Genomic DNA, 218,977 nt, shown 5'->3' on the forward strand with positions numbered 1-218,977 from the left:
CTACTCGTGACGATGCCCGACTTCGGGGCGATCACCTGGGACAACGGTGCGTTCGCACTGCGCAACGCGCTCGGCTGGACGCAGATGATGGACCGGATGATCCGCCGGGACATGCTGCCGCTCGGGCTCGCCATGATCCGCCCGGATCCGAAGCTGGGACGGGCGTTCGGCGTGCTCCCGCTCAGCGACGGCGACACCGCCGCGACCGGCCGGACGATCCATTGGTACCAGGACTGGGTCGGCCACGAGCGGCTGACCGACGAGTACTGGACCCAGCAGTCGCACACCGCCTCGGTGCCCGGCGTCACCGCACCGGTCAACATGATCACCGGCTGGTACGACATCTTCCTGCCGTGGCAGCTGCGTAATCATGCCCAGCTGGCCGCTGCCGGTCGGGCGCCGCGGCTCACCATCGGCGCATGGGGGCACACGTCCCGGGACATGGGCGGAGTGGCCGTGGGGGAGGCGGTCGCGTTCCTCAAGGAGCAGTTCGCCGAGATTCCCAGCGGGCGGACGGCGCTGGTCCGGGCGTACCGAACGGGGGAGGAAGCGTGGCATGACCTGCCTGCCTGGCCACCGCCGGGTGTCGCCGCCGAGGCGTGGAACCTGCACGTGGATGGCCGGTTGTCGCCGGAGGCGACGGCCGGGGGAGTGACCGCTTACGTCTACGACCCCGCTGATCCGACGCCGGCTGTCGGCGGGCCCAGCCTGCTGCCGAATTCCGGGCCGGTCGACAACGCCGCCCATGAGAGTCGTGCTGACGTGACCGTGTTCCGGGGTGAGGTGCTCGCCGAGCCGGTCACGGTCGCCGGGGAGCCGGTGGCCCGGATCCTTTTCCGATCGTCGCAGCCGAGTGCCGATGTCTTCGTCCGGATCTGTGACGTGCACCCGGACGGTCGTTCGATGACCGTGTGCGACGGCATCCGGCGTGTCGCCGCTGGCGAAGGCTTTCACGAGGTGACCGTTTCGCTGTGGCCGACGTTCCACCGATTCGAGGCCGGGCACCGGATCAGCGTGCAGGTCAGCTCGGGCGCGCACCCGCGTTACGCCCGCAATCCCGGATCCGGCTCGCCGGCCTTCGAAGCGGCCACGCTGCACCGCGCCGAGCAGGAGATCTCGCACGACGAGTTCCGGCCGTCGTTCCTGGAGCTGCCGGTGTGGGCCGGATGAGCGCGCCGGCGGTTCCCGGCCTGGAGGCCGCGTTCGAGGTGGAGGCCCGGCTCGGCGCGCTGGAGGACCACGGCGTGACCAGGGCCGGCCACCGCCGGGTCGTGCCGATCGTGGGCGGCCGGGTCACCGGCCTGTTCTCCGCTGAGATCCTGCCCGGCGGGGCGGATTGGCAGCTGGTCCGGGCTGACGGGGCGATCGAGATCGACACCCGGTATTCAGCGCGGGTTGCGGGTGGTGGTCATGTCTACATTCGTACGTCCGGGGTGCGTAGTGGTGATCCTTCGGTGCTCGAAGCCCTGCTGCGTGGTGAGCCGGTGGATCCGTCGGAGTACTACTTCCGGCTGGGCGTGCGGCTGGAGACTGCGGAGCCGGGGCTGAGCGCTTTGGAGCAGTCGATTTTCGTCGCGTCGGCGATCCGGGAGGCAGATCGGGTGCGCTACACGGCGTACCGGGTCACCTGACCGAGCCTCCGATGCCCGGCGAGCCGATGGCGCTGCGGCAATCCTCAGCAAGGAGCGCCCACACCGACGGCGATGCGCTCCTCCATCTGATCCACCCGGACGATGAGCGGCACACATCCTGACGTGCGCACCGTATAGCCACCGACGAATGCCAGCCATCCACTCGCACCGCCCGGGCATCCGGGCACCGAGATCGAGGTGCCGTTCAGGCCGGGGTTGCCCCACCCGATCCTTGCGTCAGCCGCCGCCTCGGCTGCGTCCTGCCCGTCAGCGGATGGGCTTACCGCGGCGAAACCACCGCGTGGCGAACCCGTCGGCGCCGGCACCCGGTCGTCGGCGGCCGAGCAGCCGGCCAGCACCAGACCCGTCGCGAGGCAGGCACCCAGCCAGCCGGCGGCTCTCCGGTCACTCATCGGGGGTGAGCAGGGCGCGGACGGCCTTGCGGTTGATCTTTCCGACGCTGGTCAGGGGTACCGCGTCCAGCACTGTCACCTCGCGCGGATACTTGTAACGCGCCAGCCGTCCCCTGGTGAACTCGACGAGCTCCGCGCCGCTCACCCGCTGCCCCGGCTGGAGCTGCACGACCGCCACCACCTCCTCGCCGTTCTCGGCGTCCGGCCTGCCGACACACGCCGCGACCTGCACCGCCGGGTGCTCCAGCAGCACATCCTCCACGTCACGCGGGAAGACGTTGAAGCCACCCCGGATGATGAGGTCCTTCAAACGGTCCACCACGAACAGGTATCCGTCCTGGTCGAGGTGGCCGATGTCGCCGGTGTGCAGCCAGCCGTCGCGGACCGTTCGTGCCGTCTGCTCCGGGTCGTTCCAGTAGCCGAGCATCACGCCGGGGCCGCGTACGCAGATCTCGCCGTCCTCGCGGGCCGGCAGGGAGAGTCCGGTGAGGTCGCGGATCTCCACCTCGGCGTGCGCGAGCGGCTTCCCGACGCTGCCGGGCCGATGTTCGGTGAGCGATTCCGCGGAGATCACCGCGCTGGACTCGGTGCAGCCGTACCCCTGCAGCACGGTCACACCGAAAGCCTTCTCGGCTGCGCTGCGGATGGCGGGCGGCAGGGTCGCGCCGCCGGAGCCGAAGGTCTGCAGCGACGACAGGTCGTGGTAGCCGCGCGGCTGGGCCAGCAGCATCTGCAGCATCGTCGGCACCACCGGACTGCTCTCCAGCCGATGCTCGGCGACCAGGTCCAGCCAGCCGGCCGGGTCGAACCAGCGTTGCAGCACCGAGACGAGCGGGCGTTCGGAGTGCAGACCGGCGATGGTGACGATCAGACCGTAGGCGTGCGACAACGGCAGCGGCAGCAACGACCTGGTCGCGGCCGTCGAGCGCGAGGCCAGCTCCAGGCCGCGGCCCGACTCCCACAGGCCCCGATGGCTGAGCATGACGCCTTTCGCGCGCCCGGTGGTGCCCCCGGTGTAGAGCAGCGCGGCCAGGTCGTCGTCCGCTCGCGGCTCGATCGCGGCCGGCTCACCGGCCTCAAGATCTTCAAAAGCCACCAGCCCTTCGGGTACGGAATAACCGGTCACGAACGTGGTGATCGACAGGCCCTCGGCGGCCGCGGCGAACAGGTCGGCCAGTTCCGGGCTGATGATCGCCGCGACGGCGCCGGAGTCGGTGAGGATGTGCCGCAGCTCCGGCACGCTCTGCAGGAAGATCACCGGCGTCACCACCGCGCCGGCCCGCCAGATCGCCCGGTAGGAGATGAACACCTCCGGGGCGTTCGTCATCAGCACGACGACCCGGTCGCCCGGCTGAACCCCGTGGGCGCGCAGGCCGGTGGCTGCCCGCGCCGACCGGTCGTAGATCTCCCGGGAGGTCAGCCAGCGGCCCTCGAAGAACAGCGACTCGTAGTCACCATGGCGTTCGTAGGCCTGTTCGGCGAGCAGGGCGAGATGGCGCTCTCCGGCCGTGCTCATGCGGCCTGCTCCATCGCGAGCCGGGCCACCTCGTCGAAGGCGGCGATGTCGTCGCCGAGCAGGAACCGGTCCACCTTGGCGCGCCGCCAGTACAGGTGGGCGTCGTGTTCCCAGGTGAACCCGATGCCGCCGTGCACCTGGATCACCGTCTCGGCGGCCTGTTCCAGGGTGGTGGCCGCGGCGGCCTTGGCAGCGGCGGCGGCCAGCGGCAGCTCGGCGGGGGAGTGGTCGGCGGCCCACGCGGCCCACCAGACCAGTGATCGGAGTTGTTCCACCGCGACGTACACGTCGACGAGCATGTGTTTGATCGCCTGGTAGGAGCCGATCGGGCGGCCGAACGCGTGCCGGTCTTTCGCGTATGCCACGCCGATCTCCAGGATGCGGGCGGCGGTACCGAGGCTCTCGGCGGCGAGGATCGTGCGGCCGACGCGTTCCGCGCGTTGCCACAGGGCGGCGGCGTCGCGTACCACAGTGGGGTTGCCGCCCAGGGTGACGTCGCCGAGAGAGCGAGTGGCGTCGATGGGTTCGCGGGCGGTGACCTGGCCCGGACCGCAGGTCAGGGCGCCGTCGTGCAGGGCGAGGAAGGTGTCGGCGCCGATCGCGTCCAGGACCGGGCCGGTGTCGTCGGCGACCGCTACGGCGAGGCTGCCGTCGGCGAGGCCGGCCAGCCGCTCCGGATCGCCGGCCAGGAGTACGGCGGCGCGGGCGAATCCGGCCGGCGACGGTCCGGCGAGCACCCGGCCGGCCTGCTCGGCGACGACGGCGAGATGCAGGACGCTGCCGCCGCCCCCGCCGGCGCTCTCCGGGATGGTGATCGTGGCGAAACCGCTCTTGACCAGTTCCGCGCGGCCGGGCTTGATGCCGGCGCTCCGGTCGTCGAGAGCCGCGCGGGCGGACGCCTGACTTGCGGACGACGACAGGAACTCGGCGGCCGCGGCGGCCAGGTCCCGATGTTCCTGATCCAGGTCGAAGTTCATCGCGGGACCCCCTTGTCGGCGCGGGGCTCGGCGGGCAATCCGAGGACCCGCTCCCCGATGATGTTGCGGAGCACCTGGTCACTGCCGCCGGCGATGGCCATGCCCGGCATCACCGCCTGCATGGTCTGCCAGGTGTCGCTGCCGTCGCGGGAGACCGCCACGCGCCTGTCGCCGCCGAGCACGCGGACCGCGAGGTCGGTCAGGTCACGCGCCAATCGGGTGCTGCTCAGCTTGCCCGCCGACGCCTCCGGTCCGGGGAATTCGCCGCGGCTGAGCTTCGACAACTGGCGGTACCCGGTGTAGCGGGCGCCGAGCGCGGCGACGTAGCCGCGACCCAGCTCCTGCCGGGCCAGGGCCTGCCGGTCGGCGGGCAGCGCGCCGATGTGCTCGGCGACGTGCCGGGCCACCGTCTCCGGCTTGGGCCCGATCGCGGTGCCACCGCCGCCGAGCGAGAGCCGCTCGTTCATCAGGGTCGTCAGCGCCACGGTCCAGCCGTCGCCGGGTGCACCGAGGCGTTCGGTGTCCGGGATGACCACGTCGTCGAAGAACACCTCGTTGAAGTGCGCGTCGCCGTTCATCTGCCGCAGCGGCCGCACGGTGACGCCGGGCGCCGTCATGTCCACCACGAACATGGTCAGGCCACGATGCTTGGGAACATCAGGATCGGTACGCGCCAGCAGGATCCCGTAGTCGGCGAGGTGTGCCAGGGTCGTCCACACCTTCTGTCCGGTGATCCGCCAGCCGTCGTTCCCCCGGACGGCTTTGGTACGCAGGGCGGCCAGGTCGCTGCCGGCGGACGGCTCGCTGAACAGCTGGCACCAGAGGTCGTCGGCCCGGAGCAGCCGTTTGAGGTAACGCTGCTTCTGGTCGTCGCTGCCGTGCAGGATCACCGTCGGGCCGCACATGCCGATGCCGATCAGGTTGATCAGGCCGGGCAGGCCGAGCCGGGACATCTCCTGGTCGACGATCGCCTGCTGCATCGGGGTGCCGCCGCGGCCGCCGGCCTCGGTGGGCCAGGTGACGCCGACGAATCCGGCGTCGTAGAGCCGGGCTTGACGAGTCCTCGGCTCGTCTTCCGGCGGCAGGGTTGGCAGGAACGCACGGACCTCGGCGCGCCAGGCCGCCTCGTCCTCGGTGTCGTCGAAATCCATCCCGGTCCTTTCAACGCTGCTGGAGAACGATCGGCAGGCCGTCCTTCGGGAAGGGCAGCGAGTGGTGGTCGAGTCGCGGGACGTATTCCGGGTCGACGTCCCAGTGGTACGTCCGCAACAGCCGGTGCATGATCGCTTTGACTTCGAGGCCGCCGAAGTAGAGGCCGATGCACTTGTGCACGCCGCCGCCGAACGGCTCCCAGGCGAAGCGGTGCGAGCGGTCCTCGCGGCGATCGGGTGCGAACCGCTCCGGGTCGAAGAGCGCCGGGTTGGTCCAGTACTGCTCCATCAGGTGGGTGAACTGGATGCCGAGCGCGCACATCGTGCCGGCCGGGATACGCACGCCCTGCACGACGGTGTCCTTGACGGTGTACCGGACCAGCACCGGAACCGGTGCCCGCAGGCGCAACGCCTCCCGCATGACCAGGTCGATCGAGACGAGTGACTCCAGCTCGGCCCGTTCCGGGGCCGGCCCGAGCGCGAGGGCCTCGGCCCGGCAGCGGTCCTGCCACCCGGGATGCTGGCCGAGGTACTGCAGGATCGTCGAGGTCGTGATGGTCGACGTGTCGTGCGCCGCCATCATCAGGAAGATCATGTGGTTGATGACGTCGTCGTCGGAGAAGCGCTCGCCGTCGTCGGTCTCGATATGACACAGCACCGAGAAGATGTCGTCGCTCGCCGTGGCCCGCTTGGCCGGCAGATAGCCGCGCAGGAATTCCTCCAGCACCCGGCGAGCGCGGTACGCCCGCCCCCAGCGGGTGAACGGCACGTCGGCCCGCACGATGCCGGCGGCGGCCTGCACGCAGGTGATGAACGCCTTGTTGACCCGGGCCATCCCGGCGTCGCTGGTGTCCCGGGCGCCGCCCATGAACAGGTTCGCCGCGATGTCGAGGGTGAGCTGCTTGATCCGCCAATGCGCCCGGAATCGCTTGCCGGCCTCCCAGCTCGCCATGCCGTGCTCGATCGCCGGGTGCAGCCGGCGGGTGTAACCGTCCAGCCGATGCTGAGTGAACGCCTCCTGCATGATCCGCCGATGGCTCAGGTGATCGTCGAAGTCGATCAGCATCAGGCCCCGGTGGAAGAACGGGCCGACCAGCTGCGACCAGGCCGGCCCGTTCGCGAACGCCTTGTCCGGGTTCTGCAGCGCCTCACCGCAGGCGTCCGGGCCGAGCAGCATCACGGTGTTCTTGCCGAGCATGTACGCCGGGGCGACCGGACCGTAATGCTCCCAGTGGCGGCGGTAGAGCCCGATCGGGTCCTTCTGGTATTCGAGGAGCAGGCCGATCCAGGGCAGGCCACGGTCCTCGGGGCGCAGCGGGGCTATCTGTTCTGGTACCCGAGCGTCGGCCGCCATGGCTCACCTCGAAAGAGCGTCCTCGTATCGACCAGCGTGATTCGCCGGAGGGCGCCCTGTCAACGCCGGCCGGTGTGGCCTGCGCTTTTCATGAGCTGCGGGTGACAGCCGCGTCGGCGAGCGCGAGCAGCACCGACCGGGCCGTCTCGTCGATCGTGGCGGTGTCGAGTGCCGACCGGGACCGATCCAGCAGGTCGGCGATCATCTGTTCGGCGGCGGCCAGCGCGCCGGTGTCCACGATGATGGCGCGCAGGATGTCGATGTCGGCAGGGCCGGGAGATGCCCCGCTGAGCAGGGTCTCGATGACATCGCGTTGCCGGGCGCCGCCGTGCTGCAGGGCGAGAGCGATCAGGACGGTACGTTTGCCTTCGCGCAGGTCGTCGCCGGCGGGCTTGCCGGTCGTGGCGGGGTCGCCGAAGACGCCGAGGACGTCGTCGCGTAACTGGAAGGCCTCCCCGAGAGCCAGACCGAACCGGGAAAGCCGGGCGAGCAGATGGTCGTCGGCTCCGGCAAGGCTCGCGCCGAGCAGCAGCGGGTGCTCGACGGTGTACTTGGCGCTCTTGTAATGCGTGACGCGGCGGGCACGGTGCAGAGCGTCATGCGGGCGGCTGCCGCCGATCGCCTGTTCGAGCAGGTCCAGGTACTGCCCGCCCATCAGCTGGGTGCGCATCGGATTGAAGACCGCCCGGCCGCGGGCCAGCGCCTGCGGGGACAGGCCGCTGCCGGTGTAGAGCTCGTCGCTCCAGGTCAGGCACAGATCGCCGGCCAGGATGGCCGCGGAGACGCCGAAGTGCCCGGCATCCCTCTCCCAGCCGTTGCCCTGGTGCAGGGCGGTGAACCGGCGGTGCATCGAGGGCGCGCCGCGCCGGGTGTCGGAGGCATCCATGACGTCGTCATGGATCAGGGCGGCGGCCTGCAGGAACTCCAGCGCGGTGGCCGCGGTGACGATGGCCGCGCCGTCACCGGCACCGGTGGCGCGCCACGCCCAGTAACAGAAGGCGGCTCGCAGCCGTTTCCCGCCGTTCATCAGATCCGCCACGTAATGCACCAGCGGGGCGCAGTCGGCGCTCACATCGGCGAGCAGCTCGGTCTGCACGGCGAGGAATCCGTTGACGGTGTGATGCACGCGGTCGCGCAGGTCTGCCATGTCCAGCGGTGACGCCGTGCGCTCGGGATGGATGCTCATGACCGGGCGAGGGGGAGTTCGTGTGACATCACGTCCTGGCCGGCCAGGGGCAGGCCACGGTGCCGGCCGTCGGCAACTATCTCTCTGATCATGATTCTTTATTATCAAGATTTCCCGTCAGGATGCTAGTCCTGCGGGTGCGGACAGCCGTCACAGTGCCGGATCGCGTCGCCGCGACGCGCCACGAAGGTCTGCCCGGAGGTTTACCTGTCGTGGTGCTTATTGATTTTGCGCGTTCTGCTGGGATTGGGCGAAATCCCAGTCGTAGCGGCGCCCGGCCGGCTCGTCGTCGCGCCAGGTGATTTCCCAGGTCCGGTCGGCATTCTGGGAACATGCCATCAATTGGCCGTACTCATTGCGCTCTTTCAGGGTCGGCTTCTCGTCGCCCGCCGGGAAACGAAATGTCACGGTGAAGCTGGTGAAAGCGGACGGTCGTCCATTGGGGGTCTGCAATCGATCGTCCCAGCCGAGCGAGTCGAAGCCGCGCTCGCGGAATGGTCGCCAGAGGCCCTTGGGACGGTACTCGACGCGCCACTCGCTCCTCGTGGAGATCGGTGGATCGAAGACCAGCCAGATCTTGAGTTTGTTGATCTGCTCCCGGAGCGGAATGAGGGTGATCTTGCCGTCGCTGCGATGCGCGGTCAGGCAGATCGACTCCAGGCTGGCGATCTGCTCGCTGTGCACCGGCACGATGGGACGCATCGTGCGGTTCGTCACCAGCGGTTTCGCCGTTGTCACCCGCCGTTCGACGATGAGGTCCGCGTCGTCGTTCTCGCCGATGCCGACGGTCACCTCAAGGGTTTCGGCGAACAGTGGCCGTTCCCGATCACTGATCCGTTCGATCGCTTCCAGACAGTTCTGCAGGTCGGCCCGCGCGGATTTCACCCGGAGAGCCTCGTCGGCCAATTGACCGCGCAACTCCTTGACCTTCTGTACGAAGTAGAACTGCCACACCTTGATCACCAGGTACAGCAGGCCGGTGACGAGCACCGCGATCAGCAGAGCCCGAAGGATCCGGGTCGAGAAGTCGCTGAGCTGGGCGACGTCCGCCGCCACCGCGAGCACTGCCAGCGTGAAGAGCGCCGCTGCTGCGACAGGTTTTCTCCAGCGGGCCGGCCCGGAGGGTTCGGGCGACGGCGGCGGCATTCCACCAATGATGCCCAGGCGGCCGAGGGAAGCAAATACTCTACCGGGTGAACCGTCACTGTCGAGTGCTGATTGTGCGGCCCGGAGGGGTTCGTGCTTTATTGGCGTGTCAGCTTCGGGCCGGTGGGCGGAAACCTTCCGATACCCCTTGCCTGGGTGCTGCGCTATCTGCATTCTACGGAGAGCTACATAGTGCTCTGTCGATCACATAGGGGATCATCATGCCGATCCACTCGTCGGTGAGACTCGCGCTTTCCCGGCCCCGGCCGAAAGGTCCCCACGCCAGCCCAGGGGGCCCGGAATCGACCGGCGAGGGGGGAAACATGTCCTCGCGACTGGCCGCGGTCATCGGCCCGAACGGCCTGCTCGCTGCGGCGCTGCTGCTGTCGGCGGTTCTGGTGGGGCTGGTGACGGCGCTGGTGGGAATCGCGGTGGTCGCGTTCACCTAGACGGTCGACCTTTCACGCTTTTGCTCAGTGGAAGCTTCCGCCCTCGCCGGTCAGCGGATTGACGCGACAAACGGGCGAGGCGATCGTACGAATCATGATTTCCCCTGGTCGTCTCGGAGTTCGCTCCGCCGGTCGGCGAGCGGATCAACACCACCTTACGGCGGCGCCGAATCCTTCAACGGCCGTCCGCACAATTGGGTGACTGCCCCCGACACGCAAGATTGAGGCGGTTGCTGCCCGGGCCGCCGCGGGGACCGGCATCGACTTTGGTCTAGCAGAAATAGACCGACGGCAGCAGCGGCCGGCGGCCGGGAAGCGCGAGTGTGTGAGGCACGCGTTTCCCGGCCGGAAGGACGAACAGGTGGACAAGCGATGGCGCCGCTGGATGTCGGTGGTCGCGCTGCTGGTGCTGGCGCCGTGGACCGCCGAGTGCTCCTGGGGCGGGTTCACCGTCGCCGACTACCCGGTGGTGATCCTGTTCCTGGGGCCGCTCTACGGTGGAGCCGCGGTGCTGATTCGCGAGGTGGCACGCCGTTCCGGTGGTGGCTGGCCGGTCATCGTGCTGCTCGCGGCGGCGTTCGGGGTGGTGCAGGCAGCGCTGGTGGATCAGTCGTTGTTCAACCCGGATTTCCTCGACGACACCGAGTTCGCCGGCATGACGTCGTCGGCGACGCTGATACCCAGGTTCGGGTTCAGCGCTGAGGAGGCGTTCAACTATGTCGGCAACCATGTCCTGTTGAGCATCTGCGCACCGATCATGCTGGTGGAGTCGGCACAACGCGAGCCGTGGCGGCACCGTCCGTGGCTGGGCAGGTGGGGATTGCTCGGCTTCGGCGTGCTCTACCTGCTGGGCAGCTTGATGATCTTCTCGGACAGTGAGGACGGGCGGAAAGGTTTCGTGCTCGCTCCCGAGCAAGCGTGGCTCGCCGTGAGTGTGGTGTTCGTGCTGGTCGCGGCGGCGATGCTGGCACGGTGGCGGCGTGCACCGCAGCGACGAGAGGGGTGCGTCCCGCACCCGCTGCTGTGCGGGCTGCTGCTGCTCGCCCTGCAGCTGAGCCTGTGGTTCTTCTCCGGCTGGCCGCTGGTCGGCGCGACCACCGTGGCCGCCGCGACGGCCGTGGCAGTGGTGGTGACCTGGTCGCGGCGCGCCGGATGGGACCAGCGGCATGTCGTGACCGGCTGGTCAGCCGGGCTGCTCGCCGCCGCGGCCGGTGCGTTCTTCGCTCCCGCATATCGGCCCGCGTCGCCGCTGATGGCGCTCGTCAGCGACCTGACCGTCGTCGGGGTGGTGCTGGCGCTGGTTATCGGGGCGTACCTTCTCGCCGCCCGGCGGGTGGAAGATCCTCAGGTGGGAAAGACTGAGAGCACCATCGGACGATCTCAGGAGTGACGTGCCCCGCATCGCTGTGACCGGCGGCAGCGGCAAACTCGGCCGCGCCGTCGTGAAAGAACTGCTCCACCACGGATACGAAGTGCACAACCTCGACCTGGCGCCACCCGGGAAGAGCCTCGCCCCGTACACCCGTGTCGATCTGACCGATTACGGTCAGGTGCTCGGCGCGCTGACCGGTGTCGACGATCGGTTCAGCGGTGTCGACGCCGTCGTGCACCTGGCCGCGATTCCCGGCCCGGGCATGGCGCCGAACGCGACCACGTTCGCCAACAACGTCACCGCCAGCTACAACGTCTTCGCCGCGGCCCGGACGGCCGGCGTCAAGCGGATCGTGTGGGCGTCCAGCGAGACCCTGCTCGGCCTGCCGTTCGACACCCCGCCGCCGTACCTGCCGGTCGACGAGGAGTACGCGGCCCGGCCGGAGACGTCGTACTCACTGGCGAAGCATCTCGACGAGCAGATGGCCGCCCAGTTCTGCCGCTGGGACCCCGAGCTCACGATGACCGGCCTGCGGTTCTCCAACGTGATGGAGCCCGGTGACTACGCCGCCTTCCCCGGCTTCGACGCCGACCCGAGGCAGCGGATCTGGAACCTGTGGGGTTACATCGACGCCCGTGACGGCGCGCAGGCCGTGCGGCTCGCGCTCGGGTACGACCGGCCCGGCCTGGAGGTCTTCGTGATCGCCAACGCCGACACGGTGATGAGCCGCCGGACCGCCGACCTGGCCGCCGAGTACTTCCCGGACGTGCCGGTCACCCGGGAGCTGGGTGAGCACGAGACGCTGCTGTCCATCGAGAAGGCTCGACGGCTACTTGGGTACGCCCCGCAGTACAGCTGGCGATCGTCCGCACCCACCGCGCAAAGCTGAGACCGGCCGAAACGTGAAGCCGGGGGACGGGCGAGACCTGGGGCCGGGCGAGACCTGAGGCCGGGCGAGACTTGAGGCCGGGCAAAACCTGAGGCCGTCGCCGGAGAAAGCGGAGGCCGCGGCCGGTGGGAGCGGGCCGCGGCCTTGAGCCGGTGTTCGTCTGGTGCTGGTGTCAGCCGCGCGAGCGGGGCAGGCAGCACTTCTTGTACTTGAGGCCGGAGCCGCACCAGCAGGCGCTGTTGCGCTCCGGCGGCCAGGTGATCTGGCCGCCGCCGTTGCGCTTGATCACCAGGTCGGTCTGGCCGGCGCCGGCGCGGCGGACCAGCTCGCGCTCCAGGCGGGCGCGGTGCCCGTCCCAGGTGCCGCCGTTCTTCTCGGCCTCGTCGGCAGGCAGGGCTTCGAAGTCGGCCTGCGGCCAGAACACCAGGTCACCGGTGGCTGAGGCCGCGGACGTGGCGGTCGAGGCGTTGGCGAGCCGGGTCTCGAGGCGCTCGGCGAGGTTGTCGTGTGCGTCGTGCGACAGGCCGATCGCGTGGCGGATGCGGTGCCGCTGCTGCAGCAGGAAGAACAACGTTCCCGCGTCCTCCGCGTCGGCCGGCTCGCCGGCGCCGCGCTCGGCGAGGGCCTCTTTGACCGCCTCGGTCAGCCACTGCTCGGCGATCCGGTGCCGGCCGCCGACGGCAAGGGCCGCGCTGACGTACGCCGCCGCGTCCGGCTCCTTGGTCAGCAGCGGGCGCAGCGGCTCGAGCTCGGCGGTCGCCTCGTCCTCGCGGCCGGCCCGGAACAGCAGCCGGGCCCGCACGGCACGGGCCGCGGCGACCTGGGCGTCATCGCGTTTTCCGTACGATTCAAGGGCCTTGTCCACGTACCGCAGGGCGGCTTCGAGCTTGTTGCGGCTCTCGGCGATCTCGGCGGCGAGGGTGAGGGCGAGCCCCGCGTCCTCCGGGTCGGCCAGTTTGCTGTCCTCGGCGGCGCTCGCCAGCTCGGCGGCGACGCCCAGCGGGTCGGCGGCACCGAGGACGGACTCCCGGAGTTCAGTAAGGTCTGCGCTGGTCAGATTCGCTTTCAACGACACGTCCCTGACCGTACTCTGTGTGCGGTTCCATCGCTGTTGATCTGGGTCTCACTTTCCCCGTGGTGTTCTCACCAACCGATGAGCCCAGCTGTAGCCGTCAGCTGCGGGGGGACAGGAGGCAGAAGGCGTTGCCTTCCGGGTCGGCGAGGACCAGCCACGGGACATCGCCCTGGCCGGCGACGACGTCGATGCAGACGGCGGCCGGGTCGGGCCAGACGAAGTTCACCGGTTCGACGTTCGTCACGCCGGGGCCCTCGCTGGAGACACCCCAGCCGAGAGCGTCCGCCCAGAACCGGCCGAGGGCCGCGTCGTCGTGGGCCTTGACGATCACCTGAACCAGTTGCAGCCCCATGCCGCCGATCATAGGCAGGCGTCGAGGTCGGCGAAGAGGTCGATGGGGACGTCATGCCCCAGTTGCTGCCAATAGCGGCGGCCGAGGACCCACGTCGCGGTGAGGGCTGCGGCGAGCGAGTCCGGGCCGGCGGTTGCCGTCGTACGGTGGATGGCGTGCACGACCTCGGGCGGGAGGTCGGACTCGGCGTTGCGGGACGGCGTGAGCCAGTGCTGAGTGCGGCCCTCGGCGAGGCGGGCCATCCACAGCAGGTGCCGCTGGGTGTGCGCCAGGGCGTCGGCGGCGCGCAGCAACTCTCCGCGCTGCGTCACGTGATGGGCGAGCAGCAGCCAGTTGCCGAACCGGCCGCAGAGCTCGTCGATCTCGGCGGGAGTGGTGGGCAGCGGGGCCTGCGAGGGCAGGGAGTCGAGGGCGTCGCGGAGGGCGCCGGTGCGGTCGAGCACGATCATCCGGTCGGTGGGGCCGCTGCGGGCGGGCCAGGTGCGTACCGAATCGATGTCTTTCTCGGTGGCGAAGTGGAACTCGCCGCGCAGCAGGCCGGGAAAGAACACCACCTGGGCGCCGAACTCGTTGACGACTGTGTGCCGGATCGGGGCGATCTGGTCCAGCCAGGCGCCTTTGTCCAGGGTGGCCGCGGCGGAGGCGCCGGCGAAGAGCCAGAACTCGATGTCGCTGTGGCGGTCCGCTTCGCCGTTGACGAACGAGCCGTAGACCAGAGCAGCGACGAGGCGTTCGTCGGTACGGCAGAGGTCCTTGACCCGAGCGATCATGCGTTCCTGTGCGAGCAAATGCGGCCTCCGTGAGCGGTGGTCAGTGCTGGGTGCGGGTGCTGTCGGCGCCTGGGGCGCGTTTGCTGGGGATGTCGGACAGCAGTTCCTGGCCGCGGCGAACGCGTGAGCAACGAAACCTGGCATGACGACGACCACCTGTTCGCGTCGCTGACGAAAGCGCTCCACCGGGCCGAGGCGGTGCCGCCGTCCTTCGTGGAGAACGGCAAAGGCGGTCTTCGCATGGTCCACCATCGACGCGGAGCTGGCCGATCTGACGTACGACTCCGAGCTGTCCTCGCCCGAGCTCACCGGCGCGGGCGCGGTCCGGTCGCAGGACGCGTCGTTGCGGGCGCTCACGTACGCGACCACCGAGCTGACCATCGAGCTGGAGATAACCGGCGACGCGGTCCTCGGCCAGATCCTGCCGCCGCAGCCCGGAGCCGTGACGATCTACGTGTCGATCGGTCCGGAGTCCGAGGCGCCGATCGACGAGATGGGATTCTTCGCCGTCCGCCCGGTACCGCGGTCGGCGTTCCGGCTGCGCTGCGCCACCACCTCGGGGCTGGACATCAAGACCGGTTTCATCGCGCCGCCGAACGCCCCGAACAGGTAGTCACCGGCGGGTACACCCGGGCGACGGTCGCCAGCGCCCAGCGCATCCGTGCGGCCGCCGCCTCCGGGTGGTCGCCGTACTCGGCGGCCATCAGGGCGGCGCACCCGCTGATGCCGCCGTGCTTGACCCACGTCAACGCGATGGCGGCGGTGACCTCTGCGTGACCGAGCGAACGGCACTGCGGCAGGTCGCTGGCGAACAACGCCTCAGCGCGGCCGATTCGCAGGTCGAGGGTCATGACACACCTCCCGTGTCGTTGTCTCCAACGCACGGAGGGCGCGGCATGGCCCGTGGATACGTTAGAACTACGGGGAGCCGATGGAAGGATCTAAATGAGTGTCCCGGACGTCGTGATCACCGGTTTGGGTGCCACCAGCCCGCTGGGCGGGGATGTGGAAAGCCTCTGGCGCAACCTGCTGGACGGCCGTTCGGGGGTGCGCCGCATCGACGAGCAGCTCCAGGGGTTCGCGCACTGGCGGGATCTGCCCGCGCACATCGCGGCGCCGATGGCGGTCTCGCCGGACACCGAGCTGCCCCGGGTGCAGGCGCGGCGGCTGGATCGCTGCGAGCAGGCCGCCCTGGTCGCCGCGAAGCAGGCGTGGCAGGACGCGGGCACTCCGCGGCTCGAGCCGGAACGGCTGGCCGTGGTGATCGGCACCGGGATCGGGGGAGTGTCCACGATCCTCGATCAGGACGACATCATCGAGGAGAAGGGTCCGTCCAAGGTCTCGCCGCTGACCATTCCGATGATGATGCCGAACGGCCCGGCCGCCTGGGTGAGCATCGAGCTCGGGGCGCGGGCCGGCACCTACACGACCGTGTCCGCGTGTGCGTCCGGCGCCGAGGCGTTGAGCATGGGTGCCCGGCTGATCCGCTCCGGTGAGGCGGACGTGGTGATCGCCGGTGGTGCCGAGGCCTGCATCACGCCGCTCACGATCGCGGGGTTCGCGCAGGCCCGGACGTTGTCGCGGCGCAACGACGAGCCGGAGCGGGCGTCACGTCCCTTCGATGTGGACCGGGACGGGTTCGTGCTGGGGGAGGGCGCCGGTGTGGTCGTCCTGGAGCGAGCCGATTTCGCGGCCGCCCGGGGCGCCCGGGTTCTCGCCAAGCTGGCCGGGTTCGGGCTGACCGCCGACGCCCATCACATCACCGGCCCTGACCCGGAGGGCAGGGGGCAGATCCGGGCCATCCAGGCGGCGCTGTCGTCCGGCGGGCTGACCCCGGCCGACGTCGAGCACGTCAACTGTCACGCCACCTCGACGGTGGTCGGCGACATCGGGGAGGCCACCGCGATCCAGGCGGCGCTCGGTGACCACGTGGTGCTGACCGCGCCGAAATCGAGCATCGGGCACCTGGTCGGCGCGGCCGGGGCGGTGGAAAGCATCATCACGGTGCTGACGATCCGGGACGGGATCATTCCGGCGACGCTGAACCTGGAGTCCACGGCGCCGGAGGTGAAACTCGACGTGGTGGCCGGGCAGCCGCGCCGGCAGCCGGTGCGGGCGGCGATCTGCAACTCGTTCGGGTTCGGCGGCCAGAACGTGTCGTTGCTGTTCACCGAGCCGAACTAAGGCCTGGGTAGACCCTATGTAGAAAACCGCGCTAGGGTGTCCGCCATGACGTCCCCCGTACGAGTGACGGCCGCCGTGTCGAAGGTGCTCGCGGCGTTCCTCGAAGATCCGGAGGCCGACCGTTACGGCCTCGACCTGATGCGCGTCAGCGGGCACCCCAGCGGAACGCTCTACCCGATCCTGCTCCGGCTGCAGCGCGCCGGCTGGGTGGCGGCCGAGTGGGAGCAGATCGACCCGGTCGCTGCCGGCCGGCCCGCCCGCCGCTACTACCGGCTCACCCCGGACGGCGTGGTCGCCGCGCGTACCGAGATCGCCGCCTTGCGCCAGCAGCTCGACCGCGCGCTCGGCGGCGTCGCGAAACCGCGGCCGGCATGAGCAGGGAGACCGGCATGAGCAGGCTCGCCCGCTGGGCCCTGGACGCGGCCGCCCGCCGCTGGCCCGCTGACATCCGGGAGGAGATGGCGCGCGAGTGGCACGCCGAGCTGACCGCCATCGAGAGTCAAGGACAACGCCTTGGGTACGCCCTGAGCCTGCTGACCTCGCCGCCCGTGCGGGACCGGACCGGAGCGCCACGCGGCTGGGCCGAGACGGCCGGGCCGCTCACCCCGGCCGCGGTGCTCGTGCTCGCCGGCCTGTTCACCTTCGGCGTCTCCGGGCTCACCACCGCGGTCGCCTCGGTGGGGCTGCGGTTCGCCGGCGTCGAGTCGTACTCGTGGCCGCCGGCCATCGTCAGCGGCCTGCTGCTCTCCGTGTGGTGCGTGCTGGCCGGCAGGTGGCTGGGCCGGCGGATGCCCCTGGAAAGCGACCGGCTCGCGTTTCTCACCCCGCTGCTGCTCACGCCGGCGCTGCTGGCTCCCGCCGCGACGGACCCGCTCCACCTGCTCGCACTGATCCTGGCGCTGATCGTCTGGGTGCCCGGCATCGGTCTGCTCGGTACGCGCGGAGTGCTGGCCAGGCTTTTCGGCGTACCCATGGTGTGTGGTGCCGCGGCAGCTGCCGCGACCGTCCCGATGGCGGTGACCAGCGACGATGGGGTGAAGGTCGCTGTCGCGTCACTGACCGGCGGATTTCCTCCGGACTCGTTCTTCGTGATCGTGGACGGGCTGAGCAGCCGCGCGTTCTTCAGCTACGGGCCGTGGGCGATCACGCTCGTCGCGTTCGCCGTGTTCGCCCTCGCCTATCGGGACGGGGCGTTGCGGCCGGTACCCAGGGCCGTGTGGGTGGCGGAAGCGCAGGAATCCGAACCGGCGCCGGCGGCCGTCTTCGCGGCCGGCGCCGGCTGCGTCGCGCTCGCCGTCAGCGGCTGGGCCTACACGGTCACGGTGCTCACCCCCGCGATGCCGATCGTCTCGGCGAGCGCGCCGATGCCTGGCGGCGACGGCGAGATCTATCTCTGGGTGGCCGAGCTGCGCTGGGGAGCGATCCTGCTCGCCGCGCTCGGCATGCTCGTCGCCGCGGCCGCCCGCAAGCGCGCCGTGATCGGCGCGGTCGTGCTCGCGGTGCTTCTGCTCGTGGCCAACGCCGTGCTGACCCGGATCGAGGCCGACGTGCTGCCGGTGGCGCTGCTGATCGGGGGAGCCGCAGCGCTGCTCGCCTGGCTGACCGCCGGTGGCGGCATCGAGGGTGCGCGGCTGGCCGGCACGATCCGCCGCCGGGTCGCGGTGGGTGCGGTGATCGCGGCGGTCGGCTCGCCGTTGCTGCTGAGCCAGGGCACGCCGGGGGTGAACCATCCGTTCCTGCCGGCCGGGCTGCTGCCGGTCACGACCGGGCTGGGGCTGCTCGGGGTGCTGCTCGCGGCGGTCGCGGCGATCTCGCTGAGCCGGCGCCGGCTCGCTGTCTGGGTACGCGTGCTGCTGGTCACCGTGCCGTCGGCGATCGTCGTGGCGGCCGGGCTTCTGCCTCTCGACGTGACCTCCGAGGACACCGGCGACGCGCAGTACGGCGGCTTCGTCGGGCTGCCGCTCGCGATGGTGGTGGTGGCGTTGCTGCGCCGGCATCGGGATCGGGCGCGCGGGCGTACCGCGGTGATCTGGACCCTGCTGGTGCTTGCGGCTGTCCCGGGGACGGTCGCGGTGATGCTGGCGTCGATCTACTTCGGGATGGTCGCGCCCGAACTGCTCTTCGCCATCGAGGGGTCCGGGTATCCGGCGGACGGTCTGTCGGTGGTGCCGGGGGCGGTGTTGCTGGTGGCGCCGTTCGCGGTGCTGGTGGCGGCACGGCTGGACGGGGGCGCGGAGGCCGGTCAGCGGGTGGAGCCGGCGCCGGTCCTCGACCCGGTCGGCTGAAGTTATTGCAAGAAGTTTGCAACTACGGGATAGTTTTCTCAGTGACAGGGCGTCCCGGCCCGCGATGATCCAGCTTGCCGGGGCGCCCTTCGCACGTTCGTCAAAACGATCGCAGCAGGGATCCCGCGCCGCTCACCTGGTCGGCGATGCCGTGCTCGCGTAGCGCGTGCCACAGCGTCGCCGTGTTGATGGCGATCACCGGCTTGCCCAGCTCCTGCTCCAGCTCCTCGGCCAGCGTGACGAACGACAGGTTGGTGCCGACCTGGACGATCGCCTCGACGCCGGGGCCGTCCAGCTCGGCGATCACCGCGCGCAGCCGCTCGGGTGCCACCCGGGCGATGGCGGTGGCGGTCGGGCAGCGCAGGCCGGTGATGGCCGCGACGTCGAAGCCGGCCTCGGTGAAGAAGCGGCCGACCTCACGGTCGGCGATCGGCTGGTACGGCGAGAAGACCGCGATCCGCCGGCAGCCCAGCTCGTGCAGCGCTGCCCGGCAGGAACTCGCCCCGGTGGTCACCGGCAGCCCGGTCTGCTTCCGTAGCCGCTGCTCGAACGCGGCGTTGCCCTCGACGCCGCCCCAGAACGTCTCGGCGGACATGCCCATGACCATCCGGTCCGGCTCGGCGGTGAGCACGTCGCGGACCGCCGTGTCGATCGACGCGCGGATCTGGCCGAGCAGGGCTTCGAAGCCGGCGTCGTCGTTCATCGCCGGGTTCGGGATGTGCATGGACCCGGCGCGGAAGGCGACGCCGGGAACGCGGGCACTCCAGTAGTCGTGCTCGACCACGGTGTTGGTGCTGGGCACGATCACGCCGAAGACAGCGCGCGGTCCGACGATATTGGTCAAGGTTGTCCCCATGCTTCCGTGACGGTGGTGACGATGCGGTGGGCGCGGTCGCGCGCGGCGGTGCGGTCCAGCAGCAGCGCGTCGAGCAGCAGCGGTGAGGCGATCATGGCGACGCCGTCCTCGCGGTCGCCGTCAGCGACGCCGGCGGCGCGCATCACCTGGTGGAACGGGGCGAGCAGGTCGCTCACGTAGCGGTGGCGCAAATCCGCCATCCCGGCGACCACCAGCGCCTGCAGGAACGCGCCGACCGGGCGGTCACGCAACCGGTCGCAGAGCAGGTCGACCTCGGCGTGCAGGTCCTCGGCGAGGTCGCCTTTCGGCTGGCCGGGCGAGATCGGGGCGACGTCGATCAGCGCGGCGAGCACGGCGGCCGGTGTCGGCCAGTGCCGGTAGATCGTCGACCGCGAAACACCGGTGACCTGGAACAACCGTTGCGCCGTGAGCGCGGGCGGGCCCTCCTCGAGCAGCAGTTTCAGGGCCGCCGTGAGCACGATGGCCTCGGTGTCGCTTGTCGGTCCGGCAGGACGTCCTGGTCGAATCACCCGGTTAACACTACACCTTGTACGCGAAACTAATAGCCGCTACATTCCGTACCGGAAACCATCCGGCAAAGTTCTGGAGGACCGATGCGTCCGCACGTCGAGATCGTTGATGAACGTGACCTGATCTGGCACGTCGCCGAGTTCCAGCACGCCACCGGCGATGCCGAGCAGCGCAACCTGAGCTATGACGAGGAGGACGGGTCCGCCTCGCTCAAGGTGCGCTTCACCAGCGACTGGTCCCGTCCGGCCGGCGTGCACCAGGCCGACACCGAGTGGTACGTCCTGTCCGGCCAGGTGGCCATCGGCGATACCACGCTGACCGCGCAGGGTTACTGGACCGCCCCGGCGGGCGTGTGGACCCCGGCGATCACGGTCACCGCAGGCACCGAGGTCCTGCTGTTTCGTGAGTACGGCGACTGGCACTTCGACCTCGCCGGGTCAGGCCGCGACGACAAGGAACTCGTCGTGCTCGACAGCGCGGCGATGCCGTGGATCGACGTCAAGGACGGCAGCCCGATGCGGTTCGACCTCGGCGGCACGCCGGTCCCGGGCCTCTACATCAAGCTGCTGTACCGCGATGCGAAGACCGGCTTCTACACCCGCCTGATCAAGGCGAAGCCGGGCTGGCGTGAGCAGCCGCTGGCTCACCACCCGTGCTCCGAGGAGGCGTACTGCCTCGACGGCGCCTTCGACTACAACTTCGGCAAGATGTGGCCGGGCACCTACTTCTGGCGTCCGCCGCTGATCCGGCACGGCGACTTCACCGCGGACGCCGAGGCCGGGTGCACCTGGCTGATCCGCTCCGATGCGGATCTCGTCGACTGGTACACCGACAACGCGCGGGTCGAGATGCACGGCGACGCCACCAACTGGGGCGAGGGCTTCCCGCAGAGCGTCGCACCCCGGTACATCGAGCCGGTCCGGTCCCGCGGCATCGGTCGCTGGGGAGACCCTGCCTATCAGTGAGACCCATTCTTGGGTACGGGTCACAGCCAGCCGGCGCGGCGCAGCAGCAGGTACAGCAGCGCCGCGCTGGACACGATGACCGCCATGACGCTCGCGTATCCGTAGTGGCTCTCCAGGCCGGGCATGTGGGCGAAGTTCATGCCGTACAGCCCGGCGATCGCGGTGGGCAGCGCGCCGATGGCGGCCCAGGAAGCGATCTTGCGCATGTCGTTGTTCTGGTCCACGGTCAGCTGGGTGAGGCGCGCCTGGAGCAGGGCGTTCAGGACGTCGTCGAACGCGACCACCTGCTCCATGGCGGCGCTGTGGTGGTCGGCGACGTCACTGAAGTATCGGCGGACCTCCGGGGACAGGTCGGTGAAGTGCTCGCCGGCCAGGGCGGCGAGCGGGCGGTGCAACGGGACCACGGCCGCCTTGAATTTCATCTGCTGCCGTTTCAGCTGGTAGATCTGCTCGACGGTGATCGGGGTGCCGGGCGCGAAGACGGCGGCCTCGGTCGCGTCGAGGTCGGTCGCCATGGCGCCCGCGATGTCGACGTACCGGTCCACGAGACGGTCCAGGACGGCGTGCGCCACCGACCACGGGCCGCCGGCCAGCAGCTGCGGGTCGGAACTCAGGTCGGCGCGCAGCGAGCCGAGCTCCATGACGGTGCCCTGCCGGACGGTGATGACGAAGTCCGGGCCGACGAAGAGGAAGACGAAACCGGTGCTGACGATCTCGCTGGTGGCGGTGACCCGCTCGTGGTCCAGGTACTGAGCGGCGTGCATCACGAAGAAGACCACGTCCTCGTACCGCTCGATCTTGACCCGCTGCTCGCGGTGCAGGACGTCCTCGACGGCGAGGGGATGCAGCCCGAACACCTCGGCGACCCGGTTGAGTGCGGCCTCGGTGGGCTCGTGCAGGCCGAGCCAGACGAACGCGCCGTCGGTCGCCCGGGCCTGCTCCCGCAGCCGCGCCAGGTCGGCGGCCGAGCCGGGACTCTCCACCACGGTCCCGTCGACGAACAGGTCGCAGCCCACGATCGCGGTGTGGTCGGCGCGCCCACGGCCGGCCGGCCGGGGCGGCTGCCAGGTGCGTCGTGCGTCCACTGATCGCTCACCCCCGGTCGGGAGCTTACTGAGGTTCACCGGTGGAGGTGAAGCGGTGGTGCAGCTCAGTCCTGCCGGGCGCGAACCCGCCGGCTCGCCTGCGGGTTCGCGCGTACCGATCAGTGGGTCTTGGCGGGAGCGGGGGTGGCTGCCGGCCGGCGGCGGACGACGTGGAGGGAGGCGCCGGTCAGGCCCAGCGCCAGGGCGAACAGTGACAGGTGCAGGGCCGGGTCGGCGATCGGGACGAAGCCGATGACGGCCACCGGGATCTGGACCACGGCGATCAGGGCGGCGAGCAGCCAGCGGCGCTGGCCGCGCCAGAGCAGAGCCGTCCACACCGGCGACGAGGCCACCAGCAGGGTCAATGCGTCGAGGACGGTGTGCATGGTGGGGTTGTGCACCCGGTTGTGGGCGAACGCCTGCGCCGGTGAGGCTATCCACAGGGCAGCGACGAGAAAACCGGTGATGACGGCGGCACGACGCATGAACAGCCTCCCAGAGTGACGACTCCGTTGCGTTTGGTAACCAACGGTACGGAAGGGATGGGAGGGCGTAAAGGGCCGTACCGGTCAGCTCACCCGGGCGGCGGGGTGCGACATCGCGGTGACCAGGTCTTCGCGGGCGCGAGCCACCCGGGAACGGATCGTGCCGACCGGACATTCGCACACCTCGGCCGCCTCGGCGTACGACAAGCCGAGCACCTGGGTGACGACGAACGCCTCGCGCCGCTCGTCGCTCAAACCGGCGAGCAGATCGGTGAGGGCCTGCTGCTCCTCGAACCGGGGCCGGCCGTACGGGTCAGCGGCGTCGGCGGTGACCACCCAGTCGGCGACACCGACGACGCGGGGGCGGCGGGTGACATGCCGGACGTGATCGGCGGCGACCCGGCGGGCGATCGCGAACAGCCAGGTGCGCACCGAGGATCGCCCGGCGAACTCGGGCAGCGCACGCCACACCCGCAGGAACGTCTCCTGCGTCAGGTCGTCGATGTCCGCGTCGCTGACCAGCGAACGCAGAAACCGGCTCACCTCGAACTGGGTCGCCCGGATCAGCTCGGCGGCCGCCTCCCGGTCACCGCGGGCCGCGGCGAACGCGTACGCGGTCAGGTCGGCGTCGGCCATGGCGGTGGTCCTCTCGTTGCGGTGCTCCAGGCACAGGTACGGCCGCAGAACGCGAACGGTTCACCGGAACCAGGGCGGCCGGCGGAGCGACTACACATGCATGAGCAGCCATAACCGGGATTGCCGGGCGGCCGGGCGGCGGTCGGATTCGGCGGCGGGGCGGTTCGTGACGCGGCATGGGGTGGGGGCGGTGCTTGTGGTCGTACCCAAGCGGGTGGAGCGGGAGCGGGTGCGGTCGCGACCGAAACGCTGGGTTGGTGGGCTGTTGGCGGGCTTTCTGGTGTGTGCCGGGGCGCTGGTGGTGAGCGTGGCCGGCACCGAGTCGCGGCCGGTGACCGGGTGTCCGGCGCGGTTGTCGCAGGCGGTGGCGTCCGGGCCGCACACGTTGCGGGTGCGGGTGGAAGAGGCGCGGGGTGGGACGGCGATGGTGCATTTGTGTACGGATCCGTCTACCGGGTCGGTGAGCGGGTGGACCGCTACGGCAGGGGCGGGGGAGTTGCCGGTGCTGGCGGTGGCGGCGCGGGAGGCGGTCGCGGCGGTGACGGCGCCGGTGTCAGCGCCGGTGTCAGCGCCGGTGTCATTATCGGTCGGCGAGGGGTTGAGTGTGCGGATCCGGACCGAGGGCGGCGAGTGGTTCCAGTTTGTTTTCTGAGTTTCCGGGTTGATGGTGGCCGGCTCTCCTCGATCTTGTTGAGTTTTCCGAATGCGGGGCCGCTCAAGTCAACAAGATCGACTCGACTCGACTCGACTTCGGATCTTGTGGAGTTCCCCGCAAACGGTTCGGGTTTGTCCACAAGATCCGAAGTCGACGTCGAAGCGGGGGTGCGCGAGGACTTGCGGCCGGCGATTGGCGGCTGGACCCGATCTCAACGGTTTCTAGTGCGTTTCTGGTCAGCATGGGGGCGCCACGGCACAAGATCGGGATGCGCCGCGGGCTTTCGGCGCTCGATGTTCGGCGCGCATGGTTCGCTGCTGAGGCCTGCTCCAGGACAGCTGCTCGGGTTTCGTCGTTGGTGGGTCGTCGGTAGCCGGGCCGTGCGGGGCTGGATGGGGTCGCACGTAACCGTTCGGTGCGTCTTCATCCACGCCATAGTCGAGACGCGGGCCCACACACGAACTACGTGAGCGCTCATCCCCGTTGGACGGCTCCTCCGTGTGCCCGCGTCTCGGTTGCGTGTGCCCGCCGCCGCCGAGGCCGACGAGGGACACCTAAGCCGGCGCCGACGAGGGACGGCCGAAGTCGGCGCCGATGCGGGGCGCCGATGCGGGGCGCCGACGAGGGGCGCCGACGCGGGGCGCACGGCCGGCCGTGCTCTACCGGTGGGCGCTGAGTGGGGACGTCAGGTGTATCGGCGGCGTCAAACGTGGTCTCGATGGTGTCGACATCGCGTTAACGATCGTCCCAGCGGGGGAAAGGGCGACTTTACTGGTCGGCATGGCTGCCCCGGGAAGATCGTTGCTGCGTTCGGATTTCTGGCGATGGTCTCCTGATGAGCTGAGCTGTCTGGTCGCGCCCGCCGGGCTGGCGACAAGCGTGGAACTCAAGGTCGTCGTCCCGGAGGAGGCGCACGCGTTCACCTGTGCGGCGTTCGGCGTCGACCTGGAATGGGCCGATGCTCGCCGGGTGTGGTTCCTCGACACGCCGGACCTGGCGCTGGAACACAGCGGCGTCGTCGCCCGGGTACGCCAGATCGGCAACGGGCGCGACGACTCGGTGATCAAACTGCGGCCGGGGCTGCCGGTCAACGCCAAGCGCTGCACCGTCGAGGTCGACGCGATGCCGGGACGACTCGTCCGCACCACCGCGATCCGTAAGCGGCTGCGCCACGGCATCGCCGAGGGCCGCCCGTGGTCCCAGTACTTCTGCCGTACCCAGCGGGAACTGTTCGCCGCGCAGGCGCCCGCCGGCATCGGCTTCGATGACCTGATGGCGCACGGGCCGGTGGACGTACGCCGGATCAAGGTCGTCCCGGACGGCCTGGACCGGCGGCTCACCGTGGAGCGGTGGACGTTCCCGGACGGCTCGCGGATCCTCGAACTCTCCACCCGCTGTGCGGCCGCGGAGGCGCTGGAAGTCGCCGCCCGGACGGCGGAGGTGCTGCGGGCGCATCGGGTCGAGGCAACCGGTCCTCAAGAGACCAAGACGCGGGCCGCGCTCGCCTATTTCAGCGGGTGACGCGGCTTGTCGGCAGGGTCGAGCAGCGGGGTCCAGAGGAGGGCGGCCACACCCAGGGCGACGCCGAGGAACGGGCCGATCACTGCGGCGAGCACCAGCAGGAGTTGTGCCCAGGTGGCATCCATGGCCTCACCATCCTCTATGCCTGGCGGCGCCGCACACCCGGCCGCTCAATAGATACGCCGTATTAACGGCCGACATGCGAGATCCGTTTGATACTGGGTCTGTCTGCGTTGATCATCAGCGCGGCAGTCTGAACGGAGATCAGCGTGCTCGACCGAGCCGAGGGCGGGACCGGGCACGACGTCGTGCGGCTGGGGGTGGTGGTCGGGGCGCTCGGTGTGGTGTTCGGCGACATCGGCACCAGCCCGATCTACACGATGCAGACCGTGTTCAACCCGGCCGACCCGCATCCGGTCCCGGTCAGCACCGGCAACGTCTACGGCGTCGTCTCGCTGATCTTCTGGTCCGTGATGATCATCGTGACGCTGACGTATGTGCTGCTCGCCATGCGCATCGACAACGACGGTGAGGGCGGCATCATGGCCCTGATCACGTTGCTGCGCCGGTGGACGGCACCTCGGGGCAGGCGTACCGCTGCCGCTCTGGCCGGGCTGGGCATCTTCGGGGCGGCGCTGTTCTTCGGGGACAGCATGATCACGCCGGCTATTTCCGTACTCTCGGCGGTTGAGGGTTTGAAGATTGTCGCCCCGTCGCTGGAAGAGGGGATCGTCCCGATCACCGCGGTGATCATTGTGGTGCTGTTCGCGGTGCAGCGGCAGGGTACGGCCGCGATCGGGCGGCTGTTCGGGCCGATCATGATCGCCTGGTTCGCGGCGATCGGCGCGTGCGGCGTGGCCGGGATCGCCGGGCAGCCGTCGATCCTCAAGGCGCTGTCGCCGAGCTACGCGCTGACGTTTCTGGCCGGGAACTTCGGGATCGCGTTCTTCGCGCTCGCCGCGATCGTGCTGGCCGTGACCGGCGCCGAGGCGCTCTACGCGGACATGGGTCATTTCGGTCGTCGCGCGATCACCCGTGGCTGGTTGTTGCTGGTGTTGCCGGCGTGTGTGCTGAGCTACCTGGGTCAGGGCGCGCTGATCCTCAAGGATCCGGCCAACATCAGCAGCCCGTTCTTCCTGCTCGTGCCCGGCTGGGGACGCTGGCCGATGGTGCTGCTGGCCACCGCCGCCACGGTGATCGCGTCGCAGGCGGTGATCACCGGGGCGTACTCGGTCGCCGCGCAGGCCGCCCGCCTCGGTTACCTGCCGCGGCTGCGCATCACGCACACCTCGGCGTCCACGATCGGTCAGATCTACGTTCCGTGGATCAACTGGGTGCTGCTGGTCTCGGTGCTCACCCTGGTCTTCGCGTTCCGTAGTTCGGCGGCTCTGGCGTACGCGTTCGGCATGGCCGTGATCTGCACGATCACCATCACCACGCTGCTGTTCTTCTACGTCGCCCAATCCCGCTGGGGCACACCCCGATGGGTCCTCGCCGCCGGAGCGATCATCCTGGTCGCCGTCGACCTGCTGTTCGTCTCCGCGAACCTCACCAAACTCGCGCACGGCGCCTGGCTGCCGCTGCTCATCGGCCTGACCGCGTTCACCGTGATGACCACCTGGCAGCGCGGCCGCGAGATCGTCACCGCGAACCGGCAGCGTCACGAGGGCTCGCTGCGCGACTTCGTCTCCCAGCTGCAGGCCAGCACCACGACGGTCACCGTTCCGGGCACCGCCGTCTTCCTCAACCGGGGCGGCCAGACCGCTCCTCTGGCGCTTCGCGCCAACGTCGAGAACAACCACGTCCGTCACGAGCGCGTCGTGATCATGTCCATCGAGATCCAGCCGCTGCCCAGGGTCGCGGAGGCGGAGCGCACGGTCATCGACGATCTTGGGTACGGGGATGACGGCATCATCTTCGTGACCGTTCGATACGGCTACATGGAGACGCCGGACATCCCGGCCGCGCTGCGGGGACTGCCGCCGGAGCAGACCGAGGGGCCGCTCGACACCGACGACACGACGTACTACCTCTCCAAGATCGAGCTGCTCAGCTCGGCGGAGCGGACCATGGCGCCGTGGCGCAAGCGGCTCTTCATCGCCACCTCGCACATCACCGCGGACGCGGCCGAGCAGTTCGGCCTGCCCCGCGACCGGACCGTGATCATGGGATCACATATCGACGTTTAGCTTCTCCTGGCGGGTCCAGCTCGTCCAGCCGCGCTCCCGCATCAGGTTGCGCATCCGGTACGCCTCCGGGTGGGCCTCGTCGGCGAGCGCGTCGAGCAGGTCGAACGGGAGATCGTCGTTCGAGGGGTCCTGGCTGGCGAGTTCGCCGCTGGCGTAGGCCTCGTCGGACAGCGTGGCCATGATGTCGGCGGCCTCCTGAAGCCGCACGTCGATCAGGTCGCTCTCCGGACCGCTGTCCGGGTCGAGCTCCAGCAGCTCGGACAGGACCAGGTACAACCGCACCATCCGCGGGTCTTCGAGCTGCGCGAACTTGTACGGCATCCACTCGCGGACCTTGTCCGGCCAGCGGGCCGAGATCAGGATCCAGCCGTCGCGTTCGGCCGCGATCATCTTCTCCGACGTACCGATCTCGCGGAGCCGGTCGAGGTACGCGAGCACCTCCGGCGCGAGCGCGCCGCTGTTGCCGGCGGCCAGCTGGGCGATCTGTTTGCGGCTGGTCTCCAGCCTGGTGATCTCGTCGGACAGCCGGGTGTCGATGCGCTGGATCGCCGCGGTGAAGGCGTCCTCGCCGGCTTCCAGCAGGGTGGTGATCTCGGAGAGCGGCACCCCGGCGTCGGCCAGAGTGCGGATCTTCAGGAGCGAGACGACGGCGGTCGCGCCGTACTGCCGGTAACCGGATGCGTCGCGCTCCGGCTCCGGCAGCAGACCGATCTGGTGGTAATGGCGTACCGCGCGCACGGTGACGCCCGCGTAGGACGCCAGTTGCCCGATCGTCAGCATGTCTCTGATCCTGCCTGATTCAGGAGATCTTGCGGCGGTAGGCCATCGTGGCGAACACGTAGGCGACCACCAGGATGCCCACGCACCAGGCCAGCGCGGTCCAGATGCCGGTGCCGACCGGCTGCCCGGCGAACAGGTTGCGCAGCGAGTCGACGATCGAGGTGACCGGCTGGTTCTCGGCGAACGCCCGCACCGGGGCGGGCATCGTCTCGGTGGGCACGAACGCCGAGCTGACGAATGGCAGGAACACCAGCGGGTACGCGAACGCGCTCGCGCCGTCCACCGACTTGGCGGTCAGACCCGGGATCACCGCGATCCAGGTCAGCGCCAGGGTGAAGATCATCAGGATGCCGGACGCGGCAAGCCAGCCCAGCACGTCGGCGCTGGTCCGGAAGCCCATCACCAGCGCCACGAGCACGACCACGACCAGCGAGATCAGGTTGGCGACCAGCGAGGTCAGCACGTGCGCCCAGAGCACCGCCGGCCGGGCGATCGGCATGGACTGGAACCGCTCGAAGATCCCACTCTGAAGATCAAGAAAAAGGCGATAGGCCGTGTACGAGATACCGGATGCGATCGTGATGATCAGGATTCCCGGCAGCAGATAGTTGACGTACGAGCCGGTGCCGGTATCGATGGCGCCGCCGAACACGTAGACGAACAGCAGCATGAACGCGATCGGCATGACCGCCGTGGTGATGATGGTGTCCGGGCTGCGCGCGATGTGCCGCAACGACCGGCCGAGCAGGACAGCGGTGTCGCCGATCATTTGGTGCCTCCGACAAGCTTGAGGAAGACGTCCTCGAGGGTGGGCTGTTTCTCGATGTACTCGACCTTGGCCGGTGGCAGCAGCCGCTTCAGCTCGGCGAGGGTGCCGTTCACGATGATCCGGCCCTCGTGCAGGATCGCGATCCGGTCGGCGAGGTGCTCGGCCTCTTCCAGGTACTGCGTCGTGAGCAGCACCGTCGTGCCGCCCGCGGCGAGTTCCTTGACGGCCTGCCAGACCTCCAGGCGCGCTTCCGGGTCGAGGCCGGTCGTCGGCTCGTCCAGGAAGATCACCGGCGGGTTCCCGATCAGGCTCATCGCGATGTCCAGCCGGCGGCGCATGCCCCCGGAGTACGTCGCCACCCGCCGGCCGCCCGCCTCGGTCAGCGAGAAGCGCCGCAGCAGCTCGTCGGCGATGGCGCCGGCACTCTTGAGATGCCGCAGCCGGGCCACCAGCACCAGGTTTTCCCGCCCGGTGAGTATTTCGTCCACGGCCGCGAACTGCCCGGTCAGGCTGATCGACTCACGGACGTCGGCGGCCTGCGTGGCAACGTCGAAACCGTTCACCTTCGCGGTGCCGGCGTCCGCCTTGAGCAGCGTGGACAGAATCCTGATCACGGTGGTCTTGCCGGCGCCGTTCGAGCCGAGCAGGGCGACGATGCTGCCGCGGGCGACCTCGATGTCCACACCGCGCAGCACCGTCACGTCTTTGAAGGACTTCTCCAGCCCCTGTACGACGACTGTCGAGGGAGTACTCATGAGCGTCAGCATGCAGGGTTGACGCTGCGTCAGGGTCAACCCCGGTTTTACACCGTCACGACGATCTTGCCGGCCTGCGTTCCCTTCTCCAGGTATCGGTGCGCCTCGACGATCTCCTCGAAGCCGAAGACCCGGTCGATGGTGGGGCGCAGCACCCCGCTGCGGACGCCGGCGGCCAGGAACGCCGCGACGCGCCGGACGGTCACCGGGTCGACCATGTCGGCGAAGCCCATGTATCGGTGGATGGTCAGCGACGGGTTCGCCGGGAACGACGCTGGCCTCGGGTCCAGCCATCCCACCGTCGCCAGGGTGCCGCCGAGCTTGGCGGCAAGCGACAGCTCGGCCAGCCCCGGACCCATGACGGCGTCCAGGATGATGTCGGCGCCCGCTCCGCCGGTGTGCCGACGGGTGGCTTCGGCCACGTCCTCCCGGTCGGTGGCGATCACCGCGGCCGCGCCGGCGGCGAGCAGGCTCTCCTCTTTCGCGGTGTGCCGGGTGACCGCGATCGGCACGGCGCCGATCTGGTTGGCGATCTGGATCGCGGCGCGGCCGACACCGCCGGACGCCGCGGTGATCAGAACGTGGTCGCCGGGCCGCATCCCGGCCTTCTCGACAAGCGCGCCGTACGCGGTGAAGTACGAGACCCAGAGCGCTGCCGCGTCGACGACGTTCATTCCGGCCGGCCGGGGCACCACGCGGCTCGCCAGCACGGTGGTGTGCTCGGCGTAGGCGCCCTTGTCCTCGAAGTCGGGGACAGCGGCCAGGATGACCGGGTCGCCGACTCGGAATGCGGTGACCTCGGCACCCAGTGCGTCGATGACCCCGGTTCCTTCGACACCTAGCCGGGCGTGCGGCAGCCGAATCGGCCGCGGCGACTGCCCGGCGCGGATCATCTGGTCGAGCGGGTTCACGGCGAAGGCCTCGATGCGTACGCGTACCTCGCCCGCCCCGGGCTCGACAACTGGCTCGTCGGCGATGCGCAGCACGTCCGGACCGCCGGTCTCGTCGAACACGACTACTCGTGGCATTGATGGCTCCTTGTGTTTCCAGGGGGTTCGGGAAAAACGCTACGGAGCCGATAGGAACCCACTGGTAACTTTTGACCCCGTGCACAAGGTCTTCCTCGCCGACTGTCCCACCCGCCTGGCCGTCGAGATCATCGCGGAGAAGTGGGCCGTGATCGTGCTGTTCGCGCTCAGCCTGGAACCACAGCGCCCCGGCGAGCTGACCGAGCTCATCGGCGGCATCTCCCGCAAGGTGCTCACCCAGACGTTGCGGCGACTGCAGGCCTACGGCCTGGTCGAGAGGCATGCGTACGCCGAATCGCCCCCGCGCGTCGAATACAGCCTGACCGAACTCGGGTCCACCCTGGTCGAACCGATCAAGGTGCTCACCGACTGGGCGCGGGCGAACGGCGAGGCGATCGTCGACTTCCAGGAGAACGTCAGCCGAGGGTGACGGTGGCGCCGCCGGAGAGCAGGAAGTCGTGCAGTTCCAGGGTGGACAGCTTCGCCGTCGCCGGGATGTCGAAGACGAGCTTGCCGGTCACCTTCTCGCCGGGGTCGAGCTTCTTGAAGAACGTGCTGGTGCCGCGGTTCAGATAAACGGCGGTGATCTCGTCGTTGCGGTACGACGCGCCGGAGGTGTCGGTGGCTTTCTGGGCGGCGCCGATCAGGTATTTCGGCTCGTCGGCGATATTGCGGACGGAAAGGGAGACCACGCAGTACTTGCCCTCGGCGGTGCGTTCCAGGTTCTCGATGCCGACGCTGGTCCGGGAGCAGTCGACAGCGGTGACAACGAACTCGAACTTGCCGTCGCGAACCGGGTCCCCGGGGCCGGCCGGCCGCGGCGTCTTCGACGGCGCAGGCCGCGGTGTCTTCCCGGCCTGCGGGTCGGCGGCGACCGCCGCCCGCTCCTGACTCCGGTACTGCTCGGCGGTGGCACCGGCCGCGAACAGGGCGACGATCACCCCGCCGGCGACCAGGACGGCAAGCAGCGCCTTGAGCGCCAGGCGGGGGTCGAATGACCGCGTCATAACCTCACTGTGCGTCACGCACCTGCCACTTACTACCGATTTCGCCTGATCAGCGAGAAGCCTCGTCTGATCGGACAAGTGCGTCGGCCTGTTCCCCGCCGCCGCCTCGGACCGCGCCGACGATTGCGTCGATCACGATGAACGCGACCAGCGGGATTCCGAACAGCGGCAGCGCCCAGGCCAGGCCGAACACGACGGGCACGCCGACGACGATGCCCCAGGCCGGCAGCTGCTGCCAGGCGCTGCGGGCCGGCGGAGTGCCGGCCGGAGCACGCCGGTCGGCACGGGTGGGGCGGCGCTGCCACCACATCCGGTAACCCCAGACGATCACGGTGATCAGGCCGATGGCGAGCGCGGCCAGGATGAGCTGGTTGAACACGCCGAACAGCACGCCCATGTGCGCGTTGACGCCCCACGAGGTGAGCTTCGCCAGGAACGGCCAGCCGGCGAAGTCGACCCGGTCGGTGACGGCGCCGGATGCGTCGAGGGCGACGCTGTCGAGGCGTACCGGCCAGAGATTGTCGTTCTGGGTGACCGTCCAGGTGCTGGCGGCGTCGGCGGGCAGCGAGATCTGCACTGGGCCGTCGAGGCCGGCGTCGCGGGCGCCGGTCAGCACCGTGTCGATGGCGGCAGGGTCACCTGCACCGGACGCGGCACCGCCGTGGTGGCCGCCGGAGGAGGCGGTGGCTTCGGTGGCGACGTAGGGCCGGTTGCCGTCCATCGCGTCGAGGGCCGCGCCGAAGTTGGCTCCGGCGTAGCCCGACCAGGTCAGCCCGGTCGCCGAGATGATCAGCAGGCCGAGCAGCAGCCAGACGCCAAGAGCGCCGTGCCAGCTGCGGGTACGGCGGACACCCTTCTTGGCCTTCAGCTCGGGCGCCAGCATCCGGCGGGCGCTGCGGGTGCGGCGCCACCAGAGGACCACGCCGCCCAGCGCGATGATCCACAGCCAGCTCGCGGCGAGTTCGGAGTACAGCTCGCCGGTGGTGCCGAGGTGCAGGTCGCGGTGGAACTGGTCCAGCCAGGTGGTCAGCGGCGTCGAGGTCCACCAGGTGGTCAGCTGGCCGGTCACCTCAGCCGTGTACGGGTTCACGTAGACCGTGTGCACCAGCTCCGACTCGGCGCTGAGTTCCGGGGATGTGAAGTCGACCTGGGTGGTGCGATCAGCTTCGGTCACGCGTACCCCGGTGAGGTCTCCGTCGGGGTGCGCGGCGCGCGCCGCGGCAATCTGCTGGACCAGCGGGAGGGTCGCGGTTCCGGGGTCGTCGACGGTGAGCTCGGCGCTGTAAATGACCTTGTCGAGCGTGGGAGCCATCGTGAAGAGCAGGCCTGTTGTGGCCGCGACCAGCAGGAACGGCGCGACCAGGATGCCTGCGTAGAAGTGCAGGCGCAGCAGCAGGGGTCCGAAGCTTCGGGTGGGTGCGGTGCGGCGTTCTGCTGCTTTGGCAGGAACGGTTTCGGTCACGGCCATTCGGCGGTCCTCGTGGGGTGTCGGCGGCGCTCGATGGGTGCGCCGGCATCCGGGGGTGTGACCCCCACGACATCGGGGAGGTCACCGCAGTAGTCGCCGCCCGGTCCCCGGAAGTTCCCAGCACGTTGTCAGCGATAGGTGAACATCCGTTTATCACCCTCGAGATGGGTGTGTTCGTTGTAGGTCGACATCCACAGACCGCTCGATCCGGCGATGATTTTCGTGACGCCGGTGTTCACGATGACCTTGCTCAGCGACGACCAGACCGTCGCGAGAGTGACCGGATCGGCCTTGGCGCCGCAGGTCAGCTGAGCGACGGCCATGGCGATCGGCCCGCCCGAGCTGACCACGACGATGTCCTGATGTCCTTGCTCCAGCTCGGCCAGCAGCGCCACTGCCCGGTCCAGCACACCGGCGACCCGCCCGTGGAACGCGGCGAACGACTCGCTGTACTCGGTGTCGTAGGTGCCGGACGACCATCGGCCGGTGGCGGCCTCGAAAAGCTCCTGAAAGACGCGTTCGTCAGCCATCAGGTCGCGGTACCGGGGCTCGTGAACCTCGACGACACCGTGGAAGTCGAACTCGTCCCAGCCGGGGTCCTTGGCCACCGGCGCCTCTTCGCCGAGTCCGTCGAGAAGGCCGGCGACGGTTTGCTCCTGCCGGCGCAGCGAACCGCACAGGACCAGGCCGGGCCGGACGCCGCGCTCAGCGAACGACCTGCCGAGCGCGCGGGACTGCTCCCCACCGAGCTCCGACAACACGTCGTAGTCAGCGGCCCCATACGACGCCTGCCCATGCCGAACCAGAAGCAACCTACCCACGATTCAACCCCTTTCCCCTTCGTACGATAGACAGCCCCCGATGTGAGTCGCACAGATCATCACATGGCCCGGGGCGGCAGACGCCACGGTCGACCTGGAGGCAGGGGCGTCATGCCGCAGCGCGGGCGGACTCGGCAGCGGCGGTTACGAAGGCCCGGACCCGGGCCGTCTCCCGGGCGGTCGGCCACACCGGACCCCAGTCCAGCGGCGGTGCGTCCCGGATCGGGACGTAGACCAGATCGGGCCGGGCGTGGAAGCGGCTGGCGTGCTCGCCGACGACGAACGTCCCTCGGCCCGCTCCGACAAGCGTCAGCACCTCCTGGAACGTCTCGGCCACCGGGCCGTCACCGCCGGCAGAGCCGGTGGTACCGGCCGCCGGGAGCGAGCACGGCGCCATGACGAGGCGGACGCGGGCGAGATCCTGGACCGACAGGGATGCGATTTTCGCGTACGGATGACCGGCCGGGACGGCGAGCATCCGCGGCTCGGTCAGCAAAGCAGGGCCGGAGGTGAGCCCCGGCCCGTCCAGTGGGAAGCAGCCGACGAGCACGTCGATCTCGTCCGCGTGCAGGCGCTCGGCAGCGCCACCTACCTGGACCTCGCGGGCCTCGACCTCGCAGCCGGGGTGGCCGCGCCGAAACCGGGTCGCCGCGGCCATGACGAGCCGGCCGGCCGCCGCACCGACGTAGCCGACCCGCAGCGTGCCGGTGAGCCCGCGGCCGTGCGCGACGGCGCGCGCTACCGCCGCGAGGACCTGGTCGTACGCCGGTTTGAGGTCCTCGTACAGCTGACGGCCGGTCGGTGTCATCGTCACCCGGCGGCTGGTCCGTTCGAACAACGGCGCGCCGACGCGTCGTTCGAGCGCGCGAACGACTTGGCTCACCCGCGTGGTCGTGACGCCGAGCCGCTGACCGGCGCGGCCGAAGTGCAGTTCCTCGGCGAGGGCGAGGAACACCTGGATCTCGTGCCGTTCCACGATTTCCTCCTCCATCGTCAAGTCCTGCTTCACGATCGTTGCATGAGCCGGCGTTGTTCCGAGCTCATCGGACCGTGATCGTGGAGACCATGTACGTCACAGAAGACCGCGCCCTGGCGGCGGGCAGGACCGATGCCGATCTGCGTGACCGGATCGAGATAGTCGACGCCGTGTACCGTTTCGGCCTCGGACAGGACCTCGCTGACCGTGACCTCTTCGCCTCCGCGTTCGCCGAATCCGCGGAACTGGACTTCCGTCCCGCCGCGAAACGGTGGGGCGCGGACGTCCCGGTGATGAGCGGACGCGACGCCATCGTCGACACGATCCTTGCCATGTTCGCCGGCCGGGTGGACACGACGCACGTCGTCACGAACCCACGGATGCGCGTCGACGGCGACCGTGCCTCGTTGACCGCGATCGTCGAGGCCCAGCACCTGCTCACCGCTGACCACACCGTCCACGCGTTGCTGACCAACCGGTACGACGTCGACCTGGTCCGGGACCGGGAGCGGTGGGTCGTACAGCGGATGATCATCGAGAACGTCTGGTACACCGGCGATCCGGCTGCCATTTTCGGTGGGTGACGCACGGATCGGCGGCTGCCGGCACTTGCCGGTTCACGGATCGGTGGCTGCCATCGCGTGGGACGCATCTGCACGCCACCCAGTTCAGCACAGGCCGCCGTTCGATCGAACGCCTCATCGGCAGTTGCACCTGGCTCGGGGTTCGAGTTCCCCGGCGCGCTCATGGTGAATGTCGTGAGCGCGTTCCTTGACCAGGCGCAGTTGTGGGGCGGTCAACCGGCGGGCGCTCCACATGAGTTCAGCGGCTCGTCCCGCGTCCGGATGGATCCGCCGGTCGAGATCCGATATGTCGACTCCCGTCAGCGCGCTCAGGTCGGCCGGGGCGATGTCGAGGACGGCCCCGAAGCCGGCCAGAAGATCGGGCGTCAGGTCCTTCCGGCCGTGTCCGATCAGGCCGATCGTCGAGGGCGAGAGCATCGGGCCACAGCCCAGGCCGTAGAGACATTGGGCGGCCCCTGTCCACTCAAGATTGCGGTTGTACAGCAGCCGCAGCACCAGACCGCCGGGGCAGGCCGGGTAGCAGTGGCGCGGTGGCGCCGGCGCCACCGGCCCGTCCGGGCGGGGCAGCTGGGGCAGCGACCGGACGAGTTCATGCAGATCCGCGACGGCGCGTGGCAGATACGTCAGTGACCACGCCAGCCCGCCGATCCCGCCGCGCACGTTCCGGTCCTGCGGGGCCAGATCGGCGGGCACCTGCTGGCCGGCTATCAGGTACAGGTCGCTGCGATGCAGGCCGAGGACGGATGCCAGCCCGTGCAGAACGGCCGGGGTCGGGTCAGCACCATCGAGAACCGAGGCGATCGCGGCTTCGGGCAGCGAGGACCGATCGGCCAGGGTCCTGCGATCAAAGCCGCGAACCTCGGCCAGGCGGATCATCTGGTCACCGAACGACGGCAGCGCCTGCACGGGATCACCGCCCGAATTGCTGGGTCATCGCCGCGATGCGGGTGGCCACGGCCTGCGGGTCGACGATCTGGTGCAGGTGTTCGCCGGGGATGCGGGAGACGGGCCAGCCCCGGTTGGTCGCGGCTGCCGCCTCGTCGTCGTACGCCGGGCAGAACAGGATGTAGCCGCACGGGCGAGCGTCCCAGCCCACGGGCGACGGGATCGTGGACTCGTAGTAGCTCAGTGGGAGTCTTGGCTGCTCGGCCGAGACCGCCGCCCGGGTCTGCGGGTCGGGGAACATCGGGGCCACGTCGGATTCGGCCCACCAGTCGGTCCACTGCGGCAGGCGGCCGTCGACGGCCTTCGTACGCAGGAAGTCCAGGAACTCGGGCGGTGCGACCGGAGACTCACCGTGCGGCGGTGGCATTCCGGCGTCCACGAACACGCAGCCGGCAACCGGGCGGGCGGACGCGTCCACGATGACCGGGACGAACAGGCCGGCGTTGCTGTGCGCCACGATCACCACCGGCCGGCCCTCCGGCAACCGGGCGATCGCCGCGGCGACCGTCGAGGCCACCGCCGGCCAGAACGGTGGGTCGGCGTCGGCGACGGTCAGCAGGGACGGGACCAGCGCGGTGGCGCCCTGTTCCTCGAGGACTTGCGCGGTCGATGCCCAGGTCAACGGTCCCACCGATGGGCTGTGCACGAGGACGAAGGCAGGCTCCATCAACCCACCCTGCACGATCAGGCGCGCACGGCGTCACCCCTGTCGTCACGCTGACCGCGAAACGCGTACCCAAGTAGGGTTTTGACTGTGGTGCGTGTGCTGGTGACCGGGATGTCGGGGGCGGGGAAGAGCACGCTGCTCGCCGGGCGGGCTGACGTGATCGTTTCGGGGACGGTCGCCAATCAGGGGCGGTTCTATGACCGGTTCGAGCATGTCGTGCTGCTCAGTGCGCCCGTCGAGGTTCTGCTGGAGCGAGTCACGAGCAGATCCACCAATCCGTACGGTCGGACGGCCGAGCAACGTGCGGAGATCCGGCGGTACGTGGCCGAGGTGGAGCCGTTGCTTCGGCGCGGTGCGAGTGTGGAGCTTGACGGGCGCGGTTCGGTGACCGCGCTCGCCGATGCCGTCGAGGGGTTGGTGGGCGGTTAGAGGAACTGGCCGATCGCGCGCCGGGTGCCGAAATGGCGCGACACCAGCTCGTTGACCAGCGCCGACATCGCGTGCGAGTCGCCGCCGGTGGCGTTGAGCAGCATGGCGGCGGTCGCACCGTTGACGCGCACGGTCACGTCCTCGGAGACGACTCTGGCGTCCACCACCTGCGGGGCTGCCCAGCTCTCGGTTGCCGGCTGTGATGCCCAGGACGGTGCCGGCGGCGGTGGCGGTGGGGCATGGGTGGGTTTCGGCGCGGCGGGTTCGGCGGTGCTCGACGGGTCGTGGCAGGTCAGGCAGACGCCGGTGGCGCCGGTGAGGACGTATCGGGTCACCGCTACCCGGTTCAGCGGCTCCCAGCAGCGGCTTCCGCAGCCGGAGCAGGAGACGCCCGGCAGATAGGCCTGCGCGGCGGCGTGCGCGTCCACGGCCTGCCGCGCGTCGTCGGCGTGGTCGAGGGGGCGCTGCAGGTCACTCAGGCGCCCGTCGAGCGCGAACCATCGTGGCTGCGCACCCGAGGGAGCACACGCCCAATAGCGTTGTGCCCGGGCGTAACCGTCTGCGCTCGCCCGGGGATGGCGGCGGAGCGCCAGGGAAAGCAGACCCCGTCCGTCGGGGCCGGTCGTCAACGTGAAGCGGTCGGCCTGTTCTGTCACGGCCGCATCATCGGCACTCGGGTCGCCGGGTCGAGAAAATCCGGCGGACTCGTTGAGTCGTTCTCAGGAGCGGGGGAGTATCTGCCGATGGTCACCGATCAGGTGCTCGCGCGTATCGGTCAGGGTGTGTCCCTTCACCACCATCAGGGTTCGCGTGAGGTCGTGCGCGTCCGGTTGGCGCGCCTGCTGAGCTGACTGAAATGAGGATTTCTCGCTTCTGTTTGCTCCGGCAGGTGCTGCAGGTGTTCGCGATCGTGCTCGTGCCGGTTGCCATCGGTATGGCGTTGCGGTCACGCTTCCCGGCGGTCGCCGACCGCCTGGCGCGGCCGGTCAAGATTCTCTCGGTCATCGTTCTGGTCGCGGTCATCGTGGGTACGGTCCTCAAAGAACGTGAGAACGTCGCCGACTACTTCGTCGCTGTCGGCCTGGCGGTCCTGCTCTTCAACATCATGAGCCTGGCACTGGGGTACGGCGCACCGAGGCTGGCCGGTGTCGGCAGGCGCGAGTCGATCGCGGTCGGCATGGAGATCGGCATCCACAACAGCACCCTGGCGATCACTATCGCGGTCAGCCCCACCCTGCTGAACAACACCGAGATGGCGATCCCGGCGGCGGTGTACGGCATCGTCATGTTCTTCACGGCCGCCGCCTTCGGGTACCTGGTCACGAGGAGCAAGGAATCCGTGGCCGCCGCCGGCTAGGAGGGGCGGAGCCGGCGGTCGAGCGCCTTGGCGCGTACCCATGAAGGTCTTCCGATAGCGTTCGTGCGATGGACAGAGATCTTCTCGCGGCGCGTGAGCTTGCCGCCGATGTGGCGGTTCGGGCCGGGCGGTTGCAGCTGGAGCGGCGTGACACGCTGCGGGTTGGCGCGCCCAAGGCGCATGCCAACGATGTCGTGTCCGATGTTGATATCGACAGTGAGAAGCTCATCGTCGATGCGATCCGCGCGGTGTGGCCGGATGACGCGGTGCAGGCGGAGGAGGGGCACGGGCGGGACGGGGTCAGCGGCTGGAAATGGGTCGTCGATCCGCTGGACGGGACGCGGAACTACATCAGCCGTACCGGTCCGTGGTCGGTGTGCGTCGCGCTCTATCAGGGTGACGAGGCTCGGATGGCGGTGGTGCACGAGCCGGTCGCCGGTGAGACCTTCAGCGCTGTTCACGGCGGGGGAGCGCTGCTCAACGGCGAGACGATCGAGGTGATCCCGGCGCCGGGTGGTGGGTCGCTGGCCGAGGCGCTGATCGGTGTCAGCTTCCAGCCCAATCCTCGGACGAAGGATCGGGCTGGTCGTCTCATCCGGCACGTGCTGCCGCTCGCCGGTGACATCCGCCGTCTTCCGGCGGCGCTGAATCTGGTTTATCAGGCATGTGGCCGGCTCGACGGTGGCGTCGCTCTGGACACGAACCTGTGGGACATCGCTGCCGGAGCGCTGATCGCCCGGGAAGCCGGCGTGGTCCTCGGCGGCCGCGAAGCGGACTTCACGACCGAGCTCACGATCGGTGCCGGCCCGGCGCTCTGGGCGGAGCTGTCGGAAAAGGTGCGAGCGGCTACCTGAGCGGATTCGCCCCTGACCAGCGGCCGGTACTGATCGACCGCTGCGGGCACCTGCTCCAGGCCCAGCTCAAGGTCCTTGGCGTCGCGGGCGCACCACCACTTCACGAACATGGCGGCGGCATCCCGGCGTGCACGCGTCGATCGTTTCCGGATGGGCGGCGGCCGCGGTGATCACGCGTACCCAAGAAGTGAATTTCTCGCCCTTGGGGTCCCAGGCGCGATCCGCGCCGGTGCCGTCCTGCACGGTGGAGCCGATCTCGCCGATGCCGCACGGGAGGTCGAACTCGCGCCAGGCGTGCGCGGGGTGAGTATAAATGCGACAAAATGTGATGATGAAGAGAACACTTGTCGTCCTGGCCGCACTCCTCGCGCTCATCCCGGCAGGCGGTGGCGCCGCCTACGCCGCCACCACCGAGGATCGGGAGAGCGTCCTGGTCACCGGCGCCGGTGAGGTGTCCGGGGTGCCGGACCTGCTCACCGCGAACTTCGCCGTGGAGACCACCGCCACCACGGTCAAGGACGCGCTCGACCGGGCCAGCGCTGCGGCCACCCGGATGCGCGACACTCTCGTCCGTGCCGGGATCACCAAGGCCGACCTGCAGACGGCCGACGTCAGCATCGGCTCGCGCCGTGACGAGCACGAGAAGATCATCGGCTACAGCGTGAACCAGGGCCTCACCGCGAAGATCCGGAACATGGCGAAAGCCGGGGCACTGATGTCCGACGCCATCAAGGCGGGCGGTGACGCGGCCCGCCTCAACGGTGTCTCGTTCGCGATCGAGGACGACGAGGCGCTGCTCACCGAGGCCCGCAAGAAGGCGTTCGCGAACGCCCGCGCGAAAGCCGAGCTGTACGCCAAGGAGGCGGGCCGGCCCCTCGGCCGGGTCGTCAAGGTGAGCGAGGACGCCCCGAGCCTCTGGGCCAGCGGCGGGCACAAGAACCTGGCGGCGTACGACTCGGCGCTGGCGATCGAACCGGGCCGGCAGGGGCTGACCGTGACGGTCACGGTGGAGTGGGCCCTCGGTACCGCCTAGCCGTATCCTCGCCGGGTGACGGACGAGATCGTGACCATGGTGCGCGAGCATCTGCGACCCGGCGAGGACCTCCGCGCCGCCATCTGGGTGAGCCGCGCCGAGGACCGTACGCCGATGAGGCTCACCTGGTCCGAGCTGTCACCGCTGCGGTTCCGGCGGCGCGGGCGCGGCCCCGGTTTCCGCGAGGACGTCCAAGGCGCCGCGCACAGCCTCGCCGTCGGTCTCGACGCGCACATCCGCCTCGTCACCGAGCCCCGGGTCCTGGCCCTGACCGGCAGCCGCCTCATGGTTCTGTCCCGGCGCTCGGCATCGCTGCGCCCGCGCTGGGAGTGCCCCCGCACGGACCTCGACGCGGCCACCGAGGAGAAGCCCGGGCGTCTGCGTCTCATCTTCTCCGACGCGTCGTCGGTCACCCTGCTGACGCCGGCGGCGCACATCCAGGAGTTCCTGGCAGGCTGATGGCATGGCCCGCTTCGTCATCGACGCACCCACCCTGCTGCATCTCGTCGACAACGCGCTGACCGTCGATCCCGGTCACCAGCTGGTCGCGCCGAACAGCATCCGCTCGGAGGCGTTGCAGCTGCTGCTGCGCGACGTGCGCCGCGGCGAGCGTACCGATCGGTCAGCTCTGGACACTCATGAGCGGATCACCGAGCTCAAGATGCGGCTCCTGGGCGACCGGGTGTCGCGCACCACGGCCTGGCGGATCGCCCGCGAGCAGAATTGGGACACCCTGCGCGACGCCGAGTACCTCGCGGTGACCCGGCTGCAAGCGGATGCCCTGGCCACCGTCGACGCGGACCTGGCCGCGATCGCGGAGAACCTCGTCCCGGTGGCGCCGGTGCACGCCTTGCTCGCCGCCGAGCACCGCGACGGTCAGCAGATGTGAGCTGATGCCGAACATCGTCGGTTCCTCTTCGACGCTCCGGAGCGCTTCGAGCAGGGCTTGGGTACGGTCGTCGCCCTCGAGCCACCCGTCCCGATCCGCGAACAACCAGGCGCCGCCCTCCAGCGCGTACGTCGCCGCGCTCCTCAGCCCGGCGTCGGCGAACTCGCCCGCGATCTCGTCGGGGTGGTGGAAGTACGCGAGCGGTTACCCGGGCCGCCTCGCGCAGCGCGGTCACCCGGTCGCCGCGATCGGGCAGGTGGTAGAGCGGCCCGAGCAGCAGCGTCGCCTGATAGGAGGCGTCCGGCTCGCCGAGGCGGCGGGCGTCGCCGAGGACCGCGTCCACGCCGTCGATCGCCCCGGCGTGCTCGACGTGCAGCGGCATGAGTTCGCCGCCCCGGTCGTAGTAGCCACTGATCGCATCGATCGTCTCCATCGGCTGATGGTCGATCAACCGTACTGAGTGTGGCAACGGATATACGGTGGGTCCCTGATGGACTGATCCATAGATAGCCTTGACCGCATGGTGTGCTCGTCGTGTGGCCTTGACAACGACCCGTCCGCTACCTTCTGCGCCCGCTGCAACGCGACACTGGGCGGCCGGCCTGTCTACGACGAGCCGGCCACGCCGCTGGCGCCGGCCGAGCCGACCGTGTCGCTGGCGCCGGACGAGCCGGCTTCTGCCTACGCCCTGCCCCGCCGCCGGCTGTCGCCGCTGCCGCTGATCGCGGCGGGTGTGGTGCTGCTGCTTCTCGTGGTCGTCATCGGCGTCGTGATCGCCGGCCGCGACCCCGATCCGGTGGCCTCGCCGCAGGCTGGCCCGGTTCCCGCGACCACGACCACCGATCCGGTGCCGGCAACCGAGCCGACGACGACGCCGACGACCTCGCCGCCGACCACATCTCTGACGGCGTCACCGGCGCCTCAGCCGACCGCGAATCCGCAGGAACAGGCCGCGGTCATCGACGCCATCCTGGACCGCAGCGTCGCCAGCCGCAGCAAGCTGAACAAGGCGATCCAGGCCGTCGGTGGCTGCGCCCGGCTCAACAGCGCGCTCGCCGACATGCGAGAGGTCGGCGACGAGCGCCGCCAGCAGATCAGCGAGGTCGAGGCCGCCGATCTGTCCGGGCTGGCCGGCGGGGAGACGCTGCGGTCGACGCTCACCACCGCGCTCGGCCATTCCCTCGACGCCGACCAGCATTTCGTCGCCTGGGCCGAGCCGGCCGTCGCGGGTGACTGCACCGATTCGTCCTCGCGCAGCGCCGCCTGGCAGCGGGGTCAGGCGTCGTCGGACCTGGCTCAGACGGCGAAGAAGCAGTTCGTCGCCGCCTGGAATCCGGTCGCCACCCCGCTCGGGTTCGCTACGCGAACCAACAAGAACATCTAGAAAGGCCAGCTCGCTGCGACGATTGCGCTGATCGCGGCGATCGCCTCGGCCGCGGTACGCGCATTGCCCGTGCTCTCCGCGAGCCGATGCAGAGCACCCTCGAGGCGGCGGCGGTTCTCCGGTGTCGGCCGGGTCAGGCCCTCCTCGATGACCGGAATCTCGCTCTGTGCCAGGGCCGGGTCCGGGTGGGCCTGGCGCAGCGTGGCCAGGTGGGTCTCGACCTGCTCGCGCGGGCTCAGGTCGTAGTAGTTGGTCTGGTGGACGGTGTTCTCGCCGCCGAAGTTCTGCACGCCGCCCTGGAAGTTGACGTCACCGAAGTTGAAGTGGGACTCGGGCATGTCAGGCACCGTCCTTGGGCCGATTCTGCTGGTTCACGGTGTTCTTGCCGCCGAAGGTCTGCACGCCGCCGTGGAACACCAGGTCGCCGAACGTGTAGTTGGCCACGTTGGTCTCGAACTCGCCGGTGTCGACGCCCTGCTCGCGCAGGTAACCGATGACCGCCTCGGTGACCGTCTTGTCGAGCAGCTTGATGTATTTCGACGAGTCCAGTTTCTGCATGAACTTGCCGGTCTCGCGGCCGGCCAGGTCACGCACGCTGAACTGGGAGCCGTAGTCGTAGAAACGGTACTCGTCGGCGTTGCGCGACGACTTCGCCATCCGGTGCGACAGCCACAGCGCGTCCCAGCCGACCCGCAGCAGCAGCCACGGTCCGTGCAGGTTGTCGAAGACGTACAGGCGCAGCGTGTCCGACCAGGATCGGGACAGCACCCGGTCGGCACGCAGGTTGTCGGCGATGCGGTACTCGTTGCGCAGCGGGGGAAGGACGTGGGCCACGAATTCGGCGTACAGAAGGCCGCCCTCGACCGCGAGATGAACGAATGCGGTGACCGAGACGCCGCTGTCCTGCGCCGGCAGGACAGGGTGACCGGCGGGGGTGGTGATCTTCTTGCCGTTGGCCGGGACCACGACGCGCAGGTAATGCCGCAGGCCGCCCTGCGGGCACGCCTCGATCGCGGCGATCGTCTCGTCGGAGGCCTTGGTGAACGGGGTGCGGGTCTGCCGATCGATCATCGGGTCGTCGCTGCGCCGGGAACCGTCGGCCGCGACGTAGGGGACCGTGTAGACGTTCGGGATCCGCTCGCCGTCACGCAGCCGGGTGTCGCGCATGCCGAGGACCGCGGCGTTGACCCGCCGGTTCAGCTCGTGTGGATCCAGCTCGACCCGGTCGCCGTCGCGCGGGCGCAGCCGGATCGCGAACGACCAGCCGTGTTTGAGCCCGCCGGCCCCGGCGAACGGGTTGTGGTCGTGCACCGCGATGTTGCCGCGCTGCATCCGTGCCACCGTCGCGAGCCGCCGCTCCACCCGTTCGATGCCGGTCCGCGGCAGGGTCGCCTGCACGCCGGGCGCCAGCTCACTGAACATGATGTTGTACGCGAACCAGCGGGAGATGAAGAGCGAGCCGGCCATCGCCACCGTCAGCAGGATCGGTGCCACCAGGGCGAGCCCACCGACGCCAGAGAGGCCGCTTTCGATCATGTTCGACGCGGTCGGTGTGTCGGCGAACTGGAGCAGGCGCTCGGCCAGCCAGTCCGGCACCGCATCCATCATCAGCCCGAGCACGACCACCAGCAGGAACAGCAGCATCAAGCAGACGAACCCGATGATCAGCGTGGTGAACAGCCCGAAGCGCAGCACGCGCATCCGGCCGCCACGCCCGGCCCGGGCCATCATGATCACCGAGCACAGGCCCAGCCAGGACAGCGTCCACCAGCCGCTCAGGCAGGTACCGATGATCAGGATCGCGGTGACCATCGCGTACCGGATGATCAGCAGGCGCCGGGCGCGCAGGCAGTGCCGCAGCACCGGGTCGAGGTCGAAGCCGAACGACGGCGGCACCGCCTTGCGTTCCGACTCGAGCACCTCACCGATCACGGCGTTGGCGTACTCGATGTCCACGTAGGCCGCGCTGCACAGGCCACGCGTGGTGTCACTGAACTGGTCGGCGGGGGTGTAGGAGGGAGTGCCGAGCGGCGGTTCTGGTTGGGCCACCCGACGACCATATTGGCGGTGATCGCTATCGGGGCATGGTCCGTAAGGCCGATTTCGACCACCGGCTTGTGCTTTACGCGTACCCCATCGGTCCTTTGTGGGGTGGCGGCCGCGCCGCGTCGCGCGGGTTGAGGGTCACGGAGCGTGCGAGCCGCGCGATTTCTCCTGGTCGAGCAGGGCGTCCAGGTCGCTGAGACGGCGCAGGCCCTGCAATGGCTGGCGCATGCGGTGGTTGCCTTCCAGGCGCTGCTCGTTGCGGGAAAGGAAACTCCAGTATCCGGCCGTGTACGGGCAGGCGTGGTCGCCGACGCGGACTTTCGGGTCGTAACGGCAGCCGCCGCAGTAGTCGCTCATCCGGTTGATGTAGGCGCCACCGGACGCGTAGGGCTTGCTGCTCATCCGGCCGCCGTCGGCGAACTGACTCATTCCGATCACATTGGCGGTCATCACCCATTCGTAGCCGTCGACGAACGAGCGGTGGAACCAGTCGGCGACCGCGCCGGGCCGCCAGCCGCGCTGCATCGCATAGTTGCCGAGAACCATGAGTCGGGGGATGTGGTGCACCCAGCCGCGGTCGCGGACCCCGGCGAGGACGCCGGAGAGGCAGCGTGCCTCGACCGCGTCGGCGTCCAGGCTGGTGAACCACTTCGGCAGTTCGTGCCGCGCCTGCAGTTCGTTCGTGGCGCGGTAGTCCGGCTCGAAGTACCAGTAGAGGTGCCAGACGAAGTCGCGCCAGCCGAGGATCTGCCGGACGAAACCCTCGACACTCGCCAGCGGAGCCTTGCCCTCGCGGTACGCGCGCTCGGCGCGTTCGACGACCTCGACCGGGTCGAGCAGTCCGAGATTGATCGCTGGGCTGAGCATGCTGTGCGCCATCAGCGGGTCGCCGGCGAGCATCGCGTCCTCGTAGGGGCCGAACGTCGGCAGCCGGTGGGTGACGAAATGCCGCAGCCGGGCAAGGGCCTCCGTGCGGGTGGCCGGGAACAGCCGCGGGCCGTCGTTGCCGACGAAGGTGATGCCGTCCTCGCGTTCCCATCTGTCCAGGTCGGCGCGGACCTGCTCGTCGATGTCGTCCTCGACGATCGGCGGTGGGGCGGGGATGGCCAGGCTCGCCGGTGGCGGTTCGCGGTTGTCGGCGTCGAAGTTCCACCGGTTGCCGGCCGGCTCGTCGCCGTCCATCAGCACGTCGTGGTGGCGGCGGGCGTACCGATAGAAGTCCTCGAGGCGCAGGTGGTCGCGCCCGCGTGCCCAGGCGATGAAGTCCTGCGGGTCGGTGACGAAACCGCGTGGCGGCAGCATCTCCACGGTCTTCATGCGTTTCACCAGGTCGCGGGCGGCGCGCGAGGTGGGATGGCAGACGGTCACCTGGTCGGTGACGGCCTCGGCGTAGGTGTCGGCGCTGATCAGCCGGACGTTGTCGTCCTGAGCACGATGCCGCAAAGCGGACAGGACCAGATGGGCCTTCTGCCGGTGGAAGGCGCGCCGCCGGAACACCGCCTTCGACTCGATGAGCAGCACGGACTGCCCGGGCTCGTCGAGAAAGTGCGGGCCCAGCTGGTCGGCGAACAGCCACCGGCGTCTCATGTCCGTCATGCTGCCCCAGCGGCACCCGATCCGATGTGCGTCCGCAAAAACGTCACACCCCGGTCGTAGGGTCGGTTCATGACGCAGCCGCAGACAAAAACCCTGGCCACACCGGACGTGGATCTCGTTTATGACGTGCGCGGGCCCGGTGATCAGCCCGTATTGCTCATGATCGGGCAACCGATGTCGGCGGAGGGCTTCGTCGCCCTCGCCGAGCACTTCACCGACCGCACTGTCGTCACCTACGACCCGCGCGGCCTGGGCCGCAGCGTCCGCAAGGACGGCCGGGCCGATCACACCCCACAGGATCAAGCCCTCGACCTGCACCGGCTCATCGAGGAACTGGGCGGTGGCCCGGTCGACGTCTTCGCCAGCAGCGGCGGCGCGGTCACCGCCCTCGCGCTCGTCGCCACCTATCCGGGTGACGTCGCCACGCTTGTCGCGCACGAGCCGCCGATCAACGCGGTGCTCCCCGACGCGTCGGCGGCCGAGCGTGCCCGGGCCCGCTTCCACGAGGCCTATCAGCACGGCGGCTCCGGCGCGGGGATGGCCGCGTTCATTGTGATGACCTCCTGGCAGGGCGAGTTCACCGAGGAGTTCTTCGCCCAGCCGCTGCCCGACCCGGCGGCGTTCGGCATGCCGTCCACCGACGACGGCTCGCGCGACGACCCGCTGCTGTCGAAGAATTCCTGGGCCATCACCGACTACGTGCCCGACGCTGTCGCGCTGGCCGCCGCGCCCACCCGGATCGTCATCGCGGTCGGTGAGGAGTCGGCGGGGACCTATACGGCTCGGACCGCTCAGGGCACGGCGGCGCTGCTCGGCCAGGAGCCGACGGTCTTCCCCAGCCATCACGGCGGGTTCCTCGGTGGCGAGTTCGGTTATGCCGGGAAGCCGAAGGAGTTCGCGGCCAAGCTGAGGGAGGTCCTCGAAGCCCGTTGACCCTCACACGGTGTCAGAGCCGATGATGAGCGGACCATGTTCAGCATCGGAGAATTCGCCGGCTTGGGCCGGGTGTCAGTGCGCATGCTGCGCCACTACGACGCCATCGGCCTGCTGCGTCCTGCGTACGTCGAACCGCACAGCGGCTACCGGTTCTACACGGCCGGACAGCTGCGCCTGCTCAACCGGGTGCTCGCGCTCAAAGATCTGGGGTTCAGCCTCCAGGAGGTGCAGACCCTGATCGACGAGAAGCTCGACACCGCCCAGCTGCGCGGCATGCTGCGTCTGCGCCGGGTCGAGCTGGCCACCCGGATGCGGCAGGACACGGCTCGCCTGGCCCAGGTCGACGCGCGTCTCCACATGATCGAGAGTGAGGGGCACATGGATACCGGAGACGTCATCCTCAAGTCCATCCCGGCGACGCGGGTGGTGCAGCTGTCCGGCATGGCCGCGGGTTACGACCACCCGTCGTCGATCACCGAGAACCTGAGCCCGCTCTATCCACGGCTGATGCAGCTGATGGAGGAGCACGGCGTCACGATGACCGGCGCGCCGATCGCCTGGTACGAACCGGCGCCGTCCGGCCCGGACGACGAGACGATCGCGGTGCACGCGGCATTCCCGATCGGCGAGGCCGAGGTGGGTGCCGACACGGGGATGGAGGTGGTAACGCTGCCATCGGTGGAGCATGCGGCGACGGCGTTGCACCACGGCCCGATGTCGGAGGCGTTCCGCACCGGCCAGACGATCGCCGCGTGGATCAGCGACCACGGGCACCGAGCGGCAGAGCCGGGGTTCGCCCGCGAGGTCTACCTGGACTGCCCGCCGGGCGAGTTCGACAAGTGGGTGACCGAGATGCAGGTGCCGGTGCGGGTGCTCTGAGGGCGGCTTTCCGGGGTGCGGGGTGTTGTTTACCGGGGTGCTGGTTTCGTGAGTTCGGGTGTTTGGCCTTGGGCTTCTGGGCTCGTTTTCCTGGGCTCGTTTTCCTGGGTTTTGTTTGCTGGGTTTTGTTTGCTGGGTTCGTTTGCTGGATTTGTTTTGCTGGGATCGGTTTTCATTAGCTTGGTTTTCTGAGATCGGGCGGTTGTGAGAGTCGAGCGTCGCCGCGATGTCGAGTTTGCCGCGATGTCGAGTTTTGCCGCGATGCGGCGGAGGGGAAAGTGACCGAATTCGCCATTTAGTAACCCCATTCATTTGTTGAATACGGTGAGTTTTGGTCCCTTTTGGGGTGGTCCGCGTTCACGGAAGCGATGTTTTCGCTGGCAATTCTTCGGCTGACCAGCTGAGGTGGTGGGCCGGCCTTGGCGGAGGGGCCGGGCCACCCCGGCAGTTCCGCCTGGCCCGGACGCTGCTGGTTTGAGGTTCGTTCGTTTGAGGGTCGTTTGTTTAGGTGTCGCTTGTGTCGGCGCGTGCTTCGTGTGCTTCGTGTGCTCGGGGTGCTCAGGGTGCTCAGCGTGCTCGGGGTGCTCGGAGTGCTCAGGGTGCTCGGCTTGTTCTGCGGGAGGTGCCGGTGCGGCCGCTAGTGCGGGTCCGGGTGGGGATGCGGCTGCCGGCGCGGGCCCGGGTGCGGGTGTCAGCGCTGGTGGGGATGATTGTGCTGCGGGTTTTTGCGCGGCGGCCTTCACCTCGGATCCTTGACCTCGGCCGGTCTGGTCCGGTCCGCGCTGGCCTTGATCTTTGCCCGTCGCGGGAAGGGGAGCTGAAGAGACGGGCACTGGCGGTGTCGGTCCGCGAGCCGGCGTCTGTGCCGTGGTTGCCAAGCCGTCGCTCTGAGACGTTGAGACTGGCGATGGCGATGGCGATGGCGATGGCGATGGCGATGGCGATGGCGATGGCGATGGCGATGGCGATGGCGATGGCGATGGCGATGGGCTTGGGCTGGCGGCGGTTGCGGGAGGTTCCATAGGTGCCGCGGAACAGCGGTCGTTTTGGTCTTGCAGCTGGCTTAGGCGCCGGGCATGCCGTTGCGTCAAGCCCCAGGAACGATGCCGCTTGTGTTCGCGCCGGAACTGCTCGGCCGCTGCCGAATAATTGCGGCGCAGCGTTGGATCCCGGAGATGCCTCGTCGGGAATAGGGAGAGCTGCTGCGCCATACCTTCATTGTCCTCCCCCCAGCCGGACTCGACGACGGCAATCGCCCGATCTTCATATTGAGAAATTGTTGGGGATCGGGTTGCTGATCGGATTAGGCGTTCACGATAAAGTACGTTGATAACGCAATCTTGGTTGGGTACGGCAGGTTGTCAGGGCTGGTCCGGCAATATGCGGTTCAGGTGGTAATCGAGGGTGCGTCGCACGTCAGCGTGGGTTCGCCGATTGTGGAGGAGGTCTATGCCGAGGCCGGTGATGCCGCTGACCAGGAGGTCTGCCTCTCGGGCCGGGTCCACCGACGGGCGCGGGCCGGCTGCCAGGATCAGGCTTGCTATCAGGTCCTCCAAGGGGCTGCCCTCGTGCAGGAAGACAGCGGCCAGGGCGGGGTCGGTGAGGCTGCGTGCGTAGTAGGCCGCCATTACCGCGAGGCCGTTGCGGCGGTGTTCGTCGAGCGGAAGTAGTTCCTCGAGGGTGGCGCGCAGCAGCACCCTCGGGTCATGGGCGTCCGGGAGGGACGTGATTCGTTGCCGGGCGCGTTGCTCGTTGTCGCGGTGGAGCATGGTGAGCGCGCTGACCAGCAGATGCTGCTTGTCGGTGAAGTGATATTGCACCACTCGTGGTGACACGCCCGCCTCGGTGGCGATCTCGCGGATGGTGGCGCTCTCCAGGCCTCGTTGGGCGGCGATGCGCCAGACCGCTTCCGCGATCTGCCGCCGCCGGCCGGACGGACGCGGTTCCGGCTTCCGCCCCGGCTCCTGATTCGACCCCCGCTTCTGCCCTGGCCTCAGCCCCTGCGCTTGGCCCGGCCCGTGTGCTTGGCTCGGCCGGTGTGCTTGGTTCGGCCCGTGCGCTTGGCTCGGCCCGTGCGCTTGGCTCGGCCCCTGCGCTTGGCTTGGCCCCTGCGCTTGGCCCGGCCCGTGGGCTTGGCTCGGCCCGTGCGCTTGGCCTTGTCCCTGCGCTTGGCCTGGGTCTGGGCCTGGGTCTGGCTCGGTGGGGACTGCGGGCAGCGGCGGATTCTTTCGGGATCGGTAGGCGCGGGCCTGGCAGGCGCGTGAGCAGTAGACCGGGCGGCGGCCCAGCGCGGGAGGGCTCGGGAGTGTCGTGACCCGGGCCGGCGCTGGGGGCCGCACTGGGCCACGGCACACCGGGCAGGTTATTTCGTCACGCACTTCCTCAGTCTAGCCGCGATGATTCCGTGACGTATCTGCGGATTAACGCTTGTGGCGCGCGTTGGGTGATGGTCTTGTTGATACAGACGTATCGTAATGGGGTGGGCCGTGAACGAAGCGTGGTATCGACTGGCGATGCTGCTCGTGCTTGTCGCCGGGGTCTGGGAAGGCCCTGTGGCGATCGTGTTTTCGCTGCTGGGCCGGGATCCGAGCTGGCTGACTGCGGCCAACTACCTTGACGCGCCCTGGCGGTACGTTGCGGCGGTCGCGGCGGCGGGCGTCGCGTTCGCGATCATCGCTGTCCTTGACATCCGGCACAAGAAGCTGACGGCCGCTGGGCAGCAGTGAGTTGTAGCCGGATCAGCCGTGCCGGTGGTTGGCCGCGCGGTGTTCTGCCGGTTCCAGGGTGATGAAGGCGCTGATCATCGCGCGGTATACCTGCTCAGCCACGTCGGGGGTTGCTCCGGCCTCCGTAGACAGGGCGCGGACTCGGGCGATTACCTGACCTACGCGGGCAGGTGCGCGTACGTCATGGTCTTGAAGGCCGCGGCTCGCCGCACCAAGCGCTCGCGGGCAGCGAGGTGGCGCACCACCTCGGCGTCGAGCGCGTCGATCTGGCCGCGGATGCCGGCAAGAGAGGCGCCAAGAAAGTCATCGAATGAGTCATCGAATGAGTCGTCAAAAGAGTCGCCGAAAGAGTCGTCAAGAGCATCGGCCGGGGAGTCCGCGGGGGAGTCGGGCACCCGGCGATCCTTGCACGGAGGGTGGTCTGTTGGCACGCTGCGTGATGGGGGGTGCCATGAGTAAGGAGATTTTCTTCGATGTGGACGGCGGCTCGTTGGCCGCTTTGGATCACGGTGGGGCTGGGCGGCCGGTGCTGCTTGTTCACGGGACGGGGCACAACGCGGCGGCTTGGGACGCGGTCGCTGCCGAGCTTGTCGCGGATCATCGGGTGGTTGCGGTCGATCTGCGCGGGCACGGGCACAGCAGTGCCGCATCGGTGAACGCCGAGCAGTATTGGCGTGATCTGGCCGTGGTTGTCGCCGGGCTGGGGTGGGAGCGGCCGCTGCTCGTGGGGCACTCGACCGGGGGTTATGCCGTGACGGCTGTGGTCGCGGCGGGGCTTGTCGAGGCGTCCGGTATCTGTGTCGTCGACGGTCTTGTTCTTGATGATCGGGCAGGTGGGGCGGCTGCTCTCGCCGAGATTCGGACGCCGGAGATGGCGGGGCAGTTGCGGCGGGCGTTCGGATACGGGCGGCGATTCGACGATGAGCAGCGGGTTGCCTGGATGGAGAAGCAGGTGGCCGGGATCGCGACTGACTGGCTCAATGCCGGCGCTGACCCGGAACTTGTTCGGGCGGTGTCAGCGCGCCACTTCCTCGACGACGTCCGGCGGCCGATCCTTGAGGAGGTCATGGTGACGACGACCGCGGCGCCGGACGCGCCGATCTTCCCGAGTGTCGACGTCTACGAGCGCATCACTTGTCCGATAACGATCGTGCTGCCGGGGCAGGGCTTCTATGCGCCGCGCCGCGCCGAGGTGGCCGCGGTGGTGGCCGCCGGTCCGGGACGTGGCCTTGTCGACCTGCCCGGCGGCCACAACATCGTCATGACCCACCCCGATCTCGTGACAAGCGCCATCCGGAACGCGGCCTCGCGCGGCTGATGGAAACGACGCGGCATGACCGGGAACGGAGGGACGCGGCATGACCGGGAACGGAGGAGGGAACCGATGCCGCCTGGCCGGAGCTGGCCTACCAACCCGGACACGACGACCCAAGGCTCACCGAGGAGACTGAGCTGGCCGGGACTCAGAAACCATCGATTTCGTACGCGTGACCGACCACCTGCGGGTGCTGGCCGAAATCGATCGGCCGGGCGGGCGCGACGCATGATCCGTCGACAGGAGGCCCGCCGCGCCCGGGCAGCGGTCTAGAGTTCCCACACCGTGATCGTGAGAACGATCTTGGTGACGTCTCTGGTGTTGGGTTTCGTGAATTCCTTGACGACGAGCCCGGCACGGCGGCGCTGGTTGGTGATAGCGCAAAATTCCTGGCCGTTTGCGATCGTGGTGGGATGGATGCGGGCGCCGGTCTCCGTGGTTTCGAGGCAGGACTCGCGGGTGGCCGTCCGCTCGGCAAGCTGACCTTGGCTTTCCTCGATCCCGTTGAGCGAACCTCGGAAGTGGATGTCGCACTCGGTCAAGCAATTGTTCGCGTCGAAGTCAGGCGCGGCCGAGTCGAGATCGAGTTGCGTTCCGTTGGTCAGGACCACGTCCTTGACGGGTCTCCGCAGGCCGGCCTCGGGAGAGTTCTTCGTCGGCGTGCCAGCCGGCGAAGAGGCCGGCGAAGAGGCCGGTGACGACGCCGGCGGGGACGACGCCGGCGGGGACGAGTCCGGCTGTGGCGAGTCTTGCTTCGGCGAGTTCGGCTGTGGCGAATGCGATGGTGAGAGGGAACCGTTCCACCCGTTCTGTTTGCTCGCGAAATCGCCACGGGCCCCGACGCCGAAGAGCACACCCGACGCCACCAAGCCCAGAGCCAGCGCGATCGCGACGCTGACTCGGATGGCGACGACACTTTCGGACACGGTGGTCAGGCGTGCCGCCGCCACCGCGACAACGATCAACGCCACCAGGCCGCACGCCAGGGCAAGCTGGTCCGGCTCGAAGGCGACGAAGTTCTGCAGATCAGCGACGACACCGATCGCGCTCGCGGTCACGGTGGCACCACCAACCGTCAGCGCCGCGCGCAGGCCGGGCCTATCCGGTGCTGAGTCATCTCGCGCGTCGTTGTTTCCGCTGCTCAACGCTCCCCACCGCCAACCTTGTCGGCATCCAGCAACTGCTTTGGAGTTTGAGCCAGGCGGCCGGTCCTGCCCATGCCCTGCACGGGTGATCACTCAGGGTGATTAAGGCTTAGGTGCGCGTACCCGAGCAGGTGCCGCAGGCGAGGCGCCTGCGGCGACCAAGGGCGCAGTCAAGACGCGATGAAGGCCAGCAAATCACCATGCAACCGGTCGCGGTCCGTGTCCGGCAGTGCGTGGCCGCTGCCCGCATAAACCTTCAGCGAGGCCCCGGCGATCAGTGCCGCCGACCGCGCGCCGCCCACCGCGAGCGGGACGATCTGGTCGTCGTCGCCGTGGATCACCAGGGTTGGGACGTCGATCGCGGCGAGATCAGGGCGGAAATCGGTCGCTGAGAACGCCGCTACGCACTCGAACGCGGCCCGGTGGCCGCAGGCCATGCTCTGCGCCCAGAACGCGTCGCGAAACCCCTGATCTACATCACCCCGGCCGAAGAACGGGCCGTCGGCGAGGTCGCGGTAGAGCTGAGAGCGGTTCGCCTTCTCGCCGGCGCGGATGCTGTCAAAAACCGAGATGGGCAGGCCGGAAGGGTTGTCCGCCGTGCGCAGCATCAGTGGCGGCACCGCGCTGACCAGTACCACCTTCGCGACGCGCGCGGTTCCGTAGCGGCCGATGTAACGGACGATCTCGCCGCCGCCGGCGGAGTGGCCGACCAGGGTGATGCCGGCCAGGTCCAGGCGTTCGACCAGGCAGGAGAGGTCGTCGGCGTAGGTGTCCATCTCGTTGCCGTGCCAGCTCTGAGTGGACCGGCCGTGGCCGCGGCGGTCGTGCGCGACGACCCGATGGCCGCGCTCGGCGAGGAAGAGCGCGGCGGCCTCCCACGCGTCGGAGTTCAGCGGCCAGCCGTGGCTGAGGATGACGGGTGTCCCGTCGTGATCACCCCAGTCGCGGTAGAAGATCTGTGCGCCGTCGTCGGCTGTCACCAAAGGCATGACGCTCAGCCTGCCGTCGCCTGCCGCACATCGGACCACGTGTCACACGTGGTCGAGGCGATCCGAGAGCTGCCTACGTGACGAGATGCCGAGCTTCTGGAAGATCTTGCGCAGGTGGTAGTCGACGGTGTTGACGCTGAGGAAGATGGTCGCGCCGATCTCGGCGTTGGTGCGGCCCGCGGCGGCCAGCTCAGCGACGGTGAGTTCCTGCGGCGTGAGCTGGGCGGGCCGGCCGGGCACCGATTCCTGCCGGGTCTCGCCGGCTGCCTCCAGCTCGCGGGTGGCGCGCACGGTGAACGGATCCGCCCCGGCACGCTCGAAAAGATCCGCGGCCTTGCGGAGATACGGCCTTGCGTCGCGGCGACGCTTGGCGCGTCGCAGCCATTCGCCGTACGCGAGAAGGGCCCGGCCTTCGTCGACAGTGGCGTAGGTGCCGTCCAGGCCGGTGATCGCGTCGAGGAAGTCCTGCTCGTTGCCGGTGATGATGGCCCGGACGCGGCTGGCGACGCCACGAGCCCACCGTGACCCCGAGGCGTCGGCGAGGGCGGTGAGCCGTCCGGCGGTCGCGGAAGCCTCGTCGGCGAACCCGCTGTGCGCGGCTGCCTCGGCGAAGTCCGGCCACAGGGTCGGCGAGACATGGAAGAAGTGGTCGTCCACGAACGGCTTCAACTTCTGGTAGGCATCCAGGTACCGCCCGTCGGCGATGTCGACGATGGCGAGCGCACCCATCGCCGACGAGTGCACGCCGCCGAAACCCATCGCATATGTCGCCTCCGCCATTGCGATGGCCTGCGGCCGGGCCGCCTCCGACCAGGCCAGCACCGACACGTTCACCACGTGCTCGGCGTCGTACCCGATGGCGCGGCGCAGCTCACGGACCTGTTCCATGTATTGCACGGCCCGGCGCGGGGCGCCGCTGACCGCTTCGGTGAGCGACAGCACCCAGAGCGCGCTGTCCAGTTTCTGCAGCGAGCCGGTGTCCCGGGCGGCCGCCGCGAACTTCTCCAGCAGCCGGTGCCGGGCTTCGGCGTCCCACACCGCGGTGGAAAGCGCCGCCACGCCGTGCCCATAGGTGAGCATCGACGCGGAGTCCATCCGCTCGTACAGGTCGAGGGCGGCCCGGATCGCCGGGACCGCTTCGGGGTACGGTTTGAGGATCAGCGCGCTGATGGCACGCAGGATGACGGCGGGATCGCCCTCTTTCAGCGCGGCGCCCTCGGCGAACCGGCGGCCCAGCTCGTCCCACTCGATGCCGGTGGTCAGCCGTTCCGGGCTGAGCGCCCACTCCCACGCCTTGATCAGGGTGCCCTGTTCCAGGTCGGTGTCGTGGCCGTGGAAGTGCCGGGCCGCTTCCAGCATGTCCGCGCTGGCCCGGGTCAGGGTGGGCGCGGCCACGAACATCGCGTAGTCCGCGCCGATCACGGTGAGCCGGCCCCGCGACACCGGGTCGAGCAGTGCTTCGTCGATCTCGTCGATCAGGTCTTTGGCGAGCTGACTCGTACCGGCCGCGAGCGCGGCCTCGGCCGCGCGGACAAGCCGCGCATATCGCACGCCGCCGGCCGGCGTCAATGTCGCGGCCTCCATGAGTACGCGTGCCCGCGAGGCGAATCCACCGCGCTCCGCGGCGAGGTCGGCAACCCGTTCGAGGCGCTGCGCGACCTGCTCGTCGGTGCCGAGAGTCGCCTTCGCAGCATGCCACGCGGCGTGCTCGACCAGGTTCAGCTCGTCGGCGTGCACGGACAGGGCACGGTGGACGCGGCGGCGGTCCTTGCCGAAAGCGGCGTTGTACGCGGCACTGCGGACCAGCGGATGCCGGAACAGCACCGAACGGCCCAGCTCGACCAGCCCGGCGGTCTCGGCCGCGTCCGCGACGTCGGCGGGCAGGTCCAGGTCACGGGCGACCGCGGTGATCAGGTCGAGATCGCCGCTGGCGGCCGCGGCGATCAGCAGCCACAGCTGGGCCGGTGCGCCGAGTTTGCGGACCTGGCGCAGGTAGTGCTGTTCCAGGCGGCGGCCGACCGGCAGCGGTTCGTCGCCGAAACTGGACTCGGTGAGCTGCCGGACACTGAGCTCGCCGGCCAGGTCGACCAGGGCCAGGGGGTTGCCTCCGGTGGCGGCGAAGACCTGCACGGCCACGGCCGGGTCGATCTGTTCGGGCAGGCTGCGCATGAGAAGGCGTACCGCGGCGTCCTGCGGCAGGCCGGTCAGGCGCCGGACCGGGATGCCGGCGGTCTGGTTCGTCAGAGCGGTGGAGTCGCGGCCGGCGAGCAGCAGGGTCGCCGACTCGGCTTCGAGGCGGCGGGCCACGAACGCGAACACGTCCAGCGACTCGGCGTCGAGATGGTGGGCGTCGTCGACGGCACACACCACCGGGATGGTGTCACCGGCCGCGCCGAGCAGGCCGAGCACGCCGAGGCCGACGAGAAACCGGTCCGGTGGCGGGCCGTCGGTCTCGCCGGCGGCGACGAGCAGGGCCTGCCGGTGGCGTTCGGGCAGCGCCGCCAGGTGGTCGCGCAGCGGGCGGATCAGGCGCTGGGCCGCCGCGAACGGCATCGTCGCCTCGGCCTCGTAACCGTCGACGCGGATCAGCCGGACACCGATCAGCCCGGCCGTGGCGGTGTCCAGCAGCATGGTCTTGCCGATGCCCGGATCGCCGAGCAGTAACGTGGCGCCACCCCGGCCGTTGCGGGCGTTGCCGATGAGGATCTCGAGCTCGCGGAGCTCCTGGTCACGGCCGAGCAGACCAGTGGCGTTCTGAGGGGGCACGGCCGATGATCCTAATCGGCCGGTGTCACCGGCAGGGTGAACCAGATCGAGGCGCCCTGCTCGACGTCGAGGTCGAGCCAGACGTGACCGCCGTGGTACTCGACGATCTTCTTGACGATGGCGAGCCCGATGCCGGTTCCCTCGTACGCGTCCCGGGCGTGCAGGCGCTGGAAGATGACGAAGACCTTGTCGGCGAACTGGGCCTCGATGCCGATCCCGTTGTCCCGTACGTTGATCTTCCAGAAGTCGCCGTCCGGTTCGGCGCTGATGTGCACCTCCGGCGGCACGCCGGGCCGCTGGAACTTCAGCGAGTTGCCGATCAGGTTGGCGAACACCGTGGTGATCAGCGGCTCCTCGCCGTGCACCACGGGCAGCTCGGACCAGGTGACATGGGTGTCGCCGTCGGCCGTGGCGGTGACCACCTCGGTCAGGTCGACAGGGGTGAACCCGGTGGTGATGCGCCCGATCCGGGAGAAGGCGAGCAGATCGTTGATCAGGCGTTGCATCCGCTGGGCGCCGTCGGTGGCGAAGGCGATGTACTGGTCGGCGCGGGCGTCGAGCTGTCCGGCGTACCGTCGCTGGAGGAGCTGGCAGAAGCTGGCGACCTTGCGCAGCGGCTCTTGAAGGTCGTGCGAGGCGACGTACGCGAACTGCTCCAGGTCGCGGTTCGATCGGGTCAGCTCGGCGGCCTGTGCCTCCAGCGCCTCCTTCGCGGCCTCGACCTGCGCGCGGGCCTCGCGGACCTCGGACAACTCAGTGGCGATCTTGAGGCGCATCCCGTCCACGTCGTCGGCCAGGTCCCGCAGCTCGGGGGAGCCGTCGGTGGTGATCCGGCGGTCGTAATTGCCGGCCGCGACCTGCCGGACCTGGGCGGCGAAATCGGTGACCGGCCGGCTGACCAGGCGGTCGAGCAGCAGTAGCATGAGGATGCCGACGACGACCACGATGACCCCGGCGGTGATCTCCAGGACGACCAGCGTCGAGCCGGTGCTCCGGGCGGCGTCCGCGGCTTCGTTGCGCAGGACCAGGATGTTCGCCTGCAGGCCGGTGACCGCGGTGCGTACCGCGTCGAACCGGGCTGTGCGGGCCGCATCGTCGAGCTGGACCGGGTTGGAGGCGCCGCCGGTGCCGCCGGAGCCGATGACCGGTTCGGCGACGGTGGTCCGCCACTCGGTCGCCAGTTCGCGGACCTGCCGGACGCTGGCGGTGATCGCGGCGTGGCCGTTGTTCGCGTTGAGCCGCTCGATGTCGCTGAGCAGCTTCTCCTCGGCTTCGCGGCCACGTTCGTACGGCTGCAGGTTCTCCGCGGAACGGCTGAGGGCGAATCCGCGTACCCCGGTCTCTTGATCGAGGTAGGCCGAGTAGAGCTCCTGGCCGGCGACCCGCATCGGGCCGGTCTTCTCCAGGATGGTGTCCAGGTGGTCGTTGCTGCGGGTGGTGGTGACCACGGTGAGCACGCCGATCACGGCCATGAACACACCGGCGACCGCGACCAGCGCCGCGACGCGTCGCCGCAGGGTCCAGGTACGCAGTTCGAACCAGTTCATCGGCCCTGCCCTCTCGTGATCAGCAGCATCGCGACGTCGTCGCCGAGCCGGCCGCCGCTGGCGCGTTCGGCGCGATCCACCAGCCAGGCCGGCAGCGACGGCACCGGCACCGGCGGCGTGAGCCCGCCCGCCTCGACCAGCAGCCGGCACAGTCCCACCTGATCGAGGCGTCCGATCAACCCATCGGTGTACATCAGCAAGGACCAGTCTTTCGAGGGAAGATCCATTTGGTACGCGGGGACAGGGCGAGTTTCGACGCCCAGCATCAGTCCGGTGCGGGCCGGGACCGGTGCGGCGGTTCCGTCGGCGAGCAGGACGGGTGGCGGGTGGCCGGCGAGGCGTACCGTCGCCTGGTTGTCGTCGAGGTCGATGGTCGTCATGACGACGGTGGTGAACACCTCGCGGATGCGGCGTTCGCTGATCAGGACCTGCTCCAGCGCGGGGATCACCCGGTCGTCCGGCACCCCGGCGAGGATCAGGGCACGCCAGGCCACCCGCAGCCGGGCGCCCAGGGCCGCGTCGTCGGCGCCGTGCCCGCCGACGTCGCCGACGATGGCGCGCAGGGTCTGCCCGGTCTGCACCACGTCGTAGAAGTCGCCGCCGAGCAGGCCTTCGGCCCGGCCGGAGCGATAGAAGGTGTGCACCTGGACCGTTGTCGCCGACATCAGAGGTTTCGGGAGCAGGCCGCGTTCGAGGCGCTCCGACTCGGCCTGGAGCAGCTCGACGTCGTGCAGGCGGTGGGCGTTCTCGTCGGCGCGTTTGCGTTCGACCGCGTACCGCAGGGCGCGTCCGAGCAGCAGCCCGTCGACCTGGCCTTTGATCAGGTAGTCCTGGGCGCCCTCGGCGACGGCGACCATGCCGAGGTGCTCGTCGGAGCGGCCGGTGAGCACGCACACCGCCGCGCTGCCCGCCATCGCGAGCAGTTTGCGCAGCCCGTCGATGCCCTCGGCGTCGGGTAGCCCGAGGTCGAGCAGCACGCAGTCGGTGGTCGCGAGCAGAGTCTGGGCCTGAGCCAGGCTGGCCGCGACGGCCAGGTCGAACAAGCCTGCGCTGTCTCTGAGCAGCTCGCCGACGAGGAAGGCGTCACCCGGGTCGTCCTCGACGAGCAGGACCCGCAGCCGCGTGCCGGTCACCGCGATGTGGCGCCGGCGGGCGCTGACGCGTACTCAATGGTGTTGATGTCGTGATCCTTTCCCGCGGGCTGCCGGAGAAGTATGGCCCATCGGGGTCGCGAACTATTTGTCAGACAGCAAATGATGTCCGATTCGGGATCAGCCAACCGGCTTAGCGGTGTGCGGGTCGCTGCCGATGAGTATCTCGATGAGGTGACACGGTGACGTGACACGGTGACGTGACACGGTGATGTGTCTCGATGTCGTGCCGGGAGAGGGGCGGCGCAGGTGACGCAGTCGGTGCTGAACCGCGCTGACCGGGGTGAACCGGTCGATGTCGCCGTTCTCCGCACCACCGAGCCGGAACCCGTCTCCGAGCTCGACGCCGCCACGCACGCCCGGCACATCCGGCTGTGGTGGGCGTGGCTCGCCGGGGCGCTGGTGTTCTGCGGCGGTCAGATGTTCACCGACGCGACCAGCCCGGCCGGCGGTTATCTGGCGTTCGCCATGCCGGTGCTGTTCAGCGCCGGGATCGTGGCCGGCGTGGTGCTGAACCGGCCGAAGCCGAGAGGGCCGTGGCTGCTGCTGGCGTCAGCCGGTCTGGTCATGGTCGGCGGATTCACCCTCTGGATGGCCGGTGCGAGCACCGTGGCGTTCGCCGTGTTCCTGGCGGTGTACCCGCTGGAGGCGGCGGCCCTGCTGCTGATCGTGCGCGGCGCCTCCTGGCGGCGCGACCGCGCCGGGTTGCTGGACACCGCGATGATCTGCGTCGGGCTCGGCCTGGCGTGCTGGCTGCTGGTGATCGCCCCGCTGATCCGGCTGGGTGATGCGCTGCCGGGCGCTGACATGCTCACCGCGCTGTTCCCGTTCGGCGATGTGCTGCTGGTCGGCGTGCTCGTCCGGTTCTTCACCTCACGTGGCCAGCGCAACGCCTCGTTCTGGCAGATGAGCGCCTCGGTGCTGCTCCAGACCGTGACACACATGGCGACCCTGGTGCCGCTGATCTTCGCGGTCGGGGTGCCCGATCTGCAGCCGGTCACGTCGTTCGCCGCGTTCCTGATGGCCGGCGCTGCGATCCACCCGTCGATGCGGATCCTCACCGGCCGGCCGCTGCGCCCGGTCACCGAGATGTCGCCGCGGCGGGTGCTGCTGGTCAACCTGGCCTGCATGGCCGCGCCGGCGCTGCTGCTCGCCCAGGGTTTCCTCCAGAACGGCAACGTCGACTGGAAGGCGGCCGGTATCGGCTGCATGATGCTGTTCGCGCTGGTCTCGCTGCGGATGGTCGACCTGGTGGGTCAGGTGCAGGACAAGGCTCGGCAGCTCGACGCGGTGGCGCACATCGACGCGCTCACGACGCTGCCCAATCGGCGGGCCTGGGACCTGGAGCTGTACCGGCGGATCGCCGCCGCGCGCCGGCACGGCAACGCCGTCGTGGTCGCCATCATCGACCTCGATCACTTCAAGCGGTACAACGACGAGCACGGCCATCAGGGTGGGGACGAGCTGCTGACCGTTGCGGCGGCCGCCTGGCGTACGCAGGTGCGCCCGGAGGATCTGCTCGCGCGGTACGGCGGTGAGGAGTTCGGCGCGATCCTGGATCATGCGCGGCTGGCGGATGCTGATCGCGTCATCGAACGGCTCCAGTCGGTGACGCCACTGGGGCAGACGTTCTCGGCGGGGGCCGCTCAGTGGGACGGCAGCGAGACCGCGGAGGAGCTGGTTGCGCGGGCGGACGCGGCGCTGTACGCGGCCAAGCGCGCCGGGCGGAACCGGTTGTACGTTTCCAGCACACGCTGAAGCGCCCGGAGGGTTCGCACTTCCTCCGGGCGCTTCAGCGTGTTTCCTGACCTAGACCAGGGGCTTCGTGGCGTACTCGTAGGTCGGTTCCGGGGTGGTTGCCGAGGTCGGCTTCGCGGCGGCCAGCTTGGCGTTGACCTTCTCGGTGCCGGTGTTGAGCAGCGCCTTCGCCTTCTCCTGCGCCTGGATCACGCGGGGGTTCGCGCTGGCCTGGCGGGCGGTCGCGGCGATCTGCTCGAACTTCTCACGGCCGGCACGCGTGCCGAGCACGTAGCCCACGGCGAAACCGGCGGCAAGCTTGAAAACCTTCACGATTTGTTCTCTCCTTCAGCCTGCGACGTCTTTGCCTACTGCGTCTTGCCTACGTAGAGAAGCGTGCCCAGCGCTCTCCGAGCCGAAACCGTTCTGGTGGGTGATTTAGGTTCCACACCTGCCACCGGGCAAGAGATTCCCGCCGGGGGAGGCGAACGACGTTCGACGGGCCGCCTCCGGATCATCGACTGGGCCAAGGTTCGCGTCGGTGCCGCTGAAATTTCCTCCTGGCCGGTTGAGGGATAGGAACCTCATCATTGTTGTGCAATTTCGGGTACGCGCCGGGCCTGGGAAGTTCGGGGATTTCCAAACATTTCTTGATGTGAAGATCGGGCGGGTGTCATCGTTGATTGTGGCTGGGCTGCGGAGAATGGAGGCATGGCGCAGCAGCTCTCATTGTTCCCGACCAGGCATCTTCGGGATCGGACGCTGCGCCGTGACTATTCGGCGGCGGCGGCGGATTTCCGTCGGGAGCACGATCGGCATTGGTCGTGGGGTTTGGCGCAACGGCATGCCTGGCGCCTGCAGCGCTCACAGCTTCCGTGGCAGGTGAAAGTTCTGGTCAGGGAGATCCGGAACGCGTCATCCGAGATCCTCGATCCGAGGGGGAGGGCTTGGATCTCGCGTCGACAGCCGGCATTCCGTCTCCGGTCAGGCGCTTCGAGCGAACCAGACGCCCGGGCCAGCGACGCATGCGCCAGCGGGCACCCGGGAAGCGGCGCCGTCGAGGTCGGCCCACGATCGGGCATCGGCATCGGCATCGGCATCGGCATCGGCGACGGCATCGGCATCGGCATTGGCGACGGCCTGGACCCGGTGCGTTCCGGTTGCCCGTGCCGCTCAGGCCCGGACCTCCCGTTCGCATCCACAAGAGCGGGCAATTCGACACACCCACGTCACTGCCCGCCGCGGCGATTGGCCGGCACATGAATCACCACCGGAAACGACGTATTCGCGAACGCGGGCCTCCGGGAAAAGGATCGATACCGTATTCGACCCACGAAATAGGGCGATTCTCGGATGGGCGACGCGTTCATGACGGCATGAGTTTTGCGCGGGCTGGGCGCGCGCCAGGGCGGGGCCAAGGACCCTTCCTCTCGGCGGGCTATTCACGGTTGGGCTACCTTTGCGCCATGGACGACGGACAATCACTTGGCGTGGGAACGATCGAGCAGCGGTGTGCAGCGTGCGGCGCCGTCGCGGTGGTTTCGGTCGCCCAAAGTGTGGTGGGGGATCGCGTCGCCTGGTCGGTCTCCGTCCGCTGCGGCCAGTGCGGTGACGCCGAAGAGCAGTGCGGCTGGGAGGAGATGCCCGGCTTCTGGCGCGATCGGCTCGTTGACCAGGAGGGCCTGACCAGGTTGCGCGTTGACCGGGAGAGCATCGAGCCGATGAGGGTACGGCTCCTCTCTGTTTTCCGGAGGCAAGGAGCCACGATCGCGGATGCAGTCGAGGCAGTCGAGTCGCTGACCGGCGTCGGTCTCTTCGGTACGCCGGCCGAAATGAAGCTTCTTGCCACGCGTCTGACGGGTGCGGGCGCATTCGTGTCGCTGACGCCGGGATGGGGCGAGCGCTCTGACCGGGCAGGGAACCGCTCTGGATGATCCGTGGCCCGGCCTGATTCGGCGATGAGTTTCGGGTGCGGCGGCGGTCTAGCGTGTATGACTGTGACTGAACCAGTGAAGGGCCCGGCCAGCTACTTTCCGTCGATCGAGAAGAAGTACGGGAAACCGATCCCGCACTGGAAGGACCTCATCCGGGCGTCTCCGCTGACCCGGCACGGCGAGCTGGTCGCCTGGCTGAAGACCGAGCACGGGCTCGGGCACGGGCACGCCAACGCCCTGGTGGCACACACCCTGGCCGAGACGAAGGCTGAGACGACGAGCTGAGTTCCGGCACTGACATGATCGAGACTGACGACGGATGAGGCCCGGGCACGGCGATACTCCAGCGGCACCTCACGCCGGGGCCAGGACTGGCACCTCACGCCGGGGCCAGGACTGGCACCGTCGCCGCCGGCAACGTGAACGTGAAGCACGAGCCTCCGCCCGGGTTGTCCGACGCGCTGATCGTGCCGCCGTGGCGCTCCACGATGCGTTGGCAGATTGCCAGGCCTAATCCCGTACCCAAGAAGGTGCTTGATGTGTGGGCGCGGTGGAAGTTTCCGAAGATGGCGGCGTGCTGGCCCTGCGGGATCCCGATGCCGTTGTCGGCGATCGTGAACGTGACGAGGTCGCCGGCCCGGTGGGCGTCGATGGTCAGAAAGGGTGTCACGCCAGGAGCGGTGTACTTGATCGCGTTGCCGATCAGGTTGTCCAGTAGTTGCCGCAGCAGCACCGGATCCGCCGCAACCGGGGGAAGGACGCCGATCGAGAACTTCGGCTCCACCTTCCCGGCCGCGACTGCCGCGTCGGCGCGGGCGCTCGTCACATCGGCGACCAACTCGACGGTGTCCACCGGGACGGGCGAGGCGGTCGCCTGGCGGGCTGTCGTGTACGCGAGCAACCCGTCGATCAATCCCCGCATCCGCGCTGACGTCCGGCTGAGCCGGTCCAGGTCGTCGAGGGCCTGCTCCAGGCTCGGGTGCGGGGGAGCGGCGGCGACCGATTCGTGCACGGCCGAGGTCCAGCCGTCCACCCCGGCCAGGGGATTGAGCAGGTCATGGGCGACCACGCCGGCGAAGTTGGTGAGTTCGTCGCGGTGCCGGTGCTCGGCGGTGACGTCGTGGAAGAGCACCACCGCCCGGTGACTGCCGTCCGGACGGAGCAGGGCGGTGGCGTTGACCTTGACAAACCGGCCCTCCGGCACGCCGGAGTTGCGGACCAGCATCTCCACGCCGTGCACGTCCTGGCCGGCCAGGGCCCGCAGGTAGGCGAGATCATTGTCCGGGACCGGGGTGCCGTCGACGTGGTAGAGGCCGTAGAACCCGGCGCCCGCCATCCGGTCTCCGGGGCTGGTCACGCCGCCGAGCAGCGTACTGACGGCGGGGTTGCGCAGCGAGACGCGGCCGTCCGGCTCGATCACCGCGAGGCCGTCGGCCATCGAGTCGATGATGGCTCTGAGCAGGTCTTTCTCCCGAGCCAGCTGGTTGTGCAGGTGGCGGCGTTCGTCGCGGCCGAGGGCTAGGGCGAGCCCGACCACGCAGACCAGGGCGACGAACAGCTGCACGATGACGGCGCGCACCGCGGAGTCCTGGACGTCGGCGAACGGGCCGGAGCCGCCGAGGGTGTACTGCACGGCGATCGCCCCGACCACCGAGTTGTGCAGCAGCACGAACGGCGACGACAGCCGGGTGGCGACCAGGACCGTCCAGCCCAGCAGGGCGAACGACAGCGGCAGCCGGTCCTCGTAGGCGAATCCGGCGAGATAGGCCCCGGTGGTGCAGGCGACGATGCCGACGTACTCCAAGATCCGCCAGTGCGACGTTCCCGCCAGCCGGAGGCGGAGCCGCCACGAACCCCAACGACTCAGCGCCGCGCCCGCGAACATCCCCGCCGACCCGATGATCAGGATGCTGGCGGTGTTGCGGGCCAGGCTCAGCACCACGAGTTCCAGCGGATATCTGCCCTTGTCCAGCCATTCGCCGAGGGATCCGACGGCGCATCCGCAGACGCTCGCGCCGAACGCCGCCCCGAGCAGTGCCCACAGATCGCGCGGTGCGCGCATCGGCTCGGTGCCGCCGCCACCCCACAGGCCGGGTCGCCACCGCGACAGCAGCACGCCGAACACGCTCGCCTGCACGAACCCCGCGACCCCGTAGCCCGCGGCCTGCGCCGGATGTGCGTCGGTCGCCAGCATCACCGCGGCCAAGACCACCGGCAACACCACAAAATCCAACCATTTCGTACGCGCAAAGCGCTGCGCGCAGAACCAGATCGCCCCGACGCCCGCGGCCGGCCACACCAGCGACGTGCCGGCGTGGTCGAGGGCACTGCGGCGCCCGATGTACACCGCCGTGCCGAAAAGCAGAGCGAACAGCACGGTCCGGGCCAGTGCGAGCCGGTAACTCACCTCCCCTTATCGGCGTCGCCGAGCCGTTGCTGAGTTGGTGCGGGTCGCCTGGATTAGAACGAGTCTTTCGGGGAAAAGGACCGGCGCCTGGACTCCGGCGACGGCCAGTGCGCGGCCGCTGAGCTCAACACCCTGGTCCCACCAGGGCAGGCGTCGCCCGCCGGGCGCGCGGATCTCGTCGGCCGGTGCCAGCGGGACGAGACGGTAGAGGCCTTCGGCGTCGAGGCCGGGAAGGCGTACCCGACCCGGGGGTGACCAGACCGGGGTGGCAGTGGCCGCCAGGGTGTAGACGGCCTCGGAGAGGTCGTCGGCGACGACGCCGTGCACCCACAGCGACGGGTCCGGATGGTCGGAGCGCACCACAGCGCCGCGGTGAAGCAGGCCGCGGAGCTGCTTGTAGAGCCGGATCCACTCGGCGAGGCGTTCCCGGTCCTCAGCGCCGGCTCTGGTCAGGTCCCATTCGATGCCGAAGTGGCCGAACAGCGCGGTACCGGCCCGGAAGTCGAGGGTGTGCACCCGGCCGGTGGTGTGCGAGACGGTCGGGCCGACGTGGGCGCCGACCATCTCGGGCGGTACGAGCAGGCCGGTCCACCGCTGGATGGCCTGCCGTTCCAGGGCGTCGTTGCAGTCGCTGGCCCAGATCCGGTCGGTGCGTTCGAGGATGCCCAGGTCGACCCGGGAGCCGCCGGACGAGCAGGACTCGATCTCGACGCCGGGATGCCGGGCGCGCAGCTCGTCGAGCAGCCGGTACACCTGGAGGGTCTGGTTGTGCACGCCGGCCTCACCGCCGGGGGAGTGGCCGGCGTCGATCAGATCCCGGTTGTGGTCCCACTTGAGGTACTCGATGTCGTACTCCGCCAGCAGCGCGTCGAGGCGCTCCAGCAGATAGGCGTACGCCTGCTCGTGCCCCAGATCGAGGACCTGCTGGTGACGGGCCTCGGGTGGGAGCCGGCCGCCGGTCGACAGGATCCACTCCGGGTGGGCGCGGGCCAGATCCGAGTCGACGTTGATCATCTCTGGTTCGACCCAGAGGCCGAACCCCATGCCCCGCGCGCGCACGTGGTCGACAAGCGGGTGCAGGCCGCTGGGCCAGACGGTCTCGTCGACGTACCAGTCACCGAGCCCGGCCCGATCGTTGCGGCGGTGCCGGAACCAGCCGTCGTCGAGCACGAACCGTTCCACACCGACCTGCGCCGCGACGTCGGCCAGCGCTGTCAGTTTGGTGAGGTCGTGGTCGAAGTAGACCGCCTCCCAGGTGTTCAGGATGACCGGCCGTGGCGTGTGCGGGTGCTGCGGCCGGGATCGCAGGTACCGGTGGAAGCGATGGGAAAGCTGGTCGAGGCCTGAGCCGTAGGAGCCGTAGAGCCACGGGCTGCGGTACGACGCCCCGGGCGCGAGCCGGACCTCGCCGGAGAGCAGCAGCTCACCGCCGCCGAGCAGGGAGACGCCGGTGGAGGTGCGTTCGGCGAGCGTACGGTGGTTGCCGCTCCACGCCAGGTGAATGCCCCAGACCTCGCCGGCCCGGAACCCGAACCCGGTCTCGCCGGCCGCGAGGATGTACGAGGAGTCCGCGCCGGTGCGGCCACGCCGGTTCTCGCGCAGCCGGGTGCCGGCGGCGAACGGCTGCCGCTGCGGGATGCGTTCCCGCTTGTGCCGGCCGGTGAAGTCGAGGATCTCGCCGGCCTCGGTGGGCACCGGGAAGGTCGGGGTGAGGCTGTCGACCTGGAACACCGAGCCGGGATCGTCGTTGGTGACAGTGGCCCGCTGGCGCAGCAGGCCGTGCTCGGTCATCTCGATCTCGATCAGCAGGGAGAGGCCGGCGCCGGTGTCCCGGGCGTGGACGGCGAGATGCCCCGGTTCCTGGTTCACCTGGTGGGTTTCGAAGAACGTGGAGAACGCGCGCCCCTCCCGGTGCCCGGTCAGCCCCGGCGTCCCGGTCCAGCCGGCCGACTGCTCGGGCAGCAGGCTGACCGGCACGGCCACATCGATGGTGTTGGAGACCGGCTGCGGGATCGAGGCGAGTGTCAGCGCGGCTATTTCTGCGGGGGCGACCTCGCCGAGATCGGCGCCCCAGTGCAGGATCCGCGGCAGGCGAGGACCGGTGCAGTCCAGCACCAGGCTCACTCCACCGGCACGCCAGTGCAGCAGCTCATCCATCACAGGTAAGGGCAGTCCCAGTCCGCCGGGGCGGGCTCGATGACCACGATGTCGAGGCTGTCCGTCTCGGCCTGGCCGGCGGGGATCGGCGGGCCGGCGGCGAGCAATGAGAACGCCGCGACGAGCGCCACGGCTGCCGTCGCCAGCATGGTTCGTTCGCGCACACTGTGTCCTCTCACCGGTCGTACATCGTTTCAACCGGGCACGAACCAGTCAACTGTTCCGTGGCGGGCATCGCCGGGGAATCGGCGGGCTGCGATGGGTGCGGGGGTCGCGTACAGTCACCGGCCGTGATCAGAAATGCCTACTTTTCGATAGCCGCCCTCGGCGTGACGGTCCTGCTGGCCGGTTGTGCCGAGTCTTCTTCTTCGTCGTCCTCGGCGCCCGCTGCTTCCGTGGCGCCGGCGAGCAACACCGCCGAGATCTGCGAGTCCAGCGGCACCGCCGCGCGGGACGTGGTCGTCGACCTGTTCGCCAAGATGGGCGAGGTCGCCGACGAGCCGGATCCGGAGGCGGCTCTCGCCAAGGTCTACACCGAGACGTTCGGCAAGCTCGGCACCCAGATGCGCGCTGACGCGGCCCGCGCCACCGATCCGGCGTTCGTGGCCGTGCTGACCGGGATCGCCGACGCGGCGGCCGGTGTCGCCGCTTCGCCGGACAACCCAGACACCGCGCAGTTCGAGGATGCGATCGGTAAGCTCGACCAGTTCTGCCCGTCCGCCGGGGAGTCGTCCGCCCCGGTTGCCGGAGCGACCGGTACGTCCGACGCGGGCACCCCGGTCGGCACCGTTTGCGACCTGCCGGTGACGTTCGACCTCGCCGACGACTGGAACCCCAAGAAGGTCGACGTCGCCGAGGACGACCCGCTCGCCGCGCTGACCAAGAAGGGCACGCTGCGGCTGGCCTGCGAGATCGACGCCAAGCCGGCCGGGCACATCGGCTTCCTGCGCGTCTGGACCGGCCCGTCGAAGCAGGCGGATCTGCGGGGCGCGCTCAAGCCGTTCCTCACCGAATCGAAAACCCGCAAGGTCGTCTACACGCCGGTCACGGCCGGTGGCCTGGACGGGCTGGACGTCAGCTTCGAGCAGTACCAGAAGCTGACCGAGGAGTGGCTGCCGCACCGCGCGTTCGCGGTGAACGCCGGGTCGGGTGTGATCGCGCTTGACCTGGGTGGTCTCGACGCCGCCGAGCACAAGGCCATGCTGCCGGCGTACGAACTGGCGACGAAGACGCTGACCGTCACATAGTTCACGGTTTGGCGGACGCAGGGCAGAGGGAACTGTTCGGCCGGCACCAACCACCCCTCGGCAAGGAGCCTCGCCGCGGCTCTCGGTGTCGACGACACCGCCGGCGTCGACTGGATCGAGCTCGCGCTCCAGGTCGGCCTCGCCGCTGTGGGCGTCGCCCTCGTCGCCGGGACGCGCGGACGCCGCTGAGCAACGCTTCATCAATGCCCGCCGGGGTCAACTCGGCGGGCATTGTGCTGTCCGGGTGATTTCGGGCTCTCAGCGCGGAAGTCGTGGCACCGCGCGGGCGCTGTTCGCGATAGCCTTACCGCATATGGCTACCTTTCGCAGCGCCTCAGTCCTCCTCTCCTCGGACGGCACCCGCACTCCCGGCACCGCCGCGCTCTTCGCCGAGCCCGCGCGCAAGGGCGGGGTCCCGCCCTGGGCGGGTGACTTCCGCCCCGCCAACAGCGCCGGCAACGGCCCCAAGAACGCGGTCGGCAAGACCTTCACGCTGGAGCTGCCGGACGGCAGCACCGGCAAGGTCGTGGTCCAGAGCCTCAAGAGCGGCAAGGGCGGCGTCGTGTTCGCGCTGATGGGCGAGGACGCACCACCCTTCTGATCTGATCAGCTTTCCGGCTTCAGGCGTTTCCGTTCGACGATGCTCGTCGCTGTCACCACTGTCAGCGGCGGCACGTCCTTCGCGACGACCGCGCCGGCGCCGACGACCGAGCCGTGACCGATCGTCACTCCAGGTGCGATCGTGGCCGCCGCGCCGATCCACACGTCGTCCTCGATGACGATCGGCGCGTGCGTGATGTACGCGAACCGCTCGCCGACCTCGACGGGATGCCCGGCCGTGCTCAGGGTCACCCGGGGCCCGATCAGCACGCGATCACCGATGGTGATGCCTCCGAAGTCGAGGAAATAGCATCCCTGATTGATGAACACGCGCTCGCCGAACGAGGCGTTGAGCCCGTGGTCGCAGTAGAACGGCGGCAGAATCGTCAGCGAATCCGGGACCGGCCCGCCGAAGATCTCGGTGAGCACGGTGTCCCGCCCCGCGAGGTCGTCGAACGGCAGCGCGTTGAGGCGTGCCGTCAGGCTCATGACGACCTGAACGCGTTCCGCGAAAGCTCGTGACTCCGGTGTCCGGGTGGGTAGTCGTTGCTCGTTGCGCACGAGATGATGCTGACACGCCGGACCGATCTGGAGGCACCGTGAAGCTGTTGCTCACCTCAGGTGGCGTCACGAACCCGAGCATCGAGGCCGCGCTCGTGCGGCTTCTCGGCAAGCCGATCGCCGAGAGCCACGCTCTCTGCGTACCGACGACGCTGTGGGGTCACCCGATGTGCGGACCTTCTTCGGTACGCCGATTCGTGGCCGCCGGGCCCGATTCCCGCTATCTGTCCGGGCTGGGGTGGCGTCCCTCGGTGTCCTGGAGCTGACCGCGCTGCCCAGCGCCGGCGCGCAGCGATGGGTGCCCTGGGTCCGGGCGCGCCGGACGACCGTACCCTCGGGGTTGTCGATTTTTCGATCTTCCCGCACCTGGACGCTTTCCCGACGAACACCCTGGCCGACGCCGAGCGATGGGCCAAGGGGATCGGCGGGCCGGCCTACGCCATCGACGAGCAGACAGCCATCACCGTCGTCGACGGCGCGGTCGAGGTCATCTCCGAAGGGCAGTGGACGAAGCTCGGCTGATCCCACCGTGCCGGCGCTCAGTGGGAGAGCCGGCGGGGCGCGGGTTTTGATCGCGCTGTCCACCGTTTGTTCATCGATAGGGTACGAACAGAGTGTTGATCTTCGTCGTCAAGATCACCTAGCGTCTCGCTGTGTGATTTCTATGCGACTTGCTTCCGTTGTTCTCCTTGGCGTTTCCCTGATGGGCCTGGCCGCGTGCGGTGATGAGGCCGCTACCGAGGTGGCCGCTCCGGCTGCCGCCACCACCGCGTCTGCCACTGCCGCCACTTCCGCGGCCGAACCCACCGCGACCGCGGTTGCCTCGAAGACCGACAAGGAGCTCTGCGAGGAGGCGAACAAGGCGGTCGACGCCTTCAAGACTGCCATCCTCACGCTGGCGCAGAGCGGTGCCGAGGAGATCGCGCCCGCTGACGCCAAGGCGATGCTGGAGGACTTCGCGGCCAAGCTGACCACGGCCACCGAGGGCGCGGACAGTGAGATCGCCACGGCGATCAAGGCGCAGATCGCGGCGTCGGAGAAGGCTGCCAAGGCTGCCGACCCGGCTGCCGCCCTGGACTCGGAGGAGACAGCCAAGTCCAGCAAGGAGATCAACGCGGGCTGCAAGAAGGCCGGCGTCACCACGAACTTCTGATCGACCGGCGGTGATTGCCCGGTTCGCGCCGGGCAATCACGGCGGCGCTCGGTGCGTACCGCGGCGGCCATTCGCGCAGAAGGCGCGGCATCAGAACGAGCGCGCTCCCCATGATCCCGGTGCGTGATCCGGCGATTCCAGGTCTGCGACCACACCGAAGTGATCACTGGCCCACACCCCGTCGACGGGACGGTCCAGGACCAGGTCGCACCTTCGGACTTGGAGAGTCGGGCCGTGATCACCCGACCGGACCAGGATGTAATCGATGCGCCGGGACAACGCCGTAGCCACTTCACCGGCATGGACGAGCGGGTTGACGGCGGTGAACGTGTGCCCCGGTTCGGCCGCGTTCACTGTCTCCCAGGCATCCTGGTAACACACACTGATCCCGTCGGAGGGCTGCCGTCCTCTCCAGAATCGCATGCTCGCCGCGTCGGGCGTCGCGTCGAAGTCGCCGAGCACGATGACGTGGTCAACACGTGCCGCATGGTGTTCCAGGACTTGTGCGGCGGTAACTGCTTGCTGTTGCCGTTCGAGTTCGTAGCCGAATGGCCAGCTCGGTTTGTGGTGCGCGGCCAGGACCTTGCCGACGGGAGTGTCCACCTCGGCAATCAGCGTCGCGCACCACGGAAAGCTCTGCGCACGGGGAGTGCACCGCTGATCGATCTCATCGATGATCCGATGCGGCCAGCGAGTTGCCAGAGCGCCACCCACACCGTCGTCGGCGGTTCGCGAGAAGCCTTGGACGTGGTAACCGGGACCAAGCAGTTCGTCCACGACCTCCGGTGCGCTGCCGATCGGCACCTCCTGCAGCGCGATCAGGTCGGGGCTCAGCCGCCGTAGCGTTTCAGCGATCAGCCGGCGACGGCGGTCCCAGTCCGGGTTCGCCGGCCCGAGGACATTCATCGTGGCGACACGCATCCGGTGATTATGACCGGGGTGCGGGCCATATTCTTCTCGGCAGCCCGCGCATCGCCCGTGACGCATCGCCTGGCGCGATCAGTCGCGCAGGACGTCCGGGGTGCCGAAGGTGACCGGCACGCCGGGGGAGTAGAGGACGCTTGCCGGCGCGCCCAGCGGTTCCGGCAGCCCGGCCGCGGTGACCAGACTGTCGTCGAGGTCCAGCAGGTCGGCGTGCCGGAGCGGCCAGCGCGGATGCTCGTTCGGCAGGTGCAGGGAGCGTCCCCAGGCGCGTGTGTGCAGTCCCCAGCGTGCGGTGACGAAGTGGTCCAGCGCGCTCGGCGTCTCGACGGGTTCGCCGACCTGGATGGTCATCCGGTTGGTCGCGGGCCGGGGTGCGGGCCATCGGCGGCGGCTCGTGTAGTTCAGCACGTCGCCGCTGCGGGTCATCCGCATCCGGGACCACATGTACGGCAGACGCAGCGACGCCCGCGCGGTCAGGACCGGCAGGAGCCGTTCGGCGTCCAGCGACAGGAACACCACGGCACGCCGGCCCTGGTGGTCGACGCTGTAGAGCCGCACGTTCGTCTCGCAGAACGTGCCCAGGTACGGCACGCCGGGTCCGCGCAGAAAACCGAGCCCGACCATCCGGAAACCGATCAGCCCGACATAGGTCACACCGTCGAGGGTGTCGGGGACGGTACCGGCCGGCAGCAGCGGCGCGACCAGGGCGGGGTCGATCGCCCAATGCAGAAACGCCAGGTCGGACCAGCGCTGCACCAGCACCGAACGCCGCACCGGCCGCACGGTCTCCGTGGTCACATCCTCGATCCTCACGCTGCCATCATCGCTCACGCTCTTCTTGGGTACGCCTCAAGAGCGCCAGACCCGATCAACGATCACCGTTCGCAACCGGTTCAACCGCTGATCCAGCAGCCCGGCGTGTGTGCCCGGCTCGCTCAACGCCAGGCGGATGTCGGCGGCGAGGTAGTTCGCCTCCCGCACCTCGCACGCGGCCCGCAGAACGTCCGGCGACATGCCCGTCTCAGCCGCGATCACGTCCAGGACGGCCGGCGTGTGCACCCCGCTGTCCGCGATCAGGAAGAACCAGTCGTCCATCGGCTCGCCGAACCGTGCCCACTCGAAGTCCAGCAGCGCGGTCAGCGTGCCGTCCAGGGCGAGCCAGTTCCCCCAGTGGCAGTCAGCGTGCACCGGCACCAGCGCACCGGCGTGGGAGGGTGCGGTCTCCGCGATCGCCATGAGCCCGTCCAGCAGGACAGCAGGCAGCACAGCGGCGATGCTTTCGATCTCGGCCAGCAGCGCCGGACGGCCGGCGAAGCCGCCGTGGTCGAGCGGCTCCCGCAGCACCTTTTCGGCGTGGGCCGGTGGCGCCCAGTCGTGCAGCGTGTGGAGCCGCTTCACCGCCTGCCGGGCGAGGGAGCACGCGGTCGCCGTGTCGGTGTCCGGCAGCCCCATGCCGGGAGCGGTACCCGGTACGCGGGTGTAGGCGGCGTACCGGACCGCTTCATGAACGCCGCTGGCGAGCAGCTCCGCGGTGAGGCCGGGCGGCAGGCTGGAGCCGAGCGTGATCTCCCGATCCAAGCGCGAGTGCCCGCCGGCCTCGATGACCTTCACGACGATGCCGCCGGCCACGTGAACCTGGTGGGAGAGACTGTCCGCCGTCGTCATCGGGCCCGGGTCGTGCCCGAGAATCGATGCCGCGATCGCCCGCGCTTGATTCGTCCCCGTGGATCTCATGTGGCAAAGATAGGGGGCGGGTTACATGCCGCCACGGAAACCGCCATCACGAAGGGGACGAGATGAGCACTGCGACTGGTTTGCTGACCGCCGAGGACCTGGAGTTTCTGGCCCGGCCGCTGCACGGGTTCCTGACCGTGGCGGCCGGCCCGCAGCCGCCGCAGCCGCGGCCGGTCTGGTTCGAGGCCGCCGCGGACGGCACGATCCAGCTGTTCACCGAGCCCGGCTCGATCAAGGTACGGCGTCTCGGCCGCGACCCCCGTGCCTCGATCGTGGTGGCCGCCCCGGTCGGCGAGCGCGAACGCTGGGTGTCGATCGCCGGGCGTACCACGGTCGAGGCCGGCGGCGCGAACGAGCTCGCGGCCCGGCTGGCCGCCCGTTACTGGGATCTGGACGACGCGGTACGCGCCGCCGACCTGGCCGACATCCTCGCCACCGACCAGCTGCGCATCGTGATCCATCCGGAGAAGGTGAGCCGGTACGCGTACTGAGGAAGGGCGCCGCCGTTGGCGAGCCTCTGATTCCCGCCGGGCCGATGAATGGCTCATCGACCCGGCAGGCCCCGGTTCATCGGCCGCGGCCGGTCTTCTCCTGCAGGTCGTCGATGCGCTGTGAGGCCTCGGCCTTGGTCAGATTGTCCGGGACGTCCTCGTTCGCCTCGGTGGCGAGCGTGTGCAGATAGGACTCCTGCGCCCCGGTCGCCGGCTCGTCCCCGGTCGTCCAGTCCTCGGGGTCCTTCACCCGGTTGTCACCCGTCGTGGCGTTGCTCGGGTCAGTCATGGCGCCGTCCTTCCGATCCGGTTCTTCGAACGCCCGTGCCATTACCCACCGGCCCGCACCTCACACCAGGTTCATCCTCAGGGTGCCGAGTCCAGGATTCGTTGAACGAGGGCGCGGTCGGTGCTGGTGGCGTAGACGGCGAACGCGCCCGCGTACACATAACCGGCCCAGGTCTCGGACCCGGCCTCCCGCAGGCCCGGACCGTGAGCCGGGTCGAAGGTGGCGGAACCGTAGAAGACGACACCGGTCTTCGGATCGCAGGCGGGCGCGCCGGGCGGAGCCCATTTGTGAACGCTGAACGAGCAGGCGCTCATGTTCGCCTGCTCCCAGTCTCCGGGGACATCCACGCGGACGCCGCGATATTCGATGGTCTTCCAGACTGCCTGGCTCGCGGGTGCGCTCACCGGAGCGGCCGGTGGCGCTTCCGGACTGGCGCGGGGCCCGCAGAGGGCGACGGCGCCGAGCACCGCACAACCGGCGGCGAGCAGGGCAACCCGGACGGTCCTCGCGGTCATCCCGCTTCGACGGATGCCATCCCCTGGGGGTTCCTGCTGCCCCCGCGCTTTCCGGAACTCCTGCGGCCGGCGAGGTAGGGTGCTCGGTGATCTGTCCGGGGGTGGACCATGCCGATCGAGAGTGACCATCGCGGGTCGGACTCGCTCTATGTGGCCCGGGTCTGGCGCGGACGCACCTCCGGTGTGCACCAGATGACCTCGATCGCCACGTCGACCTGGGAACTGGTCTTCTGGGACCAGCGGGGCGTCATGCACGCCGCCGTACGCGGACCGGAGACCACGGCGTCGAACGCCGAGACGGCCGGTGACTCGGCGTCGTTCGGGATCACCTTCGCGCACGGCACCTCGATGCCCCATCTGCCGATCAGCACGCTCGTCGACGGCGGCCGTGGCAGCCGGCACGTGACCGACCGTACGTTCCTGATGCGCGGCGAGCAGTGGCAGATCCCCGATTTCGACGACGCGGAGCTGCTCGTGGCGAAGCTGGTGCGCGCCGGTGTTCTGGTCCGTGACCCGCTCGTGCACGAGGTGGTGCAGGGCGGCGTGGCACCGCTCGGGTCGCGGACACTGCAACGCCGCGTGGCCGCGGCCACCGGGCTCACCCAGGGCACGATCCGTCAGATCGACCGGGCGCGGGAGGCCGCGGTGCTGCTCGGTGCCGGGGTCCGCGCTCTCGATGTCGTGGACCGGCTCGGCTACTTCGACCAGCCGCACCTGGCCCGCTCCCTGCAACGGTTCATCGGCCGGACCGCCACCCAGCTGCGACAGCCGGACCCCGCCGCCGATCCGCTGTCGCTTCTGTACAAGCCCGAGGACCCGGCACGCTCCTAGCCTCGTGTGCAGGCGGTGACCGTCACCGCGTACCCAGGGAAGGCCAGGTCAATGCCCGAAGGCACCGTCACCTCTTCCGACGGCACCACCATCGCCTACACGGCGTGGGGCGCCGGCGACCCGCTCGTCATCGTCGACGGCGCTACCGCCCATCGCGCCACGAACCCGCTGAACCAGGAGACGGCGGAGTTGCTCGCCGGCGAGTTCCTGGTCGTCAACTACGACCGGCGCGGTCGCGGCGGGAGCAGCGACACCCCGCCCTACGTCGTCGAGCGCGAGTTCGAGGATCTTGAGGCGATCATCGAGCAGGCCGGCCAGGGGCGCCCGGCGACCGTGTTCGGCTGGTCCTCCGGCGCCAATCTCGCGCTCAACGCCGCCCAGGACGGAGTGCCGATCGCACGTCTCGCGCTGTTCGAGCCGAGCGCGGCCGTCGACGACGCCCGCCCGCCGCTGCCCGCCGACTACGTCGAGCGGCTCGACGCGGCCGTCGCCGGCGGCCGGCCGGGTGATGCGGTCGCGCTGTTCCTGACCGCCGCGGCCATGCTGCCCGAGGAGGCCGTCGCCGGGATGCGCGAGCAGGACTTCTGGGCCGGACTCGAGGCGGTCGCCCCCACGATCGCGTACGACGCCCGGCAGGTCGGCGACACCCTCTCCGGCCGGCCGCTGCGCCCCGACCTGTGGAAGCACGTCGACATCCCGGTGCTGGTGATGCACGGGATCGACACCTGGCCGGCCCTGGCCGCGGGTTCCCGCGCCATCGCGGCACACCTGCCCACCGCCACCCTCGCGCCGGTACCCGGCGAGCAGCACTCGACCACCGCCGACGTGCTGGCCGCCGCGCTGCGTACGTTCATCAAGGAGAGCTGACTCGGGGAAGGTCGTGCTCACCATCGTTGATCTTGTGGACTTGGGACGCCGCGTGGCCGGGAAGATCGACAAGATCGAGGTAAGCCGGCCGGGCCGTTGCCGCACCGGCCACAAGCTCGCCGCCTCAGCCCTCCGCGAAGATGGGGCGGCCGTCGATGCTGACGGCGTTCTTCACGCGGCGGTATTCGGTCAGATCCGCGTCGCTGCGGCGGTCGTGCGAGCGGATCAACAGATCACGATCACCTTCGTACGCCATCAGCGGCACCGAATAGCCGCATGAATCGCTGACCCGGTCCACCGCGATGTCGATGACCGAGCGGACACCATGTGTATCCGGCGGTGACGGGAAAAGGCGCAGCAGGTCGGCGTACTCAGGGGTGGTGATCGGGACCGCACGGCCGTGACCGTGCAGGCGCACGATGTTGGGCGGGCCCTGGAAGGCGCAGAACATGATGGTGATCCGGCCGTTCTCGTCGAGGTGAGCGGTCGTCTCGGCGCCGCTGCCGTGGTAATCGAGGTATGCCACCCGATGCTCGCCGAGCACCACGAAGGTGCCGCCCATGCCCTTGGGGGAGACGTTGACGTGGCCGCCCGGCCCGGTCGGCGCGGTGGCCACGAAGAACATCGGCTGGGCCTCGATGAACTCCCGCAACCGCCCGTCGATTCGCTCATGCAGCTTCATGGACCCGATCCTGCCCCGTCCCCGCAAGCTGCTCGATCGGGTTTCCCACTGGGCGGATCGGGCTGCTGGTGTTCGCGGTACCGGCCGCGGTCACCGGGACGCTCGGTCTGTTCGCCGTGGTCGGGTTCTCGTCGGCGGAGTCCCGCGTCTGGGATTCGCCGGTGACGATCGCCGCGCTGGTCGCGGGACCGCTGCTGCCGTTGCACGACGGTCGCCTTCGTGCTGATGCGGTCCACGAAGGCGCAGATGGCCGCTCAGACCGAGTGGTCAGCTCCGGCCGGGGCGGGCGCGCACTGACGGCTGGCGGTCACGGCGCGTAACCGCGCAGGATGAACGCGATCGTCTCCTCCAGGCCCTGTTCGGCCTGCTCATCGGTGAACCCACCGCTGAGAGCCAGCGCGGTCAAACCCTGAAGAACAGCGATCAAGGGTACGGCGAGAAGCTCCATCGATCCGGCACGGACCTCGCCCCGGCGCTGGCCGTCCTCGATCACCTCGGTCGCCATCGTCAGCAGTCGCTGGGTGGCCGCCATCAGCTCGTCGGAGGCGTCCGGCTCGTGTTTGCGGGTGAACATCAACTCGAGCAGAGCCGGATGGGTGGACGCGAAGGCCACATAGGTACGGGTGAGTGCGGCGAGCCTGCGGGCGAACGTCTCACCCGCCCGTACCAGGTCGTCGGTCATGGCGGCGGTGAGCCGCTGGTATCCCTCCAGCGCGAGCGCGTCGAGCAGCGCCTGTTTGTTCTTGAAGTGCCGGCTCGGCGCGGCCGGGCTGACCCCTGCCTCACGGGCCAGTTCCCGCAGCGACAGCTCCGCCGGACCCCGGTCGCGCAGGGTGTTCTCGGCCAGTGCCAGCAGCGTGGTTCGCAGGTCACCGTGGTGGTAGGGGCGGGTCTTCATGATCTGAGCCTACCGTGATGTAAGCGACGAACACATTGTGAGCATTGACTACATTGTTATCGCTGCTTACATTCAAGGCATGACGAAGACTCCTGCCGCCTCGAACATCGCCGCTCAGATCGGCGGGAAGATGAGCGGGCCGCGCCGCACCAGGGTGGAAGCCTCACCTCAGTTCTCCGGCGGCAAGTTCCGCAACAACGTTCCGACCGCCACCGGCATCCCGCTGTCCGCCGTGCCCCGGGTGGCCGCCGCAGCGTTCACCGGCGGTGCCGCCCGCCGCCCGCACCAGCCGGTTCCGCTGGTCACCCCGGCCGTCACGGACGCGCAGGGCCTGCACGTCACCTGGTACGGCCACTCCACCGCGCTGATCGAGATCGAGGGACAGCGGGTCCTGCTCGACCCGGTCTGGAGCGAGCGCTGCTCGCCGTCCCAGCTGGCCGGTCCGAAACGGCTGCACAAGCCGCCGGTCGCGCTGGAGGACCTGCCGCCGGTGGACGCCGTGGTGATCTCCCACGACCACTACGACCACCTCGACATGGCGTCCATCCAGACCCTGGCCGCCCGGCCGGACTCGACGATCTTCGTGGTTCCGCTCGGTGTCGGCGCGCACCTGGAGCGCTGGGGTGTCCCGGCAGACCAGATCGCCGAGCTCGACTGGACCGAGAGCACCCGGGTCGGCGACCTGGAGTTCGTCGCGACGCCGGCCCGGCACTTCTCCGGGCGCGGATTCAGCCGTGACGAGACGCTCTGGGCCAGCTGGGTGATCAAGGGTCCGGCGCGCAGCGTCTTCTACTCCGGTGACACCGGTTATTTCCCCGGCTTCACCGAGATCGGTGAGCAGCACGGCCCGTTCGACGTCACCCTGGTCCAGGTCGGTGCGTACGGCGCCGACTGGGCGGACATCCACATGGTGCCCGAGGACGGTGTGCGTACCCATCTCGATGTTCGTGGCGGGCTGATGATCCCGGTGCACTGGGCGACGTTCGACCTGGCGGCACACCAGTGGTCCGAGCCGGCCGAACGCACCTGGCGCGAGGCCAAGGCCCGCGACATCCGCCTCGCCATCCCGCGCCCGGGCCAGCGCATCGACGTGGACAGCCCGCCGGAGATCGACGCCTGGTGGCAGCAGGTCGCCTGACACCAGGGCATCAGAAATGGACATGGACCAGGTGGCGGGGGAGTCGCTGATGGTCGAGGTCACCGGGAGCGCGGTGATGACCAGGCCACGGCACGGACGTTCACCGGGCTGTGGGCAGACCTGTCGCAGGGGTGCCACTTCGCTCGCCCGGCACCGGCAGGAGAGCTGGATCTGCTGGCGGTTGCCGGAAGTACGGCTCCGCGGGGTGCCGCAATCGGTGGGCCGGCACGCCCGCCGCCGCGAGCCGGACGGCTATTTCGGTACGCGCGCTGTCCAGGAAGACGATCACCTTGTAGTCGTCGCCCAGCTGGCAGGCGGCGGCGAGGGTGCCCAGGTTGATCGGGTCGACAGTGCCGACGTCGCCGAGATCGAGGATCAGGCGCAGCGGCCGGGTGTGCCGGATGGCCTGCACCAGGGTGCGCCGCAGGTCGACCGCATCGCCGGCGTCCAGGTCGCCGTGCGGCTGGATGACCATCGTGCCGTCAGGGTGGTTGCCGACATCGACCGTGGCAGCGGTCATCGCGCTTTACCTTCCGTTACCCGGTGCTTCGTCGAGTGGTCAACGGTAAGGGTGGCGACCGTGGCCGTCGAGGCCCATTGTGGAAAGTTCACCTGGTCACGGAGCGGTAACGGCGTTACCAGAGGATGGTGACCGCCAGTGTGACGGCAGCGTAGGCAAGACAGAGGATCAATCCTGCGAACGTCAACCGGTCGTGCGAAGCGGTGTCGCGGGCCAGCGACCTGTTCATGGACAGCCACGTGGTGCCACTGAATACGAGGGTTCCAGCAATCAGAATCAGAATCATGTCGAGCCTCGACAGTCTGCTTGGGTTGCTGTTGGATGTTCCTCGCTTGAGCGGCGTGGTGGGATCCGGTGCCTGAACAGTGGGAGAACGAAACGCGGCCGGGCAGGACTTTCTCCACCGGTCTGATCTCATGAAGGAGGCCGGAGCCCCGTGGTGACGGGATGCTCCGGCCTTCCTCAAAAGATCAGCCCTGGCGGCCGTTCCAGCGGGGATTCTTCGTATTGATGACGACCTGTCGACCGCGGCGCCGGGTGACGATGCTGCCCGGCTTGCTCTTGAGCGAGCGCAGGGAGTTGCGAACCTTCATGACACTTACCTCTTTCCGCACCGGCGTCGGCTTCCGCCGCGCGCAATGGGTTGAACATCGCCACTGTCACCGCTATTTCCGGCCCCCGGTGAGGCCAGGGTCGTGGATCGGGGGACGGTCAGGGAAGCACCCTATATCGCCGGGAACGTGTGACCGGCCACTGTGGAGGCATGTCGATTCGTGACCGTTCCACCCGGATGCCGGCGAGGCGGTTCGGGCTGGCGCTCGTTGCCGGCGCCCTGGTCCTGTCCTGCATACCGTCGGCCGCGGCGGCCAGGCACGCCCCGAACCGTACGGCTGCGGAGCTTCAGCGTGACGTGAACGCACTGCTGGCGACGGGCGCCACGGGCGTGCTCGCCGAAGTCAGCGCCGGCTCGCACCGGGTGGCGGCCCGAGCCGGTGTCGCCGACCCGGCCGGCCGCAACCCCGTCGCGTGGGACGCCAAGCATCGGATCGAGAGCACGACCAAGCCGTTCGTCGCGACCGTCGTGCTGCGGCTGACCGCGGAGGGCAAACTCGGCCTGGACGATCCGGTGGACCGGTGGCTTCCCGGACTCGTGGGTACCGAGGTCACCGTACGGCAGCTGCTCGGGCACACCAGTGGGCTGCCTGATTACGCCGACGACGTGCCGCTGGCGCAGGCCACCACTGCCGAGCAGTTCGACCGGGAGCGTTTCCGGACGTACTCGCCGGGCCAGCTCGTCGCCATGGCGATGCGGCATCCGCCGGAGTTCGCGCCCGGGCAGGGGTGGTCCTACTCCAACACCAACTATGTCCTGGCCGGGATGATCATTGAGAAGGCGACCGGCGCGCCCTGGCAGCAGGCCGTGCACGAGCGCATCATCGAGCCGCTCGGGCTCACCGGAACCGTCATCCCCGGCACGTCGGCCTACCTGCCGTCACCGCGCCTTGCCGCGTACCAGCGTCTTCGGCCGGGTGACCGGCCGGTCGATGTCTCGACGCGCGCTTCCGGCCACGCCGACGCCTCGATCATCAGCACCCCGCGCGACGTCAACCGCTTCTTCGAAGCGCTCCTGGGTGGCAGCCTGCTGCCTCCGGCTCAGCTCAAAGAAATGCAGACCACGGTACGCGCGGAGCCCTTCGAAGCGGTGTGGGACGAACCGGGATATGGGCTGGGTCTGATGAGGCGTCGCCTCCCGTGCGGCGGATGGGTCTGGTTCCACGGCGGCGGCTGGTGGAACGCGATCACCGACAACGCCGTCACCCCCGACGGCCGCCGCGCTGTCACGGTGGCCATCGCCAGCTCCCTGGACCCGGGCCAGGACCCCACTGCCCAGGCCAAGGCGTCCGCCGCGCTGATCGACCACGCACTCTGCGCCGATGCGGCCGGAACGCCTTATCCGAGATCAGGTAATCCGGCTATGACGGCGTCGTAGACGGCTGGGTCGGATCGGTTCGTTCGTGGCGGCGGCAGCTCAGCGGGTAGCCCGGCGAGCGGTAGCTCCCACAGAACCCGGGCGGCACCGACGCGCTCGACTGCGTGGTACCACTCGTGCAGGGGCTCGATCAGCCGCACGTGCAGGTCGAAGTTGCGGCGCCGGCGCGAGCGGTCGGCGTCGCGGCGCCTGCGGAGTTCCGTGGCCGGGGGCGCGGAGACGAGGATGAGATCCGCTAACCCGAGCCTGCCCTCCGCCACGGCCAGCCGATGAGCATCAACCTCGGCCTGCCAGTGGTGCCGGGACAACTCTCCGACGCGGGCCAGCGACCAGCTGTAATGCAGCTTCATCGGGTCGTCGTCACAGACCGCCAACCCGGTGCGCCGCTCGTGGCGCAGGGCCTGCGACCACCGCCGCGAGTTGACGGCACACCAGAACTTTGCCTGGTCGGCGGGGGAGGGCCCGGGGAGGTCGCCGGGCTCCGGAATGGATTCGGGCACCGTGTCTTCCGGAAAGTGCCGGCGGCACCACGTCGTCTTCCCCGCCGCACTCGGCCCCGTCACCACGACGATCATGTTGTTGTCTTACCGGAAAACATCGCTCGGTGCAGACCGGCGGGTGCGGTGGTCACCGCCACGGCTGCGTGTTGTTCCGTCGTAGATATGACGGTCGGTGGCGCGACAACTCATCACCGGTCAGTAGTCTCCAGGAGGTGACTCCGAGTGCGGTATGGAACGCCGTGCACCGTGAACGTGCGGCTCTCGCCCGGGACCTGGAGGGTCTCACCGCTGACCAGTGGAGCGCACCCACCGCTTGCGTGGGGTGGGACGTGCACGACGTCGTGGCTCATCTGTCGACAGCGCGAAGACGACCCGGTGGGCTTTCGTCCGGGACATGATCGCCGCGCGCTTCGACTTCGACCGGCAGAACGCACGGGGTATCGCCCGCGAGCGACACGATGATCAGCGGGAGACGCTCGCGGAGTTGCGGGGTGTCATTCTAGGTGTCGTATTCGCCGAGGTCCCAGGGCGGCGAGAACGCCATGTAATCGCCGGGTTCGGCGGTGACCCACCAGATTTCGTCACTGGCCTCCGGTTCGTCGGTGATGAGGCCGAAGGTCTGGTTGAACCGTTCGACCTGGAAAGGCTCGACGACGATCCGATCGAACGTCGCCCGGTCCAATTCCTTGAGCCGGCGCTGATAAGTCTCTTCGGCGAAGAGGTCGATCTTCGCCTCGACGAATCGTCCGTCCCGGTCGAACAGGTACAGCGCGACGAAACTGCGATTGCCGGGTTCCGACGGCGTGGTCAGGAAGAACTGCCCGCCGTCCGCGGTGTGCCCGACATGCTTGGCCTCGAAGTCGTTCTGGTCGATGGCGATGCGCTCCGGCCGGCCCTCGAGCGGGTAGTCGAAGGTGGCGCCCTCCGACCGGGCTGACTCGCCGGCCGGTAGCGGGAACCCGCAGCCACCCATGAGACCAGCCACCGCCAGCACCGTCGTCATGACCAGAACGAGTTTGGGTTGCCTGCTGAACACCATGATCGACAAGGCTAGACGATCGGTCCGCGGTCATCCGGTGTGCGGGCGTCAGGACAGTTCGTAGTCGAACCAGTTTCCGTCAGGGTTGCCGGTGGCTTGTCGGCCTGAGGCAGCGCCGCCGTTGAGGCCGATGATCTGGCGATCTTGTGCGGTTCAGCCATCCGGTCGACCACGAACACACGAGTTTCGGGAGGCTGAGTGCACCGTCGGGTGGTTAGCCTTGGCCGGTGACTGAGGATTTTACCGCTACCCTGCCGCGCAAGCGGATGGGCGCGGGTGCGCTGCTGACCGATCATCGGGGCAGGGTGCTGCTGGTCGAGCCAACCTACAAGGACTACTGGGAGATCCCGGGCGGCTCGGTGGAGGCGGACGAGTCGCCGCTGAGCGCGGTGGCGCGGGAGCTGAAGGAAGAGCTTGGGTTGCCGGTTCGGCCGGGCCGGCTGCTGGTGACCGACTGGGTGCCGCCACGGCCGGGGCGTACCGAAGGTTTGATGATGTTGTTCGACGGCGGGGAGCTCACGGCGGAGCAGGCAGCGCAGATCCGGTTGCCGGCGGAGGAGCTGCGGAGCTGGGCGTGGTGCACCGAGGGCGAGGCGGGGGAGCGGCTCTCGGAGTTGCTGGCGCGCCGGATCGATGCGGCCGTGCGGGCGCGGGCCGAAGGGGTCGCGGTGTACCTGGAGGACGGCCACTTCGTGGCCTGACCGGCAGCGTTACTCAGCCATAATCAGCCGGTCGTCGGTGAAGACCTGGAATTCGGCGATGGTGGTCAGCCGCCACGCGGACGTCCCGGAAGTCGATGACGGCTTCGCGGCTGAGGCGGATCAACGCCACGAGGCCCCCGTCGGCCAGCAGCAGAATGTCGTCGAGGACGGGGTCGGGCAGAGCGAGTTCGCCGGGACCGTAGCAGTCGTGCCAGGCCATGTCAGTGAGGTGCAGGAGATCGAGCGCGGCCTCGACGTGGCTACTCGGAAATGTTCCTTCGACGCGTGGTCTGCGCTCCTCACGCCTTCCATCGCTTCCGATCGCCATTCGCGTTGTCCTCTTCGTCGGCGGGCCTGCCTGCACAATAGGGCTGTGGATCAAGGCGTCGGTGCCACGCTATGACGATGGGTGGCGAGTCCTTCGTGTCCTTGGCAGACCTGCGGCGAGCTTTGGCCGCGTCGCTCGACGAAGGCGAAAGGCGGCAGGGACCCATTGTTGATCTTGGTGCTGACCGTTACTGGACGGTCGGTCCTTGGGATGCGTTCCGCTTCGAGGACGAAGCGCCGCAGCCCACCGTCGGTCAGCTGACCCGCGACGTCCAGTCGATGCGGGAAATGCTTGCCAGCGACCCGCGGCCAGCGGTTTCCGGATGGCACGACCTCGCGCACCTCATCGGTATCCTCAATCGGCTCGCCGCTCTTGACCTCAGGCATCGGCACGCGCCGCAGTGAGAGTGACAACGGCCTTTCCGCCGTGGCCAGGGGTCTCGTCGTGAAAGCGTGATCGGCACCCATCGATGTAGCTCGGACCGGCTCACACCCTGGTTCGAGCAGCGACAATGTCCGCCGGTCAGCATCCAGACCGGCACGAACACCGACCGGCATCGGCAGATTCGGGCCGGCGTGTCCGAAATCGACGTTGGCCGGCACGGGGATGTCGCGTGGGATCCCGACGACCATGCCGGAGATCCGATCCAGGATGCCGCTGTGCAGCAGCGAGCGACACATTTTCTCCCGCCCGCGCCACACCACGCCTGCCTGCAGGGGGACGGTCGGAGGCTGCGGCCTCCTGACGGGAGGTCCGGTTATCGGACGTTGATCCGCGACTGCGATCATGATCGTGTTCGACTCCGCCGGCCGGTCCGTGCCTCAGTCGCCGGACCGGTCGGCGGGCCTGTCAGCCGTCGCGAGCGGCTAAGCGGGCAGGTCGAGCAGCAGGTCGCGTACCGAGGTGGGTTGGGACAGGAACGGGTGGTGGCCCGCGTCCAGTTCGGTCACCGAACCCGCGCGGCGGGCGAACTCGCGCTGCAGCGGAGCCGGCGTGCCCTTGTCGGCGGCGCACACCAGGTAGGTCGACGGGATGTCGTGCCAGGCGGCGGCGCTGACCGGCTGCGCCGTGACCTGGACGCTCTGCCGGGCCAGATGGGCCACGGCCTGCGCCTGGACGGCCGCGTCGCAGTCCTGCAGGAAGGTGGCAGTGAGCAGCTCCGGGCGTACCCCGAATGTTCCTGCCTCGGGATCGACGGTGAGGAACGGGGACGGCTTGCCGTCGCTGAAATCGGACAGGCTCTGGCCGATCTCGGGCAGGTAGCTGGAGATGAGCAGCAGGTGGCGCACCGCGGGGATCCCGGCGGCGGCCTCGGCGGTCACGATGCCGCCGTAACTGTGCGCCACCACGATGGTGGGCTCGTCACTGTCCTGGAGGATCTGCCGCACGGCGGCGACGTCCTCGGCCAGGCCCGGGCCGCCGGTCCCGGCCGCTGCGCCCGTCTCGCCGCAGCTCGGCAGCGCTGGGGAAACGCTCGGCACACCTTTGTCGGCGAGCAAGGCCGCGGTGCGGTGCCACCACCACGAACCGTTCTGTACGCACGCCCCGTGCACGAATACGACTCTCATCCGTCCGACGGTAGACGTAGCGATCGTTACGCGCGTTGTTGCGCGCTCGGCCAGGGGAGGCTTACACCATGACGCTGCAACGCCTGGGGTGCGATGACCGGTGCGGAGGGGGTCGGCCGTTCCTGCGGATGTTCAACCAGCACGGGGAGAGTCCGGTGCGGCATCTGTGGCCCGGGCTCTGGCGGGCCGCGACCACCGACTGGCTGGAGCCTCTCGCCGACGGCCTGCGCGGCATCGATCGGGAGGATCAGGCCACGCTCGTCCTGGCGGTGATCCGGGGCCTGCTCATGGATCTCGATGCCACCGGCGACACGGCCCGGACCGGCAAGGCGTTCACTGATTTCGTCGGCGGACTCGCCGGGAACTGAACTCCACGGAAGCGACGACAGCGGACAAGGCCACAGCAACGACCGGCAGCCAGAGCAGCCGATGCAGAATCCAACCGGCCGAGTCCGGCGGGCCGGCCGGACCAGCCAGCACGGTCACCCCGAGCAGCGCGCTCTGGTGCCACAAGAAGATCGTCATCGCCGTCAGATTGAGCCCGGCCACCACCGCCCACCAGCCGGGATGGCGCAGCCACTGGTTCAGCCGCGCCCACAGCAGCAGCGCGACGCCGATCTGCACCGCCGACAGCGCCGCGGTGAGCAGCGACGGCGGGTTGAGGTTCGAGCGGCCGTCGCCCGGCACCCCGACGAGGCTGGCCGGGTAGCCCGCCGCGATCAGCAGAGTGCCGCCGGTCACACCTGCCAGCAGCAGGCGACGACCCCAGCGCGGTCCGGCGAGCCGGCCGCACGCCACGGTCACCCCCAGTGTGTACGGAACCAGCCAGGCGCTCACACCGTTCAGATAGGCCGGCCACCCCGGCATTCCCGGCGATGGGGCGTACCGAAGGAAATCGACAGTGACCAGCGCGGTGAGAGGGACCAAGGCCGCGGCGGGGCCGAAGCGGTCGACGGCGCGCAGGACCAGCGGGGTGAGAGGCAGCAGAACCACGAGGACCAGGACGAACCACAGCGGGCTGAGCGCGATCTTGCCGACCGTGTGGAGGGTGCGGGGATCGGTGTGCCGGAGCGCGGTGAGGATCAGCAGCCACACGCTGAGGAACACGGCGACCGGCGGCAGCAACCGGCACGCCCGTCCGGCCAGCCAGGATCGAGTCGAGCCGCCGCGCTGGCGGATTCGGCTCAGGCCGCGGGCGGCGGCATAACCTGCCACGAAGAAGAACAGGCCGAGGGTCTGGAAAATCCAGGTCAGCGGGGTGAGGCCGGGCATCGCGGTGAGAGGGCTGGCCTGGTGGAGCGAGCCCGAAGGGCCGGTGGTCAGACCGGTCACGAGCCAGTGCCCGGCCACCACACCGATCATGGCGATGGCGCGAAGCCCGTCGACGGCCCGTTCCCGATCGGGCGGTGTCGCGGCGGCGACGGTGCCGGTCCACAGAGCGGCGGTCATACGGGGTCGGTCCACAGAACGGCGGTCATGAGGACGAAAAGTAGGCGTGCGGGTCACCCGATGTCGTCACACCAAGGAGCTAATACCTCGGGGTCACGCGACACGGGGGAACGACGCCCACACGTGCTTGGTGTCGGACGTGGCATACCAGCCGACGTCGATCGAGAACGACATGGCGAGCAGCAGGCCGCGCCCGCCCGCGTTGATCGGACGGGTGTCGGACAGCTCGGGAAGGTTCTCCAGATCGTGGTCGGCGACGTCGAGGACGAACTCGTCGTCGCTGCACAACAGTCTGATCAGCGTCGGCGGGCGGCCGTGCCGGATGGTGTTGGTGGCCAGCTCGGTCGCGACCAGCACCATCCGTTCCGGGATGTCGTCGAGACTCTCCCCGTCGATCAGCGAATTGCCGGTGAGGGCCTCGTGCAGCTGTGCCCGCAGGGTTCGCAGATCAGCGCTGGTGTTGAGCACCCAGACGTTGAGTTCCTGGGCTGTCGGCGGCGGAGGTGATGTGCGAAGTTGACCCACCGCCCGAAGATGCCCAGCACCGGGCGCTTCCATTCCTGACTTCTCAGGTTCCGGATAGGCGTCACTGCCGTCCGCCGGGCAGGGCGCGCTCGCGCGCGACCAGGTCGCGGACCGCGGGGGCGACCTCGGCGGCGAAGCGTTCGGTGAGGGCGTGGTCGTCGCCGCCGATGATGAACGCCGAGATGCCGTGGGTGAGAGCGAGGCCGGCGAGGTACTCCGCCCACTGATCGCTCTTTTCGCCGGCTCGCATGAAGTTCATCAGCCGGCGTATGTCGGACGGCCGGCGGCCCGCCTCGGTGGCGGCCTCGTCGATCCGGGCGTTCATCTCCGGCAGCGAGTCCGTGCCCTTCGGGAGGTACTCCATCGAGGGCAGCCATCCGTCGCCGAGCGCGCCGGTCAGCGCCAGCATCCGCTTCTTGTAGGCACCGATCCAGATGCCGATGTCGTGGGCCGGTCGCGGTCCGCGTTTCGCGCCCTTCACCGTGTAGTAGTCGCCGTCGTGGTCGACCCGGCCGCGCGCGTCCACGTCCCAGAGGTCGCGGATGATCCCGATCCCTTCGGCGAGCGCGTCCACGCCCTGCGCCGGCGAAAGGCGTCGCCCGCCCATCGCGGCGATGCCGTCCCAGAACGCGCCGGCGCCGAGTCCGAGTTCGACGCGCCCGCCGCTGAGCACGTCCAGCGACGCCGCCGCGCGGGCGAGCACGGCCGGCGGCCGCAACGGAAGGCTCAGCACGTTCCCGCTCAACCGCACTTTTTGGGTACGCGCAGCGGCGTACGACAGCAACGTCCAGGTGTCCAGGAATGCCGGCTGGTAGGGGTGGTCCTGGAAGGTGACCAGGTCGAGGCCGGCCCGGTCGGCGGTGATTGCGAGGTCGACAGCTTTGCGCGGGTCTTGCGCGCCGGGTGTCACGAAGGTGCCGAAGAGCAGGTCGTGCCCGTAGTCGGTCATCAGTTCTTCCTTGGCTGAATATTGAAGTTGTCGCGGAACAGGTTGGTCGGGTCGTAGTCATGCTTGAGGCCACGCAGCCGTTCCAGCACCGGCGGTGGGAACGCGTCGGTCAGCCGCTCCGGGCGGCTGTCGGTCTCGAAGCTGAGGTACAGCCCGTCGAAGTGATGGGCCAGCCGGTCCCAGGCGATGTCCAGCGCGGCCCGGTCGCCGCCCATCGCGGTGACCTGGAACTCCGGGGTGCGGTGCGTGAACGCGGTCGCGTCGGCCGGGGTGTCGGCGATCGCGCCACCCATGTGCCGCAGCTGGAAGAAGTAGACCTGTCCGGTGCGCAGCAGCCGGGCCGCGTCCCGGGCGAACTCCGGCGTCAGCACGGGCAGGAACGCCGACCGGGTCACCGGTTCGCCACGGCCGTGGTGACCGTTCGGGCCCACGTCGGCGGCTCCTGCCATGACCTGCGCGTACGAGGTGAGCACCACCTGCTGCTGGGCGAGCAGCCCGGTCTGGGCGAACGGGGTGAGCCGCTCCACCACCACCTCCGGGTCCGGGTTGTCGACCAGGCCGTAGAGCTGGACGACCGACTGGCCCTGCCGGGGCGGGCCGGTGACCAGGAAGACCGTGGTGTCCCGGTCGGCGGCGCGGGCCACCGCACCGAACTCGGCGAGGGTCTGCTCGATGTCCGGGCTGACCAGGACCAGCTGCGCCCAGCCGACCTCGCCCACCTCCTCGGCCTCGAACTCGAAGGCGGTCGCCACGCCGAAGTTCGCGCCGGCGCCGCGTACCGCCCAGAACAGGTCCGGGTTCTCCTGCGCACTCGCCCGGACGTGGGTGCCGTCGGCGGTGGTCAGCTCGACGGCCCGCAGGCGGTCGATGGTGAGGCCGTGCTCGCGCGACAGCAGGCCGATGCCGCCGGCGGTGGCCAGCCCGCCCACGCCGACGCCGCCGTAGTCACCGGAGCCGAGTGCCCAGCCGTGCCGGTCCAGAGCGGCGGCGACCTGCTTCCACGTCGCGCCGGGACCGATGCGGACCCGGCGGCTCCGCTCGTCGAGGACGGTGATCTCGTTCAGCGCACTGACGTCGATGATCAGGCCGCCGTCGTTGGTGGATCGGCCGCTGACACCGTGGCCGGCACTGCGTACGCCGAGCGGCACGTGCCGGTGCCGGCGCGCGAAAGCGAGGGCATCGGCGACCTCGGCGGGGGTTCTCGGCCGGAGCACCAGACCGGGGGAGCCGCCGCGCAGGTAGGTCGAGCGGACACCGCGGTATCCGGGGTCGCCGGGTTCGATCGCTGTGCCCGTGAGCGACGCGGGGATGCCGTCGTAGTCGATGCCGTCGCGGCGCTGGGCGCGTACCGCCGCGGGCCGCTGGGAACGGTCCCGGACGCCGGCCTTCTCGACCAGGCGGTCGACGTCGTCGAGCGTGGTCGCGGGCGCGATCTCCCCGTCCAGCCCGGTGGTGATCAGGCGGGTGCCGGCCAGGAGGGCGAGGCTGTCGAGGGCTTTCGCGGTCATGGCCGGGCTGACGGCGCCGGGCTCGCCGGGGATGGCGATCTGGATGCTGTCGGTGCGGCCGGCGAGAAAGGCTGCCGTCGTCCACGGATCGAGCCCGTTGTCCTCGTCGTTGTCGTCTTCTTCGAGGACCACGACGTCCAGGCCGCCGGCCTCGGCCCGCCCGGCCAGCGCCGCCAGTGTTGCGGGCTCGGCCAGGTTCAGCGCGATGCCCCATTCGTCCGCCACGTGATCCTCCGGATCAGATATCGTCTGTCCAGCAGACGATATCTCGACAAGACGGTATTGCAAAGCGATAGTATGGCCAGGTGAGCGAACAGGACCTCGGGGCAGCGCTGGGCATCCTGCTGCGGGCGTACGCGAACGCGGTCGGCCCGGTTCTCGGCGCGTTGCCGCACGGCGCCCGTGGATACCAGACGATGTGCGAGGTCGTGCACGAGCGCCAGCCCAGCCAGGCGGCCCTGGCGGCTCGGCTCGGCATCGACCGCACGGCGATGACGTACCTGATCGACGACCTGGTGACGGCGGGCCTGGTGGAGCGCCGCCCGAATCCGGAGGACCGCCGCCAGCGCCGCATCGTGGCCACCGGCCACGGGCGGGACACCCTGTCGGCGCTCTGCGAGAAGGTGACAGCGGCCGAGGACGTGGCCCTGGGCGCGTTGAGCGAGCAGGAGCGCGCGGTCTTCCGGCGCCTGTTGTTCACCGCGGCCGGCGCCGGCGCGGTCCACACACCGGAGACCTGCGCGATGGTCGAGGAAGCCCTGGCTCCAGGAAAATAATGCGCACCCCGGGTCACAGGAATTCTCTCAAGAATTGAATGCATAGCTGCCGCACAGTTGCCATGGCTACTGTCACTCCCGAATGCGGAAATCGTGAAGGAGTTCGGTTATGCAGCGGAGAAATCTATTGAAAGGCGTGGCGGGAGCCGGCGTCCTCATGGTCTCCGGAGTGGCGGCGTGTTCCTCGGATTCCGGCGGCGGATCGGCGGCCAGAAAGGCGACAGCGATCACCCAGGTCTTCGGGGACGGGCAGAAGTTCGTCGCGGTCGCGGTGGAGTTCGACAAGGAGATTGCCACGTCGGCGCTGACGGCGTCTGCGTTCACTGTCGCCGGCCGGACCGTGACGAAGGTTTACGCGAACACCTCGGCGGCAGTGGCCGGGCAGGGTGCCGACGGGAAGTACGTGATCGTCGAGCTGTCGCCCGACGATGACGGCGCCGCACTGTGGGGCGACAGCCAGGGCGGCGGCGGCCAGAACGGGGGTGCGCAGAACGGCGGTGGGCCGGATGGCGGCGCGATGCCGTCGGGTGGTCCGGGCGGTGGCGGCGCGATGCCGTCGGGTGGTCCGGGCGGTGGCGGGGTGATGCCGTCGGGTGCGGCGGGGCAGCAGGGCGGCGGGCCGCCGCAGGGTGGTGCGGCGCCCGTGATCAAGGAGGCGTCCGGGTCGGTCACCCAGGCCGGTGCCGTCCAGGCCGTCGACGGTACGACGTACGCCGCCGACAGCACCGCGCTGGCCACGAGCGCGGTGCTGAGCCCGGTCGTGGACGACTTCCAGCAGCTGTCGTACGCCGATCCGGCTACCGGGCAGACCCTGCAGTACAACCTGTTCGTGCCGAAGGACTACGACGACACCAAGTCGTACCCGCTGGTGTTGTTCATGCATGACGCCAGCGTGGTCGGCGCCACGGTGAAAGGGCCGCTGGTGCAGGGCCTGGGCGCGGTGTGCTGGGCCAGCGACGCCGATCAGGCGAAGAACCCGGCGTTCGTGCTCGCCCCGCAGTACGCGACAGTCGTGGTGGAGGACGACTACCAGCCGACAAAGGATTTCGAGGCCACGGTCAACCTGGTCAACGCGCTGGCCGGGCAGTACAGCATCGACACCAAGCGGCTGTACGCCACCGGGCAGTCGATGGGCGCGATGATGACGATCGGGATGAACGCCCAGCACGCTGACCTGTTCGCGGCCTCGTTCATCGTGGCCGGTCAGTGGCCCGCTGAGCAGACCACGGCACTCGCCGGGAAGAAACTGTGGATCACGGTGTCGGAGGGTGACACCAAGGCGTTCCCGGGAATGACCGCGATCACCGCGCTGGCGGCAAAGAACGGTGCGAAGGTCACCCACGCGACCTGGCAGGGTGATGCCGGCGCCGACGAGTTCGCCACCGACGTGAGCACGATGGAGGGGAAGGGCGCCGGCATCAACTTCGCCAGTTTCGCCACCGGAACGATTCCGGCCGTCACCTCCGGCGCCACCATGGAACACATGGCTACCTGGCAGGTGGCCTACGCCATTCCCGGGATCCGCGAATGGATCATGAAGCAGTCGGCGTGACCTGAGGGCTCTCTGAACCGCGCCGCCGGACGTGAACGAGCAGTCCGGCGGCGAGCAGGACCAGCGCCAGCCGTTCGGGAGTGCCGACCGCCGAGCTGACGAACCGGTCCACCGGATTGCCGGTGTCGAAGGCCCGCTGCAGGATCCAGGAGCCCGCGATCGCCCCGACCGCCGTCGTGAGTCCCACCGTGGCCGCTGTCGATCGGGCGATGAGCCAGAGCGGGACGGCGACCAGCGCGAGCGCGGCCAGCTGCGCCATCTCCAGGCCGAGGTTGAAACCGATCAGCGGGATGATCAGAGTGGTGCCGTGCAGCGCCAGGCCTTCGAGGGTGCCGGCGAACCCGAACCCGTGCACGAGCCCGAAACAGGCGGTCACGGCCAGCTCCGCCCTGGCCGGCAGGGTGGGGCGGGCCGCGTGGACCGCGCTGATCGCGATGGTTGCCGCGATCGCGGTCTCCACCCATCTCGACGGCAGCGTCACCCAGCCGAGCATGGCGAGAGCCAGGCTGATCGAGTGGCCGATCGTGAAGCCCAGGGTGAGCAGGCCGAGGCGGCGGAGCGTCGTCATCCGTGGCTGCCGCCGGCGGGCAGCGCCGAGCGCGACCAGGCAGAGGAACAGCTGGTGGTCGGTGCCTTCGCGGAAGTGCTGAAATCCGGTGGTCAGCATGGTGGCGAAGGAGACCGGCTCCGCCGGAGGCGTGTGGAGCTGCACCGTCAGCGCCGGTTGATAGTGGGTCAGGATGCCGGCCAGGGTTGTCGTGCCGCCGGCCTCCTCCGAGACGTACACCTTGTGGGAGTAGTCGATGTCGGTGACAGTGCCCCAGCCGAATTGAAGCAGCGCAGGCTGGGCTCCGGCCGGCGGTGACGCGGTGAGCTGCGCGTGCACCGTGTTGAGCCCCTGCACCTGGTCCGCGGCCAGGCTGTCCACCGTCACGGTCCACGACGCCCCGCCGGGATCGGTCAGCGCTGCCCCGGCGGCGAGCGTCGCTCGCAGCCACGCGTCTCGCGCGGCGATCGAGGAGGCCGGCGCGTCGTTCAGTGCGGTGTCGTAGGCGAAGTCGATGCTGGTCAACGGGATCTGTACGTCGAGGCGCACGGTCGCGCCGGCAGCCGGCGACACGACGATCAGGGTCGCGCCGACGTCGTGGGCCGCGGCCGGCGCGGGCGTCATGGCGAAGAACGCCACCAGCGCCGCGCCAGCCAGCCAGAGTGAACGGATCATCGCGCGCTCGTCAGCTGAGACCGGTGCCGTAATCGAGCTGCTTGTCCCGGTACAGCGTGTGGTAGTGCAGCCCGGACGCGCCGGTGTTCAGCCATTCCAGCCAGAAGCGGGGGCCGTCGATCCGGAAGTAACCGTTGTCGCTGTCGGCGGCCACCGTGCCGGAGTAACCGATCGTGGTCTGGTCGAGCTGCGAGTAGTACAGGTTCAGGATCGGGTCGGAGACGGCAGCCGTGCCGTCACCCACGTACAGCTTGATCAGGTCCTTGACCTGGGTCTGCTGGGCGGTGGTCAGCTTGGTGTAGGAGATGCCCTCCTGGGCGGGGTACCCGGTGTCGGTGCCGGGTCCCATCACCAGGTCGTTGAACTTGCCGGACAGCTGCGCCGTGGTCTGCTGGTCCGCCGTGATCGAGGCGACCAGGGGGAAGACCACGTCGCTTTCCTCGCCCAGCGGGCGGATCGTCTTGCCGTCGAGCTCGTAACTGACCGGCTGGGTGCCGCTGAAGTGTGGCGACACGCTGATCACGTTGCCGCCCAGCGAGACGTGCACGGCGACGTGGTGACCGCCGAACTGCAGGGTCCACGGCTGGTCCGCGGACGGTTCGCCGTAGAGCACGATGTGGTAGTTGGCCTGCCCGTACTGGGTCTCGTTCTGGCCGAGCACATCGTCGGCGTGCATCTCGTCGAGCACCTGGGTGTACCCGCTGTCGGACAGCACGCTCTTGAGTGCGGCCAGCGCGGCAGCCTTCTGGGTGTCGCTGAGGTCACCGAGGCGCAGGCCGAGCCGGCCCTTGAAGTTGTCGTCCGGGTAGTTCGACCAGCTGCACTGCTTGGTGCTCAGGGCCGAGAAGGAGTAGGAGACGCTCTTCTTCTGGTCGGCGGTCAGCGTGGACAGGAACGCCTGGGCCGCGGTCACCGCACCCGCGACCGCGGTGGTGTCGTCGAATTCCGGTACCGCGGCGGCCGGGGCCGCGGTCGGCGTCGCCGAGGACGCCGTGCAGGGCGGCGGTGTGTCCCCACCCTGACCGCCGCCGGGGCCACCACCGCCGCCCGGACCCCTGCCGCTCTGATTCGGTGCCGCGCTGCTGCTCGGCGAACTCGTCGTGCTGGAGTCGCCGCAGGCAGCGCCGAACGCCAGCAGGCCGATGCTCATCGAGGCGGCGATCAGCGTACGGCGACAGCGCCGGCCGGTGCGCCCGATGGAATGGAAAGAGTCGTCAGGCATATCGCTCCTGTATCCGTGTCGATTTCACGTTGAATGCACGTCAGTCCGAAGCATTATTGCCGAATCGACAAACGGGAAAGGACTCGAACCGCGCATTCTTACCGGCTTCTTACCCCATTTGATTCCCCCGATCCAGATGAAACGTAAATGATGAGCACAGTCGAGTCACAGATTTGCCGTTACCGGGGTAGCCGACGCCGATGACCTCACGAGGCGGGGGATCATTGGCGGATGGCACCTCGTGTTCTTGTCGCCGACGACGACCGTGCGATCCGTGAATCACTCACCCGCGCGCTGGAGTTGGAGGGTTACCACGTCCTGACCGTCGCCGACGGGCAGGAGGCACTCGGCCGAGCCCGCCGGGAGCCGGTCGACGCCATGGTCATCGACGTCATGATGCCGGGAGTCGACGGTCTGGCGGTCTGCCGCGGGCTGCGTGCGGACGGGGACCGTACTCCGCTGCTGATGCTCACCGCGCGCGTCGAGACCTCCGACCGGGTCGCCGGTCTGGACGCCGGCGCCGACGACTACCTGGCCAAACCGTTCGAGCCCGAGGAGCTGTTCGCCCGGTTACGGGCACTGCTGCGGCGGGCGGCGCCGGCCGGCGACCGGCCCGGAGAAAGGGACACCGTTCTGGCGGTCGCGGCGTTACGGCTCCACGTCGCCGCCCGGCGCGCCTGGTGGGACGACACCGAGCTCCACTTGTCGAAGACGGAGTTCGACCTGCTCGAACTGATGATGCGCAACGAGGGCGTCGCGCTCGACCAGACGACGATCTACCAGCGGATCTGGGGTTATGACTTCGGCGCCGACTCCAAGAACCTTGCGGTCTACATCGGGTACCTGCGGCGCAAACTCGCCGGGGTGGGCGCGCCGCTGTTGATCCACACGGTGCGCGGTGTCGGCTACACGTTGCGGCAGCCATGAGCCTGCGATCGCGTTTCGCGCTCATCTTCGCTGTCATCAGCACCGTGGCGGCGGCGCTGGTCGGCACGCTCGGTTACCGTGCCGCGTCCCTGCGCGTCAACCAGGAGATCGATCGGTCGCTGAGCACCGTCACCGTCGCCCTGAGCGGATTTCAGGGCGAGCAGTCAACGGCCACCGCCGGGCCACCGGCTGGTGCCCGATCGGGGCTCTGTCAACCGTATCCGGCCTGTTCGCAGGACGTGCATGTGATCGCACAGCGACTCGCTCCGGACGGAACGATCACGCCGCTGGTCGGCTTTCCTCTCGTTTTGCCGGCGTCCGCCGATGTGCTCGCGATGGTCGCCTCCGGTGATCCTGGTCAGGCCACCACGAGCCGGGTCGTCGTGGACGGCGACATCTACCGCCAGCGAACCACCGTCCTCGCCGGAGGGCGAGGCGTCCTGCAGGTCGCTGTACCGGTCGGCTTCGCGGGATATGTGCTGGGTGGCATGGCGGTCCAGTTCAGCGTGATCAGCGGGGCGGTGTTGCTCGCCGCCGCCGCCGCCGGCTGGCTGATCGCGCGGCGCATCACCCGGCGGCTGGTGCGGCTGGCCGGGATCGCCGAGCAGGTCAGCGCCAGCGGCAGCGTCGACCAAGCCGTACCGATGGGCGGGCGCGACGAGGTCGGCCGGCTGGCGATGTCGTTCAACACGATGCTCGGCCGGCTCGCCACGGCCCGCGAGGCCCAGGAACGTCTGGTCCAGGACGCCGCACACGAGCTGCGTACGCCGTTGACGAGTCTGCGTACCAACGCCGCCGTGTTGCGCCGGATCAGCGAACTCTCCCCGCAGAGCCGGGAACGACTGATCGACGACATCGTCGGAGAGACCCGCGAACTCAGTCACCTCATCGACGAGCTGATCGACCTCGCTCTCTCCGCACATTCCGACGACCCCGAGGAACCGTCCGGCCTGCGCGAGCTGGTGCACCGGGCCGCCGAACGCGTGCGCCGCCGCACCGGCAGAGAGGTCCTGGTCGATGCCGACGGCTCCATCGTTCTCGGGCGCCGGCACAGTCTTGAGCGAGCAGTGGGCAACCTGCTGGAGAACGCCGCCAAATTCGACGCCGGCGGCCCGGAACCGATCGAGATAAGGGTCAGCCGGGGCGCGGTCACCGTCTCCGATCGCGGGCCGGGAATCGCCGGCGAGGACGCGTCCCGCGTGTTTGATCGCTTCTACCGCACGGACACCGCCCGCGGTCTGCCCGGGTCGGGCCTGGGGCTGGCCATCGTCCGGGACATCGCCGTGGCTCACGGCGGCACCGTCTTCGCCCGGCCACGACCCGGCGGCGGAGCCGAGGTCGGCTTCGCCGTGGACCCGTCGCGTCTGCTGCCGGAGCCGGCGGGCACGGACCTCCCCGACGGCGGTGGAGAGGCGGCCGCATCGGCTTGACGTTTGTGTTCGAGTGCGCTCGAAGATCTACCGTCGGGGCCATGAACGCGAACGAGCAACTGGTGGAAGCGTTGCGGCTCGCCGTCGATCCGCCGGGTGGTGTGTCGGTGGATGGGCTGCGTGACCTGGTCGCCGACGACGACTCCCTGCGGTGGGACATCGCCACGGCGGCCCAGCGGGTTGGGGTGAGCCCGCACACGCTGCGGTACTACGAGCGCATCGGTCTGATCACCGTGGCTCGGAACTCGGCCGGGCACCGCACCTATGACGCGGCGGCCGTGCGGCGGCTGGTGTTTCTGACCCGGATGCGTACGTCGGGGATGCCGATCAGCGACCTGCGTCAGTACATCGAGCTTGTGGACCGCGGTGATGTCACCATTCCGGATCGGCTCGACCTGATGTTGGAGCACCGCGACACGCTGCGGGCGCAGATCGCGCAGCTGCAGCTGGCCCTGGCGGCCACCGAATACAAGATCGCAACGTACGGGGGAGCGACCCAACCATGAGCAGCGCACAGCACGACGTCACCAGCAACGCCAACCTGGAGCGGCGCCGGCACGGCCTGGACGTTCTCGCCCGGATCGACGGTGACGCCGGCACCTCGGTGATCGACTCGCTGGCCGGGATCTCGCCGGCACTGGGTCATCACGTCGCGGCGTTCGCGTTCGGCGACATCTACGACCGGCCCGGACTCGACCCGCGGTCCCGGCAGTTGGTGACCATCGGGGTGCTCACCGCCCTCGGTGGCTGTGAACCTCAGCTCAAGGTGCACGTGGGCGCGGCACTCAACGTCGGGCTGAGCCCGGACGAGATCGTCGAGGCGATGGTGCACGCCGCCGTCTACGCGGGATTCCCGCGAGCGTTGAACGCGACCTTCGCCGCGAAGGAGGTATTCGAGAGCCGCGGAGTGCACCCGACTCAGGTTTGACCATTCTGTTCGGCGTGGTGACATCATCTACAGCTGGGTGGCTGTGCGCCATTCGTCGGCGAGCAGGGCGTAGCCCAGGCAGTCGAGCCACTCGCCGGATCGGTGCAGGGAGTCCTGGAGGGTGTGGAACTCGCGGCGCATGCCGACGCGTTCCATCAGGCGCCAGGACGCCTCGTTGGCGGCGAAGCAGACGGCCGTCACGCGGCGCAGCCCGAGATCCTCGAAGCAGAGCCGGAGCAGCTCACGGACCGCTTCGGTGGCGTACCCACGGCCGGTGTGGCCGGGGTCCAGGACCCATCCCAGTTCCGCTTGCGCGCCGCGGGCGCGTTCGGCGATCTCCGCCTGGGCCCAGGCATCCTCGATCTTGACCATGATGTCGCCGACGACCGCGCCCTGGTGCTCGATCACGAGGGTACGGGCGAGAGTGTCCGGCGCCTCGAACCAGGTGCGGTGCTCATCCAGGGTGGCCGGGGCGCGGGTGATCCAGTGGCTGACGTCCGCGCGGCGCCGGAAGTGCCAGGTGGCGACGGCGTCGTCGACGGTGGCCGGCCGCAACGACAGGCGGTCGGTGTGCAGTGGCCAGGTCAAGGCGGTCAAACCCGTGCGCGTGAACATGCGGCACGTTCCTCCCGATGTGTGGTGGCGACCTGCAACTACCGGCCGCCAGCCTAGGCAAACCAGTAGTGAAGTGCAATCGCTTGACGCGTGCCCATATGGGCATATGATTGCGGCCATGGCACGAGCAGCGACGACCTCGGACGCGTTCAACGCGATCGCCGAGCCTCAGCGGCGGGACATCCTGGCGCTGCTGCGGGCGCGGGAATGGCCGGTCACCGACCTGGCGCAGGAGCTGGGGATGAGCCAGCCCCGGGCGTCCAAGCACCTGCGGGTGCTCCGCGAAGTCGGGCTGGTCCGGGTTCGTGAGGTGGGCAAACAGCGTCTGTACGGCCTGGACGCCCAAGGGCTGCGGCCGATCCACGAGTGGGTCGGCGGATTCGAGCGGTTCTGGAACGGCAGTTTCGACCGCCTGGAAACCTACGTGCAGGACCTCAAGCAGACGCAGCAGCAGGAGGAGGATTAGGCCGATGTCAGAAACATCGACGGTGGACCGTGAGGTCGTGATCTCCCGCTCCGTCGACGCGCCGCGGGAGCTGGTTTTCGCAGCGTTCACCGAGGTCCGGCACCTGTCGCAGTGGTGGGGGCCGGAGGGGTTCTCCACGACCACGCGGTCCTTCGCGTTCCACGCCGGCGGCGTCTGGGACTTCGTGATGCACGGGCCGGACGGCACGGATTACGCCGAGTGGATCACCTGGACCGAGATCGTCGTGCCGGAGCGGATCGCGATGCTGCACGGTGAGTCCCGCGACGACCCGAACGCCTTCACGTCGATCCTGACCTTCGAGCCGGACGGCGCGGCGACCCGGATCGTGATGCGCACGGTGTTCCCCACCAAGGAGCTGCGGGACGAGGCGGTCGAGAAGTACCACGCCATCGAGGGCGGCCAGCAGACCCTCGGCAACCTGGCCGCTTACGTCGAGGAGATCAGCTGATGGCCGGCACGGTGTTCTTCAGCGTGTCGATGTCGCTGGACGGCTACATCGCGCCCTCGTCCCCCGCGGAACTGATGGGCAAGCAGTGGATGGAGCTGCAGCATTGGGTCTTCCCGCAGCGGTTCTTCCGGCAGAACCTGAACCTCGGTGAGGGCGGCGAGGAGGGGCGCGACAACGACATCCTGCGGGAGACGTTCGAGCGCACCGGCGCGAACGTGATGGGCAAGCGGATGTTCGAGGCGGGCGAGCACGCCTGGCCGGAGGACGCGCCGTTCCACACGCCGGTGTTCGTCGTGACGCAGGCCAAGCGTGATCCGTGGGAACGTGCTGGTGGCACCACGTTCCATTTCGTCAACGACGGCATCGAGGCCGCGCTCGACCAGGCCCGCCAGGCCGCCGGTGACAGTGACGTGCGCATCGCGGGCGGCGGCGAGACGATCCTGTCGTACCTGAACGCCGGGCTGGTCGACGAGTTCACGATCGCGGTGTCGCCCGTCTTGTTCGGCGCCGGGGTCCGCCTGCTCGAGGGTGTCGACGCGTCCAAGGTGGCGCTGGAGCAGGTTCGCTCGGAGGCGTCGGCCCAGGTCACTCACCTGACCTATGTCGTGCGCGCGAGGTAGGCGTTCCTGGGGCGTACCCAAGGGGGGTTTAATCGGGGTTGCCGATCAGGAGCTGGTAGACGCCGGTGATGTCCAGGACCTGGCGGACGCTGGGGCTCGCGCCGGTGATGGTGAACGACTTGCCGGTGCGATGGCAGTGGTTGAGGGCCGCCACGAGGGCGCCCAGGGCCGCGGAGTCGAGGAAGATCACCGCTGACAGGTCGGCGACGACGGCCTCGGTGGCGGGTTCGTCGAGCTGGTCGATCAGGGTGAGGCGGAGTTCGTCGGCCGCGGCGAGATCGAGTTCCCCGCCGAGGGCGATGATGCGGGTGGTGCCTTCGTCGTGCAGGCGGCTCGACCACAGGGGTGTTTCGGCCATGCTATTCCTGACGTCGTGGATCACGCGCTCGGCCTGCTGGCACCGCGACGCCTGGTGGAACTCGGTGGGTCTTCAACCCTGTTCTTGCCCTGTCGGGGCGGGATGCAAACGGTTCAGTGCGGGACGCGCAGGGCGAGCAGCGCCACGTCGTCCTCGTGGTTGTCGCCGGCGAGCCGGGACAGCGTCTCGTCGAGCAGGTCGGGGAGGGGCGCGGTGGCCAGACCGCGCAGGACCTGGTGCAGTTCGCGTTTGCGAACATCGATGACATCGGTACGCGTCTCGATCAGGCCGTCGGTGTAGAACAGCACTGTCGAACCCCGTGGAAGCGTGCGTGTGTGATCGTTGCGTGAGGTGTGGTGGCGTACGCCGAGGAGCATGTCGCGGCCGGTCAGCGGGCTGACCGTGCCGTCGCGTTCGATCAGGACCGGCGTGGGGTGGCCGGCGTTGGCCCATTGCAGGCGGTACCCGTCGCGGTCTGGCTGGACGTACGCGAGCACCGCGGTGGTGGGGAAGTGGTCGTCGAGGATCCGCATGGCGTTGTCGAGGCGGCGAAGCAGTGCGGACGGCGGTTCCTGCCGGTCGATGAGGTAGGCGCGCAGCATGCTGCGCAGCTGTCCCATCCGGCCGGCCGCGCGCATGTCGTGTCCGGCGACGTCACCGACGACCAGCGCGAACTGGTTGTCCGTCACGCGGACGACGTCGTACCAGTCGCCGCCGACATGCTCGCCGCGAGTGGCCGGGGCGTACCGGGCGGCCAGTTCGAACGGCGCCGTTTCCGGCAGGTCGCTGAGCATGGCCTGTTGCAGCAGGGTGGCGACCTGTTCCCGGGAGAACAGGTAGTCGGCGCGCAGCAGGGCCTGCGCGACGTAACCGGAGAGGGCGGCGAGCACCGTGCGTTCCGCGTCGTCGAGGGGATAGGGCTGTTTCCAGGCGAAGGTGAGCGCGCCTATCGGGCCGTCCGGACCGGGCAGCGGCATGCTGGCGCCGGCCTGCCAGCCCATCTCGTGGAATGTCGACACGGCGTCCGGTGCCTGCTCGGCGACGGCGGTGAGGTCGGCCAGCAGCACCGACCGGCCGGTCCGGGCCGCCAGCGCCGACGGGGTGCCGGTGGCCTTCTGGTACCGCTGCCAGCGTTCGGCGACCTGGACCGGCAGGGTCGCGCCGGATTGCAGCTCGATGTGGTCGTCGGGACTGAGCAGGGACACGCCGACGTAGTCGGGGTCCAAGGTGCCGGTGACCAGGGTACGGACGCTGTCCACGACGTCGGCGACCGTGGTGGTGTTGGCCAGGGCGACGCTGGCGCGCAACAGCAGTTGACTGCGGTCGAAGGCGGCGCCGGTGGTGCCCAGCCGATCGCCGGCCGCCAGGGTGGCGATGCGCAGACGCAGGCTGTCCGAGCACGCTGCCGCCAGGTCGGCGAGCAGGACGAGCTCGTCAGTGGTCCACTGCCTGGGCGAGGTGTCGATGGCGCACAGGGAGCCGAGCACGTAACCGTCGGCGTCGGTCAGGGGCATCCCGGCGTATCCGACCACGCCCAGCTCGGTGACGGCGAGGTTCCCGGCGGCGCGTGGATCGGTGCGGGCATCGGTGATCACCAGGGGCTCGGCGCTGGTGACGACGTGCTGGCAGAACGAGTGCGACAGCGGTGTCCATCGTTGCTGCTGCCAGGGCTCGGCCAGTCCGCAGGCGCCGGGGAACACCTGCTGGGCGTCGTCGACCAGCGACACCAGCGCGACGGGGACGCCGAGGGTGCGCTGAACGATGCTCGCGAACCGGTCGAACGCCGGGTCGGGTTTCGCGTCCAGCCCGGTCCGGCGTATCGGGTGCGGGGGACTCTGGTCACCAGACGTCTGCACTCTGTCCCCTTACGCCGCACCTTCTCGCCTGTGACGGTAGGTCATTTCCCGGAACTCCCGGTTTTTACGCGGCAAGCGCGTGTCCGCTTGTCTCTTAAGTTACTCATGAGTAGCATCGGGCTGGTTCACCCGTCACACACCCCGGAGCCGTCGATGCCTACCCTCGATCGTCAGAACGATGTCTTCATCCTCGACCTCGGGGACGGCGAGAACCGGTTCCACCCCGATTGGATCGCGTCGGTGAACGCGGCGCTCGACGAGGTCGAGAAGGCGCCGAACCCGTCCGCCCTGGTGACCGCGGCGACCGGCAAGTTCTTCTCCAACGGTCTGGACCTGGCCTGGCTGGGCGTCAACGGCGATCAGTACGACGCGTACGTGATCAGTGTCCACGACCTGTTCGCCCGTTTCCTGGCCCTGCCGGTGGTGACCGTGGCCGCACTGCAGGGTCACACGTTCGCGGCCGGCGCGATGCTGTCGCTGGCCCACGACTTCCGGGTGATGCGCGCCGACCGCGGTTTCTGGTGCCTGCCGGAGGCCGACATCGGCATCCCGTTCACCCGGGCCATGTCCGCGCTGATCCAGGCCCGCCTCTCGCCGGCGACCGCCCACGAGTCGATGGTCACCGCCCGGCGGTACTCGGGCACCGAGGCGGCGTCCGCCGCGATCGTCGACAAGGCGGTCGGCGAGGACGAGGTCCGTTCCACCGCGATCGAGATCGCGGCCGCGCAGGCCGGCAAGGCCGGCTCGGTGCTCGGCACGATCAAGGCCCGGATGTACGCCCCGGCCCTGGACCTGCTGCGCGACACGAACAACCCGCTGGCCTGAGGGAGCACCCGCGCTGGTCCGGCTCATTAATCGGAGGCGCGGCGGCGATCTTGGCGGTTACCGTGACGGCGACCGGAAGGACCGGGGAGGGAAGTGTCATGGAGCGCGTCAACGACCGTCTGATCAACTGGGCCAGCCTGATCGAGGAGGGCACCCTGGCCCAAGCCCGGGCCGCGTCGACGCTGCCGTTCATCTTTCCGCACATCGCCCTGATGCCCGACGCGCACCTCGGGAAGGGCGCCACTGTCGGCTCGGTCATCCCGACGCTCGGGGCGATCATCCCGGCGGCGGTCGGTGTCGACATCGGCTGCGGCATGGCGGCGGTGCGGACCCAGTACCACCGCGATGACCTCGGGCCGCACCTGGCTGATCTGCGTACCGCGATCGAGCGGGCCGTGCCGCTGTCGGCGGGCTCCTACAACACGGTGCTCACCGAGACGGCGACGCGCCGGGTCGAGGAGCTGACCGTCAAGGCGGACAAGGCCGGCTTCGATCCGGGCCGGTACGCGGGGAACTGGAAGCTGCAGCTCGGCACGCTGGGCAGCGGCAACCACTTCATCGAGGTGACCGCGGACGAGACCGGCGCGGTGTGGCTGTTCCTGCACTCCGGGTCGCGCGGTGTCGGCAACAAGATCGCCACGCATCACATCAAGGTGGCGCAGGAGGCGATGAAGCGCTGGTGGATCAGTCTGCCCGACCCGGATCTCGCGTACCTGGCCGAGGGCACCGAGGAGTTCTGGCGGTACATCCGTGAGCTGCGGTGGGCACAGGACTTCGCGCTGGCGAACCGGGACGAGATGATGGACCGGGTGATCGACTGCTTCGCCGCGTTCGTCGGCGGGCCGGTCACCGAGCTCGAGCGGGTGCAGTGCCACCACAACTACACGGAGCAGGAGACCCACTTCGGCAAGAAGGTGTGGCTCTCCCGCAAGGGCGCGATCAACGCGGAGAAGGGCCGGCCGGGCCTGATCCCGGGTTCGATGGGCGACGCGTCGTACGTGGTGGTCGGTAAGGGTGACCCGGTCGCGCTGAACTCGTCGCCGCACGGCGCCGGGCGCAACTACTCGCGGTCGAAGGCTCGGAAGACCTTCACCCGCGAGCAGCTGCGCGAGGCGATGAAGGGCATCGAGTACCGCGACACCGACGCGTTCCTCGACGAGATCCCGCAGGCGTACAAGCCGATCGACGTCGTCATGAACGACGCCGATTCGCTCGTGGAGATCCGGCACACGCTGCGCCAGATCGTCAACGTCAAGGGCGACTGACCCCGCCGATCAGGGGCGCAGCGCTGCCAGGATCGCCGCGACCTGCGCCTCGTCGGTGGTCTCCCGGCCGGAGCCGCCGGCCGGGGCAGCGGTGCCCAGGCCCACGCCGACCGTGTCCGCGACGGTGCGTTTCGCCGACGCGTGCACGGCCGGCACGCCGGTGCGCATCAGGCCGGCGACGACCTCGGGACGCACGCCACCACCCGCCATGATCTCGATGCGGCCGGCGGCGGCCCCGACCAGGGACGTGAGCGCCGGCAGGGCGTCGGCCACGGAGTCGGCCCCGGCTGAGGTGAGCACTCGGCGTACCCCCAGATGGGCGAGAACGTCGAGAGCCGCCGGCGGGTCGCTGAGCGTGTCGAACGCGCGATGGAAGGTGACGTCGGCGCCGCAGGCGGCGTCGACGACCCGCTTGACCAGGTCGGAGTCGACCTGACCGGCGCGAACGCCACCGACGACGACGCCGGACGCACCGGCCGACACGGCGTGCCGCACGTCGTGGACGATCAGGTCGGCCTCGTCCGGGGCGTAGTCGAAACCGCCCGGCCGGGGACGCACCAGAACGTGCACGGGCGGGATGCCGGGGGTGGCCACGGCGGCCTCGATGAAGGCGAGCGAGGGCGTGAGCCCGCCGAGCGGGAGCGCGACACACAGCTCGATCCGGTCCACCGCGAGCCGGGCGGCGACCGACAGACCGTGCGTGTCCTGAACCGCTAGCTCGAAAGCGACAGGGAGCTCCCATGCGACCGGGAGCTCGAATGCGACGTCGTTCAGCGGAGGCTCCTGGCGTCACGGGGAAAGATCGACACCAGTATCTCACCCGGCCGAGGCGGTGGAGGGATCGGTGCGGCGCTGCTGTTTCGCGGCAGACACGGCCGCGCCGGCCGCCTCCAGCGCGGCGGTGAAGCCCTGCTCGGGCGTGATCGACGCCCAGCCGATGGAGGCGGTCACGCCGGCGGCCGCGAGTTCGAGGTGCAGCCGGGTGGTGACGGCGTCGGCGCTGGCCTGGTCGCAGTGCGCCAGCAGCAGGCCGAACCTGTCACCGCCGAGCCGGGCGATCAGGTCGGTGTCGCGGATGACGCTGCGCGCGGCGGAGGCCGCGGCCTGCAGATAGGCGTCGCCGGCCGGGTGACCGAGGGTGTCGTTGACCGTTCTCAGCCGGTCGAGGTCGATCATCACGATCACGGTGGGGTCGGCCAGCCGCTGGTAGTGCGCCTGCCATTCGGCGATCCCGCGATCCCAGGCGCGCCGGTTCGGCAGCCCGGTCAGCACGTCGGTGTCGGCGCTGAGCTGCTCACGCAGCAGCGCGTTGGTGGACCGGCTCTGCGCGCGGTCGGACGCCAGGGCGCCGGTGAGCAGCTGTCCCAGCAGGGCGAGCAACGGCTCGGCGTGCGCCATCCGCAGGTCACCGGTGTGGGTACGGGGGTCGAGACCGCAGATCGCGCCGAACAGCGAACCGTCCGGCTCGGTGATGGCGGCGCCCGCGTAGGTGCCGATCTCCAGGGCGTTGTTGACGGCGGCGTTCGCGTACAGCGGGACGGCCTGGGCGTCGCGGGCGACAGCCGGCGCGTCACCGGCGGCCATGTGCACGCAGAAGCTGTCCGCCCAGGCGTGGCTCTGGCCCTGCCGTAGCCCGTACCCGTTGTCGGCATCGAGATAGAGGTAGGTCTGCCGGCCGTTCTCCACCCGGGTGACCGCCCAGAAGGCCAGCGGGATCTGCTCGTGCAGGTACTCCAGGACCAGGTGGGCGGCGTGTTCGAAGGCAGCGGCGGCGGGCAGCGGCGCGGGGTTGCCGTCCGTGGCGGCTTCGGGGCGTGGTGTCGCTTCTGCCTGCGGTTCGGCGGCCGGAGGACGCTCGTCGGCGCCGGCGGCCGGCGCTTTGCTCGCATCCGCGGGCAGGGTGAACGTGAACCGCGACCCCTGACCGCTCGGGTTGTCGGCAGCGGCGATGGTGCCGCCGTGCCGTTCCACAATGCGTTTGCAGATGCCCAGACCCAAACCCGTTCCGGTGTACGCGGCGCCGGGGTGCGCCCGGTGGAAGTTGTCGAAGATCCGGCCGTGCTGACCGGCCGGGATCCCGATGCCGTTGTCGTCGATGATCACCGTGACCATGCCGTCGGCCAGCTCGGTGTGGACGTGCAGCGCGGGGGTGACGCCGGGCGCGGTGTACTTCACGGCGTTGCTGATCAGATTGTCGAGCAGCTGCCGGAGCAGGACCGCATCGGCGTACACCTGATGAAGTTCCTCGATAGTGAAGATCGGCGCGGGTTTGCCGGTGCTCTCGGCCTGGTCGATGCGGCCGGTCGCGATGTCCTCCGCGATCTCGCGCAGGCTGGTCGGCGCGAAGGCCACCGTGGCGTCGCGGGCGGTGGTGTACGCCAGCAGGTCATTGATCAGGTTCCGCATCCGGACCGCGGCCCGGTCGATGCGGGCCAGCCCGTCGCGTGCCTCGGCGGCGTCAGGATGATCGGACTCGGCGAACGTGTCCGAGAGAGCCTCGGTCCAGCCCTCGACCGTGCTCAGCGGGTTGAGCAGGTCGTGGGCGACCACCCCGGCGAAGGACGCCAGCTCTCCGCGGTGGCGCCGTTCGGCGGTGACGTCGTGGAAGACGGTCACCGCGCGGCGGACGCCGTCCTGGTCCACGGGCAGGGTCCGGGAGCTGACGCTGAGGATGCGGCCGTCCGGCACACCGGGGTTACGGACCAGGATGTCGATGCCGCGGATCTCGCGCCCGGTCAGGGCGAGCCGGTGCGGCATCTCGTCGGGATGCACCGGCGAGCCGTCCGGATGGAACAGCCCGTAGTAGTCCGGCTGCGCCACCTCACCGGAAGCGCTGGTCAACCCGCCCATCAGGTGACGCACAGCGGGGTTGCGCAGCAGCAGGCGGCCCTGCTCGTCGACCACGGTGAGCCCTTCGCTCAGCGAGTCGACGATGGCGTTCATCAGCTTGGCCTGCCCGATCGCTGCCCGCTGGGCGGTACGCAGGTCCCTGACCAGGGCGATCCGTTCGTCGCGTCCCAGCGCCAAGGCCAGCCCGACCACGGCGATCATGCCGACGAAGACCTGGGCGACGAGGGCCCGGGCGGCATGCGATTCGACCTGCGCGAACACGCCGTACCCGTTGAGGGTGAACAGCACGGCCACCGAGCCGAACAGCAGGTCGTGCACCACCACGAAGGCGGTGTGCAGCCGCGAACCCGCCCAGATGGTCATCGCGATCACCGTGAACGCCAGCGGCAGGGACCTGTTCACCCCGAACACGGCGAAGTAGGCGGCGGCCGAGAGGACCAGCACGGCCACGTACTCCAGCCGGCGAGGGGCGCTCACCCGGGACCAGGCGGCGCGCAGATCCGCGCGGGACAGCTGGGGCAGGCGTACGCGTACCAGATGACCCAGGCGCAGACCGGTGGCGCCGATCAGCAGGATGCTGACGGTGTTGCGGGTGAGCCAGACCGCGGTGGCCGGCCAGGAGTAGTCGCCGTTGACCACCCAGACCCCGGTCGGCCCGATCAGCGCCCCGCAGGCCGTGCTCAGGAACGCAGCCGTCGCGAGCGGCCACAGTTCACCGAGCCGGGCCAGCGGCCGGTCACCGCCGCCGCCCCAGAGATGCGGCAGCCATCGGCGGAACAGGTGGACGAACAGCCAGGCCTGCGCCAGGTTCGCCACCACGAACCACTCCGCGAGCACCACGGGCGCGCCGGTCGCCACGTTCACGAACATGGTCACCACGCTGAGCGCGATGACGTCCAGGATTCGCCACGGCGACGACCACTGAGCCAGGAACCACACCGCGGAGACGCCCGCGGCCGGCCACACCAGGCTCAGGTTGGTGTCGTCCATGACGGTGAGCCGGCCGGCGTACGTGGCGGCCAGGTACAGAGCAGCGAAACCGAGGGTGCGTGTCACCCGTGAGCGAAAGTTCACGGCTGGTCCCATCGATCCGCGCAACGCCGTTTGCTGCTGTGCTGTCCCTGTAGTGGTCCTATCGGCGCGGATGGGCCGGAAATGAGCGCGGAGCTGCGCTTACCCGCGGTGTGGCGCTTCCGAGGATGTCCGGGCCTTCTCGATCTCGGCGGCGGCGTCGGGGGTGGTGCGGCCGTAGGCGGCCGGGCGTCCGCCGTACGGGTCCTGGTCGCTCCAGAGCGTGGTCGGCGCGGCCTTGCGGACGACCGGGATGACGTCGGCGGCGAGTCGTTCGAGCATCGCCAGCTGCTGCTCGTGCGGGATCATCGTGGGCAGGCTGAACGACTGCAGATCGTGGCCGAACGCCTCGTGAAACCAGAGGATCTTCTCGGCGACCTGCTGCGGCGAACCGACCAGGACCGGCCCGCGGGCGATGGCGTCGTCGATGGTCGCGAAGGTCATCGCGTTGCCGGGCGTGTGGTTCCCCGGCTGATTGAAGTACGCCACGATCTTCTCGTAGGTCGGGCCGAACGCCTCCCGGGCCTGCTGCGTGGTGTCGGCCAGGAACAGGAACCCGGCGCCCGCGCCGACGTACGCCAGGCGCGGGTCGTGGCCGTGTTCGGCGTACCGCTGCCGGTAGTGGTCGATGAGAACGGTGTAGTTGTCACGGGGCTGGATCGCGTTGGCCGAGAAGAGCGGGTCACCCCAGGTCGCGGCGAGTTCCGCCGAGGTCTGCGTGGTGGCCGAGCCGTGCCAGACGCGCGGGGCGCCGGCGTACGGCCGGGGCAGGCTGGTGACCTCGTCCAGTGGCGCCCGGAAACGGCCCTGCCAGGTGACGTTCTCCTCGCGCCACAGCCGGCGCAGCAGCTCGTACTTCTCGGCGAGCGCGTCCCACTGGTCGCCGTTGGTGATCCCGAACATCGGCAGCTGCCGCAGCTCGTTGCCCTTGCCGATCACCAGCTCGAGGCGGCCACGGGAGAGCTGGTCGACGGTGGCGTAGTCCTCGGCGACGCGCAGCGGGTCGGCGATCGACAGCACCGAGACCCCGGTCATGATCCGGACCCGGCTGGTGGTGGCCGCGACCGCGCCGAGCAGCACACCGGCGCCGCTGGACAGGAACGCCCCGGCGTGCCGCTCACCGATGGCGACGGCGTCGAAACCGAACTCCTCGGCGTAGCGGGCCGAGGTCAGGGCCTGGGAGAACCGCTCGTCGGGCCGGATCTCCCGGCCGGTCACCGGGTTTGTGATGTTCGGCAGGATATCGAGGACCTGGAATTTCACGTACTCGACCATACTCTCTATCACCGATAGGTGAGGAGGTGCTCATGCTCGTTAAATGGATCACCTGCCAGACGTCGACCCGGGCGGCATTCGGCCAGGGCCAGCACGCCTGGGCCGAGCTTCAGGGCGTTCCCGGATTTCTCGGCCAGGCCGGTGGCTGGGGCAGAGAGGCGGCGCAGATCGTCGGGTTCTGGAGCGACCCGGACCACTACCAGGCATTCATGGGCCGCGATCACGACCGCATCGCGGCCCACCAGGCCGGCACCTATGACGACGTGCGAGTCCGCGTCCTCGATCGCCGGCTCGACATCGGCGGCGGCTTCCCCGCCGACCTGACGGCGGTCGCGCTCCTGCGACTCGCCCACTGCCACGTGCGCCCAGGCCGCCAGGACCACTTCGTGGGTACGCAGAAAGAGGTCTGGAATCCCGGCATGACAGCAGCGCCCGGCATGTGTGGTGGCGTGTTCGCACAGAGCGGCGAGACCGAGTTCCTGGTCCTGTCAGCGTGGCGCTCGGCCGCCGACCACCAGCATTACCTCGACGACCATTTCAACACCCTGCGCGACCGGGCAGAGCTGGCAGCCGACCTGGTCGCCATCACCGGCGACGTGATCAACCTGGAGCCCACCTGGACCGTTCCCGCCTGACCAGCCGGTCAGAGCCAGCCCAAACGTCCTCCGGCGGCGGCGTGGATGAGGATGCGGTCACGGATAAGGGGTCGGGGTGAGCTCGACCCCGTCGAGCCACCACATCTGTCCGTTGTAGTAGATCTGGTATGCCCATTCGTGGGCGTCCCGGTGCCGCAGCGCCATGTAGGCGTACTTGCTGCGGAACTCCATGCCGCCCCACTGGCGGCGGATCCGGCCGTTCGCCTCGTCCCGGTCGATCCCGAAGTTGGAGATCATCTCGTCCGCGATCTGGCGGAGCAACGTCAGCTCCGCGTCCTTCGCGTTCACATCGAACTCGTTCATCTCCCCATTCTGAATCGTCGGCCGCGTGAAAGCGATGCGCGCTCATCGACCACGCGCCGACGAACCGCAGATGGTCAGCGGTCGCGTTGACGCTGGCTCCGGCCGAGACGGCAGCGAGCACTGCCGCCTCGGTCGCCGTCTCCGTGGCGAGACGGGTGAGGGGCTGGAACAGGCGCAGGACAGCCTTCGCGTATGGAGAGAACTGGAGCAGGCCGGCCAGCGAGTCGGAGGTCGGGCGCCAGTCGGTCAACCGGTGGGTCTACTTCTCGGCGTCGCGCACTGGGCCGTTCGTGTCGAAGGCGGTGAGTAGCTGCTGCACCGCCTGGGCCGGGGTGAGGGTGCCGTCCAGGATGTGCTGCTCCGCCTGCTTGCCGGTGGTGCGGACCGCCGGGTTGGTGTCGAAGCGGTTCAGGACGGTTTCGCGGGCCATCGCCCACATCCAGCCGACCTGCTGGCGGCGGCGTCGCGCGGCGAACTCGTCGCCGGTCTGGAGTCGGTGGGCGGTCAGCTGGGACCAGACGTCCTTGACGCCGGTGCCTTCCACCGCGCTGCAGGTGAGCACCGGTGTCGTCCAGAGCGAGTCGCCGCGCAGCAGGCGCAGTGCGCCGGACAGCTCTCGGGCCGCGCTCTTCGCCTCGGTGGCGTGCGGGCCGTCGGCTTTGTTGATGGTGATGACGTCGGCCAGTTCCAGGATGCCTTTCTTGATGCCCTGGAGCTGGTCGCCGGTGCGGGCCAGGGCCAGCAGCAGGAACGAGTCGACCATGTCGGCCACCGCGGTTTCGGACTGGCCGACGCCGACGGTTTCCACGATGACGATGTCGTATCCGGCGGCCTCGACGACGACGATGGCCTCGCGGGTGGCCTTGGCGACGCCGCCGAGCGTGCCGGCGGTGGGCGATGGGCGTACGAAAGCGGCGGGATCCGCGGCGAGCCGTGCCATCCGGGTCTTGTCGCCGAGGATGCTGCCCCGGGTACGCGTCGACGACGGGTCGACGGCCAGCACGGCGACCCGGTGCCCGTCGGCGGTGAGGTCGGTGCCGAGCGCGTCGATGAAGGTCGACTTCCCGACTCCGGGCACGCCGCTGATCCCGATCCGGTGCGACCGGCCGGCGTCCGGGGTGAGCAGCGTCAGCAACTGCTGGGCCAGCACCTGGTGGTCGCGGCGGGTGGACTCGACCAGGGTGATGGCGCGGGCCACCCAGGCCGGCGTGCCGGCGCGGACACCCGCCGCCATCTCCTCGACGTCGACCGGAGGACGGGCCATCACGCCGTGGCGGGGTGGCCGAGCCGCTCGGCCAGGTCGGCGAGCAGCTCGATCGCGGCGTCGGCGAGGACCGTGCCGGGGGCGAAGATGGCGGCTGCGCCGGCCGCGCGCAGGGCGTCGTAGTCCTGCGGCGGGATCACCCCACCGGCGATGATCACGATGTCCTCGCGGCCCTGTGCGGTGAGTTCCTCGCGGAGTGCGGGGATGAGGGTGAGGTGCCCGGCGGCCAGGGAGTTGACGCCGACAATGTGCACGTCGGCTTCGATGGCCTGGCGGGCCACCTCGGCCGGGGTGGCGAACAGGGGGCCCACGTCCACGTCGAAGCCGAGGTCCGCGAACGCCGTCGCGACGACTTTCTGACCCCGGTCGTGGCCGTCCTGGCCCATCTTGGCGACCAGGATGCGCGGCTGGCGGCCCTCGGCGTCGGCGAACGCGGCGGCGGCGGCCCGGGCCTGTTCGATGTTGCTCACCGTTCCCGCTTCCTGCCGGTAGACCCCGGAGATCGTACGAATGCGGGCGGTGTGCCGTCCGTAGACCTTCTCCAGGGCGTCGGAGATCTCGCCGACGGTGGCTTTCGCGCGGGCCGCGTCGACGGCGAGGGCGAGCAGGTTCGCACCGGGTTCACCACCGGCGGCCCTGGTCAGCGCCTCCAGCGTGGCGACGCAGGCGCCCTCGTCGCGTTCCGCGCGCAGCCGGCGCAGCTTCTCGACCTGGCTGGCCCGGACCGCGGCGTTGTCGACCTTGAGGACGTCGATCGGCTGGTCGGCGGCCGGACGGTACTTGTTGACGCCGATGACGGGCTGGCGGCCGGAGTCGATGCGGGCCTGGGTGCGGGCCGCGGCCTCCTCGATGCGCATCTTTGGGATGCCCTCGTCGATGGCCCGGGCCATGCCGCCGGCGGCCTCGACCTCGGTGATGTGTTCCCAGGCACGGGCGGCCAGGTCGTGGGTGAGGCGTTCGACGTAGGCGCTGCCGCCCCACGGGTCGATGGCGCGGGTGGTGCCGGACTCCTGCTGGATGAGCAGCTGGGTGTTGCGGGCGATCCGGGCGGAGAAGTCCGTCGGCAGGGCGAGCGCTTCGTCGAGGGCGTTGGTGTGCAGCGACTGGGTGTGGCCCTGTGTTGCGGCCATCGCCTCGATACACGTACGCATGACGTTGTTGTAGACGTCCTGGGCGGTGAGCGACCAGCCGGAGGTCTGGCAGTGCGCCCGCAGGCTCAGCGACCGGGGGTCCTTCGGCGCGAACTCGCGCACGAGCCGCGCCCAGAGCAGGCGGCCGGCGCGGAGTTTCGCGACCTCCATGAAGAAGTTCATGCCGATCGCCCAGAAGAACGACAACCTCGGCGCGAACGCGTCGACGTCGAGCCCGGCGGCACGGCCTGCCCGCAGGTATTCCACGCCGTCGGCGAGGGTGTACGCGAGTTCCAGGTCGGCGGTCGCTCCGGCTTCCTGGATGTGATAGCCGGAGATGGAGATCGAGTTGAAGCGGGGCATCCGCTGCGAGGTGAACGAGAAGATGTCGGAGATGATCCGCATCGACGGTTCGGGCGGGTAGATGTAGGTGTTACGGACCATGAACTCTTTGAGGATGTCGTTCTGGATCGTGCCGGACAGCTGCTCCGGCGCGACACCCTGTTCCTCGGCCGCGACGATGTAGAGGGCGAGGATCGGCAGCACCGCGCCGTTCATCGTCATCGACACGCTCATCTTGTCCAGCGGGATGCCGTCGAAGAGTTGCCGCATGTCGTAGATGGAGTCGATCGCGACACCGGCCATCCCGACGTCACCGGTGACCCGCGGGTGGTCGGAGTCGTAACCGCGGTGCGTCGGCAGGTCGAACGCGACCGACAGGCCCTTCTGCCCGGCGGCCAGGTTGCGCCGGTAGAACGCGTTGGACTCCTCGGCGGTGGAGAATCCCGCGTACTGGCGGATCGTCCACGGCTGGTTCACGTACATGGTGGGGTACGGCCCGCGCAGGTAGGGCGCGATGCCCGGATAGGTGTCCAGGAAGTCCAGGCCGGACAGGTCCGCGCCGGTGAACAGCGGCGGGACCGCGATGCCCTCCGGCGTACGCCAGAGCAGGTCCTCGGCGGTCCGGCCGGTCTCGGCGAGCACCGCGGCCTGCCACGCCTTGCCGGCGCCCGGCGCCGGAGTGGCGGCGGTCAGTTTCGCGGTGGAGAAATCGGGGATCACTCCGGTACTCCCAGGTCGGCCAATGTGGTGGTCAGCAACGCGACGGCGTCACCGCCGGCGAACAGGTATCCGTCGACACCCGGGTAGTCGCCGCGGCCGGCCAGCAGCACCCGGCCGGCGCCGGCCGCCCGCAACCGCTCGGCCAGCGGGGAGGCCTGCTCCGGGTACGCCTTGTCGGGCCCGCACACGCAGGCCACCACCGAACCGTGCTCGGTGCTGACGGCGATGCCACCGGCGGCGAACAGGTTCGTGGCAAACGTGACCCGGGGCCCGTACGCCGCAGGTGAACCGAGCGTGGCGAGGTGCACGACCGGCCGGCTGCCGGTGGCGGCCAGGTACGCGTCACTGCGGTCGCGCAACCGCTCGAACGCCTCCGCGTACCGATGCTGGGGCAGACCGCCACCCACCGGCGCGGCGGCGGGCCGGCGTGCCGGGAGCTGCTCACCCAGGTTCGGGAACTCGCTGACCCCGGTGATCGGGCTGCGGCGGTGGGCGAGATCGGCCGCCCGCGCGTCCCATGCCGTGGCGAGCCGGTCGGCGACCAGTCCGCTGTCGAGCGCGGCGGCCAGGCCACCGGCGCGTTCGATCTCGGTGAACCACTGCCAGGCGGCCTGCGCGAGCTGCTCGGTGTAACTCTCCACGTACCAGGACCCGCCGGCCGGATCGAGGACCCGGGCGACGTGGGCTTCCTCGACCAGCAGGATCTGCGTGTTGCGGGCCAGCCGCCGGGAGAACGCGTCGGGCCGGCCGAGGCGCGTGTCGAACGGCAGGACCGTGACCGCGTCCGCGCCGCCGACCCCGGCGGCGAAGGAGGCGATCGTGGTGCGCAGCAGGTTCACCCACGGGTCACGGGCGGCCATCATGGCCGACGACGTCACCGCGTGCTGACGCTGCCCACCATCGTCGGCGGCCTCGGACAACTCGGCGACCCGGGCCCACAACCGGCGGGCGGCGCGCAGCTTGGCGATGGTGGCGAACTGGTCGACGGTTGCCGCGTACCGGAACTCGATCTGGCTCAGCGCCGCGCGTACCGGCAGACCGGCGCCGGTCAGGGCGCGCAGGTACGCGACCCCGGCCGCGACCGCGCAGCCGATCTCCTCCACCTCGGAGCCACCGGCGTCGTGGTGGATCGTGGCGTCCACCGTGATCGCCCGCAGGCCCGGTGCGTCGGCGACACAGCGGCCGGCCAGGGCGGCGGCGTCGGTCAGGGCGCCGGCGAGGCCGGCGGTGTCACCCGTACGGGCGCGCCAGCCCAGCGGGTCGGCGCCGAAACCGCCGGCGGCCTTGCCGGGCTCGACGTCGCGGGCGGCGAGCAGATCGAACCACGCGCGGGAGGCCGGGACGAAGGCGTCTCCCGGGTCGAGGACCACGGCGGCCAGGTCCAGATACACCCCATCGAGTGCTTCCGGCAGGGCATCGAGCGGCAGCGCGCCGCTGCCGACGGCGAGCCACACCGAGGTGGTGCCGTTCTCCAGGTCGCCGAGGACCGCCTCACGGAGTTCCGTGGGCTCCGGCTCGGCGTAGCGCTGGCGGATGTCCCAGCCACCCGCGACAGCGCCGGCGGCGCGGGCGCCGCGGACGAACGGCTGCTGGCCGGGCAGACCGGTCTCCGGCAGCGAGGCGGTGTCCGGGGTGTGCAGGGCCGCGACCGTCAGCCCGCCGTAGGTGGCCGTGGCCAGCAGGTCGTCGACCTGGTCCAGGGTGGTGTCCTCGGTCGCGCCACCGGACCTGCGCAGCGCTGCGAGGGCGAGGCCCCGCCACTGGTCGGCGGTGGCGGCGGGAAAGTCCATCGACACGCTTCACCCTTCGTCATCCTGGTCACAAGGTGCACGCCGTTCGTACCTTCCGGCAACCCTTGTCCCGGGACAGTAGCGCGAGGAAAAACTCACAGTCCGGCGAACCCAGGGCCGCCGAGGGTTCTCGCTGGGCAAACTTGCCCACTGTGCACCGATGCTGAATGCTTGGCGGCAACACCCCTCCGACCCCTCGGGAGAGAACGCGCGATGAGCGCCGCCACCACCACCAGCACCGAGCCGATGTCCCACCGGCGCATCCTGGAAGCGCTCAGCGGCCTGCTGCTGGTGCTTTTCGTCGCCCTGCTCAGCAGCACGATCGTCTCGACCGCGCTCCCGAAGATCATCGGATCGCTGAACGGCTCACAGACCCAGTACACCTGGGTGGTCACGGCGACGCTGCTCACCGCCACGGCGACCACCCCGATCTGGGGCAAGCTCGCGGACCTGTTCAACAAGAAGATCCTGATCCAGGTCAGCATCGTGATCTTCCTGATCGGCTCGATCCTGGCCGGACTGTCGCAGGGCGCCGGACAGCTCATCGCCGCCCGCGCCTTCCAGGGCCTCGGCGTCGGCGGCCTGCAGGCGCTGGTCCAGGTCGCGATCGCCGCGATGATCCCGCCGCGCGAACGCGGCCGCTACAACGGGTACCTCGGCGGCGTGATGGCGCTCGCCACGGTCGGCGGCCCGCTGCTCGGCGGGCTCATCGTGGACACGTCATGGCTGGGCTGGCGCTGGTGCTTCTTCGTCGGCGTGCCGGTCGCGCTCATCGCGCTGGTCCTGCTCCAGCTCACCCTCAACCTCCCGACGGTACGCCGGGACAACGTGAAGATCGATTACGTCGGCGCCACGCTGATCGCCGCGGGTGTCAGCGTCCTGCTCGTCTGGATCTCCTTCGTCGACGACTCGTTCGCCTGGATCTCCTGGCAGAGCGCCGCCATGGTCGGCGGGGGAGTGGTGCTGCTCACGCTCGCCGTCTGGGTCGAGTCCCGCGCCGCCGAGCCGGTCATCCCGATGAACATCGTGCGTCAGCGGACCACCGCGCTGGCGATTCTCGGCAGCCTCGCCGTGGGTATGGCGATGTTCGGCGGCGCCGTGTTCCTCGGCCAGTACTTCCAGATCGGCCGTGGTTACAGCCCCACCGAGGCGGGGCTGCTCACCATCCCGATGATGGGCGGCGTGCTGGTCTCGTCGATCGTCAGCGGCCGGCTGATCACCAAGACCGGCCGGATCAAGCCGTACATCCTGGCCGGGTCGATCGTCCTGGTCGCCGGGTTCGGCATGCTCGGCACCATCGACCACGAGACCGCGCTCTGGTACGTGGGCGCCGGCATGTTCCTGGTCGGCGCCGGTGTCGGCATGTCGATGCAGAACCTGGTGCTGGTCGTGCAGAACACCGTGGCGCTCAAGGACATCGGCGCGGCCAGCGCCACCGTGGCGTTCTTCCGCTCGCTGGGCGGCACCGTCGGCATCGCGGTGCTCGGCGCTGTCCTGGCCCGCCGGGTCACCGACCAGATCACCCACGATCTGGCGGTGGCCGGGGTTCCCACCGGCAGCAGCGGCGGCAGCAGCAACCTGAACCTCACCGCGCTGCCGGAGGCCGTTCAGCACATCGTCCGGGCCGCGTACGGCGACGCGACCGGGCACATCTTCCTGATCTCCGCCGTCATCGGCGTGGTCGGCGTCATCGCCGCGCTGCTGCTGCCGCAGGTCACCCTGCGCACCAGCCTCGACCTGCCCGATGCGGCCCGCTCAGCCGCCGTCGCCGCCGACGCGATCGACGGCGCGCCCGCCTTCGACGAGGTCGCCATCGACCCGGTCACCAAGCAGAGCCCGACCCGCGGCTGACCTCGGCAAGCACAACGGTGGAACCCCTGGCGGGGTTCCACCGTTGTCGTCTGTGATCACGCGACCGCCCGATTCCGCTGGTGGTGTCATTGCCGTCGAGGACGGGCTGCCGCGTATCACCGCGTGGCTGCAGCCGGCTGCCGGACGCGCAGGACTCGGCGGCCCAGCGGGGGTTTCTCGGTACGCGACACCGCTCGGAGATCTTGTGCGGTTTGGACGGCTGATCGACCACGAGTGCACGAGTTTGCGGGCCGGCCACCCGTGGCGTGTCGATGTCAGGTGGTTGGCGAGCGTCGTGGTGATGCTCTGCCACCACGGCAGGTAGACAGTGCCGGATCTTGGAGACTTGTGGGTGCTCTATGCCCTATTCGGGTGTTCTTTGCCCCACGGGTCTCCAAGGTTCGGCCAATGCAGAGCTTCACGGGTTCGACGTGGCAACGCGGAGCTTCGCGGGTTCGACGTGGTAAACGCGGATTCACCGATCTTGTGGATTTCGGCGAACCGTTCGCGGGTAACTCCACAAGATCGGCTAGGCCTGCTCGATCTTGTGGATTTCGGCGAACCGTTTGCGGGTAATTCCGCAAGATCGGCTGGGCCTGTTCGATCTTGTGGAGTTGTGCGGACACGTCTGCGGGGAAGTCCACAAGATCCAGACCGAGCGGTGCGGGGCGGAGCGGTGCGGGGCGGAGCGGTGCGGGGCAGAGCGCGGTGCGGGGATCGAAGGGCCGCCGCGAACACTGCTGCTGGCGGAGCCGCGTACTCACGTGGTGGGGAGCTGGCGCCCCTCCTGCCCGGGGCGACCGGCACACCCACGGGGACACTTGGGCTTGCTGAGCAGGCTGTTTATCCCGTACCCAAGGAAGGAAGCCGGCGGCGTGCCGCCTGGGGTGGGTGGGAGGGCCATAATGTAAAAAGTGACCAGCTACGCCGTTGACGACGAGAACAACACCCTGATCCGCACGTGGGCGACGGGAAACGGGCATCGGGCGGCGATCGTTGCCGCGCTGCCGGGGCCGGCCGCCTCGAGCCAGCGGATGCATCTGGCAGCGGCGATGTCGAACCTGTCCGAGGCGCTGTGGCGCTGTTACACCCACCCGGCGAGTGCGGCCGGCAGCCTGGACGTGAACACCGAGGGCTGGCGGCGGCAGCAGACCCGGGACGGGTTCTCGACCGTTGTCGCCGCGGTGCAGAGCCCGAACCTGGTGGACGACGCCGGGTACGTGACCGTGGAGTTCGACCCGGTGCAGGAGTACGGCCACCGGCTGGGCCGGGCGCTGCACGAGATCGGTGACAGCCCGCTGACCGAGGCCGTGGTGGCTGACGTCGCTGCCGAGATCCGGGCTGTCGAAGAGGCTGAGCTGGGCAATCTCGCCGGGCGGGCGGTGCAGGCGGTGGTGCTCAGCCGGGCGGATGCCAGCCCGGCGCAGGTGGCCGCCGCCGACGCGATCCTGGACAAGGATCCGCTGGGCGGGCGCGAGCTGTTCATGGAGCTCGAACCGACCGCCGCGGCTGTCGCGGCGGCGCACTGGCTCAAGGCCGCCGCTGACGTCACGGCCGAGTTGTCGGGCATCCCGGCTGAGCTGGTCGTGGCGTCCGCTGACGACATCGAGGCGCTGCCTTACCGCACGCCGACGCTGGTGCTTGAGCTTTTCGAGATCATGGGTACGCCGTACCAAATCGTCGTTGATCTTGTCTCGGAAGCCATGCTCATCGCGGAAGGGCTGGCGCCGCCGGACGGGTCGCTGACCTATGACGACAGCGGCGGCGACGACGGGGACGACGAGGACGACGAGGAGCTGTCCGGCGACGCCGAGGACCCGCCGGTGCGGCTGACTCCGCTGGATCCGTCGCGGCCGGCCCGGGATCTGCTGGAAGACCTGCTGATCGGGATTCACGCCTGCCGGTTGCTGTACGCGCAGTACACCGAGGACCCGAGCGGCGACGACGATGTCTTCTCGGCGGCGGTCCGGGCCCGGGCCGCGCAGAACAGCGGTCGTCTGCTCTGAGCGAGGCTGCTTCTTCCCACCCGGCGGCGGTCATCGGGCGAGGTGGTCGCGGATCAGCTGATCCGCAAACCGGTACTCGCCGCCGTTGCGGCGCAGCAACCCGCGGTTCTCCGCGTCGGCGAGGAATGTGCGCAGGTTGTGATGCTTCGACAATTGCCCTATGTTTCACACGGTCAGGACGACGCGGCCGAACACCTCGCCGGCATCCATCCGGCGGTGCGCGTCAGCGGCGCCGTCGAGCGGCAGCACAGCGTGCACCACGGCCTGCAGGTCTTTGCGGGCTGCGGCGGCGAACTGCTCCGACCGGATCCGGTTGCGCCCGCCGGTGGCCACGGTGTTCAGGCTGAACGTCGCGAACGAGCGGGAGCGCTGGAACGTACCCAAGAGCGCCTTGCCGAAATCGGCGGGCGGAAGCCCGGCGACGACGCCGACGGCGACCATCCGGCCGTTGTCCGCGAGCCGGTCGATGAACGAAGCGGTCGCGTGCCCGCCGACGATGTCGAGGATGACGTCGAATTCGGCTGCGGGCGCCGAGGCGCCCTCACCGTGATCCTCACCGGCACTCTTTCCGGCGCTCTTTCCGGCTCGATTGAGTACGGCCGTGGCGCCGAGTTCCCGCAGCCGGTCGCCACGCTCGGGGGAGGCCGTCGTGACGGCGATCGTGCCGGCGCCGCCGAGGGCGGCAAGCTGGACCGCCATGATGCCGATGCTGCCGGCCGCGCCCCGGATCAGCAGCGACTCGCCGGCATCGAAGCGGCCGTGCGCGAGCGCGAAATGAGCCACCGGACCGGCGCCGCCCAGCGCCACCGCGTCGATCGGGGACAAACCCTCCGGCAGGACGGTCACGTCCTCGAGACGGGCTACCGCGCGTTCGGCGTACCCTCCTCCGGTTCCGGTGAACGCCCACACCAGCCGGCCGATCCACGACGGGTCCACGCCGTCACCGGCGGCGACCACCCGGCCGGCCACCTCGCTGCCCGGGACGAACCCCTCCGAGAACCCGTACCCGCCGAGCGTGCCACGCCGGATGACCGCGTCGACACCGCCGACCCCGATCGTCTCGACCTCGATCAGCACCTGTCCGGCCGCAGGAAGGGGCTCCGGTACGTTGATCAGCGCCATCCCTTCCGGGTCTCCGAACGTACGAATGCTGATGGCTTTCATGGCTTTTCTCCGCTCTCATGACACTTACCGTGACCGTAGCGGACGCCCCCGTCCACTTCGGTAAAGTGAGAGGTCATGGCCGACAATGTGCCTCACATGCTGCGTTCCGACGCGCGGGACAACCGGGATCGCGTGCTGGAGGCGGCGCGGGAGCTGTTCGCCGACCGCGGCCTCGACGTGCCGATGCGCGAGATCGCCCGCCGGGCGCAGGTCGGTCCCGCGACGCTGTACCGGCGGTTCGCCACCAAGCAGGCGCTCATCGACGCCGCGTTCGACGCCGAGATGCGGGCCTGCGCCGCGCTGGTCCGCGACGGATGCGCCGACCCGGATCCGTGGCGCGGGCTGTGCGCGATCATCCAGGGCGCCACCGAGCTGAACGCGCGAAGCCGCGGTTTCGTCGACGCCTTGTCGTCGGTGCCCGACGGGGTGAGCGTGCCGGATCATCGCCGGGTCCTTCTGCGGTCGGTCGAGGGGCTGTGCCGGCGTGCGATCGACGCGGGCGCGCTGCGGCCGGACTTCGTCCTCGACGACCTGGTCCTGATGCTGCTGGCCGCGCGCGGATTGCCGGTCGCCTCACTGGACGCCCGGCTCGCGGCGGCGCACCGGTTCGCCGGGCTGGCACTGGAGGCATTCCGCGCGACGAGCGAAGCGGGCCCGCTGCCGCCGCCGGCCCGGCTCATCCCCGCGATGCTGCCGAGTCTTGATCACACGTCGGCGACGACCAGCCAGTCCGCGGAGCGTGGCCGGTAGCCGTACCGATTCATCAGCCCCTGCACGATGGCGGGCACGTGAGCGGCGCCGTAAACGACGGCGACCTCGATGTTCTCCGTACCGCGCTCCTCGTGCAGACGGCAGAGGCAGGCCAGCAGGCGACTGTCGCGATCACCGGCGAAAGCGGCATCGAGGTGAGGTGACCATTCTCTGAGGTCCTCCTCTTCCGGCGAGGGCAGGTCGTTCAGCTCCGCCGACCGCGACCAGATCATCCGGGTACCACCGAAGAGGCGCGTCACCACGACGAAAGGAAGCACGCACCACATCATCAGCCGGTGCGACAGCGGTACTCGCCGCCAGCCGGCCGTGAAATCCTCGAGGCTGACGTCCGGGCGCACCACCGGAACGCCCAGCGCACGGTAATCGATATCCTGCTCGACCAGCTTCGCCTGCCGGTTGAACCGGAGCACGCGGTAGCTGAGTGTCAGCGCGCTGACCAGCACCGAGTGCTTCCGCCGGCCGCCGCCCACGCCCTCGACCACGACGAGGTCCGCCCGCTTGAGCCGGGTGAACACTGCCGCGTAGAACGTGGGCTTCGCCATATGGATCATCGGATACAGCACGAACTGCAGCGCCGAGCCACGACACCGTAGCCGGATGACGGCCGACCGGACCCCGAGTTCGGTCACCTCGATGATCTGCACGCCGCCCTCCCCGCCGGATCCGGACTGTGCCCTCCATGGTCGCAGCGACTGTCCAGAGCGGAACGGAGCGCCTCGACACCGCCTGCGCGCCCGACTTCCTGCTGGAGGGCGGCACCGTGGCGGCGCTCGCCTCGGTGCACGCCATCCGCGCCACCCTGGAACAGGCGGTCAGCGGGAAGGCCGGTCGCCTGCTGCGGTGAAGAAATATTCCAGCGTGTATGCGCTGGAGTCCAGCACCATCTCGTTGACCTCGACGCAGCGCCGATCCCCGGTATACGCGTACCGGGTGATCGCGACCACCGGTGTGCCTTGGGGGAGGTTCATTGTCTGCGTGTCGGCCGCCGACGGCATCCGGCAGACCAGGGTCTCCCGGAACGTCTCCGGTGCCAGGCCGGCCTCGGCCATCCGGGCGTACATGCCGCCGGGCCCCGGGTTGGTATAGGCCACCGCCGGAACGGCGGCCACCACATCAAGCGGAATGTAACTGGTCGAGGTCTGCACGATGCGATCTTCGATGGCGAAGCGACGTGCCCGGGTCAGCACCGCCGCGCCCGGCGGCACGTTGAGCGCTTCCGCGATGTCGCCGGAGGCCGGGGCTTCCCGGACGACCACGTCGACCGAACGGAGCCGCCCGTTCGTGTCGTGGTCCTGGATCGCTTTCCCGTCGGTCCACCAGGATCGCGAAAGCCGGTCAGGCGATGAGCGAAGGACGCGACTGAACGTGCGCACGTAGAGGCCGCGGCCGTGCTTGGCGACGACGACACCGTCGGCGCGCAGGATGTCGACGGCCTTGGACACGGTGCCGGTCGGCACCCCGAAGCGCTGCGCCAGCTCCCGGACGGTCGGCAGCCGGTCACCCTCGACCAACCGGCGCGCCTCGATGTCGGCGCGAATCGCGCTGGCGATGTTTCGGTACGCAGGTTCACCCACGTGTTCAGAATACCCGTGTTCAGCGTGAACACTGCTTCAGTGTTCACACCTCCGCCGGGTCAGATAGGAGCGAGAGCGTAGCTCCGGGCCTGGCAGGGGGCGAAGTATGAGAGTGATCTTGGTGGTGGGTCCGCGCGAACTACCGCGCGAAAGAACGGTCCGGGTGTGGATGGACGCCGGCAGCAGGAGCGGGTACGTGATCGCGGTCGTGGCTCACGACCTTGCGGTGGCCGAACTGGACGACGGACAGGGCACCTCAGCGATTACACCCTGCGGGTGCGTGAGTGCCGGGGGTAGCGGGCACATATGGCACTTTACGGTCGTAAAGCGTTCGGATCGATGAAAGTGCGGCGGCGACGAGTTCGGTGTCACGGGCGCGGTCGGGATGTCGCTCGGCTACCACCTGCGGCTGGCCGGCGCGGACGTCTCCTTCCTGGTCCGGCCCGGCCGCACGGCAGCGTTCGCCGCTCCGCTGCGCCTCTGTGGTTATCCGACTGCCGCCAGGAAGTCCGAGTAGAACAGGCCCAGGCCGGCCGCCACGCAGACGCCGGCGATGGTCCAGAAGCGGACCACGATGTTGACCTCGCTCCACCCGGCCAGTTCGAAGTGGTGGTGCAGCGGCACCATCCGGAAGACGCGTCTGCCGGTGGTCCGGTACGAGACGATCTGGATCACCCAGGTGATCGTGATGATGAAGAAGAGCCCGCCGATCAGGATCGACAGCAGTGTGGTGCGGGTAACCACCGCGAGCCCGCCGATCAGGGCGCCGAGCCCGAGCGCGCCCACGTCGCCCATGAAGATCCGCGCCGGGGACGTGTTCCACCACAGGAAGCCGACGCAGGCGCCGGCCGCCGCTGCCGCGATCATGGCGATTTCCAGGGGATCGCGGACCTGGTAGCAGTACTCGTTCGCGCGGGCGTACGTCTCGTCGGCGCACCAGTGCCGGTACTGCCAGTACCCGATCAGGGCGTACGCGCCGAGCACCAGGGTCGACGCGCCGGTGGCCAGGCCGTCGAGGCCGTCGGTGAGGTTCACGCCGTTCGACATCGCCGTGATCACGAAGACGAACACGATCACCGAGCCGACCTTGCCGACGTTGAGCCAGCTGATGTCCCGGATGAACGAGATGTTCTCGCTGACCACGGTCTGGCCGTTGGTGCTCGCGACGTAGAGCGCGGCGATGCCGAATCCGGTGCCGATGATCGCCTGGCCGAGCAGTTTGCCCTTGGCGGACAGACCGTCGGAGTTGCGCCGGCGGACCTTGAGGAAGTCGTCGACGAAGCCGACCGCGCCGCAGAACACGAGCAGGCCGAGCAGGACGAGGGCCGTCATTGTCGGTTTTTCCTGGGCGATCTGCCGTTCGGGCAGCGTGGTCAGCGCCACGTGCCCGGCGACGTACGCGATGAGGGTCGCCACAATGAACACGACACCACCCATCGCGGGGGTGCCCTTCTTGCCCTCGTTCGAGGCGAGGCCGAGGGAGCGGATCGGCTGGCCGGCCTTGAGCGCGGTGAAGACCCGGATCGCCACCGGCGTGAGCAGCAGCGAGACGATGAACGCGACCGCTGCCGCGACGATGACCGCTCTCACGGGCGAGCCTCCACGAGATCCGGATGCGTGCCGGGCACGTCAGCATCAACGATCATGAGACACGATCTTGCCATCCGGCAGTGACCGGAGCGGCCGTGGCCGGGTGGGTGGCGGATCCGGCGGGAAATCGTGGCGGGCTGGACAGCGCTCTGCCGGGTCCGGCTGACGTCTGATGCGCAGGAGTGGCGTCGCAGGGTGCGGGCGTTCCGGTATTGACAGACCTCGGTATCTTATCGATAGTCGATGCATCGACTATCGATAAATAGGGGTGTGGTCATCATGCGTGCGTCCTTGCGGAGGCCGGACTGGCTGGACGAGCTCCACGGGTTGCTGGCGATAGCCACGACGCTGACCGGGATCGGATGTGCGGTGACAACCGTCGGCATTCTGGCTGGTCAGGCGGTGGACGTGGAGGCGAGCGGTGAGGGCGTGGCGCTCGGCCTGCCGGCGGGAACCGCCGTCGACTCCGGACTCCGGCTGCACCTGGATCAGCCGACCGGCGTGCAACGAGCCTGGGAACTGCTGGCGACGCTCCCCAGTGTCCTGCTGCTGACGGTGGCGTTGGTGCTGCTCTGGCGTCTGGTCGGCCGGGCTCGCCGTGGCGACCCGTTCACCGGGAACATCGTCAGCCGTTTTCGCGTACTCGGGCTGTTGCTTGTTGTCGGTGGTCCGGTGGTGTGGGTGCTGCAGTTCATCGGTGAGTTCGCGCTCAGCGCCACGGTCGCGTCCCTGGGAACCTATGCGCCGTTGTCCTTCGCGGTCCCCGGAGCGTGGCTGCTCGGCGGGTTCCTCATGTTTGCGTTCGGTGAGATCGTCCGCCGAGGTCAGGTACTTCGTGCGGAACTCGACGAGGTGGTGTGATGCCACCCGAGGGCGAGCACCGCGTGCAGGTGCACATCGACAAGCTGCTGGCCGAGCGTGGACTCACGCTGACCGAGCTTGCCGACCGGGTCGGCATTACCCTTGCCAACCTCTCGGCGCTCAAGAACGGACGCGTCAGGGCCGTGCGGTTCAGCACCCTGACGGCCCTGTGCGACGCGCTGCAGTGCCAGCCCGGCGATCTGTTCACCGTTTCAGAGGCGCACCGCCCGGGCGGCGCACAATAGATCGAATAACTTCACTTGACAGTAATTCGATGGAAATGACCATGATGGATGTCCCTCGACTCCGTGGAGACTCTCATGATCGCTTTACCCGTGCGCCTGGCGACCGCCGTCACCGCCGCGCTGGCCCTGGCCGCCGGTCTGCTCACCGCCTCGGCGACACCGTCGGCGGCTGTCGCCTCCGGGCCGGTGATCGATCAGAATTTCGCCGATCCGGACATCATGAAGGTGGGCCGCACCTATTACGCCTACGCCACCAACAGCGACGGCCGGAACATCACGTGGGCCACCTCCACCAACCTGACGGACTGGGCGGTCCAGGGAACCGACGCCCTGCCGGCTCTGGGCGCGTGGGCCGATCCGGACTGGTCGTTCCCGCCCGGCGGATCCGGCGATCACGGAGTCTGGGCGCCGGAGGTGTTCGCGGCCGGACCGCGCAGCTTTGTGATGTGGTACACGGCGCATGACAGGGCCTCGGGCAAGCAGTGCATCGGCGCCGCCACCGCGACCGCGCCCGGCGGACCGTTCGTACCGCGCGACACCGCCCTGGTCTGCACCCCGGAGACGGGTGGCGCGATCGATGCTTCCTCGTTCTTCGAGAACGGGCGCCGGTACATCCTGTGGAAGAACGACGGCAATTGCTGTTCCCAGGACACCTGGCTGCACCTTCAGCAGGTCAGCGCCGACGGGCTGCGCCGGGTCGGCGCCGAGACCGAGCTGATCAAACAGAACAAGCCGTTCGAGGGCATCCTCGTCGAAGCGCCGACGTTGTGGAAACACGGCAGCACATACGTGCTCTTCTACTCCGCCAACTTCTTCGGCGACGGCAGCTACGTGAGCAGTTACGCGACCTCCACTCAGTTGCGCGGGCCGTACACCAAGGCGGCGGCGCCGCTGATGACCACCGACGCGTTCGCCGGCACGGTGCGCGGCCCAGGCGGCCAGGACGTGGTGACCGGGCCGGACGGCAAGGACCGGATCGTCTTCCACGGCTGGAATTCCGGCTTCACCTACCGGGCCATGTACTCCCAGCGGCTCGACTGGCACGGTAGCCGGCCCGTCGTGGAGGGCGCGAAGATCCGGTACGAGGCCGAGGACGCCAGCTTCACCCGCGCCAATGCCCGGTACGCCACCGGCGGCGCCAGCAACGGTGTGGTCGTCGGCGGGATCGACTTCGACGACAGCCGGGTCACCTTCACCGTCCACGTGCCCCGGGCCGGCACCTATCGGCTGTACACCCGGTACGCCAACGGCTCCGACGCCGGTGCGGCCGGGCACACCCTGTTCGTCAACGGCACGAGCGCCGGAACCGTCGAGTACCCCTTCACCGGCTGGGACAACTGGCAGATCAGCGAACGGGCCGTGAGCCTGCAGGCCGGGACCAACACCATTGCGTACGGAAAAGGCGTCAACTTCGCCGAACTCGACGCGATCGACATCGCCTGACCGGGCTCGCCGGGCCGAAGCCGCTTCTCACCGCGGGTTCTCCCTGGCGGTGCAGGAGTTGCCGGCCGGCGGGAAACAGCCGGCGAACGGGTCGGGCAGTGCGCGCCAGCCGTCGAAGCCGTCCTTCGGACGGCTGAGATCATGTGCTCGTGCTTGTGAACAGGACGAATGACCCCGCCACGCCCACGGTGATCGCCACCGGCGATGTCGAACGGCGGCCGTGGCGCAACGGCCTCGGCAGCACCCGGGAACTCGCCACCGGTAGCACCGGCTGGCGGCTGAGCCTCGCCGACATCACCACGGCCTGCGCCTTCTCCCGGTTTCCCGGTCTGTGGCGATGGTCGACGGCGGTTGCCGGACCGTCCGTCGAGATGGTCATCGGCGATCGTGACGCCATCACTGTCGCCGATGACGTCGTCGTCGACTACGACGGCGAGGCGCCGGCGACGGCGCGTCCGACATCCGGCGGGGTCACCCACCTGCTCAACCTCATGGCCCCCATGGGTACGCCGGCTCGCCTGACCCGCGCACGTCTGGACGGCCCGATTCCGGTGACCGCGGACACCGTTGCCGTGTTCGTCCTCGACGGCACGCTGCTCGCCGGGCACCAGCAAGCCACCGCCGGGCACCAGCAAGCCACCGCCGGGCAGCTGATGCTGCTGGGCAACCACGACGGCCTCACGCTGACCGGGCACGACGCCCGATGCGTGATCGTGGAGGTGCCGGGTTCGCGGATCAGTCGCCGGTGAGGGTGCGCGCCCAGGGCTCGTCGATGTCGGCGAGGCCCAGCGTCAGCGTGACGTTCTCGAGCATGCCGGCGCCGAACCATTGCCGGACCGCCTCGTCGGATCCCACGAGTTCACTGACGAGTTCGACCTGTTTGGCGTAGCACCACCGCACAGCGTCACCGACGAGAGGCTCGTCAGCCGCGCAGTTGGCGTGCATGAGGAATCGCAGCACCTCACGGTCCTGGATCAGGGAACCGTAGGCGGACCGGGCCGTGCGGAGATTCGCCGCCGGCGGCTGTGACGTCGGTCCGGCCTCGGCGATGTGCGCGGCGATGGTGTTCGTCATCAACTCGGACACGTGGAAGACCGCGTGAGCGAAAAGCGTCTGTTTGTTGGCGAACAGGCGGTACAGGTACGGCTGGGAGATGCCAGCGCGCTCGGCGATCTCGTTGGTCGTCGTTCCGTAGAAGCCCTTGCGGGCGAAGCATGTGACCGCGGCTTCCAGGACGGCCTGGCGGCGTTTGTCGCTCTTCTCGCTGGAGCCGGGTGCGGGCATGACCGACAGTCAATCACGGCGGTGCGGCGCGGGGCCGGTGCCCCGCGCCGCACCGGACTCCGTCAGCTGCCGAACGCGACCTGGTCGGCGCCGGCTCCGTCCGTGCCGGGGTTCAGCGCCTCGATGGCCACGAGCGGGTTCCAGTAATCGACATAGTGGGTGATCCGGCCCGCCTCGTCGGTGTGAACCACCGAGATGCAGGTCTGCTCATAGGGCTTGTCCGTGGTCACCGCTCGTCCCGTCGACCGGAATTCGGCGATCGCCGTCGTCGGCTCGGTGGTCTGGTGGAACACCAGGTCCACGAACCGCACGTCGAAGGTCTTCGGGAAGTTTTTCATGTGAGCGATCAGTGCGTCGCGTCCCTGAACCGAACGGGGAACGCCGGCCGGGGCGTAGGGGAACTCGAGAACGGCGTCCGGGGTGAACAGCTCGATCCACTCGTCGATCTGCCCGGATGACACCAGCCGCAGGTGCTCGGCGACGGCGTGCTGGGCGAGGGATCGCTGCTCGGAAACCAGGGTGTCACTCATTGGCGTTCCTTCATTAGTGGTTGACCTATAACTAACGTAGCGGGCGGTGTCCCGGCGCGGAAGCGCGAGCCGGGTGTGCCTTCTCACCACCTCGTACCCTTGGCGGGTAGGGGTTAGGTCACTCCAGGACAAGGGGCAGAACCTGCGCGGATGCAGGCTTTGATGTGTGCCGGCCCCGCGTCGACCCGTTCATCGGTTGTCATCGTGGTGTCTACGGCAGCTGAGTTGACTGCGCGGCATGTGTCTTCCGCCTTGCCGCGAGCGACTGCTTGATCGTGGGCCGGTGGCGTACCTGATCGTCTCGGTGGCCGCCCTGCTGATGGGAATCGCCACCGGGCCGGCGGGGCTCGGACCGCCCGGTTCCGGGACGGTGGCGATGATCGGCTGGCTTCTGGTGGCCACTGCCGCCGAGATCGTCGTGGGCTGCCCGCGGCGACTGAACGTGCTGCCGTGGCTGGTCAGCGCCATCGCCGTTGCCGCGTTCTGCGGCGCCGGCGCGACAACGATGCTGCTCGGCGCTGTCGCCGTCCTCTACGGCATGGCCACCCTCTCGATCGCCACACCGCGATCGCACCAGCCGGCCGAAATGCCGGACTGAGTCGCGGCCATTGCGGGTACTGGTGGGCGTCACACCATCGAGCCTGAGGACCCCCATGGAAACAGCGCTGCGCTCAGCCGTCGTCGTCAACCCGGTGAAGGTTCCCGACTTGGACGAACTGCGCCGGACCATCACCGAAGCGCTCGCCGCGGCCGGCTGGCCCGAGCCGATGTGGCTGGAGACCACCGTGGAGGATCCCGGCTCCGGTCAGGCCGCCCAGGCCGCCCGGGACGGCGCCGAGGTGGTCTTCGCCTGCGGCGGTGACGGCACGGTGATGGCCTGTGTCTCCGCGCTGGCCGGCACCGACGTCGCGCTGGCCGTGCTGCCGGCCGGCACCGGCAACCTGCTGGCCGCCAACCTCGGGCTCAGCGGTGACCTGGCCACCGGCATCGAGGTCGTCCTGCAGGGCGGCCGCCGGCGCATCGACGTCGGATGTGTCGGCGAGCAGAGCTTCGCGGTGATGGCCGGCATGGGCTTCGACGCCAAGATGCTGGACGCCACGAACGACACCGCGAAGAAGCACGTCGGCTGGCTCGCCTACGTCGCCGGAGCCGTCCAGCACCTGCGCGACCGGCCGATGCGGGTCACCATCTCACTCGACGGCGGACCGGCGTTCACCCGGCGCCCGCGTACCGTGATCGTCGGCAATGTCGGGCGGCTCCAGGGCGGGATGCGGCTGCTCCCGGACGCCCAGCCGGACGACGGCAAGCTCGACGTCGCGGTGCTCAGCCCGCGCAACCTGCGGCACTGGCTCGCGCTCGCCTGGGGAGTGCTGCGCCGCACCGGCTCCGTCGCGCGGATGGAGACGTTCACCGCCTCCACCGTGGAGATCCGCAGCAACCGGTCCCAGCCGCGCCAGCTCGACGGCGACCTGATCGATCCCGGCAAGGAGCTGCTGGTCAGCGTACGGCCGCAGGCGCTGCTGCTGTGCGTGCCGCAACCGGCTGACGATGCGGACCTCGCCCACGACGCCGACGCGGTCTCCCGTGACGCCGACGAGATCCGCGAGGCCACCAGCGCCTGACCGGGCTCACCACGACCTCACCGGGATCGGCAGGGTTCAGTGCTTGGTGAGCCGGCCGACCATGGAATGCGCGGCGGCGGTGACCAGCGCGCGGTCGTACGTGACGGCGAACGCGAACTGCCGGTCGGCGTCCGTGCCGGTGTCGCCGAGATCGCGGGCGATCAGCGCCGCCGCGGTATGGGCGCCGAGCACCACGACGGTCCACTCGCTGGCCAGCGGATCGCCGACGGCGAGGTGGCCGCCGCGTACCCCGGTGGCTGGTTCTGCAGTGATGTCCACACCCAGCGCGGCGACGAACGGCAGGTGCTCGGCGAGCGTGGTGAAGCGGCGGCTGGTGGCCGGGCGGAAGAACCGGACGTGCTCGAAGGCGGCGAGCAGGACCGGAGGCACCGAGGCGTGCAGCGCCATGAGCTCGAGCGTCTTCGACAGCGGGACGAGCAGGTGCTTGGGCGCGTGCCGGATGCGGTGGCCGGCACTGACCAGCTGAAATGGCGTGGCGCGCAGGGCCGCGCCGATCGGGCGCGCCGCGAAGCGTTCGGGGCGAAACGCCGACGGCGGGAACCGGCGTTCGCCGCGGCTCCACAGCCAGCCCTGGCCGAGGGTGGCACCCAGCACCAGCGCCCGGGTCAGGTCGTCCGGCGTCTCGATGCCTTCGGCGACTACCTCGGCGCCGGCTTGCTCGGCGTACGCGCGTACCGCCCCGGCGACGGTGACCGGATCCTTGACCGTACGCAGGAGTTTCAGGTCGAGTTTGACCACCTCCGGGCGCAGCAGCGGAATGAACGCGAGGGACTCCGGGTGGACCCCTACGTCGTCCAGAGCGATGGCGCACCCGGCGGCGCGTAGCTTTTCGGCGCCGGACAGCACCGCGGCGAGATCCTCGGCGAGAGCGCGCTCGGTGATCTCGACGACCACCTGGACGTGCTCGGCGCGAGTGGCGACCGCCTCCAGGACGACGTCCAGCCGCTGAGTCAGCGTCGTGGGTTCGAGGTTGACGAACAGGGTGACCGGCCGGCCCTGCGACATGCCGGCGGCATCCTGCAGCGATGCCCGCAGCGACGCCCGTTCCAGGTCGGCGAGCCGGCCGCTTTCCCGAGCGGCGTCCAGCAGCGCGAGCGGGGACTGCAGGCTGGTGCCGGCCGGTCCCCGCAGCAACGCCTCGAAAGCCAGCACCGTACCGGTGTCGACGTCGACGAACGGCTGGTAGACGCAGTGCAGAGCACCGTCACGCAGCACGTCGTCAAGGCTCGGGCCAGGCTCGCGCGCGACGGCATGGTGCATGTCCATGGCACTCACAAGCCCCATTTCGGCACGGCGATGAGGTTCCTGAGCTGCCGCAGCTGTCACCGTCTCGGCCCCGGACGGCGAGAAGGGTCACCCGACGAGGCGTCGAGGCGTGGCAGCCGGCGGGGCCCGCCGGCTTCACTCGACCACAGTGCTTTCGGCCGGCGGGCCCAGTCCAGTTGCCGACGCGGTGTTGGCTGGGCGATCCGCACTGCTCACTGGGTGAACGCGACCAGGTGGCGGTCGCGTGCCTGCCTCAGGTGCTGCCGCATCGTGGCCTCGGCCCGCTCCGCGTCCCGGTTTGCGATGGCCTCGGCCAGGTCGCGGTGTTCCTGGTGGGTGACAGCGGTGTGTGAATACGGGAAATAGCGCCGGTGCAGATGCAGATGGGCATGCAGCCGGGTGAACGCCTCCAGCAGCAGCGGACTGCCCGACGACTGCACCACCAGCCGGTGCAGCTGCGCGTCCTGGGCGGTGAAGGCGGCGTGCCACGCCTTCTCGTCGCCGTTGTCGAGGACGGTGCCACCCGCCTGCGCCACCAGCGACGAACGCTGCGCCTCGGTCGCGTGTGCGGCGGCTCGGCGGGCGGCGGCGCACTCCAGCAGCAGGCGCATGTCGAACAGGTCGGCGAACTCCTCCCGGGTCAGCAGCGGGCTGACCGTGTAACCGGCGAGCGCGCGTTTGCGGACCAGCCCCTCGGACTCCAGGCGGGCGAGGGCCTCGCGGACCGGTGTGGGGGAGACCTCCAGCTCGCGAGCGAGACCGTCGATGTTCAGGCGGTCACCGGGGGCGAGGCTGTGCTCCAGCACGGCCGACCGCAGCGTCTCGTAGACATCCTCGCTGAGGGTCGAGCGCTTCACGCTGCGCAACGACGTCATGGGGTTGACTCCCACCGAAAATCAGATTAATCAACAACGCCGGGATCAGCGCGGTCGGCGGCATCGACGGCAACGACGACGAGGAATGGCACCGCGTCCTCGACATCAACGTGGTCGGGATCGTCCGCGCCACCAGCGCCGCGCTGCCCTACCTGCGCCGCAGTGCCGCCGCTTCGATCGTGAACGTGTCATCGATCGCGGCGACCGCGGGCCTGGTGCAACGGGCGCTCTACTCCGCCTCGAAAGGCGCGGTGCACGCCCTTACCCTCGCCACCGCCGCTGACCTGGTCGGCGAGGGCATCCGGGTCAACTGCGTGGCCCCCGGGACGGTGGACACGCCGTGGGTGACGCGGTTGCTGGCGCGTACCGACGATCCGGAGGGTGAGCGGGCCCGGCTGGAGGCGCGCCAGCCGACGGGACGGTTGGTGACGGCTGAGGAGGTGGCCGGCGAGGTCGCCTATCTGGCGTCCCCGGCGTCCGGCGCGACCACCGGAATGTCGCTGGCGGTGGACGGCGGGATGTCCGGACTGAGGTTGCCCGCCCGCAGATGAAGTGCGGTGACGCCGGTGAGGAAGATGTTCAGTCCGGCCAGAAATTGCTCGCGGTCGTCGTGTTCATGCAGCTCTGCGGCAGTCTCACGGACGAGTGGGTCCGGATCGTCGTGCGCCCACTGGGCCGCCAGGCTCTGTAGGTATGCCTTGCGATCCGTGTCGCTGGTCACCTGCCGGGCACCGGCGGCGTGTTGCGCTGCCGCGCCGAGAACGTAGTTGACCAGCGCTGATCCGGCGTCCGCCCGGGCCGGTCCGGGCACGCCGAGTCGCTGCAGTTGTACGCCGAGGCTCTTCCAGATCCGGAAGACGGCAGGCTGCAACGGTGCGTGGGAGAGCTGGGTCCCGACCCACGGGTGCGCGTCGATCGCGTTGAAGATCCCGAGCGCGAGGGCGCGGATCGCCTGCTCGGGCCCTTGGTCGTCGCCGGTCCCCGCCGTCACCCGTCCCACGACGTCGTCCACTGCCGCGGCGAGCAACTCCTCCTTGTTGGCGACGTGGTGATAGATCGCGCCGCGACCGGTCGAGAGGTGCGCCGTCAACGCACGGACCGTCAGGCCGTCCTCTCCTGCCGTGTCGAGCAGTTCGACTGTCGCCTCGACGATGCGGCGCCGGGACAGCGCATCGCTGCGCCTGCTGTTTCGCGCCGGGAGGTTTGTCATGTCCGTCATCTTGACACAGTTGGACCGCCGGTCCAATCTTGGCGTTGGACCGCCGGTCCAACTTTCGAGAGGACAAATATGACGACTCCCGTCACGATCATCGGTGCCGGACTCGGCGGCCTCACGCTCGCCCGCGTCCTGCACCTGTACAACGTCCCGGTCGTCGTCTATGACGCCGAGGACTCGGCCTGGGCCCGCACCCAGGGCGGCCAGCTCGACCTGCATGAACACAACGGTCAGCGCGCCCTCGCGATCGCCGGGCTCACCCAGGAATATCGCGCGATCATCCACACCGGCGGGGGAGCACAGCGGGTTCTCGACCAGCAGGGCGCGGTGCTTGCCGACCTCCTAGACGACGGTTCGATGGCCCGGCCGGAAGCACTGCGCGGCGACATCCGGCGCATCCTGCTCGAGTCACTGCCGACCGGCACCGTGCGGTGGGGCAAGAAGCTCACCGCGGCCACTCACCTCGGCGAGGGCCGGCACGAGCTCACCTTCGCGGACGGCTCGACGGACAGCACGGAGATCCTGGTGGGCGCCGACGGGACCTGGTCGCGCGTACGAACGCTGTTGTCGGGCGAGAAACCGGCGTACGCCGGCCTGAGCTACATCGACACCTACCTGCACGATGTCGACGAACGCCACCCCAGGACGGCCAAGGTGGTCGGCGACGGCGCGATGTACGCCCTCATCCCCGGCAAGGGTTTCCTCGCCCACCGCGAAGCGCACGACACCATCCACACCTACGTCGTGCTCAACCGGCCGGTCGAGTGGTTCGCCGGCATCGACTTCACCGATGCCGGCGCCACCAGGACGCGAATCGCGGCCGAGTTCGAAGGATGGGCGCCCGAACTCACTGCCTTGATCACCGATGCCGATACGCCGCCGATCCTGCGCAGCATCCACCAGCTCCCCGACCGCCACCGATGGGACCGCACACCCGGCGTCACCCTGCTCGGCGATGCCGCCCACGTGACGGTCCCCGGCGGCGAAGGCGCCAACACGGCGATGCTCGACGGAGCCGAACTCGGCGAGGCGATCGCCGCACACCCCGGCGACGTCGAAGCCGCCTTCGCCGCGTACGAGAAGGTGATGTTCGACCGCAGTGCGGCCGAAGCGGCCAGCGCCCACGAGACCGTCGCCCTCATCTTCGGCGAAAGCGCACCCCACGGACTCGCCAACCTGATCAACGGCATTGACCAGCCTCAGTGACGAGTGCGGGCGGGCCAGCTGGCCTTCATCACCGGCTCCAAGAACATCGACACCGACTGGGACGCCTTCGTCCAGGGCCTGGACGGCGTCGGCCTCAAGCGCTACCTCGAGATCAACCAGCAGGCGTACGACAGGTACAAGTCCGCCGCGAAGTGACGAGCGAGCCCGGCGGTTCAGCGCGCCCGTGGCCTTCGCCGCGCGACAGCGGGTTAGCCTGCCGTCATGGGGAGCGCGGAGCTGGATGAGTTGATCGTCGCGGACTCCGGGGCGCTGCGCGCGTGGTTGTCCGCCAACCACGCCGCGTCGCCCGGTGTCTGGCTGGCCCTGACCAGAAAAGGCGGCACGGTCACCACGCTGACCTGGCAGCAGGCGGTCGACGAGGGCCTGTGCTTCGGCTGGATCGACGGGCAGGCCCGCAAGCGGGATCAGGAGAGCTCGTGGATCCGGTTCACACCGCGCAGAGCCCGCAGCTCCTGGTCACAACGCAATGTCGCGCACGTGGCCCGGCTGGAAGCGCAGGGCCTGATGCTGCCCTCGGGCCGGGCCGCGGTGGACGCCGCGAAAGCCGACGGGCGGTGGGCTGCGGCGTACGCCCCGCCGTCGGAGGCCGAGGTACCCGACGACCTGCTCGCCGCCGTCGCCGCCGTCCCGGCCGCCCAAGCCATGTTCGACGTGCTCACCAAGGCCAATCGGTTCGCTCTCATCCACCGCGTCAACGGCGTCAAACGGGCGGAGACCCGCGAGCGGAAGATCGTCGAGATCGTCGCCATGCTGGCCCGCCACGAGACGTACTACCCGCAGAAAGCCCAGCCTCCGGCCTCATGACGTGCGGCGGCGCAGGCCGTCGAGGGCGAGGGTACGCGCGGCAAAGTGGAGACGATCTCCAATTAAAGGGGACACGTATGAAGATCTTGATGTTCGGCCGGGGCGTCATCGCCGCGGCGTACGGATGGGCACTGGAGCAGGCCGGGCACCAGATCGAGTTCTACGTACGCCCCGGCCGGGCGGCGACGTACGGGAACGCGATCGACCTCGACCTGCTCGACGCGCGGCGCCGGCCGCAAGGGCGGCGGGTCACCGGGAAATGGCCGGTGCGGTACCGCGAATCTCTGGAGCCGGACCACGACTTCGACCTGATCGTGGTCAGCGTCCAGCACTACAGCTTCCCCGCGGTCGTGTCCTTCCTGGCGCCGCGCGTGGGCAAGGCCACGGTGCTCGTCTTCAACAATCTGTGGGCCGAGCCGCTGGCCGCGGTCGAGGCCCTGCCCGCCGACCAGGTGGCCTGGGGCTTCCCCGGCGCCGGCGGCGGATTCGGTGACGACGGCGTGCTGCGGGCCGCCCTGCTGCCCGTGGTCTTCATGGGCACCCTCGGCGGGCCGCCGGCCGGGCGTGCGCAAGCCGTGCGCACCGCGTTTCGGCAGGCCGGGTTCCGGCTCCAGGAGAGCACCGACTTCCGGGGCTGGTTGGCGATCCACTTCCTCCAGAACGCCGGCCTGCACACGCAGAGTCTGAAACTGGGCTCCCTAGCCGCGCTGGCCGGGAAGCCCCGCAACGTCCGCGAGGCGATCCTGGCCACCCGCGAACTGCTGCCCCTCGCCGAGGCCCGTGGCGTCGATCTGCGGAGGCATCGCCGCGACCTGCTGCCGTTCACCGCGCCTGTCTGGCTGGCCGCGCCGATGCTCGCCTGGCTCTTCGGTCACTTCCCGCCGATGCGTACGGTCATGGAGGCACACGCCAACCCCGAGGAACTCCGTGCGGTCTGCCGCGACACCCTGGCCGAAGCACGCCGGCTGGGCGTGTCCGTGCCGCGGCTGGAGGCGGCCGAGCCCTACTTCGCCGCAGAGAATCCTGTTTGAGGCAAGAGGTACGGCTCCGCCGGAGTGACGGTGATCGTGGAGATGGTGTCGCGGTAACGGACGCGGGTGTGTGCGGGCCGGTCGGCGTGGACCCGGGCCTCGTGCAGCTCACCGTCGCGCCAGGTGAGGTCGACGGTGAAGCCGCCCCGGGCGCGAAGGCCGCGCACCGAGCCGTCGCGCCATGCCGACGGCAGGGCGGGCAGCAGTTCGATCTCCTGGCCGTCGGACTGCAGAAGCATCTCGGCGATGGCGCCGGTGCCACCGGAGTTGCCGTCGAACGAATAGATGTTCTGTGGGGCGCCGGCGATAAGGCGCAGCGGGTAGTGCCGATCGTCGAGGTGGATGCTCAGGTGGCCGTCGTCGGTGTCATGGCCGGCGTACCGCCATGCGACGCCGCGGCTGCCGTCGGCGAAGCGTACCTGCAGGCTGGGCGGGCCGAACCGTGCACCGCCCTCCGCGTGATGACGCGGTGGGTGCCGTGTTCGCTCGGGCCGGCACCGCGATCGGCGCCGGCATCGCCGCGGTCGCCAACCTGGTCGGCCCGGCCCGGATCGTCGTCTCCGGCGAGGGCCTGTCCGCCTACGACCTGTTCGAGCCGCACATCCGGGCCAGCTTCCAGCGCCAGGCCTTCGGTGCCGCCGCCGAGTGCCCGCTGTCGATCCGGCCGCTGCCGTTCGAGGAGTGGGCCCGCGGCGCGGCCGCGGTTAGCATCAAGGCGCTGGTCGCCTCCTGACCCGGGCGCCGCCCTCGCCGTACCGGCACCGTCCAGCGTCACCGGCGCCGGTCGAGCCACTCGATCAAGCGCACCTCGCTGCGCAGCAACTCCGCGCGCTCCCACTCCGGCAGCCCGGTCAGTGGATCCGGCAACTCCCGGCGCGCCGGGACATGGACCATCTGCCCCGAGTACTCACGGCAGTCGGCGCACCATGCCAGCTGGATGCACCGCTCAAAATTGCGATCCCCCGGTGGGTAGTGCCGGTAGACGTGACTGCGGATCTCGCCTTCGCAACCGTTCTCCGTGGTCCAGTGGATGGTGCTCACCTTGTGCCAGCGCCACTGCGGCCTGCGTCCCATGATCGGCGATCGTGCCACGGGCACGCGAGGGTGGCTGACGGCCGCTACGAGATCACGCGGAGCTACCGTCGCTGTCCGTGTCGGGCTCCCCGCGTACGGTAGAAAGCCATCGACCCGGCCAGGAACACCACGCTGATCGACGTTTCATCAGGACATTCTGGCGGAGGCGGGACGTGGCTGTGCACGCCCGGCGAAGTGGCGTGCGCGCTGGCACATGTGCCGCAACGGTGGCCTCATCTACGGTTGCCGTTGGCTCCACTGAGCGTCGTTCACGCGTACCGGAAAGGGTTTGACCTGATGAGTGGGCATGCGCAGCAGGCCGCGGCAGGCGCGGGGTGGGGAATGGCGGTGAGTGCCACGCTGCATTGCCTGACCGGTTGTGCGATCGGCGAGGTTCTCGGCATGGCGATCGGAACGACGGCCGGGCTCGGCAATGGCGTCACGATAGCGTTGTCGGTGTTTTTGGCATTTATCTTCGGCTATGCACTGACGGCGCGCCGGGTCGCGCGGACCGGTCTGCCGCTGCGTCAGGCGGTCCGGATCGCGCTGGTGGCCGACACGCTGTCGATCGCCGTCATGGAAATCGTCGACAACGCGGTTCTGGTCGCACTGCCCGGGGCGATGGATGCCGGACTGGGAACGGTGACATTCTGGCTGTCGCTGGGATTCGCGCTCGCTGTGGCATTCGTCGTCACCGTGCCGGTCAATAGGTGGCTCATTGCGCGCGGGCGCGGGCATGCCGTCGTCCCGCACGCCGGGCATTAAAAACCCACTCTTTTGTACGATCGGAGCCTGGCCGGGTCAGCCCCCGATGACCCACACATGACCGCGACCATTGGCAGTGCCAGTCTTCTGGATCACGACGAGGTCGGGGCGCTTGCCGGTGCCGGCGTCGGCGAGAAGCAGGGCGAAACGGTCGTCGGCGAGGCCCAGCACCGTGCTTTGTTTCACCAGCGTGCGGCTCAACTGCGCCGCGCCGTCGAGGACGTGCAGCTCGGTCTTGCCGGCGGCGGTGGCAGGCTTGCGCACCAGGACGACGTCGGGCTTCGTGTCGTGGTTCCAGTCGAGGACCTCGGCCCGCTGGCCGTCCCGCGCGGGCTCCGCGGTGGTGATCGCCGGTACGAGATCGCGCTGGAAGTTCGAGGCCCCGTCCAGGATCCGCACCTCGACCTTGCCGCTGGCCGTGCCGGAGGTTCGCACCGCGACGAGGTCGGGCCGGCCGTCGGCGTTCCAATCGGTCATGGCGAACTGGGCCTTGTCGTCGGCGGCAAGGCTCGTGGTGGTGGTCAGGGTCAGGTTCCGGAACGAGGAGGCGCCGTCGGCGACGACGATCTCGACCTTGCCGCTGCCGGTTCCGGTCTTCTGCACCACGACCAGATCGGGGCGGCCGTCGCCGTTCCAGTCGGCGGCCGTGTAGTCGTGCCGCTCGTCGGTGGCGGGGACAGCGGTCGCCGTGGTCAGCAGCAGGGAGGCGTAGTCGCGGGCACCGTCCATGACGCGTACCTCGGTCTTGCCGGTGGCGAGGCCGGCGCCGTTGACGACCAGCAGATCGTTGTGCTTGTCGCCGTTCCAGTCGGCCATCAGCAGGTCGTGGCGGCCGGTGAGCGTGCCGATCTCGGTCTCGGCGGTGGCCGTCACCGCCTGGTACGGCCCGGTCGGGGTGGGCGACGCCGCCGCCGAGGTCGCCGGGGCCGGCGACGCAGCGTTGGTGGTCCACAGGCTGGCCACGATCAGCGCGGCGTCGTGCACCTCCGGCGTGTACGCGCCCGGGTAGGCCGACGTCTGCACGTACTGGCAGATCGCGCCGATGCCGCCGGTCATCCAGGCACCGCCGGGCAGTTTGCGCAGCATCGCCTTGAGGAACGCGTCGGTGGCGTGCGCCGGGTCGACCAGCTGACTGGTGCTGCCCCAGCCCTGCGAGGGCCGCTGCTGGAACAGGCCGAGACTGTCGTGGTCGAGCGCGACGCGGTGATTGTTGAGGGTGCTCTCGGTGATTGCCGTGGTGATGGCGATGACGGCGGCGCGCTCGGGCAGGTCGCGGGCCTTGACCCGGGCCACGATGACGCGGGCGCAGGCGATGGCGCGGCCGCTGACGAGCGAGCCGAGACGGCGGCCGTTCATCAACGGGCGCAGCTGCTTGGCGATGGCCTCGTCGGAAGCGGTCGAGGTGCCGGGGACGCAGGCGGTCTCCCGAGGTGCGGCCGCCAGTGCCAGGGCAGGGGCGGCCTCGGCGGGTGCCGGGATGCTGATGGTCGCTGCGGTGAGTGAGGCGGCGAGCATCAGCCGGTGCACGGCACGGGATCCGCTGGTGAAGCCGGTGGCACGGGTACGTACCTGATCCACTGCCATGTCGTACCGGACCTCCCCGTCGAACCGTCGGCGCGGCCCCAATGTGTCATAGATCAGGCCTTCTCGGAAAGACCGAGTGGGGCAACGGACACGAGCCGCGATGGCGGCCGGATCGCGTTCCTGACGTCCGTCCAGGAGCGGAACGGCAGTTCGAAGACCTTGGCGAACCACCACGCGCCGATCAGCGAGAGGCCGCCGGCCAGGACGGTCGTGACCGCGAACGCGACGGTGGAGTGACCCAGTCGCGGCGCCACCAGTTTTTGGTCGATCGCGACCACGATCGGCAGGTGGATCAGATAGAGGCTGTACGAGATCGATCCCAGCCCGCGCAGCGGCGATGATTCCAGCAGCCGGACCAGCGCGGCGGGCCGGCCGTTCGCGACCGCCAGCAGAAACAGGGTCATCGCCGGGACGACTGCCTGATCGACCCAGTAGTAGTGGGTGACCATCCAGCGTGCGCCCTGATGCAGGACGAGAACTCCGGCGGGGATCGCGGCCAGCACCGACAGCCCCATCCACGGCAGGTGGCGCAGGCGGTCGCCGGCCGCGACCACGGCCGCCGCCACGACGCCGGCTGCGAACGCCGGCACGAGATGCGGGGCCAGCCAGTTGTCGCCCTGCGGTGGTGAGCCGTCGAAGACCACGACACCGATCACGATCACCGGCAGGGTGACGACGGCCAGCATCACCGCCGGGCCGTACCGGCGGCACAGGACGAGCAGCAGCGGGAGTACGCCGTACAGAAGCGCTTCCACGCCGATCGACCAGAACGCGCCGTTCGGGGTGGGCACGGTGAACAGGTCCTGAAGCAGCAGCGTGTAGACCACGACCGATGCGGCGGTCGGCTCCGCGGAGTGCGGCTGCCGTACCACGGTCCACGCGATGACCAGGCTGAAGGCCAGAGCGGCCCAGTAGGCGGGGAGGATGCGCCAGGCCCGTCGCCGGGCGTAGGAGGCCAGGCTGCCCAGCCGCCAGTCGTTGCGGGCGGCCGCCAGCGCCAGCGAGAAACCTGACAGGACCAGGAAAAGCACCACGGAGAGCCGGCCGAATCCGAGCCAGCTCAGCCAGTCGGGGCCGCGATAGCGGGGAAAACCGCGGAACGTGTACGCCCAGCAGTGGAACAACACTACGTAGAGCGCGCAGAGGCCGCGCAGACCGTCAAGACCGGCCACCCGTTTCCGGTTCACTCCACAGTTCACGCACAGCCGGTTCAAAAGGTTCGACGGTCGGGATCATTCGGTGGTGCGTCGCAGGGCGAGGGTCGCGTGGACCTGGGCGAGCTGGGTCGTGGCGGTGAGCATCGCGAGGTCGGCGCCGGGGACGTACGGCTCGTCGGCGTGGTCGTCCTCGTTGATGTTGGTCTGGTAGTCGACCAGGCAGACCTGGTAGAGGCGTTCGGCCTCGTCGGCGAGTTCGGCGGCACGGGCGGCGTGCTCGTCAGGAGTCATGCCGATCATGGTGCCATCACCGGCGCTGGCTCTGGTACGTTGCCTCGTGGCGGCGTGATGACGCTTCCCCGGACGAGATGTGCGCCGTACCCGGCCTGCAAAGACGACGCATCCGGGAGGCGCCATGACCGGCACGCGTATCGACTTCACCTCCGCGACGCCGGCCGCCGGCACGCTGGACGTGCGATGGATCCACGGGTCGAGTTCGGCGAAACACAACACCGATCCCGACATCCAGGTGCATGCCTACAACGAGCACACCGTCATTCTGCGGCAGAACAAGGCGGTCGACTACGAGGCGCCGTTCCTGTTCCTGCTGTTCGGCAACGATCGGGTGGTCCTGCTCGACACCGGTGCCACCGCGTCCGCGGAGCATTTCCCGTTGCGGCGCACCGTGGACGACCTGATCGGGCGATGGCTCGAAGCACATCCCCGCGACGACTACGAGCTGGTGGTTCTGCACACCCATGCCCACCGTGACCACGTCGCCGCCGACGACCAGTTCACCGGCCGTCCCGGTACCGTTGTGGTGGGCGCCGACCGGGCGAGCGCGTGGGCGTACCTGGGTCTCACCGCGCCGGGTGAGGCGGCGGCCCTTGACCTCGGCGGGCGGGTGCTCGACTGCCTGGCCACACCCGGCCACCACGAGTCGGCGGTCACCTTCTACGACGCGTACACCGGGCTGCTGTTCACCGGCGACACCGTCTATAGGGGCCGGCTGTACATCGATGACTGGCCGGCGTTCCGGCACACGATCGACACCCTCGTCGCGTTCGCCGGGACGCGGCCGGTGACCCACGTGCTGGGCTGCCACATCGAGATGACCAGCGAGCCGGGCGTGGACTACCCGATGGGAACCACCTTCCAGCCTGACGAGACACCGTTGCAGATGACCGGCGGCCACCTGCGCGACATCCAGGCGGCTGTCGCGGTGGTGGGTGACCGGACCGGCCGGCACGTCTTCGACGACTTCATCCTCTGCCGCGCCGGGGCCGCCTGACGCCTGCGCCGGCAGGCGACCCCAGCGGGTCGGGCACGTCAGGTCTTGACCAGTGTGGACGTGCCGGACTCGACGGTGTACGAGGCGGTGGTGCTCACCGGAGCCTCCCGCACGGCGATCGTCTCGACCGTGCGTGCGTCAGTACGCCACTCGTGGCGGTTGACAGTGCAGCGCAGGTACCCGCGGCGGGAACCGTCGAAATACCGCACGTGCGGGTTGAGGAGGGGGTTGAGCGCCTTGATCGGCGCGTCGTAGGCGGCGGGGAAGTCGGAGCTCACCGAGGTGGCCGTGAACTCGACCGCCACCGAGGCCTGCTCCGGCCGGTCGAAGTCGAGCTTCAGCTCGCTGAACCAGCTCGAGTGGATGTCGCCGGCGAGCACCACCGGATTGGCGACCTTCGCGTCGTGCAGGTGCTGCAGCAGGCGGGTGCGTTGCGGCGCGTACCCGTCCCACTGGTCGAGGTTGGCCAGGGTGGTGGGCCCGGCGCCGGTCGGGTTTGGGAACTTGGTACGGCTCATCATCACCTGCTGGGCGATGACGTTCCACCGCGCGGGGCTGCGGTCGAGGCCCTTGAGCAGCCAGCGCTCCTGGTCCTCGCCGGTCAGTGTGCCGGCCGTGTTGGCGAGCCCGGCCTCGAACAGGCCGAAGTCGCCGGAGAAACCGCCGGGCTGGTCGGAACGGTACTGCCGGGTGTCGAGCACGTTGAATCGCACCAGCCGCCCGTAGTCGAAGCGGCGGAAGATGCGCAGGTCAGCGCTGCCGGGACGCAGGTTGGCGCGGATCGGCATGTGCTCGTAGTACGCCTGGTACGCGGCCGCCCGCTGCTTCGCGAAGTCAGCCGGCGTCTGCCGCTTGGCGCCGGTGTCATCGGTCTCGTCGATCAGGGTGGCGTAGTTGTTCTCGGTCTCGTGGTCGTCCCAGGTCACGATCCACGGGAACGCCGCATGGGCCGCCTGCAACGCCGGGTCGCCCTTGTACTGCACGTGCCGGGCCCGGTAGTCGTCGAGCGTGACGAGCTGGTCGAGCCCGAGGGTCTGCGGGGTGGTGTGCCGGCGATCGGCGTACGCGCTGGCCGGGTCGTACTCGTAGATGTAGTCACCCAGGTGCAGGACGACGTCGAGGTCCTCGGCCGCCAGTCCCCAGTACGCGGGCCAGTACCCGTTCTGGAGGTCCTGGCAGTTGACGATGCCGAAGCGCAGTGCGTTCCCCGGTGACGCGGTTCTGGTCCGGCCGGTGGGGCTGATCCGTCCCAGCGCCCGGAAGCGGTAGAAGTACTCGCGGCCGGCGTCCAGGCCGCGGGCGTCGACGTGTACCGAGTGCGCGAGTTCGGGACGCGCGTAGGTCCGTCCGGAGCGGACGATCCGCCGGAAGCGCTCGTCGCGGGCGACCTGCCAGTCAACCTCGATGGGCCGGCGCGGCAGGCCACCGTCCTTGATCAGGCGTGTCCAGAGGATCACGGCGTCCGGCAGCGGGTCACCGCTGGCCACACCGATGGGGAACAGGTCGGCCGGGGCGGATGCGTACGCGGCACCACCTGGCAGCGCGATGGCACCCGCGGCGATGGCGGCGCCGGAGAGAAGTTGACGACGAGTAGGCATGCCGATCAGCCAATCGGCCGCCCATGACGAGAGGGTGACGCCGGAGTGGATGCCGTACTACCCATTGACGGCGCTGCCTGGCCGGCCGGTTCGCCGGCAGTCCTCGGTGAGCCCTGCCCGGGTCAGTCGTCGTGCCAGCTGCGCTCGAAGACGATCTTGTGCCGGTCACCCGGCAGGACGTTGACGGTGCAGCGGACCGGCCGGCCGTCGGCGGTGTAGCCCGTGTCGTAGTGCACGGCGACCGGAGTGCCCAGGCCCAGCCCCAGCCTGTGGATCTCCTCGGGGGTGGGCATCCGTACGAATATCTCGTCGATGGCCCGGTCCTGCTGGTAACCGAGGTCGGCAAGGACCTGGTCGGTGCCGCGGGGAACGTACGCCGGCGACATGATCTCGGAGTCCTTGACGATCTCCAGGAGAAAATGCGAGTCGTTGATGTTTGTCGGTTCACCGTTGATGGAACGCACCCGCCGGCGAGCGACGATGGTGGCTCCCGTGTCCACCCGCAGTCGTTCGGCCAGGTCCGGTGTGGCCTGCACGAGTGACACCTCGATCCGCTGACTGGGCACCCGTCCCTCGGCGGAGATCTGCTGGGAGAACCGGTCCACCTCCGGGGTCGCGGGCCGGGGCCGGGACTTCTCCTGGGGCCGGTAGAGCATGTGTTCGCGTTCCCGGACGAAGTACCCGCGAGGACGCCGCGCGACGATGAGCCCTTCGGTGACGAGCAGGCTCAGGCCGGTGCGGACCGTCTGGCGTGCCACGGCGAACTGGTCGGCGATCGCGTTCTCGGTGGGTAGTTGATCGCCCGGACTTAACTCGCCCGAGGCGATCTTGCCGCGGTAGGTCGATGCGATCCGTTGGTACGCGGGGGCGCCAGGGTTGTTCTGTGCTTCCACTATCACGCACACCTCCATCAGCCACGGATCGTCTAGACAATATATGCCTTGCCTCTTGACGGCGTGCCGGGCGGCTGCCAGCCTGTTCTCAGGACACATTGTCTAGTCAATGCATCAGGTCTGGACATTGGACCGTGGATGCGGTGAAGGAGTTCCAGTGGTTTCCAAGACTCGGGTGGTGCTCGTCGTGCTGCCGATCACTCTGCTGACGGTCGCACTGGCCGTCCTGTTCGCGGCCAGGGGCGCCGATGCGGCCTGGATCAAGATCTTTATTCCCGGTTTCCTTGGCCTCGGCATGGTCGTAGCCCAGTCACTCGGGTGGCTCGACAAGCAGATTCCGCCGGGTGAACAATGATCACGTGCACCGTCCTGGCGGCCGTTGTCGTGTTGTTCGTCCTCGGCTGCGCCTGCTACCAGCTCAGCAGCCCGGCCGGCACCGCATACCCCGGCGCCTCGCCGTACGGGATCGAGGAGGACGGCAGCGACGACGACGCGGGCGGAGACGGGGGCGGGGAGGCCTGAACCGTCGCCGCGCGGAGCACCACGGGATGCGATGACCAGGCGGGGCGAGCTGGTGGGGCGTGACCGGGGGGTGGGCCCCGCCCCACCAGGACCTAACCCTCCTGGACCGGCAGTTGCAGGTAGGAGGCGTGTTCGCCGCCGGTGTGCACGACGTGCAGTCCGCTGTTGGCCGGGACGTACTCGACCAGCGCGGGCATCATCGGGCCGAGCAGGTTGCGGCTGCTGACGACGAATCGCAGCTGCTCACCGGCGTGGAACTTCAGGCCGATCGGCAGCAGGTCGATCTCGACCTCGACGATCTCGCCGGGGGCGAGCTTCTCGACCCGGTCGAAGGTGTGCACCGGAATGTCCTCGGTCGACAACGCCTCGTCGAGGCGCCGCAACGAGACCCGCAGGCGTCCGTCGGAGCCCTTGTACCGCAGGATCGTCGCGCCGCGCTCGGTCAGGTCCTGCACCCGCGCGCTGTGATTCGGTGTGGTGAACGCCGACAGCGGTGTCCCGTGCGCGTCGAGCTTCTGCACGAGGACGAACAGGTCCATGTCGTCGGAGCCGCGGGCCTCGACGAACAGATGCGCTTTCGGGTACCCGACGAGGGTGGTCCCGGCCTCGAACGTCGTGGTGAACGACACGACGTCCGGGTTCGCGTCGACGGCGTAGAGCGCCTCGGACGCCGGGACGGGCACCGTCGTGGACAGGGTCCGGGACAGGCCGTCGAGGTAGTACTTCGTCGAGGTGACGTCCGGCGGCGGGAACTCGTCCGCGGCGACGTCGACCTGGTCGCCGCCTTCGAGGTCGAGCACGGAGTAACGGACGCGTGGGGTCTGCTCCCAGCCGTTCTGCTCGTCCTTGAGGTAGCGGTCGAAGAACGTGCGCAGGTCGTCGCGGTTGGTCTCGTCGTAGTAGTCCGGCCACTCCTGGCCGTTGTGCACGCGCAGCCATTTGTCCGGCGAGGCGATCCGGCGCCAGGCCCGGAACGTGCCGGCGGTGTGCAGCGTGTTGGAGTAGCTGGCCACCACGTACGCCGGCACGGTGACCTGGTCGAAGTCCGGGATCTTGGTCGCCCACAGCTCGCTCATCAAGGGGTACGCCGAGGCCTCCGCGATGATGTCCTCCTTCTGCCCGAGGCCCCAGAACGAGTAGTCGCGCAGCTGCCGGGCGAACCCGGTGTCCGGCATGCCGCCGCGCAGCACCAGGTCGCGGTAGACGTCGCTGACGCCCTCCCACGGGTTGATCGCCGCCAGGTGCGGCGGCTGCTCGGCCGCGGTGAACCACTGGGACACCGCGAGGTACGAGGTGCCGCTCATGCCGACCTTGCCGGTGCACCAGTCCTGGACGGCCAGCCACTCGATCAGGTCGTGGCAGTCCCGGCCTTCCTGGCGGTCCCACAGCACGCTGTCGCCCTCGGAGTTGATGGTGCCCCGGGGGTCCGGGTTGCAGATCGCATAGCCCTGCGAACACCAGTAGGCCGGGTCGGGCGCTTCGAACTTCGCCAGACCCGAGACCACCTTGTTGTCCAGGCCGACCAGTCCGAACACGCCCATCACGCTGGTGGAGGTGCCCTGGCCTTTTCCGTACGGGCTCCAGGCCACGATGACGGGCACCGGCTCGGTCCCGGCGGGCCGGAACACGTCGACGTAGATCGTCACGCCGTCGCGCAGAGTGACGGCCACGTCTTTCTCGAACACGATGTCGACCGGGGTCGGCCGGAACGCGGGCGCGATCTGGAATCCGGCCGGCAGCGTGCGGGTGCCCGGCGCGAAGTCGCTCAGAACGCCGTACCGGTCGCCCGGCTCCAGTGGCTTCGACGGCATGAAAATCCTCATGGCGAGCTCCTTGTCTCTCATCGGCTGCCGAAAGATACGCCCGCTCGACTCGAATATCAACACGTGTTGAGATAAGTTCGAAGCGCCGATCCCCGGAGTGCCGCCAGATACGCCTGCGAGTCGCCGCCGGCTCGGCGATGCTGATGGGATCAAGGCCGCCAGCAGCGGTTTGACGAACGGAGGCGACCGTGGCCCTCATCGACAGCCGCATCTACGTCAAGGGGTACCGGGTCGACCAGCCGCACGACCTGCGCCAGGTCTTCGACGCGCTGAAGGAGGCCGGCGGCGTCGCCTGGATCGGCCTCACCTCGCCGAGCCCGGACGAACTGACATCGGTCGGAACCGAATTCGATCTCCACCCGCTTGCCATCGAGGACGCCCAGAAAGGACACCAGCGTTCCAAGATCGATCGGTACGGCGACACCCTGTTCGTCGTCCTGCGACCCGCCTGGTACGACGAAGCCCACGAGCAGGTGCACTTCGGTGAGGTCCACCTGTTTGTCGGCCCCACATTCGCGGTCACCGTGCGTCACGGTGACAAGCCGGACCTGGCGAAGGTCCGCACCGCCCTGGAGTCCGAACCGGAATTCCTCAGCCTCGGCTCGGAAGCCGCGCTGACCGCCTTCCTCGACGAGATCGTCGACGGATACGCCCCGGTCGCGGCCGGACTCCAGGCCGACGTCGACGAGATCGAGGACAGCCTGTTCGGCCCCGGCGACATCGACCCCGCCCTGTCGAAGCGGATCTACCAGCTGCTCTCGCAGGCGATCCAGTTCCAGCGCGCCATCGGCCCGGTTCCGGACATGCTGCACGGGCTGCTGCGCGGCGCGGGCAAATACGGCACGATCGGCGAGGTCCGGGCTCGGCTGGACAACGTGCTCGACCATGCGGTACGCGTCACCGAACGCGCCGACACCATCCGCACCCTGCTGGAGAACGCGCTGACCGTGCACTCCACACTGGTGTCACTGGAACAGAACGAGGCGATGCGGCAGATGTCGAGCGCCAGCCTCGCGCAGGGGGAGGAGAGCCGCCGCCTCGCCGAGGAGACGATGGAACAGGGCGAAGAGGTCAAGAAGATCTCGTCCTGGGCCGCGATCCTGTTCACCCCGACCCTGGTCGCGTCGGTCTACGGCATGAATTTCGACCACATGCCCGAACTGCACTGGCACCTGGGCTATCCGTTCGCCGTCACCCTGATGCTCGTCCTCGGCGCGAGCCTGTGGGGCATCTTCAAGCGCAAACACTGGCTGTGACCGTCTATTTCGAAGATCCGGGTTACCTCAGAGATCCGGAGAGCACGGCCTGAATGGCCGGGCCGACGATTTTCACGATGGTCTCGCGGTCCTGCTCGACGAGAATCGGCACGCCGACGATACGACGCCCCACGATGACGCCGATCAGCATGGTCGAGGCCAGCCCGGCCCGCACGGCGGCCGCGGGGTCGGCGCCGAACCGTGGGCCGATCGCGTCCAGCAGCCGGGCCTGAAGGAACTCGCGGAGTTGTTCCGCGGCGTGCTCGTTGGTGATCGTCGAGCGGAGCATGGCCAGCAACGGCTCCGCATCGTCCGGCGGGCCCTCCCACAGATCGAGGTAAGCGCGGGTCACCCGTTCCCCGAGGCTGTCCTGCGGCCCGTCGAAGGCATCGCTCATCCGCGCCAATGCCTCCGGCGAGATCGACATGACCGCCGCGAAAAGCTCCTCCTTCGAGCCGAAGAACTGCATGACCAGAGCCGCGTCGACGCCGGCATCCGCCGCGATCTTGCGGATGGTCGCTGAGGCGTACCCATCCTGGGCGAAGCGTGACCGAGCCGCATTGAGCACCGCAAGCCGGTTGTCGTTCCCACCGGGCCGCCGTCCCCGGCGGGGCCGCGCCGGTGCCTCGCCCGCATCCCTGCTCATCCGGCGATCTTACCGATCGTTTTTTCCGCCCTTCAGATAGGCCAAGAAATACCTTTTCGGCAAGCGTGTGAGCAGCGCTTTTTCCTGGGAGGAATTCCCGACACGGACGACCATCGGAAAAGTGAAAGGTTGAGCGCGCCAAGAGCCTATGGGGGGCTAGCTCGGCGAAAGGACAGTCATGCGTCGACGCCTTTATGCTGCGACTATATTGCCATTTATGCTTGCCATCTTCGCGGTAACTCCCGCGAAGGCGGCCGTGACGACCACCGACAGGATCAACTTCCAGCCTGCCGGGTCGGCGGTGCCGGTCGGCTACCGGGCGGACACCGGCGCGGCCTACACCGCGGCCCGGGGGTACGGCTGGGTGCGCCAGGACAGCCTCGGCGGCACCCGGGTGCCGCTCGACCTGACCGCCAACACCCGCGACCGGGCTCGCACCGGCATCGACACCCGCCTCAACACCCTCATCCACCTGCAGTACGGCGACACCGGAGGCACCGCCGGCGTCGCCACCGCGGGCGCCTGGGAGTACGCCGTGCCGAACGGCACCTATCAGGTGACCGTGTCCGCCGGCGACCGGCCGGCGTACGACAGCAGCCACACCCTGCGGGTGGAGGGCGTCCCGGCGATCAGCGGGTTCGTCTCCACCGCCGCCACCGAGTACCGGCAGGCCACCGTCACCGTCGCGGTGACCGACGGCCGGATCACCGTCGACGCGATCGGCGGGACCAACACCAAACTCAACTACGCCGACATCGCCCGGGTCACCTCACCGACCGGCCTGATCGCGGTGCCCGGCGACGGACAGGTCGCGCTGACCTGGACCGGCACCTCCGCCTCCTACGACGTGTACCGCGGCACCACCAGGATCGGCACCACCACGAAGCAGTCCTTCACCGACACCACGGTGACCAACGGGACCACCTATTCCTATGAGGTACGCGCGACCGAAGGCGGGCAGAGCACCCCGGTCAGTGTCACCCCGCGCGCCTTCAGCCTCAGAGTCAACTTCTCCGACGCGGCGACCGCAGCACCGACCGACTACGTCCGCGACGCCGGCGAGGCCTACACCAGCGCCCGCGGATACGGCTGGATCGACCTGGGCGAGCTGACGCCGGCCAGCCTCGAAGGAAACGGCCGCAACCGCAACCCGGCCGCCGCTCAGCCCGACGTGCGGCTCGCCACGCTGATCCACGCGCAGCTGCCCGCCGGGTCGGCCGGTTCGCACACTCCTGGCGCGTGGGAGGCCGCCGTACCCGCCGGCACCTATCAGGTCACCGTCGCGGTCGGTGACTCCGGCGCCGCCGTCGACAGTGTGCACTGGGCCAATGTGGAGGATCAGAACGCCATCGCGGGATTCGTACCCACGGCTTCTGCGAGACACGCGAGCGCGACGCGCTCGGTGACGGTGACCGACGGGAAGCTCACGCTCAGCCCGGCGGGCGGAACCAACACCAAGTTCAACTACATCGATATCATCAGCGTGCCTCGCGCCGGCGCGCAGCCGTCGGTGCGGACCAGCACCCCGGCCAACCTCGCCACCGGCGTGGGGCCCACCACCAGCATCGTCGAGGATCTGGTACTGCCGAACGGCGGCGTCGACGGCACCTCCCTGACCAGCTCCGCGGTGACGCTGACCCGCGCCGGCACCGGCGCGACAGTACCCGGGCGGGCGTTCACCAGCGGCGGTGGCGACGTCGTCAACTTCTCCCCGGCCGCCGCTCTGGACGCCAGCACCACCTACCGTTTCACGATCACGTCAGCGGCCCGCGACGTCACCGGCGCCGCGTTCCTGCCGTTCTCGATCGTCTTCACCACCGGCACCGGCGAGCCACCCGCCGACGAGATCGCCTTTGACAAGACCGTCGGCGTGGCCACCGGCGCGTCCTTCACCACTGTCCTCAAAGGACCCGACGGCAGGCTCTATGCCGGCACCCTGAGCGGCCAGATCCACCGATTCCCCATCAACCCCGACGGCACCCTCGGTGCCTCCACGATCATCAATTCGGTACGCGTGAACGCCACAGCCGCGAACCTGCCCGGCCAACCCAGCCGCACCGTCATCGGGATGGCCTTCGACCCGGCGTCCACCGCGGCCAGCCCGATCCTGTGGGTGACCGACAACTACGAGTTCGCCGGCGAACTCAACGTCCCGGACTGGTCCGGGCGCATCGGCCGGCTCACCGGACCCGACCTCGGCACCTACACCCCGGTGGTGACCGGCCTGCCGCGCTCGGTGAAGGACCACGAGACCAACTCGCTGGCGTTCGGCCCGGACGGCGCGCTCTATGTCAGCCAGGGTTCCAGCACCGCGATGGGCGCCGCCGACTCCACCTGGGGCAACCGACCCGAACAGCTGCTGAGCGCCGCCGTGCTGCGCCTCGACCCGGCCCGGCTCCCGACCACCCTCCCGCTGGACGCCAGGACCGCGGCCGGCGGAACCTACGATCCGTACGCTGCCGGCGCGCCGCTGAGTCTGCACGCCACCGGCATCCGCAACGCGTTCGACCTGGTCTGGCACAGCAACGGCCACCTGTACGTGCCGACCAACGGATCGGCAGCCGGCGGCAACACACCGGGCACGCCGGCAACACTGCCCGCATCCTGCGCCCGGCGCGGCTACACCGGACCGGCCGTGCCCGCACTGACCAGTGTGCCCACCTCGGAGACCGACTACGTCTTCGACGCCAAGCCGGGCAGGTACTACGGCCACCCGAACGCGTTGCGGTGCGAATGGGTCCTGGCCGGCGGCAATCCGACTCCTGGTGCCGACCCGTACGAGTTCACGTCCTATCCGGCCGGCACCGCCCCGGATGCGGACTTCGACCTCGCCGGAACGTACGACGCCGGCCTGCACGCCAGCGCCAACGGTGTGATCGAGTACCGGGGGAGTGCGTTCGGCGGCGAGCTGCGCGGCAAGCTGGTCATCGTCCGGTACTCGGCAAGCCAGGACCTGCAGACCTTCGACGTCGCGGCCGGCGGGGCACTGTCCAACCGGCGGACCGGCATCCCTGGGTTCACCGGCTTCAACCAGCCACTCGACGTCACCGAGGACACCGCCACCGGGTACCTCTACGTGACGGAACTCGGCGCAGGCCGCATCACCCTGCTCAAACCCCGCCTCTGACGTTCCCGCCCCGGGTCGCCGGCACCGCTCGCGCCGGCGGCCCGCCGCGCCTTCCGGCGACGAGGCAGCTGGAGAGCGATCGGTTGCGACCTGGGTGCGCCGCTCAATCCCTCGCGGCGGCGGCCGAAGATGCGGTCGAGGCATCCTGACCGGGTGTCCGCACCTGCATCGAGGAGACCAGATGACGGACCAGCCGCAGATCGCCGACCTCGCCATCGAGCCCGCCTTCGCCGACGCGTACCGGGGCCTGGTGTCGGACGGCATTCTGGGGTTCGTCGTCGATGCCGCGGACGGCAGCCTGCGCGCCGCGACGGAGCCGGCCACCGCGGACTGGGCAGCGGGCGTGCTCAGTGGCGAGCAGGTCCTCGCCGAGCTGCGCCGTGCCGCGAAGGACGGCACGGCCGCCACCTTCAGCGGGACCGGGCTCAGCGGTGGACCGGCTCGGTACCACGCGACGGTCCGCCCGGTCGCGGGTCCGGCCCGCGGTCCTCACCACCTGGTCGTGGCATTGCGTGACGTCTCCGCCGAGCAGCGTGCGGCGGCCGAGTTCGAGGGCAAGGTCAACGCCATCGGACGCGCGCAGGCCGTCATCGAGTTCGACCTGCAGGGCATGATCCTGACCGCCAACGACAACTTCCTGCAGACTCTCGGCTATCAGGCCCGCGAGGTGGTCGGCCAGCACCATCGCATGTTCGTCGACACCGAGTACGCGAACTCGGCGGAGTACCGCGCGTTCTGGGCCCGGCTTGCCTGCGGCGAGTACGAGGCCGGCGAGTACCGCCGCGTCGGCAAGGGCGACCGCGAGGTTTGGATCCAGGCGACCTACAACCCGATCCTCGACTTGGACGGCCGCCCGGTGAAGGTGGTCAAGTTCGCCACCGACATCACCCTGGCCAAGCAGCGCAGTGCCGAGTTCGAGTCCACCGTCGCCGCTCTGAACCGCTCGCAGGCGGTCATCGAGTTCGACCTGCAGGGCATCATCCTGTCGGCGAACGACAACTTCCTGTCCTCGGTCGGTTACGCCCGTGACGAGGTGGTCGGCAAGCACCACCGGATGTTCTGCGAGCCCGCCTACACCGCGACCGAGGACTACCGTGACTTCTGGCGTGGCCTGGCCCGCGGCGAATTCCACGCGGGCGAGTACAAGCGCCTCGGCAAGGCCGGCAACGAGGTGTGGATTCAGGCCTCCTACAACCCGATCGTCGGCCTGGACGGCCGCCCGGTGAAGGTGATCAAGTTCGCCTCCGACGTCACGCCGCAGAAGCTGCGCAACGTCGACTTCGAGGGCAAGCTGGACGCGATCGACCGGTCTCAGGCGGTTGTCGAGCTCACGGTCAAGGGCGAGGTGCTCACCGCCAACGAGTCGTTCCTGGCGCTGACCGGTTACCGGCTCGATCAGGTGGTCGGCAAGCACCACCGGATGTTCTGCGAGCCGGAGTTCGCGCAGAGCGCGGAGTACGCCAACTTCTGGGAGCGACTGGGCACCGGCGAGTACCAGAGCGGCGAATACAAGCGGGTGGGCGTGCTGGGCCGGGAGATCTGGATCCAGGCGACGTACAACCCGATCCTGGACACCGATGGCCGGGTGGTGAAGGTGGTCAAGTTCGCCACCGATGTCACCGACGCCAAGGTGCGCAGCGCCGAGTTCGAGTCCAAGGTCAACGCGGTGGACCGGTCGCAGGCAGTGATCGAGTTCGACCCCGAGGGCATCGTGCTGCATGCCAACGAGAACTTCCTGCGCACGACCGGTTACTCGCTGCGCGAGGTGGTCGGCCAGCACCACAGCATGTTCTGCAGCCCGGAATACGTGGTCAGCGCGGAGTACCGGGACTTCTGGCTCAACCTCAACCAGGGCCAGTTCTCGGCCGGCCGCTACCACCGGCTCGGCAAGTACAACCGCGAGATCTGGATCCAGGCCACCTACAACCCGGTGTTCGACCTCAACGGCAAACCCTTCAAGGTCGTCAAGTACGCCACCGAGATCACCGCGCAGGTACAGATGGAGCAGCTGGTGCAGGCGAAGACCAGCGAGATGACGGCGACCGTCGGCGGCCTGGCCTCGGCGACCACGCATATCGCGCAGACCAGCGGGCAGGCTCTGGAGCTGGCCCGGCGTACCGCCGGCGACGCCGAGCAGGGCGCGGCCGAGCTGCAGCGCTCGATCGAGGCGATCAAGCTGATCCAGGCGTCCACCCGGGAGATCGGTGAAATCGTCGGGGTGATGGGCGAGATCGCCAGCCAGACGAACCTGCTGGCGTTCAATGCCTCGATCGAGGCGGCCCGGGCAGGTGCGCACGGCGTCGGGTTCGCCGTCGTCGCCGGCGAGGTCCGCAAGCTGGCCGAGCGGTCCGGCGACGCGGCCCGGCAGATCGCCAAGCTGATCAACGAATCGGCGATGCGTGTCAACGAGGGCGCGGACGTCTCCGACCGGGCCGGTAGCGCACTGACCCGGATCCGGGAGAGCGCACGCCTGACCGACGAGGCGATCGGTCAGATCACGACGTCGACCACCACGCAGCAGGAGGCCTCACACGAGGTGACCGCCCTGCTGGGTCAGCTCGCCGGCGCCTGCAAATGACGAGCGCCGCGACGCCTGGAGCGATGCGCACCACGTACGGTCTGCTGCGCATCGGCGACGCCCAGGTGGCCCTGCCGCTGACCGTGCTGCGCGAGGTGATCCCCTGCCCGCAGGAACTCGCACCGATCCCGGCCCGGGCACCCGGCCTGCGCGGCGCCGTCAACCTGCGCGACGTGGTCATCCCGGTGCTGGACCTGGCCGGGGCCCTGAACTGGCCGGTGGCTGACCGGGAGCACCCGGTCATCGTGATCATCAGTACCGGCGGCCGCATGCTCGGCGTCATGGCCGACAAGATCGACGGGATCACCTCGGTACCTGACGATCAGCGGCACGACACCCGCGACACCGGCGACGACCTGGTCTTCTCACACACCTTCGGAAATTCGGAGACCGGCGCGGTGGTCAGCATTCTGGACGCCGAGGCGATCCTCGGCATGCCCGGAGTGCCGACGGTCGCCGAGCCGGCCGCCGGCCGGACCGCCGCGCCGGAGCCGGCCGGCGAGGCGGTCACCGAGCCACGGCCGGGCCGGCCGATGCTGCTCGTCCGGTGCGGCGGCTTCCGTCTCGCGGTGAGTCTCACCGACATCCACACGGTCCTGCCACAACTGGTGGTCGCCGACTCGCCGCTCCGGGGCGAGCTGTGCCGCGGAGTCACCGCGTACATGCAGGACCTGGTGCCGGTCGTGGACCTCCTCCAGGCACTCGGGCTGGGTTCCCCGGTGGGCGCCGACGGTGCACAGGGCCTGCTGTGGCGGTTCCCGGACGGCCTGGTGGCGCTGCAGGTGTCCGAGGTCGTGGAAATCGTCACCCTGGACGACGCCCAGGTACGTCCCCTTCCCGCACTGGGGGTCCCGAACGCCGGCCGGTTCCGTGGCGCGGTGATGATCCCCGGGCACGGCCAGCATCTGGTGATCGACCCGGGCGGGCTCACCGGCGACGAGACATTGCAGGCGCTCGGCCGGCTCAACACCGCACAGGAGAACACTCAGCTGGACCGCCCGGCCGGAGGGGCGGAAGCCAGCAACAGTTACCTGACCTACCGGGCCGGGGTCGAGATGGCCACGCCGCTGGACCAGATCGCCGAGATCCTTGCCTACCCGGACGACTTCTCGCCGCTGCCGGACACCGGAACCGGCCTGATCGGGCTGTTCACCCACCGCGACTCCGTGGTGTCGCTGCTGTGCCTCAACCGGCTGATCGGCCGGCAGTCCGACATCGACCCGTCCACCAGCCGGGTGCTGCTGGTGGAGCACGACGGCAACCACATCGGGTACGTCGTCAACGCGCTCGGCGCGATCGAGCAGTCAGCCTGGGAGCAGGAGGACGAGACGACGCGTCCGGGAACGCCGGGACGGCTGGCGGACAGCCCGCTCGTGCAGTTCGGCATGGACCCGGACGGGCGGCTGTTGCCTCGCGTCGACCTCGCCGGCTGGGCTGTCGGCCTGAGCTGACCGAGGTGCGCGCCGGGCGGCCACCGTCGATGGATCACCTGTGCGTTGATGACGGGCTCGGCGGCTGCCGATAACGGTTTACGGGCGGCGTTTGTTGATTCCGTACCATCGGGCAGTTTTTCTTTCCTCCGTTTTAAGTGGCTTCTGGACGCGGCGGATCTTGCTTACCCTTTTCGGCGGTCGTCCTTTTCGTGGACCGTCAATGGGGGAGTGAGCTGTGCCGTCTTCCGCGTCCCGGCGGGGTTCTGCCGTCGCCGCCGCCGGTGTGGCCGTCGTCCTGATCGCCGGGACTGCGGTCTGGACGAGCAGAACGGATGTGCCGGCGCAGGGTGTGAGCGTGGCCCGGCCATTGCCGACGACCGCCGCCAGCTCGCCGAAATCCACAGTGAAGCCCTCGGTAAAACCCTCCACATCGATTTCGGTCTCGGCATCGAAGAAGCCAGCGCCCGTCGCCAAGACGGGCTGGATTCCGGTGGACGGGGCCACCTGGGACGCTCAGGTCGCTGATTTCCGGAACACCACAGCCGACCCCGCGGGCGACGCCGGCAACCTGCCGGAATTCCGGGCCGACTGTGAATACAGCCACCGGCTGCCGGACGACCCGATCGTCGTGCCGGGTCTGCCGGGCGCCTCGCACATGCACTCGTTCGTCGGGAACAAAGCGGTCGACGCCGGCACCACCGCCGGTGACCTGATGAAGTTCACCGCCACCACCTGCGAACCGGCGGTGGACCATTCCGCCTACTGGGTGCCGACACTCTACGAGGCCGGCACCAGGAAACCGGTCGAGACCACCGGTTTCCGGATCTATTACCGGTCGATCCGCGACAATTCAACAGGCATCATGCCGACCCCCAACGGCCTGCGAATGATCGCCGGTGACGCCACGAAGCGGGTGCCGACCCCGCGTGGCGCGCAGGGCCAGTTCTACTGCGCTTTCTACGGCCCTGGCGACGTCGACGGTTACGCACGCAGCGACAACGGCAACTGGCCGATCTGCGGAAAACCGGCGAGCCTGCATTTCATGCTGCAGTTCCCGGACTGCTGGGACGGCAAGCATCTGGACAGCCCCAACCACAAGGACCACGTCGCTTTCGGTACGAACGAAGGCTGCCCGGCCGCCCATCCCGTGCGAATCCCGGCGCTGACCTTCGACATCGCGTACGGCGCCACCGGTTCGAAAGCCGGCTACTACCTGTCGTCCGACCCGGCCGGAAAGAGCGCCTCGTCGATGCACGGCGACGCGTTTCTGATGTGGAGCTCCGAGGCGATGAATCAGCGGGTGAAGAACTGCATCGCGCAGCGCCGGACCTGCAACAACGACGGTTATGACCCGTTCTCCTACTGAGACCGCCGGAACAGGATCTCCTCGGTCAGCGCGACCAGAACGCCCTTCACCGACTCCCGCGATCGCGCGTCACACTCCACGATCGGCACGGCGTCGTCGACGCCGAGGGCGTCGCGTACCTCGGCCAGGTCGAAGCGCAGACCTCCGTCGAAGTGGTTGACTCCGACGATGAACGGGATCCCGTTGTCCTCGAAATAGCTGATCGCGGGGAAACAGTCCTCGATCCGGCGGGTGTCGACTAGCACGATCGCGCCGAGTGCGCCGTCGACCAGGTCGTCCCAGAGGAACGCGTACCGGTCCTGGCCGGGGGTGCCGAACAGGTAGAGCAGCAGGGTGTCGTCGAGGGTGATCCGGCCGAAGTCGAGCGCCACCGTCGTGGTGGTCTTGCCGGCCACGATGGAGGTGTCGTCGATGCCGATCGACTTCTCGGTCAGCTCGGCTTCGGTGATCAGGGGTTCGATCTCGGAGATGGCGCCGACGAACGTCGTCTTGCCCACCCCGAAACCGCCGCTGATCACGATCTTCACGGCGATCGGCGGTGCCGCCGTGTCAGAGGGCGCGGACACGATCCCGGATCCTTTCGATCAGGTCGACGGAGAGCACGTCGGGTTGTTCCTCGATCCGCAGGTGGCCGTCGGTGATCAGGTCACCGACGATGACCCGGACCACGCCGAGCGGCACCTTGAGCGCCGCGGCGAGGTCAGCGAGGGACTGCGGCCGCTGGCACAACTCGACGATCCGGCGGGCTTCGAACCGCAGCGGCGCCGACAGTGCCGCCGGGACGGCCGCCAGTGGGGTTTCCACACGCAACCCGTCGTGCCTCGGCGCTGTTCGTCCGCCGGTGAGCATGAATGGGCGTACCAAAGGGTCTTTGTTCTTGTCATAAAGGGGTCCTGGGTGCGGCCGCCTCTCGTCGGTCATCGTGGTAGGTGCTGGCGGGACTCGGCGATCAGTGCCGGCGTGAGCAGGGCGCCGAAGCGTTCGGCCAGCATCGAGATGTCGTAGGCGACCAGGCCGAGATCGCATTCGCTGCCGGCGACCACGCCGAGGACGCTGCCGCCGGAGATCTGCGAGACGAGCAGATACCCCCGCCTCATTTCGATCATGATAATTTTCAGGCCGTCGAAGTCGTAGCGTCGTGAGGCGCTGCGGGCCAGGCTGGCCAGGCTCGACACGATCGCGGCGAGCTGGTCGGCCTCGGCCCGGCCCAGGCCGTCCGAGCCCGCGATCAGCAGGCCGTCGGAGGAGACCGCGACCGCGTCGCGGACGCCGTCGGTACGCTGGACGAAGTTGCCGAGCAGCCAGTTGAACTGCTGGTGGGCGGCCGAAGTGTCAACGCTCATGGTTCTCCCCGTTGCTGTTCATCGGCGGGTCACGGCCGCCCTGGATCGTCTGCGCCGGCGCGCAGCATTCCCGCGCGGAACGCGGAGAGCCGGTCGCGGATCGCCTGCGGCGAGTCGGCGATGACTGCCGACCGGGGCTGACTCGCCACCGGAGCCGGTTGCGGACCTTCGGCCCGCTTCTTCTGCGGCCTGCGCCGGCTCAGGCCGTTGCGGGTGCGCCCGGCAACATCCAGCTGCGGTACGAGCTGCCGGGTGTCGTCGGCCACGACCACGTAGTCGATGGTGTCGGAACGCAGCGGGACGACCTCGGCCCGCGGCACCGCCGAAAGCCGCGGCGCGGCGGGGGATACCGGTGCGACAGGCACCGTGATCGGCTCGCGGCCGGCGGTGACCGCGGCCGGGAGCGCCAGCCGGGCCGTCACTCCGGTGACCGGCGACGGGGTGAGGTGCACCTGGACGCCGATCTCGGCGGCGAGCCGGCCCACCACGAAGTGACCCAGGAACCGGGCCGGCGCCGTGATGAAGTCGCCCTCGCCGCGCAGCCGCTGGTTGGCGATCTCCATCTCCTGAGGGCTCATGCCGATGCCGGCGTCGATGACCGCGATGAGATAACCGTCGCCGATCATCCGGCCGTGGATCTCCACGTCGGCGTCGGGCGGGGAGAAGATCAGGCCGTTCTCGATCAGTTCGGCGAGCATGTGCGCGACGGTGCCGACCATCGAGCCGTTGATCAGTACGTCGTCGACGCGGCGCAGGGTGACCCGGCGGTACTCCTCGACCTCGCTGGTCGCGGCCCGGATGACGTCGACGATCGGCATCGGCTCGGTCCACTGCCGCGGGCTGGCCGCGCCGACCAGCACGAGCAGGCTTTCGGCGTACCGGCGCATGCGGGTGGCCAGGTGGTCGAGTTCGAACAGATTGGCCAGGCCGGTGGGGCTGGACTCCTCGCTCTCCAGTTTGGTGATGAACCCGAGCTGGCGGCGCAGCAGACCCTGGTTGCGGTGGCCGAGGTTGGCGAGCGACTCGGTGGTGGCCAGACGCAGCCGGGCCTGTTCGGTGGCGAGGGTGTACGCGGTGTTCTGCACCTGCTCGAACGCTTCGGCGACCTGGCGTACCTCGACGCTGGCTCCCGGGGTCACCCGGACTGGTGGGGGACGGGTGTCGCGGCCGCCGGCGGTGACGAGGTGCACCGCCTCGGGCAGCGATTCGGCGCTGATCCGGCCGGCCTCCTCGGCCAGGGCGGCGAGTGGCTGGGCCAGCCGGCGCGATGCCGCGAAGGCCAGGTAGATCGCGCCGGCGACGCACAGCGCCATGATCGCGACCAGTACGCCGAGCCGCAACGTCGCCTGGTCCTTGATCCTGGCGGCGTTCTGTTGCGCGACGGTGCCCATCCATGTGCCGGCCCGGAGCAGGTCGCCGAGCACGGTGGCGGATGCCGCCCAGTAGACGTCGGGATCGACCTTCAGCTTGCGGCCGTCGCCTGCGCCCAGCGCGATGTTCTCCATCTCGACGACCTTCTTGCCGTCCGGTGTGCCCAGCACCAGGTTCTGTGCCTGCACCGCGGCCGGGTTGCCGTACTGGTTGAAGGCCAGGATCGCGGAGTCGCGCGCTGATTTCGCCGAGACGAACCGGACGAACTCGCCGGGGCCGAACCGGCCGGCCGAGAAGACGCCGTAGAGCAGCATGCGCTCTTGCGCGGCGGATTCCTTGGCCACGCTGTACATGCTCAGGGTGGCGTAGTTGCGGCGCAGCTCGCTGTCATCGACGGTGTCGAGTTCGAACTCGATGTTGATCAGGCGGCCGATCACTGTGGTGTAGAAGCCGGCCGTGCCGGCCGGGGCTCCGGTGCCGGTGTCGGTGGCGGCACGAACCGCGGTGAGGCCGTGGAGCTGGGCCACGGCGGCCGCGACCCGGTCCTCGACGTCGCCGCCCTCGTCGATCAGGTCGTCGACGGCCGCGCGCTGCCGGTCGACGGCTTGGCGTGCCGGGGCGAGCTCGGCGCGGAACTCTCTGGTTCCGCCGAGCAGGGCGAGCGCGAGACCGCGCTCGGTCTGCAGGGTGTCCGCCAGGTCGAGCACGGCGAGGTCGAGGGTGACGGCGCGGTCGGTCCGTGCGGCGGCGCGGTAGTTGCCGGCCTCGGCCGCGGCGATGACGCCGAGCAGCGCGAGGATGACAGCCACCGGCAGGGCCAGGGTCCGCGCGATGCGGCCTCGGATCGTGCCGCCGGTGCGGCGGCGGGGTGACGGCGTGGGCACGCGGTCAGCTCCTCTGCAGGCTTTCTGTGCTCGTTCACACAAGCGGGTCAGTGGCGCCCAGGAGGGTGTTGGGAAGGGGTGATGTCACGCGGTCCGAAGAGGATCACTCTCCGCTGCCGCCGGATCAGAATCTGTGCTGCGATGCCCATGGTCAATAGTTCGGCGCAAGAATTTACCGGCGTTGCAAACCGAACGCAGCCGAAACGGACGGAGAGGATCGCAGCTCGGCGCGCTGCCGCACACCGGCGCGTGATCGCCGGTGTCGCCCATCCGACCCATCTTGGTGATCTTCCATCCGCGAGGCGTGGGAATGGCGACGATGGGCTGCCGCTGCTGGCCCGCGACACCGGCGGGTTGTTCTTCGTTCCCGCTCTGATGTTGATGGTCGTCGGAGTCGTGCGGCTCAGTCCTGACGACTCCTGAGGAGGGGATTGACCCGGGCGGCCAGGAACTTCGGGGCCATCTCGCAATAGCTGTCGGTGACCAGCTCGGCGATCTCGGTCCAGTCGGTGTGATCGCCGAGGATGACCGCGGCGACATTCGTGCCCCACGGCGCGCGGAAGAACGGGAACCCGGCGACGCTCAGGCCCATCAGGTCTTCGATGGGCACCCGGAACGTCATCACGGTCGGCGCCTCGCCGTCGGCCACGTGCACGGCGTAGACCGGGAAACGGTCCGGGTCCGGCACATAGACGTGCGCGACGGTGCGGCTGCGGATCCGCCAGCGCACGCCGATCCACGCCGGTTCCTCGACGATCTCCGGTAACCCTGCGCAAATCGATCGCAGTCGCTCCAGGATCTGCGGCGGCACGTCGCCAGGATCGGACATGCGTCTGACGATAACCCGGTTCAGCACTGCGCGGACGCCGGCGCCCGGTGCTCCAGGACGAGAGCCACGCCCGGCGCCGGCAGCGTGAGTACGAAGATCGAGCCCTGCCGCGGCGCCGGGCGATAGTGGACGTCGCCGCCGTTCGCCCGGGCCAGTTCCCGCACGATGTACAGGCCCAGCCCGGTCCCGGACACGGTCCCGGCGGTCGGCTCGGCGCGGGCGAAACGGTCGAAGAGCTGGTCGCGGAACTCGGCCGGGACGCCACTGCCCTCGTCGTGTACCTCGATCGTCACGACCGGGCCGCTGCCGGCGATGACGGCGGTGGCGCCGCCGCCGTACTTGGTCGCGTTGGTGAGCAGGTTGGTCAGGATGTGGTCGAGGTGTCCCGGTTGCACCACCGCGACCAGGTCCTGCGGACAGGTCACCGCCACCCCGGCGGTCGCGGTGGCGGTGAGCGCCGCCTGGATGTGGTCGGCGACGCTGACCGGGCGTGGAGTGGCGATGAGCCGACCGGCGTCGATGCTGACCAGCGCGAGCACCTCGTGAACGATCGTGTTGAGCCGCTGCGCGTTGCGGTGGATCTTGGCGATCAGGTCCCGGATCTGCGACGGCATGTCGTCGGTGAGCGCCAGATCGACGTACCCGAGGATCATCGCGAGCGGGTTGTTGATCTCGTGGCCGAGCATGCCGATGACGTCGGCCTTGAGCCGGTTGGCCGCCTCCAGCTCCCGGTTCGTGGCGGCCAGGTCGGCGGTGCGGGCCCGGACCGTGTTCTCCAGGGAGTCGTAGAGCAGCGCGTTGTCCAGGGAGACGGCGAGTTGCCCGGCGACCAGCTTCACCGTCTCCAGGCGGTCGGTGGAGAAGACGCCGGGCTGGCGGTGGTTCTCCAAGACCAGGATCGAGTCGGCGGCGCTGCGGCTGGGAATCGGTACGACCAGCAGCGAGCAGGCGTCCAGCCCGGCGAGGTACGGGTCGCGGCTGAACCGGTCGTCGTGGATCGCGTTGGCGACCAGCAGCGCCTCCCGGGTCCGTAGTGCGTACCGGACCGCTGACATCGGCAGCCGGCCCTCGGTGACGACCGGCCCGGTGACCCCGGCCTCACCACCGGCGATCGCCGAGACGTACCACTGCTCGTCCTCGCGGTGCCGGAACGCCAGGCGTACGTCGGTGGCCCCGGTCATCGCGCTGAGCGCCTCACCGACGGCGGCCTGCAACCCGGTCACCGTGGTCTGCGAGCTCAGCGCCTGCGAGGCGCGCAGGATCGCCAGCAGGTCGACCTGGTGGACGTGGCTGTCCGAGCCGGCCGTGGTGACGGCATGCAGGAACGGGTGGCGGTCCTGCATCTGGGCCACCTTGCCGGTGGCGCCCCATCGCAGGTAGGTGTCGCGGGCCTCGGTCAGCAGGCTGTGCGCCGTGTGGGTCAGACCCTGACTCAGGTGGAAGTTCCCGGAGCGTTCGGCGAGCATGGCCCGGTGCCACGGCCGCCCGGTCACCTCGTCCAGTCCGGCGTCGAATTCCCTGGTCGCGGTGGCGGCGTCGCCGCGCGCCCAGGCCCGGTCGGCGTCGACGAGACGCAGCAGCGGCCCGAAGTTGCGGGGCGCGTCAGCGGCCCGCCGGGCCAGCCAGTCCCGGGCATCGGTGAGTTCGGCGGTTTCCGGAGAACCGGCCCGAACCCGGCCGCTCAGGCTCAGACACCGCAACACCCGGGCCTGCGCGGACACATAGAGGCCCCGAGCAGCCCGGATATGAGCCATCGCCGCTGCTGAATGCCTCTCCAGCCCGTCGGCGTCGTCGAAGATCAGCGCGGCCAGTCCTCGGTTGGTGTGGTACGTCGCGAGCCCCGGCTCGTACCCCGAAATCGCCGCGAGATGGGCAGCCGCGTCGAAGTCCGGCCCTTCGGCCTGCCCGCGCAGCGCCCGCAGCAACTGCCGGTACTCGATCATCGTGGTTGCCGCGTACATGCTGCCGGTCCGTTCGGCGAACGCCAGCGCCGGCGGGATCTCGTCGGCGCACACCTCCAGCGAATCGGCGCTCTCCAGCAGGATGGTCAGCAGCCGGGTGGACAGGAAACTCGCCACCTGGACGTCGCCGGCCGCGATCAGGTCGTCGTGGGCCTGGCCGAACGTCTCGGCGATCTCCTCCAGAGGTTCGAACCAGTGCGCGGCCAGGCACAGATGCATGTACTGGGCGACCGCCGTGTCCGCGGCGAAGCCACGTTCCAGGCCGACGGCCAGGACGTGCCGGGTGATCAGGTACCCGGTGCGGTAGTCGTCGTGCTGGTCGATGGTCACACAGACGGCCGCCCCCACCGAGCCGACAAGCGGCGGGCAAACGCCGTGGCGTACCCACAGCCGATGTGCCTGCAGCACCGCCCAGGAATGCAACGGCGGGTCGAGCAGGAACGCCGGCGGCAGCATCCGGTGGATCAGCCGCCCGGCCGCCACGATGCCCGGGTCCGTCGTCTCCACATCCGGCAGCGGCTCCGCCCGCGCATACAGTGCGGCGGTCGCCGCCGCGTTCTCCGCGTCCAGATCCCGCGGCAGGTCGATGCCGAAGCGGTGCAGCGCCTCCAGCCCGAGGTCGATGGCGGCGCGGACGCGTCCTCGCTGGGTGAGGCTGTTCAGCTGGGTCGCCGTGGCGGTGGCCAGGGTGACCAGGTCGGGCGAGCGGCCGACCAGGTCCTGATAGACCCGGTCGGCCTCGTCGAGACGCCCGGTGCAGTACAGCGCGAAGTGCCGGTCCAGGGCGACGGCGTCCCAGGAAACACCGTCGGACAGCAGCGAGGCGGCCGCCAGCAACTCCTCGGCCACCGTGTAGTTCGTCAGCTGATTGGTACGCCGGCCGGCCGCATGCAACAGACCCGCGGCAACCCGCCGTTCCGCCGGTGTCGTGATCAGCTCGGTGACCGCGAGGAACTGCTCGGCCGCCTCCTGCTCGAACTCGTCGCTGCCGGCGAGCCGCCGCGCCATCGACAGCTGAAGCTGACGCCGTGAGGCGTCATCCAGGATGTGGTACGCGCCCCGATGAATCAGATCGTGCCGGAAGCGGACAGCGTCGGTGGCCACCAGGCCCTCGGTCACCGCCGGTGCCAGCCGGTACCCGATCTCCGCCTCCGGCAGCCCGGTCGCGGTGGCCAGCAACGCCGGGCGCACGTCACCACCGAGGCAGGCCAGCGCGGCCAGCAACAGCCGGGTCTGCTCCGGCTGCTGGTCGAGGCGGGCGGCCAGCAGCTGCGGGACACGATGCCGGGTGGCAAAGGCCTGGGCTTCATCAAAGTCCCATCGCCAGCCGTCCGCGGCGAGCACCAGCAGCCCTTCACCGCGCAGCGCGTTGAGCACCTCCACCGTGGCGTACGGGTTACCGTGGCTGCTCACCGCGATCACGTCCGCGAGTGCGGTCACCGACTCCGCGGGCATCCGCAGCACGGCCCCGATCAGCTCGGCCTGCCCGGCCCGATTGAGGCCGTCGAGGCGTACGCACGGGGTGGTTTTCTCGTCTTTCTCCCAGCGTGCGGCGAGTGCCGACAGCGGGTGGGCGGCATCGACCTCCTCGTCGCGGTAGATGCCGACCAGCAGCAGGCCGGGAATCGGGCCGGCAGTGACGAACGCGTCGAAGATGCGCAGCGCGGCGCCGCTGGCCCATTGCAGGTCGTCGACGACGAGCACCGTCGGGTGGTGCGCGGCGACCGCCCTGAGCATGGCGACGGCCGATCCGCTGAGCCGCGCCTGGCTGGCCCGAGGGTCGGTGGGCCCGCCCAGCGCTTCCGGGCCGAGGAACGCCGCCAGCTCCGGGATCACGCCGGCCATCATCGAGGCATTGGGGCCGAGGGCCGCCACGAGACGCCGGCGGTCGGCGGTGGCGCCCGGTTCCGGTTCGGCGAGCAGGAACCGGATCAGGCCGCGGACCGCGCGGGTGATGCCGCCCGAGCCGGTGCCGGTACGGAACTGGTCGTACTTGCCGGCCGAAAACCAGCCACCACGGGCGGTGATCATCGGTCGCAGCATCTGGATCAGCGTGCTCTTACCGATCCCCGGCGCCCCGGCGATCAGCAGCGTGCGACCGTCACCGGACCGGGCCCGGTCCAGCGCGGCGGTCAGCAGGCGGATCTCCTGATGGCGGCCGACCAGCCGGGACGGGGGAGCGAGGTACGCGGGGAAGTCCCGCTCGCCCAGCCGCCAGCCGTCGCCGGTCCGGGACAGGTCGTGGGCCAGCCCGTCGGCGCTCTGGTACCGCCGGTCCGGATCCTTCTCCAGCAGCCGTATCAGGATCTCGCCGAGCCGGCCCGGCAACGACGGTGACGGCGGCGTGTCCACCAGGGTCGCCCGGATCAATTCGAGGGCGTCGTCACCCGGGAACGGCGGGTGCCCGGTGGCCAGGGTGTAGAAGGTGGCGCCCAGCCCGTACAGATCGGAGCGCTGGTCGGCGGCGAGCCGGATCCGGCCGGTCTGCTCCGGCGCGAGATATCCGAGCGTCCCGACCGGCTCGTCGGCCGCATCACCGCGGGCCGCTCCGATCACCGCGAGGTCGTAGTCGATCAGAATCGGCCTGCCGTCGGCGGTCAGCACCAGATTGGCGGGCGTGATGTCACGATGCAGCACACCGGCCCGGTGGATCGCGGCGACCGTGTCGGTGACCGCGCGGAACACCGCGAGCAGGCGCTCGACGGGGTAACCCACCGGCCGCCCGCCGTCGTCCTGAAGGACCAGCATCCGCCGGGGCTGGCGATCCGCGAGCCGGGGCACTCCGGGGATGCCGGCGAGATGGCGCAACACGTCACGTTCGTGCTCGATGCGCCGTACCGTCCCCGCGCCGGTGGCTCGCTTACGGATCACACCGGCGAGGCCATCCGGCCCGGTCCGGCGGACGACCTCGGTGCGGTCACTGCGGTACAGGACCTCCTCGCCCATGCCTCAGATCATGCCACTGTTACCACGACTTAATATATTATTGTCGGTTATGTCGCGCTCGTCGAGACCGCGGCCGGGAAGCGGACGCCGGTCAGCTTCTCCGAGATCTCCCAGATCCGTGCGGCCTCCTCCTCGCTGCGCAGCCGTGAATACATGGCCTGCTCAGCGGGTGCCCCGGACAGATTCCCCAGACCGCTCGGACCGTACAGACGCCCGCCGCGCGCCTCGTCCGACGTGGCGGCGAGCAGAGCCGGGAGCAGGGCGCTGTCGACCGTACCGACAAGAATTCCGCGGCGCGAGAGCGCCCGGATGACCCGGACCGCGACGGTGTCCTTCGCCCGGCCGACCTCCGGTCGCGCGGCCAGCAGACTCGTCGGCACCACCCCCGGGTGCGAGATGTTGCTGCTGATGCCCCAGCCGCCGGATCGGCTCCGCCGATCCAGTTCCAGACCGAACAGACCGAACGCGATCTTCGACTGACTGTACGCACGACGCCCGTCATACGACCGTTCCCAATTCAGGTCGTCCCAGTTGATCGCGTTCGCGTTCGCCGCGACGCTGATCTGCGAGGTGACCCGTGCGTGACCGGCGCGCAGCAACGGCAGCAGATGCGCGACAAGCGCGAAGTGCCCCAGATGGTTGCTGCCGAATTGCAGCTCGAACCCGTCCGCGGTGACCTGCCGCTGCGGCGGGGTCATCACCCCGGCATTGTTGACCAGGATGTGAATCGGCCGGCCCTCCGCGTTCAGCGTGGCACCCAGCGCGGCGACCGAGCTCAGCGACGACAGATCCATGTCCCGCAGCGACAGAACGGCTCCCGGCACCTGCCGCAGAATCGTCTGGACCGCCGCCTCACCCTTACGGCGGTTCCGCACGGGCATCACGACCTCGGCGCCGGCGGCGGCGAGCCGGGTCGCCAGGCCCAGCCCGACGCCGTCGCTGGCCCCGGTGACGACGGCGAGTTTCCCGGTGACATCCATGATGTTGCTCCTCGTTCTCCGCTGGTGTTCGTTCTTCGCTGGCTGGCGCGACTCCAGCGTGAGCCCGATCCGCCCGGCCAGCCACGGCCTGTCGATCCCAGGTTGAGCGTCGTTATGGGGGGATCGGCAGGCCGAGGCTGAACACGTGGCTCCGGTGATAGAACGGACCGGACGCGCACCGCCAGGGAGGAAACAACCGTGATCGATCGAGCCGGACTCGCCGAGTTCCTGCGCCGGCGCCGGGAGTCCCTGCAACCCGAGGACGTCGGCCTCCCGCGCGGTCAGCGACGACGAACCTCCGGCCTGCGCCGCGAGGAAGTCGCCATGCTCTGCCACATCTCCGCCGACTACTACAGCCGCCTGGAACGCGAACGTGGACCACACCCGTCGGACCAGATGATCGCCTCGATCGCCCAGGGCCTGCACCTGTCGCTGGCCGAGCGCGACCACCTGTTCCGCCTCGCCGGCCACCAGCCACCCCTGCGCGGCGGCGCCGGCGACCACATCAGCCCCGGCATGCTGCGGATCTTCGACCGCCTCGCCGACACCCCCGCCGAAATCGTCACCGAACTCGGCGAGACCCTGCGGCAAACCCCGGTCGGCATCGCCCTGACCGGCGACAACACCCGCTACACCGGCCCCGACCGGAGCATCGGCTACCGCTGGTTCACCGACCCGGCCACCCGCGCTCTCTACCACCCCGACGACCACACCCTGCACTCCCGCGTCTTCGCCGCCGGCCTGCGCGAAACCGTCACCCGCCGCGGCCCGCACTCCTGGGCCGCAAACCTCCAAAGCCTTCTGTACGCCCGGAGCGAGGAATTCCGCGCCGTCTGGAACGACCACGAGGTAGGAGTCGGCTTCAACGAGGTCAAACGGTTCATCCACCCGGAGCTGGGCCCCATCGACCTGACCTGCCAGGCCCTGGTCGACCCGGCCGCGTCCCAGGCCTTGCTCGTCTACACGGCGATCCCGGGCAGCGAGAGTTACGACAAACTCCAGCTCCTCGCCGTCATCGGCGACCAATTAAATAGCTTTGACGCGCCGCCGGCCTCTCCCCATAATTAGCCAAGTGATCGAGAAGAACCGCTCGATCACCGGGAAAAATGATTGCACCAATCCGCACCGATATCTATTGTCTCCACTACAAGACCTACGAACTGAGGAGCTCAAGATGCGCCGCTGGCACACCGACACGAACCCGCAGCATGTGCTGCCGGGCTCGCTGTCCTATGCCTTCGGCAGTCCTGAAGAGCAGGTCAGCATCATCAAGCCCGGTCAGGGGAGGCGCTCCTAGCGCCCGCAGAAGCGCACAGCGCCGAAGCCGCCTCCCCGACAGGGAAGGCGGCTTCTTCCATTTCACCGACAATTCCTCCTAGGGGCGTGGCGCAATTCGGTAGCGCAGCGGCCTCCAAATCCGAAGGTTGCAGGTTCGAATCCTGTCGCCCCTGCTTTTCGTCCCCTTTCATGGGCATGGACTCGTCACTTGAGAACTCAACAGTGGAAATGGCATGAGTAACCCGCCGGCAGATCGCCGGCGGGGAGCCGGGCACGTCAGCCCGGCATGGACCCGTGGAGCAGCGGAACGCTCGCCAGCCCCTCACGTTGGAGACGCCGGTTCGAATCCGGCCGGGTCTGCACAGTCTTTTCATCCGTCCGGCCCGGCTCTTGATCACGATGGGAGGTGAGCCCGAATGACGGACGTCTTAGTGCTCAACGCCGACGAAATGCCACTTCAACGGGTGAGCCTGCGCCACGCGATCCGGATGCTCGTCCGCCAGGTCGCCGAAGTCGCCGAAGCCCAGCCGGACAAGCTCATCGGCGTCTACCCGATGCCGACCGCCGTCCGGCTCGTCCGATACGTCGTCACCCGCTGGCGGCACGCCCGGACCGGCCCCGCCTGGTCCAAGCAGGGCGTCCTCAAGCGTGACAACCGCCGGTGCGCGTACTGCACCGGCCGCGCCGACACCGTCGACCACATCCTGCCGGTCTCCCGCGCCGGCCGGAACACGTGGGCCAACACCGTCGCCGCCTGCTCGCCCTGCAACCAGCGCAAAGCGGACCGCACCCCGGACGAAGCCCGGATGCGGCTCCTGGTCCAACCGGCAACCCCAGCCTGGGCAACCCTCGCCCACCGCTGATCATGTCCCGGTCGGCCAGATGTGCCGGCGAAGCTCCCGTGGGGGAGCGCCCGCCGTAGCTGAAGAGGGAGAGCATCCGCCTGTCGATCGGAGGGCGCGGGTTCGAGTCCCGCCGGTGGCGCGCAGCAGCACGTTGGAGTCGTGGCAGAGAGGCCTAATGCGCCGTGTTGCTAACACGGAGTGGTCACCACCACCGGAGGTTCGAATCCTCCCGGCTCCGCGCCGTCGTAGCTCAGCCGGTCAGAGCACAGAGCTGATAACTCTGAGGTCAGCGGTTCGATCCCGCTCGACGGCACGTAACACCATGCCCCCGTGGCGCAGCGGACAGCGCACCTGATTACGGATCAGGGAGTCGCAGGTTCAAATCCTGCCGGGGGCGGTCACGTCCACCGAAGTGGTGTACGACCTGGACTTTCCGGGACGTAAGAGGCGGCCACCGCAGATCCTTCGGATTGCTTGAAGATCACGAAGGAGAGACCTGCGATGGCCGCAACAGAGAGTTTGAACGTCGCTGAGCTGCTGGGCCAGCATCTGGAATCGGCGAGCCCTGATGTACTGCGGGTGATGGTGAAAACTTTCGCGGACGCGTTGATGTCTGCTGAGGCCGACGCCCTGTGCGGGGCCGGCTACGGCGAACGCAGCGACGAGCGCACCAACTCGCGTAACGGATACCGCCAGCGGGAGTGGGACACCCGGGCCGGCACGGTCGAGTTGGCGATCCCGAAACTGCGCACGGGTTCATACTTTCCGGACTGGCTGCTCGAACACCGGCGCCGGGCTGAACAGGCCCTGGTCAGTGTGGTCGCGACGTCGTATCTGCTTGGTGTGTCGACACGGCGGGTGGAGAAACTTGTCGAGCAGCTCGGCGTCAAGTCTCTGTCGAAGTCGCAGGTCTCGGAGATGGCCCGCTACCTCGATGTCCAGGTCGAGGCGTTCCGTAACCGGCCTCTGGACGCCGGCCCGTACACGTTTGTGTGGGTCGATGCCCTGGTCATCAAGGTGCGGGAGAACGGCCGGACGGTGAACGTGCACGCCCTGGTCGCGGTCGGTGTCAACGGTGACGGCGGCCGTGAGGTACTGGGTCTCGACGTCACGTCCGACGAGGACGGTGCCGGCTGGCTGGCGTTCCTGCGCTCGTTGACCGCCCGTGGGCTGTCCGGGGTCCGTCTGGTCGTCTCCGACGCTCACCGTGGTCTGGTCAACGCGATCGGCGCCGCGCTGCCGGGGGCGCAGTGGCAGCGCTGCCGCACCCACTACCTGCGTAATTTGCTCGCGAAGGTCCCGAAGAGCGCACAGCCGTGGGTCGCGACGCTGGTCCGTACGATTTTCGACCAGCCCGACGCCGACGCTGTCCGGGCGCAGTTCGAGCGGGTTCTCGACACGATCGCCGCGAAGTTCCCCGACGCGGCCGAGCACCTCGACGACGCCCGCGGTGACCTGCTCGCCTTCACCGGGTTCCCGCGGGAGCTGTGGCGTCAGATCTGGTCGAACAACCCGCAAGAACGCTTGAACAAGGAGATCCGGCGCCGCACCGACGTTGTCGGGATCTTCCCGAACCGGGCCGCGATCATCCGCCTCGTCGGCGCGGTCCTGGCCGAGCAAACCGACGAATGGGTCGAAGGACGCCGCTACATGGGCCTTGATGTTCTCCGTAAAGCACGCCTGACCAGCATCGATACCGAGCAACACGACACCGAAATCGTCGAAACCACCGCGATCGCCGCATAAGATCAACACACACGGATCAGCGCTGGCCGCCTCTTACACCACGCCAGCGGACGTGACCCCGGGGGCACTCGCGCGCACCACATCAGGGGTTGGAGGTCGGTGGTGCGGATGCGATCCGGGATGTGGCGCAGCTTGGTAGCGCGTCCGCTTTGGGAGCGGAAGGCCCCCGGTTCGAATCCGGGCATCCCGACAAGGCTGGCAGGAGCCCGCACGACAGTCGCTCGTGTCCGGTGTCCGGTGTCCGGTGTTCGGCGGCGACGGCCGTGCGGCAACCGGACGAGAAGCCGCGTGCCTGACCGGCTATGGGGCGAAGCCCGCTCGTTCTGCCACGATCTCGGACCGGACAAGTTCGAGCAGCCGACCGAGCCAATTGCGACCCTTCGTGCCACCGCTCCAATACGCCGAGCTGATGTTGTACTCGATGCGGGCATCGCCGGTCGCGACGAGTACGGCCGCGAGTTCCGGGTGCTGGCTGAACTTGGCATGCAAGATTGCACGCATAGCGGCCAGGCGAAGGTGAGGCCAATCTGGCCGGAGCGGCGCCTGGCCGACGGCGCGCTCGACGCTGAGGGCCATTGCGGTGCGATGGATCGCTGCGCGGGTGCTCTCATCAGTGGTAGCCAGCGCCCAGTAGGCGTGCACGGCGCTGGCGTAGGTGTCGCCGCCGATGTCGATCGTGGTCGGGTACTCGTTGCGCAGGCACTCGATTCCTGGCTCTGTTCGCCACTTGCCGGGGATCGATGCCAGCTTGACCGTGGGATCCTGCGCCTGCTTCGGGCCGTCAATGGGGCGGGATTCGGTCCATTCCTTGACTGATCTCTGCCGTTCGTCGAAGTACTCGTGGGCCTCGGCGTGCATCGCCTCCGTTACGAGCTCGTCGTGGGTGGTGTGTTCCCCGACGGGTGTGCATAGCACCCGCAACGGCTGGTCTTTCGCATCCATGTCGCCGAGCGCATAGTGCCGCATATGCTCGGGAACAGCCAGGTAGGCCGCACGTAGCAGTTGCCGGTCCGTTTCCAGCCGAGTTTCCAGGTATCGGTCCAACGCCTGCAGACAGCGGCCTGTGGAGTCGGGCCGATCATTGAGGTGATCGATCTCGTCGGCGACCTCTCCGAGGAGTTCCTCTGCTGTCACCCAGATCTGCGGCTCGTCGAAGCGCCAGCTCGCGAGGTGGTGAGCCGAGGCTTCCATGCCGGGTTCGAGATGCGTGGCGACCCACCCCGACTCCAGCTTCTGTCGTAGCCCGTCGAGATCTACCCAGTCCCAGCAGTCGATCGCACCGTCAGCGAAGATCAGTAGGTCCGTCAGGAAGTAGCTCGGACCGTTGCGGATGAAAATCGGCCGCCAGGTGCCCTCGATTTGTTCACCGTCGACGACCCGATACGTCCTCTTGTTCAACGCCACCGGCGCAGTGTAGGCCGTTCCTGACTAGCTGATCTTGCGCGGATCGCCGTCATCGCGCCGGCTCCTCCCGCCGGTCGGATCTGGTCAGTGATGTGCGGCGTAGCGACGGCGAGTTTCACGATCGCCGAGTTCGCGGAGGGACGCTCAGCTGTGGGAAGTGGCGCAGTCAGGAAGCGCGCCGGGCTCATAACCCGGAGGTCACCCGTTCGAATCGGGTATCCGCTCCCGTCCGGCTAGCTCAGCTGGTCAGAGCACCGCCTCGACACGGCGGGGGCCGCTGGTTCGAATCCAGCGCCGGACACGCGGGGAGCCGTCGACTAAACGGTCAGGTCGCCGTCCTTTCAAGTCGGAAGGTGCGGGTTCGAATCCCGTCGGCTCTACCACCGCAGATGGGCGGGATGGCGGTTTGTTCAGGCGAAGATCCCTGCCGTCGTCATCGTTACCCGGCGTCGCGCCTTCGCCTCGTCGTCACCGAACCGGTCGATGCCCCAGGACAGGGCGAGGACCATTTCGAAGACTTCGTTCGCGGTGATCTCGCTGGCCACGTCGCCTGCCTTCTTGGCGGTGTCCAGCAGGACGCCGCCCCGCTCCACCAGCGGCGCGTTCGCCGAGTGCAGTGGCGAGGCGTCGTCCTGGTGCGCGGTGGCGAGGCAGGCCGGCAGGTCGTGCCAGATCCGCATGCCCCAGCTCACTCGCACCAGCCACTCGCGGAGTGCCTCGCCCGGCGGCAGCGCGCGGGACAACTCGTCGGCCTCCTTCAGCGCCTGGATGAAGAAGCCCTCGATGACCGCGGCCAGCAGGTCGTCGCGGGTGGGGAAGTTTCGGTAGAGGGTGGCGTTGCCGACCCCGGCGCGCACTGCGATCGCGTCGAGCGAGGCGAACACTCCGTCCTCCTCGAACGCTTCGCGCGCTGCGGCCAGGATCGCGTCGCGGTTGCGCTGCGCGTCGGCGCGAAGCGGGCGTGCTTTGACCAAGGTCACTCCCCATTGACTAAGTGGGGACAGTCCCCACAAACTCTTAGCGGGGAGGCTCCCCAGTTATTGAAGGAGTTTATATGACCTACGACGACTTGGCCGGTCTGCGGATCACGGTGGAGAACGGTGTCGCGGCCGTCACCCTCGACCACCCGCCGCTGAACCTGATGGACGGCGTCCTGCTGCCGTCATTGCGCGGCTTCGTCAACCGGGTGCGCCACGACACCGACGTCCGGGTCATCGTTTTTGACAGCGCCGACCCGGAATTCTTCAGCGCGCACGGCGACATGGCGTACCTCACCGACCCGGCTGCGCTGCCCGCCGCCACTGCCGCCGCGATCGCCGCAGCGCCGGACGTACCCGTCCCGGACGGCATGAACATCCTGGAGGCCATGAGCGACGAGGTGCGCAGCCTCCCGCAGGTCACCATCGGCAAGCTCGCTGGCTTCGCCCGGGGTGCCGGCAACGAGTTTCTCCTGTACCTCGACATGAGGTTCGCGGCGATCGGCCGGTCCGGCCAGGCCCAGCCCGAGGCCGTGATGGACATCCTTCCCGGCGGCGGCGGAACGGTGAACATGGCCCGCCTGCTCGGCCGGGAACGCGCCCTGGAACTGCTTCTCGGCAGCGAACTGGTCGGCGCCGAGCTGGCCGAGCGTTACGGCCTGGTCAACCGTGCGGTCCCCGCCGACGAGATCGACGCCTTCGTCGACCGGCTGGCGCGCAGGATCGCCCGCCTGCGCCCCGAGGTCGTCGCCGCCATCAAGGCCACCGTCGAAACCATCACCCCGAAAATCCCCCGCCAGGCGTACGCCGTGGAGAACGCCGCCCTGTTCTCCCTGTTCACCGAAGACATGGTCGCGTCGGCCCATAAGCAGCTCGCCGCGGGCGTACAGACGCGAGAGGGCGAACGCGACCTGGAGCGCATCCTCGACAGTCTCTGATCAGCGACCGCCCACGAGGTTCGACTCCGCCCGATCGCCCCGCGGGAGCGCCGACGCCGGAGAGTCGGGCCTGCCTGTAAAGCAGGTGCATCGCTGAGTGGGTTCGAATCCCACCTCCCGCACGCTTATGCCATTTTCATTGTTGAGGCCGGGATGGCGTTGTCGACGAGGACGGCGGCGATGGCGGCGGCGGTGGTGAACGCTTCGGTGTTGAGGACCCGGCCTCGGGCCGAGGCGCCGTCCAGCAGCAGCGCCAGTTGCTCGCCCAGCTGTTCGGGGTCGTCAGCGCCGGCCTCGCGGGCGGCGTCGGTGAGCCGGGCGGCGAAGGCCAGTTTGTAGTCACGGGCGTGTACGCGCGCCGCATGGCCCGGATCGGGGATCTCGACGGCCGCCGCGATGAACGGGCACAGGGGCGAGTGCACGTCGAACACGGCGAGCAGTCGTTCGCGAGGTGTGAGGTCGGTGCGGCCGAACACTTCGGGCAGGACATCCGGGTCGAACCGGCGCAGGCACTCGGCGATCAGCTCGTCCTTGCCGGTGAAGTGCTGGTAGAGCGTGCGCTTGGACACCTCGGCGACCGCGCAGAGCTGGTCCATGCCGGTGCTGTTGATGCCCTGTTCGCGAAACAGTTGTTCGGACGCGCTCAGGATGCGCTCCCGTGCGCCCCTGCCGCGGCGCAGGCCTCGCGGACCCTTCTCCAGCTCTGTCACCTCCGCAGCTTAGCCCATTTGGGTACCGATCGGTGTGCATAGCTTGCGGCCTCCGCGACCGGCCGCTAGGTTAAGTACGCAGATCGGTGTACATAGCATCGGCGCGGCAGGTGAATGGAGTACTCGTGGGAAAGCTCGACGGCAAGGTTGCGGTGATCACCGGCGCGACAAGCGGGATGGCATTGGCCGGTGCGAAGTTGTTCGTCGACGAAGGGGCGCACGTCTTCATCTCGGGCCGGCGCCAGGACGCGCTGGACGAAGCCGTGAAGCTGATCGGCCGGAACGTCACCGCCGTGCGGGCCGACTCAGCCGATCTCGATGATCTGGACCGGCTGTTCGCGACCGTCAAACAGGAAAAGGGCACGATCGATGTGCTGTGGGCCAGTGCCGGCACGGGCGAGCAGGGCACGCTCGGCGAGATCACCGAGAAGCAGTTCGACGCCGCCTTCTCACTGAACGCGCGCGGCACGCTGTTCACGGTCCAGAAGGCGCTGCCGCTGTTCAACGACGGCGGTTCGATTCTCATGACCGGGTCGAACGCGTCGCTGCGGGGATACCCGAATTGGAGCGTGTACGCCGCGAGCAAGGCCGTGCTTCCGGCGTACGCACGGGTGTGGGTCTCTGAATTGAGGGACCGGCGCATCCGGGTGAACGTGCTGACGCCCGGCCAGGTCGCCTCGCCGATGATGGAGGGGGTGATGGACGCGCAGATGAAGGCGCAGTTCGAATCGGTGATCCCGCGGCGGGAAATGGGCCGCCCCGGGGAGATCGCGTCGGTCGCGCTGTTCCTCGCGTCGGACGACTCGAGTTACGTCAACGGCATGGAATTGGTCGCCGACGGCGGCACCACCGTCATCTGAGGTGGGACCCGTCATGGCCACCATCAGCGGCATCGGCCCGGGGGTCGCCGGCGATGCGCGCGCGCAGGGCGCTGAGGTCGGCGTCGGAGAGGCCGCCGCCGCGCAGATATTCACCTGAGCCGCCACGCTCGTCGAGCCATGCGAAAGCGGCCTTTATCGCCTCCGGCGGTGTGGCGGTGACCAGGTCCGTGATCGCCGGGATGAGAGGTGCTCCCCAGGACTTCAGGCGCGCCAGCATGTGTTCGGTCCACTCGCCGGCGAGATTCGTTTCGCTGAGGACGTAGTCGGCGATGACAGCGCCGCGGTCCGCGCCCGCCGCGTCGAGCAGCAGGGCCACGGCCACGCCGGTGCGGTCCTTGCCGGCCGTGCAGTGCAGGAGCACGCCTCCGTGGGTTTCGTCGGACGGCCTGGCGACGAGCCGGGCGACCTCGGCAAAGGTTCCGGCGGCCGAGCCGAGCATCCGGATGTAGATGTCCGCCAGCGAGGGGAGGCGCGCGAAGACCTGTCGCATCGCGGCCTCGTCGAGGCCGGCCGCTGACGGCATGCCCGTCAGTGAGCCGTCGAGCAGCGGTAGTTCCACGGTGGCGAAGTGGCGTGCCGTGCCGATCCGGTTCGGCGCGCCGGTCTTCTCGAAGTCGCTGCGGAAGTCGACGATCGTACCGATCGGGCTCGCCGTCAGGGTGCGGATGCCGTCGTCGGTGGTGCCGGCGAGGGCGTCCGACCGGTACAGCACTCCGGCGCGCGTGGAGCCGCCCGCGGTGAGCGGGATGCCTCCGGTGTCCCTGGAGTTGTAGGTTCCGGCGATGATCGCGCTCACGCGACCTCCTGTTATCTGATGACGGCAGCCCGGTCGGCGAGGGTCCAAACCTAGTGGCGACTAAGTTAGTCGGTAGATCAGGTATTCGTCCAGGTCCACCGGCATCACCTGAGACGACATCTCGTACGGTTTCGGGGTGGAAAGCTCAGAGCCTCCCCCCAGCGGCGATCACCGGCTGGCCCGCGGTGACGCACGGCGAAACCGGATCCTCGTCGCCGCCACCGACGAGTTCGGCCGCAAAGGGTACGAGAGCACCCGGATCGCCGACATCGCCCGGTCGGCCGGGGTGACGGACGCCGGGGTGCTGCACCACTTCGCCACCAAGCACGACCTCTTCATGGCCGTCGTCGAGCGCCGTGAAGAGGTCTACCAGGCGATCAAGCTGCCTTCCGACTCGGTGCGCGCCCTGTTCGACGAATTCATCGCTGTCGTGCGTCTCGCCGCGCAGGAGCCTGACCTGCTGCGATTCCGGGTCATGCTCACCGGCGCCTCGCGCATCGAGGGTCATCCGGTGCAGGGCCGCGCCCGGCGCAACCTCGAGGCCGCGCTGGATACGCTGGTCCCCTTCGTACGCACGCGCATCACCGCGGGGGAGATCGCCGAGGGTACGGATCCGCAGCAGCTCGTCCTGGAACTGCTCGCCCTCAACGAGGGCATCCGCGACCAGTGGTCAACGCTTCCCGACCGGATCGACTACGTCGCCGTGTTCACGGCCGCCGCCAACGGGCTCTACGAGAGGGTACGCGCGCGGTAAACCACGAGCGTCACAACAGGTCGGCGGTGTCCCGTCGAACGGAGCCGTCGTCCGCGGCAGCACCGCGCAGCGCCGCCTCGACCCGGCGGTTGTTGGTCATCGTCGCCGTGACGGCAGTCATGGTGAGCAGGAGGCCGGCGGCGGCGTACAGCGGGGTGCGCACGTCGGACGTGGCGGCCAGCCAGCCACCGAGGAAGGCGCCGAACGGGGCGGCGCACATGGCGAGCATGCGGGACGTCGAGGTGACCCGGCCCATCAGGTGTGCGGGGACGATCGCCTGCCGGAGGGAGGGGGCGAGCACCATGGTGGCGCCCATGCCCGCTCCGCAGACGGCGAGCGCGACACCGGCGGCGTACGGATTCGGGGCGGAGGCAAGCCCAAGAATAGCGAACCCTTCGACCGCGGCCGTGCAGGTCAGCGCGGTCCCGGTGCCGAGTCGCCGGCTGAGGAAGGAAGCGATGCCCGCGCCGAGTAGACCGCCGGTGGCCTCCGCGGTAAGGAGCAGGCCGAAGCCGAAGGTGGCGAGGCCGAGACGGTCGTGCGCGAAGAGCGCGAGGACGGTCTCCACGGCGACGAAAGCGATGTTCCCGACCGCCGGCCGCAACGCGAGGCCCAGCAGCAACCGGTCCCGGAAGACGTACGCGGCGCCGGCCCGGGCCTGCCGCAGCAGCGACTCACGGGCCGGCGATACGGGCCGGGACGTGGCGGGCAGCGACCGGACGAGCAGTGCGGAGAGTGCGAACGACACCGCGTCGGCGACCAGCGGAACCGACCGCCCGAGCGCGAGCAGGGCACTGCCCGCAGGCGGCCCCACGAAGCCGGACGCGGCGGTCTGGGTGGTTCGCAGGCGGGCGTTGGCGCGTTCCAGCAGCGCGGGGTCGCGGCCGAGCAGATCCGGCAGATAGGCCGTGGCGGCCGTGTCGAAGAAGAGTCCGCCGACGCCGAGCAGGAAGGCGACGGCCGCGAGCAGCGGAATGCTCAGCACGTCGAGCACGGCGGCCCCCGCCGGAATCGCCAGCAGCACCGCACGCGCCGCGTCCGTGACCCACATCGTGCGCCGGCGGTCCCAGCGGTCCACCAGCGCACCGCCGAGCACGCCGAACAACAGCCATGGCAGCGTCCCGGCGGCCGTGACGACGGCAAGCGCCATCGGATCCCGGGTCAGCGTCAGCGCGAGCAGCGGCAGCGCGGCATGCATCACCCCGTCACCGAGCGAGGAAATCGTCTGCGCGGTCCACAGCCGGTTGAAGCCGGTCGGCAACGTCGTCATTTCGCCTCCCGCTCGGCCCGCGCAGGCCGCGCCGGCCGGAACAGCGCGAAGACGAGTGACACGTCCGGCAGCGACGAATCGGACAGCTTCCGGTATTCGTCCGCCAGGGCCTGCAACCGCGCACCCAGCTCTGCGAACTGCTCCTCGGTGAGCCGCAGATGCGCCATCCGGACCTGCCGCTCGCCATCGGCCGGCGCGGCCTCCAGGTCTGCCACGGCATGCCGCATCAGCACATCGGGGCCGCCCTCACCCGGGTCCGGCAGCTCGATGGACCGTGCGGCCATCGCGTAGTAGCGCTCGATGACCCCACGGACTTTCCGGGTTCGAACCACCGTCACCAGGCCGGCCCGTTCCAGCAGCCGCACGTGGTAGCTGGAACTTCCCTTCGCCAGGCCCACGCGCTCGGCGATCTGCGTGATCGTCGCGGGCTCGAAGCGCAGCACCGCCATGATCCGGTGGCGCGTGAGATTGGAGACGGCGCGTAACTGCTCGTCCGTGGTGACGTGGAATGTCTCGGGAAGCTCATCGTCAGGCATACGCTCAATGGTCAACGTTTCTTGACCATTGAGCAAGGCATTGACCGTGATCTTCTTCGGTGGGTGTGTGCTCAGTGGAGCTGAATCACCATGGCGGGGAGCCAGGTGCCACATCAGCGCGCACAGCGTCGCGGTGCCCGCCATCGCGATGAGCACGAGGGGTTACGGCGTCACCGTGTGGACAGCGCGTCTGTGCGACGGCAGGGTGACAGTCTGGCTTATGGTCGATGGCATGGCCTTTGACCTCATGGGCGCCCACGAGATCGGTGAACGGCTGAATGGGATCAGCCGGCAGCGCGTTTATCAGCTGACCAGCGGTGACGACTTCCCCGCCCCGGTCGCCGCTTTGGCGCAGGGCAAGCTGTGGCTCGCGTCCGAAGTGGAAGCCTGGATAGCCGCCCGCCCACGCCCACCCCGGCCCCGATGAGCACCGGCGATGCCCTGAGATAGAACGCGAAAAGGCAAGGAGAATGATCTCCCTGCCATGTTCAACATATATCGCACCAGGGGGCTTGCGGCAAGACCCCTGCTTTGCCGAAGAATCGTCGCTCGGACTGGCACCGTGGTTTCGGGGGGATTCGCGATGATGGAGCAATACGTGATCGACCTGGATCAGGTCGACGAGACACAGGTCGCGCTGGTCGGCGGCAAGGGCGCGAACCTGGGCGCGCTGACCCGCCTCGACGGTGTCGAGGTGCCCGCCGGCTTCTGCGTGACGACACACGCCTTCCGGCGGGTGGTGCCACCGGTACTGAAAGACGGCCTCACCATCCCGGACGATCTCGCCGCCGCGATCACCAGCAAGATCGAGCCGGGTGCTGCCTACGCCGTCCGGTCCAGCGCCACCGCCGAGGACCTCCCGGCGGCCTCGTTCGCCGGCCAGCACGACAGCTACCTCGACATCGTCGGCCCGGCCGAGATCCTGCGGCACGTCACCCTCTGCTGGGCGTCGCTGTTCACCGGCCGCGCGGTCGCCTACCGCGAGCACCACCACATCGACCAAGACACGGTCGCGATGGCCGTCGTCGTCCAGAAGATGGTCGTTCCGCAGGCGTCCGGCGTGCTCTTCACCGCCGACCCGCTCACCGGCAACCGCCGGACCAGCTCGGTGGAGGCCGTCCCCGGGCTCGGCGAGGACCTGGTCGCCGGCCGGGTCAACCCTGACCTGTTCACCGTGCGCGACGACACGATTGTCACCCGGACGCACGCCGGCGGCACACCCGCGCTCACCGACGACCAGGTCCGAGCGCTGACCCACCTGGGCCGCCGCATCGAGGCCCACTTCGGCCGCCCGCAGGACATCGAGTGGTGCCTGGCCGGCGGCGGTTTCCAGATCGTGCAGAGCCGCCCGATCACCACCCTCTTCCCGACACCTCAAACCCCAGATCAAGACCCTCATGTGTACGTCTCCGTGGGCCACCAGCAGATGATGACCGACGCGATGAAGCCGCTCGGGTGGTCGATGTGGCAGCGCACGGCGATGGCTCCGATGCAGGAGGCCGGCGGCCGGCTGTTCGTCGACGTGACCCGCGCCCTGGGTACCCCGTCGAAGCGCGACGGGCTCCTGGAGGTGATGGGCAAGGGTGATCCGGCCGTGGCCGACGCACTGCGAACTGTCCTCGATGCGGGGTTCGTTCCCGCGTACCCGGAAGTGGGTCTTGAAGGACCGCCGCATGGCGGCGGAAGTGCGCAGATCTCCACCGATCCGGCCATCGTCGCGGAGTTGATCGTGCGCAGCGAGGCGGACATCGTGGCGCTGCGGCGGGAGATCGCGGGGAAGTCCGGGACGGCGCTGTTCGAGTTCCTGCTGGCGGCGTTCGAAGGGCACAAGCGGTTCTTGTCGGATTCGCTGAGCATTCAGGCGATCATGGCGGGGATGGGTGCCACCTGGTGGCTCAACGACAGGCTGGCCGAGTGGCTGGGTGAGACGAACGCGGCCGACACGCTGACGCTGTCGGCGCCCGGCAACATCACCTCGGAGATGGGGCTGGCGCTGCTTGACCTCGCCGATGTGATCCGGGAGTTTCCGCAGGTGGTGGAGTTCTTGGCGTCGGCCGGCGACGACTTCCTGGAGAAGCTGCCGACGGTCGCGGGCGGTGCCCAGGCGCGCGAGGCCATCGAGGGCTATCTTGATCGGTACGGAATGCGGTGCGTCGGCGAGATCGACATCACCCGGCCGCGGTGGAGTGAGCGCCCGGCCACCCTGATCCCGGTGATTCTGGACAGCGTCAAGAACGGGGAGCGAGGCGCGGCCGGGCGGCGGTTCGAACAGGGCCGGCAGCGGGCGTCGGCGAAGGCGCAGGAGGTCCTCGAACGGCTGCGCGCGCTGCCGGACGGGGAGAGCAAGGCCGCCGAGACGTCGGCGATGATCGAGCGATTGCGGACGTTCATCGGCTATCGGGAATATCCAAAATATTGGATCGTGTGCCGGTATTTCGTGTACAAGCAAGCGTTGCTGGCCGAGGCCGCCCGGGTCTTTCCCGACCCGGAGGATGCGTTCTTCCTGACCTTCGACGAGTTCCACGAGGTGGTGCGGGGGAAAGAGCCGGCCCGTGACCTGGTCCGCCAGCGCAGGGATCAGTTCCGGACGTTCGAGACGCTGACCACGCCCCGGGTGCTCACCTCCGACGGCGAGGCCGTGATGGGGTCCTACCAGCGTGACGACGTGCCGGAGGGCGCCCTGGTCGGCCTGCCGGTCTCGGCCGGCACCGTCGAGGGCCGGGCCCGGGTCGTTCTCGACATGGCGAAGACGGAACTCGAAGCGGGTGACATCCTGGTCACCACCTATACCGACCCGAGCTGGACGCCGGTGCTGGTCGCCGTCGCGGGCCTGGTCACCGAGGTCGGCGGCCTGATGACGCACGGGGCGGTGATCGCCCGGGAGTACGGACTACCCGCCGTCGTCGGCGTGGAGCACGCCACCCGCCTGATCCAGGACGGTCAGCGGATCCGGGTGCACGGCGCCGGCGGGTACGTCGAACTGATGCCCTGAGTCACCAGGGGAGTGGGCCGTGCCGGTCGGAGAACGTGCCGGTCGGCCCGGCCGTGGCGAGCGCCACGATGATGTCGCTGCCCTCGGTCACCGTCTGCGGCCCGGAGTGACCGTTCAGGTCGGTGGCCGTCCAGCCCGGGTCCACCGCGTTGATCCGCAGCTCCGGCAGGAACTGGGCGTACATCGTCGTCAGCATGTTCAGCGCCACCTTGCTGGCCGAGTACCCGAGCGACGGGATCGAGCGCTCCACCCGTGCCTCGTCGGCGCGTACCCCGAAGGACCCGAGCCCGCTGCTGACGTTGACGACGACCGGGGCATCCGACTCGCGCAGCAGCGGCAGGAACGCGTGCATCGTGCGGACCACGCCGACCGTGTTCGTGTTCAGCACCGACAGCACCTCGGGGGCGTCGAACTTCTCCAGGTCGCCGATCATGCCGGCGATCCCGGCGTTGTTGATCAGCACGTCCAGGCCGCCGAACCGTACCCTCAGATCGGCCGCGGCAGCGGCCACCGACGCGTCGGAGGTGACGTCGAGGGTGACCCAGTCGACGCCGAGGGCCTCGGCGGCCTGCCGGGTCCGGCCGGCGTCGCGTCCGCCGATGACGACGCGGTGGCCGAGTTCGGCGAGCCGCCGGGCCGTCTCGTGGCCGAGGCCCTTGTTGCCGCCAGTGATCAATGTTGTGGTCATGCACCGACCGTGACACGGCCGGCGGTCGGCTGGGTAGCGACGCTGGTACCACCCAGCCGCGCGGACGCCGGATTACAGTGGGCCGGATGAACTTCGCATCGCTGCTGCGCGCGTGGCGTGACCGTCTCCAGCCCGGCGACGCCGGCATTCCGGTCGGGCAGCGCCGTACCCGGGGCCTGCGCCGCGAGGAGGTGGCGATGCTGGCCGGGTTGTCGGTGGACTATCTGGTCCAGCTGGAGCAGGGCCGCGCCGATCACCCGTCGGAGCAGGTCGTCGCCGCCCTGGCCCGGGTGCTGCAGCTGTCCGAGCTGGAGCGCGGCCAGCTGTACGTCGCGGCCGGTCTCCCGGCGCCGCTGCCGGCCACGGTGCCGACCCACATCCCGGACAGCGTGTCCCGCATGGTGGCCAGGATGTCCGACGCGGCGGTCGGCGTCTACACCTCGTACTGGCGGCTGCTGACCGCCAACCCGGCCTGGGAGGCGCTGCTGGGCGAAGCCGGCCCGGACCGAAACCTGATCCGGGAGGAGTTCGCCGGCAGCCGGCTCTGCGCGGTACGAACCCCGGCCGAACGCGAATATCTGCAGCGGGCGCTGGTGTCCGACCTGCGGGCCACCCGCATCCGGTACCCCGAGGACCCCGCCGTGCTCGCGCTGATCGCCGAGCTGGAGAACGCCAGCGAGCCGTTCGCCCGGATGTGGGCCGACGGCGTGCTGGTCGAGGACCGCAGCAAGCTCAAGACCTTCGAGCACCCGGTCGTCGGATCGGTCACCCTCGACTGTGACATCTTCACTGTGGTCGGCACCGACCTGCGGATCCTGGCGTACACGGCCGCGCCCGGCACCGAGGACGCGGCCCGTTTCGAGCGGATCCGTCAGCTGTCCTTGTTCACCAGCGTGGGGTGATCGATCAGGAACGACGCCACCCGGTCGGCCTTGACCGCGTCGAAGAACTGCTGGGCCAGGTCGGCCGGGACGAACTCCTCGCCGAGGTACTTGTCGGTGCCCGGCACGTACTTGCCGCCGCCGGGCAGCTTGACCGTCACCATGTCGTCGACGTTGATGCCCTTGAGCGCCATCGCCCACTCGATCGGGCCGTTGCCGCCACCGGCGAACGTCAGCGACTCACCGGCCGCGTCCAGGATCTTCGTCATCTTGCCGACGTCGGTCATGACGTCCTTGCTGAGCGCCTCTTTGGCCATCGCCTTGATGAACTGCTGCTGGTGGCGCTGCCGGTCGTAATCGGTCATCGGCGGACCGCCCTTGAACTCGTACCGCTGCCGGACGTAGTCCAGCGCCTGCCAGGGCTGCAGGCGTACCGGCTTGGTGCTCTTCTTGTAGTAAGCCTGAGGCCCGGTGTAAGGGTGATCGCAGTTGCTGCTGATCGGGCAGCTGCGCAGCCGGGGCCGCTGGGTGCCCTCCGGCGTCAGGTGCTCCGACTTCACGTCCATGTCGATCGTCATGGAGACGCCGCCGAGCGCCTCGACGATCTTCTTGAAGCCGCCGAAGTTGATGATCGCGGCCGCGTCGAAGTCCTTGATCCCGGTGTAGTTGGTGACCGTCTTGGCCAGCACCTGGAACCCGTTCACCACGTCGATCTTGCCGTTGACCTGGCTGCCGAGCGCCATCGCCGAGTTGATTTTGTTGCTGTGCGCGCGGAGCCCGGACTTCTCGTCCGCCGCGATCTCCACATAGAGGTCACGGGGGATCGAGAACAGGTACGCCGTACTCATGTCCTTGGGGATGTGGGCGATCAGGATCGAGTCCGACAGCGGCGGGGTCGTCGCCTTCCGCGGGTCGATGCCGACCAGCAGGATGGTGAGCGGGCCCTTGATGTCCTTCTTGCCGGCCTTCGCCGCACCCGTGTCCAGCAGCGCGTCGTTGGTGATGTCACCGGTGTACTTGGACAGCAGGCTCTGACCGGCCACCAGCGTGCCGCCGCTGGCGAACATCAGCACGCAGCCGGCGATGGCACAGATCCGCGTCCACAGCGGCGCGCGGTTCAAGACGGACTTAGCCAACGTTTCCCCCACCGGCTGCTCTGGCATCGAGCACGCATGATTCCATGTCCGTTCAACTGGGCCCGACGACGGGGCGGAATTCGAGGTATGTCCAGATGAAGATCTCGCTTCGAGCGCAGGCCGTCGCCCCTTTCTACGCGATGGAAGTCGCCAAGCACGCCGCGATGATCGAGCTGGATGGCCACGACGTCATCCGCCTCAACATCGGGGAGCCGGATTTCGGTGCGCCCCCGATCGTGCGTGACGCGATGATTAAAGTCATGGACGGGCGGCCGCTGCCGTACACGGCCGCGCTCGGGCTGCCCGCACTGCGCGAGGCCATCGCCGGTTTCTACCGCGACCGGCACGGTGCCGAGGTCGACCCGGCCCGGATCGCGGTCACCGCGGGCGCGTCAGCCGCGCTGGTCCTGGCCGCGGCAGCGCTCGTCGACCCCGCCGACGAGGTGATCATCGGCGACCCGTCGTACCCCTGCAACCGCCAGATCATCGAGAGCTTCGGCGGCCATGTCCGGCTGGTGCCCACGACACCGGCGACCCGGTTCCAGCTAACTGCCTCTTCGGTACGCGCGAACTGGTCGCCCACCACGGCCGGCGTCATGATCGCCACGCCGTCCAACCCGACCGGCACCTCGATTCCCCCCTCCGAGCTCGCGGCGATCTGCGAGCTGGCCCGTTCCCGCGACGCCTGGCGCATCATCGACGAGATCTACCTCGACCTGGCCGGCGGAGCGACCGCCCTGACGTTCGACCCGGACGCCATGGTGATCGGCAGCTTCTCGAAGTACTTCGGGCTCACCGGCTGGCGCCTGGGCTGGTGTGTGCTGCCATCCCCGCTGGTCCCGGCGGTGGAGCGGCTCGCCCAGAACTTCTACATCTGCGCCTCCACCCCGGCCCAGCTGGCCGCCCTGGCCTGTTTCACGCCCGGTGCTCTGGCGGTCTGCGAGCAGCGCCGTGACGAGTTCGCGGCCCGGCGCACCCTGGTCCTGGACGGCCTGGCCCGGATCGGCTTGCCGGTCCCGGTCCCGCCCGACGGCCACTTCTACTGCTACATCGACGTCAGCGGCACCGGCCTCAGCTCGTGGGAGTTCTGCGAGCGCGCACTCCAGGAGGCACACGTCGCCCTCACCCCAGGACGAGACTTCGGTACACACAGCGCGGAGACCCACGTCCGGCTGTCCTACACGGCGTCGATGGCCGACCTGCGGGAGGGCCTGACCCGGCTGGAGAGGTTCGTGTCGGCCCTGCGGGAGGCCGGCTGACGCCGCACGTCCACCACTGGCGTCCGCGCGATCGGCCACTGGCCGGTAGGCCTCTGGCCGGTAGGCCTCTGGCCGGTAGGCCTCTGGCCGGTATATCGAAAATAGGGCCACACCCACTGTGGGTGTAGCCACACCCACAGTGGGTGTGGAGCAAAAATCGAATATGCCCCCGGTCACCGGCGGCGCCAGACCTCGAACGTCTGCTGAACCACCCACGTCCCGTCCGGCTGCCGCGCCTCGTTGCGCCAGCGGAACGCGTCCGCCGTGATGTCCGAGAAGGTCCAGCGCAGGTCACCGCCGTCGAGGACGATCTCGGTGCCTTCCGCCGCGGCGCGGAACGTGTGCGTCCGCCGCCGGCCTGGCCCTACCCACGTGGACCGCCACACCCCCGGCCCGGCGCCCGGATCCGGGAATCGGACGCTGACGCCGTGCTCGACCCCGGGCAGGATCCACACGTCGGTGGTGGCGTGGCCACCCAGCGCGTACCCGAAATGCCACTCACCGCGGCGCACGCTCGTGGTGCCGTCCGGTTCGTATTCGGTGCAGTCCAGTTCCCAGGATCCGGCGAACCGCCCGAACAGGCGGAGATCGACGCCCGAGGCCGGCCTGTCTGCGAAGAAAGCGCCGGCGATGGCTGAGTTGTCCATCCCGGCACGATAGCGAGAACTCCTCAAGTCGCTGCCCCGCGACGCCGATACGGCCTGTCCGCGTCGGCTGACTGGGGAGGAACCAGCGTGGTGGATTTCAATGTGAGCACGGCAGTAAAGCGTCGGATCCGCAAGACCGCACTGACAGCCGGACCTGCATTGATGATCATCATGGCCGCCGGGGTTCCGGCGCAAGCCGCCGGAGTCCCGGCCCAAGCCGCCACGGCCACGCCGGATGTCAGCGTCGCCGCATCAGCCGGCACCACCTACGCCACGGCGATGCTGAACAAGCTCGGCCGTCAGGCACACCTGGAGCGCGTCGCCGCGCAACTGCCCGCCCTGCGCCAGCACGCGGCCGCCCGCGCCACCGAAGCCGGCAACGCCCGCACGGCCCAGGCCGGCACCGCCGCGTCCGTGACCCGCGCGAGCACCGCTGACACGGCTGCTCGCGCCAAGCTCGCCTCGGCGAAGCGGGCCGTCACTCTCGCCAAGAAGGCGGTGACGGCCGCGAAGAAGCAGCGCCCGTACAGCAGCACCCGGGTCGCCACGGCGACGAAGGCGAAGACCACGGCGGAGAACGCCGTGCGTACGAAAGCCGCAGCCGTCACGGTCACCGCGTCGGCGCTGTCCGCCGCGCGCAAGGCCGACACCACGGCCACCCGCACCCTGAACGCCGCCACCGCCACGTACCAGGGCGCCGCCAAGAAGGTCAGCAACGCCCAGCTGGCGATCAAGGCGTGGCCGGCCGAGCGGGCTGCTCTGGCGGCGCAGGCCGCGTCGCTCAGCCAGCAGGTCGTCACCCAGTCCCGGTCCAGCTTCGCCACCACGAACGTCTACGGCGTCACCGTCAACCGGGTCGTCGCGTACCAGTTCCAGCACATGATCGACGACGCGGCGAAGGCGGGCGTGAAGCTGTCCGGTGGCGGGTTCCGCACCAAGCAGCAGCAGATCGCCCTGCGTACCGCGAACGGCTGCCCGGACGTCTGGACCGCCCCGGCGTCGTCGTGCCGCGTACCGACCGCCATCCCCGGCCGCTCGCTGCACGAGGTGGGCCTGGCGATCGACATGACCGCGGACGGCAAGTCGATGAACACCCGCAAGAGCGCCGGGTTCAAGTGGATGGCCGCGCACGCCGGCAATTACGGCTTCGTCAACCTGCCGTCCGAGCCGTGGCACTGGTCGATCACCGGTGGCTGAGGCGTTACCCACTTTCGTGGCTATTCACGTTTCTGCAACGTTTCTAGACTCTGTATCCCGTTGCCGGAATACGTTGGAGTCTTCCGTTGGACATCGCTGTCATTCTCACCGGCGCGCCCGGATCCGGCAAAGGCACTCAGGCCTCGACCCTCGCCGAACGGCACGGGCTGCCACACCTGTCCACCGGGGACCTGTTCCGCCACCACATCACCCGGGGCACCGAGCTGGGGCGTACCGCGCAGCAGCACCTCGACGCGGGCCACTACGTCCCCGACGAGCTGACCAACGCGATGGTCCGCGACCACATCGAACGCAATGCCGCGGACGGCCGGATCATCCTGGACGGCTACCCGCGTACGCTCGCGCAGGTCGAATTCCTCGACACCCTGCTGACCCGGGTGGTCGTGGTCAACCTGGTGGTCGCCCCGGCCGAGCTGCAGTACCGGCTGGAACGCCGGGGCCGCAGCGACGACCTGGCCGACGTGGTCCGCCACCGGCTGTCGGTCTACGCGCGGGAGAGTGAGCCGGTGCTGGCCGCGTACCGTGATCGCGAGGTCCTGCACGACGTCGACGGCATCGGTGACCTGGAAGCCATCGCCCGGCGCATCGACGCCGCCCTGACCCTGGAAAAGGCGAAGTCAGCTCCGTAACGCGCGGTACCGGTGCACCGCCTCGGCCCGCGACCGCGCGCCGAGGCGCACCATCAACGCCCGCATGTACGTCTTGATCGTCTGCTCACTCAACCCGAGCCGCGCACCGATCTCGGCATTGCGCAGGCCGATCTCGGCGAGTTCCAGGACCTCCCGCTGCCGGGGCGTCAGCGGCGCGGCGACCGGCCGGGGATGATCCACGAGCTGCAACAACGCCTGCCGGGTCTGCGGATCCGACGTCGCACGCGCGATCTCCCGCAACCGTCCGGTGAGGTCGGGCGTACCGATGCGCCGCTCCACCTCGTCACGCACCGAGATCTCCAGCGACGCCGCCTGCCCTTCGGCCGCGAGCGCCGACACGATCTCCGGGGTGAGCGCCTTGTCGTCGCGGGTCCCGGCATAGAGCAGCCCGCGCACCCGGCTCCCGCTCATCAGCGGCACGACCGCCAGCCCGACGATGCCCTCACCGAGCACCGACTCGTCGTAGTCGTGGGTGATCCCCGGCGCCCGGTCGTACCGCGGCAGCGCCAGCAGCCGTTTCTGCACCAGCGCCTGACCGCCGAGCCCCTGATGCGGCCGGATCACCAGGGAGGTCAACGCCGACGTGTGCGCGCCGACACTCACCGTGACCGGCACGTCCGTCGTACCCACGCCTCCGAAGATCAATGGGATGTCGTGACGCAGCGCAAGGTTGCGGACCGCTCGCGCGAGCAGCGCACTGTCGTTCTGCCTCAGCTCCACGATGTCCTCCCACAGCCGCGCCGCCGTGACCAGCATGGATCACCGACCCACCCGAGCGCCAGCATGGTTCTGGTCACCCTTCATTCCCATTCTTGGGTACGCGTAAAGAGCGCATGTGCGTAGATCTGCCAGACTTCGTCCGTGCTGACACAGGAGGTTCTCGACGCGGCAGCGGCCGACCCGGGCTCACCGGCATGGACGGCGATCCGGAAAGCGCAGGCCGGCGTGCCGCTGCTGCTTCCGTGGCTGGCACGGACAGCAGCCGGGTTCGACAGTCGCGACCGCGACGGCATCGTGGTGCTGGCAGGCGTTCTGGTGGTGGAGGCCACCAATGAGGAACGCGAGACACACCGCGCCGAGATCGCACGCCTGAAGGCCTTCGCCGCGGAGCTGCTGCCGACCGTCAGCGACGATGAGGACTACGTGATCCTGCGCCAGGCCATGCTCGCTCTCGACGGCGACGAAGTCTGGGGCACCTGGCTGGATGCCCTGAACGCCGGCGAAATCGACGTCCCGTGCCCGGAGTGTGACGAGCCTCTGCTGTATGCCCTGACCGACGACACCATCGAGCCGGGCCTGAGCTCACCCCTGGCGACCCAGCTGCACACCGAAGCCCTGCAAGCCGGCCGCTCCGCCCTGGCGGAAACCCTGACCCACCTGTTTGGCCAGGTCACCTGCCCGGAGTGCGCCACCCGCTTCGGCCTCGGCGACCAGGTCAGCTAGCCGGCCCGGGCTCACCCGCAGCGGCTCCTCCCGCAGGCGTCACCGCGGCCTGCGCCGTCCACCAGCCGACGATCCGATCCACCACCGGCGCCGGGCTGCGCGCCCAGTAGATGTGATGGTTGCTCGCACCGTCCGGCACGTCCGCGTGCCGATAGAGCCAGTGCGTCACACTCTCCGGGGCGAACAAGCGCTTCCCGAAAGCCTCGACGGCGATCTCCGGCGCGAGCCGGTCCCCGTCCAGCGAGATCAGCAACGACGGGCTCCGGACACGCGCGGCGGCCGGGAACGGCATCTTCCCGGTGACGGCCATCCGCCCCCACTCGCGCATGAGCGTGCGCGCGCCAGGCCCGCCGAAGGCCGGCGCCGGCAGGTAACCGAACACCCCGGTGAGCACCGGCACGATCACCGAACCCATCAGCAGAATCGGCAGCCCACCCCACGGATAGTCCCGGTGATAGGGCAGCGCTCCACCGACGGTGACCACCCCGTCCGCCGGCACCCGGTTCAGCTGATGCCCGGCCGCGATCTGCGCACCCAGACTGTGCCCGAGAATGATCACCGGCCGCCCCGGCACCTCACTGCGCGCCGCCGCAACGGCAACAGCCATGTCCTCGATCTCGTCGTCGTACGACCAGTCCTGCCCCCGCGAAGCCCGGGGAGCACCGAGTTCGAATCCCCGCCGGGTCAGGGCCCTGGCGGCCCACCCCCGCGCCTTGAACGCCCCGGCAAGCGACTGGTAATACCTCGACCCGATGCCCATGGCAGGCGAGACAAGAACAATAGGCTGGTGGCGCGTCACGATGACCATCATCGCAACCGCCCCTGACCGGGCGACCGTGAGACCGACCACAACGAGAGGCTGGCAGATGCGGGTTTCCGTGGACGACGCCGCACCGCTGCGTTTCAGCGACGGCACACCGGTACGCGCCGCGTCGGCGATCGCCGCCTTCGGCGACGGCTGGCTCGTCGTGCAGGACGACGCCACCCACGCCGCGTGGGTACGCCCCGGCGCGGTCACCGCCGTCCGCGTGACCGACCCGGTGGACGGCCTCGACGAGTTCACCGAGGCCGCCGGCACCAAGCACCTCAAGCCCGACTTCGAGTCGGCCTGCGCCGTCACGGTCGACGGCGAACTGGCCGTCCTGCTGCTCGGCTCCGGCTCCACCAGCGCCCGGATGCGGTCGTCCCTGGTGACAACCGCCGGTTTCACGGTCACCGACCTGACACCGCTCTACCAGAAGGTCGCCGTCGCCTTGGACATCCCGCAGTCCCAGCTCAACCTGGAGGGCGCCTGCCTGAGCGGGGACGTCCTGCACTGGTTCCAGCGAGGCAACGCCGCCGCCGGCATCCCGTCCGCCCGCGCCGGCGTCAACCTTCCGGCGCTGCTGGCCGCCGCCATCGGCACGGCCGCGCCGCCATCGGCCGATGTCACCAGCGTCCGCCGCTACGACCTGGGCACCGTCGGCGAGGTGTCGCTCGCCATCACCGACGCGGTCACTCTGCCCGGCGGCCGCATCCTGGTCTCCGCCGCCGCCGAGGACACCCCGAACGCCGTCGACGACGGACCGGTGGTCGCCTCCGCCCTGGCCCTGCTCGACAACGACGGCGTGCTGGCCACCGCCGAGATCCCGCCCGGCCCGGACGGCCCGTGGAAGGTCGAAGGCCTGGCTGTCGCCGAGCACACGCCCGCAGGCCTGACCCTGCTGGCCGTGGTCGACGCCGACAACCCGCTGACCCCTTCCCACCACCTGACCCTGCGCGTCCAGTGGTAATAGTGGATCATGACCGGATGGCTGAGATCATGGTCGAGATTCACGTGCCCCTGACGCCGGCGCCGGGCGGCCCCCAGTTCCGGTGGATCGACACCATCGAGGACTTCCTGATCGAACTCGAAGACGAAGGTGCCGCCGAGTCCTACGACGACGGCGAGGAGTTCGGCGACCACTACGTCTTCTTCATCAACGGCGGGACCGAGCAGGCCCTCCTCGCCGCCGCCTCGCGGGTGGCGACCCTGGACGGCGTGCCGGCTGGAGCGTTCGCCGTGGTCACCGACGACGAGGCGGACGAGATGGGTGCCGGCCGCCGCGTCAGTCTGCCAGTGACCTGAGAACTCCGGTTACGCGTACCCGTAATCAGGCGGAGGGAAGCTCGTAGGCCGCGCTGTCGATCGGGACGCTGCGTGACTGGGCCGCCCGGCCCAGCAGCAGTGCGTAAGCGAGGAACGCTAGCCAGACCGTCGCGCCCAGCGTGACGCGCGCTGCGGCGGGCAGGGCGGAGGGAGTGAGGTACGCCTCCAGCGCCCCGGCCACCGCCAGAACGGGCACGAGTCCGATAGCGATCAGCATGCCGGAACGCGCCCGGTCGACCAGAGCCTGCCGGCGGGTACGCGTGGCGCCGGGCGCGATCCACGCCCAGCCGATCCGCAGACCGACCGCCGCGCCGATGAAGACGCAGGTCAGTTCGAGGAGGCCGTGCGGGGCGAGATAGATGACGAACGTGTCGCCGGCGCCCGCGGCGAAGAGGACACCGCCGGTGAGGCTGATGTTGAGCAGGTTCACGCCGAGTAGGAAGATCACCGGCAGGATCAACACCCCGGCGGCGATGCACTGGGCGGTGAGCACGGCATTGTTCGTCCAGACCTGGCTCGCGAAGTTCTGCGGCTGGTACTGGCTGTAGTAACCGACGAAGTCACTCTCCACCAATTCGGTGATCTGGCTCGGCGAGAGGAAATGCTCGGCCACCTCGGGGTACGCCGCGATGTACCAGGTCAGCGCGGCACCGGCGGCCATCAGCAGAGCGCCGAGGCCGAGCCACCAGCGGCGGGCCTGGTACAGCTGCGCCGGAAAGGTGCTGACGAAGAACCGTGGCACCGAGCGCCACGCGAAACCCTGTCCGCGATTGATCGCTGCCCGCCCGGCCATCAGCTGCTGCGAGAGATCGGCCAGGACGATCGGGTCGGGGGAGCGGCGGCGCAGCACGGAGAGATGGGTCGCGGACCGCTGATAGAGCGTCACCAGCTCGTCGGCCTCACCGGCGCTGAGTCGGCGCCGCCGCGCGAGCTGCCCCATCCGATCCCACTCGCCGGCACGTTCCAGGACATACGCGTCGAGATCCACCCGTGCGCCTTTCGTGTTTACTGTCCGGGTGACTGTGCTGGGTGGCGAGCGGGTTGTCAACGCGGAGGCGGTGGCGCTCGACGTGCGCCCGGCCCGGCTCGGATCCCGGGCGCTGGCCCTGGGCTTCGACATCTGCGTGCAGGCAGTGCTCGCGCTCCTCCTGCTGTTACTCATCTCGGTCACGCTGCGTGCCCTGCCACCGAGCTGGGTCGACGACGCGTTGTTCGACGCGACCTGGCGGATCGCGGTGGTGATCGTGGTGCTCGGCTACCCGACCGTGATCGAGACGATCACCAACGGCCGCAGCCTGCGCAAGATGGTGGTGGGCCTGCGGGTGATTCGTGAGGACGGCGGCCCGATCCGGGTCCGGCACGCGTTCACCCGTTCCCTGGTGGGCTTCGCCATCGAATGGCCCGGCCTGCTGTTCCCGCTGGTTACGTGGGTGGTCAGCCTGGGCACGATGCTCGGCTCGTCCCGCGGCCGCAGATTGGGTGACCTGGCGGCGGGCACGATCGTCGTGCACGTGCGCCGCCCGTACCCCTGGCTGCACGTCCCACCGATGCCTCCGCCGCTCGCGGGCTGGGCAGCGGTGGCCGACCTGTCCGCGGTCAGCGACGACCTGGCACTTTCGGTCAGGCAGTACCTGTCCCGAGCCCACCTGCTCCGCGACCCGCACCGTTACCGGCTGCGCCACGAGCTGGCCTCCGAGCTGTCGGCGAAGGTCCGCCCGGCCCCACCGCCGGGCACCCCACCGGACGCGTACCTCGCAGCCGTCCTGGCTGAACGCCGCAGACGGGCCGAGGGCGCCTTGTCCGCGGGGCGAACGCTCTCCAACCAGGTACTCCTGCCCGCCGAGAGCGCCCCGTCGCCGATCCGGTCCGCCTCTCCCGGCGCCGGCGAGTAACCGGTACCCACGACGGCATGCCTCCGGCCGCCGCCGAGGAGGTCAGCAGGGGAACTGGGTGCGGTTCGCCTTCTGGTCCCAGGTGCACGTGTCGACCACGCGGCCGGTGGGGTCGCGCATGGTTGCCGTGTCGCCGGTGTTGTTCCAGAGGTAGTTGCCGCTATTCCAGTACTTCACGGTCGCGGTGTCGGTGCCTCGGCCGGTGTGCAGCCAGAGTTTCGCCTTCGCCGCGATCGTCACGGTGCCGAAGGTGTAAACCCGGCCGCCTTGCTCGCGGATCGTCCAGCCCTTGATCGCGACAGGCTTGGCGCTTTCGTTGACCAAAGACACCCACTCGGCGTTCAGGCTTTCATGGGTACGCGTGTCCTTGCCGGGGGAGTCGTACTGGGCGACGTCGAGCCGCGGCACCGGCGTGGTGACGGCCTGGGCCGGCGCGACAGGAACAGCCACAGGAACAGCGACCGGAAGAACAGCGGCAGCGAGAGCGGTGGCAATGATCGGGATCACGCGTTGATTGTGCAGTTGTGGGGCTGTTGTCGCCCTAAGCTTCCACGAACGAGTCAGCCAGACGGCGACTGCGATAGCTTCGGGTCTTGTGCCGGTTTCCGCAGACCTCCATCGAGCACCACCGACCGGCCCCGCCACGGGACGCGTCGAAGAACGCCCACCGGCAGTCGGGCGCCGCACACAGCCGCAGCCGCTGCCAGCTGCCGTCGGCGACCGCGTGCGCGACGGCGACCGCGATCACGCCCAGTGCGGGGTCGGCGACCGGCGAGCCGATCCGGAGCCGGCCGTCGGCGAAGGCTTCGAGCCGGAGCGGGAACGCGGCGATCGCCTCGGCGGCGGATCCCTCACCGGCCAGCGCGCCGCGCAGGGAGGCGCGCAGCTTGGCGGCCGCTTCGCGGTCCGCCACCTGGTGGGTGGAGACCCAGGCGGAGAGGGTGTCGGCGCCCTTGTGGGGTACGCCATGACGGCTGAACGTACGTTCGTCGAGAGTGTTGAGGAACTCCTCGACGACCCGAAGATCGATCACGCCGTCACTGTACAGCAGGGCGACACTGATGTTCGCGTTCACCGGTGTTGGTCGCTCCGGGGCGTGATCCAGACACGGATCACGTCGCAGATGTCGTCCGAGGGCGGGCGCGGCGTTCGCGCGTACCGAACGGAAGTCCCCGCCCTGCTCCTCGAACCGATAGCCGCATGAGTTGTCGCGGAGGGCTATTTGCAGGGGGTTATTGGTAAGGGCCTATTTGTAGAGGGCTCCGCACGCGCTCGACAGGTCCAGCCAGGCCTGCGCCATCGCCAGGTTCAGTTTCTCGCCGGGCTCGGGCGCCGCCGCCGCGACCGCGCCGCTGGCCTTCTGCACATTTGTCGCCGCCGTGCGGATGGAATCCTGGGTGGCCTGCGCCGCAACCTGCGCCGCCTCACCGGTCCGGGCCGGATCGAGGTGCGCCTTCTCGGCGTTCACCTCACTCACTTCCGTGCAGGCCACACGATTCACATCCGCGAGCGAGGCGGTGGGCGCGGCAACCGGCGCGGCCGCCGGCTCCGCTGAACAACCCGAGAAGATCAGCAACAGTACGGGGAGAAAAAGGGTCTTACGCATTCGCGGACCATAGCGGGCTAATGCCGGACCGCCCGGTCCCGGGTGCCGATAGATGAATGCATGAGCGCGTTTCCTCGCGATTTCGTAACTGTGCGTAAAAAGCGAATCGCTTTCGTCGGGAGAGCCTTATGCATAACGGTTTTCCGTGCCGGACGCAGCGGTCCGCGACCCCCTTGACACCCGCGCGGGGGAATCTCAGCGATTCCGCGGCCTTATGCTGCCGCGATGGATCATGAGTTGAGTCCGGCGGCGCGGGCGGTGCTGGATCACCTCGAACGCGGTTTCCCGGCTGTCCGGTCGCGGTGCTGTCACCCACACCGGGGCCGGTCCTGACCCTGGTGCCCGGGCTGCACATCCTCAGTCTGACGACGCCCGAGATGGGTCAGCTCTATGCGACCGCCGGGCTGTGGGAAGCCACCGCTCGCGACGGGCACGGGCTGGAGTTCGTGCTCTATGCCCCGTCGGCCGAAGACGAGTTCCACGTCGAGACGTTGACGATGGTCGCGTATTACCACGCGAGTGGGGGCTCCTACGAGCTCGATCTCGGGCACACCGTGCCGATACCGACCCGTACCGGCGCTCGGTGGCCGACGGAGATTTGTGCAAGGCGACCAGGTTGCGCCGGTATCGATGACGCCGGTCACCCGGGCGATGCTAGGCGGTTGCGCGCCGGTGGACCTCGGTGGCGATCACCAGGTCTTCCCAGGCCATACCGGTGGATTTGAAGAGGATGGGCCGGGTTCGCTGCAGGGGCTGTCCGATCGGGATCAGGTCGGCCGAGGTCAGGTGGCTCTCCGCGACCGCTTGGATCACGTCGCCGGCCTCGCGCATCGCCGTCGCGCGGTCCTCGACGATGACGTGGGCCCGGGCGAGCAGAGCGCCGTCGACCTCACGGGCGCCCGGTTCGTGGCTGCCGACCGCGATGACGATGGCATCGTCGCTGAGCTGCGCCGAGTCGAACAGCGGTTGCCTCGCGGTGGTCGCGCAGACGACGACGTCCGCATCGGCCAGGACCTCCGGTGCCTCGCCGACGGCGACCGTTTCGGCCCCAGGGATCTCGGTCGGGCGGCGGGTCAGATAGGTGACCCGGCCGAGTTCGCGGACGGCAGCCAGGGTCTCGACGTGGCCGCGTCCCTGGGGGCCGGTGCCGAAAACGGCCACGCGTGGTTTCTCCGGCAGGTACGGCAGCACCGCCGCGACCGAGACGGCGGGGGTGCGCAGGGTGGTCAGCGCGATGCCGTCGAGCAGGGCGGCCGGGGCAAGAGTGGTGGCGTCGAAGAGCAGGTAGACGCCCTGGACCCGGGGCGAACCGTGGTCGGCCACGGTGACGACCTTGACGCCCAGGCGGCCGCCGCCGGTCGACGGCATCAGCAGCATCTGCCCGTTGTCGCTGCTCACCGCCGTTCTGGCCGGGTCGGATGCGGGGTCAAGGCCGTCGTGCAGCGCTGCGGTGAGTGCGAGCACGGCGTCGCGAGGGCTGAGCAGGGCACGGATGCGGTCACCGTCTATGTAGATCATCGCAGTACGAATCCCGGAAAGAGCTGGTCGGCGGGGTCGGCGACAAACAGGTGCTCGCCGGTCTTGTGGGCGGTTCCGGTCACGACCGGGATCACCGTGTCGCCGGGGCCTCGTTCAGCACGGGCGTGGAAGCGGGAGCCGACGATGGAATCGTGCACCAGGTGCTGGCCGTCTTTGATCTGGCCGATCGCGCTCAGTGTCGCGATCCGGGACGCGGTGCCGGAGCCACACGGTGACCTGTCGACCTCGCCGTCCGCGAAGATCGTGACGTTGCGCTGGTGCGGGTTGCCATGCTCGTCCGGCCCGAGGTCCTCGAAGATGATCGTCCCGTAGATCCCGCTGAGCCGGTCGTCGTCAGGGTGCCGGGCGTACTCGCTGTCGTTGAGCGTCCACTTGATCTCACGTCCGGCAGCGATCAGTTGATCAATGCTTTCCGGTGTGATCTCCAGGCCGATCGCCGACGCCGCGACCTGCGCGTAGATCGCCCCGCCATAAGCGATGTCAGCGTGCACATCCCCGCGCGACGTCGGTACCGGAACCTGCTGGGCGATCACGTAACTCGGTACGCTGACGAAGTCCACATGCGTGACCCGCTCACCCGACGTGTGCACACGCGCTGTCACCCGCCCGGACGGCACATCGATGACTACATCGGTCACGCCCGATGGGTCGGCCGGGATGAGTCCGGATTCGATCGCCCAGGTGCCCAATGCGATCGTGCCGTGCCCGCACGCCGTGGAGAAGCCGTCCTTGTGCCAGAACAGCACACCGAACGCGGCGCCGTCGTCGTCCGGCGGCGTCAGAAAGCCGCCGTACATGTCAGCGTGCCCGCGCGGCTCGAAACAGAGCATCCGGCGCAGCCCGTCGACGGCCGGATCACCGATCGCGAACATCCTGCGCTCGGCGACGGTCGAGCCATCGATGGGTACGGGTGGGTGCGTCACGATCCGGAACGGTTCACCACCGGTGTGGTAATCGATCGTGCGCACCTCGGGCTGCGACATGTTTCCCACCATAGGCCGGACTCCGGCGACGGCGTTCGGCACGTTGGTCAGCATGACGGCAGCGCGACGCCCCGGACTCGACGCGATCCGGCTCACCGTGGTGCTCGGGCTCGTCTTCTTCGACACGTCACTGGTCTTCGACGCGCGCGACGACTTCTACATCAAGAATCCGCAGACCACCGAAGTGACCACCTATCTCGCGGGCCTCGGCGTCGTCTGGGCGATGCCGGCGCTGTTTCTCATCGCGGGATTCGGCGCGTGGCATTCGCTGCCCTCGGCAGCGACGAGTCATATCCGCAATTCCTGACGCGCTATTTCACCGCCCATCTGGACGTGACTAATTTCGGCTTGACCGGCGGGCTCTGGATCGTCGCGATCCTCGGCCTGCTCGACCGCTCGTTTTCCCGCTCGCATTCCCGCTCATTTCGCCGCGTTTCGTCGCCGCCGTCCGGTCCTCGGATGTATCTGGGGGAGGCGGCGTTGCCGCTCTACATCCTCCACCAGCCGATCGTGGTGGCCGTCGCGTATTTCGTCGTGCGATGGAATTGGCCGATGCTCGCCTCACACGTGGTGATCGTGGCGACTTCCTTCACCATCATGTTCATCGTTTACGAGCTGCTGATACGCCGTTTCCGGCCCGGCCCGATTCCTCCTCGGCATGCGTGACAGGCGCGTCGTCGCTCACGTCCGCCCACCGAGCGGCTCCCCGGAGATCCAGTGATCCAGCCGGGGATGTTGACCTTGGCTGAGCCGCAGCGTGATGTCCCGTCAGAGCGGGCCCCGGCAGCCCATCCGCCCGAATTTCCTGGTTCTCCCATCACGTTCTTTCGCCTTTCGCATGTTTGTGCCGCGCGCCGGTCCGATCGGTGCAGGAATGTGGCACGGCGCGATGAACACTCACGAGCGCAGCCGTCACGCAGGTTGCGGGGTGGTCACGTCGGCCAGGCGAGCAGAGCCGTGTCGACGATCTCGTCGAGCGTGTCGGGCCCGAGGCCGTTCGCGGCCTGAACGGCGATGCCGAATCCTGTCGTCATGATGTATCGAGCGAGGCGTCCCGGGTCCGCGTCACGCGGGAGGTCGCCCTCCTCGACGGCGCGCCGGAAGCGCACCTCGAGCTGGTCGCCCGCATCGATTCGCCAGCCGGCCAGCACATCGTGCGCCGGCCGGCTCTGCTCACTCAGCGCCAGCGCACCCTGAACCGACAGGCACCCCGCCGGGCGGCCGGGCGACGTCGTCGTCCGGACGGCTCCTCGGAGGAATGCCTCGGCCACCGCGCGCGCGGTGGGCTCTCGCAGGGCGCGTGTCGCGTAGGAGGCCGGCCCCTCGGCGTAGCGCTGCACGGCCTTGCGGAAGAGCTGCTCCTTGTTGCCGAAGGCGGCGTACATGCTCGACTTGGTGATCCCCATCGCGCTGGTCAGGTCCGTGAGGCTGGTGCCGTCGTACCCCCGCGCCCAGAACACCTGCATGGCCCGCTCCAGCGCCTCCTCGATGTCGAACTCCCGGGGGCGGCCGAACACTGTGCTCTGCGATCCACTCATGACGGCATCCTTCTCGATTCGCGGTCGGCAGGGCTCGGGCGGGCCGTCATGGCCAACTGTTCCACTCCTCATGGCCGACTTTAGTCCCAGTCGGTCCAGATGTGTTAGCGTTCTGGACCGAACGGAACTTAAGTACCGGGACCCACCACAGGAAGAGGATCACCACGATGAGAACCACCTCGCTCGGCGGACTGGAGACCTCCCGCATCGGTCTGGGTGCCATGGGCATGTCGGCCTTCTACACCGGCGCCGGCCAGCGCGACGACCAGTCGATCCGCGCCATCCAGCGGGCCCTCGACCTCGGCGTCACGCACATCGACACCGCCGAGGCGTACGGCCCTTACGTCAACGAGGAACTGGTTGGCCGCGCCATCAAGGGACGCCGGGACGAGGTGGTGCTCGCGACCAAGTTCGGTCTCGTCTCGCACACCGGCCGTCCCGGCACCGACAGCACCGCAGCCAACGTCCGGCTCGCGGTGGAGGGATCACTGCGCCGCCTCGGCACCGATCACCTGGACCTCTTCTACCAGCATCGGGGCGACGCGGACACGACGATCGAGGAGACCGTCGGGGCGCTGGCCGAGCTGGTGGCCGAGGGCAAGATCCGGCACATCGGACTGTCGGAGGCGGGGCCGGCGACGATCCGGCGGGCGCATGCCGTTCATCCGATTGCCGCGGTGCAGTCCGAGTACTCGTTGTGGGTCCGTGACCCCGAGGCCGAGGTGCTGCCGGTCCTGCGCGAGCTGGGCGTGGGCCTCGTTCCGTACTCCCCGCTGGGCCGCGGGTTCCTCACCGGCGGCATCCGCACGCTGGACGACCTGGACGCCGGCGACTGGCGCCGTACCAACCCGCGCTTCGCCGGAGGCAACCTCGAGCGCAACATGCGCATCGTCGACGATGTCCGCGCCGTCGCCGCCGAGGCCGGGGCCACGCCCGCGCAGGTCGCCCTGGCCTGGCTACTCGCCCAGGGCGACGACATCGCCCCCATCCCCGGCACCACGCGCATCGACCGGATCGAGGAGAACGCCGCCGCCGACCGCATCAGCCTCACCGCCCGCCAGATCGCCCGATTGGACAACCTGACGCCGGCCACCGGCGACCGCTACGACGAAGCCAACATGGCCGCCCTCGACCACTGAGCGGATGAGCCACGTGGGCCGCGCGCTGGCAGTCGTCAGCTCCGGAGCGGCCCTTGGCACGGTGGCCGCCGTTTCCCTTGGCGCCTGGCTGGGCGAACTCTGGGGCTGGCGTGGCACCTTCGTCCGGGCCCGCTCGCAGACCTTTGGCTGAGCTGCCGGGTGATGCGGTGCGGAACGAGGGCGGAGCCGGCGGGTGGCTGTGACCTTCAGGGAGCCATGGCTTCCGCCGGCCTGGGCGTCCGCTCACCGTTCAGCATCGGCCGCAATCAGCCGGGGCTGAGGCTTCCGCTTGCTTGCTCGTATGCGTAATACTCGTAGCCGGATATACGCATCTGGACAAGCGAGGACGGCGATGGCTCAGCGGCGGAAGGTCAGCAACCTCCTCGGCCTGCACGTCATGGCCACGCTCTCGATCACGCCCCTGCATCCGTACGAGATAGCGGCCCAGATGCGCGCCCGTGGCAAGGATCAGGACCTCAAGATCCAGTGGGGTTCGCTGTACACCGTGGTGCAGAACCTGGAGAAACACGGCTTCATCGAGGCGGCGGAGACGGTCCGGGAAGGCCGTCGTCCGGAGCGCACGGTGTACCGGATCACCGACGCCGGCCGCGCCGAGATGACCGACTGGATGCGGGACCTGGTCGGCCATCCCCAACCGGAGTACCCGCGCCTGCAAACTGCCCTCTCCATCATCGGCGTGCTGCCGCCGGACGAGGCCGTCGACCTGTTGGAGCAGCGCCGCGCCGTGCTCGAGGTGGAGAACGAGGCGCAGCGCGCCAGCCTGAGGGGCGCGGCCCATGAGGTGCCGCGGATCTTCCTGATCGAGTCGGAGTTCCAGCTGGCGCAGCGGGAGTCCGAGGCCGCGTTCGTCGCCGGGCTGATCAAGGAGATTCAGGTCGGCTCGCTGGGTGGCATCGAGCTCTGGCGTCGTTACCACGAGACCGGCGAGACGCCGGACTTCACCGATTTCACGGCACCGCCGTGAGAAACGACGTCCCCGGCCGGGGTGCGGGAACACCCGGGCCAGGGACGTCACCTCGTTCACCATTCCGCGGGAACGGTCCGGCACGTCCGAGGCGTTGTAGCGACTTCGAGGATAGACCGGCCGGGACCGCGGCGACCGCATGGAGATCACCATGACGTCTGCCGTCACGGCACACGACCTCACCAAGTCCTATCCGGGACACGTCACAGCCCTCGACGGGCTCACTCTCACGGTCCGCGCCGGCGAGGTGTTCGGCCTGCTCGGCCCGAACGGCGCCGGCAAGACCACCACCGTCAAGATCCTCACGACCCTCGCGCGGCCGGACTCCGGCTCCGCCACGGTCGCCGGGCACGACGTGCTGCGGCACCCGGCCCGGGTACGCCGCGCCATCGGCGTGGTCGCCCAACGGTCCGGCCTGGACCCGCTGGCCTCCGGCAGGGACAACCTCACCCTGCAGGGCAGGCTTTTCGGGGTACGCGGACACGCCCTCAAAAGTCGTGTCGACGAACTGCTCGACCGCTTCGACCTGGCCGACGCCGCCGACCGCAACGTCCGCGGCTGGTCCGGTGGCATGCAGCGCCGCCTCGACGTCGCCCTGGCCCTGGTGCACCGCCCCGAGGTGCTCTTCCTGGACGAACCGACCACCGGACTCGACCCGGAGGTGCGTGCCGCCATGTGGTCGGAGATCGGCCGGCTCGCCGCGGACGAGTCGATGGCCATCCTGTTGACCACGCACTATCTGGAGGAGGCGGATCGGCTGGCGGCCCGGCTCGCCATCGTCGACGGCGGGCGGATCGTCGCCGAGGGCACTCCGGCTCAGCTCAAAGGGGAGCTGCGCGGTGATGCCGTACATCTGGAGCTGGAGCGACCCGCTGATGAGCCGCAGGCGCGGCAGGCGATCGGGACGGTGGCTCGCTTGCGGGAGGTTTCCTTCGACGGGCGGCTCCTGAGCGCTCGGGCGGATGACGGGGCGGCTGCGGTCCCGGCCGCGCTCGCGGCGCTGGAGACCGCAGGCGTGGGGGTGGCGACTGTGACCGTGGCGCGGCCGTCGCTCGACGACGTGTACCTGCGCCACGCGGGAAGGCGGTTCGCGGCTTGAGGTCTTACGTCGTCTCCACAGGCTGTTATGGAGAGCCCCTCCGCCAGAATGTTGCGGGCTGCGTTCACGTCCCGGTCATGGACGGTGCCGCACCAGCATGTCCACGCCCTGACGTTCAACGGCATTTGTTCAGCGAGGGCACCACATGTCGAGCACAGTTTCGTCGATGGGAACCATCGGTCCACCACGATCAGGGTTCGGTTGTGCCACGCCGTCTTGTATTCGAGCTGGGCGCGGAACTGCCGCCAGGCCTCGTCGCTGATCGCGCGGGCCAGCGTGTGGTTCTTGACCATGTTGGTCACGGCCAGATCCTCGATCACGATCGTTTGGTTTTCACGAACGAGCCGAGTCGTCAGTTGGTGCAAGGTATCGCGGCGGCGGTCGCTGATTCGCGCGTGGATTCGGGCGACTGTGAGCCGGGCCTTCTCCCGGTTCTTCGATCCCTTCTCCTTACGTGCCACCCACCTGACCGGACGCGATCGTCTCCGGGATCATTCGGTGCACAACAACGACACGAACCAGCGGCCGGCCGAGTCCTGCGACACCGTCACCGTCGACGGGACAGCATCGTCGGGCAGCGGCCGCGACCAGACGATATTCAGCGGTGCGGTCATCTTCGCCAGCGTCAACGTGCCGTCGCGGTACCGGAACGAACTACTCGTGTATTCCGCAGAACGCCGCGACTTCTTCTTGCTCTTGAACGCCGGATACCCAGCCCGTTCAGTAAAAAAGTTGGTGAACGCGGTCTGCAGATGCCGCCGCACCTGCTGCAACGGCACACAGCTCACGTCGTTGAGAAACGCCAGCTCCTCAGTCTTCTTCCACCCGGTCAGCAACGCCGACGTGCCGTCGTGGCCAAGACGTTCCTGCCGCAGCGTCCACGCCTCAGTCCGGGCCTGCAACGCGCGGTTATAGACCAGCCGTACACACCCGAATGTCCGCAACAACAGCTCGGCCTGCTCAGGGGTGGGGTGGAAACGGTACTTGAACGCCCTCTTCACCGTCCCGGTCACGGTGCCCAATGTAACGATCCCATCGACAAGCCTCATGCCGAGACGCGGACCTACGCCTATCCGCCTCTATGGCGAATCGGGCTTCCCTGCTCTGCTCAGCAAGCGTTCCGTTTCCTCCCCCGCCTGAAGGCGGGGGTATCCGTGGGAGGAATCTGATGACGACGCTGGTTTCGCACACCTGGTGGATGACGAATCGTCGGCTGAAAGTGCTGGTCAAGCAGCCGGCGTTTGTGGTTATCCTGTTGATTCAGCCGGCGATCTGGCTGTTCTTGTTCGGCAATCTGTTTCGGCGGGTGGTGGAGCTGCCCGGTTTCGGGGCCACCTCCTATCTCGACTATCTGATTCCCGGTGTCGTCGTGATGACGGCCGTCTCGTCGAACATGTGGGCCGGCATGGGCATGCTCGAGGAGATCGAGCGCGGCACGATGAACCGTTTGCTCACGACCCCGGTCGCCCGAGGCGCGATCATGAACGCTGCTGTGCTGGAGCAGGCGCTCAGCACCACCGTGCAGGTGCTGGCGATCGTCCTTCTCGGTCAGATCGCCGGAGCGGAGTATCCGGGCGGGCTCCTCGGACTGGCCGTGATGACCGTCGCGGCGGTGCTGCTCGGGACGATCTTCAGTGCGTTCTCGAACACGGTCGGGATGCTGGCCCGCCAGCGCGAGACGATCATCGGGATCAACACGATGCTGCTCCTTCCTCTGACGTTCCTGTCGTCGGCGTTCATGGCGGAGTCGTTGATGCCGTCGTGGATGAGCACGATCGCATCGTTCAATCCGGTGAACTGGGCTCTGGACGCGGCCCGCGCCGCGATGAGCGTGACGCCGGACTGGGGGATGGTCCTGGTTCGCGGGTCGTGGCTGCTCGGGGCGGCGATCATCACGCTGGTCCTGTCGGTGGGGACGTTCCGCTCCTATCAGAAGTCGGTCTGACCTCGTCCTGACGCGGGCGGTTCGCCGGACCGCCCGCGTGGTAGTGGCGATGGTCTGGCCACTGGGACGGCTCGGCGAGCAGATCTGCCCGAGCTTGCAGGCGCTTTCTCTGTGCGCGGGCGCGGCGCAGGATCAGGGCGGCGACGCCGACCGTGATCAGGGCTGACAGGGTGGCGGCCAGGGGCAGAGGACCGGGGCGAGCGATGGCGACGGCCGCCGACACGGCCGTTGTCAGGGTGGTGAAGGTCAGCGCCAGCCAGCCGGCGATCACCCGGTCGGCTGCGAACATCGGCAGCCGGGCCAGGGTGGCGATCGCGTATGCCGACCAGCTCGCACCCACGATCACCAGCGCGCCGAAGGCGAGCCGGGTCCGCAGGGGGAGCGGGCCGGGCTCGGTCAGCCAGAGCAGGAGCAGCAGGACGGCACCGCAGCCTCCGGCCAGCCCGACGAGGACTAGGGAGATGCGCCGGCGCAGCGACATGCCGCGCAGCACGGTCTCCGGGGTGAAACCCGGGCGATCGGTCACGACTCGTATCCCTTCGCGATCAGGTGGTCCCGCAGCAGGCGGCGGGCGCGGTGCAGGCGGGACTTGACGGTGCCGACCGGGACGGCCAGGACCTCCGAGCACTCGTGCAGGCTCAGGTCATGGAGGTGGAACAGCTCGATCACCTCCCGCTCCGGTGGGGGCAGACCGTCCAGGCCCTCGGTGACCTGGGCGCGGTCGAGCACGTCGTCGACCGCGTCCCGGTCGTCGGGGATGTCGGACTCCAAGGGCTCCGGTGACGCGTACCCAACACGCAGTTGATCTGTGAGAGCGCGGCGCGCGATGGTGAAGAGCCAGGGCGCGAAGCGCTCGGGCTCGCGCAGGCGAGGCAGGGCGCCGAGCGCGGCCGCCCACGCCTGCTGGGTGACGTCGTCGGGGTTGCCGGTCATCCGGCGGACATAGCGCCACAATGGTTCGTGCCAGTGGCCGACGAGCTCGGCGAGGGCTCGGCGGTCACCGAGTTGCGCCCGCACCACCAGACGGGCATCACGTGCGACTCGATCCACTCCGGCTCCCGATGTCAGGGGTTCTCACACCCTGACAGTCGCGGCCGGCGCCGGAAAGGTTCGCGGAATTCGGGCCCAGGATTGGCCGGAGCGGTTTCAGGCCGGGGACGCGCGGAAGAGCGCGGCGGCCGCGGCGCGACCCGCTTCGAGGGCGGCGACCAGGACCTTGCCGTCCTTGGTCAGCCGGCCCACCACCGGACCGGTCGCCGGCGGGCGGATCGACAGCACCGCCGCTCCGGAGCGATCGTATTCGGCCAGAGTGGCCTCGTCCTCGGAGAGCCGCATCGCTCGCGCGAGATAACTGCGGTGCAGGTCGGGCGTGTGGCCACGCAGGGCCGCCCGGGCGATCAGCCGGGCCGACCAGGACGGGTCCTTCTTCGCCGACAGCTTCGCCGGCAACGGCCTCGACCGCAGGACCAGCACGTGGGTGGCGTTCTGGGCGAGAGCGGTACGGTACGGCACGGACTCGGCCAGCCCCGCGTCGTAGAAGAGCCGCCCGCCGAGAGCAACCGGCGGGCCCGCCAGCAACGGCAGGGCCGCGCTCGCCCGCAACGCCAGCCGGATGTCGGCCGGAACGGTCAGAAGCGGACGCAAATCGGTCGACTCACCAGTCGCGCAGTCGGTCGCGAGGGGGTGGTATTCGATGCTGTTGCCGAGGATGGCGGGGAAGTCCATCTGGTCGACCACGGCGTAGTAGTGCTCGACCAGATGGTGCACGTCGACCATCGGCTTGCCCCGCCAGATGTTCGACAGCCGGATCATCGCGTTGGCATAGGTCGGGTCGGCCCAGCCGGTCAGCTTCTCCGGAGTGCTGGTGAGCAACCAGGCACCGGTGATCGCCCCGGCCGAGGCGCCGTAGACGGCGTCGAAGGCCTGGGTCACGCCGGCCTCGTGCAGCGCCAGAGCCATGCCGGCGGAGACGGTGCCGCGCATCCCGCCGCCTTCGATCGCCAGGGCGACCCGGTGGCCGTCGTCGCGCTGACCGGGCTTGCTGCCGGCGGCGACCCGATCGGCGATCACTCGCAGCACGTCGTGCCCGTCCGTCATGGCGTCCCCCTTCGGTGTTTCCGGTGCGTTCTGCAGCGTAGGCGGGGAGCCGTCCGAGGGCGGACAGGTTGAGACGTACTCCTCTTCTGGTTGGCCCGGCTTTTATCGGGCAACCACTGTGTCATGCGAGCTTTGACGTGGCAGGGAACTTCCAAGGTGTCGGTGGAAACCGTGCCCGACCCCAAGATTCAGGAACCGACCGACGCCATCGTGCGGATCACATCGACCGCGATCTGCGGATCCGACCTGCATCTGTACGACGTGCTCGGCATGTACCTCGACAAGGGCGACGTCCTCGGGCACGAGCCGATGGGCATCGTCGAGGAGGTCGGGTCCGAGGTCACTCACATCAAACCGGGCGACCGGGTGGTGATCCCGTTCAACATCTCCTGCGGGCACTGCTGGATGTGCAGCCGCGGATTCTTCGCCCAGTGCGAGACCACCCAGGTGACCAGCGAGGGCAAGGGCGCCTCGCTGTTCGGATACACCAGGCTGTACGGGCAGGTGCCCGGCGGCCAGGCGGAGTTCCTGCGGGTTCCGCAGGCGCAGTTCGGGCCGATCAAGGTGCCGTCGCACCACCCGGACGAGCGGTTCCTCTTCCTCTCCGACGTGCTGACCACCTCGTGGCAGGCCGCCAAGTACGCCGACATCCAGCCCGGTGACACCGTCTTCGTCACTGGGCTCGGGCCGATCGGGCAGATGAGTGCCCGGATCGCCCGGCACCTCGGCGCGGGCCGGGTCATCGCTTCCGACAACGTCCCGGAGCGGCTGGCGATGGCCCAGCGCAACGGCATCGAGGTCCTGAACACCGACGACGTCGACGTGCCGGCCGCGGTGGCCGACCTGACGTCGGGCCGAGGCGCCGACAGCGTGATCGAATCGGTCGGCATGGAGGCGCACGGGTCGCCGATCCAGTCCGCGGCGATCAAGACCACCGGGCTGCTGCCGGACGCGCTGGCCCGTAAGGCCGTCGAGACCGTCGGCATCGACCGGCTGGCCGCGCTGAACACGGCGTTCGCCGCGGTCCGGCGGGCCGGCACCGTCTCGATCATCGGGGTTTACGGCGGTAACGCCGACCCGCTTCCGATGATGGATCTCTTCGACAAGGGCGTGACGCTGCGGATGGGTCAGGCGCACGTGAAGCGCTGGGCGGACGACATCCTGCCGCTGCTGACCGGCGACGACGACCCGCTGGGCGTGGACGACCTGGTCACTCACCAGCTGCCGCTGGAGCAGGCGCCGCACGCGTACGAAATCTTCAAGAAGAAGGAGGACGGCTGCATCAAGGTCGTCCTGAAGCCTTAGGCGGTCGCCGGCCAGGCGGCCATGGCCAGTTCCGCGGTGGCGGCGAGTTCCGCCGCCGTGGCGCCGTCCCGGGCACGCTGGGACATCCCGTGGATGACGGCCGTGAAGTACGCGGCCAACTGGCGGGGGTCGGCTGTCGCCGGTATCTCGCCCTGTTGCCGGGCGGTCGTCAGGCGCGTCTCGAAGGTTCCGACGTGAGCGTTGCGCAGGTCACGCATGTAGGTGGCCACGTCGGTGTCGGCCGCGGCGGCGCTGCAGAGCAGGTTCCCGGCCGGTGTCTCGGGGTCGGTGTACATCGCTGCGGCGTCGAGCAGGATGCGGTGGAAAGCGTCGAAGGCGGTGGGCTCCCGGGGCATGGCGGCCCAGATGAACTCTCCGGCGGGGGAGCGGCCGTACGCCTCGACGACCTCGTTGAACAGCGCTCTCTTGTCGCCGAACGCGGCGTAGAGGCTGCCCGGCCGGATGTTCATCACCCGGGTCAGGTCGTTGATCGAGGTCGCTTCGTACCCGTTCTCCCAGAACAGGCGGGTGGCGGCGGCCAGTGCCGCCGCCCGGTCGAAGGTCGGCGGGCGGCCTCGCCGCGCTTCCGGTGTGCCCATGCCGCGATTCTAGAGCGATCACTCAAAAGCCGCTGGCCGACTTGTTGACCGATCACTCAAAAAAGGGCTACGGTTCCTCTTGAGCGATCATTCAACAAAGGAGCGGTCATGTCAGGACCACTGCAGGACAAAGTCGCCCTCGTCACCGGCGGCAGCCACGGCATCGGCCGGGCGACCGTCGAACGATTCGCCCGCGACGGGGCAGTCGTCGGCGTCGGCTACGGGCACGACGAGGCGGCGGCCCGCGACACCGTGGAACGCATCCGCAAGGACGGCGGGCGTGCTTTCGCCGTGCACACGGAGCTGGGCACGCACGGGGACGCGGCTCGGTTCTGGGGCGCCGTCGACGAAGCGGGCCAGGAGTACGTGCCCGACGGCAGGATCGACATCCTCGTGCACAACGCCGCCAAAGGAAGCTTCGCCCGGCTGGCCGACGTCACCGAGGAAGAGTTCGACCAGGTGATCGCGGTGAACGTGAAGGCACCCTTCTTCATCACGAAGCTCGCGTTGCCGCGGCTGCGCGACGGCGGCCGGATCATCAACATCTCCAGCCTCGCGGCCACCGTGGGAAGCCCGGAGCTGATCGCGTACGGCGTCAGCAAGGCGGCGCTGAACACGTTCACCCGTGATCTGGCGCTGGACCTCGGCCCGCGCGGGATCACCGTCAACGCGGTGTCACCCGGCATCGTCATGACCAGGAACAGCCAGTACCTGCGGGACAACGCGGAACTCGCGGCGCAACAGGTGGCGCGCGTCGCCCTCGGCCGGCTCGGCGAGGCGGACGACGTGGTCAGCATCATCGCCTTCCTCGCCTCCGACGAGGGGCGCTGGGTGACCGGCCAGGTCATCGACGCCTCGGGCGGCACCGCGCTCTGAGTTCTCCGCTTTGCATCACATTCGCCCGGGACCGGCCGATCAGGAAGTGACTCGGTACTCCGGAGGGCGTTTGATGAGCGGCGGGACAGCGGCCCACCACGACCTGACGCACCGTCATGCCCTGGAACGGGTCGCCCTGTGGACCCGGGTCTGCGTCATGGTGATGGTCGGAGCCGTCGTCCTCGGCGCGCCCGGCGACGTCCGCTGGACCACCGCCTGGCAGCCGGCGCTGTGGCAGGTGTCGACGGTGATCGCCCTGCAGCTGGCGGTGGCCATGGCCCTGGCGGTCTTCCGGCTGCGCCACGCCGAGAGCGGCCGATATCGGTGGGTCGCGGCGGCGCAGACCGTGCTGGACGTCCTCGCCGTGGCCAGCCCGATGCTGGTGGTGGAGAGCGTCGCCGGAGTGCCGGTCTGGCCCACCGCGGTGCTCGCCCTGCTCTCCGCGGCGACCCGGCACACGCTGACAGGTGTCCTGATCTCCTGGGTCGTGGTGTCGGCCGCCCTGGTCGCCGGGGTCGTCCTCGGTGACGGGGGCCCGGACTCGCCGCACGGGGCCGGTGTGGTGCTGGCCGTCGTCGTTCTCCTGGTCACCGCGGCCACGGCCGGTGTGCAGGCGAACAGCCTGGACCGGTACGTGACCGAGCTGCACGGCGCCCGGCTCGCCATGACCCGCCAGGCCCGCACCGATCCGCTGACCGGGCTGGCGAACCGGGCGGCACTCCAGGAGTACGAATCGGCGGCCGAGCCTGGTCAGCTGACCGTGGTGCTGCTCGACCTGGACGGCTTCAAGCAGGTCAACGACGTGTACGGCCATCACGCCGGTGACCTGCTGCTCATCACGGTCGCCGACCGTCTGCGCGCCCGGATGCGGGCCGATGACCTGCTGCTGCGGCTGGGCGGCGACGAGTTCGCCGTCGTCCTGCCCGGCGCGGCCGCCGAGGATGCCGCAACGGCGGCCGAGACCTGGGCACGGGCGGTCGCGGAACCGGTGGACGTCGGCGGCGGCGTCGCCCGCGTCGGCGTCAGCGTCGGTGTCGCCTGCCGCCCGCCGGGCGACGACGCCACTCTTGCCGATCTGCTGCGGGTGGCGGACCGCCGGATGTACGAGCACAAGCACGACAAGCGCCGGACGGCTGCATAAGGGATCGGTGGGGCCGTGCTTCGTGCGTACGAAGGCGGGGTGAAGCGTGCGTGGCAGTCTTGGGGCGATGAGGGATCGGATCTTCGCCGCGGCCGGGGTCATCTGCGTGGTCGTGGCGCTGCTGCTCTTCGGCGTGCTGCACGTGGTGCCGCCCACCGCTGAGCTGGACTGGAGCCGGCGGACGATCAGTCAGTACGCACTCATGGAGAACGGCTGGGCATTTGACACAGCGGTTCTCTTGCTGGCAACCGGGTCGGGTGCAATTCTTGTCGCGCTGCTGCGCGCCGGGCTGGCGGGGCGTGGTGCCGTGATCGGAATCCTGCTGTGGATCGCCGGGCTGCTCGGGGTGGTCTGGTTCGAGAAGCACAACTGGTCGGCCGGGCCGTCGATCAGCGGTGACATTCATCGGGTGGCGAGCGTGGTGGCGTTCCTGAGCCTGCCGGTGGGCGCGCTGCTCGCGGCGCTTCCCCGCCGCGATGAGCGCGGCGCGCGGCTGGTCGCGGCGGGTGCGGTGATCGCGCTGCTCTGCTTCACGCCGATCCTCTGGGCGGTGCTCGCCGAACCGTGGACCGGGGTGCGCTGGTGGCGCGCGATTCCGCTCGGCGGCGTGGAACGGCTGCTCGGACTGGCCGAGGTGATCACGGTGATCCTGCTGGCCCGCTGGGCCTGGAAACCGGCGCTCCGGCGGGCCTGACCCCGTTTCTCGCGTGGGGCAGAGCGGTGGCGGTGCTGTCTCGAGGAGCGCTTCGGAGCGCGCGGCGGGTGGCACGGGTGGGCGACACTGTGCTGAGATCGACCCACTGAGATGGAGGGGGACGGATGGGGTGGTCCCGCGTCTACGAACGCCCGATCATCTTCCGGATCTTCGAGAGTCTCACCAGAGCTACCGGCCGGCTGATCACGGCGGTGCCACTCGCCACGGCATTCCTGCTGGGCCTCGTCGTCAACGAGGTCTCGGACTCGCGAAGCTTCACCGAGGTGTACCAGGGCCTGTACGGCCTGGACCGCGGGCCTGTCGTCTGGGTCAACATCGTCGCGACCGCCCTGCTGGTCCTGGTGCCCGTGCTGTACGTGAGCCTGCGGGCCGTCACCGGCAACACCTCCCAGGCGGTGCGGTTGTCGCGGCGGCTCCCGGCGTACGTCGATCCGGGGCTGCGGCAGTTCAGCCCGGGCCGGATCGCCTGGGGCGAGCACATCGTCCTGCAGAGCTGCCCGAAGATCACCGAAGGCTGGCGATCCGACGAGGTACGCATCACGCTGGATCCCACGGTCTTCCGATTTCGGCGGCCGGACGACGCCACGGCGTTCGACCAGTGGCTGGCGGGCACCGACGACGACCGGATCGCCCGCGGCGCGAAGTACCGGATCATGGAGAACCCGGACTCCTTCGTCGACGACCCAGGGCTGCGGCTGCGGGTGCAGGAGACCGCGTACGCCGAGGCCGTCTATGTGAATCGGCACCTGTCGCGTGACGGCGGCGAACGCACCCGCCTGATCGGCGAGACGCTGAACGGGCGGATCAGCTACCCGCACATCTTCGTCCTCCAGGCCACCGTGGTGACCGCGGACGACTGGGTGCTGGTCACCCACCGCAGCCACAAGGTGGCCTACGAGCCGGGCACCTGGTCGTGCTCCCTCGAGGAACAGCTGAGCAAGTCCGACCTGGACGCCGCCGACACCGATGTGCTGGACCGCTGGGTGCAGCGCGCGCTGGTCGAGGAGCTCGGATTGTCGGCGGACGAGGCCCGGCAGAGCCAGGCGCGGGCGCTCGCCGTCTTCCTCGAAGGGCACCGGCTCAACACCGGTCTCGCCACGCTCGTGCACCTGGCGGTCGACCGCGAGGAACTAGACTCGATCATCGGGAGCCGTCCGCGCCAGGATTACGAGTTCCAGGCGTGGGACTATCTTCGCTGGTCACAGCTCGCCACCGAACTCGTCGAGCCGAGCCGGGAGTACCACTCCAGCTCCGGCCTGCGGATGTTCTTCGCCGGGATCGTGAAGTACGGGGTGTTCGGCTTCAACGATCGCATCGACCGGGCGTTGCGCAAGGCGCCGCGCAAGCGCTGAGCGGAAATTCGGTGGTCAAGCTCAGCGAGGCCCGGCAGGCTGGGGCGGATGGGACCCCTCGAGGGGTACGCGGCCAGGGTCGCCGCCGGCGAGATAGTGCAGTTCCGGCCGCGCGGGTCGTCGATGGTGCCGCTGATCCGCAGCCGCCAGCTGGTCACGGTCTCGCCGGTTGACGCTGCCACCCTGAAGGTCGGTGACATCGTGCTGGCCCGGGTCGCCGGCACGACATACCTGCACCTGGTGTCCGCAGTGGATCACCCATCGAAGCGGGTGCAGATCAGCAACAACCGCGGCCGGATCAATGGCTGGACGGGTTACACCCGCGTCTACGGCCGCTGCACCGCTGTCGAGGGCAGGCCGAGGTCATGAGCCCGGGCCGGGCTGGGCCGGGCTGAGCCGGGCTGAGCCGGGCCGGGCTGGGCCGGGCTGGGCCGGGCGGAGCTGGGCTGAGCCGGGCCAGGCTGGGCCGGGCTGAGCTGGGCTGAGCTGGGCTGAGCCGGGCGGAGCTGGGCCGGGCTGAGCCGGGCCGGGCTGCGCGCTGGCGCGTGCCGGGTTGGTGCGCGAACGCCGACCGTGCCCGGCTCGCGCTCGTGGTCGCGAATGGGGGCGCTCGCCTTTCGACATTCGGCACGCAGTCCCGGTGAAGAGAGCCAGCTGATCAATGTCAGCCGTGGGAAAGCAGAACAGGGGCACACGGTGGGCTCGGGCGCACGTTGCTGGGAGCGTGCGGATGCTCGAATTGGCGTGGATGGGGTCGCACGGTTGCGGTTTGTGTGACTTCACCACGGCTGGGGCGTGGACCCGGGCACACGGTGGCGTTGTGTGCGACCTGAGCTACGCCGCATCCTCGCCCGTGTCGCGCGCCCGTGTCGCGCGCCCGTGTCGCGCGCCCGTGTCGCGCGCTCGTGTCGCGCGCCCGCGTCCGGCTGGTCCGGCAGGTCCGGCTGTTTGTCAGTGCTGACCCTGCTGGTCAATCGAGGCGACCCGCCGAGACTTGGTCTCCGAACCGCAGCCGGACGGGTGTTCAGCCGACGGGAACCGCGGTCCAAGATCGCGCGGCTTGGAAGCGAGCGTGTCGATTTCGGGTTCGATACGCGCCCGAACTCCACACGCACCTCGCGAGCCGCCCGTGTGCCGTCCGTGTGCCGCGCGTGTGCCGCTCGCGTGCCGCCGCGTGCCGCCGCGTGCCGCCGCGTGCCGCCGCGTGCCGCCGCGTGCCGCCGCGTGCCGCCGCGTGCCGCCGCGTGCCGCCGCGTGCCGCCGCGTGCCGCCGCGTGCCGCCGCGTGCCGCCGCGTGCCGCCGCGTGCCGCCGCGTGCCGCCGCGTGCCGCCGCGTGCCGCCGCGTGCCGCCGCGAGCCGCTCGCGAGCCGCCGCGAGCCGCCCGCGAGCCCCCCCGCGATGTGTCAGCCGCGGCCGGAAGTCGAGGGGGTTAACTCGCCGGGATGATCTGGACCAGCTGTCACCGGGAACGGGCTTGGCATCGACATTTCGGCTGGCTGAGGTTCACCCCACCTGCTGACCTGGGAGTTCGTCAGAACGTCAGGTTGTACTCCAGGAGGACCGGGTGGGGTGGGAAGGACGTCTGGCGGGAGCGGCCGGTCGGCTGCCAGCCCAGCTTTTCGTAGAAGCGGCGCGCCCGGTGGTTGGCGGCGAAGACGTGCAGGCGCGGTGTGCGTACCCCACGGGCCTGGAATGTGGGCAGCAACGCGGCGTGAGCCGCGGCAGCGAGGCCGGTGCCCCAGGTGGCCGGCGCGGTGCCGAAGTGGAGGAATTCGTCGGAGCGCAGGGCGGCGAAACCGGCGAGCGTGCCGGCCTGCTCGATGACGAAGGCGTCCACGTCGGCGCCGGTGATCTCGGCGGTCCAGCGTTGGTGCAGCTCAGCGCGGGGGAACGGGTGGCGGTCCTGGGGGAAGATGTGGGAGAGGGCCAGGATTGCGCCGCTCTGCTGGACGTCGAGCAGGGCGGGCAGGTCGGTCAGGTCGGCGGCGCGCAGCTGCATCGGTCAAGCATGGCAGCGTCGTCAGCGGCGGCCACGCAGCTCGCGGGCCGTCTTGATCGCGTCGGTGGCGCCGAGTGCCCACGCGACCAGGAGCGGCTGGAAGAACAGGCGCACGAACCGTTTGGTGTCGGTGTCCAGCCCGAAACCGTCCTTGTGCTCCAGCCACTGTGCCACGTTGCCCGGGAAGATCACCACGAAGAACGCGCCGGCGGCCGCGCCGACGATGCCGCGGTAGGGCTGTTTCCAAACGGACAGCAGGGCCACGCCGAGACTGATTTCGGCCACCCCGGAGGCGAGCACGACGAAGTCGCTGTCGATCGGGAACCAGGACGGCACCTGCGCCTGGAACTCCTCGCGGGCGACGGTCAGGTGCGTGGTGCCGGCGAAGGCGAGAGTCGCGCCGAGAGCGGCCTGCAGGATCTTCTTCATGCCGCGTCACGCTATCAGTTCTGATGAAATCATCAACAGTTACGATGCTGGTGTGACCGAGAA

The 218,977-nt window shown here is 69.3% G+C and carries 234 protein-coding genes, 10 tRNA genes, 7 pseudogenes and 1 riboswitch (2 of these 252 only partly in view); of the genes and pseudogenes, 124 read left to right on the forward strand and 127 right to left on the reverse strand.

What is annotated here, in order from left to right:
* Together ACQP2E_RS16710 and ACQP2E_RS16715 are read left to right on the forward strand one after the other, a co-directional pair.
* On the forward strand, positions 1-1,170 hold the 3' portion of the coding sequence (locus ACQP2E_RS16710) for a CocE/NonD family hydrolase (RefSeq protein ID WP_433832662.1). It extends 468 nt beyond the left edge of the window; only the last 1,170 of its 1,638 coding nucleotides appear in the window; its start codon lies off the left edge, out of view; the stop codon is at positions 1,168-1,170.
* Positions 1,167-1,631, forward strand: coding sequence for a DUF3237 family protein (locus ACQP2E_RS16715; protein WP_433832664.1), 465 nt, complete (start codon positions 1,167-1,169; stop codon positions 1,629-1,631). The genes ACQP2E_RS16710 and ACQP2E_RS16715 overlap by 4 nt, the downstream gene beginning before the upstream one ends.
* A 44-nt stretch (positions 1,632-1,675) precedes the next feature.
* Here ACQP2E_RS16715 and ACQP2E_RS16720 read toward each other — a convergent pair whose 3' ends face one another.
* The 7 genes from ACQP2E_RS16720 to ACQP2E_RS16750 form a co-directional block, all read right to left on the reverse strand.
* Entirely contained in the window at positions 1,676-2,044 is a 369-nt protein-coding gene (locus ACQP2E_RS16720; RefSeq protein ID WP_433832666.1) for a hypothetical protein, read from the reverse strand.
* Positions 2,037-3,560: a class I adenylate-forming enzyme family protein gene (locus ACQP2E_RS16725; RefSeq protein ID WP_433832668.1), complete on the reverse strand. Its 1,524-nt coding sequence runs from the start codon at positions 3,558-3,560 to the stop codon at positions 2,037-2,039. The genes ACQP2E_RS16720 and ACQP2E_RS16725 overlap by 8 nt, the downstream gene beginning before the upstream one ends.
* Entirely contained in the window at positions 3,557-4,537 is a 981-nt protein-coding gene (locus tag ACQP2E_RS16730; protein ID WP_433832670.1) for an acyl-CoA dehydrogenase family protein, read from the reverse strand. Before ACQP2E_RS16730 ends, ACQP2E_RS16725 begins: the two co-directional genes overlap by 4 nt.
* Positions 4,534-5,688, reverse strand: coding sequence for an acyl-CoA dehydrogenase family protein (locus ACQP2E_RS16735; protein WP_433832672.1), 1,155 nt, complete (start codon positions 5,686-5,688; stop codon positions 4,534-4,536). Before ACQP2E_RS16735 ends, ACQP2E_RS16730 begins: the two co-directional genes overlap by 4 nt.
* A 10-nt stretch (positions 5,689-5,698) precedes the next feature.
* Positions 5,699-7,042, reverse strand: a complete 1,344-nt coding sequence (locus ACQP2E_RS16740) for a cytochrome P450 (RefSeq protein ID WP_433832674.1) — start codon at positions 7,040-7,042, stop codon at positions 5,699-5,701.
* Between the two features lie 88 nt (positions 7,043-7,130).
* Positions 7,131-8,228 (reverse strand): polyprenyl synthetase family protein, encoded by a 1,098-nt coding sequence (locus ACQP2E_RS16745; protein WP_433832676.1) that lies wholly within the window; start codon positions 8,226-8,228, stop codon positions 7,131-7,133.
* 219 nt (positions 8,229-8,447) lie between these two features.
* A complete protein-coding gene (locus ACQP2E_RS16750; RefSeq protein WP_433832678.1) occupies positions 8,448-9,548 on the reverse strand; it encodes a hypothetical protein in 1,101 nt (366 codons plus the stop codon).
* Positions 9,549-9,697: 149 nt separating this feature from the next.
* Between ACQP2E_RS16750 and ACQP2E_RS16755 the strand changes: the two genes are divergently transcribed.
* From ACQP2E_RS16755 to ACQP2E_RS16765, 3 genes are all read left to right on the forward strand, one after another.
* Positions 9,698-9,823, forward strand: coding sequence for a hypothetical protein (locus ACQP2E_RS16755; RefSeq protein ID WP_433832680.1), 126 nt, complete (start codon positions 9,698-9,700; stop codon positions 9,821-9,823).
* A gap of 361 nt (positions 9,824-10,184) precedes the next feature.
* Positions 10,185-11,213: a hypothetical protein gene (locus ACQP2E_RS16760; RefSeq protein WP_433832682.1), complete on the forward strand. Its 1,029-nt coding sequence runs from the start codon at positions 10,185-10,187 to the stop codon at positions 11,211-11,213.
* 1 nt (position 11,214) lies between these two features.
* Complete coding sequence (locus ACQP2E_RS16765; protein WP_433832684.1) at positions 11,215-12,084, forward strand: NAD-dependent epimerase/dehydratase family protein; 870 nt, start codon at positions 11,215-11,217, stop codon at positions 12,082-12,084.
* A gap of 172 nt (positions 12,085-12,256) precedes the next feature.
* Here the strand turns inward: ACQP2E_RS16765 and ACQP2E_RS16770 are convergent, their stop codons facing one another.
* From ACQP2E_RS16770 to ACQP2E_RS16780, 3 genes are all read right to left on the reverse strand, one after another.
* Positions 12,257-13,159 (reverse strand): SEC-C domain-containing protein, encoded by a 903-nt coding sequence (locus ACQP2E_RS16770; RefSeq protein ID WP_433832686.1) that lies wholly within the window; start codon positions 13,157-13,159, stop codon positions 12,257-12,259.
* Between the two features lie 97 nt (positions 13,160-13,256).
* Complete coding sequence (locus ACQP2E_RS16775) at positions 13,257-13,511, reverse strand: hypothetical protein (RefSeq protein WP_433832688.1); 255 nt, start codon at positions 13,509-13,511, stop codon at positions 13,257-13,259.
* 8 nt (positions 13,512-13,519) lie between these two features.
* Entirely contained in the window at positions 13,520-14,281 is a 762-nt protein-coding gene (locus ACQP2E_RS16780; protein ID WP_433832690.1) for a hypothetical protein, read from the reverse strand.
* A 343-nt stretch (positions 14,282-14,624) separates the two neighbouring features.
* Between ACQP2E_RS16780 and ACQP2E_RS16785 the strand changes: the two genes are divergently transcribed.
* Positions 14,625-14,894, forward strand: coding sequence for a hypothetical protein (locus ACQP2E_RS16785; protein ID WP_433832692.1), 270 nt, complete (start codon positions 14,625-14,627; stop codon positions 14,892-14,894).
* Here ACQP2E_RS16785 and ACQP2E_RS16790 read toward each other — a convergent pair.
* Positions 14,863-15,132 (reverse strand): hypothetical protein, encoded by a 270-nt coding sequence (locus ACQP2E_RS16790; RefSeq protein ID WP_433832694.1) that lies wholly within the window; start codon positions 15,130-15,132, stop codon positions 14,863-14,865. The genes ACQP2E_RS16785 and ACQP2E_RS16790 overlap by 32 nt on opposite strands.
* Before the next feature lie 94 nt (positions 15,133-15,226).
* On the opposite strand from ACQP2E_RS16790, the gene ACQP2E_RS16795 reads away from it, so the two are divergent.
* From ACQP2E_RS16795 to ACQP2E_RS16805, 3 genes are read left to right on the forward strand one after another with little or no spacing between them, the layout of a single operon-like run.
* A complete protein-coding gene (locus ACQP2E_RS16795; RefSeq protein WP_433832696.1) occupies positions 15,227-16,465 on the forward strand; it encodes a beta-ketoacyl-[acyl-carrier-protein] synthase family protein in 1,239 nt (412 codons plus the stop codon).
* 45 nt (positions 16,466-16,510) lie between these two features.
* Positions 16,511-16,840, forward strand: coding sequence for a PadR family transcriptional regulator (locus tag ACQP2E_RS16800; protein WP_433832698.1), 330 nt, complete (start codon positions 16,511-16,513; stop codon positions 16,838-16,840).
* Between the two features lie 14 nt (positions 16,841-16,854).
* Entirely contained in the window at positions 16,855-18,750 is a 1,896-nt protein-coding gene (locus ACQP2E_RS16805; protein WP_433832700.1) for a hypothetical protein, read from the forward strand.
* A gap of 100 nt (positions 18,751-18,850) precedes the next feature.
* Here ACQP2E_RS16805 and ACQP2E_RS16810 read toward each other — a convergent pair whose 3' ends face one another.
* Both ACQP2E_RS16810 and ACQP2E_RS16815 read right to left on the reverse strand, forming a co-directional pair.
* Entirely contained in the window at positions 18,851-19,594 is a 744-nt protein-coding gene (locus tag ACQP2E_RS16810) for a maleate cis-trans isomerase family protein (RefSeq protein WP_433832702.1), read from the reverse strand.
* Complete coding sequence (locus ACQP2E_RS16815) at positions 19,591-20,136, reverse strand: TetR/AcrR family transcriptional regulator (RefSeq protein WP_433832704.1); 546 nt, start codon at positions 20,134-20,136, stop codon at positions 19,591-19,593. Before ACQP2E_RS16815 ends, ACQP2E_RS16810 begins: the two co-directional genes overlap by 4 nt.
* 84 nt (positions 20,137-20,220) lie before the next feature.
* On the opposite strand from ACQP2E_RS16815, the gene ACQP2E_RS16820 reads away from it, so the two are divergent.
* Positions 20,221-21,102, forward strand: coding sequence for a DUF4437 domain-containing protein (locus tag ACQP2E_RS16820; protein ID WP_433832706.1), 882 nt, complete (start codon positions 20,221-20,223; stop codon positions 21,100-21,102).
* 20 nt (positions 21,103-21,122) lie between these two features.
* On the opposite strand, the gene ACQP2E_RS16825 is transcribed toward ACQP2E_RS16820, so the two are convergent.
* The 3 genes from ACQP2E_RS16825 to ACQP2E_RS16835 form a co-directional block, all read right to left on the reverse strand.
* Positions 21,123-22,187 carry a magnesium and cobalt transport protein CorA gene (locus ACQP2E_RS16825; RefSeq protein WP_433832708.1) on the reverse strand — a complete coding sequence of 355 codons (1,065 nt, stop codon included), beginning with the start codon at positions 22,185-22,187 and terminating at the stop codon, positions 21,123-21,125.
* 119 nt (positions 22,188-22,306) lie between these two features.
* On the reverse strand, positions 22,307-22,672 hold the full coding sequence (locus ACQP2E_RS16830) for a hypothetical protein (RefSeq protein WP_433832710.1): 366 nt from the start codon (positions 22,670-22,672) through the stop codon (positions 22,307-22,309).
* 84 nt (positions 22,673-22,756) lie between these two features.
* Positions 22,757-23,308 carry a sigma-70 family RNA polymerase sigma factor gene (locus ACQP2E_RS16835; protein WP_433832712.1) on the reverse strand — a complete coding sequence of 184 codons (552 nt, stop codon included), beginning with the start codon at positions 23,306-23,308 and terminating at the stop codon, positions 22,757-22,759.
* Positions 23,309-23,498: 190 nt separating this feature from the next.
* Between ACQP2E_RS16835 and ACQP2E_RS16840 the strand changes: the two genes are divergently transcribed.
* Positions 23,499-23,960, forward strand: coding sequence for a hypothetical protein (locus ACQP2E_RS16840; RefSeq protein WP_433832714.1), 462 nt, complete (start codon positions 23,499-23,501; stop codon positions 23,958-23,960).
* Between the two features lie 783 nt (positions 23,961-24,743).
* Positions 24,744-25,484 carry a hypothetical protein gene (locus tag ACQP2E_RS16845; protein ID WP_433832716.1) on the forward strand — a complete coding sequence of 247 codons (741 nt, stop codon included), beginning with the start codon at positions 24,744-24,746 and terminating at the stop codon, positions 25,482-25,484.
* On the opposite strand, the gene ACQP2E_RS16850 is transcribed toward ACQP2E_RS16845, so the two are convergent.
* The gene (locus ACQP2E_RS16850) at positions 25,469-25,609 is read right to left on the reverse strand and encodes a hypothetical protein (RefSeq protein WP_433832718.1); all 141 of its coding nucleotides are present in this window, start codon (positions 25,607-25,609) and stop codon (positions 25,469-25,471) included. The genes ACQP2E_RS16845 and ACQP2E_RS16850 overlap by 16 nt on opposite strands.
* A 144-nt stretch (positions 25,610-25,753) precedes the next feature.
* On the opposite strand from ACQP2E_RS16850, the gene ACQP2E_RS16855 reads away from it, so the two are divergent.
* Positions 25,754-27,673, forward strand: a complete 1,920-nt coding sequence (locus ACQP2E_RS16855) for a potassium transporter Kup (protein WP_433832720.1) — start codon at positions 25,754-25,756, stop codon at positions 27,671-27,673.
* Here the strand turns inward: ACQP2E_RS16855 and ACQP2E_RS16860 are convergent.
* Genes ACQP2E_RS16860 through ACQP2E_RS16875 form a run of 4 tightly spaced genes read right to left on the reverse strand, consistent with a single transcriptional unit; the run spans position 27,656 to position 31,005 of the window.
* Entirely contained in the window at positions 27,656-28,453 is a 798-nt protein-coding gene (locus ACQP2E_RS16860) for a MerR family transcriptional regulator (RefSeq protein WP_433832722.1), read from the reverse strand. The two genes, ACQP2E_RS16855 and ACQP2E_RS16860, sit on opposite strands and share 18 nt — an antisense overlap.
* 19 nt (positions 28,454-28,472) lie before the next feature.
* On the reverse strand, positions 28,473-29,222 hold the full coding sequence (locus ACQP2E_RS16865) for an ABC transporter permease (RefSeq protein ID WP_433832724.1): 750 nt from the start codon (positions 29,220-29,222) through the stop codon (positions 28,473-28,475).
* Positions 29,219-29,977 carry an ABC transporter ATP-binding protein gene (locus tag ACQP2E_RS16870; RefSeq protein WP_433832726.1) on the reverse strand — a complete coding sequence of 253 codons (759 nt, stop codon included), beginning with the start codon at positions 29,975-29,977 and terminating at the stop codon, positions 29,219-29,221. Before ACQP2E_RS16870 ends, ACQP2E_RS16865 begins: the two co-directional genes overlap by 4 nt.
* Before the next feature lie 47 nt (positions 29,978-30,024).
* Entirely contained in the window at positions 30,025-31,005 is a 981-nt protein-coding gene (locus ACQP2E_RS16875; protein WP_433832728.1) for a zinc-dependent alcohol dehydrogenase family protein, read from the reverse strand.
* A gap of 79 nt (positions 31,006-31,084) precedes the next feature.
* On the opposite strand from ACQP2E_RS16875, the gene ACQP2E_RS16880 reads away from it, so the two are divergent.
* Positions 31,085-31,435 (forward strand): winged helix-turn-helix transcriptional regulator, encoded by a 351-nt coding sequence (locus ACQP2E_RS16880; protein WP_433832730.1) that lies wholly within the window; start codon positions 31,085-31,087, stop codon positions 31,433-31,435.
* Here ACQP2E_RS16880 and ACQP2E_RS16885 read toward each other — a convergent pair.
* From ACQP2E_RS16885 to ACQP2E_RS16900, 4 genes are all read right to left on the reverse strand, one after another.
* Positions 31,422-32,012: a DUF4352 domain-containing protein gene (locus ACQP2E_RS16885; protein ID WP_433832732.1), complete on the reverse strand. Its 591-nt coding sequence runs from the start codon at positions 32,010-32,012 to the stop codon at positions 31,422-31,424. The two genes, ACQP2E_RS16880 and ACQP2E_RS16885, sit on opposite strands and share 14 nt — an antisense overlap.
* Before the next feature lie 49 nt (positions 32,013-32,061).
* The gene (locus ACQP2E_RS16890; protein ID WP_433832734.1) at positions 32,062-33,480 is read right to left on the reverse strand and encodes a PepSY-associated TM helix domain-containing protein; all 1,419 of its coding nucleotides are present in this window, start codon (positions 33,478-33,480) and stop codon (positions 32,062-32,064) included.
* 128 nt (positions 33,481-33,608) lie between these two features.
* Positions 33,609-34,301: a histidine phosphatase family protein gene (locus ACQP2E_RS16895; protein ID WP_433832736.1), complete on the reverse strand. Its 693-nt coding sequence runs from the start codon at positions 34,299-34,301 to the stop codon at positions 33,609-33,611.
* Positions 34,302-34,410: 109 nt separating this feature from the next.
* Positions 34,411-35,310 (reverse strand): LysR family transcriptional regulator, encoded by a 900-nt coding sequence (locus tag ACQP2E_RS16900; protein WP_433832738.1) that lies wholly within the window; start codon positions 35,308-35,310, stop codon positions 34,411-34,413.
* 56 nt (positions 35,311-35,366) lie between these two features.
* On the opposite strand from ACQP2E_RS16900, the gene ACQP2E_RS16905 reads away from it, so the two are divergent.
* Positions 35,367-35,861 carry a nuclear transport factor 2 family protein gene (locus ACQP2E_RS16905; protein WP_433832740.1) on the forward strand — a complete coding sequence of 165 codons (495 nt, stop codon included), beginning with the start codon at positions 35,367-35,369 and terminating at the stop codon, positions 35,859-35,861.
* A 114-nt stretch (positions 35,862-35,975) separates the two neighbouring features.
* Here ACQP2E_RS16905 and ACQP2E_RS16910 read toward each other — a convergent pair whose 3' ends face one another.
* Together ACQP2E_RS16910 and ACQP2E_RS16915 are read right to left on the reverse strand one after the other, a co-directional pair.
* Entirely contained in the window at positions 35,976-36,767 is a 792-nt protein-coding gene (locus tag ACQP2E_RS16910) for an XRE family transcriptional regulator (RefSeq protein WP_433832742.1), read from the reverse strand.
* Between the two features lie 4 nt (positions 36,768-36,771).
* Complete coding sequence (locus ACQP2E_RS16915; protein ID WP_433832744.1) at positions 36,772-37,473, reverse strand: alpha/beta hydrolase; 702 nt, start codon at positions 37,471-37,473, stop codon at positions 36,772-36,774.
* An 87-nt stretch (positions 37,474-37,560) separates the two neighbouring features.
* Between ACQP2E_RS16915 and ACQP2E_RS16920 the strand changes: the two genes are divergently transcribed.
* Positions 37,561-37,902, forward strand: coding sequence for a hypothetical protein (locus ACQP2E_RS16920; protein WP_433832746.1), 342 nt, complete (start codon positions 37,561-37,563; stop codon positions 37,900-37,902).
* Here the strand turns inward: ACQP2E_RS16920 and ACQP2E_RS16925 are convergent.
* Positions 37,899-38,558, reverse strand: coding sequence for a hypothetical protein (locus ACQP2E_RS16925; protein WP_433832748.1), 660 nt, complete (start codon positions 38,556-38,558; stop codon positions 37,899-37,901). The two genes, ACQP2E_RS16920 and ACQP2E_RS16925, sit on opposite strands and share 4 nt — an antisense overlap.
* A gap of 230 nt (positions 38,559-38,788) precedes the next feature.
* Between ACQP2E_RS16925 and ACQP2E_RS16930 the strand changes: the two are divergent.
* The 7 genes and pseudogenes from ACQP2E_RS16930 to ACQP2E_RS16960 form a co-directional block, all read left to right on the forward strand.
* A pseudogene (locus ACQP2E_RS16930) lies at positions 38,789-39,259 on the forward strand (bile acid:sodium symporter family protein); the annotation flags it as partial.
* A gap of 68 nt (positions 39,260-39,327) precedes the next feature.
* Positions 39,328-40,113, forward strand: a complete 786-nt coding sequence (locus ACQP2E_RS16935) for an inositol monophosphatase family protein (protein ID WP_433832750.1) — start codon at positions 39,328-39,330, stop codon at positions 40,111-40,113.
* A 331-nt stretch (positions 40,114-40,444) separates the two neighbouring features.
* Positions 40,445-41,146, forward strand: coding sequence for an SIMPL domain-containing protein (locus ACQP2E_RS16940; RefSeq protein ID WP_433832752.1), 702 nt, complete (start codon positions 40,445-40,447; stop codon positions 41,144-41,146).
* A gap of 15 nt (positions 41,147-41,161) precedes the next feature.
* A complete protein-coding gene (locus ACQP2E_RS16945; RefSeq protein WP_433832754.1) occupies positions 41,162-41,605 on the forward strand; it encodes a hypothetical protein in 444 nt (147 codons plus the stop codon).
* A gap of 4 nt (positions 41,606-41,609) precedes the next feature.
* Complete coding sequence (locus tag ACQP2E_RS16950; protein WP_433832756.1) at positions 41,610-42,035, forward strand: hypothetical protein; 426 nt, start codon at positions 41,610-41,612, stop codon at positions 42,033-42,035.
* A 4-nt stretch (positions 42,036-42,039) separates the two neighbouring features.
* Positions 42,040-42,495: a hypothetical protein gene (locus ACQP2E_RS16955; RefSeq protein WP_433832758.1), complete on the forward strand. Its 456-nt coding sequence runs from the start codon at positions 42,040-42,042 to the stop codon at positions 42,493-42,495.
* A gap of 60 nt (positions 42,496-42,555) precedes the next feature.
* A complete protein-coding gene (locus tag ACQP2E_RS16960; RefSeq protein WP_433832760.1) occupies positions 42,556-43,419 on the forward strand; it encodes a hypothetical protein in 864 nt (287 codons plus the stop codon).
* Here ACQP2E_RS16960 and ACQP2E_RS16965 read toward each other — a convergent pair.
* The 3 genes from ACQP2E_RS16965 to ACQP2E_RS16975 form a co-directional block, all read right to left on the reverse strand.
* Positions 43,416-43,757, reverse strand: coding sequence for a hypothetical protein (locus ACQP2E_RS16965; RefSeq protein WP_433832762.1), 342 nt, complete (start codon positions 43,755-43,757; stop codon positions 43,416-43,418). The two genes, ACQP2E_RS16960 and ACQP2E_RS16965, sit on opposite strands and share 4 nt — an antisense overlap.
* A gap of 1 nt (position 43,758) precedes the next feature.
* Complete coding sequence (locus tag ACQP2E_RS16970; RefSeq protein WP_433832764.1) at positions 43,759-45,468, reverse strand: hypothetical protein; 1,710 nt, start codon at positions 45,466-45,468, stop codon at positions 43,759-43,761.
* A gap of 135 nt (positions 45,469-45,603) precedes the next feature.
* Complete coding sequence (locus tag ACQP2E_RS16975; RefSeq protein WP_433832766.1) at positions 45,604-47,052, reverse strand: cryptochrome/photolyase family protein; 1,449 nt, start codon at positions 47,050-47,052, stop codon at positions 45,604-45,606.
* 78 nt (positions 47,053-47,130) lie between these two features.
* Between ACQP2E_RS16975 and ACQP2E_RS16980 the strand changes: the two genes are divergently transcribed.
* The 3 genes from ACQP2E_RS16980 (at position 47,131) to ACQP2E_RS16990 (ending at position 49,900) form a co-directional block, all read left to right on the forward strand.
* Positions 47,131-47,994 carry an alpha/beta fold hydrolase gene (locus ACQP2E_RS16980; protein ID WP_433832768.1) on the forward strand — a complete coding sequence of 288 codons (864 nt, stop codon included), beginning with the start codon at positions 47,131-47,133 and terminating at the stop codon, positions 47,992-47,994.
* A gap of 36 nt (positions 47,995-48,030) precedes the next feature.
* On the forward strand, positions 48,031-48,876 hold the full coding sequence (locus ACQP2E_RS16985; RefSeq protein ID WP_433832770.1) for a MerR family transcriptional regulator: 846 nt from the start codon (positions 48,031-48,033) through the stop codon (positions 48,874-48,876).
* Positions 48,877-49,771: 895 nt separating this feature from the next.
* Entirely contained in the window at positions 49,772-49,900 is a 129-nt protein-coding gene (locus tag ACQP2E_RS16990; RefSeq protein ID WP_433832772.1) for a hypothetical protein, read from the forward strand.
* Between the two features lie 337 nt (positions 49,901-50,237).
* On the opposite strand, the gene ACQP2E_RS16995 is transcribed toward ACQP2E_RS16990, so the two are convergent.
* Both ACQP2E_RS16995 and ACQP2E_RS17000 read right to left on the reverse strand, forming a co-directional pair.
* Complete coding sequence (locus ACQP2E_RS16995) at positions 50,238-50,711, reverse strand: TetR family transcriptional regulator C-terminal domain-containing protein (RefSeq protein WP_433833942.1); 474 nt, start codon at positions 50,709-50,711, stop codon at positions 50,238-50,240.
* 6 nt (positions 50,712-50,717) lie between these two features.
* Positions 50,718-51,254: pseudogene (locus ACQP2E_RS17000) on the reverse strand (hypothetical protein); the annotation flags it as partial.
* A 108-nt stretch (positions 51,255-51,362) separates the two neighbouring features.
* On the opposite strand from ACQP2E_RS17000, the gene ACQP2E_RS17005 reads away from it, so the two are divergent.
* Positions 51,363-51,602, forward strand: a complete 240-nt coding sequence (locus ACQP2E_RS17005) for a hypothetical protein (protein WP_433832774.1) — start codon at positions 51,363-51,365, stop codon at positions 51,600-51,602.
* Positions 51,603-51,760: 158 nt separating this feature from the next.
* On the opposite strand, the gene ACQP2E_RS17010 is transcribed toward ACQP2E_RS17005, so the two are convergent.
* Positions 51,761-51,997, reverse strand: a complete 237-nt coding sequence (locus ACQP2E_RS17010; RefSeq protein WP_433832776.1) for a hypothetical protein — start codon at positions 51,995-51,997, stop codon at positions 51,761-51,763.
* 56 nt (positions 51,998-52,053) lie between these two features.
* Here ACQP2E_RS17010 and ACQP2E_RS17015 point away from each other — a divergent pair, with 56 nt between their 5' ends.
* The gene (locus ACQP2E_RS17015) at positions 52,054-52,920 is read left to right on the forward strand and encodes an alpha/beta fold hydrolase (protein WP_433832778.1); all 867 of its coding nucleotides are present in this window, start codon (positions 52,054-52,056) and stop codon (positions 52,918-52,920) included.
* 266 nt (positions 52,921-53,186) lie between these two features.
* On the opposite strand, the gene ACQP2E_RS17020 is transcribed toward ACQP2E_RS17015, so the two are convergent.
* The 5 genes from ACQP2E_RS17020 to ACQP2E_RS17040 form a co-directional block, all read right to left on the reverse strand.
* Positions 53,187-54,155 (reverse strand): hypothetical protein, encoded by a 969-nt coding sequence (locus ACQP2E_RS17020; protein ID WP_433832780.1) that lies wholly within the window; start codon positions 54,153-54,155, stop codon positions 53,187-53,189.
* A gap of 77 nt (positions 54,156-54,232) precedes the next feature.
* Complete coding sequence (locus ACQP2E_RS17025; protein WP_433832782.1) at positions 54,233-55,051, reverse strand: alpha/beta fold hydrolase; 819 nt, start codon at positions 55,049-55,051, stop codon at positions 54,233-54,235.
* Between the two features lie 42 nt (positions 55,052-55,093).
* Positions 55,094-57,817: an AAA family ATPase gene (locus ACQP2E_RS17030; protein ID WP_433832784.1), complete on the reverse strand. Its 2,724-nt coding sequence runs from the start codon at positions 57,815-57,817 to the stop codon at positions 55,094-55,096.
* An 11-nt stretch (positions 57,818-57,828) separates the two neighbouring features.
* Positions 57,829-59,364 carry a sensor histidine kinase gene (locus ACQP2E_RS17035; RefSeq protein ID WP_433832786.1) on the reverse strand — a complete coding sequence of 512 codons (1,536 nt, stop codon included), beginning with the start codon at positions 59,362-59,364 and terminating at the stop codon, positions 57,829-57,831.
* Complete coding sequence (locus ACQP2E_RS17040; protein WP_433832788.1) at positions 59,361-60,497, reverse strand: PP2C family protein-serine/threonine phosphatase; 1,137 nt, start codon at positions 60,495-60,497, stop codon at positions 59,361-59,363. The genes ACQP2E_RS17035 and ACQP2E_RS17040 overlap by 4 nt, the downstream gene beginning before the upstream one ends.
* Positions 60,498-60,764: 267 nt before the next feature.
* Between ACQP2E_RS17040 and ACQP2E_RS17045 the strand changes: the two genes are divergently transcribed.
* Positions 60,765-62,273 (forward strand): diguanylate cyclase domain-containing protein, encoded by a 1,509-nt coding sequence (locus ACQP2E_RS17045; protein WP_433832790.1) that lies wholly within the window; start codon positions 60,765-60,767, stop codon positions 62,271-62,273.
* Between the two features lie 51 nt (positions 62,274-62,324).
* Here ACQP2E_RS17045 and ACQP2E_RS17050 read toward each other — a convergent pair whose 3' ends face one another.
* The gene (locus ACQP2E_RS17050; RefSeq protein WP_433832792.1) at positions 62,325-62,585 is read right to left on the reverse strand and encodes a hypothetical protein; all 261 of its coding nucleotides are present in this window, start codon (positions 62,583-62,585) and stop codon (positions 62,325-62,327) included.
* 378 nt (positions 62,586-62,963) lie between these two features.
* On the opposite strand from ACQP2E_RS17050, the gene ACQP2E_RS17055 reads away from it, so the two are divergent.
* From ACQP2E_RS17055 to ACQP2E_RS17065, 3 genes are all read left to right on the forward strand, one after another.
* Entirely contained in the window at positions 62,964-63,515 is a 552-nt protein-coding gene (locus ACQP2E_RS17055) for a hypothetical protein (protein WP_433832794.1), read from the forward strand.
* 203 nt (positions 63,516-63,718) lie between these two features.
* Positions 63,719-64,186, forward strand: coding sequence for a hypothetical protein (locus ACQP2E_RS17060; RefSeq protein ID WP_433832796.1), 468 nt, complete (start codon positions 63,719-63,721; stop codon positions 64,184-64,186).
* Between the two features lie 63 nt (positions 64,187-64,249).
* Positions 64,250-64,471, forward strand: a complete 222-nt coding sequence (locus ACQP2E_RS17065; protein ID WP_433832798.1) for a DUF4287 domain-containing protein — start codon at positions 64,250-64,252, stop codon at positions 64,469-64,471.
* A gap of 94 nt (positions 64,472-64,565) precedes the next feature.
* Here the strand turns inward: ACQP2E_RS17065 and ACQP2E_RS17070 are convergent, their stop codons facing one another.
* From ACQP2E_RS17070 to ACQP2E_RS17085, 4 genes and pseudogenes are all read right to left on the reverse strand, one after another.
* Complete coding sequence (locus ACQP2E_RS17070) at positions 64,566-66,593, reverse strand: sensor histidine kinase (RefSeq protein WP_433832800.1); 2,028 nt, start codon at positions 66,591-66,593, stop codon at positions 64,566-64,568.
* Between the two features lie 6 nt (positions 66,594-66,599).
* Positions 66,600-66,956 (reverse strand): GH36 C-terminal domain-containing protein, encoded by a 357-nt coding sequence (locus ACQP2E_RS17075; protein ID WP_433833944.1) that lies wholly within the window; start codon positions 66,954-66,956, stop codon positions 66,600-66,602.
* A 66-nt stretch (positions 66,957-67,022) separates the two neighbouring features.
* A pseudogene (locus ACQP2E_RS17080) lies at positions 67,023-68,750 on the reverse strand (alpha-galactosidase); the annotation flags it as partial.
* Positions 68,750-68,914, reverse strand: a complete 165-nt coding sequence (locus tag ACQP2E_RS17085) for a hypothetical protein (protein WP_433832802.1) — start codon at positions 68,912-68,914, stop codon at positions 68,750-68,752. The pseudogene ACQP2E_RS17080 and the gene ACQP2E_RS17085, both read right to left, overlap by 1 nt.
* A gap of 126 nt (positions 68,915-69,040) precedes the next feature.
* Here ACQP2E_RS17085 and ACQP2E_RS17090 point away from each other — a divergent pair, with 126 nt between their 5' ends.
* From ACQP2E_RS17090 to ACQP2E_RS17100, 3 genes and pseudogenes are all read left to right on the forward strand, one after another.
* The gene (locus tag ACQP2E_RS17090) at positions 69,041-69,997 is read left to right on the forward strand and encodes a lipoprotein (RefSeq protein ID WP_433832804.1); all 957 of its coding nucleotides are present in this window, start codon (positions 69,041-69,043) and stop codon (positions 69,995-69,997) included.
* A 69-nt stretch (positions 69,998-70,066) separates the two neighbouring features.
* Positions 70,067-70,186, forward strand: a pseudogene (locus tag ACQP2E_RS17095) (GlsB/YeaQ/YmgE family stress response membrane protein); the annotation flags it as partial.
* A gap of 124 nt (positions 70,187-70,310) precedes the next feature.
* The gene (locus ACQP2E_RS17100) at positions 70,311-70,598 is read left to right on the forward strand and encodes a hypothetical protein (RefSeq protein ID WP_433832806.1); all 288 of its coding nucleotides are present in this window, start codon (positions 70,311-70,313) and stop codon (positions 70,596-70,598) included.
* A gap of 5 nt (positions 70,599-70,603) precedes the next feature.
* Here ACQP2E_RS17100 and ACQP2E_RS17105 read toward each other — a convergent pair whose 3' ends face one another.
* Positions 70,604-71,158, reverse strand: coding sequence for a sugar O-acetyltransferase (locus ACQP2E_RS17105; protein ID WP_433832808.1), 555 nt, complete (start codon positions 71,156-71,158; stop codon positions 70,604-70,606).
* 38 nt (positions 71,159-71,196) lie between these two features.
* Here ACQP2E_RS17105 and ACQP2E_RS17110 point away from each other — a divergent pair.
* Together ACQP2E_RS17110 and ACQP2E_RS17115 are read left to right on the forward strand one after the other, a co-directional pair.
* A pseudogene (locus tag ACQP2E_RS17110) lies at positions 71,197-71,680 on the forward strand (peptidase E).
* Between the two features lie 142 nt (positions 71,681-71,822).
* Positions 71,823-72,311: a hypothetical protein gene (locus tag ACQP2E_RS17115; RefSeq protein ID WP_433832810.1), complete on the forward strand. Its 489-nt coding sequence runs from the start codon at positions 71,823-71,825 to the stop codon at positions 72,309-72,311.
* Between the two features lie 90 nt (positions 72,312-72,401).
* On the opposite strand, the gene ACQP2E_RS17120 is transcribed toward ACQP2E_RS17115, so the two are convergent.
* The 3 genes from ACQP2E_RS17120 to ACQP2E_RS17130 form a co-directional block, all read right to left on the reverse strand.
* Positions 72,402-73,232: an endonuclease/exonuclease/phosphatase family protein gene (locus ACQP2E_RS17120; RefSeq protein ID WP_433832812.1), complete on the reverse strand. Its 831-nt coding sequence runs from the start codon at positions 73,230-73,232 to the stop codon at positions 72,402-72,404.
* 78 nt (positions 73,233-73,310) lie between these two features.
* Positions 73,311-74,048 carry a YqjF family protein gene (locus ACQP2E_RS17125; RefSeq protein WP_433832814.1) on the reverse strand — a complete coding sequence of 246 codons (738 nt, stop codon included), beginning with the start codon at positions 74,046-74,048 and terminating at the stop codon, positions 73,311-73,313.
* A 36-nt stretch (positions 74,049-74,084) separates the two neighbouring features.
* Positions 74,085-74,969 (reverse strand): phosphotransferase family protein, encoded by an 885-nt coding sequence (locus tag ACQP2E_RS17130; RefSeq protein WP_433832816.1) that lies wholly within the window; start codon positions 74,967-74,969, stop codon positions 74,085-74,087.
* A gap of 62 nt (positions 74,970-75,031) precedes the next feature.
* Between ACQP2E_RS17130 and ACQP2E_RS17135 the strand changes: the two genes are divergently transcribed.
* Positions 75,032-75,460 carry a pyridoxamine 5'-phosphate oxidase family protein gene (locus tag ACQP2E_RS17135; protein WP_433832818.1) on the forward strand — a complete coding sequence of 143 codons (429 nt, stop codon included), beginning with the start codon at positions 75,032-75,034 and terminating at the stop codon, positions 75,458-75,460.
* A 76-nt stretch (positions 75,461-75,536) separates the two neighbouring features.
* Here ACQP2E_RS17135 and ACQP2E_RS17140 read toward each other — a convergent pair whose 3' ends face one another.
* Positions 75,537-75,749: a DUF3072 domain-containing protein gene (locus ACQP2E_RS17140; protein WP_433832820.1), complete on the reverse strand. Its 213-nt coding sequence runs from the start codon at positions 75,747-75,749 to the stop codon at positions 75,537-75,539.
* 77 nt (positions 75,750-75,826) lie between these two features.
* Positions 75,827-76,264 (reverse strand): hypothetical protein, encoded by a 438-nt coding sequence (locus ACQP2E_RS17145; RefSeq protein ID WP_433832822.1) that lies wholly within the window; start codon positions 76,262-76,264, stop codon positions 75,827-75,829.
* Positions 76,265-76,372: 108 nt separating this feature from the next.
* On the opposite strand from ACQP2E_RS17145, the gene ACQP2E_RS17150 reads away from it, so the two are divergent.
* On the forward strand, positions 76,373-77,095 hold the full coding sequence (locus tag ACQP2E_RS17150; RefSeq protein WP_433832824.1) for a helix-turn-helix domain-containing protein: 723 nt from the start codon (positions 76,373-76,375) through the stop codon (positions 77,093-77,095).
* A gap of 51 nt (positions 77,096-77,146) precedes the next feature.
* Positions 77,147-77,962, forward strand: a complete 816-nt coding sequence (locus tag ACQP2E_RS17155; protein ID WP_433832826.1) for an alpha/beta fold hydrolase — start codon at positions 77,147-77,149, stop codon at positions 77,960-77,962.
* 124 nt (positions 77,963-78,086) lie between these two features.
* Here the strand turns inward: ACQP2E_RS17155 and ACQP2E_RS17160 are convergent, their stop codons facing one another.
* Positions 78,087-78,644 carry a pyridoxamine 5'-phosphate oxidase family protein gene (locus ACQP2E_RS17160; RefSeq protein ID WP_433832828.1) on the reverse strand — a complete coding sequence of 186 codons (558 nt, stop codon included), beginning with the start codon at positions 78,642-78,644 and terminating at the stop codon, positions 78,087-78,089.
* 68 nt (positions 78,645-78,712) lie between these two features.
* On the opposite strand from ACQP2E_RS17160, the gene ACQP2E_RS17165 reads away from it, so the two are divergent.
* Positions 78,713-78,964, forward strand: coding sequence for a hypothetical protein (locus ACQP2E_RS17165; RefSeq protein WP_433832830.1), 252 nt, complete (start codon positions 78,713-78,715; stop codon positions 78,962-78,964).
* On the opposite strand, the gene ACQP2E_RS17170 is transcribed toward ACQP2E_RS17165, so the two are convergent.
* Positions 78,952-79,542: a TetR/AcrR family transcriptional regulator gene (locus ACQP2E_RS17170; RefSeq protein WP_433832832.1), complete on the reverse strand. Its 591-nt coding sequence runs from the start codon at positions 79,540-79,542 to the stop codon at positions 78,952-78,954. The two genes, ACQP2E_RS17165 and ACQP2E_RS17170, sit on opposite strands and share 13 nt — an antisense overlap.
* A gap of 79 nt (positions 79,543-79,621) precedes the next feature.
* Between ACQP2E_RS17170 and ACQP2E_RS17175 the strand changes: the two genes are divergently transcribed.
* Positions 79,622-80,680, forward strand: a complete 1,059-nt coding sequence (locus ACQP2E_RS17175; protein ID WP_433832834.1) for an MBL fold metallo-hydrolase — start codon at positions 79,622-79,624, stop codon at positions 80,678-80,680.
* A 100-nt stretch (positions 80,681-80,780) separates the two neighbouring features.
* On the opposite strand, the gene ACQP2E_RS17180 is transcribed toward ACQP2E_RS17175, so the two are convergent.
* Positions 80,781-81,200 carry an STAS domain-containing protein gene (locus ACQP2E_RS17180; protein WP_433832836.1) on the reverse strand — a complete coding sequence of 140 codons (420 nt, stop codon included), beginning with the start codon at positions 81,198-81,200 and terminating at the stop codon, positions 80,781-80,783.
* Positions 81,201-81,670: 470 nt separating this feature from the next.
* Positions 81,671-81,793, reverse strand: a complete 123-nt coding sequence (locus ACQP2E_RS17185; RefSeq protein WP_203739230.1) for a ribosomal protein bL36 — start codon at positions 81,791-81,793, stop codon at positions 81,671-81,673.
* Between the two features lie 170 nt (positions 81,794-81,963).
* Here ACQP2E_RS17185 and ACQP2E_RS17190 point away from each other — a divergent pair, with 170 nt between their 5' ends.
* Positions 81,964-83,190 carry a serine hydrolase domain-containing protein gene (locus ACQP2E_RS17190; RefSeq protein WP_433832838.1) on the forward strand — a complete coding sequence of 409 codons (1,227 nt, stop codon included), beginning with the start codon at positions 81,964-81,966 and terminating at the stop codon, positions 83,188-83,190.
* On the opposite strand, the gene ACQP2E_RS17195 is transcribed toward ACQP2E_RS17190, so the two are convergent.
* Entirely contained in the window at positions 83,151-83,690 is a 540-nt protein-coding gene (locus ACQP2E_RS17195; RefSeq protein WP_433832840.1) for a hypothetical protein, read from the reverse strand. The genes ACQP2E_RS17190 and ACQP2E_RS17195 overlap by 40 nt on opposite strands.
* A gap of 212 nt (positions 83,691-83,902) precedes the next feature.
* Here ACQP2E_RS17195 and ACQP2E_RS17200 point away from each other — a divergent pair.
* A pseudogene (locus ACQP2E_RS17200) lies at positions 83,903-84,189 on the forward strand (maleylpyruvate isomerase family mycothiol-dependent enzyme); the annotation flags it as partial.
* Here the strand turns inward: ACQP2E_RS17200 and ACQP2E_RS17205 are convergent.
* On the reverse strand, positions 84,190-84,738 hold the full coding sequence (locus ACQP2E_RS17205; protein WP_433834300.1) for a hypothetical protein: 549 nt from the start codon (positions 84,736-84,738) through the stop codon (positions 84,190-84,192). It lies immediately after the preceding pseudogene.
* A 218-nt stretch (positions 84,739-84,956) separates the two neighbouring features.
* On the opposite strand from ACQP2E_RS17205, the gene ACQP2E_RS17210 reads away from it, so the two are divergent.
* Positions 84,957-85,430: an NUDIX domain-containing protein gene (locus ACQP2E_RS17210; protein ID WP_433832842.1), complete on the forward strand. Its 474-nt coding sequence runs from the start codon at positions 84,957-84,959 to the stop codon at positions 85,428-85,430.
* Between the two features lie 13 nt (positions 85,431-85,443).
* On the opposite strand, the gene ACQP2E_RS17215 is transcribed toward ACQP2E_RS17210, so the two are convergent.
* The 3 genes from ACQP2E_RS17215 to ACQP2E_RS17225 all read right to left on the reverse strand — a co-directional run bounded on the left by ACQP2E_RS17215 (position 85,444) and on the right by ACQP2E_RS17225 (position 87,326).
* Positions 85,444-85,758: a hypothetical protein gene (locus ACQP2E_RS17215; protein ID WP_433832844.1), complete on the reverse strand. Its 315-nt coding sequence runs from the start codon at positions 85,756-85,758 to the stop codon at positions 85,444-85,446.
* Between the two features lie 50 nt (positions 85,759-85,808).
* Complete coding sequence (locus tag ACQP2E_RS17220; RefSeq protein WP_433832846.1) at positions 85,809-86,438, reverse strand: hypothetical protein; 630 nt, start codon at positions 86,436-86,438, stop codon at positions 85,809-85,811.
* 186 nt (positions 86,439-86,624) lie between these two features.
* Entirely contained in the window at positions 86,625-87,326 is a 702-nt protein-coding gene (locus ACQP2E_RS17225; RefSeq protein ID WP_433832848.1) for an alpha/beta hydrolase, read from the reverse strand.
* 155 nt (positions 87,327-87,481) lie between these two features.
* On the opposite strand from ACQP2E_RS17225, the gene ACQP2E_RS17230 reads away from it, so the two are divergent.
* On the forward strand, positions 87,482-87,694 hold the full coding sequence (locus ACQP2E_RS17230) for a hypothetical protein (protein ID WP_433832849.1): 213 nt from the start codon (positions 87,482-87,484) through the stop codon (positions 87,692-87,694).
* On the opposite strand, the gene ACQP2E_RS17235 is transcribed toward ACQP2E_RS17230, so the two are convergent.
* The 4 genes from ACQP2E_RS17235 to ACQP2E_RS17250 all read right to left on the reverse strand — a co-directional run bounded on the left by ACQP2E_RS17235 (position 87,660) and on the right by ACQP2E_RS17250 (position 91,982).
* Positions 87,660-88,775, reverse strand: a complete 1,116-nt coding sequence (locus ACQP2E_RS17235) for an acyltransferase family protein (protein WP_433832851.1) — start codon at positions 88,773-88,775, stop codon at positions 87,660-87,662. The genes ACQP2E_RS17230 and ACQP2E_RS17235 overlap by 35 nt on opposite strands.
* Positions 88,776-88,868: 93 nt before the next feature.
* Positions 88,869-89,300, reverse strand: coding sequence for an ATP-binding protein (locus ACQP2E_RS17240; RefSeq protein ID WP_433832853.1), 432 nt, complete (start codon positions 89,298-89,300; stop codon positions 88,869-88,871).
* A 61-nt stretch (positions 89,301-89,361) separates the two neighbouring features.
* Positions 89,362-90,249, reverse strand: coding sequence for an LLM class flavin-dependent oxidoreductase (locus tag ACQP2E_RS17245; RefSeq protein ID WP_433832855.1), 888 nt, complete (start codon positions 90,247-90,249; stop codon positions 89,362-89,364).
* The gene (locus ACQP2E_RS17250) at positions 90,249-91,982 is read right to left on the reverse strand and encodes an FAD-binding protein (RefSeq protein WP_433832857.1); all 1,734 of its coding nucleotides are present in this window, start codon (positions 91,980-91,982) and stop codon (positions 90,249-90,251) included. Before ACQP2E_RS17250 ends, ACQP2E_RS17245 begins: the two co-directional genes overlap by 1 nt.
* 80 nt (positions 91,983-92,062) lie before the next feature.
* Between ACQP2E_RS17250 and ACQP2E_RS17255 the strand changes: the two genes are divergently transcribed.
* Complete coding sequence (locus tag ACQP2E_RS17255) at positions 92,063-92,533, forward strand: MarR family winged helix-turn-helix transcriptional regulator (RefSeq protein WP_433832859.1); 471 nt, start codon at positions 92,063-92,065, stop codon at positions 92,531-92,533.
* 109 nt (positions 92,534-92,642) lie between these two features.
* Positions 92,643-94,085, forward strand: coding sequence for a prolyl oligopeptidase family serine peptidase (locus ACQP2E_RS17260; protein ID WP_433832861.1), 1,443 nt, complete (start codon positions 92,643-92,645; stop codon positions 94,083-94,085).
* Here ACQP2E_RS17260 and ACQP2E_RS17265 read toward each other — a convergent pair.
* On the reverse strand, positions 94,066-95,307 hold the full coding sequence (locus ACQP2E_RS17265) for a HupE/UreJ family protein (protein WP_433832863.1): 1,242 nt from the start codon (positions 95,305-95,307) through the stop codon (positions 94,066-94,068). The genes ACQP2E_RS17260 and ACQP2E_RS17265 overlap by 20 nt on opposite strands.
* A gap of 10 nt (positions 95,308-95,317) precedes the next feature.
* Entirely contained in the window at positions 95,318-96,529 is a 1,212-nt protein-coding gene (locus ACQP2E_RS17270) for a DUF3500 domain-containing protein (protein ID WP_433832865.1), read from the reverse strand.
* Between the two features lie 231 nt (positions 96,530-96,760).
* Between ACQP2E_RS17270 and ACQP2E_RS17275 the strand changes: the two genes are divergently transcribed.
* The 4 genes from ACQP2E_RS17275 to ACQP2E_RS17290 are packed head-to-tail and all read left to right on the forward strand — an operon-like array spanning position 96,761 to position 99,814.
* Positions 96,761-97,456, forward strand: a complete 696-nt coding sequence (locus ACQP2E_RS17275) for a response regulator transcription factor (protein ID WP_433832867.1) — start codon at positions 96,761-96,763, stop codon at positions 97,454-97,456.
* Positions 97,453-98,886 (forward strand): HAMP domain-containing sensor histidine kinase, encoded by a 1,434-nt coding sequence (locus ACQP2E_RS17280; RefSeq protein WP_433832869.1) that lies wholly within the window; start codon positions 97,453-97,455, stop codon positions 98,884-98,886. The genes ACQP2E_RS17275 and ACQP2E_RS17280 overlap by 4 nt, the downstream gene beginning before the upstream one ends.
* 41 nt (positions 98,887-98,927) lie before the next feature.
* Positions 98,928-99,392, forward strand: a complete 465-nt coding sequence (locus ACQP2E_RS17285) for a MerR family transcriptional regulator (protein ID WP_433832871.1) — start codon at positions 98,928-98,930, stop codon at positions 99,390-99,392.
* Entirely contained in the window at positions 99,389-99,814 is a 426-nt protein-coding gene (locus ACQP2E_RS17290) for a carboxymuconolactone decarboxylase family protein (RefSeq protein ID WP_433832873.1), read from the forward strand. Before ACQP2E_RS17285 ends, ACQP2E_RS17290 begins: the two co-directional genes overlap by 4 nt.
* Positions 99,815-99,841: 27 nt before the next feature.
* Here the strand turns inward: ACQP2E_RS17290 and ACQP2E_RS17295 are convergent, their stop codons facing one another.
* A complete protein-coding gene (locus ACQP2E_RS17295) occupies positions 99,842-100,429 on the reverse strand; it encodes a GNAT family N-acetyltransferase (RefSeq protein WP_433832875.1) in 588 nt (195 codons plus the stop codon).
* 118 nt (positions 100,430-100,547) lie between these two features.
* Between ACQP2E_RS17295 and ACQP2E_RS17300 the strand changes: the two genes are divergently transcribed.
* From ACQP2E_RS17300 to ACQP2E_RS17310, 3 genes are read left to right on the forward strand one after another with little or no spacing between them, the layout of a single operon-like run.
* Positions 100,548-100,895: an ArsR/SmtB family transcription factor gene (locus tag ACQP2E_RS17300; protein WP_433832877.1), complete on the forward strand. Its 348-nt coding sequence runs from the start codon at positions 100,548-100,550 to the stop codon at positions 100,893-100,895.
* 4 nt (positions 100,896-100,899) lie between these two features.
* The gene (locus ACQP2E_RS17305; protein WP_433832879.1) at positions 100,900-101,364 is read left to right on the forward strand and encodes an SRPBCC family protein; all 465 of its coding nucleotides are present in this window, start codon (positions 100,900-100,902) and stop codon (positions 101,362-101,364) included.
* Positions 101,364-101,984, forward strand: coding sequence for a dihydrofolate reductase family protein (locus tag ACQP2E_RS17310; protein WP_433832881.1), 621 nt, complete (start codon positions 101,364-101,366; stop codon positions 101,982-101,984). The genes ACQP2E_RS17305 and ACQP2E_RS17310 overlap by 1 nt, the downstream gene beginning before the upstream one ends.
* A 28-nt stretch (positions 101,985-102,012) precedes the next feature.
* On the opposite strand, the gene ACQP2E_RS17315 is transcribed toward ACQP2E_RS17310, so the two are convergent.
* Both ACQP2E_RS17315 and ACQP2E_RS17320 read right to left on the reverse strand, forming a co-directional pair.
* On the reverse strand, positions 102,013-102,342 hold the full coding sequence (locus ACQP2E_RS17315) for an STAS domain-containing protein (RefSeq protein ID WP_433832883.1): 330 nt from the start codon (positions 102,340-102,342) through the stop codon (positions 102,013-102,015).
* 113 nt (positions 102,343-102,455) lie between these two features.
* The gene (locus ACQP2E_RS17320; protein ID WP_433832885.1) at positions 102,456-104,198 is read right to left on the reverse strand and encodes a GAF domain-containing SpoIIE family protein phosphatase; all 1,743 of its coding nucleotides are present in this window, start codon (positions 104,196-104,198) and stop codon (positions 102,456-102,458) included.
* A gap of 153 nt (positions 104,199-104,351) precedes the next feature.
* Between ACQP2E_RS17320 and ACQP2E_RS17325 the strand changes: the two genes are divergently transcribed.
* Together ACQP2E_RS17325 and ACQP2E_RS17330 are read left to right on the forward strand one after the other, a co-directional pair.
* A complete protein-coding gene (locus tag ACQP2E_RS17325) occupies positions 104,352-105,023 on the forward strand; it encodes an enoyl-CoA hydratase-related protein (protein ID WP_433832887.1) in 672 nt (223 codons plus the stop codon).
* Positions 105,024-105,121: 98 nt separating this feature from the next.
* Positions 105,122-106,288, forward strand: a complete 1,167-nt coding sequence (locus ACQP2E_RS17330; RefSeq protein ID WP_433832889.1) for an RtcB family protein — start codon at positions 105,122-105,124, stop codon at positions 106,286-106,288.
* Between the two features lie 9 nt (positions 106,289-106,297).
* Here ACQP2E_RS17330 and ACQP2E_RS17335 read toward each other — a convergent pair whose 3' ends face one another.
* From ACQP2E_RS17335 to ACQP2E_RS17345, 3 genes are all read right to left on the reverse strand, one after another.
* On the reverse strand, positions 106,298-106,957 hold the full coding sequence (locus ACQP2E_RS17335) for a copper homeostasis protein CutC (protein ID WP_433832891.1): 660 nt from the start codon (positions 106,955-106,957) through the stop codon (positions 106,298-106,300).
* A gap of 147 nt (positions 106,958-107,104) precedes the next feature.
* Positions 107,105-110,194 (reverse strand): diguanylate cyclase domain-containing protein, encoded by a 3,090-nt coding sequence (locus ACQP2E_RS17340; protein WP_433832893.1) that lies wholly within the window; start codon positions 110,192-110,194, stop codon positions 107,105-107,107.
* 117 nt (positions 110,195-110,311) lie between these two features.
* Positions 110,312-111,472 (reverse strand): LLM class flavin-dependent oxidoreductase, encoded by a 1,161-nt coding sequence (locus ACQP2E_RS17345; protein ID WP_433832895.1) that lies wholly within the window; start codon positions 111,470-111,472, stop codon positions 110,312-110,314.
* A gap of 44 nt (positions 111,473-111,516) precedes the next feature.
* On the opposite strand from ACQP2E_RS17345, the gene ACQP2E_RS17350 reads away from it, so the two are divergent.
* Positions 111,517-112,119, forward strand: coding sequence for a DUF4937 domain-containing protein (locus tag ACQP2E_RS17350; RefSeq protein WP_433832897.1), 603 nt, complete (start codon positions 111,517-111,519; stop codon positions 112,117-112,119).
* A 57-nt stretch (positions 112,120-112,176) separates the two neighbouring features.
* Here ACQP2E_RS17350 and ACQP2E_RS17355 read toward each other — a convergent pair whose 3' ends face one another.
* From ACQP2E_RS17355 to ACQP2E_RS17370, 4 genes are all read right to left on the reverse strand, one after another.
* A complete protein-coding gene (locus tag ACQP2E_RS17355; protein WP_433832899.1) occupies positions 112,177-112,443 on the reverse strand; it encodes a hypothetical protein in 267 nt (88 codons plus the stop codon).
* 259 nt (positions 112,444-112,702) lie between these two features.
* Positions 112,703-113,707, reverse strand: a complete 1,005-nt coding sequence (meaB, locus tag ACQP2E_RS17360; protein ID WP_433832901.1) for a methylmalonyl Co-A mutase-associated GTPase MeaB — start codon at positions 113,705-113,707, stop codon at positions 112,703-112,705.
* On the reverse strand, positions 113,707-115,899 hold the full coding sequence (scpA, locus tag ACQP2E_RS17365; RefSeq protein ID WP_433832903.1) for a methylmalonyl-CoA mutase: 2,193 nt from the start codon (positions 115,897-115,899) through the stop codon (positions 113,707-113,709). Before scpA ends, meaB begins: the two co-directional genes overlap by 1 nt.
* A complete protein-coding gene (locus ACQP2E_RS17370) occupies positions 115,896-117,689 on the reverse strand; it encodes a methylmalonyl-CoA mutase family protein (RefSeq protein ID WP_433832905.1) in 1,794 nt (597 codons plus the stop codon). Before ACQP2E_RS17370 ends, scpA begins: the two co-directional genes overlap by 4 nt.
* 213 nt (positions 117,690-117,902) lie before the next feature.
* Here ACQP2E_RS17370 and ACQP2E_RS17375 point away from each other — a divergent pair, with 213 nt between their 5' ends.
* On the forward strand, positions 117,903-119,540 hold the full coding sequence (locus tag ACQP2E_RS17375; protein WP_433832907.1) for an MDR family MFS transporter: 1,638 nt from the start codon (positions 117,903-117,905) through the stop codon (positions 119,538-119,540).
* Between the two features lie 914 nt (positions 119,541-120,454).
* Entirely contained in the window at positions 120,455-121,546 is a 1,092-nt protein-coding gene (locus ACQP2E_RS17380) for a hypothetical protein (RefSeq protein ID WP_433832909.1), read from the forward strand.
* A gap of 30 nt (positions 121,547-121,576) precedes the next feature.
* Here ACQP2E_RS17380 and ACQP2E_RS17385 read toward each other — a convergent pair whose 3' ends face one another.
* Together ACQP2E_RS17385 and ACQP2E_RS17390 are read right to left on the reverse strand one after the other, a co-directional pair.
* On the reverse strand, positions 121,577-121,699 hold the full coding sequence (locus ACQP2E_RS17385; protein ID WP_433832911.1) for a hypothetical protein: 123 nt from the start codon (positions 121,697-121,699) through the stop codon (positions 121,577-121,579).
* A gap of 12 nt (positions 121,700-121,711) precedes the next feature.
* Positions 121,712-122,710 carry a zinc-binding dehydrogenase gene (locus ACQP2E_RS17390; protein WP_433832913.1) on the reverse strand — a complete coding sequence of 333 codons (999 nt, stop codon included), beginning with the start codon at positions 122,708-122,710 and terminating at the stop codon, positions 121,712-121,714.
* A gap of 96 nt (positions 122,711-122,806) precedes the next feature.
* On the opposite strand from ACQP2E_RS17390, the gene ACQP2E_RS17395 reads away from it, so the two are divergent.
* Positions 122,807-123,460 (forward strand): TetR/AcrR family transcriptional regulator, encoded by a 654-nt coding sequence (locus ACQP2E_RS17395; RefSeq protein WP_433832915.1) that lies wholly within the window; start codon positions 122,807-122,809, stop codon positions 123,458-123,460.
* Here the strand turns inward: ACQP2E_RS17395 and ACQP2E_RS17400 are convergent.
* A complete protein-coding gene (locus ACQP2E_RS17400) occupies positions 123,415-124,125 on the reverse strand; it encodes a hypothetical protein (RefSeq protein ID WP_433832917.1) in 711 nt (236 codons plus the stop codon). The two genes, ACQP2E_RS17395 and ACQP2E_RS17400, sit on opposite strands and share 46 nt — an antisense overlap.
* Before the next feature lie 35 nt (positions 124,126-124,160).
* Here ACQP2E_RS17400 and ACQP2E_RS17405 point away from each other — a divergent pair, with 35 nt between their 5' ends.
* On the forward strand, positions 124,161-124,325 hold the full coding sequence (locus tag ACQP2E_RS17405) for a hypothetical protein (protein WP_433832919.1): 165 nt from the start codon (positions 124,161-124,163) through the stop codon (positions 124,323-124,325).
* Here ACQP2E_RS17405 and ACQP2E_RS17410 read toward each other — a convergent pair.
* A complete protein-coding gene (locus ACQP2E_RS17410) occupies positions 124,294-125,055 on the reverse strand; it encodes a GntR family transcriptional regulator (protein WP_433832921.1) in 762 nt (253 codons plus the stop codon). The genes ACQP2E_RS17405 and ACQP2E_RS17410 overlap by 32 nt on opposite strands.
* 385 nt (positions 125,056-125,440) lie before the next feature.
* Here ACQP2E_RS17410 and ACQP2E_RS17415 point away from each other — a divergent pair, with 385 nt between their 5' ends.
* Complete coding sequence (locus tag ACQP2E_RS17415; protein ID WP_433832923.1) at positions 125,441-125,572, forward strand: hypothetical protein; 132 nt, start codon at positions 125,441-125,443, stop codon at positions 125,570-125,572.
* On the opposite strand, the gene mraY is transcribed toward ACQP2E_RS17415, so the two are convergent.
* Positions 125,542-126,645, reverse strand: coding sequence for a phospho-N-acetylmuramoyl-pentapeptide-transferase (gene mraY / locus ACQP2E_RS17420; RefSeq protein WP_433832925.1), 1,104 nt, complete (start codon positions 126,643-126,645; stop codon positions 125,542-125,544). The genes ACQP2E_RS17415 and mraY overlap by 31 nt on opposite strands.
* 279 nt (positions 126,646-126,924) lie before the next feature.
* Between mraY and ACQP2E_RS17425 the strand changes: the two genes are divergently transcribed.
* From ACQP2E_RS17425 to ACQP2E_RS17440, 4 genes are all read left to right on the forward strand, one after another.
* On the forward strand, positions 126,925-127,506 hold the full coding sequence (locus ACQP2E_RS17425) for a DUF2975 domain-containing protein (protein ID WP_433832926.1): 582 nt from the start codon (positions 126,925-126,927) through the stop codon (positions 127,504-127,506).
* Positions 127,506-127,751, forward strand: coding sequence for a helix-turn-helix domain-containing protein (locus tag ACQP2E_RS17430; RefSeq protein WP_433832928.1), 246 nt, complete (start codon positions 127,506-127,508; stop codon positions 127,749-127,751). Before ACQP2E_RS17425 ends, ACQP2E_RS17430 begins: the two co-directional genes overlap by 1 nt.
* Positions 127,752-127,826: 75 nt before the next feature.
* Entirely contained in the window at positions 127,827-129,194 is a 1,368-nt protein-coding gene (locus tag ACQP2E_RS17435) for a family 43 glycosylhydrolase (RefSeq protein ID WP_433832930.1), read from the forward strand.
* A 155-nt stretch (positions 129,195-129,349) separates the two neighbouring features.
* Entirely contained in the window at positions 129,350-129,943 is a 594-nt protein-coding gene (locus ACQP2E_RS17440; protein WP_433832932.1) for a HutD family protein, read from the forward strand.
* Here ACQP2E_RS17440 and ACQP2E_RS17445 read toward each other — a convergent pair.
* Positions 129,930-130,478, reverse strand: coding sequence for a TetR/AcrR family transcriptional regulator (locus ACQP2E_RS17445; protein ID WP_433832934.1), 549 nt, complete (start codon positions 130,476-130,478; stop codon positions 129,930-129,932). The genes ACQP2E_RS17440 and ACQP2E_RS17445 overlap by 14 nt on opposite strands.
* A gap of 62 nt (positions 130,479-130,540) precedes the next feature.
* The gene (locus tag ACQP2E_RS17450) at positions 130,541-131,008 is read right to left on the reverse strand and encodes a nuclear transport factor 2 family protein (RefSeq protein WP_433832936.1); all 468 of its coding nucleotides are present in this window, start codon (positions 131,006-131,008) and stop codon (positions 130,541-130,543) included.
* 283 nt (positions 131,009-131,291) lie between these two features.
* On the opposite strand from ACQP2E_RS17450, the gene ACQP2E_RS17455 reads away from it, so the two are divergent.
* Positions 131,292-131,606, forward strand: a complete 315-nt coding sequence (locus ACQP2E_RS17455) for a hypothetical protein (protein ID WP_433832937.1) — start codon at positions 131,292-131,294, stop codon at positions 131,604-131,606.
* Positions 131,607-131,661: 55 nt separating this feature from the next.
* A complete protein-coding gene (locus ACQP2E_RS17460; protein WP_433832939.1) occupies positions 131,662-132,630 on the forward strand; it encodes a diacylglycerol/lipid kinase family protein in 969 nt (322 codons plus the stop codon).
* A gap of 36 nt (positions 132,631-132,666) precedes the next feature.
* Here ACQP2E_RS17460 and ACQP2E_RS17465 read toward each other — a convergent pair whose 3' ends face one another.
* Together ACQP2E_RS17465 and ACQP2E_RS17470 are read right to left on the reverse strand one after the other, a co-directional pair.
* Positions 132,667-133,935, reverse strand: coding sequence for a sensor domain-containing phosphodiesterase (locus ACQP2E_RS17465; RefSeq protein WP_433832941.1), 1,269 nt, complete (start codon positions 133,933-133,935; stop codon positions 132,667-132,669).
* A 194-nt stretch (positions 133,936-134,129) separates the two neighbouring features.
* On the reverse strand, positions 134,130-134,792 hold the full coding sequence (locus ACQP2E_RS17470; RefSeq protein ID WP_433832943.1) for a GntR family transcriptional regulator: 663 nt from the start codon (positions 134,790-134,792) through the stop codon (positions 134,130-134,132).
* Between the two features lie 62 nt (positions 134,793-134,854).
* On the opposite strand from ACQP2E_RS17470, the gene ACQP2E_RS17475 reads away from it, so the two are divergent.
* Positions 134,855-135,343 carry an SDR family NAD(P)-dependent oxidoreductase gene (locus ACQP2E_RS17475; protein WP_433833946.1) on the forward strand — a complete coding sequence of 163 codons (489 nt, stop codon included), beginning with the start codon at positions 134,855-134,857 and terminating at the stop codon, positions 135,341-135,343.
* On the opposite strand, the gene ACQP2E_RS17480 is transcribed toward ACQP2E_RS17475, so the two are convergent.
* Positions 135,250-136,002 (reverse strand): TetR/AcrR family transcriptional regulator, encoded by a 753-nt coding sequence (locus ACQP2E_RS17480; protein ID WP_433832945.1) that lies wholly within the window; start codon positions 136,000-136,002, stop codon positions 135,250-135,252. The two genes, ACQP2E_RS17475 and ACQP2E_RS17480, sit on opposite strands and share 94 nt — an antisense overlap.
* A gap of 78 nt (positions 136,003-136,080) precedes the next feature.
* Between ACQP2E_RS17480 and ACQP2E_RS17485 the strand changes: the two genes are divergently transcribed.
* The 4 genes from ACQP2E_RS17485 to ACQP2E_RS17500 all read left to right on the forward strand — a co-directional run bounded on the left by ACQP2E_RS17485 (position 136,081) and on the right by ACQP2E_RS17500 (position 139,070).
* Positions 136,081-137,214: an FAD-dependent oxidoreductase gene (locus ACQP2E_RS17485; protein WP_433832947.1), complete on the forward strand. Its 1,134-nt coding sequence runs from the start codon at positions 136,081-136,083 to the stop codon at positions 137,212-137,214.
* A 3-nt stretch (positions 137,215-137,217) separates the two neighbouring features.
* Entirely contained in the window at positions 137,218-137,370 is a 153-nt protein-coding gene (locus tag ACQP2E_RS17490) for a hypothetical protein (RefSeq protein ID WP_433832949.1), read from the forward strand.
* Positions 137,371-137,436: 66 nt separating this feature from the next.
* A complete protein-coding gene (locus ACQP2E_RS17495) occupies positions 137,437-138,039 on the forward strand; it encodes a YdeI/OmpD-associated family protein (RefSeq protein ID WP_433832951.1) in 603 nt (200 codons plus the stop codon).
* A 77-nt stretch (positions 138,040-138,116) separates the two neighbouring features.
* A complete protein-coding gene (locus tag ACQP2E_RS17500; protein ID WP_433832953.1) occupies positions 138,117-139,070 on the forward strand; it encodes a ketopantoate reductase family protein in 954 nt (317 codons plus the stop codon).
* On the opposite strand, the gene ACQP2E_RS17505 is transcribed toward ACQP2E_RS17500, so the two are convergent.
* Entirely contained in the window at positions 139,043-139,309 is a 267-nt protein-coding gene (locus tag ACQP2E_RS17505; protein WP_433832955.1) for a glycoside hydrolase family 95-like protein, read from the reverse strand. The genes ACQP2E_RS17500 and ACQP2E_RS17505 overlap by 28 nt on opposite strands.
* A 239-nt stretch (positions 139,310-139,548) precedes the next feature.
* Here ACQP2E_RS17505 and ACQP2E_RS17510 point away from each other — a divergent pair, with 239 nt between their 5' ends.
* On the forward strand, positions 139,549-139,803 hold the full coding sequence (locus ACQP2E_RS17510; RefSeq protein WP_433832957.1) for a hypothetical protein: 255 nt from the start codon (positions 139,549-139,551) through the stop codon (positions 139,801-139,803).
* A gap of 38 nt (positions 139,804-139,841) precedes the next feature.
* On the opposite strand, the gene ACQP2E_RS17515 is transcribed toward ACQP2E_RS17510, so the two are convergent.
* Positions 139,842-140,144: a hypothetical protein gene (locus ACQP2E_RS17515; protein ID WP_433832959.1), complete on the reverse strand. Its 303-nt coding sequence runs from the start codon at positions 140,142-140,144 to the stop codon at positions 139,842-139,844.
* 297 nt (positions 140,145-140,441) lie between these two features.
* Here ACQP2E_RS17515 and ACQP2E_RS17520 point away from each other — a divergent pair, with 297 nt between their 5' ends.
* On the forward strand, positions 140,442-140,909 hold the full coding sequence (locus tag ACQP2E_RS17520; protein WP_433832961.1) for a DUF4396 domain-containing protein: 468 nt from the start codon (positions 140,442-140,444) through the stop codon (positions 140,907-140,909).
* Between the two features lie 36 nt (positions 140,910-140,945).
* Here the strand turns inward: ACQP2E_RS17520 and ACQP2E_RS17525 are convergent, their stop codons facing one another.
* Genes ACQP2E_RS17525 through ACQP2E_RS17535 form a run of 3 tightly spaced genes read right to left on the reverse strand, consistent with a single transcriptional unit; the run spans position 140,946 to position 143,941 of the window.
* Positions 140,946-142,493: an FG-GAP repeat domain-containing protein gene (locus ACQP2E_RS17525; protein WP_433832963.1), complete on the reverse strand. Its 1,548-nt coding sequence runs from the start codon at positions 142,491-142,493 to the stop codon at positions 140,946-140,948.
* Positions 142,494-142,546: 53 nt separating this feature from the next.
* The gene (locus tag ACQP2E_RS17530; protein ID WP_433832965.1) at positions 142,547-143,680 is read right to left on the reverse strand and encodes an acyltransferase family protein; all 1,134 of its coding nucleotides are present in this window, start codon (positions 143,678-143,680) and stop codon (positions 142,547-142,549) included.
* Between the two features lie 45 nt (positions 143,681-143,725).
* Positions 143,726-143,941, reverse strand: coding sequence for a hypothetical protein (locus ACQP2E_RS17535; RefSeq protein WP_433832967.1), 216 nt, complete (start codon positions 143,939-143,941; stop codon positions 143,726-143,728).
* Between the two features lie 46 nt (positions 143,942-143,987).
* Positions 143,988-144,054, forward strand: a riboswitch (guanidine-III (ykkC-III) riboswitch).
* 11 nt (positions 144,055-144,065) lie between these two features.
* Here ACQP2E_RS17535 and ACQP2E_RS17540 point away from each other — a divergent pair.
* Positions 144,066-144,941, forward strand: coding sequence for an MBL fold metallo-hydrolase (locus ACQP2E_RS17540; RefSeq protein ID WP_433832969.1), 876 nt, complete (start codon positions 144,066-144,068; stop codon positions 144,939-144,941).
* Positions 144,942-144,979: 38 nt separating this feature from the next.
* On the opposite strand, the gene ACQP2E_RS17545 is transcribed toward ACQP2E_RS17540, so the two are convergent.
* Entirely contained in the window at positions 144,980-146,539 is a 1,560-nt protein-coding gene (locus ACQP2E_RS17545; RefSeq protein WP_433832971.1) for an alkaline phosphatase D family protein, read from the reverse strand.
* A 122-nt stretch (positions 146,540-146,661) separates the two neighbouring features.
* Positions 146,662-147,438, reverse strand: a complete 777-nt coding sequence (locus ACQP2E_RS17550; RefSeq protein ID WP_433832973.1) for a GntR family transcriptional regulator — start codon at positions 147,436-147,438, stop codon at positions 146,662-146,664.
* Positions 147,439-147,589: 151 nt separating this feature from the next.
* On the opposite strand from ACQP2E_RS17550, the gene ACQP2E_RS17555 reads away from it, so the two are divergent.
* Both ACQP2E_RS17555 and ACQP2E_RS17560 read left to right on the forward strand, forming a co-directional pair.
* Complete coding sequence (locus ACQP2E_RS17555) at positions 147,590-147,787, forward strand: hypothetical protein (RefSeq protein ID WP_433832975.1); 198 nt, start codon at positions 147,590-147,592, stop codon at positions 147,785-147,787.
* Positions 147,784-147,954, forward strand: a complete 171-nt coding sequence (locus ACQP2E_RS17560) for a hypothetical protein (RefSeq protein ID WP_433832977.1) — start codon at positions 147,784-147,786, stop codon at positions 147,952-147,954. The genes ACQP2E_RS17555 and ACQP2E_RS17560 overlap by 4 nt, the downstream gene beginning before the upstream one ends.
* Positions 147,955-148,046: 92 nt before the next feature.
* Here the strand turns inward: ACQP2E_RS17560 and ACQP2E_RS17565 are convergent, their stop codons facing one another.
* The gene (locus ACQP2E_RS17565; RefSeq protein WP_433832979.1) at positions 148,047-149,777 is read right to left on the reverse strand and encodes a CocE/NonD family hydrolase; all 1,731 of its coding nucleotides are present in this window, start codon (positions 149,775-149,777) and stop codon (positions 148,047-148,049) included.
* A gap of 188 nt (positions 149,778-149,965) precedes the next feature.
* Here ACQP2E_RS17565 and ACQP2E_RS17570 point away from each other — a divergent pair, with 188 nt between their 5' ends.
* A complete protein-coding gene (locus ACQP2E_RS17570; RefSeq protein WP_433832981.1) occupies positions 149,966-151,033 on the forward strand; it encodes a magnesium and cobalt transport protein CorA in 1,068 nt (355 codons plus the stop codon).
* A gap of 22 nt (positions 151,034-151,055) precedes the next feature.
* Here the strand turns inward: ACQP2E_RS17570 and ACQP2E_RS17575 are convergent, their stop codons facing one another.
* Positions 151,056-151,679, reverse strand: coding sequence for a TetR family transcriptional regulator (locus tag ACQP2E_RS17575; protein WP_433832983.1), 624 nt, complete (start codon positions 151,677-151,679; stop codon positions 151,056-151,058).
* 217 nt (positions 151,680-151,896) lie between these two features.
* Here ACQP2E_RS17575 and ACQP2E_RS17580 point away from each other — a divergent pair, with 217 nt between their 5' ends.
* The 4 genes from ACQP2E_RS17580 to ACQP2E_RS17595 all read left to right on the forward strand — a co-directional run bounded on the left by ACQP2E_RS17580 (position 151,897) and on the right by ACQP2E_RS17595 (position 160,183).
* On the forward strand, positions 151,897-154,806 hold the full coding sequence (locus ACQP2E_RS17580) for an Ig-like domain-containing protein (protein ID WP_433832985.1): 2,910 nt from the start codon (positions 151,897-151,899) through the stop codon (positions 154,804-154,806).
* Positions 154,807-154,987: 181 nt separating this feature from the next.
* The gene (locus tag ACQP2E_RS17585; protein ID WP_433832987.1) at positions 154,988-157,384 is read left to right on the forward strand and encodes a methyl-accepting chemotaxis protein; all 2,397 of its coding nucleotides are present in this window, start codon (positions 154,988-154,990) and stop codon (positions 157,382-157,384) included.
* 23 nt (positions 157,385-157,407) lie between these two features.
* The gene (locus tag ACQP2E_RS17590; RefSeq protein WP_433832989.1) at positions 157,408-158,835 is read left to right on the forward strand and encodes a chemotaxis protein CheW; all 1,428 of its coding nucleotides are present in this window, start codon (positions 157,408-157,410) and stop codon (positions 158,833-158,835) included.
* Between the two features lie 217 nt (positions 158,836-159,052).
* Positions 159,053-160,183 (forward strand): DUF1996 domain-containing protein, encoded by a 1,131-nt coding sequence (locus ACQP2E_RS17595; RefSeq protein WP_433832991.1) that lies wholly within the window; start codon positions 159,053-159,055, stop codon positions 160,181-160,183.
* Here ACQP2E_RS17595 and ACQP2E_RS17600 read toward each other — a convergent pair.
* From ACQP2E_RS17600 to ACQP2E_RS17630, 7 genes are all read right to left on the reverse strand, one after another.
* Complete coding sequence (locus tag ACQP2E_RS17600) at positions 160,177-160,749, reverse strand: GTP-binding protein (RefSeq protein ID WP_433832993.1); 573 nt, start codon at positions 160,747-160,749, stop codon at positions 160,177-160,179. The two genes, ACQP2E_RS17595 and ACQP2E_RS17600, sit on opposite strands and share 7 nt — an antisense overlap.
* Complete coding sequence (locus tag ACQP2E_RS17605; RefSeq protein WP_433832995.1) at positions 160,733-161,209, reverse strand: DUF742 domain-containing protein; 477 nt, start codon at positions 161,207-161,209, stop codon at positions 160,733-160,735. Before ACQP2E_RS17605 ends, ACQP2E_RS17600 begins: the two co-directional genes overlap by 17 nt.
* Positions 161,101-161,526 carry a roadblock/LC7 domain-containing protein gene (locus ACQP2E_RS17610; RefSeq protein WP_433832997.1) on the reverse strand — a complete coding sequence of 142 codons (426 nt, stop codon included), beginning with the start codon at positions 161,524-161,526 and terminating at the stop codon, positions 161,101-161,103. Before ACQP2E_RS17610 ends, ACQP2E_RS17605 begins: the two co-directional genes overlap by 109 nt.
* 29 nt (positions 161,527-161,555) lie before the next feature.
* Complete coding sequence (locus ACQP2E_RS17615) at positions 161,556-163,781, reverse strand: nitrate- and nitrite sensing domain-containing protein (RefSeq protein WP_433832999.1); 2,226 nt, start codon at positions 163,779-163,781, stop codon at positions 161,556-161,558.
* A gap of 403 nt (positions 163,782-164,184) precedes the next feature.
* Complete coding sequence (locus ACQP2E_RS17620) at positions 164,185-164,610, reverse strand: MmcQ/YjbR family DNA-binding protein (RefSeq protein ID WP_433833001.1); 426 nt, start codon at positions 164,608-164,610, stop codon at positions 164,185-164,187.
* Positions 164,611-164,630: 20 nt separating this feature from the next.
* Positions 164,631-169,517, reverse strand: a complete 4,887-nt coding sequence (locus ACQP2E_RS17625) for a sensor histidine kinase (protein WP_433833003.1) — start codon at positions 169,515-169,517, stop codon at positions 164,631-164,633.
* 47 nt (positions 169,518-169,564) lie between these two features.
* On the reverse strand, positions 169,565-170,497 hold the full coding sequence (locus tag ACQP2E_RS17630) for an SDR family oxidoreductase (RefSeq protein ID WP_433833005.1): 933 nt from the start codon (positions 170,495-170,497) through the stop codon (positions 169,565-169,567).
* A 198-nt stretch (positions 170,498-170,695) separates the two neighbouring features.
* Between ACQP2E_RS17630 and ACQP2E_RS17635 the strand changes: the two genes are divergently transcribed.
* The 10 genes from ACQP2E_RS17635 (at position 170,696) to ACQP2E_RS17680 (ending at position 174,556) form a co-directional block, all read left to right on the forward strand.
* Positions 170,696-171,565 carry a helix-turn-helix transcriptional regulator gene (locus ACQP2E_RS17635; protein ID WP_433833007.1) on the forward strand — a complete coding sequence of 290 codons (870 nt, stop codon included), beginning with the start codon at positions 170,696-170,698 and terminating at the stop codon, positions 171,563-171,565.
* 4 nt (positions 171,566-171,569) lie between these two features.
* Positions 171,570-171,794 carry a hypothetical protein gene (locus ACQP2E_RS17640; protein WP_433833009.1) on the forward strand — a complete coding sequence of 75 codons (225 nt, stop codon included), beginning with the start codon at positions 171,570-171,572 and terminating at the stop codon, positions 171,792-171,794.
* A gap of 80 nt (positions 171,795-171,874) precedes the next feature.
* Positions 171,875-171,948: transfer RNA gene (locus ACQP2E_RS17645), tRNA-Trp, on the forward strand.
* A 115-nt stretch (positions 171,949-172,063) separates the two neighbouring features.
* Positions 172,064-172,135, forward strand: a tRNA-Glu gene (locus ACQP2E_RS17650).
* A 56-nt stretch (positions 172,136-172,191) separates the two neighbouring features.
* The gene (locus ACQP2E_RS17655) at positions 172,192-172,638 is read left to right on the forward strand and encodes an HNH endonuclease (protein WP_433833011.1); all 447 of its coding nucleotides are present in this window, start codon (positions 172,192-172,194) and stop codon (positions 172,636-172,638) included.
* A 135-nt stretch (positions 172,639-172,773) separates the two neighbouring features.
* Positions 172,774-172,858, forward strand: a tRNA-Ser gene (locus tag ACQP2E_RS17660).
* Between the two features lies 1 nt (position 172,859).
* Positions 172,860-172,933 (forward strand) — tRNA-Ile (locus ACQP2E_RS17665).
* Between the two features lie 11 nt (positions 172,934-172,944).
* Positions 172,945-173,017 (forward strand) — tRNA-Arg (locus tag ACQP2E_RS17670).
* Between the two features lie 104 nt (positions 173,018-173,121).
* Complete coding sequence (locus ACQP2E_RS17675) at positions 173,122-174,366, forward strand: IS256 family transposase (RefSeq protein WP_433833013.1); 1,245 nt, start codon at positions 173,122-173,124, stop codon at positions 174,364-174,366.
* Positions 174,367-174,482: 116 nt separating this feature from the next.
* Positions 174,483-174,556: transfer RNA gene (locus ACQP2E_RS17680), tRNA-Pro, on the forward strand.
* Between the two features lie 110 nt (positions 174,557-174,666).
* On the opposite strand, the gene ACQP2E_RS17685 is transcribed toward ACQP2E_RS17680, so the two are convergent.
* On the reverse strand, positions 174,667-175,770 hold the full coding sequence (locus tag ACQP2E_RS17685; protein ID WP_433833015.1) for an NADAR family protein: 1,104 nt from the start codon (positions 175,768-175,770) through the stop codon (positions 174,667-174,669).
* A gap of 153 nt (positions 175,771-175,923) precedes the next feature.
* Here ACQP2E_RS17685 and ACQP2E_RS17690 point away from each other — a divergent pair.
* From ACQP2E_RS17690 to ACQP2E_RS17700, 3 genes are all read left to right on the forward strand, one after another.
* A tRNA-Met gene (locus tag ACQP2E_RS17690) sits at positions 175,924-175,997 on the forward strand.
* Positions 175,998-176,071 (forward strand) — tRNA-Val (locus ACQP2E_RS17695). It begins immediately after the preceding tRNA gene.
* A 5-nt stretch (positions 176,072-176,076) separates the two neighbouring features.
* Positions 176,077-176,153: transfer RNA gene (locus ACQP2E_RS17700), tRNA-Glu, on the forward strand.
* Positions 176,154-176,180: 27 nt separating this feature from the next.
* Here the strand turns inward: ACQP2E_RS17700 and ACQP2E_RS17705 are convergent.
* Positions 176,181-176,744: a TetR/AcrR family transcriptional regulator gene (locus tag ACQP2E_RS17705; protein WP_433833017.1), complete on the reverse strand. Its 564-nt coding sequence runs from the start codon at positions 176,742-176,744 to the stop codon at positions 176,181-176,183.
* A gap of 80 nt (positions 176,745-176,824) precedes the next feature.
* On the opposite strand from ACQP2E_RS17705, the gene ACQP2E_RS17710 reads away from it, so the two are divergent.
* Both ACQP2E_RS17710 and ACQP2E_RS17715 read left to right on the forward strand, forming a co-directional pair.
* Positions 176,825-177,685, forward strand: coding sequence for an enoyl-CoA hydratase/isomerase family protein (locus ACQP2E_RS17710; protein WP_433833019.1), 861 nt, complete (start codon positions 176,825-176,827; stop codon positions 177,683-177,685).
* A 41-nt stretch (positions 177,686-177,726) separates the two neighbouring features.
* Positions 177,727-177,807: transfer RNA gene (locus ACQP2E_RS17715), tRNA-Tyr, on the forward strand.
* A 3-nt stretch (positions 177,808-177,810) separates the two neighbouring features.
* Here the strand turns inward: ACQP2E_RS17715 and ACQP2E_RS17720 are convergent.
* Entirely contained in the window at positions 177,811-178,395 is a 585-nt protein-coding gene (locus tag ACQP2E_RS17720; protein WP_433833021.1) for a TetR/AcrR family transcriptional regulator, read from the reverse strand.
* Positions 178,396-178,520: 125 nt separating this feature from the next.
* On the opposite strand from ACQP2E_RS17720, the gene ACQP2E_RS17725 reads away from it, so the two are divergent.
* The gene (locus tag ACQP2E_RS17725; protein ID WP_433833023.1) at positions 178,521-179,255 is read left to right on the forward strand and encodes an SDR family NAD(P)-dependent oxidoreductase; all 735 of its coding nucleotides are present in this window, start codon (positions 178,521-178,523) and stop codon (positions 179,253-179,255) included.
* On the opposite strand, the gene ACQP2E_RS17730 is transcribed toward ACQP2E_RS17725, so the two are convergent.
* The gene (locus tag ACQP2E_RS17730) at positions 179,248-180,072 is read right to left on the reverse strand and encodes a tyrosine-protein phosphatase (RefSeq protein ID WP_433833025.1); all 825 of its coding nucleotides are present in this window, start codon (positions 180,070-180,072) and stop codon (positions 179,248-179,250) included. The genes ACQP2E_RS17725 and ACQP2E_RS17730 overlap by 8 nt on opposite strands.
* Before the next feature lie 136 nt (positions 180,073-180,208).
* Here ACQP2E_RS17730 and ACQP2E_RS17735 point away from each other — a divergent pair, with 136 nt between their 5' ends.
* Positions 180,209-180,826 (forward strand): TetR/AcrR family transcriptional regulator, encoded by a 618-nt coding sequence (locus tag ACQP2E_RS17735; protein ID WP_433833027.1) that lies wholly within the window; start codon positions 180,209-180,211, stop codon positions 180,824-180,826.
* Positions 180,827-180,836: 10 nt separating this feature from the next.
* Here ACQP2E_RS17735 and ACQP2E_RS17740 read toward each other — a convergent pair whose 3' ends face one another.
* Complete coding sequence (locus ACQP2E_RS17740; RefSeq protein ID WP_433833029.1) at positions 180,837-182,096, reverse strand: MFS transporter; 1,260 nt, start codon at positions 182,094-182,096, stop codon at positions 180,837-180,839.
* Entirely contained in the window at positions 182,093-182,788 is a 696-nt protein-coding gene (locus ACQP2E_RS17745) for an ArsR/SmtB family transcription factor (protein ID WP_433833031.1), read from the reverse strand. Before ACQP2E_RS17745 ends, ACQP2E_RS17740 begins: the two co-directional genes overlap by 4 nt.
* A 76-nt stretch (positions 182,789-182,864) precedes the next feature.
* Here ACQP2E_RS17745 and ACQP2E_RS17750 point away from each other — a divergent pair, with 76 nt between their 5' ends.
* The gene (locus tag ACQP2E_RS17750) at positions 182,865-183,059 is read left to right on the forward strand and encodes a helix-turn-helix transcriptional regulator (protein WP_433833033.1); all 195 of its coding nucleotides are present in this window, start codon (positions 182,865-182,867) and stop codon (positions 183,057-183,059) included.
* Between the two features lie 156 nt (positions 183,060-183,215).
* Entirely contained in the window at positions 183,216-185,624 is a 2,409-nt protein-coding gene (gene rph / locus ACQP2E_RS17755; RefSeq protein WP_433833035.1) for a rifamycin-inactivating phosphotransferase, read from the forward strand.
* 1 nt (position 185,625) lies between these two features.
* Here the strand turns inward: rph and ACQP2E_RS17760 are convergent, their stop codons facing one another.
* The gene (locus ACQP2E_RS17760) at positions 185,626-186,312 is read right to left on the reverse strand and encodes an SDR family NAD(P)-dependent oxidoreductase (RefSeq protein ID WP_433833037.1); all 687 of its coding nucleotides are present in this window, start codon (positions 186,310-186,312) and stop codon (positions 185,626-185,628) included.
* A gap of 86 nt (positions 186,313-186,398) precedes the next feature.
* Between ACQP2E_RS17760 and ACQP2E_RS17765 the strand changes: the two genes are divergently transcribed.
* Positions 186,399-187,214: a helix-turn-helix transcriptional regulator gene (locus ACQP2E_RS17765; protein WP_433833039.1), complete on the forward strand. Its 816-nt coding sequence runs from the start codon at positions 186,399-186,401 to the stop codon at positions 187,212-187,214.
* Here ACQP2E_RS17765 and ACQP2E_RS17770 read toward each other — a convergent pair.
* On the reverse strand, positions 187,184-188,260 hold the full coding sequence (locus ACQP2E_RS17770; RefSeq protein WP_433833948.1) for an LCP family protein: 1,077 nt from the start codon (positions 188,258-188,260) through the stop codon (positions 187,184-187,186). The genes ACQP2E_RS17765 and ACQP2E_RS17770 overlap by 31 nt on opposite strands.
* Before the next feature lie 164 nt (positions 188,261-188,424).
* Between ACQP2E_RS17770 and ACQP2E_RS17775 the strand changes: the two genes are divergently transcribed.
* Positions 188,425-189,588 (forward strand): aminotransferase class I/II-fold pyridoxal phosphate-dependent enzyme, encoded by a 1,164-nt coding sequence (locus ACQP2E_RS17775; protein ID WP_433833041.1) that lies wholly within the window; start codon positions 188,425-188,427, stop codon positions 189,586-189,588.
* A 173-nt stretch (positions 189,589-189,761) separates the two neighbouring features.
* Here ACQP2E_RS17775 and ACQP2E_RS17780 read toward each other — a convergent pair whose 3' ends face one another.
* On the reverse strand, positions 189,762-190,235 hold the full coding sequence (locus tag ACQP2E_RS17780; RefSeq protein ID WP_433833043.1) for a hypothetical protein: 474 nt from the start codon (positions 190,233-190,235) through the stop codon (positions 189,762-189,764).
* A gap of 102 nt (positions 190,236-190,337) precedes the next feature.
* On the opposite strand from ACQP2E_RS17780, the gene ACQP2E_RS17785 reads away from it, so the two are divergent.
* Both ACQP2E_RS17785 and ACQP2E_RS17790 read left to right on the forward strand, forming a co-directional pair.
* Positions 190,338-191,432 (forward strand): M15 family metallopeptidase, encoded by a 1,095-nt coding sequence (locus ACQP2E_RS17785; protein WP_433833045.1) that lies wholly within the window; start codon positions 190,338-190,340, stop codon positions 191,430-191,432.
* 86 nt (positions 191,433-191,518) lie between these two features.
* On the forward strand, positions 191,519-192,082 hold the full coding sequence (locus ACQP2E_RS17790) for an adenylate kinase (protein WP_433833047.1): 564 nt from the start codon (positions 191,519-191,521) through the stop codon (positions 192,080-192,082).
* Here ACQP2E_RS17790 and ACQP2E_RS17795 read toward each other — a convergent pair.
* Positions 192,071-192,859: a helix-turn-helix transcriptional regulator gene (locus tag ACQP2E_RS17795; RefSeq protein ID WP_433833049.1), complete on the reverse strand. Its 789-nt coding sequence runs from the start codon at positions 192,857-192,859 to the stop codon at positions 192,071-192,073. The genes ACQP2E_RS17790 and ACQP2E_RS17795 overlap by 12 nt on opposite strands.
* Before the next feature lie 105 nt (positions 192,860-192,964).
* Here ACQP2E_RS17795 and ACQP2E_RS17800 point away from each other — a divergent pair, with 105 nt between their 5' ends.
* Positions 192,965-193,546, forward strand: coding sequence for a hypothetical protein (locus tag ACQP2E_RS17800; protein ID WP_433833051.1), 582 nt, complete (start codon positions 192,965-192,967; stop codon positions 193,544-193,546).
* On the opposite strand, the gene ACQP2E_RS17805 is transcribed toward ACQP2E_RS17800, so the two are convergent.
* A complete protein-coding gene (locus ACQP2E_RS17805; RefSeq protein ID WP_433833053.1) occupies positions 193,539-194,345 on the reverse strand; it encodes an alpha/beta fold hydrolase in 807 nt (268 codons plus the stop codon). The two genes, ACQP2E_RS17800 and ACQP2E_RS17805, sit on opposite strands and share 8 nt — an antisense overlap.
* A gap of 67 nt (positions 194,346-194,412) precedes the next feature.
* Here ACQP2E_RS17805 and ACQP2E_RS17810 point away from each other — a divergent pair, with 67 nt between their 5' ends.
* Entirely contained in the window at positions 194,413-195,318 is a 906-nt protein-coding gene (locus ACQP2E_RS17810; protein WP_433833055.1) for a DUF6910 family protein, read from the forward strand.
* Positions 195,319-195,335: 17 nt separating this feature from the next.
* Complete coding sequence (locus ACQP2E_RS17815; protein WP_433833057.1) at positions 195,336-195,653, forward strand: hypothetical protein; 318 nt, start codon at positions 195,336-195,338, stop codon at positions 195,651-195,653.
* 25 nt (positions 195,654-195,678) lie between these two features.
* On the opposite strand, the gene ACQP2E_RS17820 is transcribed toward ACQP2E_RS17815, so the two are convergent.
* Entirely contained in the window at positions 195,679-196,662 is a 984-nt protein-coding gene (locus ACQP2E_RS17820) for a stage II sporulation protein M (protein WP_433833059.1), read from the reverse strand.
* 28 nt (positions 196,663-196,690) lie between these two features.
* On the opposite strand from ACQP2E_RS17820, the gene ACQP2E_RS17825 reads away from it, so the two are divergent.
* Complete coding sequence (locus ACQP2E_RS17825) at positions 196,691-197,566, forward strand: RDD family protein (RefSeq protein ID WP_433833061.1); 876 nt, start codon at positions 196,691-196,693, stop codon at positions 197,564-197,566.
* Between the two features lie 42 nt (positions 197,567-197,608).
* Here ACQP2E_RS17825 and ACQP2E_RS17830 read toward each other — a convergent pair whose 3' ends face one another.
* The 5 genes from ACQP2E_RS17830 to ACQP2E_RS17850 all read right to left on the reverse strand — a co-directional run bounded on the left by ACQP2E_RS17830 (position 197,609) and on the right by ACQP2E_RS17850 (position 201,694).
* Positions 197,609-198,073: a lamin tail domain-containing protein gene (locus ACQP2E_RS17830; protein ID WP_433833063.1), complete on the reverse strand. Its 465-nt coding sequence runs from the start codon at positions 198,071-198,073 to the stop codon at positions 197,609-197,611.
* 34 nt (positions 198,074-198,107) lie between these two features.
* On the reverse strand, positions 198,108-198,599 hold the full coding sequence (locus ACQP2E_RS17835; RefSeq protein ID WP_433833065.1) for a CGNR zinc finger domain-containing protein: 492 nt from the start codon (positions 198,597-198,599) through the stop codon (positions 198,108-198,110).
* Between the two features lie 213 nt (positions 198,600-198,812).
* Positions 198,813-199,172, reverse strand: coding sequence for a hypothetical protein (locus ACQP2E_RS17840; RefSeq protein ID WP_433833067.1), 360 nt, complete (start codon positions 199,170-199,172; stop codon positions 198,813-198,815).
* 654 nt (positions 199,173-199,826) lie between these two features.
* Complete coding sequence (locus ACQP2E_RS17845) at positions 199,827-200,690, reverse strand: ornithine cyclodeaminase family protein (protein ID WP_433833069.1); 864 nt, start codon at positions 200,688-200,690, stop codon at positions 199,827-199,829.
* The gene (locus ACQP2E_RS17850; RefSeq protein ID WP_433833071.1) at positions 200,687-201,694 is read right to left on the reverse strand and encodes a proline racemase family protein; all 1,008 of its coding nucleotides are present in this window, start codon (positions 201,692-201,694) and stop codon (positions 200,687-200,689) included. Before ACQP2E_RS17850 ends, ACQP2E_RS17845 begins: the two co-directional genes overlap by 4 nt.
* Positions 201,695-201,746: 52 nt before the next feature.
* On the opposite strand from ACQP2E_RS17850, the gene ACQP2E_RS17855 reads away from it, so the two are divergent.
* Together ACQP2E_RS17855 and ACQP2E_RS17860 are read left to right on the forward strand one after the other, a co-directional pair.
* Complete coding sequence (locus ACQP2E_RS17855) at positions 201,747-202,001, forward strand: hypothetical protein (RefSeq protein ID WP_433833072.1); 255 nt, start codon at positions 201,747-201,749, stop codon at positions 201,999-202,001.
* Positions 201,953-202,360: a hypothetical protein gene (locus ACQP2E_RS17860; RefSeq protein WP_433833074.1), complete on the forward strand. Its 408-nt coding sequence runs from the start codon at positions 201,953-201,955 to the stop codon at positions 202,358-202,360. The genes ACQP2E_RS17855 and ACQP2E_RS17860 overlap by 49 nt, the downstream gene beginning before the upstream one ends.
* A gap of 266 nt (positions 202,361-202,626) precedes the next feature.
* Here the strand turns inward: ACQP2E_RS17860 and ACQP2E_RS17865 are convergent, their stop codons facing one another.
* A complete protein-coding gene (locus ACQP2E_RS17865; RefSeq protein WP_433833076.1) occupies positions 202,627-203,232 on the reverse strand; it encodes a TetR/AcrR family transcriptional regulator in 606 nt (201 codons plus the stop codon).
* Between the two features lie 167 nt (positions 203,233-203,399).
* Here ACQP2E_RS17865 and ACQP2E_RS17870 point away from each other — a divergent pair, with 167 nt between their 5' ends.
* The 3 genes from ACQP2E_RS17870 (at position 203,400) to ACQP2E_RS17880 (ending at position 206,455) form a co-directional block, all read left to right on the forward strand.
* Positions 203,400-204,371 (forward strand): aldo/keto reductase, encoded by a 972-nt coding sequence (locus ACQP2E_RS17870; RefSeq protein WP_433833078.1) that lies wholly within the window; start codon positions 203,400-203,402, stop codon positions 204,369-204,371.
* A 352-nt stretch (positions 204,372-204,723) separates the two neighbouring features.
* Positions 204,724-205,356 (forward strand): PadR family transcriptional regulator, encoded by a 633-nt coding sequence (locus tag ACQP2E_RS17875; protein ID WP_433833080.1) that lies wholly within the window; start codon positions 204,724-204,726, stop codon positions 205,354-205,356.
* Between the two features lie 151 nt (positions 205,357-205,507).
* Positions 205,508-206,455: an ABC transporter ATP-binding protein gene (locus ACQP2E_RS17880; protein WP_433833082.1), complete on the forward strand. Its 948-nt coding sequence runs from the start codon at positions 205,508-205,510 to the stop codon at positions 206,453-206,455.
* Between the two features lie 101 nt (positions 206,456-206,556).
* On the opposite strand, the pseudogene ACQP2E_RS17885 reads toward ACQP2E_RS17880, so the two are convergent.
* Positions 206,557-206,916: pseudogene (locus ACQP2E_RS17885) on the reverse strand (RNA-guided endonuclease TnpB family protein); the annotation flags it as partial.
* A gap of 30 nt (positions 206,917-206,946) precedes the next feature.
* Positions 206,947-207,468 carry an RNA-guided endonuclease InsQ/TnpB family protein gene (locus ACQP2E_RS17890; protein WP_433833084.1) on the reverse strand — a complete coding sequence of 174 codons (522 nt, stop codon included), beginning with the start codon at positions 207,466-207,468 and terminating at the stop codon, positions 206,947-206,949.
* Positions 207,469-207,623: 155 nt separating this feature from the next.
* Here ACQP2E_RS17890 and ACQP2E_RS17895 point away from each other — a divergent pair, with 155 nt between their 5' ends.
* Positions 207,624-208,400, forward strand: coding sequence for an ABC transporter permease (locus tag ACQP2E_RS17895; protein WP_433833086.1), 777 nt, complete (start codon positions 207,624-207,626; stop codon positions 208,398-208,400).
* On the opposite strand, the gene ACQP2E_RS17900 is transcribed toward ACQP2E_RS17895, so the two are convergent.
* The 3 genes from ACQP2E_RS17900 to ACQP2E_RS17910 all read right to left on the reverse strand — a co-directional run bounded on the left by ACQP2E_RS17900 (position 208,348) and on the right by ACQP2E_RS17910 (position 210,497).
* Entirely contained in the window at positions 208,348-208,926 is a 579-nt protein-coding gene (locus tag ACQP2E_RS17900) for a hypothetical protein (RefSeq protein WP_433833088.1), read from the reverse strand. The genes ACQP2E_RS17895 and ACQP2E_RS17900 overlap by 53 nt on opposite strands.
* Positions 208,923-209,450, reverse strand: coding sequence for an RNA polymerase sigma factor (locus ACQP2E_RS17905; protein ID WP_433833090.1), 528 nt, complete (start codon positions 209,448-209,450; stop codon positions 208,923-208,925). The genes ACQP2E_RS17900 and ACQP2E_RS17905 overlap by 4 nt, the downstream gene beginning before the upstream one ends.
* Before the next feature lie 96 nt (positions 209,451-209,546).
* Positions 209,547-210,497: a patatin-like phospholipase family protein gene (locus ACQP2E_RS17910; protein ID WP_433833092.1), complete on the reverse strand. Its 951-nt coding sequence runs from the start codon at positions 210,495-210,497 to the stop codon at positions 209,547-209,549.
* A gap of 123 nt (positions 210,498-210,620) precedes the next feature.
* On the opposite strand from ACQP2E_RS17910, the gene ACQP2E_RS17915 reads away from it, so the two are divergent.
* The gene (locus ACQP2E_RS17915) at positions 210,621-211,802 is read left to right on the forward strand and encodes a zinc-dependent alcohol dehydrogenase (protein ID WP_433833094.1); all 1,182 of its coding nucleotides are present in this window, start codon (positions 210,621-210,623) and stop codon (positions 211,800-211,802) included.
* On the opposite strand, the gene ACQP2E_RS17920 is transcribed toward ACQP2E_RS17915, so the two are convergent.
* Positions 211,799-212,401 (reverse strand): TetR/AcrR family transcriptional regulator, encoded by a 603-nt coding sequence (locus ACQP2E_RS17920; RefSeq protein WP_433833096.1) that lies wholly within the window; start codon positions 212,399-212,401, stop codon positions 211,799-211,801. The two genes, ACQP2E_RS17915 and ACQP2E_RS17920, sit on opposite strands and share 4 nt — an antisense overlap.
* A 108-nt stretch (positions 212,402-212,509) precedes the next feature.
* Between ACQP2E_RS17920 and ACQP2E_RS17925 the strand changes: the two genes are divergently transcribed.
* The 5 genes from ACQP2E_RS17925 (at position 212,510) to ACQP2E_RS17945 (ending at position 216,854) form a co-directional block, all read left to right on the forward strand.
* Complete coding sequence (locus ACQP2E_RS17925; RefSeq protein ID WP_433833098.1) at positions 212,510-213,277, forward strand: SDR family NAD(P)-dependent oxidoreductase; 768 nt, start codon at positions 212,510-212,512, stop codon at positions 213,275-213,277.
* Between the two features lie 73 nt (positions 213,278-213,350).
* A complete protein-coding gene (locus tag ACQP2E_RS17930; protein ID WP_433833100.1) occupies positions 213,351-214,418 on the forward strand; it encodes a GGDEF domain-containing protein in 1,068 nt (355 codons plus the stop codon).
* A gap of 67 nt (positions 214,419-214,485) precedes the next feature.
* Complete coding sequence (locus ACQP2E_RS17935; protein ID WP_433833102.1) at positions 214,486-215,112, forward strand: DUF998 domain-containing protein; 627 nt, start codon at positions 214,486-214,488, stop codon at positions 215,110-215,112.
* A 125-nt stretch (positions 215,113-215,237) separates the two neighbouring features.
* Positions 215,238-216,485, forward strand: coding sequence for a hypothetical protein (locus tag ACQP2E_RS17940; protein ID WP_433833104.1), 1,248 nt, complete (start codon positions 215,238-215,240; stop codon positions 216,483-216,485).
* A gap of 48 nt (positions 216,486-216,533) precedes the next feature.
* Complete coding sequence (locus ACQP2E_RS17945; RefSeq protein WP_433833106.1) at positions 216,534-216,854, forward strand: hypothetical protein; 321 nt, start codon at positions 216,534-216,536, stop codon at positions 216,852-216,854.
* 1,163 nt (positions 216,855-218,017) lie between these two features.
* Here the strand turns inward: ACQP2E_RS17945 and ACQP2E_RS17950 are convergent.
* Both ACQP2E_RS17950 and ACQP2E_RS17955 read right to left on the reverse strand, forming a co-directional pair.
* Positions 218,018-218,485: an N-acetyltransferase family protein gene (locus ACQP2E_RS17950; RefSeq protein ID WP_433833108.1), complete on the reverse strand. Its 468-nt coding sequence runs from the start codon at positions 218,483-218,485 to the stop codon at positions 218,018-218,020.
* Positions 218,486-218,506: 21 nt separating this feature from the next.
* Positions 218,507-218,914, reverse strand: a complete 408-nt coding sequence (locus ACQP2E_RS17955; protein WP_433833110.1) for a DoxX family protein — start codon at positions 218,912-218,914, stop codon at positions 218,507-218,509.
* A gap of 52 nt (positions 218,915-218,966) precedes the next feature.
* Here ACQP2E_RS17955 and ACQP2E_RS17960 point away from each other — a divergent pair, with 52 nt between their 5' ends.
* Positions 218,967-218,977 carry the 5' portion of a TetR/AcrR family transcriptional regulator gene (locus ACQP2E_RS17960; RefSeq protein WP_433833112.1) on the forward strand. 604 nt of this gene lie beyond the right edge of the window, so the window shows 11 of its 615 coding nt (coding positions 1-11); it begins with the start codon at positions 218,967-218,969; its stop codon lies off the right edge, out of view.

Origin of the sequence: Actinoplanes sp. CA-015351 (genome assembly GCF_050955685.1) — a bacterium.
In the GTDB taxonomy this organism is placed as follows: Bacteria; Actinomycetota; Actinomycetes; order Mycobacteriales; family Micromonosporaceae; genus Actinoplanes.

Excerpts from the sequence above, each read along its gene's own strand:
- ACQP2E_RS17450 (WP_433832936.1), bottom strand. The coding sequence starts at position 131,008 with ATGAGTGACACCCTGGTTTCCGAGCAGCGATCCCTCGCCCAGCACGCC.
- ACQP2E_RS16835 (WP_433832712.1), bottom strand. The coding sequence starts at position 23,308 with ATGGCCGACGCCGACCTGACCGCGTACGCGTTCGCCGCGGCCCGCGGT.
- ACQP2E_RS16940 (WP_433832752.1), top strand. The coding sequence starts at position 40,445 with ATGAAGAGAACACTTGTCGTCCTGGCCGCACTCCTCGCGCTCATCCCG.
- ACQP2E_RS17220 (WP_433832846.1), bottom strand. The coding sequence starts at position 86,438 with ATGTGTCGCTCGCTGCTGCACAGCGGCATCCTGGATCGGATCTCCGGC.
- ACQP2E_RS17575 (WP_433832983.1), bottom strand. The coding sequence starts at position 151,679 with ATGAGCAGGGATGCGGGCGAGGCACCGGCGCGGCCCCGCCGGGGACGG.
- ACQP2E_RS17710 (WP_433833019.1), top strand. The coding sequence starts at position 176,825 with ATGACCTACGACGACTTGGCCGGTCTGCGGATCACGGTGGAGAACGGT.
- ACQP2E_RS17145 (WP_433832822.1), bottom strand. The coding sequence starts at position 76,264 with ATGACCGCGAGGACCGTCCGGGTTGCCCTGCTCGCCGCCGGTTGTGCG.
- ACQP2E_RS17630 (WP_433833005.1), bottom strand. The coding sequence starts at position 170,497 with ATGGATGTCACCGGGAAACTCGCCGTCGTCACCGGGGCCAGCGACGGC.
- ACQP2E_RS17775 (WP_433833041.1), top strand. The coding sequence starts at position 188,425 with ATGAAGATCTCGCTTCGAGCGCAGGCCGTCGCCCCTTTCTACGCGATG.
- ACQP2E_RS16750 (WP_433832678.1), bottom strand. The coding sequence starts at position 9,548 with ATGCAGATAGCGCAGCACCCAGGCAAGGGGTATCGGAAGGTTTCCGCC.
- ACQP2E_RS17025 (WP_433832782.1), bottom strand. The coding sequence starts at position 55,051 with ATGCCTTTGGTGACAGCCGACGACGGCGCACAGATCTTCTACCGCGAC.
- ACQP2E_RS17850 (WP_433833071.1), bottom strand. The coding sequence starts at position 201,694 with ATGTCGCAGCCCGAGGTGCGCACGATCGATTACCACACCGGTGGTGAA.
- ACQP2E_RS16885 (WP_433832732.1), bottom strand. The coding sequence starts at position 32,012 with ATGACGCGGTCATTCGACCCCCGCCTGGCGCTCAAGGCGCTGCTTGCC.
- ACQP2E_RS16905 (WP_433832740.1), top strand. The coding sequence starts at position 35,367 with ATGTACGTCACAGAAGACCGCGCCCTGGCGGCGGGCAGGACCGATGCC.
- ACQP2E_RS16740 (WP_433832674.1), bottom strand. The coding sequence starts at position 7,042 with ATGGCGGCCGACGCTCGGGTACCAGAACAGATAGCCCCGCTGCGCCCC.
- ACQP2E_RS17580 (WP_433832985.1), top strand. The coding sequence starts at position 151,897 with ATGCTTGCCATCTTCGCGGTAACTCCCGCGAAGGCGGCCGTGACGACC.
- ACQP2E_RS17880 (WP_433833082.1), top strand. The coding sequence starts at position 205,508 with ATGACGTCTGCCGTCACGGCACACGACCTCACCAAGTCCTATCCGGGA.
- ACQP2E_RS17350 (WP_433832897.1), top strand. The coding sequence starts at position 111,517 with ATGCTCGTTAAATGGATCACCTGCCAGACGTCGACCCGGGCGGCATTC.
- ACQP2E_RS17260 (WP_433832861.1), top strand. The coding sequence starts at position 92,643 with ATGCAGCGGAGAAATCTATTGAAAGGCGTGGCGGGAGCCGGCGTCCTC.
- ACQP2E_RS17950 (WP_433833108.1), bottom strand. The coding sequence starts at position 218,485 with ATGCAGCTGCGCGCCGCCGACCTGACCGACCTGCCCGCCCTGCTCGAC.
- ACQP2E_RS17740 (WP_433833029.1), bottom strand. The coding sequence starts at position 182,096 with ATGACGACGTTGCCGACCGGCTTCAACCGGCTGTGGACCGCGCAGACG.
- ACQP2E_RS17235 (WP_433832851.1), bottom strand. The coding sequence starts at position 88,775 with ATGACCGCCGCTCTGTGGACCGGCACCGTCGCCGCCGCGACACCGCCC.
- ACQP2E_RS17290 (WP_433832873.1), top strand. The coding sequence starts at position 99,389 with ATGAGCAGCGCACAGCACGACGTCACCAGCAACGCCAACCTGGAGCGG.
- ACQP2E_RS17175 (WP_433832834.1), top strand. The coding sequence starts at position 79,622 with ATGACGAAGACTCCTGCCGCCTCGAACATCGCCGCTCAGATCGGCGGG.
- ACQP2E_RS17265 (WP_433832863.1), bottom strand. The coding sequence starts at position 95,307 with ATGATCCGTTCACTCTGGCTGGCTGGCGCGGCGCTGGTGGCGTTCTTC.
- ACQP2E_RS17500 (WP_433832953.1), top strand. The coding sequence starts at position 138,117 with ATGAAGATCTTGATGTTCGGCCGGGGCGTCATCGCCGCGGCGTACGGA.
- ACQP2E_RS16980 (WP_433832768.1), top strand. The coding sequence starts at position 47,131 with ATGACGCAGCCGCAGACAAAAACCCTGGCCACACCGGACGTGGATCTC.
- ACQP2E_RS16730 (WP_433832670.1), bottom strand. The coding sequence starts at position 4,537 with ATGAACTTCGACCTGGATCAGGAACATCGGGACCTGGCCGCCGCGGCC.
- ACQP2E_RS17855 (WP_433833072.1), top strand. The coding sequence starts at position 201,747 with ATGACGGCAGCGCGACGCCCCGGACTCGACGCGATCCGGCTCACCGTG.
- ACQP2E_RS17390 (WP_433832913.1), bottom strand. The coding sequence starts at position 122,710 with ATGAAAGCCATCAGCATTCGTACGTTCGGAGACCCGGAAGGGATGGCG.
- ACQP2E_RS17100 (WP_433832806.1), top strand. The coding sequence starts at position 70,311 with ATGGCTACCTTTCGCAGCGCCTCAGTCCTCCTCTCCTCGGACGGCACC.
- ACQP2E_RS17525 (WP_433832963.1), bottom strand. The coding sequence starts at position 142,493 with ATGGCAGTGGATCAGGTACGTACCCGTGCCACCGGCTTCACCAGCGGA.
- ACQP2E_RS17300 (WP_433832877.1), top strand. The coding sequence starts at position 100,548 with ATGGCACGAGCAGCGACGACCTCGGACGCGTTCAACGCGATCGCCGAG.
- ACQP2E_RS17185 (WP_203739230.1), bottom strand. The coding sequence starts at position 81,793 with ATGAAGGTTCGCAACTCCCTGCGCTCGCTCAAGAGCAAGCCGGGCAGC.
- ACQP2E_RS17325 (WP_433832887.1), top strand. The coding sequence starts at position 104,352 with ATGCCTACCCTCGATCGTCAGAACGATGTCTTCATCCTCGACCTCGGG.
- ACQP2E_RS16915 (WP_433832744.1), bottom strand. The coding sequence starts at position 37,473 with ATGGAGCCTGCCTTCGTCCTCGTGCACAGCCCATCGGTGGGACCGTTG.
- ACQP2E_RS16935 (WP_433832750.1), top strand. The coding sequence starts at position 39,328 with ATGGACAGAGATCTTCTCGCGGCGCGTGAGCTTGCCGCCGATGTGGCG.
- ACQP2E_RS17540 (WP_433832969.1), top strand. The coding sequence starts at position 144,066 with ATGACCGGCACGCGTATCGACTTCACCTCCGCGACGCCGGCCGCCGGC.
- ACQP2E_RS17330 (WP_433832889.1), top strand. The coding sequence starts at position 105,122 with ATGGAGCGCGTCAACGACCGTCTGATCAACTGGGCCAGCCTGATCGAG.
- ACQP2E_RS17780 (WP_433833043.1), bottom strand. The coding sequence starts at position 190,235 with ATGGACAACTCAGCCATCGCCGGCGCTTTCTTCGCAGACAGGCCGGCC.
- ACQP2E_RS17160 (WP_433832828.1), bottom strand. The coding sequence starts at position 78,644 with ATGAAGCTGCATGAGCGAATCGACGGGCGGTTGCGGGAGTTCATCGAG.
- ACQP2E_RS16890 (WP_433832734.1), bottom strand. The coding sequence starts at position 33,480 with ATGGCCGTGACCGAAACCGTTCCTGCCAAAGCAGCAGAACGCCGCACC.
- ACQP2E_RS17395 (WP_433832915.1), top strand. The coding sequence starts at position 122,807 with ATGCTGCGTTCCGACGCGCGGGACAACCGGGATCGCGTGCTGGAGGCG.
- ACQP2E_RS16755 (WP_433832680.1), top strand. The coding sequence starts at position 9,698 with ATGTCCTCGCGACTGGCCGCGGTCATCGGCCCGAACGGCCTGCTCGCT.
- ACQP2E_RS17915 (WP_433833094.1), top strand. The coding sequence starts at position 210,621 with ATGCGAGCTTTGACGTGGCAGGGAACTTCCAAGGTGTCGGTGGAAACC.
- ACQP2E_RS16800 (WP_433832698.1), top strand. The coding sequence starts at position 16,511 with ATGACGTCCCCCGTACGAGTGACGGCCGCCGTGTCGAAGGTGCTCGCG.
- ACQP2E_RS17515 (WP_433832959.1), bottom strand. The coding sequence starts at position 140,144 with ATGGGACGCAGGCCGCAGTGGCGCTGGCACAAGGTGAGCACCATCCAC.
- ACQP2E_RS17675 (WP_433833013.1), top strand. The coding sequence starts at position 173,122 with ATGGCCGCAACAGAGAGTTTGAACGTCGCTGAGCTGCTGGGCCAGCAT.
- ACQP2E_RS17605 (WP_433832995.1), bottom strand. The coding sequence starts at position 161,209 with ATGCGATCTCGGCCTGGTCGCCTACGACATCTCGATGCTGGCCGAACG.
- ACQP2E_RS16780 (WP_433832690.1), bottom strand. The coding sequence starts at position 14,281 with ATGATCGCTCGGGTCAAGGACCTCTGCCGTACCGACGAACGCCTCGTC.
- ACQP2E_RS17470 (WP_433832943.1), bottom strand. The coding sequence starts at position 134,792 with ATGACGTCGTTGCGCAGCGTGAAGCGCTCGACCCTCAGCGAGGATGTC.
- ACQP2E_RS16950 (WP_433832756.1), top strand. The coding sequence starts at position 41,610 with ATGGCCCGCTTCGTCATCGACGCACCCACCCTGCTGCATCTCGTCGAC.
- ACQP2E_RS17485 (WP_433832947.1), top strand. The coding sequence starts at position 136,081 with ATGACGACTCCCGTCACGATCATCGGTGCCGGACTCGGCGGCCTCACG.
- meaB (WP_433832901.1), bottom strand. The coding sequence starts at position 113,707 with ATGGCCCGTCCTCCGGTCGACGTCGAGGAGATGGCGGCGGGTGTCCGC.
- ACQP2E_RS16720 (WP_433832666.1), bottom strand. The coding sequence starts at position 2,044 with ATGAGTGACCGGAGAGCCGCCGGCTGGCTGGGTGCCTGCCTCGCGACG.
- ACQP2E_RS16850 (WP_433832718.1), bottom strand. The coding sequence starts at position 25,609 with ATGGATGCCACCTGGGCACAACTCCTGCTGGTGCTCGCCGCAGTGATC.
- ACQP2E_RS16735 (WP_433832672.1), bottom strand. The coding sequence starts at position 5,688 with ATGGATTTCGACGACACCGAGGACGAGGCGGCCTGGCGCGCCGAGGTC.
- ACQP2E_RS17795 (WP_433833049.1), bottom strand. The coding sequence starts at position 192,859 with ATGCTGGTCACGGCGGCGCGGCTGTGGGAGGACATCGTGGAGCTGAGG.
- ACQP2E_RS17875 (WP_433833080.1), top strand. The coding sequence starts at position 204,724 with ATGGCTCAGCGGCGGAAGGTCAGCAACCTCCTCGGCCTGCACGTCATG.
- ACQP2E_RS17535 (WP_433832967.1), bottom strand. The coding sequence starts at position 143,941 with ATGACTCCTGACGAGCACGCCGCCCGTGCCGCCGAACTCGCCGACGAG.
- ACQP2E_RS17430 (WP_433832928.1), top strand. The coding sequence starts at position 127,506 with ATGCCACCCGAGGGCGAGCACCGCGTGCAGGTGCACATCGACAAGCTG.
- ACQP2E_RS17425 (WP_433832926.1), top strand. The coding sequence starts at position 126,925 with ATGCGTGCGTCCTTGCGGAGGCCGGACTGGCTGGACGAGCTCCACGGG.
- ACQP2E_RS17610 (WP_433832997.1), bottom strand. The coding sequence starts at position 161,526 with ATGAGCGTTGACACTTCGGCCGCCCACCAGCAGTTCAACTGGCTGCTC.
- ACQP2E_RS17495 (WP_433832951.1), top strand. The coding sequence starts at position 137,437 with ATGGGGAGCGCGGAGCTGGATGAGTTGATCGTCGCGGACTCCGGGGCG.
- ACQP2E_RS17055 (WP_433832794.1), top strand. The coding sequence starts at position 62,964 with ATGGCGCAGCAGCTCTCATTGTTCCCGACCAGGCATCTTCGGGATCGG.
- ACQP2E_RS17060 (WP_433832796.1), top strand. The coding sequence starts at position 63,719 with ATGGACGACGGACAATCACTTGGCGTGGGAACGATCGAGCAGCGGTGT.
- ACQP2E_RS16875 (WP_433832728.1), bottom strand. The coding sequence starts at position 31,005 with ATGCCACGAGTAGTCGTGTTCGACGAGACCGGCGGTCCGGACGTGCTG.
- ACQP2E_RS17435 (WP_433832930.1), top strand. The coding sequence starts at position 127,827 with ATGATCGCTTTACCCGTGCGCCTGGCGACCGCCGTCACCGCCGCGCTG.
- ACQP2E_RS17190 (WP_433832838.1), top strand. The coding sequence starts at position 81,964 with ATGTCGATTCGTGACCGTTCCACCCGGATGCCGGCGAGGCGGTTCGGG.
- ACQP2E_RS17215 (WP_433832844.1), bottom strand. The coding sequence starts at position 85,758 with ATGGCGATCGGAAGCGATGGAAGGCGTGAGGAGCGCAGACCACGCGTC.
- ACQP2E_RS17130 (WP_433832816.1), bottom strand. The coding sequence starts at position 74,969 with ATGAGATCCACGGGGACGAATCAAGCGCGGGCGATCGCGGCATCGATT.
- ACQP2E_RS17245 (WP_433832855.1), bottom strand. The coding sequence starts at position 90,249 with ATGACCGACTACGGGCACGACCTGCTCTTCGGCACCTTCGTGACACCC.
- ACQP2E_RS16725 (WP_433832668.1), bottom strand. The coding sequence starts at position 3,560 with ATGAGCACGGCCGGAGAGCGCCATCTCGCCCTGCTCGCCGAACAGGCC.
- ACQP2E_RS16870 (WP_433832726.1), bottom strand. The coding sequence starts at position 29,977 with ATGAGTACTCCCTCGACAGTCGTCGTACAGGGGCTGGAGAAGTCCTTC.
- ACQP2E_RS17285 (WP_433832871.1), top strand. The coding sequence starts at position 98,928 with ATGAACGCGAACGAGCAACTGGTGGAAGCGTTGCGGCTCGCCGTCGAT.
- ACQP2E_RS17155 (WP_433832826.1), top strand. The coding sequence starts at position 77,147 with ATGCCCGAAGGCACCGTCACCTCTTCCGACGGCACCACCATCGCCTAC.
- ACQP2E_RS17545 (WP_433832971.1), bottom strand. The coding sequence starts at position 146,539 with ATGCCTACTCGTCGTCAACTTCTCTCCGGCGCCGCCATCGCCGCGGGT.
- ACQP2E_RS17560 (WP_433832977.1), top strand. The coding sequence starts at position 147,784 with ATGATCACGTGCACCGTCCTGGCGGCCGTTGTCGTGTTGTTCGTCCTC.
- ACQP2E_RS17480 (WP_433832945.1), bottom strand. The coding sequence starts at position 136,002 with ATGACAAACCTCCCGGCGCGAAACAGCAGGCGCAGCGATGCGCTGTCC.
- ACQP2E_RS17655 (WP_433833011.1), top strand. The coding sequence starts at position 172,192 with ATGACGGACGTCTTAGTGCTCAACGCCGACGAAATGCCACTTCAACGG.
- ACQP2E_RS16865 (WP_433832724.1), bottom strand. The coding sequence starts at position 29,222 with ATGATCGGCGACACCGCTGTCCTGCTCGGCCGGTCGTTGCGGCACATC.
- ACQP2E_RS16975 (WP_433832766.1), bottom strand. The coding sequence starts at position 47,052 with ATGAGACGCCGGTGGCTGTTCGCCGACCAGCTGGGCCCGCACTTTCTC.
- ACQP2E_RS16745 (WP_433832676.1), bottom strand. The coding sequence starts at position 8,228 with ATGAGCATCCATCCCGAGCGCACGGCGTCACCGCTGGACATGGCAGAC.
- ACQP2E_RS17305 (WP_433832879.1), top strand. The coding sequence starts at position 100,900 with ATGTCAGAAACATCGACGGTGGACCGTGAGGTCGTGATCTCCCGCTCC.
- ACQP2E_RS17955 (WP_433833110.1), bottom strand. The coding sequence starts at position 218,914 with ATGAAGAAGATCCTGCAGGCCGCTCTCGGCGCGACTCTCGCCTTCGCC.
- ACQP2E_RS17770 (WP_433833948.1), bottom strand. The coding sequence starts at position 188,260 with ATGTTCGCCAGCGGCGGCACGCTGGTGGCCGGTCAGAGCCTGCTGTCC.
- ACQP2E_RS17460 (WP_433832939.1), top strand. The coding sequence starts at position 131,662 with ATGGAAACAGCGCTGCGCTCAGCCGTCGTCGTCAACCCGGTGAAGGTT.
- ACQP2E_RS17375 (WP_433832907.1), top strand. The coding sequence starts at position 117,903 with ATGAGCGCCGCCACCACCACCAGCACCGAGCCGATGTCCCACCGGCGC.
- ACQP2E_RS17150 (WP_433832824.1), top strand. The coding sequence starts at position 76,373 with ATGCCGATCGAGAGTGACCATCGCGGGTCGGACTCGCTCTATGTGGCC.
- ACQP2E_RS17870 (WP_433833078.1), top strand. The coding sequence starts at position 203,400 with ATGAGAACCACCTCGCTCGGCGGACTGGAGACCTCCCGCATCGGTCTG.
- ACQP2E_RS17270 (WP_433832865.1), bottom strand. The coding sequence starts at position 96,529 with ATGCCTGACGACTCTTTCCATTCCATCGGGCGCACCGGCCGGCGCTGT.
- ACQP2E_RS16775 (WP_433832688.1), bottom strand. The coding sequence starts at position 13,511 with ATGGGGCTGCAACTGGTTCAGGTGATCGTCAAGGCCCACGACGACGCG.
- ACQP2E_RS17120 (WP_433832812.1), bottom strand. The coding sequence starts at position 73,232 with ATGCGTGTCGCCACGATGAATGTCCTCGGGCCGGCGAACCCGGACTGG.
- ACQP2E_RS17750 (WP_433833033.1), top strand. The coding sequence starts at position 182,865 with ATGGCCTTTGACCTCATGGGCGCCCACGAGATCGGTGAACGGCTGAAT.
- ACQP2E_RS16860 (WP_433832722.1), bottom strand. The coding sequence starts at position 28,453 with ATGCTGACGATCGGGCAACTGGCGTCCTACGCGGGCGTCACCGTGCGC.
- ACQP2E_RS17015 (WP_433832778.1), top strand. The coding sequence starts at position 52,054 with ATGAGTAAGGAGATTTTCTTCGATGTGGACGGCGGCTCGTTGGCCGCT.
- ACQP2E_RS17895 (WP_433833086.1), top strand. The coding sequence starts at position 207,624 with ATGACGACGCTGGTTTCGCACACCTGGTGGATGACGAATCGTCGGCTG.
- ACQP2E_RS17760 (WP_433833037.1), bottom strand. The coding sequence starts at position 186,312 with ATGACCACAACATTGATCACTGGCGGCAACAAGGGCCTCGGCCACGAG.
- ACQP2E_RS16820 (WP_433832706.1), top strand. The coding sequence starts at position 20,221 with ATGCGTCCGCACGTCGAGATCGTTGATGAACGTGACCTGATCTGGCAC.
- ACQP2E_RS17310 (WP_433832881.1), top strand. The coding sequence starts at position 101,364 with ATGGCCGGCACGGTGTTCTTCAGCGTGTCGATGTCGCTGGACGGCTAC.
- ACQP2E_RS17910 (WP_433833092.1), bottom strand. The coding sequence starts at position 210,497 with ATGACGGACGGGCACGACGTGCTGCGAGTGATCGCCGATCGGGTCGCC.
- ACQP2E_RS17140 (WP_433832820.1), bottom strand. The coding sequence starts at position 75,749 with ATGACTGACCCGAGCAACGCCACGACGGGTGACAACCGGGTGAAGGAC.
- ACQP2E_RS17920 (WP_433833096.1), bottom strand. The coding sequence starts at position 212,401 with ATGGGCACACCGGAAGCGCGGCGAGGCCGCCCGCCGACCTTCGACCGG.
- ACQP2E_RS16965 (WP_433832762.1), bottom strand. The coding sequence starts at position 43,757 with ATGCCCGAGTCCCACTTCAACTTCGGTGACGTCAACTTCCAGGGCGGC.
- ACQP2E_RS17585 (WP_433832987.1), top strand. The coding sequence starts at position 154,988 with ATGACGGACCAGCCGCAGATCGCCGACCTCGCCATCGAGCCCGCCTTC.
- ACQP2E_RS17945 (WP_433833106.1), top strand. The coding sequence starts at position 216,534 with ATGGGACCCCTCGAGGGGTACGCGGCCAGGGTCGCCGCCGGCGAGATA.
- ACQP2E_RS17415 (WP_433832923.1), top strand. The coding sequence starts at position 125,441 with ATGTCGCTCGGCTACCACCTGCGGCTGGCCGGCGCGGACGTCTCCTTC.
- ACQP2E_RS17135 (WP_433832818.1), top strand. The coding sequence starts at position 75,032 with ATGAGCACTGCGACTGGTTTGCTGACCGCCGAGGACCTGGAGTTTCTG.
- ACQP2E_RS17620 (WP_433833001.1), bottom strand. The coding sequence starts at position 164,610 with ATGTCCGATCCTGGCGACGTGCCGCCGCAGATCCTGGAGCGACTGCGA.
- ACQP2E_RS17925 (WP_433833098.1), top strand. The coding sequence starts at position 212,510 with ATGTCAGGACCACTGCAGGACAAAGTCGCCCTCGTCACCGGCGGCAGC.
- ACQP2E_RS17035 (WP_433832786.1), bottom strand. The coding sequence starts at position 59,364 with ATGAACTGGTTCGAACTGCGTACCTGGACCCTGCGGCGACGCGTCGCG.
- ACQP2E_RS17445 (WP_433832934.1), bottom strand. The coding sequence starts at position 130,478 with ATGCCCGCACCCGGCTCCAGCGAGAAGAGCGACAAACGCCGCCAGGCC.
- ACQP2E_RS17355 (WP_433832899.1), bottom strand. The coding sequence starts at position 112,443 with ATGAACGAGTTCGATGTGAACGCGAAGGACGCGGAGCTGACGTTGCTC.
- ACQP2E_RS17865 (WP_433833076.1), bottom strand. The coding sequence starts at position 203,232 with ATGAGTGGATCGCAGAGCACAGTGTTCGGCCGCCCCCGGGAGTTCGAC.
- ACQP2E_RS17590 (WP_433832989.1), top strand. The coding sequence starts at position 157,408 with ATGCGCACCACGTACGGTCTGCTGCGCATCGGCGACGCCCAGGTGGCC.
- ACQP2E_RS17505 (WP_433832955.1), bottom strand. The coding sequence starts at position 139,309 with ATGCTTCTGCAGTCCGACGGCCAGGAGATCGAACTGCTGCCCGCCCTG.
- ACQP2E_RS17765 (WP_433833039.1), top strand. The coding sequence starts at position 186,399 with ATGAACTTCGCATCGCTGCTGCGCGCGTGGCGTGACCGTCTCCAGCCC.
- ACQP2E_RS16715 (WP_433832664.1), top strand. The coding sequence starts at position 1,167 with ATGAGCGCGCCGGCGGTTCCCGGCCTGGAGGCCGCGTTCGAGGTGGAG.
- ACQP2E_RS17280 (WP_433832869.1), top strand. The coding sequence starts at position 97,453 with ATGAGCCTGCGATCGCGTTTCGCGCTCATCTTCGCTGTCATCAGCACC.
- ACQP2E_RS17845 (WP_433833069.1), bottom strand. The coding sequence starts at position 200,690 with ATGATCTACATAGACGGTGACCGCATCCGTGCCCTGCTCAGCCCTCGC.
- ACQP2E_RS17625 (WP_433833003.1), bottom strand. The coding sequence starts at position 169,517 with ATGGGCGAGGAGGTCCTGTACCGCAGTGACCGCACCGAGGTCGTCCGC.
- ACQP2E_RS16845 (WP_433832716.1), top strand. The coding sequence starts at position 24,744 with ATGGCTGCCCCGGGAAGATCGTTGCTGCGTTCGGATTTCTGGCGATGG.
- ACQP2E_RS16985 (WP_433832770.1), top strand. The coding sequence starts at position 48,031 with ATGTTCAGCATCGGAGAATTCGCCGGCTTGGGCCGGGTGTCAGTGCGC.
- rph (WP_433833035.1), top strand. The coding sequence starts at position 183,216 with ATGATGGAGCAATACGTGATCGACCTGGATCAGGTCGACGAGACACAG.
- ACQP2E_RS17930 (WP_433833100.1), top strand. The coding sequence starts at position 213,351 with ATGAGCGGCGGGACAGCGGCCCACCACGACCTGACGCACCGTCATGCC.
- ACQP2E_RS16830 (WP_433832710.1), bottom strand. The coding sequence starts at position 22,672 with ATGCGTCGTGCCGCCGTCATCACCGGTTTTCTCGTCGCTGCCCTGTGG.
- ACQP2E_RS17520 (WP_433832961.1), top strand. The coding sequence starts at position 140,442 with ATGAGTGGGCATGCGCAGCAGGCCGCGGCAGGCGCGGGGTGGGGAATG.
- ACQP2E_RS17170 (WP_433832832.1), bottom strand. The coding sequence starts at position 79,542 with ATGAAGACCCGCCCCTACCACCACGGTGACCTGCGAACCACGCTGCTG.
- ACQP2E_RS17405 (WP_433832919.1), top strand. The coding sequence starts at position 124,161 with ATGGTCGCAGCGACTGTCCAGAGCGGAACGGAGCGCCTCGACACCGCC.
- ACQP2E_RS17815 (WP_433833057.1), top strand. The coding sequence starts at position 195,336 with ATGGCTGAGATCATGGTCGAGATTCACGTGCCCCTGACGCCGGCGCCG.
- ACQP2E_RS17565 (WP_433832979.1), bottom strand. The coding sequence starts at position 149,777 with ATGAGGATTTTCATGCCGTCGAAGCCACTGGAGCCGGGCGACCGGTAC.
- ACQP2E_RS17180 (WP_433832836.1), bottom strand. The coding sequence starts at position 81,200 with ATGACCGCTGCCACGGTCGATGTCGGCAACCACCCTGACGGCACGATG.
- ACQP2E_RS17810 (WP_433833055.1), top strand. The coding sequence starts at position 194,413 with ATGCGGGTTTCCGTGGACGACGCCGCACCGCTGCGTTTCAGCGACGGC.
- ACQP2E_RS16955 (WP_433832758.1), top strand. The coding sequence starts at position 42,040 with ATGCCGAACATCGTCGGTTCCTCTTCGACGCTCCGGAGCGCTTCGAGC.
- ACQP2E_RS17840 (WP_433833067.1), bottom strand. The coding sequence starts at position 199,172 with ATGCGTAAGACCCTTTTTCTCCCCGTACTGTTGCTGATCTTCTCGGGT.
- ACQP2E_RS16795 (WP_433832696.1), top strand. The coding sequence starts at position 15,227 with ATGAGTGTCCCGGACGTCGTGATCACCGGTTTGGGTGCCACCAGCCCG.
- ACQP2E_RS17275 (WP_433832867.1), top strand. The coding sequence starts at position 96,761 with ATGGCACCTCGTGTTCTTGTCGCCGACGACGACCGTGCGATCCGTGAA.
- ACQP2E_RS17225 (WP_433832848.1), bottom strand. The coding sequence starts at position 87,326 with ATGAGAGTCGTATTCGTGCACGGGGCGTGCGTACAGAACGGTTCGTGG.
- ACQP2E_RS17315 (WP_433832883.1), bottom strand. The coding sequence starts at position 102,342 with ATGGCCGAAACACCCCTGTGGTCGAGCCGCCTGCACGACGAAGGCACC.
- ACQP2E_RS17940 (WP_433833104.1), top strand. The coding sequence starts at position 215,238 with ATGGGGTGGTCCCGCGTCTACGAACGCCCGATCATCTTCCGGATCTTC.
- ACQP2E_RS17370 (WP_433832905.1), bottom strand. The coding sequence starts at position 117,689 with ATGGACTTTCCCGCCGCCACCGCCGACCAGTGGCGGGGCCTCGCCCTC.
- ACQP2E_RS17115 (WP_433832810.1), top strand. The coding sequence starts at position 71,823 with ATGCGACTTGCTTCCGTTGTTCTCCTTGGCGTTTCCCTGATGGGCCTG.
- ACQP2E_RS17465 (WP_433832941.1), bottom strand. The coding sequence starts at position 133,935 with ATGGGGCTTGTGAGTGCCATGGACATGCACCATGCCGTCGCGCGCGAG.
- ACQP2E_RS17935 (WP_433833102.1), top strand. The coding sequence starts at position 214,486 with ATGAGGGATCGGATCTTCGCCGCGGCCGGGGTCATCTGCGTGGTCGTG.
- ACQP2E_RS16960 (WP_433832760.1), top strand. The coding sequence starts at position 42,556 with ATGGTGTGCTCGTCGTGTGGCCTTGACAACGACCCGTCCGCTACCTTC.
- ACQP2E_RS16805 (WP_433832700.1), top strand. The coding sequence starts at position 16,855 with ATGAGCAGGCTCGCCCGCTGGGCCCTGGACGCGGCCGCCCGCCGCTGG.
- ACQP2E_RS16790 (WP_433832694.1), bottom strand. The coding sequence starts at position 15,132 with ATGACCCTCGACCTGCGAATCGGCCGCGCTGAGGCGTTGTTCGCCAGC.
- ACQP2E_RS17295 (WP_433832875.1), bottom strand. The coding sequence starts at position 100,429 with ATGTTCACGCGCACGGGTTTGACCGCCTTGACCTGGCCACTGCACACC.